The organism is Planococcus faecalis (assembly GCF_002009235.1).
Classification (GTDB): domain Bacteria; phylum Bacillota; class Bacilli; order Bacillales_A; family Planococcaceae; genus Planococcus; species Planococcus kocurii.
This window is the reverse complement of sequence record NZ_CP019401.1, coordinates 537,501-768,186: the sequence shown is the minus strand read 5'-3', so window position 1 is coordinate 768,186 and position 230,686 is coordinate 537,501. Positions and strand designations below refer to the sequence as shown.

Below are 230,686 nucleotides of genomic sequence, written 5' to 3'. Positions count from 1 at the left end.
AGTGAATCTCAGGTGACAACGTTTCGGGTTCTCCATTTGCCCCTGGCATTTTCATAAGAGGCCCCGTTGACTTGTTCTTTAAGTAAACTGTTTTTTGCAATTAGTCCATTTCGATTCACACAATCCGCCATATGAGACATGTTATTCGCTTTCACTAATATCTTTAAGATTTTGCAATGTCTGATTTACTGAATTGGACATCAGCTTTTTTACATAAAACGTATTGGCCACTTTCCCGACGATGTTTCCTGAAAGTTCATAATTCATCTCAAAATGAAGTTCAGTGCCTTCCTCTTTCGGTACGTAACTCCATGTTTGAGTCGCGTCAAAAGAACCCGTGACGAGGCATCGCCAAACATACCCATTACCAACGGGCGCGTTTTCTTCCACAAGTACATGCACCGATCGTTCTCTTCCTAAAAAAAAATACTTTAAATCCATGCTTGTTCCTTTTTTACCTGTTCCTATTTGATTTTCAGCTTCGGATAAATTGGCATACCACTGGTACCAGAATTTCGGATTCGTTGCGAATCGATGGACTTCCTCCACACTGCGGTCGATGAAAATCGTTTTCTCTACATGCCACATTTCAGCATCCCCCTTCTACAATAGAGACAATGCATTCTTTCAAGCAATTGCGAAAAAATAAATTCAGCATCATATTCACTTTGTTACTCCATAATATAACATGTAAACCATTAATGAACTGATTTTTCTGATAAATAAATACATTTATGATAAAGTTTACGGTTTAGTCAATAGGATGACTATTTTGCACCATTTTTTTTATATAAATTGAATGAAAGTAGCCAATTTTTCTACAACGCTTTGGGAATGGCTTCCTCGAGAAGCCAGGTAAAGTTCGCCGGTCTTCTTACTTCGCCAAGCCCATCGACACACCGGTGCTAAGTAACTTGTCGAGCAGGAAGGTAGGATCTATTTTTTCGTTGGTAACAAGAAGAGATGGAGCAAAATAGTGGGGACTTCCGCGGGTAAGTAAAGTGCTGAACTAACTTATGCGTCCAGCCCAATATTGCAGGCGAAGGCGGAGAATGAGCGTATCCAACTAGCTACCGACGCGCTCGATTTTCCTATTGATTTTGAAGCGGGTAACGGACGCATTAAAGCGCGCTGATAATGGCAGCATCAATTTGTGTGGAGTAAGCGTCGAAAGAGTGTTTTGTTGGTTAATCGATCAAGTACATAAAAACCGTAATTTGTATTGAGCTAGAATCATATAAATATGGAAAAAAATTATTTTAACAAAAAAATATTTTTTATGAACTTTTTCGAGGCTGAGATGTCTAATATGTAAGTAGAGAGTGAGGTGTTGGCTATGGATGAAATTAACGTCGCCCGAAAAGCGATACAAGGCGAAGAAGAAGCTTTTATCGATTTAATGCATATGCATAAAGAAGCCTTATTACGGACTGCTTTAGCTTTTCTTAAAAACGAACACGCAGCACTTGAAGCTTTACAAGAAACGACTTACCGAGCATTCAAGAAAATTCACACCTTAAAGGAGCCTGCCTATGCCAAAACCTGGCTAATTCGTATTATGATTAATTATTGCCAGGATCAACTAAAAAGAGGCAAACGGTTCGTCCTGAGCGAGAAAAATCTTGACCTTCCAGTTTTAGATAATTTAGCCCAAATTGAATTACAGGAAGCTTTAAGTACACTTTCTCCCACTGAACAACAATTGATTTACATGAAATATTTTCAGGACGTTAAAATCAAAGACATCGCAGCCATCGAAAAAATCCCTGAAGGTACTGTAAAATCACGCTTGCATAAAACACTACGAACGCTCCGTAGATATCTTGAAGACAAAGGAGAGATCGATCATGTATGAAAAAGAGGAACAGAAATTAAATGATTTCAAAAACCACTTAGCACAGATCCCTCTTCCCATTGATCAAGCAGACGGCGCAATTAGACAAGGTCTTGAACAAGCCAAACGAGAAAAAAAACAACTCCACGCTAAACGGCAGCGAACTTTTTGGAGCCTAGCCGCAGCTGCGCTGGTAATTCTCACAGTCCTCACGACAATCCGGGTATCTCCCACTTTCGCAAATGCGGTGGCATCAATTCCTGGAATGGAAAAATTTGTTGAAATGATACAAGATGACAAAGGACTTACTGCTATATTTGAAAATGACTACTACCAACCGATCGGTGAGTCTCAAACAATTGGACATACGACGATGACAATTGACGGTGTCGTTTTAGACGAATCGGGCATGAATCTCTTTTATACCATTGAATCTCCTGTAGAAATAGAAGATGTCGTCATAGAAACGCCTGTTTTAAAAAATCAGCAACAAGAACTTGGTTCTGCAAGCATTTCCTACAGTTCTCCAGTGTCTGAAGATCTGTCTCCAAAAATCTATACAGATATCCTGAAATATACATTTGAAAACCCGATAAATTTTGAAGACCTATCTTTTACACTTGAACTAGAAACTATTTTGAACGGCAATTCGTTTGATTTTTCCATACCGTTTGTTGTTCCTGAAAATGTAAAACCAAGTATCATTTATGGCATCAATAAAGAAGTGGAAGTAGAAGGACAAAAATTCACAATCGAAGATATCACTGTTCATCCACTTCGCGTAGGTATTAAGATTTCGTTTGATCCAACTAACACTAAAAAAATACTTCAATTTGAAGATATGCGCTTAGAAGATGACACCGGTGAAATTTGGAGTTCAATATCCAATGGAATTTCGACTACTGGTAATATGGAAGATGGCGAAATGCTTTACTATCTTCAAAGCAATTATTTTGAAAAGCCGAAGCAACTGTATTTACGAATCAATACTATGCAAGCGGTCGACCAAGAAGACGCTTATTTGATAGTAGATACGGAGAAGAACGTTTTATTGCACAGTCCAAAAGATGGTAGGTTGACCTTAACTAAATCTAGTCGAACTGAAGTTGAAATGACTTTGAAAGTCGATGCAGATAAAGAACATGCTTACGGAATTGATTATCAAGTAAAGGATGCAAATGATGAACTACTAGACTTGTCATCTTCTAGCATGTCTACTACTTATAAAAACGGACAAAACTTTGCAATTGGCATCGTAGATAACGGGTATGTCAATCCGATAAAAATCGACTTGTTCTCCTATCCAAATTATATTAATGGAGATGTTAAAATCGAGTTACAAAAAAAATAGTTTTATACAAAGAGCGTCGCCCTATAGCCTTTAACATAAAACAGACGAAGAAAAAAGAGTTCTTTTTTCTTCGTCTGTTTTATTGACTCGTACCTATAATCCAGAACTCGGTGTGCACTTTTTCAAGACCCTGGAGGTGAAATTTCAGAACGACTGATTTCTCTTGATAAGACCGAACGCATTTTCCACATTATTTTTGCGTAATCGTTTCATTTCCTTACAGAAATGGATGTTTATTTGTCTCTTTTTTAAGATTCAAAACGGCTGATAGGCATGGACATGGCGAAGAGCAAAGATATGTTCGCTATCCTCATCATAATAAACAGCAACTTGTTCTTTAGCATGCAAAAGGAGCTATCTCGAAAGTCATTGTTCCTAATTTTTTTGAGACATCCCCTCTTTGTTAGGTGATAATTTTTCTATGCACGCTGGCACAAATAACAAGCCAGCTGCAATTGTAAGACATCATCTGCATTTTTTAACGACAAGCCAAGTACCTCTTCTATCTTTTTTAACCGCTGATAAAGCGTATTAATATGGATATGCAAGGTTTCTGCCGCTTCGCCTGCTGATCGATTTTTTTCGAAATAGACAAGAAGTGTCTGTTCCAACATGCCACCTGAACGGTCGATTTCGCGTAATGGTTGAAAGACATCTGATAAAAACTTACTGACTTCTTCGGTATTCCGACTCGTGAATAACCGACTAATCCCGATATCTGTATAACGTACAAGTTTGTGATTCACCTTTCCTGCAAGTGGATTGGTCAGCGCAATTTCGGCTTCACGATACGAGCGCTCAATGTCGCTGTATGAAGAGATCAACGACCCAATTCCCCCATGCAACACGTAATCGTTTCGGCCATCTGCTCGATACACTAACATTTCATCCAATTGCCTTTCGAAAAAACCAAGTTCAACAGTTCCGGTTACGCCAGCCAGCAAAATGACTTTGTTTTGCCAACCAAATACGGTCTGAACAAGTGCACCTGCTGCGGAACGTAACTCCGCTATAAGGCGAAAAATATGCGCTTCTAGTTCCTGCGGATCGGAGCAACCCGTCACTTGCAGCATCGCCACGACAAACCCTTCAGAATTCCGAATTCCGAGAGCCTCTGCTTTTTCATTCAGTAGCTCGGGATCGTTCGTATAGAGAAGTTCATCAAACAATTGTTGCTGATTTTTATAATAAAATGCTAACACATTTTGCTTTTGAACACGTTCTAAGGCAAGTACTGCACTGCCTTGTTCGAGTGCTACTTCACCAAGACGCGTCAAGGTTTGTGGTGACTTTGCAATCAAACAACCCAGCACGACAGATCCTGAACGAATTGGGTATACGACATCGCCTTCTTTTGTATTAAGTTCGATACTTTTTGCTTGAGACTCTTTTTGAATAATCTGCAGTAAATGACTGAATGATAATCCAGTGGGAAGTATGGCCATAGCTGGAATCATTTCATTCATCAACAAATCAATAAACACTAGCGACTGTCCCGCCATCTGACTTAGTTCCTCAACCATCTTCTCTGTCCCCATATTTCGAACGGATAAATCCGTCAACCTTGCATGAATAACATCTCGCTGCACCAAAGCATCATTCAATTCCCTGATATTCGCAAACTGCTTGGCGTTGCGAATTGCGATACCCACTTGAGTCGTAAAAATTTGCAGCAGCCATAAATCTCGATCGGTTAAGACATGTTCTGAATGCATCTGTCCCAGGTACATGACGCATTCAATACGGTCTTCTACGACGATGGGATAGGCAATCACAGATCGAATATTCGTGATATCTTCAACTCGCCTTCCCCAACGCTGTTTGTTTTCTTTCGAAATATGTTTTACTTCACCAAATTTCAGATCGCTAGGGTTTGTTATTAACACGGGCGTCCCAACTTCAAAGGCATGACCAACAGGACCTTCTCCTAGTTCGAACTCCATGTGACGGATTTCTTCGTACCGATATCCTTGTGATGCTTTGCAAACAATTTTCTTTTTCGTTTCATCATACAACCAAAGTGTTCCATAATCTGCATTTGTAATAACTTCAAGCGTATGCGTCAAAATATTGCAAAAAACGTCTTCTAAATTGAGTGATGCGGTTGTATAACGAATACTATCAACAATCTTTGCTAATTTGACACGTCCCGTAACATCGATAAACTGTGCATAGCCTTTATAGAAAAAGTCAAAAAGCACAGCCAACTCGTCTTCACCAACTACACGATTTTCTGTAAAAACGAGAAAGACATGGTAATCATCTGCATATGTAAATTGGACTTTTTGTTCATCGTTCTCTTGAAAGGTGTGAATAGGCGTTCCTCGCATATTTTCCATAGCAGGAGGTTTCATTTCTGATTTATTAACGATTGCCTCCAACGTGCTAGACTCTCCGGTTTTCTTCCATACGGAATAAGGCAATTTGAACCCCATTCGGTTATAGAGTGTTGCAATCGAATTATTCACAGCCTCACGCTCCTTCAGTAGAGAAAAATCTACTTTATATACTATAAATATAGAGATTCATACATTGTTCTGTCAATAAAATTCATTTAATATTCATTTTAGATAGAATATTCAAACAAAAAATTCGGAGGTGCCTCATGAATTTAAATAAAAGCATGATAGGGATTGCGAGTAACCCCTATAGTGTCGTCATCGAACGAGAACATGTTACGCGATTTGCACAAGCAATCGGCGACAACAACTTGTTGTATGAAAATGAAGCTTATGCAAAAACAACCGCTTACGAAGGAATGACTGTCCCACCTACTTTTTTAGTGGCGCTGGGTAGCAACGCTGAGTTCCCACTTAAACTCGATTTCAAACGCATGTTGCACGGGGAGCAAGAGTTTATCTACCATCAACCTGTACGAATTGGCGATAAATTAGACTGCATAATGACCGTCACGGATGTCTACGACCGGGTTGGGAAAAGTGGAACGATGCAATTTCTTGTTCTCGACACGAATATGACAACTGAAGATGACACACTCGTAGCAGTTTCTCGCAACACAATTATTTATCGACCTGTTCCGAAGGAGGCGAAATAAATGAAAGCGATTACAACTATTTCTTTTTCGGAACTTCAGTCCAATACCTCTCTTCCTTCTTTTACAAAACCTGCTGTCAGTAAAGAGCAACTCGTTCAGTATGCACAAGCTTCTGGCGACTTGAATCCGCTTCACACAGATGATAACTTTGCAAAAAGCATTGGACTAGATGGCGTTATTGCCCACGGCATGCTCATTATGGGCTTTCTTGGTCAATACGTTCAAGAAATTGCTGGAACCGAATCGGTTGTTCACCAATTCAATATGCGATTCGGTGCCATGACAAAACCTGGTGACGTGATCACATGTGGTGGTTTTGTAAAGCAATTGATGGAAATCGATGGACAACCGGCAGTGGTACTTGAGTTATTTGCAGAAAAAGCACCGGGTGAGCGAGTCGGGACCGGTTCTGCTGTTCTAGTATGTTCGAACCCACTTAACTAAAGAAGGAGGCTCTACACATGGCAACTTATTCAAATCAATGCGCAATCGTCGGAGTCGGCGAAAATAAGCGCTCACGTAAATCAGGAACCACTCCACTTCATATGGCACTCACTGCAGCACGTAATGCATTAGCAGATGCCGGACTTGAAGCAAACGACCTTGATGGCATCATGAACTACTCTACCGGCGCTGACTCATGTCCTTCGCATGAACTCGCAACGTTTCTTGGATGTCACCCTAAATACGTTAAAGACGTAAGTGGTGGTGGCAGTAGCACAGAATTGCTTATCGCTGACGCCGTTGCGCTAATCGAAGCGGGCATGCTGAATACGGTGCTAATCTATCGTTCAATGAATGGCAGTTCAGGCCATCAAGTCGGACGTGGCTATGACCCAAACATGCTACAAGAAATGCTGTCAGGTGGCAGCTTCTTGATGCCTTATGGAACTGCCAGTCCTACACAGTGGTTTGGCATGTTCGCAACGCGACATATGCAGCAAACTGGAATCACGAAAGAACATTTAGGTCATGTATGTATTAGTTTTTATGAACATGCACAGCGAAACCCCGATGCATTTTTACATGGCAAGCCACTTGATATGGAAACGTATTTAGCGACACCTGACATCAGTTCACCATTTAATATTCATGACTGCTGCGTAGAACTAGATGAAGCAAATGCGATTATTGTAACGTCTGCAGCAAATGCGAAAAATCGCAAATCGAAACCTGTATTTATTGCGGGAATGGCTCCTCGTACGACTCATTCCAACACTCACTATTGGACTCAGGTGGATGAAGTTGCGGCCGACTATGCGGCGACAGAATTGTATCGTTCTGCTGGTGTAAAAGCTGAAGACATTCAAGTCGCAGCGATTTACGACTGCTTTAGCTGGGTCGTTCTTCGCCAACTAGAATCCTATGGATTCGCCAAACGCGGCGAAGTTGGCGATTTCGTGGCTGACGGCAATTTGAAAATGGGCGGCTTACTTCCTTCTAACACTGCAGGTGGCATGTTGTCCGAAGGCTATACCCATGGCATGAATAATGTACTCGAACTCGTTCGCCAATTGCGACATGACTACAAAGGAACCGATCGACAAGTAAAAAATTGTGAGCTCGGGATTGCAACTGGCTGGGCGGGTCCTGATATGGCCGGTGCTATGATTCTACGAAACTAAGGAGGCGTTTTTATGACGATAAAAACTGATTACGAAAAACCGATTCCATTAAAAAACCAAGACAATCACCCGTATTGGGATGCTGCAGATCAACATGAGTTGAAGTTGCAAAAATGTACAGCTTGTCGTTCATTTATTCATCCACCAGGTCCAGCGTGTCCTAGTTGTGGCAGTCCAGAAACTGAATGGGAATTGCTTGGGTCAAATATTTCAGCAACCGTGTATTCATACGTTGTGTCGTACCGTCCATTCCTCCCCGGTTTCCAGCATGACTTACCGACGATTATTACTGTAGCGTCACTTGATGCCGCTCCTGAAGTAAAACTGATGGCGAACATTATTAATTGTGACGCAGAAGATGTAGAAATCGGCATGCCACTCCAAATGACGTGGGTAGATATCACGGAAGACCGAGCATTACCTCAATGGATACCTGCTGAAAAGTAACAACAGCTAGAGTCCCGCTCTTTTCAATAGTGCAGTTCAACTTTGCAACTAACGACGAAATAGAACGAAAGGATGTGTCTTGATGAACTTTACATTTACGAAAAAAGAAGAAAAGTTTCGCGATGAACTACGCGCTTGGCTAGAAACGAGTCTCCCGACAGGTTGGTTAGAAGGGGATCGTCAACTTCCTAAAGACCCACAACACTACTCTCAATTTTTACGCGACTGGCAACGCGCACTCTATGAGGGTGGTTGGGCTGCCATCGCTTGGCCAAAGCAATACGGCGGACGCGACGCAACGTTAATGGAAGAAATTATTTATCATCAGGAGATGGTTCGTGTCCAATCCCCTCCCCTTATTAACTACATCGGAATTCATATGGTTGCTCCAACCTTGATGCAAATGGGAACCGACAGTCAAAAAGATGAATTTATCGAGAAAATTTTAACTGGCGAGCAAGTATGGAGCCAAGGCTATTCAGAACCGAGTGCAGGCTCTGACCTTTCTGCAATCCAAACGACGGCTGTGAAGAAAGACGGCAAGTGGGTCATCAATGGGCAAAAAGTATGGACCAGTTTTGCTCACCTTGCAGATCGCTGTTTCTTGTTAACAAAAACAGAAAAAAGCGAAGGCAAACATGACGGAATTACCGTATTTCTGCTTGATATGCACCAACCGGGTGTTGAAACAGTGCCGATTGTCCAAATGGACGGTCACCAAGAATTCAATGAAGTCTATTTAACAGATGCCCTTGCAACGGACGCAGATGTCGTTGGCGAAGTCGGTAAAGGATGGAAAGTGCTGATTGCACTTATGTTGCATGAACGATCTGGTATTGCAGCTCAAGTGTTTACACTCGAACAGCAATTTGATCGCGTCGTTGATATGGCAAAATCCGTGCAAATATGCGGTGTCTCGCTAATGGAAGATCCGTTCGTTGAAGACGGACTTGCTGATTTATATACACGCATCAATGGAGCCAAACTAAACTACTATCGCAACATCACACATACGTTAAAAAACGGGAAACCGGGACCAGAAAGTTCGCTTGATAAATTACTGGTCAGTGAATTGACGAAAGAACTTTTCGACTTTGCGATGACGATTCAAGGTCATGCAGGCATACTTATGGCAGAAGATGCCTTGTTCGATGCGGATATGCAAGGGCAATACCTCGCTTCATTCGGTGCAACGATTGGTGGCGGCACAAGCGAAGTACAACGTAACACGATTGGCGAACGAATTCTCGGACTTCCAAAAGACTTAGGACGATAACTGTTAGGAGAGGTGAAGAACATGGATTTCGCATTAAGTGAAGAACAAGAGTTGTTTCGTACAGCCATTCGTAAATACATGACTGATTTAGGCAAAACCAGTATTGCACGCTCCATAATTGATGGCAAACTAGAATCGATTACACGTGTAACTTCCGGTCTTGCTGAAATGGGTATCTCTGCGATTCCAATTCCAGAAGAGCAAGATGGACTTGGACTTGGTGCACTTGATCTCGTTCCAGTTTTTGAAGAAACTGGACGCGTGCTATTACCGGGCATCCAACTTGAAACACTCGCCTTAGCCGTACCGTTACTTAACGCTTACGGAACACAAGTCCAAAAATCCAATTGGTTAACAAAAGTCGCCACAGGCGAAAGCACAATCTCTGTTGCGTGGTATGAACAAAACAGAGGACTGACACCAAAATCATTTAGCGCCATTGCAGCAAAAACAACTAGCGGATACGCCGTAACAGGTACGAAAACGCTTGTTTCCGTATTAGGAAATCCAGACATCTTTGTCACAGCTGCACAAACAGCAGAAGGAAAATCTTTATTTCTTATTAAAGCAAGTGATGTTGCGTCACAAAAAATTCTTCCAGGCATTGACGAGACGCAGCAAATTGCACAATTGACCTTTGATCAAGCACCTGCTGAATTGCTCGGTGAACCCGGCGAGGCGGCACAAATGTTGGACAATGCACTGCTCCATTTCAATGCGGCGCTCTGCTCTAGCATGGTCGGTGGCATGGATGAACTGGTTCATACAACGACCGAATACGCAAAAATCCGTGTTCAGTTTAATCAACCCATTGGTCGATTTCAAGCAGTCAAACACGGCATTGTGAACATGAAACTCGATTTAGAAACAGCACGTTCTTTGTCTTATTACGCAGCTTGGGCTGTAGAAAATAATACAGAAGATAAAGAAACAGCTGTTCATAGCGCTCGTTCTTTCGTTTCGAAAGCCTATATAAAAGCAGCTGCCGACTCGATTCAACTTCATGGCGGAATTGGATTCACAGAAGAACTGGATGTTCAACTTTATTTGAAACGTGCACGCTATTACGAGAACTATTTCGGTTCGGTTCGCGACTCTCGTAAAAAAGCAGCGCGCGCACTCGGCTGGCATACAAAATCCACTAAACAACATCCCGTACCTGTTTCGTAAGTAACGAACTACAGATTAGTTAAGAAGGAGAATGGCAAATGACCGTATCAACGGATTTGAAAGTCTATCAGAATTTAATTAATGGTGAATTACGCGGGGCAATAGGTGACGAAAAAATTGGCAGCATCGATCCTTCAACTGGTCGAGTATGGGCATACATTCCTCAAAGCACTGAAGAAGACGCGGTGTTGGCAGTTAACGCTGCGAAGAGTGCATTCCCAGCTTGGAAAAAAGCGAAAGCTGAAGATCGAGCAGCCGCTTTACGAAAAGTGGCTGAACTCATCGGTGAACACGGAGACGCGCTTGCAGCTCTTGAAACGCAAGACACGGGTTGGGTTATTCGCGAAACGACATATGGCTTAATCCCCGTATTGCAACAAATTTGGTTTAACGCTGCCGCTGGAGCATTGGGTGCGAACCGCGGTCAAACCGTTCCCGTGACAGCGACAAGTCTCGGTTACACACTTCGTGAGCCTTATGGCGTTGTTGTCGGAATCACACCGTGGAATGCTCCATTATTTACACTTTCCATCAAAGCAGCAAATGCCATGGCAGCAGGAAATACGGTCATTATCAAGCCTTCTGAGCATGCATCCTCAGCTTCTCTGTATTTCGCTGAGTTGGTAAAAGACATCTTTCCGCCAGGAGTTTTCAACGTAATTTCTGGATACGGCGCAGATATTGGAGACGCCTTAACGAGTCATCCCGACGTCAACAAAATTAGTTTGACTGGATCTAGTCGTACAGCTGCTACTATTGCACGAGCGACAGCTGATAAACCAAAGCCACTCATTCTAGAACTTGGCGGAAAATCTGCCAATATAATCTTTCAAGATGCGGACATCGATGTCGTAGCAGATGCGATTAGTACATACAGCATCTTCTCTGGAAACTCAGGACAAATTTGTGTCGGAAGTTCACGCTTACTTGTCCATCGATCAATCTTTGACAAAGTGGCTGAAGCCGTCGTGTTACGCCTAAAAAATCCTGCCTATAAAACATACGGGCCGACACTGGATCCTACAACTACAACTGGCCCCATCGCAAACAAATCACAATACGATATCGTTCGTAATTATATCCAAGTCGGATTAGACGAAGGCGCGGAACTGCTCTTTGGCGGTCGTTCTGGAGGAGCAGAAGTTGCACCCGGTCACAGTGATTTAGCAGAGGGCTATTGGATTGAGCCCACCTTATTAAAAGCTGAGTCCAATACTTTGCGTATTTGCCAGGAAGAAATTTTTGGACCTGTTGCAGTTATGATTCCATTTGACACGGAAGAACAAGCTCTATCACTCGCAAATGGCACGGAATTCGGTCTGGCTGCAGGTGTCTGGACAAAAGACTTGAGCCTTGCGCATCGCATGGTTTCTGCAATCGAGGCTGGAAACGTATGGGTTAATACGTATGCGCGCGTCGGACCTGAAATGCCCTTTAGTGGTGTAAAAAGCAGTGGCTTTGGCACAGATTCGATTGAAGATTACTGTCGCGAAAAATCTTGTGTTATTGAATTATAAATAGATTGCATTCAAACTCTTAAATAGGCGGTGATCAGATGAATGTCCAACTCCCAAAAAAAGATAACTATGACCTGGATTTCCCTGAAATTCTCGACATTCCCAACGTATCGGCGGGTGCGATTTTAAAAGGTAGCGTTAAACAATACGGTGAAAAAAATGCCTACATTTACCGAGATACTCCGATTTCATATAACGCGATTTATCAAGAGGCAAAGCGTTTTGCAAATGCACTGCGAACACTCGGTATTGGTCGTGGCATGGTCGTATCAACTCATTTGCCAACCTGCCCGCAATACGTCGCAGCGTATTACGGAATCATTTTATCAGGTGCAGCCTATTCCCCACTCAATCCGTATTTACCTGCAGGAGATTTAACGCACCAATTGAATGATTCCGAAACTCAAGTTGTCGTGACACATGAATCGGTTGCACATTCCATTCGAGAAGTGCTTACCAATACGCAAGTCAAACATGTGATTCTCACTGGAGAGTCCGAAATCTATTCCAATGAAACGCCTGTACCGATGGATGACTGCGATGGCTGGTATAGTTTTGCAGCATTAAAAGCAGCGGCATCAGAAGACGACTTCGATGCGGGTATTGTTCCGGAAAATGATCTTGCTCATATCGCCTATACAGGAGGCACAACAGGCAGTCCGAAAGGCGTGATGATTACTCATGCGAATTTAGTCAGTAACATCACACAAATTGCCGCATGGACGGCTGGGGCGTTCCCTATTTTAGATAGTGACGGTGCACTGCGTTTCGTAGCGGTCGAACAAGACCGTGAAATCTACAAGAAAAAATACTTAATTCCTCTCGGTGAAGAAGTGCGGTTAAGTCCTTCTCCGCTATTTCATATTACGGGTGGTATTGGAATGATTGTCTCTCCGATGGCACAAGGAGTCACGACTTTGTTACCGGACCGGTTCGTTCCTACACAATTTCTAGATTTAATCGAAAAATACAGTGTGTCTTCTATTAACGGAGCACCTGCAATGTGGAATATCTTATTAAACTTGCCTGGAGTCGACTCATACGATTTCTCGACAATCCGTAACATCAGTTCTGGTGCAGCTCCTCTGTCACAAAAAGAGTTAGGACTGCTAAAAGAAATGTTCCCGAATGCACGTGTTGGCGAAGGCTATGGACTGACGGAAGCGACGGCATCTGTAGCCGGCAGTGTCATGGTCACAGGCGGCGTTCATAAAGTCGGAACAGTTGGTTTGCCAACCTACAACACAAAAATCAAAGTCGTATCGCTCGACGGCATGAGCGAAGACCCTCTTCCGACTGGACAGGCTGGAGAAATTTGTATTTACGGTCCACAAGTCATGAAAGGCTATTTCAATAAGCCGGAAGAAACGGCTGCGACACTTCGAAGCGGCTGGCTGCATACTGGAGATATCGGCATCATTGATGAAGACGGCTATCTCGCGATTGTCGATCGAAAAAAAGAGATGCTCATCTACAACGGCTACAACGTCTATCCGAGTCGGATTGAAGAAGTTCTCGTCTCTCATCCCGACGTCCAAAACGCGATTGTCATCGGAAAACCTGTAGAAGGCATCGGTGAAATTCCAAAGGCATTCGTCATCCTCAAACCTGGCAGTGGCTTGTCTGAGAAAGAACTCATGACCTATACAAATGAGCGCGTCGTCCACTATTCAAAAGTACGAGAACTCGAATTCCTTGAGCAGTTCCCGATGACAGCAGCAGGAAAGATTTCAAAAATCCATTTGAAGAAACAAGAACTGGAAAAGCACTAATATCACATAAAAAAAACACCTGGGGTAACAATAAAAACTCGCCATTTCTTCTTAAATGGCGAGTTTTTCTATTTTCTATAATAATTTGACCGGCTGTTTTTAACGTACATTAGTTTGTTCATTAATGTCATTGGCGTTTTGGAATCATAAACTATTTCGTGGTGGCTTTGCCAGTAGTGGAGATTGGAAAATCAAGAAAAACCACGATTTGGATGTATCCAAATCGTGGTTTTTGCTTACAAATTTTATATTTTTGGTGCAAATCGATCCATGAAGAATTCCAATTCTTCGACTGGTAAAGGTTTACTATAATAATACCCTTGGATATTAAGGCAATCTCTAGCGATTAAAAAGTCTAACTGCTCTTTTGTTTCTACACCTTCAGCAATAACATTTAAGTTAAGATTTTGAGCCAAGGTAATGATCGTACTCGTAATCGCCGCATTGTCTTTATCCGTTAAGATATCAAGCATAAACGATCTGTCTATTTTTAACGTATCGATCGGAAAATCTTTCAAATAGCCTAATGACGAATAGCCCGTTCCAAAGTCATCTAGCGCTATTTTTATGCCCAATGATCTGATTTCTCCCATTTTTTCCAATGTCACATAGGTGTTTTTGAAAATCTGATTTTCAGTTAATTCGATATGCAAAAATTCTGGTGTTATCTTTGTATCTACTAAGATGCTTTCAATCATAGGGATCAAATCGTCTTCTTCAAATTGTCTACCTGATAAATTTACGGAAACCGATAATTGTGAATGCCCTTGACTGTGCCATATTTCCAATTGCTTACAAGCGTTCAATAGCACCCACTTGCCTATTGGGACGATCAATCCGGTTTCTTCTGCAACCGGAATAAATTCATTTGGAGAAATCATGCCTCGAGTTGGATGATTCCACCTTAGCAACGCTTCTACTCCGACGATGCGATTGGTTTTGCAATTTACTTGTGGTTGATAATGGAGACTGAGTTCATCATTTTTTAATGCTTTATACAGTGCATTTTCTAAGTAAATGCTCTCCATGCTCCAGTCACTCATTTCACTCTTAAAGAAATGATGATAGGTACCGGATTTTTCTTTCGATTTATACATAGCAGCATCAGCATTTTTGATCAAAATTTCGGCTGTATCGCCGTGTTCAGGGAATAAGCTAATGCCAATACTCGCTTTAATGTATACTTCATTTCCTTTTAACGAAAACGGATCTTCAAAGGATTCTACTAACTTATCCACAACTTTTAATACATCTTGATTTTTGTTGTAGTTCGGTAAGACGATCGTAAATTCATCGCCTCCTTGACGCGATACGAACGCGCCTTCCGGTACACACCGTCTCAAACGATTGGCAACATTCTTAAGTAACATATCTCCATAACTATGTCCGAAACTATCGTTTATCATTTTAAAGCGATCCAAATCCAAGAACAACACTGCGACTTTCTGTCCTGAAAGTCCGGCTTTTCCTGTTTCTTTTTCCAAATAATTTTCAAGCAAAATTCGATTCGGCAAATCGGTCAAATGATCGTAATAAGCCAAGTGACTAATTTCCTTTTCCAACTGCTTTCTCTTGGTAATGTCTCTGAACGTAACAACTTCACCAATTACCTGGTTGTTTTCTTTTATAGCAGAAACGACGTACTCAACAGAAAAACCATAACCATCTTTTTTGAGAAACTTCAAATCTTCTTCTAAAGACACGGAGGTGATCCTCAGGTTTTGATTGTCGTGTAATAAGATTTTATAGGACTGTCCGATCAGTTCACCCGTGTTATAACCTAATATAGACTCAGCTGCTCGGTTGCAGAACGTGATCTTGTTTTCTAAATCAAAACCGAAAATACCTTCATCTACCGAATTTAAAATCAGCTCTTTTTCACGACTCAAGTTTTCTAATTCTGTAACCACTGTTTTAAGTTCATTATTTTTCAAAACAACCTCTGAAGTTCTTTTTTCAATTAGCATTTCTTGTTTTTCCATATAGAGCAAATTTGATAGTGTGGAGGCAGTAGCTTCTGCAATCGATTGAGCTAGTTCGATATCGGATTCACTGAAGACTTGCTCCGTTTTATTAAAACTGACGAGGACAAGCGCTCCTAAAACTTCCCCCATCGATACAAAAGGAAGCATCAACATCGCTTCAAACCCAAATGTTTTAGAAACCTCTTGGTTAACTCGCTCGTCTTTTGTCACGTCTCGAATATACAGCGGCTTTTTAGAAACGACTACGGCATCGAACACACGATCATTTGACGGATCAAACTGCAACTCCTCGTGCTTGTCCAGCCAGTCTTCTTCAGCCCATTCACTTTTCGTACTTAAATTAGTCGGTTTCATCTTCGCACCTACTATTGGATCTAATAAATGAACACCTATATTATCATTTTTCAAAACCTTACCGACATAATGAAAACATTTTTCCATTACATCTGTCATTGAGGAAGTCATAGATAAGTCACGCGTCAAATCTAGCAGCAATTGCTTTTCAGCAAGGATACTTTCCTTACGTTGTAAATTGTTGACGTTGCGAATTGCTACACCTGCCATATTGACATAGGCTTCTACCGTTTGTATTTCATCTGCGGTCAAATTCATCGGGATGCCGTAGTCAAACAGAAAAACCAGTCCGAACAATTCACCTTCATATGAAATAGGAAGTGCTAATAGTGATTTGATGCCAAATCCTGCAACTGCTCTTGGATCTGGACGGTTGTCTTTAGACGTATCTGCGATATAAATGGTTTGTTGCGTTTCAATTACTTCTTTTGCTAATAAATCATATTCTGTATCTACTACATGCATATCGAGTGTCATACCATTAATAACTTCCGGTTTCCCCACGTATCCACGGAAACTCCCATCTTCTTGCGGCAAGTAAATTCCAACCGAGTCACATTGCACAACTTCTTCGGATATAGCCGTAATCACATGTTCAAGAAGTGGACGGAGTTCAAAATTCGTGTTGATTAGTTTCGTAATATCGGCCAACCGGGAATAACGAGTTTGTTCAATTTTCATTAGCACAACCTCCATTCACTGACTTCGTTATCTATGTTATAAAAGGTGACAAACTGCCATCGAAACATCTAAAATAAAAATTACCTTTTTTTAACACTTAGAACTTCTTTTTTACCTATTCTATTTAGACAATAGGTTATTCATGTATTTTTTGTACAATCATTCTATCATTAATATCGACAAAGACTCGTTAAAAGTTAATAATAATTTAATTGATATTCAGATAATTTATCTGTTAGCGATAAATTTTAAAAAATCTACTCTCAGCATCCTATTGGCGACTTCTTTCTGTACAGTGAAAGCAAAGAACTTACTCAGTCGATTCAATTTTACTCACTCCTTCTAAACTTCTACTTATTTTTACGTTTTACTACTAACGTTTTATTTTTAAGTCAAATCAAAAACCGCAAGAGAAAATGGTGAACTTTTCTCTTGCGGTCTATATAGTTAGTAATGCTATTCAAACTGCTATTGATTACTTTTGATATTGTGTCACGACTGTTTTAGCTAGAAGACCGATTACTTGGCCTTTAAATTGATCTGGAACAGAATGACCGGCCGGATCTTTATAATACAGAAGGTTTGTTTTTTCCACATAAGTAAAACCCATTGCTAGAAATTGGCTCTTTAAAGACGGTGGCAGTTGGTCGCTGCCTGTCACTTTTTTAAAGTACGGAGTTGTCGAAATCGACACATCCACATCGTCTAAACTAGATGTTAGCATGAATAAATCCTGATCGCTTTTTATAATCCACTGTCCTTTAGAGTAGATGGCTATTTGTAAGTATTCCAATCCAGAAATCCCCTCTAAGTTAACGCCATAAATCTCGTTAATTAGCGTTCGATTCGTTGCTCCTGTAAGCGCATAGTCATGTTCTTTTATATAGCGGTCCATCACTTCATTTTTCTTCATCTTCATAATCTTCGCGTCTTTAGCTGTAGATTCTGCTCCTTCTTTCAGAGATACTCGCAAACTTTTCATAATTCCATCTGAATAAATGCTCAGCTTACTGCCATAATCTTTTTTGGAAACTAGATTTAAATCAACTGAAAAAACTTCGTCTACTGCACGACGAACTTCATTGCCTTTCAGCTTTTTACCAAAGGAAGCTAAGTAATAATCCATAACTTTCACTTTCGGCATTTTGTTGATGACACTATCCAGCTGTGTAGATTTAGCATCTTCTCCTAAACCAACACGTACGGCTTCCATAACTTTTTTGGAATACTTGGTATCTTCTTTATGGTGCTGGCTTTGTTGAACAGTGGTCGACGTTTCCTGTGCAAAAACGTTGCCAACTCCTCCTGTAAACAACATGCTGATTAATAAAACAGAGACCATCAGTTTCTTAAATTGGATTTTCAATTGGTTTCCTCTTTCTGTTTAGTAAACTTTTATCGTTGTTATTCCTCTGATTTCTTACTGGATCTGACAAAACTGTTTTACCACTTTCACGATTTATCCATATTGTTCGCTTCTTCTGTATCGCGGACGTTCTTTTGTACCGTCACTACTGCAAACAAACTCAAGATAAACGAAATGCCGTAGAATCCTTTTTCGCTCAAGATGATACTGCCTGCATTAAACAAGCCAATCGCCATAAGTGCGATTGCTGAAATGAGCGCAAACCAGCTGATGCCATAATACAGATTTGTAACACGTATTCCTTCATCGCGGTCTCGAACTGCTTTTTGAAGTGACACAGCGGAATATAGGCCAAGGATCATGACTGCGATGTAATACCCTTTCTCGTTTAACTCCATCGTTGCATTGTATAATCCAATCAAATAAGTTGATACCCCTATGAGCAATGCTCCCCATGCTGCACCTTTAAACGCGCCAGTCGGTTCTCCAAGCCTACGTTTCTCCACTGTTTTTTTCGTGAACACGTCTTCGTCTTTATCCTCTAACATACATACATCCCCCTCTCTTTTACTAGTGTGAATCTTATTTACCTCCGACAAGATGACTTAATTTTACAAATTTTAACTAAGACTATTTTACCATATATAACAGAAAAAAATACGACTGATTTAAACAAACTAGTTAAAAATTTGAAAAAAATAAAGGACAGAAGATTTACCAGCTAAAAGATAATTCACATTGAAAAAGCAGAAGGACAAACCCATTGGTTCAGCCTCCTGCTTTTTACGTGATTGCCTCACTTCAACGCTCTTCTGTACCATCCGGATAAACAACCTCTACGCCATCTTCTTTTTTCACTTTAGCTGGAGCTCCCCACATGGCGATTTCGTGTTTGACTAGCTCTACCGTTTCGTCTTTCCCATCAATAATGTGAAAAACCTGATGGCCATTCGCAACAAGCCAATTACTGATCAGAAAACGATGGCAGCGAGAAGGGTGCCGCTCCGAGCAACAGTAAGCTACACGCTTTTCGCTTGCGATTGTCACTAACGCATCTATGCCTTCTTTAAACTCATCAGTCAATGTGTAATCGGCGTAATTGTGAAACGACTGATTGTTCCATCCTGCGTTTACATCTCCATCAATTTCTTTCGATTTGCGGCGCCGACCGCCGAGCTTTGGAAAATGCTGATAGTGGATATTGTCCGCTTCCAGCCATTCTGGAAAAATGTCTTTCGAAAACTGTGGCCATTTGCGACTGCCAGGAAACGCTCGCACATCTGCCAGTACCTCAATCGAATTGTCTTTCAGCATCTTTCTAAAAAATTCCTTTGAGTGACTCGAGTGACCAATTGTGTAAATATCCATCTGACTCTCCATCCTTGTCAAGCGATTTACTTTTACTATTCCTGTCAGTTAGTAAGGTTAAACACCTTTTTAAAACTAGCCAGTAGAACCAAACGTCGCTTTCTACCACCTTGACACTCGATATATTCTCCCTTATACTATGAGTGACGATATATCGAGTGACGATATATAAAAAGAGGTGATTTAATGCAATCTCTATCCGAGTCCACATATTTAGTGTTATTAGCCTTAACGAAAAAACCTTTGCATGGTTATGGAATTATAAAAAAAATCGAACAATACAGCGATGGCGCTATTGTTATAGCACCTGGCACCTTGTATGGCGTGTTGACCAACTTGCAAAAACAACAACTTATTGAACTTGTCACTGCTGAAAAAGAAAGTAGACAAAAGAAAACGTATCAACTGACAGATGAAGGTCATGTAGTTTTCAAATTAGAATATCAACGCTTTAAAAAGATGCTGACGATTAGTGATGACATTTTAAAAGGAGCGGAAACTGATGACAACAATGAAGAAGTTTAAACTGTCGCTCGCGAATGATATCGAAAAAGAAGCCAACTGGCTAACGGAAATGTCAGCCAAAGGATGGCATTTCGTTAAATACAAATGGGGATTTTATTATTTCGAAGAAAATCTTGAAATTTCGTATATTTACCAAGTCGATTTCCAAGAGGCGACCGATGAGTATTTTGACTTGTATAAACAAGTCGGCTGGGAACATATGCATACAGAAGTGATGCAATTTCATTATTTCCGTGCCGACACTACCATCATTGGCAACAAACGGATTTATTCAGATCCCGCTTCTATTAAAGGCATGTATAAAAGAATGTTTTCCTTCTATCTTGTCATCTTTGCTTGTATGCTCGTTACTCAAATCGGTTTATTGCTGACGTGGGATGGCAACCTGTTCTCAAAATTCGTTTTAGCGCTGGTTACTGCCGTACTCTTACTTTATGTTTACTTGTTCATCAAACTTACGCAGCAAATGAAGAAAAACGAAAAACTGATTTGACAGCGAAAACCCTCGAATCTTTGACCAAAGATTCGAGGGTTTTCGCTGTGTTCCCACGTGTAGTCAGATATCGTCTAGTGTAGGTAACGCTTTCTAAAAACAGTGGACTTTTAGATTCGTCCTTTGACCTTGGCTAACAAAAACTGTCGCACTTCCGAAACATCAGCTAACTTGCCTTTTGGCACAATAAAAGCAGACAATCCGCTATTGTATAAGTACAAATTGGATGCATCTTCGCCGATATGTTCAATACCGGCCCATGATACGAGTTTTTCACCTGTCGCACTGACTTCCCGAAGACCCGCTTCTGTGAATATCATCGTATGTGTTCCAAGTACGCCTTCGTTTTTTCCTTCTCGAAGCAGTTTTTTGGATGATTTCTGGATATGATGATAAAAATATTTCGGATAAAAAATAGTCCATAAAATTCCGATGATGAGAAATGGAATTACCATAAACAAGATGGGGATATCTAATACAAACGAAAGAACGACGGCCATCACCAAATAAATAATAGGCACCCACACGCGCTGCATAGTCATTGTTTTTCTTACGGTTTTAGAATTTTTTGCGTGGTATAAATTAAAATCAATATACGCCTCTTCGGTTACATCGTAGGTAATCTCCATTGCTTAGTTAGCTCCTATTCTTATCCGTCTTTATAGCATTTCAACACTTTGATAAGCTTCTATCATATCATGTGAAAGGAATTTTTTGGATAGCGTCATTTCATAAAATTATCTTCCTGCACCACACGCGCAGACTGCGATCATGTAAATCAGTCTTCCCTCTACTGAAGAAGATTTCTCTTCATCACAAGAGTAATTGATTGTATATACTACTTTAGAAATTTACTCGATTCCATTGAACTTGATCCTACTAAACGAGGAGTAAAAGCATTATAGTTAATAGTTGAGGATAAAAAACATCATGAAACGACAGAAAAGAGGAATCGCATGATTGCAACAAATAAAAAACGAAAATTCCATAAAGCGAAGTTAATTTTACGAGCACTGCCCATTATCATCGGCGCTTTTATCACTGCCTATGGTCTTGAAACCGTGCTGATTCCAAACAATGTATCGGACGGCGGAGTCACTGGCATCAGCATCGTCGGCTCCCAATTGACCGGAATGCCTTTAGGTTTGCTGATTGCTGTCTTGAATATTCCATTTGTCTATTTAGGCTATAAACAAATCGGGAAAAGCTTTGCCATCTATTCCACCATCGGCATCGCTTCCCTTGCCTATGCAACGACCCTCATGCACCATCTCCCGCCCATCATCGTAGGAGATACCTTACTGATTACAGTCATTGGCGGAATCATCATTGGTTTTGGAATGGGGGTTGCTTTGCGAAACGGGGGTGCGCTTGATGGAATCGATATGCTGGCGGTACTCTTGTCGCGCAAATTGCCATTTGGGACGAGTGACCTGATCTTATTTCTCAACATGTTCGTCTTTATCATCGTCTCATTCGTCTTTGGTCTGCAAGGCGCTTTTCTGTCGGGAATCGCTTATTACATTGCAGCCAAAGTAATCCACTTGGTCGAAGAAGGATTTAGTGGTTCTAAAACGTATAAAATTATTTCGCGTGACCCCGAACTGCTCGTCCAAACCATCTACGACCGTCTCGGACGTAATGCTACCTACAATATTGTCAAAGGGGCTTACACAAATGAGGACTACAAAGAAATCACGTGTATCATCAACCGACTCGAAGACAGTAAAATGAAAGAAATCATTTTTGAAATTGATAACAACGCCTTTGTTGCGGTTTACGACGTCGCCGAAGTTCGAGGCGGTAATTTCAAAAAACGTGACATTCACTGAGTTTGTTGCCGTATACTAAAATGTGCCGATTACTCTTTACTAACAATCGTTTGATGGTAGTCCTAAAATTTTTAATATTTTTTTATTTATTCCCAAAACACAAAGCCGCTGATGGAATAACTTCCATTAGCGGCTTTGTGTTTATAAGCTTTTACTTGCTTTTCCCCATTTTTTATTGGAATTCAGTTTTCCAAGGCAATTTTGATATGCGCCAAATGATGTTCTTCGTGCCAAGACAGTTTTGCTAGTTTTGTTGCGACGCTGATTTCGCCATTTGTTTCGTGTGTAAAGATACGCGCCCGTTGTTCATCCGACAAATGCTTGCCAAGTGCTACAATTCGTTCGTTCAGTCCTACTAGTAGGTGAATCGAACTTTCTACCGGCAACTCGTTGTCAGGAAGCGCGATCCATTTCTCTTGATCAAAAGCAGGAACCGTCGGATTGTCATCCGTCAAAGCCAATTTCAAGCGCTGATACATAATCAATTGCGAATCTGCAATATGATGCACCAGTTCGCGGACTGTCCAGCTGCCTTCTCTGTATTGCTTACCTAATTGCTCGTTATCTAATAAATCAACAATTTTTCTCAGTCGTGTGGTGAACGTCTCGATTTTTCCAAGCCATTCTTCGACATGTTTAGCTGTTACGTAATCAGGAACTTGTAATTCTCCAATTGGATATTTTACGTCCATTTTCTCAACCTCTTTTCCTCGTGTGATTTGTAGACAATGGGATTACTGCAAAATGTACCAATAGGATTGGATTTTGTAAATCAGTACGCTGTGAAATACATGGATGGATGCCTTCCACTATCTCACAATACTAAGTATTCACCTGTATACATTATCGCAAAGCAACGTTGATTCAGAACTCATCTATGACAGTGCTTTTCCATCAAGGTTGCAGAAGAAAATTGAGCATCTTGCTGTATGCTTCGTCCCGAGACGGTGCATGATGTTTTGACGAATAAGGATCACTAAAACCATGTTCTGCGCTAAATTGATGTAGTTCAACATTTTTCTTATTGAATAGTGATTCAGCCACACCGGAAGATTGTTCTTGTTCTGAAAGAAACAAGAGAGTTGAACATCGCGGATTCGTTTCCAAATAGTCTCTAATTCGCGATCCGTAGTAGCCAACCACACCTTTAATACAGTCTGTCTCACTGCATAGCCAAGCAATCGTCGCGCCTATGCTAAACCCAACAAGATAAATTTCTTTATATTTGTCCTGGGCATCCATCACGATTTTCTGTACTTTAGTCGCAGCATCTGCAAAGCCTATGTTCTCCATAAAATTGCGGTAAGCTGCTGCTTCTTGTGTATACTCAAATGATGTTTGCTGTTGCAGTAGATTAGGACAACTAACATCAAAACCTTCTTTTGATAACGACCTGCATACCTCTTTCACATGCACATTGACTCCATAAATTTCATGGAGTACAATGACCAGTTTTTCTGATCCTGTGTGTATCTTTATCAATTTACCTCTCCTCACAAGTCTTTCTCTTCTTCTAATGAAACCACTAAACGCTAAGCTTTCCGGTACTTATCCTCAATGATCCGGTAATTGTCATGGTGGATTTTATCCCATTCCGTCTTTTTGTACATCCGGCTTTTCAATCGCTGATTAATCCATTCAGGATCATACTCTCTAAAAGACTGGCTATCTGCCCAGTCTTTCATCTCTTTATGCTCCGTATGCTTTTGATCTCGGTAAATTTGTAAGAAGTCATAAAATCCTGGAATGCCTCCTACATCTTCCGGTGGTGCTGTCTCTGCCCCGTCTAGTAGCGTTGGGAAACCGAAATAATAATCGTCGACGATAGTTTCAAGCTTGATACGGAACTGCCAGCCATCACCAAAATCATAGCTGTATACTAACTCTTTGTGCTTCTCCAAAAATTCATCAATTTTAATGCCCGAAGGTTTCCGAACAACTGCCGATAACCGCTTTTGATAAGCCTCTTCAAACTTTCTATACTGCGGTTCCACATTCTTTAATCGCTCTGCAAACATCTTTTTGTTCTTTTTAAACCCTTGGTGTTCTTCGTAAGCTTCTTCGTCATTTGTCACTCGAATGCCGTCTTCCGCTAACTCAAATTCGAATAGATGATAGCCTTCCGACGGATAGCCACTCTGAAAATTGCTAGTCTGTTGCACAATATCGTGCAGCATATTAAATGTGGCACCTGCTGGCATGATTACTTTGCGCCAAATAAGTGGATTTGAGTGTTCCAATTCAATTCGGATACTATACGATTTCATCTTTGACCACCTGGCTTTCTTTCGAGATTATTTTATATTCTTGTCCACAGCAAAACGAGCAGCCCATTAGGAATTAACAGGAATATCAACGATTCATTTAACCCTATCACACTTTACGACGTTCTCCATCCTGCCAACAGACAATTCAGCACAAAAAAAAGTAGAGCTTTGCAGTGAATCACCGCAAAGTTCTACTTTTAAAATTTCCACTAAATCAAAGAGCTTTCAACGTAAAGACTTCTCGCTTCTCAACCAAGTCCGCCGTATGCGTCCGGTATTCTTGATAATGACGAGTAGCGACATGATTCTCGAGCGTGTTTTTGTCTTGCCAGGTCTCGTGAAGAACAAACGTGTCGTCTTCAATCGATTGATGGAGAACATAACTTACGCACCCCGCTTCTGCGCGTGACGCAATTAGAACTGTGTTCAGTTCCGTCAATAATTGATCTGCCATGTTTTCTTTTGGCTTTAGAATCGCGGTAATGACGATAGGTTCCATCATTTAGTTTCCTTTGTTGTTTCGTTTTTCCAAAGCCTTCACCAATTCCTCTGCCAATTCTTCAGCAGAAAATGGATCGCGGCCAGTTACCAATTGGTCATTGCCCCATACCACTTTGTTGTCAGCACTATAATTAGCAACTTCGCTCATTTTTGCTTCCAAGCTAAATGGCAGAATTTCTGGAAGGCCTTCAGGTTCAACCGCTTCTGGGTAGCCGGTTACGTCTAACCCATCGATGATGCTTTTGCCATTTGGACGCATTGTCCAAACTAATGGAGCCGGTCCGTGGCAGACAGCCGAAACGATGTTGCCATTGTCGTACACGGTATTGATGATGTTACGAAGCTCTTCACTTTCAGTCAAGTCATACATCGCTCCGTGACCACCCACGATAAATACGACATCGTAGTCTTTAGCATTGACGTCTGAAAGAGCAGCAGTATTGTCCGCGATTCCCGATTCATACATTTTCTTGTATTTGCCTTCAGGATCATAATCTTCACTAATGCTGACCATGTCTAATGTCGGTTTGCCACCGAGTGGTGAAGCCAAGTCTACTTGGTGTCCTGCTTTTTCTAAGATTTCTTTCGGTGCGAATAATTCTTCTGCCCACCAGCCAGTTTCGTAATTATTTTCTGTATCCTTATGTCCACTTGATAAGACTGCTAATACTTTTGCCATGTTAAATTTCCTCCTCTAGGTTATAAAAAATCCTAATACTAGTATATCCCCGAATTTTTCACGTCTAAACAAGCAAACAAAACAGACAATTTCTAGCACCTAGTTAATCTACTTACATTTTAGTACAAGGTATGAAAAAAGGGGGCATGTCAAAAAAGAGGATGCATGTTACGCGCATCCTCTTGTGCTTTCTCGGTTCAATTGAATTGCAGATATTCTATATTTACCTATCTTCTAGTCCATCAAACTTTTTCGTTATGCTCTGCCACATCCGTTTCGCCGCTCTCCACTAGAACATTCACCATCGTCTTTTTCAACTGTTGAAGTGGTAAGTGTCTATGTGTGAACGGTACCCGGTCACTTTTGTGGCTTAGCGGAACTTTCTCGAATGACTAATTTGGTATCGATAATTATTTTCTTACTGACTTCCCGTTTAGTCGTCAATCTATCAATTAACAAATCAACCGCCGTTTCTCCCATTACTTCTGTATAGAGCTTAACAGTAGTTAAAGGAGGCATCATATATTTAGCTGTAGCTACATCGTTGAATCCCACAATACTTAAGTCCTCAGGTATCTTTACTCCCAGTTCAAAAGCAGCTTTGTAGCATCCAACAGCAATCGTATCATTAGCAACAAATACAGCCGTTGGTTTAACCTTGCCTGCCAGCATTTCTCTTAAGTTTGTGTACCCATCCTTTGGATCGTAGCCACCAATTTTCACTAGCTCTTCATTGAAAATATTTTTTTCTTTTAAGTATTTTTCAAATACATCTTGTCTCAAATCTTTAAATCGGTTGCCGTACATGTCGGTTTCTACCCCGCCAATAAATCCAATAAATTCATGACCCAATTCAATCAAGTGATCAAGCGCTTTTCTCGTCGCCGAATTAAAATCAATAATGACTGAATCATAATACTGAGGATCCGGATTTGAATCCACGAAAATACACGGCTTTCCAAAATCGAGAATTTTTTCAATGTCTTTTTTCTTGAAAGTACCCAATGCTAATATGCCATCGAGATTTTTTGGCTTATTGCCATTTTGTTCTTCGTCGATCCGGTAGAATTCAATCTGTTTGTCGATCAGCTTTTTTTCAAGAGCTACGCGAATCGATAGGTAATAGGTGTCGACCAGTTCTTCTTCCATTGAGAAAGAGTCATAGATGCCGACTCGCCATTTACTTTTTTTCTTTTTTTTCGGCGCCACTACATAGGACAAATCCTCCGCTGACTCAAATACTCTTCTTCTAGTTTCTGGCGAGACGTTGAGTGTCTCATCGTAATTCAGAACTCTCGACACGGTTGTAATTGAAACATTAGCCAGATTGGCTATATCTTTGATTGTGGCCATCATTAATCTCCTACTAACTTTTCTCTTTCTTCCATTATATACATGTTCAGCTGATTCTTTCTAATTTATTCTTTTTGAGAAACGAAAATTTCGTTTCTGAAACGACAATGGCACATAAAATCAATGCAGCACCCACGATCATTTTGAACGTCATCACTTCTGCGAGAAGCGCTACGGAAAAGACCATCCCCCAAAAAGATTCAGTTGAAAGAATAATCGCCGCGGTCGTTTCAGATAACCACTTCTGAGCGACCGTCTGAAGAAGATAGGCAATCGTAGTTGAAAAAACACCTAAGTAGACGAGAGATAGAATCCCTTCTTTTTCAGCTACAACAAGCGGATCTCCCTTGAAAACGACAACCAGTACACCAATCACTGCAGCCACAGTAATCTGTACAAGCGTCAGGAGTATCGGATCTGAGTCTTTTACGTACTTGGCCGTATAAAAAATTTGAAGTGCAAAAAACACGGCACAACCAAGGGTCAACAAATCCCCGATATTGATAGACGAATTTATTTTCAACGAAAGTACGCCGACGCCGAGCATCGCCAAAAAGGCACCGCCTAATTCGAAAAAGTCTATTCTTCTTCTATAGATAACGAGCGCTAAAAAAGGAACAATCACCACATTAACAGCCGTCAAAAATGCATTTTTTGATGGTGTTGTATATTGTAGTCCTACTGTCTGGAGCGCAAAAGCTGCATAAAGGAAGATTCCCAATATGACGCCTTGGATAATTATTTTTTTGTTGAGATTGCGAATACTGCGATAAAAAATAGCGATTAGCATAACTGCCCCGATCAGAAATCTACCCGCCAAAATTTGGTAAGGTGTCCAATGATCCAACGCAATGGCATTTGCTACAAAACCGCTACCCCATATAATCGCTGTAATGATAAGAAGCGTTTCTCCCAGGTACTTGCGCATTTAATCATCCCCATAGTGTTCATGTAAAAGTTGTAAAAACACACTTGATGTCCAAGTGAACGATGTATCGACCAACCCTTCCCCAGTAAATGGGTCAAAGTTTTCCGCCATGCCGCCTTCCAAAGTCAGGTCAAGGAACTTTTTCCGCAACCTGTCTGCTGCTTCCGTGTAGCCATTCGCCTTCAATGCGTGAATGAACAAATAAGTGACTGGTGCCCAAATTGGACCAAGCCAGTAGCCATTTTCTTTGTAATAAGGACTTGAAGGATTTTCGGTTGCAAGTCCAAAGCGAGTTTCAAAGTTTTGCTCAAGGTCGTTAACAAGTTCTTCTGCAATGGTTTTATCCAACCGGTAGGCAATCAGCAACGGCAGCCTAAGAATCAAGCTGGAACGATTCGTTATGATTTTGCCGTCCTTTCCGACTCTACCATAAAAACCATCTGCGTCATACAGCCGCTCCATCAATAACTTAAACATGGAATCGGCTCTTTCTTTAAAGGATACGGCTTCTTCTTTTTCACCCAGAATTTCCGCAAAAGAAGCTAAAATATCGTATGAACGGATGAGAAAACTGGCAAGGTCCGGCGCTTCTACTGGCATGCCTTCATGAAATAGTGAAGCATTATCCCAACCTGAATCATTGCCATGTTTATAATGCGGAAGACGCTCTTTGAATGTCCGGTAGTTGTCGTAATAAGACATTACTTTTTTAGTAGATTCAAAGACTTCCCTTATTCGCGATGTTTCTTTAAAATAGTCATTTTTTTGCATCAGCTGATCATACACTAACGCAAATATTGGCGGCTTCGTGCAGTTATAAGAAATAAATTTATCGTTCACAAAATCTGGATAAGCTCCTGATTCGTCCTGTGTATCCATAAAGATTTTCAATTGCTTATAAGCCAGTTCCGGGTGTTCTTTTCCTAAATTTAAAGCATTAAAACAATTATCCCATGACCAAATATTGTACATCCATAACTTGGACATATACATGGCAGGCTCCCGTAATAGTCCGTGGGGGTGAACGACGCTCGACCAGGTGATGTAAGCCGCTCTTTCAATAGAAGAAAGATACTGATCGTCTACCTGAAGAGGTTTCATCGATTGAAACCATGCCTTGTATTGTCTAGTGACTTGGTCCTTGCCTTCGTGAAACGACGAGTATTTCTTCTCCTTGTAAACGGTTTGGTAACTTTCAAAGACAAAATGTCCTTTACTCAAACAAATATCGATATAATCATTTCCAATAATGTTCCAAGGCGCTTGAACGTTTAGAGTCCCGCTAAGGTTAAGGAGCATCAGTTTTAATTCTTTAGGATAAATATGATATTCAAACATGCCTCTCGCTAATTCCATAATGGAATCATACTTACCTTTATCTGCAGTCAGCTTAAGTTCAATATTTTTCACTTCTATATGAAGTTCATTTTCTTTTGGAATTATCATTTCTACAGCGGCTTCGGAACGTCCTTTAATGTGGAATTGAACAGAAACTTCCGAAGCATGGACTTCAAAATCCTGCTCAATTCCATTCTCTACCAAAGCAATTTTGAACAACCGAGAAGGGGCATCATCCCCTCCGTGAATATCTCTTATATAAACATCATTCGAATCCTTCTCTTCCGAAATGCAAAAATACGAGCCATATCTGGAAAACGGGATTTCTTTAATATCTAGTTTCATCCGATCTCTCCTAGCCCTTTTTTATCTTGCCACAAAAAATCGACTTTCTTCAATAAGGTTGGACTTAGGAATCGCTCTGATTTCAAGCGTCATTTCAAAGTCTTCTACCCCTACTCTATAGGGTGGTAACTGTTCTTCACCACAGCTATTGCTGCCCAGGCCGCTTTGTCTGTAGTCGACAGTCAACACATTATAGGGGGATTTCTCAATTTCCCCACGATGCTGTGCCGCTTCAAGCGCTGCTACTTCGTAATCATGGATGGTGAAGTCGCGAATCTCCTTGAAGTTAATTAGGATTGACTGCTGTCCTTTTGACAATGCCAGGAAGGAGACATCACATCTCGATCCATTTTCTTGAGGATAGACATAGTCCGTGTGCAACTCTTCAACCGATTTCGTGTAAAGACCAATTGGCTGACTGCGCTTGGAGTCCTGATAATTTTCAGAGTCGCCACGACCGTACCACGTCACTTCGTTATAAGCCTGGTTAAGCTTCATATTGATGCCAATTCTCGGAAGCATGTCCGGTATTTCGTTTCCTCTACTTACTTTTTCACCAACCAATTGAAGATTTAATACGCCGTGTGATGTAATTCGATAATGATAGCGAACGTTAAAACCCCATGCTTGGTTGAGGCTAGACATATACTTTTGAATTTCTACATCGACAAATCCATCGCCAACATGATATTCCAGTGATACCATTTGTTCCTTGGCATTTTTTATGAAGTATTTGTTGAGCCAAGCATCCCGTTTGTACATATCATTGTCGATTGATGCTCGCCATAAAGTTAGTTCCGGACCATCCTCAACAATTTTTTCTCCGTCGAGAGCAAAAGAAATTAAGGTCCCTTCCACTTTTGAAAATTCCGCTTGAAAATGTGGACTAGTCAGATGTAACCTTACAGGCGTCTCCTCGACTGAAATGTTTTTTTTTGAAGTGAGAGCCAAATCTTTAACGGTCTTATTTCGCTTTGTCACCTCAACCAAGAAACTCTCACGCGTGATTGAGTGTCCTTTTTCTGCGTAATTTGTAGCTTCTGGTTCACTGTAGATGAACCGCAGCCAAACCTCTTCATGTGCCAATGCTTTCGCTTGATCGATTGGCAACGTATATTCGAGTTCTTCACCTGCTGAAAGATTGGGCAGTTCGACTTCCACTTCTTCGATTAATTCTGAAAATGATTCCACTCGAATGCGAAGATGGATGCCTTTCAAATTTCGGAAGTCGTAGCGGTTTTTTAGTTTCACACGAAACGGATTGCCCGCTGTTGCTTCTGTCACAATGGGTTCAATTACTTTTTTGTATTCAATTAATGCAGGAGAGGGTGTGCGGTCCGGAAAGACCAGTCCATCGATACAGAAGTTTCCGTTAGTAGGGAAGTCTCCGTAATCCCCACCATAAAGAAAATAAGTGTTTCCCTCGTCATCAGTCTTCCGGATGCCATGATCGTACCATTCCCAAATAAATCCACCTTGTAGTCTCGGGTATTTTCTCATGACTTCTTGGTATTCCGTTAAGCCGCCAGGTCCATTTCCCATAGCGTGACCATATTCGCAAAGCAAATGTGGTTTTTTGCCTTCCGCATCTTGTCCGATTTCTTCGAGTGCATTTAACCGAGTATACATCGTTGTGTACATGTCACTGTAAGCCGCCACTCGGTCTCCTTCGTAGTGAACAAGCCTAGTCGCATCCGTTTTCTTGATGGCATCGTACATCGCTGTAAAGTTTCGGCCCACACCCGATTCATTTCCTAAAGACCAAATGATGACACTCGGATGGTTCCGGTCTCTCTTTACCATCCGAATCGCACGATCGACGTATTGCTTTTCCCACTGTTCGTTGTCGCTGATCCAGTTGTAATTTCCGGTGTTTTCAAATCCATGACATTCCAGGTCTGTCTCATCTATCACATAAAGTCCGTATTCGTCGCATAGGTCATAAAAAACGTCCTGATTCGGGTAGTGAGCTGTTCGGACTGCGTTGATGTTGTGTTGCTTCATCAATAAAACGTCTTGCAACATATCTTCATAAGTAACCGTTCTTCCCTGATCTGGATTGAAATCGTGACGATTTACTCCGTTAAAGAAAATGCGTTTGCCGTTCACTCTCATTTCATTGTCTTTGATTTCAATAGACCGGAACCCAAATCGAACCGGTACAGACTCAGAGATTCCTGACGGCAAGTCATATTGCAAGACGGCTGTATAGAGATGAGGAGTTTCAGCACTCCATAGTAAAGGCTTACTGATTTCTTTGGTCGCTTGGAAACTGCCGCCCTCAACACCGACTGCTAAGGAATTCTGCTCTTTGCCATTCAAGTAAATCTGTATGTCTACTTTTTTAATGCTGTCCGTCCAAAAAGAACCGTTGATACGGAACATAAACGATTCATAAGATTCATCAGGAATCGTCTCAATCCATACATCCTGCAGCGTATCTTTGTGGTGTCTAAAAAGTTCAACACTTCTGTAAATTCCCGAAAACCACCACATGTCTTGGTCTTCCAAGTAAGTTCCATCAGAAAATTGGTACACTCTGACCGTCAATCGATTGGTTCCTTCGTGAATAAGATCCGTAATGTCGAATTCAGACGGCAGTCTTGAGACTTTGCTGTAGCCCGCATGTTGTCCATTGACGAATAAGTCAAAAGCAGAATCAACGCCATTGAATTTTAAGACAATGTTTTCGTCTTGGGCGATGTTTTCGACTACTAAATCTTTGAAATAAATGCCGGTTGGATTTTCATGCGGCACATATGGAGGGTTAAGCGGAATGAGGTATAAAACATCCGTATAGTGCATATTTCCATATCCTTGTAACTGCCAGCAAGAGGGCACTGCAATCGTGTCTAAGCTCGCAATGTCGAATTCAGCTTGCTCAAAATGCTGAGGTGAATATTCCGGAGCCTGAAGGTAAAGAAATTTCCAATCTCCATCAAGGCTTTGGTATCCATCACTTTTTTCTTTCGTTACTTCTAAAGCTTCTTTGATTTGTTTGTATCTATAAAAGTCTGAATGGGCAGGCAACCTGTTCATAGCGAGCAGGCTGACGTCCTCCCATCGTTTCATTTTTCGTTGCATGTATTTCCCTCCGTATTAGCGTTACTTTATTGAACCGCTGATTCCTTCAACGATGTATTTCTGGGCAAATATAAAGACCAGTACTGGCGGAATAACCATGACCAGTGTAATAGCCATAATCGGAATAATTTGCAGTTCATGGACTCCTTGAAACGATGCCAGTCCAAGGGTCATCGTGTATTTTGCTTTGTCTTGCAAATAAATTAAAGGACCAAGGTAGTCGTTCCACACCAAAATAACATTCAAAACAGCTACCAGTACGAGAGGCGCCTTCATAATAGGCAAGAAAATCTTATAAAATATTTGGAACTCGTTCGCTCCGTCAATACGGGCAGCGTTCTCCAAATCTTTCGGTATATTCATCAAGAACTGGCGAAGTAAAAAGATATAATACGCAGAACCAAAGAACGCCGGAACGATTAAAGGTTTTAACGTATTGATCCAACCAAGCATATTGAATTGCATATAAAGTGGAATCATTGTGACGTCCCACGGAATCATCATTGTGGACAACAAAAGAACAAACAGAAAGTTTTTGTATTTAAAATCGTATCTCGCAAATCCATAAGCTACGAGAGAACAGGAAATTAGCTGGCCAATTGTTGTTAGGACGGTCACAATCACCGAGTTTTTAAAATAAACCCCGAAATTTTGGCTGTTCCAGGCATCCACAAAGTTGCCGAACAATAGTTCTTCCGGTATAAATTTTGGCGGGTACGAAAATACTTCAGGTTCTGTTTTAATCGCAGTAATCAATGCCCATAGAAAAGGAAAGACAAAGTAAAGGGAAAAAATAACAAGGACAGAGTAAACAATAATTTTATGCCTTTTGGAAATCTTCATTATTTTTCACCTCACTTTTTTTCTTTTTTTCCCTTTTTTCTTTTTTCTCCTTTTTTACTTCGGCTTCATAAAAGACCCAAGCTGAGGAAGATTTAAAGATCATTAATGTAAATAGCATGATGATGATAAACATGAACCACGCATTGGCACTGGCATAGCCCAGTTCGTGATGCTTGAATGCATTGTTGTAGACAAACAATCCGTAAAAGTACGTTGATTTTAACGGACCGCCACCCGTCAAGAGTAGCACCAGCGTTAATTGCTGCAATGCGGCAATGACAGAAGTAATCACGTTAAAGAGAATGGTCGGTGTAATAGACGGAATCGTGATACTAATAAATTGGCGAATCACACCGGCGCCGTCAATTGCAGCCGCTTCGTACATATCGTGCGGAATGCTTTTAATATCCGTGTAAAAAATCAGCATCATGGTGCCGACGCCCCATGCGCTGGCAATGACGATGGCTACAATCGCCCATTTCGGATCGATAAGCCAGCTGGGTTCTTCAAGTCCAAGAAAAGACAGTAAGTAATTGAAAACCCCATATTCTGTGTTAAACATCCATCCCCAAATAATGGATACCGCTACACCCGATACGACAGCTGGCAGATAAAAGATGGTCCTGAAAAATTTCATCCCTTTTATTGGCTGCGTAATAAGAAGTGCGAGAATCAATGCCACTCCCAAGTTGAGCGGAACAAAAATAAGGGCAAACTTGAACGTAATAAAAAGCGAATTATAGAACTGAGGATCAGCTGTGAACATTTTAGTAAAATTGGCTATACCGATAAATTTCGCTTCACCGGCAATCGGCCAATCAAATAAACTCATGACTAGCGAAAAAGCGAGTGGTCCCAGCGTGAATGCAAGGTAACCAATAATCCATGGCAAGATGAATAGATAAGGAACACGTTTACGGATTAATGTGAACTTTTTTTCTTTTTTCTTTTTAATGGGCATGTTTTTCCCTCTTATTGGTTTGACCTAAAAACAATAAATCACTTTATAAAGAAAAATGAGAATAAACTTGAATGCGTTCTCATTTTTCTTCATATTTCTAACTGTCCATAATTATTCCACTACAGTCTTAATGGCTTTTTTCGGTTCGACTCGTGTACTCGGGTTGAACATTTGTTCGAAAGTAAGTTCTAAATTTTCCGATAACTGACTCCAATCCTCTGTTATAAAGGAGGTTGGTGTATATTCTTCACTTTGTTCTAACATACTATAAAATACTTTTTTAGCTGGATCTTCTTGTAATTTTTCTGATTCTACGACGCTTTTAAGAACTGGCAATTCAAACGAAAGTCTTTCTTTGTTTGCTTGCTCCCCAGTCCAGAATTCCATGAATCGAAATGCTTCTTCTTTGTGCTCCGAGTCTTTAGACATCGCAACTCCAGAAGAACTTACAATACTTGCACTTGGCTTGTCTCCAAACGATGGAATTTCAACAACGCCGAAGTTTATGCCAGCTTCTTCAAACGCAGACAGGTACCAAGCGCCATTGATGATCATACCGACTTTGCCTGATTTCATTTCTGTATCGCCCCAGCTCTCAGAAGTGATAGCCACTTTTTCTTCAAGCATGTTATAAAACAGATCAAACGTCTCGATTGACTCAGGTGAATTCAAGCTGCCATCTAGGTTTCCTTTGTCGTCGACGTAAGACGCACCGTTACCCCATAAATACATTTCAAAATCATATGGATCTGGTTTTCCTGGAAAAGCGAAACCTGTTGTCTTGTCCCCTTTATTTGTTAACTTCTTAGAAGCTTCCTGGAACTCGTCCCATGTCCATCCAGCTTTCGGATACGCTAGGCCTGCTTTGTCAAACAAGTCTTTGTTGTAGTAAACAACATGAGTTGTGTATCCTACTGGAAGTCCATAGACATCCTCGTTGATTGAGTTGTAGTTCCATAATGCCTCATAGAAATTTTCTTTATACTCTTTGTCGCGTCCTTCAATATAAGGATCTAATGGCTCGAGCGCATCTTTGTATTGCGGGTAATTCCACATATACATGACGTCAGGCGCATCTTTAGCCCCGATGCCTGCGGTGATTTTGGTATCATAATCCCCACCATAGGCCTCCAAAACCACATTAATATCTGTGTTTTCTGCGTTAAATTGATCGATTAGTTTCTCTTGAAGTTCAACATCTTCCCCTACATCCCATGTCGCAAAACGAAGTGTGACTTTGCCATCCTCGTTTTTTCCATCGCTTGATTCTGACGAACTGCATGCCGATAACAACATGACAAGCACTAAAGTAAAGACGAGAAATACATACCCCTTTGAAAATTTCATCCTATCCCTCCTAGCTATTTATAAATGTATTATAATCAATAGTTTTACTAAAAGTAAACCCTTTTATCGTTTATTTTACTAAAATATAATTATTAATCTGAAAAATCCGATTTTTATTAAAAGATTTTGTATAGTAAAGTTCAAAAGAGACCATGAAAAAAGAGAATGCCTGTGACGCGCATCCTCTTAAGCTTTTGGTTCCATTGAATTGTAGCTATTTTATTCCGCTATAAATAGCGTTCCTTTACGCACGGTCGAATCTATAGAAATGGTCTCTCCGCTCTCCAGTAAAACATTCACAGTCTTCTCTTTGTAACGTTCATCAATGTAGATGAGTGACGGACTATCCATTGTCTTCGTACGCATTATACTTTTTCTATAGACTGATGGTGACTTTTTATATACTCAATCAACTCTTTTTTAGATAGAACCGCATGAGGAATATTCAGTAAAGCAGCCATTTGAGCAACTGCCGGAGGCTTCAGCTTACTTTCTTTTAAAATTTCTTCTTGATAAAAAATGGCGATTGCTTGATCATCTGCTACAATTCGACGATTCGCCATCACGATGATTCGCTTGAAATGATCGGTTACAAATTCCATATCATGGGTGATGGTTATTACAGTCTTCCCCATGGACTCTAGTGTTTTCAACAGATTCCCCAGTATTTCCAAACCAATTTTATCTTGTCCCGCTGTTGGTTCATCCAGAATAATCACGTCAGAATCCATTGCGATAACAGATGCTATCGTCACAAATTTTCTCATGGAATACGGCAAATTGTACGGATTTTCTTCTGCATACTGTGAAATGCCACAAAGCTCTAATGCCCATTGAGTCATCTCTTCAATACGCTCCAGATCAAATCCCATATTTTTCGGTCCAAATCGCACTTCTTTTATCACTTCGTTATGAAAGATTTGATCGTCTGGATTTTGAAAAACGTAACCTACTTTTCGCGACAGTTGTGCGGTGGTCTTGGAAGTTGTATTCCACTCTCCTACAACAACTTCGCCGGTGGTTGGTTTTAATAAGCCGTTCATCAGTTTTACTGCCGTTGTTTTTCCTGCACCATTTTGTCCCACTATTGCCACTCTCTGCCCTTGCGGAATTTCCAGTGATAAATTTTCCAATGCCAGTGTTCCATCAGGGTATTTGAAACTAATATTGTTCAAAACGAGATTAGTCATCAGTTAATCCCCCTACGCTAGTTTTAAAACAAGTCATTATTTCAGCATATTTTATAGGTAAAAATTCTAGCGGAACTCCGGCTTTTTGAAGTTCAAGAGCCACTTCGGTTACATGAGGATACTGGACATTTGCGCTTGCATAAAGAGGATCGCTCAATACTTTCCTCGTCTCACCTTGCACTAAAATAACGCCTTCGTCTAAAAGAATTAATGTATCCGAATGCTCAGCTACCAAATCCATTTTATGTTCTACAAGGATAATTGTTTTTCCTTTTTCCTTCATTAATCGAATGATGTCAAATACTTGATCCGTCCCGATAGGATCTAACTGGGAAGAAGGCTCATCTATTACTAAAATTTCTGGATCCATTACAATAATAGAAGCTAGTGCTACACGCTGTCGCTGGCCTCCTGAAAGTTCAAATGGATTTTTTTCACGTAAGTCCTGAATATTAACGAGTGTTAAAACTTCTTCTACTCTCGGATAGATTTCTTCTACAGGAACTCCTAAGTTTTCTAGACCATATGCCACTTCTTCAAAAACCGTCTCTTTTACACCCGATATTTGCGTAAATGGATTTTGAAAAACATACCCAATTTTTTCACTTAGTTGGCCAAGTTCATAGTCATTCATATCTTTGCCATCCAGTATAACGGTACCGTCCAATTCTCCTTTATGAAAATGTGGAATAAAGCCTCTGATGATGTTGCAAAGTGTCGTTTTACCTGATCCATTATTTCCGACTATGGATACAAAGCTTCCTTTTTCTATATCTACTGTTATATGTTTCAGTACCCATTCATCACCAACGGGATACCTGTAAGAAACGTCTTTCAGTTGGATGATTGATGTCATCAGAAAACCCTCCAAATAATAAGTCCTATCACAATGATGATATAAATCCACGGCAGGACACGATCGATTGGCCGTTTAGTCAACTTGTGAAGACTGGTCTTTTTCCCAGGTGCAGAAAAAGCCCGTGCCTCTAAAGTTATGGCTCTCTCTTCTGTACTTGCTATCGAAGAAAGAATGAGCGGTGTTAATGTCGGAAAGAAAGCTTTTGCTCTAGTTATAATCGAACCTTCTGTTTCGACTCCTCGTGTTTTTTGAGCCTCCATTATGGTGTTTGACTGACGTCGCATCTCTGGAATGATTTGTAATGTTGACAACACAACATACGCTCCTGCAGATGGCATGCCGGCATCTTCCAGTGATTTCACAAAATCTTTTACTTCCACAATGCGGAAAAACAAAATAAAAGCAGAACCAATTGCTAAAATTCGTGATGTTAACGTCAATCCATAATTCAAACCTTCTCTGGAAACCTCAAAAATCCACCAGGACGCAAGAACTTCTTCTCCGGGATAAAAGAATAACTGCATCAAAAATACAATGACTAACAAGATAACTAACGTTTTTGAGATAAAAGATAAAAATGACTTGGCTACACCAGCAGCAACTGCAATCAGTACCAACACCGGAAACCAGGCAAAGGCAAACACATAATTAGGAACAATGATGACAGTAGCAGCAATAAATAAAGCAAAATAAAATTTGGTTAACGGATACAAATTCACTAGTGAGTTTTTCATCCTATATTATCTCCCTTAACGTACTTTTTGCTTAGTCAAAAGCAGCGAAATACTTATTTATTGCGATTGCTCTTTTTCATATACAAATGGCCGTACTTCATTTTGGATAAATAGCGATCCGAAATACTTTTCACGATAAAGTAAACAAATAAGACCGAGATTACTTTGTCCGCAATTTCCGTAATAATAGTTGAAGTGAAAACTGCACTCCAAATATTCTGACCCATCGCTAAAAATGTCGCCGTAATGGCAGACGACGTATTGCCTGTCGCTCCTCCAAAAAACAAAACCGTAATAGGTGCAGAAGCTATTACCGCGATTGCTGTAATTATAAGACCTGAAATTATGGCTTTATAAATCGTGCGGAACATGCCGTATTTTGAAAGCAAACCTGCACCTAAACCGATTGCCATGGACGTAATAACATACGGGAAGTAGATTGGATTAAAAATCGCAGTAATTGAGTTTGTTATAAAAGCTGCTACAATCGCAACTAACGGACCTGCAATCACACCGACTAAGATCGTGCCGATTGTGTCCAAAAAAATGGGTAACCTTAAAACTTGGGCTACTTGAAACCCAACAAAGTTAATGGCTACCCCGATTGGAATAAGTAAAAGTGCTAGTAAAGTAAAATCTTTTTTATAGTTTCTCTTCATTTTCATTTCCTCCTTTTGTAAGGTGCGTCGCTTTTTGTCTCGCTTTGATGATTATTTACTTTCATTTTCTCGGCATTCCTTCTTTTTTTATTATTTAGTACAGGGCAACTAGTAGTAGTTGAACAACAGTCTCAAACACAAGATCTCATAAGGCGAATACAACCAACTTTCTTACTATTTTCTTTTAAGAAAACGTTTTTATTTCCTTTTCTTTAGGCTAATGTAAACGTTGTCAATAGTCAATATGCTTTAAATATTGCGTGATTTCCGGAATAGATACGAAATCTCCCCAAGGACATGTTGCTAATTGAGTTAGAGTCTCTATAGACATGAATGATATACTGGACTACAGGAAAAAATACTACACAAAAGGAAGGGGGGTCAAACGATGATGCGATCCTTTCATTTCAGTGGCGGGCGAATTGTGAAAACCGGCATTGCGATCTTTTTGACCGCAACGATTTGTTTATGGTTTGGCTGGCCGCCTGTCTTCGCCGTCATCACGGCCATTGTGACCATCGAGCCAACCGTTAGCGATTCGATTAAAAAAGGACTGGTCCGGTTTCCGGCTTCTGCCATTGGTTCGGCCTTCGCTGTCCTCTTTATCTCACTCTTCGGGAATTCACCGATTACGTATACACTCGCTGCAGTTGCCACGATTTTAGTTTGTTACCGGCTCAATCTGCACGCTGGATTACTCGTTGCCACATTGACCTCTGTTGCGATGGTTGAAGTGATCCATGACGATGTCTTAGTGTCGTTCTTCATTCGACTAGGAACAACAACGATTGGATTGCTAGTGTCTACGGCTGTCAACATGCTGGTGTTCCCACCCAACTACCGAAAAGACATTCTAAAAAGCATTCAATCGATCAGTGAACGTGCAGGCAGTGTGTTGGAACAGACATTTCAAACCATCCTTTTTGACAGCGATGCAAATCGCCAAGAAGAAAAATTGATTGTAAAAAAACTAGTTACAGAAGTTCGAAAAACCGAGAAGCTCATCCATTTCCAGCGCGACGAATCCAGTTTGTACCCGTGGGTGCGCGAGCGAGAAGCCGAACTTCAAATGGCAGAAAAGCAATTGCTCTTCTTACATAACTTAGAATTCCATTTAGATGCCCTACTTTATATCCCGCTACATAAGTTGACGTGGACAACCGATGAGCGAGAGATTATTATGAACGCCGTCACAGAACTCGCAAACGACTTGAAACACTCGGTTGACTACGATCACGAAAAGCACCAATGCCAATTAAAAAACATGACCGATTTGTTTTGGGACAATAGTAAAAACATCACCGCAAGCGACGCCCTGCGCCCAACGGAATTCCCACCCGAATTCACCATTCTTTACGAGCTCATCACGATTTACGATTTAGTGGATAAGTTTTTTGATCCAGAGAGTGTGAAAATAGAGAAGAATGTGGAGAAATAAAAAATAAAAACGGCCGTGCTGGAAACTGAGTGGTTTCTGGCACGTCCGTTTTTTAGCATGTAGATTAGCACCTTCTCTTAAAATTCTTCATGCGTAGCCGGGTCCATATCAAACAATCTGCCGTCTGGGTGGGACAGTTCTGAGATTGACGTCATTTCGGCTTCGCTTAACTCAAAATCGAAAATAGCCAAGTTTTCACGCTGCCGCTCGGGCGAAGTAGAACGCGGAATTGAGACAGAGCCGATTTGGTATTGCCAGCGCAATACAATTTGAGCAATGGTCTTGTTGTGGGCTTCCGCAATTTTTCCGATGGCGTCATTCGTCAAAATATCTTTCGCTTTAGCAATTGGACTCCACGACTGTGTTTGGATTCCATGATCCGCGTGCACGTTTCGCTGATGTGCTTGGTTAAAGAACGGATGCAATTCCACTTGGTTCAAGCTCGGCGTCACTCCCGTTTCTTGAATAATGCGCTCTAAATGATCTGGCAAGAAATTACTGACACCAATCGACCGGACGAGTCCCCATTTTTGCGCATCAATCAATGCCTGCCACGCTTCTACGTAAGTATCTTGATTGGGCATTGGCCAGTGGATCAAATACAGATCGAAATAATCTAGCTGTAAACGATACAACGATTCTTGAATGGCTACTAAAGCTTTTTCATATGTGTGATAACGTCCCGGCAATTTGGACGTTACCCATAGCTCTTCACGCGCAATGCCGCTGCGTCGTATGCCTTCGCCGACCGCTCCTTCGTTTTCGTAATTATACGCCGTATCGATCAACCGGTAACCGGCATTGATCCCACTGCTGACTGCGTTCGCTCCGGCGTTGCCCCACAGCCCGTATGTACCGAGTCCCATAACAGGTAAAGTTGTTCCGTCGTTTAATGTCACTTCTGGAATTGATTTTTCCATCTACTCCCACTCCTCTCAATTCTATTTTCAGATTACTCTTACTTCTCTCTAAACTCAAACACTTTGGTTTCGGATTTGTTGTTTACACCAAGCAGCACATTATACTTTATGTAAAATTAAGAATTAATGTACAATTAACAACAGCACATCATTTTAGCGAGGAGCCTACTTATGAAAACAAATACATTCCAGTTAAACGAAACGACAATCCAAGACATTCAACAAGCTTTCCGTGACAATAAACTCACCTCCGTGGAATTGGTCCAAGCTTATCTTGACCAGATCAAAGCTTTCGACCAGAATGGCCCAAAAATCAATTCCGTCTTGACGATCAATCCAGACGCACTGAAAATCGCAGCACAACTAGATGAGAATCGCGGACAAGATAACCAAGGTCCCCTTTACGGTATCCCTGTGTTAGTAAAAGACAATATCGAAACAAAAGATCCAATGCCGACAACAGCCGGCGCGATTGCACTCGAACACAATTTTGCGAAAGACGATGCTTTTGTTGCTAAGCAATTGCGAAACGCAGGCGCGATTATTCTTGGCAAAGTAAACTTGAGCGAATGGGCGTATTTTATGTCGCAAGAAGGGCCGAGTGGCTATAGTTCACTTGGCGGACAAGTGCTAAACCCATATGGCGTCGGTGTTTTTAAAGCAGAAGACGTTGGCGGTTCGAGTTCAGGAACAGGTGCCGCTATCGCATCGAATTTCGCTGTTGTCGGAGTTGGTACAGAAACGTCCGGCTCAATTTTGAGTCCAGCAAGTGCCAATTCGATTGTTGGCATTAAGCCAACCCTAGGCCTCATTAGTCGCTCGCGCATCATTCCAATCGCTGAAAGTCAGGATACAGCTGGACCAATGGCGCGTACTGTGACAGATGCTGCGATTTTGCTTGGCGCGATGACTGGCGTCGACGAACAAGATGCGGCAACACTAAAAAGCGCGGAACATGTACTCACTGATTACACGCCGCACTTGAAAAAAGACGGTTTGAACGGTGCCCGTATTGGCGTCGACCTGAGCTTTTTGAACGACAAAGCACCAGAAGAACGTGCCATTATGGATGAGGCCATCGAGCAATTCAAAACACTCGGCGCCACGGTAGTCGAAGTGACAATTCCAAAGTCAACATTTGAGTCAGACGTCTTGTGGTATGAATTCAAGCGTAACGTTAACGATTACTTGCGCACCACACCTACTGAAGTGCCAGTCAAATCACTTGCGGACGTGATCGAATTCAACAAACAAGAACCCGAACATCGCATGAAATTCGGCCAAGCCGAACTCGAAAAATCACAGGCTTTGAGCGATGATCCAAACAACCCGACATACCTGGAACACCGCAAAACTGATTTACGAACTTCTACTTCAGAAGGATTGGATCTCGTCATGCAAGAACACCAACTTGACGCGTTATTATTCCAAAATAACCGCGGTGCCGATATGCCCGCAAAAGCAGGCTACCCGTCTATCACCGTTCCGTCCGGCTATACAAGCAGTGGACATCCCGTTGGTGTTACGTTCAGCGCACAAGCGTTTAGCGAAGCGCGGTTGATTGAACTTGCTTATTCTTATGAACAGGCAAGCTTGAAACGACAAGCACCGGATTTGGAATCTTACAGAGTTTAATTGAGACATTTAAAACACCCTTTATTGGATCGTCGGCATCGAGATGCCCGTCGCTCAGTAAGGGTGTTTTTCATTACAGTTTCTAATAATTTTGCGGGATTGGTGGCTAGACCTCCTTTTTCTATAAGTAGATTTTAGTTCTATTCATATTTCCATAATAATAGTTTTTAAAAACCACAAAAGAGATTGAGTTTTTTTGTTTACCTTATAGACATTTCCTTACAATTAAGTGTAATTAGAATAATACCAAATTCTAGAAATGAGGAGATTATATGTCTATCCGTTCAAGATCAAGCGAAGTAAATAAATCTGTTTTGAAACAAAATTTAGGATTGATGCAATTATCAAATACGACAGTCTTTACGAAAAGTCAGGTTTTTGTCTTATCGCCTTCAATGCAGAACGCTCACAACTGGTTTGACTTGAGAAAAATTAACATTGATCGTTTCAATGAAAGATCTACAAAGGGATTTTTGCTTATTCGCTTTTTCGATAAGTTCTTGTTAACAGACCTGGCTCAATTTAAGAAGCAAATGATGCCTGAAGAACGATTCGTATTTACGAAGACCATGGGCAACCATTGGAAGTTCAATATCATTGAACAAGGAAACACTTACTCCATTGTTAACCAGCAAAATAAAACAATAAAATATAAGATAGAAGAATTCTCAGCTAATAGGTTGCAGCAACTAATATAAAGGTAGTCTCAAATGACTAAATAAAAAATGCTACACCTGCTCTGTTGATTGGCAGGTGTAGCGATGTATAAAGTATAAACGGTAACATGCAATTAGAATTACTGCTTGTTAGAGAAGTAATTTCTAACATCATAGTCTATTCATGAGCATCCGTAATCTCTCGCATTAACTCCACCCAATCTTCCCGTTTAAAATTATAATAAGCTAACTCAATTTTTCTGAGAACGAGGTGAAGACTATCAAATTGTTCATCAGATCGGAACCGCCACCAGCTTTTTATAGTAGGCGCCTTTGTACCCGGTGGATAATACATTAACGTTCCTTCTGGGTTAATAATGGCTTCCAACTTATCCACATCCAAATACCCGTGCGGAAAATCAATATAAAGACCAAGGGAAGCTTTATGCGGTTTAATCGTTCCCATTTTATGCGTAGATTCCGCATTTTGGTTTTCAAGAGAGTCACTCCAAGAGACCGGTTTGTCACCTGTGATTACAAGCTGCTCATCTACGCTCGTTTCAACTTTACAATGAGGAAGTTCCTCAAACACTTCGCGTATTTCTTTCAATTTTTGTTTTACTATTCCGTCCATTTTGTCACTCCTTTGAATTACTTGCTGATTCTAACAAAATTTTTCTGTCAATTTGATTATTAGAATTTTGTAGAATTATTTATCTGACACCCTACTATACTAACATTTCAAATTTACTTTTGATTTCTAGCTCCTGGTTTTAAATTACCTCGACACCATTTAACAAAATTTCCCGAGTGAAGAAGATACGTTTTCTAAGTATTTTTAGCTAATAACCCAGACTTTGATTTTCCTTGAACCTCTTGCTCATAAGCCTGATATAAATCCTCCAATTGTTGAATAAATTCCTGCGATGCTTTCACGATTATCGTCTCCTCGTTTCATTGGATAAATTAGATTTTGACGTGATGTCTTTTTCATCAAAGAATCATACTTGTTTAACTACCCTAACATTCTGTTAGACAATTTAGTTATTGCCAATCAATGCAGCAGCCCGTACTTTGATCTCTTTAGTAATTGAAGGATGCTTTGACCCAATGACTTCTCTTAAAGCTTCTACTTCCCAGCCCTTTTTAAAAATGTTAATTGCAGATGAAATTCTGATTAGTTGGCCGGACAATTTTGATGCATTCGGATTATTTTCAAGAAGCTTTTTTGCCAAAGGCATTTTATCTTTACCACTTACCTTATCTTTACTGAATGCCAATTCTTTGTAGTCCTCGAAATACTCTACAAAGTTAGCTTTCCCTATAGACCTTAACGCCCTATCAACCGTACTCACACCAATCGCCTCATCTCTTTATATAATATTTTCAGCATAGCACATTAAATTGCAGTATAATTTAGCAATTAATTTGTTGTTAATCGTCAATAATCATCGTCGAACAAATCGGATTGAAACTCAAAAAAATCCTGCCAATTCTACGATTTAAAACGCTTTTATGTACCATTAAATATCATCAAATCTCAATAAGACTTCCCGCACGACTTAAGAGTTACTAAAAACAATCTTCAACTGACCATCAATCGACTCTAATAAAAAGTGAGTATCCTGATTTTTAATATTAATTTTTACAGGTGCCGTAATTTTGTATGCCATTTTCATAATACCTCTTTGTTCTACCACCATGATAAAGTTTTCAATACTTTTCAATTTTCCAACTTTAACTGAAAGATAATTTTCAAAAGTTGACTCCAGTGTAATTTTCGAAGATTTTGAGAGGTAAGAAACTCTTGTAACAACATGAGTATTGCAATATCTTACAAACATTCGATGTAGCATCATTTCGTTTGTAAGCATTATATTTCCTCTTCCTTAAAATAGTATCCATACATTCTCAATTTCTTTAACGCAAATTCCTTTTCATAGAATCCTTCAATATAAATTGCATAAGGATTTTCTTCCTGTGCAAGAGTATAAGAAACCTGATTATTTTCAAGCATCACATTGATAAAATATCGCGGCTCAGCCGGACCTACAGCACACCAATTATCCTGATTGTCCAGATTTCCGACGTTCCAGTACTCAGTGCCATTGATAATTCTTGTGTCACCAATAGTTGTGGATGATGGTTTCACCGCTTTTTTCATCCACGTATTTAAAGAGTATAGAAGAGCATTAATTAGCATCATACTACCCCTTTCTTCTACTCTAGTTACGTTTGATCTCAATATGTAACAACACAAGTGTATTCGCGACGTTTCATAATAATTTACAGTAATGGTATCAAATTTTCTAACCATTCAATCTGATTAGATATTAAAGCAGGCTTTGGATGGCGCGGATATTGTTTCTCTATATGATTAAGGCTAATCGCATGCTGATATGGAGCTAACTGGCGACCTTTATCGTATAATCCGTATTCCTTCGCCATCCTTTTAGCATTATTGGAACCACCCCAAGCAAAGATTAAATAGTCAGCATTAGCTAATAGTTCATCTCTTTCAACTGAGTTATCGTTTTGAAAGATTGAATGTGGAATTCCTGCAGATTTAAATTTTTGCTCAATCTCTTTAAATTTCTTTAAATTGCCTTCACAAATATCGGACAAATTGACGATTATCAGTTCATTCCAATCCATACGTTCCATTAATCTCATCAATTGATGCTGAGTTGGATCAGATTTTGCTGGCAGCATTTCTATTTTTTCAAGCTGTGTATGTCCCATTTCTGTTTCTGGTTGGCAACTCCCTGGATTAACCATCACAACAACCGCATCAACTTTGCTTTGAATGCTGCCTTTTCTTGAAATTCTCGCTTCACGGCGCATTAAAAATCTCTCGTTATTTACCTCAGCATGATAAAACATTGCGCTAACTTTAAAACTTTCATTTAAATCTTTAACAGGAATATAAACCACATGAACCACTCCTTCTCTACTAATTACTTTAATCATATCAGGCTTTAAAAGACCTCGTTTCCCTCTGAGAGGAAACGAGGTCTTTTTATGTATACAATCCCGAATACCGAGTTATTTCTTTCTTCATTCGCTCTACTAAATCCGCGGGACCCACCGCTTTTGCATCTGCACCCCATGTGAGCAACCATCTAACAAGCCCATCACTTACAATGCCTTCTGTTTGCAACAAAAAGCGGTTATCACTAATCGGGTCAATCTTAGCGTTAATCCCAAAACGATCGATGATGACATTGATCAAGTGATTGTCAAACTCAATTGCAATATTTCTTCTTTCGCCTGAATACATATTGAATAATTGAGAAACGTATCTTTCTAAATCGAAACCTGGATCCGGTGCCCAAATGCCCTCAGTATTTATAACAGAGCTCATTCGATCTATTCGATATTGAATGATTTTCTCCTTGCCCCATTCCTTGGCTACTAAGTAATAATATTCCTGATACCAAACTACTCCTAAAGGAATAACTTCGTAAAAACTACCTTCTCTACTTAAAATAAATTCTTTCTTCACGTTATACCTGCCGTATTGAAACTTTATACATTTATTAGCTTTGATAGCCTCATGAAGTGATTGAACGTTATCAGCAAAATGCTTTATAACGATTTTCCCTTCACTATGTATCAATTCATTTGCTAGACGTTTAGATGTGATTTCATCAGTCAATCCCCGAAGTTTATAGATTAATTGTTTGGTTTCCAGCTGCGAGATAAAACGAGCAGATGAGACAGCATCCATTAAGTAACGCAATTCATGAATTTGAAAACTCGTGTTCTCCAGAAAATAAGCTTTCTCCCTATAGTTAGCTGCACTATTTCTTGATTCGACTTTATAGGTGGAAGTAGTACTCTGAAGAAATTCTAATTCATTCCGTATCATCTTATCCGTCAAATCTAAGTCGTATTCTTGCGATATTAGTGTCTTAATTTCTTGCAATGTTAATGGAAGTTCTTTACTGGAGTATGTAGATAGACAATCAATAATAGTTAGTAGACGAATTCTGATCATTAGGCACCTTCTTTTTGTCAGTCGTAGTTGAAGCGATACTTTAGAATTGTTCCTTTCTCTAAAATAATATTTATAGCACTCTCTTTTGAATACTACGTTTTATTTTTTCACTCTTCTTACGACACACGTGAAATTTCATCTGCAGTTTATTATTCAAAATTTTATATATTCGAATACATTCATTCTAGTACTATTGGGTGATTCCCTCCTAAATATAAAGATATATTTATTAAAATACCATAAATACCATTCCATAATAATCCAATTAATGATATTGTTTTATAATAACTATAGTATAAAAGAAGGATGGAGAGTAAAAATGAAAAAAAGAAAATTAGTAGTGTTGATGTTTATAGGTTTGATCACAGGTATGTTAGTAGGATGTGGATCAGAAAACCCTAGCGCTACTGCAGAGGACTTTTTAACTGCTGTCCAAAAGAATGATTTTGAAAAAGCAGGTTCCTATGTTCAGGGAGGTATTGATAGCCTCACCACTGAACAAGAGGCGACCGATGAAGTAGATGAAGAATTAGCGAAGACATTATTTGAAAACATTTCTAAAAACTATGGCTTTAAAAAGGTCGAAGAAGTATCAGCTGATGGCGATAAAGCAGTAATAAAAACTGAAATTACTTCTCTCGATATGGGGAGCGTTATGACCAGTACAATGGCTGAAATTATGCCCTTAGCTTTTGCTAGTGCCTTTGATGAAGAAACTCCAGAATCAGAAAAAGCATTTGAAGAAATGACTGAAAAGACCATGATTAAATATATGACTGCAGAGGATGCTCCTCTTGTTACTCGTTCGGTGGAATTAAACCTAGAAAAAGATAGTGAAGGAAACTTCAAAATTGTTGATGATGAAAATTTAGAAGAAGCTATATTCGCTAATATCTCTCAGCTAGAGGATATGTTCGGCGAAGAAGACAGTGAGTCTTGGACAGAATCGGAAGAAACAGAAGAGGAAGAACAACCTGAGCAAACTTCTGAAGTACTGTCTGTTGTAGCCGATAATAAATCGTATGATGCAAAACCTATAAACATTACATTGGAAGAAGTATCATTTAAAAAAGCGAGCAATGTCTCAGAAGATCAGCAGTTTGATATAAATAATCACGCGTGTTGATTAACCAATAAATGACAGACTGCTCCTGCTGAGCGTAAAGTACTCGTAGAGAAACGTCGTCAGTGCATCCAGCCAAATCAGCGGTAAGGTGCCGGTCAATAGCGTTCGCTGAAAGGCCAGAAGCGATAAGGCGGGGGTCCGGATGCCCGATTTTGTTTTTTGATACAGCCACTGGATGAGGACATATGCGATTAAAGCCGCAAATAATTGGTTATAGACGGCATTGGGCGTCTGGCCGAATACCTTCGGCACATTCAGGTTTTGTTTGATCCAGCGGAAAAAGGATTCGATGCCCCATCGTGCTTTGTACATGCCGGCGATAGCCTCGGCTGATACATGGAGCAGGCTGGTGACGACACGGATCTCATGCCCTTCATGATCAGTGAAAAAGACCACGCGGTGCCGTTTCTTCGAACGTGATTGAGGCGTTCCCAGCCAGCAGGTGAAGTCGCGCGTGACATTGGAACCTTCTTCCGGCAGGCGCTGAAGCGACCGGATCGTCGATAGTTCCACATTTTCTTTCATTCGAATGACGAAGTCCTGTTTATCTGAAACAAACTGATCGATGCGTTTGATGTTGAAATACGCCCGGTCCTGCACCAGGATAAACCGCCGGTCGCTCAACCCTTCGTCGACCGGTCCATCGTGCACCAGACCGGTAGTTTCTATCACGTCAAGTGGCATACTGGTTTCCGGTGTGTAGCTGACATGAAGCTTAATGCCCGAACGCTCGCCGTGGTAAAGCGCCCAAGGGAGACGATTCCTCCCGACGGTAATGGTGGTGGAATCAACCAGCAGCAGCCGGTTGGGAATCTTGAGGGCACGCCGGGTGACACGGTTGCATTTACGGACGATTAAAGCGAACGCTTCCTTCATCAGGTGGTAGTCCAGTTCCTTCATCTTTTTGGAAAGTGTCGAGTGGTCGACATCCACCAACCCCGCGGAAGTTCCAACATCTCCGCAATGGCGATAGCCCTTCCATTCGGACGCCGCTGCGGTGACGAGGTATTCGATCAGCTTGCCGACGGTGAGCTTGCGGGCAGTATCTTCATAGCCGATCAGTTTCGTGAGTAAGGCCACATCTTTATCCGTAATAAACTTTTGAATCAAATTCGGGAACATGGTATTCTGTTTCATAAGGGACACCTCTTCCTGTAGTTGTTGGTTCGCACTTACAGTCTACAAGAAAGGTGTCTCTTTTTGTATTCATTTGGATGATTCTGGCTAATCAACACGCGTGATAAATAATATGTATACGGATGAACCAATAGGAGCAGAGTTTAATTATTTTTACATTAAATATACTGCAGAAAACACTTCTGATCAGGATGTTACATTTAGCGGAATCAATGAAATTGTATTGTTTTCAGAAGGTAAACAAGAAAAAATTGAAGTTGCATATGACTGGAAAGACTTTATTGACTATGACGAAGCGCAGGACTCAGATTACTATGGTGCTGTAAGTAAAGCTGGCGAGGTTGGAGTCGTAATTAAAACTGATCCAACAAAGGTAGAGAAAGTTAGAGTTGTAGTCAGCGAATCAATGTCAACTGAGACTTACGAAATACTTTCAGATGCGCAGAATATTGAATTTGAAATAGCAAACTAAGTTATCTTTAACTTATAAAGACTATTGACCAAAGAAATCGTGAATTGTAATGTTCTGATTGAAAAATCGCCTAACAATATTTAAAAAATCCAAAGTACAAATAAAAAAGCCGAGTTTTTAATTCCGGCTTTTTTATTTGAAATTTTGGTTTCTCTATTGCCGTAAACTCCAATTCAAGATTTTCTGCTCATTAGCGTTGAATACTTACTTCCCCTCAACCTTCCCCAACTCATCCAAAAACGCTTTTCGTTTCGGATACATAAACTTCAGCTCTTCGATCAACCTCTTCGCTGCATCAGCACCCAACGCTTGTTGGAAACCGTTGATTTTTTGACACGCACTCCAGTATGCCTTGCGATTAGAAGCAGGTTCAACTAAGCGGTAGATGTAGCTTGTATAGATTTCGTTCACTTCATATGGGTAATCAGCTACTAAATGCGGATGCAAGTGTTCGATCGCAGCGACATCTTTCTCGCAATAGTCCAGCAGTTCAGCGAATCTTTTTTCATCAATCAAAATACCAAGATAAAGCGGACGGCACCGCGGACGCATTTTCATCTCCGCAAGCATCGCTTCCATCTTTTTCGGCCAGTCTTCCACAGCTACTAAACTTCTCAACTTGTCATAATATTCTTGCTCTCCATCCAATGCGAATTGGTAGCTGAGGTCTATCATCCCCGCTTTGTTACCCATGCCTTCATAAGCTCGAAAGCGCAATTTTTTCCAGTCCTGTATCAACCCTGCAGACTTCACATCCAATTGTTCCGACTCGGCACACAACCGGATGACTTTTTCGAATTCACCCGCATCCAGCGCCTGTAGAATCTGTGCTTTACGAATTCCCGAATAGCGATGATGCTTCATACAGAAAGATTCGATCGCTTGCTGATCGCCAGCCTGCTGCAGAATCACGAGCTGGCACATGCGAAACTGCTCTTCAGTATACGAATACGACTGATTTTGCATTTCCCTACTGCCAATCACTTTTTCAATAAAATTATAGAACTTGTCCGCGAAATCGCCCTTTTCATTCCATAGCAGGACTGATTGTAGTAAATCACCCGCAACGTCTATAATGTCTTGTTTCAAATGGAATAAGATGTGTGGATATAGTAGTTCGAGCATGTGATCAACAGTCGACTCATCCAGTTGTTCTGGCCACTCTGCCAGTGTCTTATCAATTTTAGCTAGACTCTCATTAATTGTCGAACTGATATCTGCTCCTGAATCATCCGCCATTTGCATCATTTCACTGCATTCCTCGATGACGATCAAACTGAGGCAGATCATTTTCTCAGCATCTTGCTCTATCTGCAAGCTATCTACATATTCTTGAACTTCTTCTGCCCCTTCAATTGCCTGATTTGCCCGGTCCCATTCGATAAATCCTCTACGACTCGCGCGGTTAGCTGAATTCTGGATAATACGACGTGCCGTTTGTTCGTCCAACCCGCTCGCATTCGAAAATTTCTCTGTTAAGTAAAGATCTACTGCTGGCTGCTTTTTTAACAACTCTTCAAAAATTTCAAGTAGCTCTGCTTTTTTCAACGCCTTTAGTTGCGCCCGCACATCCACGCTTGCCGAACTCTTTTCTTTTTTAGCTTCACAGATTGCGAGACACACGGCCACTTCATGCTTGCAAAGCGAATCCGATTCAAACGGACAGTTACAAGAAGTCGACACGATCGTTTCCTCTCCCGTCAACTTGACGGTTATATCATAATCCCAAGTGCCCTCCACAACCGCATGCCAACGATTCGGCGCGTTTTCCATCAGTTCTTCAACAAAATCTCGCTCAAAATAATCCAAGCCGCGCTTGTAAATCACTGCCGGCACATAGGTCTTCAAATTACGTAAGTTCATGAGAATCCCCCCTGAGTTGATTATAACCTTTGTGGAACTAAGGTTGCAGGTAGTTCTTTTATAAAGAGCGGGATAGTTGACGTTGTGTAACCAGGCGTATTAGAGATGAGTAAAATAAAAAAGCCATACCCGCAATGCAGGTATAGCGGGTGTGGCAATGTAAGGATATAAATTGTCGTGTACTGTTGGAGTCGTTTAGAAATTTTATGTGATTTTATTCAACTTTTAATATAATCGGTGCTTGTATGGCCCACTCACCAACAGATGGCACGCAGAAGTTAAAAAAAGCTCATGGAAGTACTTCCCACAAGCCATTTTTAGATGATTCCTTTTAAAATTTTTTATTCAGAAATTTGTGCATATGGTACACTATCCCTATAATACATACTAAGGCGAAAGGATGATAAGTATGAGTTTAGTGGATATGGTTGAATCTCAAATGATCGCATCTGTAACAAACGAAATGGATTTAGATCATGCACTGAACAGCAAGGCAAATATTGTCTTCTTATTAACTGGAAATTTAATGACGATTTCAAGTTACGTTGATCAACTGCGCGATGCTGGTAAACACGTATTTATTCATTTGGACTTTATCGACGGCCTCTCTAATTCTCGTAATGCCATTGAATACGTTTCTAGTCAATGGAAACCCACAGGAATTATTACGACTAAAAGTCATATGGTTAAAATGGCTAATGAACTTGGTTTAAAAACCATTCAACGAATTTTTCTTTTAGATCATACTGCAATTGCAAAAGGGATTGAAATGGTCAAATCCTGTAAACCCGACGCTGTTGAAATTATGCCTGGCATTATGCCAAAAATCATTGATCAATTATCACATGAGATTGACTTCCCTATCATAGCTGGTGGCCTAATCGATAACATCTCTGAAGTTCACGAAGCTTTAAAAGCTGGTGCACTTGCTGTTTCTTCTGGAAATTCTGAGATGTGGAATTTTGATTTATAAGGTGCAAATGTCTTTCACACTTTCTAATACATAATCAGGTTTAAAAGTCGCTTGTTTCAACATCTCTGGTTTCGTAATTCCCGTCAGGACAAGAACAGATTGGATACCCGCTTCATTTGCCATTCGAATATCTGTTTCTAGACGATCCCCCACCATAAAACAATCTGAAGCTTTCATTTTCAATACACGGTTTAAAATATAGTCGGCCATTAATGAAGATGGTTTCCCTGTTATCAAAGTGACAGGTTCTCCTGTTGCACCTTCCATTGCCCCAATCATTGCACCACAATCTGGAACTTCTCCTTCAATCATAGGACAAGTTCTATCTGGATTTGTTGCAATGATCACTGCTCCATTACGCCATGCCTGAAATGCATCATTTAATTTATTGTAAGTAAACTGACGATCCCAACCTAAAACGACATAAGAAGCGCTGGCAGGAATATCTGCCAGCTTTATTTGTTCCTCTTCCAGTTCCAAAAACAATGGTTTCTCTCCAATTACATAGGCGGTATCGTCTTCCTTCATCTGTGATTTTAGATAATGAGCAGTAATGTAATTTGAATTTATGACTTCATCTAATTTCACTTGAATACCCAGACTGTTTAGTTTAGTGACGTAATCTTCTCTTTTAGCTATCGATTTGTTAGTCAAAAACACAACTTTATCTCCGCGCGCTTTTAAGCTTTTTATCGCTTCAACAACACCTTTGATGACGATATCTTCAACGTAAATTGTTCCATCCAAATCAAATATGAAACCCCTCATGCTATCCACCTCGGCTACTTTATAATTGCTCTTTACGCGTTAACAGACTTGCTACATACTGTAAAATCAACACAATCACAATCATCACAATCGACATTGCCGCAGCCGTATAGAATTCACCGCGCAAAATATTTTGGAAAATCGCTAAACTCATTGGCGCCCATTCAGGTGGAGCTAGCAGGATAGACACACTCGCTTCTTTAATAACCGTGATAAATACAAGAACCGATCCAGCTGCAATACCGGGCAGTAACAGTGGCCCAATAATCGTAATGGCCGCAGTTAATGGAGTAGCTCCCAGGTTTACTGCAGCTTCCTCAATATCTTGCTTGATCGCTCTCATTGATCCCATCGTTGAACGAACCATATACGGCAGCCTTCTAATTGTATAGGCCACGATTAACAAGAAAGCGGTTCCCGTCAGTTGTAATGGAGCGGTATTAAAGGTCTGAATCAAAGCGATACCAAATGCAATACCTGGTACTACTAATGGAATAGATGCCATGAAATCTAGTTTCGAAGAATTTTGACGGACTACAAAGTAGGAAACAAATGTAGCAATAATTACGCTTAAAATTAGCGCTCCTGTTGCCAAGACAATACTATTTGTAATATTGCCCATTGATCCACTAAAAATGGTTCGGTAATGATCCAATGTATATCCATTTGGTAACATTCCTCTTCCCCACGTTGTTGCGATTGATTGCAATGCAACGGACAATATCGCAAAAAGTGGAATTAATACGATTAAAAATGAGTATATAGCAAGCACTCGGCTCAATCCTTTATGCTCTACTAATTTTTGTTGCTTCGGTTTACCTGAAACAGAACCATAATTTTTGCCTTTTGTGAATAAATACTGAAGCCAGAAGAAAAATCCAGCTACAATTACCATCACAACAGTTAAGATGGCAGCACCACCCCAGTTAAAGAAACCAGCAATTTCACGGTATGCTTCAACGACCAATAAGTTTAAATTAGCAGGTGCGAGAATAATAGGCGTTCCAAAATCCGAGAAACTGACTGTAAAAATCAATAATGCACTTGAAATTACTCCTGGAATTGCTAGTGGGAATGTGACAAAAACAAATGTAAACCAACTTTTCGCCCCCAAATTTTGGGAAGCTTCTTCTAAACTAACATCACTAATTTTAAATGCTGCTACTAGTGGCCAAAGTGCGTATGGAAAGAAAAAGAACACCTGCACCATTGCGATTCCAGTCATGGAATACGGATCAATTAACATGCCTTCTCCACCTAATTTATTGTAAATCTCGGTGACCCATCCAGCTCTACCAAACATGATGATAAATGCGTAAGCAGAAATGAATGTCGGTACGATTAGCGGCACAGTACATAGCGCAGAAATCGTCTTTTTAAAAGGCATTTTAGTACGGGCAATTCCGTATGCTAGAGGAATACAAAGAATAATAACAATAATCGTTACGCCAAAAGCCAAAAACAAACTGTTTTTCAATGCATCTGCATATCCTGAATTACTAAAAATTTGTTTGTAATTATCAAGTGAGCTGTTTCCAAGTTTTTCAATTGTGGAACTCATAATAGCTGGATCCGTTATCGAACCTAAAATATTAATGGGCTCTCCTGTAAAACTGACTACGAATACAGAGATTAACGGCAAAATCATAAAAAGACCGAAGAATAGATAGATCAACCACTTAATAACTGTTAATCCACTAAAAGTATTTTTTATCTTTTTCATATTAACAGCACCCTTTCGTGAGCAACTGTCAGTTTTACTTCTTTGCCTTTTTCGTAAATACTCCCACCCGTAGAATAGGTAGTATCGATGACTAATTGGTACGAGCCCACTTGAACGTCATAGCGAACAATCGACCCTAAATATGTAGACATTAGTACAATTCCTTGAATAACATTTGTTTCTGATAACTCGATAATACTTTCTGCTGCTTCTACTTTGATGTGTTCGGGACGAATAATAACATCTACTTCTGGTTTATTCGGTTTTTTAGTCGATTGTAAATCGAAGCCTTCTCCTTGGACTCTGTACAAGCCATTTTCTTCTCCAATTACCGTTCCTTTAAGGATGTTTGAAGTTCCAACAAAATTAGCAATAAAAGGAGTTGCAGGATTACTATAAAGATCTGTAGGAGTTCCAATTTGAATAATATTTCCTGCATCCATTACAGCTACTCTGTCAGCCATACTCATTGCTTCTTCTTGATCATGTGTAACGAATATTGTCGTAATCCCCAATTCTTGTTGGATTCGACGAATCGTATTGCGCATCGAATGACGAAGTTTTTGATCTAAATTCGATAAAGGTTCATCCATCAATAAAACAGCCGGTTCCATTACTAAAGCTCTTGCCAGTGCGACACGTTGTTGTTGTCCACCAGATAACTCACTTGTTAAACGGTGCGCATGTTGATCTAATTCTACATACTTTAGTATCTCCATTACTTTCGCTTCAATATGTTTAGGTGTTTTACCTAGTTTTTTATTCAATAAACGCGCATAAATCCCAACTTGTTTGAAGATATTGCTGCTATTTAGTTGCTTAATATTCAAGCTGTATGCCACATTCTCAAACACATTCATATGTGGAAAAAGTGCATAACTTTGAAAGACCATACCGCAATTTCGTTTGTTTGCAGGAATTTTTTCTACTTCTCGGTCGCCAATACGAATTGTGCCCGAAGTTGGTTGTTCAAATCCCGCAATACAGCGCATCATCGTCGTTTTTCCACACCCCGAAGGGCCAAGAAGGGCGAAAAACTCCCCCTCCTTGATATCCAAATCAATATTTTGTAAAGCTGTAAAACTTCCAAAACTTTTTATCAAGTTATTTACTTTGACAGAACCCATATCCATTCACCCTCTTTTTAATTATTGAAATCTATCTTTCCATTCGTTTCTTACACGGTCGTAGTTTTCGTTGACCCAATCAATATCAAGGTCCACCGCATTCTTTTTAACTTCTTCTAGCGTTAAATCTGTCTTAGATTCTACTTCTGAATTGATCGGAATATGATAAGCATCCGCCATGATTTGTTGAGCTTCTTCACTTAGTAAGTAGTCGATAAATGCTTTTCCGCCTTCTGGATTTGGTCCGCCTTCGATTAACGAAGCTGGGTTAACGAGGACTGGCGTTTTATCTGGAAGAATAAAATCAACGCTTTCGCCTGCATTCTTTTGCTCATATGCCATAAAGTCAAAACCAATTCCAATATGAGCTTCACCCATAGCAACGCCTTTTGTTGGAGCAGAACCTGAGTCAGGCATAGAGTTTGCTTGTTCAGCTAGTTTCTCGAAATATGCCCATCCTTCTTCTTCACCACGTTGCATTAACTGATCCATTACCATTAAAGTAGCTGTCCCTGAAGCTGCTGGGTTTGGAAATTGAATTTTGCCTTTCCATTTTGGATCAAGTAACTCATCCCACGTTTTTGGTGCTTCTTCTTCTGTTACAAGTTCTGTATTATAAGAGAATCCTAATACGAAAACTTCAACGCCAACGTATTTCCCATCACCGTGCTTCATCTTAATACCATCTTCTACTTCGCTCCAGTCAGCCGCAACATCTGGAATATAAGAAGCCAAAATCCCACGATCTACAGCCGCTTCAAAAGGAAGAATTCCTCCACCGCCGTACCAAACATCAGCTTTTGGATTATCTTTTTCTGCTAGCATTTGGTTGACAAGTACGTTTGTTCCAGCGTATTGTACATCAACTGGACTGCCGTTAAGCTCTTCGTATTTAGTAGCCAATTCTTTTGTAAACTCTGGTGTTTCAGGTGAATACAAGGTAATTCGTTCTCCCCCGCCTTCTCCACTATCGCCGCCTCCACCAGCACATCCTGCTAACACACTTGCTGATAACATTAATCCGACCATTAATCCTGAAACCTTCTTCATCCCAATTCCCCCTTATGGTTTAGTTGTTTTGCAGAAAAAAAGATGAACGCTGAACCAAGCCCCTATACTTAGGAACTTGCATTCAGGCGTTCATCTCATCGTCTCTGCCTCGTTATGCAACTAGCTAAAGTATACATTATATTCAGAATATTGCAAGCGCTTACTTGTTTTATTATTACAGATTGTTGATACTTATTCATCTTTTCCACATGTAGCCATTTGGTTGCAACTGCGTTTTATTTTTTCCCTTTCAATACTTCGTTTAAAAGATCAGGATAATTCGTAAACATTCCGGTTACTCCCCAGTCTAATAGTCGTTCCATGTCCTCCTTTGTATTCACTGTATACGGATGAATCAACAAATCATTTTCGCGAACTTTTTCTACATACGCTCTATCGATGCGCTTGAAACTTGGACCAACACCAATGGCATATTCTTTAATCTCAGCAATTTGTTCGTCTGTAATGGTTGCAGGACCCGAGTATGAAAGTAATTGAACCAATGGAACTTTCGGGTTTAATGCATGCATTTTCAATAAGCTTTCTTGGCTAAACGATTGAACCAAAAATTTACTAGATGGCGCATTCTGTCCAATCATTTTATATTTAGTAAGAACGCGCAGCAATTCTTCTTCCATACCTGGGTAAACTTCTGGCGCTTTTGTTTCGATATAATATCTTGCACCGCGACCGAATTCTTGAAAGACTTCTTCAAGAGTTGGCACTTTTAGACCAACATATTCTGCTTTTGCTTGCTCAGGATAAGCTTCGTTAAACCAAGAGCCAGCATCTAATTGCTTAATCTCTGCAAGTGTCATATCTTTTACGTAGCCTGTTCCGTTCGTCGTCCGATCTACTTTTTCATCATGCATAGCAATCAATACACCATCTTTTGTCATTTGTAAATCGATTTCAATATAATCGCCGTGCAGATCTTCTCCCAATTCATAAGAGACCAGTGTATGCTCAGGTGCATATCCGGAAGCTCCTCGATGAGCCACATTTAAAATCTTATTCGGATTCAACAAAGGCGCTTGTAATTTTGCAAAACTTGGCGTTGAACTAAACGTAAACACGGTACTGAGCAATAATAAAATCAATAAGCTATACGAAACCTTTTTCAAAGACTTCATCTCCCTATCTTTTTTTTGACCAATTGCACATTAGATCGACTATCACTAAACATTTTGTTCTCCGTGGCAAGAATAGCAATTTACATACTAAATTTTATGCTAATAAAATTCCTCCTTAAATTCCCAGATTAAAGAAACCATAATGAAAATACTCAAAATTGTCAAACTAATTTTAAATTATTCGACTTCTCAACTGCAAAATATGCTCTACATCCAGTCGACAAATTAGGAGGAATAAATTTTCTAAACAATTTATACAGCTGAATAACATCATTTTTCTTCCCAGGGAACGACACAGTTCTTGATAACTCAACTTCTGAAACATATCCATCAATTCGAGAGTATGACGTATCACTCTATGAAGAAAAACCTTTTACTACGGATTCTGATAGAGATAACTCGGAGAAATAATTTTAATGCGAACTGCCCACCTTTCCTCTTATAGAAAGGTGGGCAGTTTTATTTCATGGATACTGTGCTTTTTGTCATTTTTTCTTGTTACTCGTATGCAAAAGACTGATTTTTGCTACAATGGAGAAAAACCTCAAAGGAGACTTCACATGCTGCAAATCAACAATACCCCACATTACGCTGGCGTTACCGTTGCTGGCGACTACCAGGATCTTGACGAATTATACGAAGCGCTGCACCTAATCGTTGGTGAAGAAGGTGAACTGCCTGCATACGACTCTGTCCGGATTCGGGTGCTTGGTGTCTGTTACGATATCCGTCACGCGATGATGGGCGGCCGCGGTGCAACTGCTGTGCCCAATGGCTTCGATAAAGAACGGGCTCGCTACATGCCAATTATCGGCCCTGACACCAATATCTACCTAACCTTTGAAGTCATGTGGCCGGAATTACTGTTCGTTTCCTTTTCACTCAATGATTTTATTGAACTCTATGAAAAGCGTAGCAACACTCACCCCTGGGACCCGACCATCATTGCCGTCCGTAAATTTCAAGGGGCCGTTGCGCGTTGCTTGCAAGAAACCTTATCCGAATCAAAATATGGCCACCTCAAAAAGTATATCCGCCCTTATATGAACTATACGTACGGCCTTTACCACAACTACGCGACTCAATACGTCGATCACTTGAATATCAAGTTTTTGAAAATGAAGCCAGAAAGACGCCTGGCCAACATCAGCATTATGGCAAAGCGTCTCGGTGAACTGGACCATCTCTATATAAATGCAAGAGTAGGGATTATGGATGCCGCCCGCGACTTGAATGTGCCTGAATCGGAAATCCGATTTAACGAAGAGTATCCGGAAGACTTTGAGTGGTGAGGCGGCTGTCGCTTTATATGACGAAATCTTTTCGAAGATATGCAGTATTGTTTGTGCTGTTCCCAGCAGTCTCCACACATTCCATGTGTCCCGTACAATTCATTGTAGTGTAGGAACCGTTTAGAATGGTTTCTCTCTTTAGGACAGGACATTAACTGACCAGATAGCCAAACAAAAAGAACCTTGAGGTTGTCAAGGTTCTTTTTGCAATTATATATATTAAGCATTTAATTTATATTGCTCTGTCATACATGCTGTTCTCAGTTGTTAGTTCATTCAATTCGGCAATAACAACCTTAGGGGTGGAAGGGTCAAATACTGTAGAAATATAGCTAACTGTAAAAGTATAGGTAGCTTTTATACGGAAGTTTTGATATTCAGGTGAATTTTCTGTGGTCATCCAATAAAGGACATTGCCATCTGTATCCACCAAAGCGACTACGCGGTGTTCGTCATTTTTAAAGCACGACAAAAGCTTAAGATCCCTCGTATATTTCTTCCCTTTTTCAAATCCGTTCACTTCTTTGATCGCAAGCACCATCGAAATACACCTCATTCTATAGTGGTATGCATTTAATACAACAGAACTTATGTTCGGTTACCAGTCAGAAGGTGAAAAAAGTGTGAATATTTCGTATTTTAAAGATCAAAGAGTTAATTTAAACTAACTCCCATACTTTTTCGCATGCTTAATAGTCGACAAAATGAGTAGGCGTGTAAATAAAAAACTGTTTCTGTCACCAGTTCCCTCATCTCCATTCAAGAATCAGTTCCATTACTTCGACCCGGCACTCCAGTTCATCCCCCACTTAAACGCTCTATCCATTTCTTTATGGCCATTAAAGTATTCGACTACTTTTTTTACGCTCATCGTTTCATTGTTCACATTTTCGAGAAGCGCGATCGCACACATTCTCTTGCCTTTTCGGTGTTCATCGAGACGAACCTCAATGTCCGGTCCGCTTTGCTGTTTCATCGTCACAACGCCATCCACTTCTGACCAATTCGCTGCGCCTTCGTAGATGAACGCATAGACAAGAAGTCTTTTGAATTTAGTGATTTTATTGCCATTGATTCGTAGATTTTCGCCGCCTTTTATGGCCCCTGTCCGATCATCCTGGTCCAGTGCAATATATGGTTCGCTACTTAAGTTCCCAAAACCATTTCCGAGAGCCTGAACAGTTCCTTTATAGCCATCTTCCAGTTCAAAGAGGCAGCCTAGATCCAAATCGACAGAAGAGCCTGCGCCTAGGACTGAAGACAAAAATCCTTTGGCTGTTTTCTGATTCCAATTTAAATTGACAAGGATTTCTCCAAGTGGGGCATTCGTTTTGTTTAAATTGATTTTATCTCCGGTCTTTTTCAGCTCTACTTTCGTAAGATTAATCGAAGCGGTTGCTGGCTGTTTTACCGGCTCTGCTTGCGTTGGTGCTTTTTGAAAGAAATCGAGACCCGCCTGAAAGTGATAGCTTTTGCATAGCTCAGCTAGTCCGTCACTAGAACTTTGTCCAATAGCAGCAAACTTCCATTCCCCGTTATGCACATAGATTTCACCCGCAATGACGCCCGTTCCTGTTAAAGAATCTTTTCCTAATTCGTACCTATGTAATTGTTGTCCATTTTCCGCATTATCGATTTGAACGTAAGCGTTTGCCACTTGGCCGAAGTCCTGTTTTTTGGATTCTCCATCATACAAATGGATGGCTAAGACAACTTTTTTAATACCAGAAGAAATCTTCTTTAAATCAATAATGATCTCCTCGTCATCCCCGGCACCTTCACCTGTACGATTATCCTTAGTTAATTGAACTGCACCATCCACACTTTTCAAGTTGTTGTAAAAAACAAGGCCTTCTTTCCCTGCAAGCTCCCCTGCTTCATTGACCAACAATGCAGAAACATCTAAATCAAAGTGGCGACCATGGCTACCAGTATCCCAGCCGAGTCCCACCTTGATTTTTGTCAGTGCAGGATTCGCTTTTGTTAAATCCACCTTTTGTCCTTTTACTAAAACTACCATTAAGATTCCTCCTTTTAGTTACTTAAATCTATTCCCTAATTTTACTATAATACATGTTGAATTTTGTTTACAGAATTTTAAAAAGCAGTTTCTCAGAAACACCACCATCAACAAAATATATACAGCTATTTCCTTATTTAAATTATCCAGTATCATGCATTGTTAAAGTTGTTTTTCCACAGAGGCAAACTTCAATAATGTTATTACCTGCATAGGCAACAAAAAAGAAGCAGGCAATCATGAATTTCCACGATTGCCTGCTTCTTTAATATTTTCAAGCGTCTTAAGATCTTGATATAAGCTTAAGTGCTTTTAGAGAATCATAACTTATTCTCCTGCTGCAGACATTTTATAAACCTTACCACCATCCGTGATGGCAATAAGCGCGCCATCTTCCGTTACAAGAATATCACGGAAACGTTCGCCTTCATCAGTTAATAGACGTTCTTCTCCCACGATGGTGTCTCCTTCAATAACGACACGTGCAATATAGCTCGACACCAACCCACCGATAAACAAGTTGTTCTCCCATTCAGGAATTGCGTCGTTATCATAGAATGAACTACCACTTGGCGCACTTGTTGGATCCCAATAATAGCGTGGTTCCACAAAGCCTTGCGCCTCGTGTTCTGAAACACCCCCATTGATCAATTCACCCGTGTACTCGATACCATAAGAAACAATTGGCCATCCGTAGTTATTCCCCGGTTCAACAATATTCAGTTCATCCCCAGCTTGTGGACCGAATTCAACAATCCATAAGTCTCCTGTTTCAGGGTGGAAGTCTATCCCTTGAATATTACGGTGACCGTAGCTGTAAATACCATCCAATGCGTCTTCATCTTCGATAAATGGATTCGACTCTACGGGTTCTCCGTCTTGTGTAAGGTGAATGACTTTACCTAGATAAGCATCTAAGTCTTGTGCACGTTCGCGAATTGGATCATCTGAACGCTCACCCGTTGTTAAGAATAGGTTGCCATCCTCGTCAAAGATAATACGTCCGCCATAGTGTAAGGTACCTTCATATGCTGGTGTCGCTTGGAAGATCACTTCAAAATCTTCTAGTGAAGCTTCATCTTCTGATAATACACCTTTACCGACAGCAGTTACCGTACCCCCTTCAACATCTTGAGCAAACGTCATAAAGACTAACCTTGTTTCGTCAAAATCAGGTGCAACCGCTACATCAAGTAAACCACCTTGATCTTCGTTATTTACTTCGGGTGTCCCTTCGATTGGATCTGAAACAGTGCCATCTTCAAGGTTTACAATCAAAAGTTCTGCTGCATCTCGTTGCGTCACAAGTAAGCGATTGGGTTCAAACTCTACCATCCCCCAAGATACGCCAAGCCCCTCAACAACCACTTCTGTCTCAATTTCTGTTTCAGTCTTTACTGCAGGTGCTCGTGTTTGTTCTGGAAATGCCGGTTCAAACTCCGTAACTTTTGGTTGAGATTCCGCACTTTCATTAGCACTTTCTTCAGTGCCCTCGTCAACACCTTCTTCTGTTGGAGCATCCGAATCATCAGGGGATTCTTCGTTTGAAGTATCATCATTTCCGCATGCTGCCAAAGTCAATACGAACATCAGCATCGTAAAGAACATTAATTTCGAACATGAAATTTTCGCCATCGTTTTTCCTCCCTTTTTTATATTTTTAAACTGAATCACTATTAAATTCAGTTCATAAAAACCAATTACCAGAAATTGATTAAGAGCTGCATATTATGGTTAAAAACTCCCTTATATATCAACTTTCCCTTAAAACCACTCCAACAAACAGATTTATTTAGCACAAATGAAGTATTTGCATTATCTGGTTGTCGTAACGCAATACTTTTCACTTATATTGATTTCACCTCGCTAAGAATACTGATTTTTTTAGCACGCCATTTCTAGTGAGTGTTCGCTGGATTCGGTACAGTTCTCATAAATTTATAAAAGCTAAAAGGATCAAAAAAACACACCCGTAGTGTTGATGCAGTGGGTGTGAGAATGTATAGGATATAAATTGTCGTGTATTGTAAAAATCGTTTAGAATTCTTTCCCATGGGCGCGATTTAAATTTTTAATAAAACTCAACAATAACCTCATTCACTTCATCACCGCTTAAGAACGACTTCAGAACTTCCTCTGTTCTTTTGTCTGCTTCCGTTAAAAAACCCTGACTGATTTTCATGCTAACTGAACTCCAAAGTTGGTGCACAATTGCTGAATATCAGACTGATAACCGTTTCCGACTGCCGTGAACTTCCAATCTTCGTTGTAACGATAGATTTCCCCAACTATCAGACAAGTCTCCGGACCACCACCATTGGCCAAATCAAACTGGAACATTTCCTCCCCGGTTTCTGCATTCGTCATCCGGATAAAGACATTGTTCACCATGCTGAAATTCTGCTCTCGAGTTAAAGCATCGTAGATCGTTACAATAAACACAATTTTTTCTACTTCGCTTGATACTTTATCCAGTTCCACGAAGACCGTTTCAGTATTGTTTCCTGCAGTACGACTATCCTTCAATAAATTCGTGCTGCCATCTGGCGATTGAGGGTTGTTGTAGAATATAAAAAATTCTTCCTTCGGCACTTTTTGATTTTCATTCAAAAGGAATACATGAACGTCAAGATCGAACTCTGTTCCTTGCTGGCCGCTGACATCCCAGCCCAGTCCGACTTTGAGCTTCGTTAGCGGAGGGTCATCCATAGTTAAGGAGACACGCTCACCTTTTCGTAATGATGGCCTCTTAGTCGGAGGAGGTGTCGTTTCAATTTCCACCAATTTGGTCCCTGGTTCTGCTGATTGAGGGGCTGACACTTCCGGTTCTTTCTCAGTAGGCTTATCTTCTTTCACTTTCGAATCGGCTGGTGTTTCCGGTGCTACTTCTCCAGCCGGCACAGTAGTTGGGCTATCCAATTGTTCTACTCGCTCATTAGACATAATGATGGACTCGTCGATAATGCTCAAATCCAATCTGTTCGCTCCTACCTGCTTGGCAATTGCCGTCGCTTTTTCAATCACTTTCTTTGTAACAGCATGTGGGTAAAAGTCTTTGACAACCAATTTGATGAATTCAGGCGGAAGTTCTTCAAGTGTCTTCTTAAATGAGGTGAGCAGTTTATCCCGGAAGATAATTTCCTCAGTGGCTTCTCGAATGCTGTTTGCTGATATCTTCGTGTAACTGAGTAAATTCAAGAAGTAAAAATCATAATCCGTGAGATTTAAAACATCTAAGGAGTAAAAGGGTTCGATATCCATTAGATTTTCATAGTAGAAGTCCGTAAAAAAGTGATAATTTCGTCCGTCTGTAATGATTCCCAGTTGTACTTCCGGTGTGGAATTATAGTATTTCTGCAGTTGATGGTAATGCCTTTTAATATTAGTATTTAAAGGCTTGGCCTCAATGATGATTTTGAAGTCACCCAAATCCAATGCATAATCCACTTTGTCGTTGTTCCCCCGTAGATTAGCCGGCTTGAACTCATGCTTCAAGACATTCGGATCTGTTATGTCGTATCCGAGTGAAGTGAGGAAGGGAAGAATAAGAAAGTGCTTCGTTGTCTGTTCATTAAAGGTCATGTCTTCATTGGTGAGAATCTTCTTTAAATTATCAATTGATTTTTGTGCAGAAGTATCGAGCATATGCCTCTCTCCTTTAGTTTTACTTGTTCCCGCTTACCATCTTAACTCATTGTAACATTTCTCCGACAGAGGTAATTAATGTAAAGCTGTTTTATATAAACAATCTTAAAGAAAAAAGAGAGGGATTACCAAATAGTCCCTATGTTACAAACAATTCAAACACAATTTATACGAATGAATAGAATCGAAAAACCACATCTGAAATGTTAGTGCATCGAGTGTGGCAATGTATGGATTATAAATTGTTGTATATCGTCAGAATCTTTTAGAATACTTTTTAACACAGGGTCGTGATTTTTAATTACCAGAATTTGATTAAGAGCTGCATATTATGGCTAAAAACTCCCTTATATACCAACTTTCCCTTAAAACCACTCCAACAAACCGATTTATTTAGCATAAATGAAGCATTTGCATTATCTGATTGTCGGATCGCACCGTACAATTCCTACACAACTTATAGAGAGGAATAAAATCAAAAAAACCACACTCGCAATGTTGAAGCAGCGGGTGTGGCATTTTATAGAGTATAAATTGTTGTGTATTGTCGGAATATTTTAGAGTTTTTTCTTTCCCAGGGACGCGTTTTTGCCATGAAATTTAGTTCCTCATATAGGCTTAAACAGTATTATGATCATTCTTCTGCCGTTTTCGCTTAGGGTAATAAATGAAAATCAGCAGTGGAATCAGCACAACAAAAACAATGGCCAGCACCGGAATCAGGAAAATGGCAATCGGTACTGTCGTTGCAGTTACATCTTCCGCAACGGCGACAGCAGGACTGAGCAGCGCGGTTTCGCTTACCCCTTTAACAGCAGTCACCACAGTATGTGATGCCGTGGCAACTCCCCCGCCGCCAATAATGGCGATGCTCCATTCAAGCAGCGGATTCATATCTCCGATGAATGACGCTGTCAGCAGGATACCTGCAAGTGCCGCGATCGGTGTGGCAATAAGTTTCATCATCGACCCGACAGCCGGAATATAATTGACCGCTATTTCAAATACGATTGCCGCTCCGAAAGCAATCAATGCAGGGGTGCTGCCGAGCCAGCTAAATCCTTCTGACACGGTAATCCAGTCTGCCCGTTCAAAAACACCGGTTATAAATAAAGGCGTAAAAATCCGGAATCCAACTGTTGCGCTTAAAGCAAGCCCGATGCATATTGCAAGAATCATCTCCATAAGAAGGTCCACTCCTATCCAAAGACTTTTCACCATTATATAGGAGAAGTTTATTAAGCGCTCGTTAAAATTTCATCTCAGGGAGCGGAACAATTTGCAAACAATTTATACAGATGAATTGTCCCCGGACCTTCCCTGTGTACCGCACAATTTCTACACAATTCATAGAGATGAATAAAATCAAAAAACCACACCTGCAATGTTTAAGCAGCAGGTGTGGAAATGTATAGCATATAAATTGTCGTGTATTGTCAGAATCTTTTAGATTTTTTTACACAGGGGCACATTTTTATTTATTTAATCTCTATACTTAATCTGCATCAATTTTTGTCAATGTTATCTCCACAATAAAAATCCCATTATCATCAACATCTGCTACTTCATCATTGTTAATATAATTGTTTTTTTCAATATAATCCCATCATTAATAAAAGTGTATAGATTATTTCTATCTATTCTTTTTTTAGAAGGATAAGTTAAAGATTTCCCCATTAATTTTTGTCTACTATTATCCAATATATCATGGATGATCATTGACCAAGAGCAATTATAGACGTGTCCTTTCTTTAAATAAGGAGTTCTATTTTGAGCTGTAAATCCGTAAAGCGGAAGTCCTCTTTTTTGCAAAAGCATTTGAACTAATTCTCCACTAAGTCGATCTGTGCACTGTATCACATCTACATTTTTTGCGCCAGATTGCTTTCTAATTGCTACAGCATCTCCTAGCAGCAGGTCTGTTTTTAACGGTTTTGACGTTCTTTTCGCTTCTTTGATCAATAAATACTTTGCTCCTTGATGATGTCCTCTTGCAGGAACGCCAGTATCTATGAAGCTTAGTTTTCTTTCTACGTCTTTTAAATGACCTCCAGTATATTTGTAATGCTCCCAATCATTGTACAACCTGTATTGAGAATCACTTTTTTGAATAATAATATCACTACTAGAATTTGATTGTTTTTTTGCTTGCAGCAAGAGGGCTTGCTGAAATATTTCTCCCTTAAGCTTAGAAGAGTCTTTTTCTTGAACTACAAATAGCAGATCCCCAATTTCACTTCCTTTCTTTACTTTTGGTAGATTTTGAATTCTTAAATAAGGTGTCTGATGACAGAATGAGGTTTGCACACTAACTTTATAACCCTTATTGATTAAAAACGCTCCCCAGAGTTTCATAATTTTATATGCTCCAAATGTTGCAATACTAGCAGTAACACTCACCTCATTGCGTTTTCCCAATCTATGAACTTTTTTACACGCATATGTTAATGCAGTATCGGCATACTTTTCAAGAGTATTCTGTTCATTTTTTGTAAGTTTCATATTTCCTCCTAGAAACGTTTAAGATTTATCATAAAATAAGACTTTGATTCACCAGAAATGACACAATTCATGATACTTCTATTTCCTGCGTAAAACTCCAGGCTCCTGTACCGCAAAACTCTTAATATTTCGTCCCAGGGAGCGGAACAATTTGCAAACAATTTATACAGATGAATAATATGAAAAAGCTGCACCTTCAACATAGAAACAACGGGTGCAGCAATGCATAGATTATAAGTTGCAGTGTATTGTCAAAATCGTTTAGAATCGTTTCTTTCCCAGGGACGCGTTTTTTTACACAAGGGCACGGTTTTTCATTATAGAGACGTGGTTTTCATTGACCTTCTTTTCACTATTCCACGTCGATATTTATTAATCATTTTACTTCTATAAGATTTATACGATCTTTTATGCAAATTATTCCTTTGTTGTTCAATAACTTTATAATGAATATCAAAGTTTCTCTCAAAAGTTGAAGGTGAGACGGCTAAATCATGAATTACCTGAGCTAAGCTCTTAAATAATTTTACTTTCAATTGTAATGTAACTATATTCTCTTTTCTAATCATTCCTGTAGATTTCTTGGAAAATGATTTTAAATCGCTAGTAAAAGCATATGTCCATTGTCCATGAGCAATTTTATTGCGAATTTCTATCGAATTTAATAAATCATCTTCTATCAGATTAATCAGTTCTAAATACCTTATTTTTGGGGTAAAAGAAAGCTTTTTTTGAATTTCTAACTTATTATTTGTTAAATTGATATTATTTGCTTTGCAAACAGAATAATTTAACGCTGTTATCCATTTATCTTTTAGGGTAGAAGCAGATAAAACATCCTCAATTTCTTCTGTAGAAAATACACTCGGCTCATGAGCTAGCTTCGATATTCTCACCTCTGTCCAGCAAGTCGTTAAATAAGAAAATAGCCTAGTATATATTTCTTCATTTTTTTTATTCTCTGTAGAAATATATCTTCTGAGATCGACTTGAATAATCTTAATTCCTTCTTCAATTTGTTTCAAATTCTCACAATGCATTTTATACAATCAAATCACCTCTTATAATTCCCAGTCGTCAAAAGATATAAGGTACATACTATGACTATATCCTTTGACCACTGGGAATCGAACCCAGCTAGACTCCCTTACGGGCGTGTTTCCATTACACCATGATCCTATTCACTATTATATAGGAACTCTTTCATAAACACACTAATTTAATTAATTATTCTAAATTTTATTTATAAACTGAAATTTTACTGAAAGGAATAAACTCAACTACATATCAACACTTCCCTATTTTCAATATATTTCATAAATAATTTACACAGATAAATACTATGAAAAACCCTATACGTATGTTGATGTGACAGGGTGAGTATTGCGGATTAAAAAAGCCACTTGTGCGGAGTATCAGACCAGTGAATGCATAGAAGAGAGCCACCGGAAAAAATTAGAGTGACCCAGTAAAATGAGACAAGGAAAAAGCACCCCCAACGTCGTATGTAGTATAAACGACAAACTGGAGGTGTTTTTCTGTATGGGTTCAAAAAAGCGATTCTATCCGGAGGAAATAAAACTAGAGGTCATTCAGATGAAATTGAGCGGGGACTATACCAATGCCGAAATCATGGAGGTCCACCAAATTAAAAGTGTGACGCAGATTAAGAGGTGGATGCAGTGGTACCGAGAAGGCGAAGTACATCGGCTCGCTCAGTCTATCGGAAAACAATACAGCTTCAATGCGGAGTTGAGTGAAATCGATGAATTGCGGAAAAAAGTACTGTATTACGAAATGAAAGAGGAACTGATGGGAAAGTATCGCGAACTGGAAAGGAGGTGGAACCGGCCCTCTTCCTAGAGTTGGTGGACTTGTTTAAAGCGAAATATTCCATCACGATGATCTGTGAATGCATGGGCGTCCCTCGCTCTACTTATTATCGTTGGTGCCATAAAGAGATTGGGATGACCGAGTTAGAAAAAGAAATTCTCGCCATCTGTGAACAACTGAAATTCCGTATCGGTCACCGAACGGTGAGAGGCCTGTTGAAAAATAACGGCACCAAGTTGAATCGGAAGACGGTGCAGCGGATTATGCAGAAATATAATCTCCAGTGCCGAGTCAAACCAAAGAGAGCGAAGAAAATGGCGGGAGAAAGCAACCTGATCGTCCCTAATTTATTGGAACAGAATTTCAAATCAGACGCCCCCAATCAAAAATGGGTGACGGATATTACGTATCTCCCTTTCGGGGAGAGCATGCTTTACTTATCGACGATTCTAGATTTGTATAATAACGAGATAATTGCCTACAAAGTCAGTGATACACAAAATGCCCAGCTTGTGCTGGATACGCTGGAAATGGCTTGCCAGAAACGGCATACGGCCGGAACCATCCTGCACAGTGATCAAGGCGCCCAGTACACATCGCGCGCATTTCAACTGACGACAAAAGAAAACGGCATTATCACCAGCATGTCCCGCAAAGGAAACTGCTTTGATAACGCCGTCATTGAATCCTTCCACTCCTCGCTAAAGTCGGAAGAATTCTATACCCTGGAAAGGGTACGCCTAACCAATGCCATTGTACAACAAAAAACAGAAGATTACATGTATTATTACAACTACATCCGACCGTTCCAAAAACTAAACTGCCATTCCCCGATTGAGTATCGGACAATGGCAGCCTAGGTGCTTTTTCTAGTGTCTCAAATCACTGGGTCAGTTCAATGCGCAAACGGTGGCTCTTTCTTCCGCAATGGGTGGATTGATTTTACGCATAGCTGGCTCATTCACAGTACAATATTCAATAGGGCATGTCCACGTATAGATTATAGATTTTAATGCATTGTCAAAAATCGTTTAGAATCGTTTCTTTCCCAGGGACGCGATTTAGTTAGATTTTTTACGTTAGTACTTAGTTTCCAATTCGCTTAAGTAATTCTTGGATTTCTTGTCCCTTATTAGATTTAAAAATTAAAGAGTCAAATTCCTTTCTATCTACTCTGTTCTTTATGAATAAGTAATTCAATATACTTTTCATATTTGTACTAGAAGCATTATATTCAGCATCACCTAAAGGACTTAAATTGAGAAATTCTTTTACTTCGATAATAAAGTTTGAATGCTCCACATTAACTTCGTAAAAGTACTTGATTAAGGATAGAACAATTGAGACACCTACATGGAATTTAACCATTCTTTTGTCCGAATCTTTAAAAACACTAGTGGAAAATGGGTACTCAATTTCATTAGCTAATTTTAAAATCATTTGATTGAAACTATTGAGGTTTTCCTTAGTTTCAATCAAATTTTCATCTTGATTCACTTTAAAAAGCTGGGATTTTTCTCTTAAGAAATTTGTAGAGATTTTAACTCCATCTTTTGCAGTCAAATCTGGTCCATATTCTAGAATACTTAATATTATACAAATTTCTTGATGGTTTTTTTGCTTTTCTTTTCTATGTTTTGTTATATTGTAAACATTTGATAATTCATAGTAACACTTACTTTTCTCTTTATTAGCTGAAATAACATTTATATAATTACTAATAAATTGACTAGTATTAGAAAAATAAGTAGCCATAGCTATTTCTTGTGCTTCTAAAGGCTTAGTATTGCGATTATATCTTTTAAAAAGTTCAATTTCTATTTCATCATCCTCAAAAGGATCAAATTCTAATATTGATAAATGACTTCCTAATATCTTTATCTTATCCTTTTTGTCTAGTTCCGAAAACTTTCTATTTACATATCTTTCATCAAAGTTTAAAAGTGTTAAGCCTTTTAATGCAAACTCATCTTTGACGTATCTATAGATTGCGGTTAGTCGATGTTGTCCATCCATAACGTGTCTTACTTGAACTCCCTCTTTACTTGCTCTTACTAGAAATATCTCTGGAATTGGTATTTCTAATAATAATGATTCAATAATTGAACTTTCCTCTTGAGGGGTTGATCTATATTGTCTCTGATAATCTGGACTTAGCACTATACCTTGAAGTACATCTAGTAAATCATCATCGGTAATATTTCCTGGACCAATTTTAATATACTTTTCACCTTTTTCAATAAAACTAATCACATCCTGCACCGAAATTAAAGGACGCTGGGATTTTATTTTGATAGATTGATTCATTTTAGTAGACCTCCATTCACTTTTCTTCATGTGAAAACTTTATAGTCTTTACTAAGTTATCAATATCAGGATAAATGTTTTCAAAAGTAATTCCTAAATTGAATAGCTCAGTTAAAATTAATTTTTTTGCATCTTTTTTTATAATTGCTATTCTAGAATGATTTGTAAGCATGTTTTGTAAGTCATTATTTGGCTCCACTTTCAAAAAGCATCCTTTTTGAAAGTGGATTCTATCATGTGAATTTCCAACTTTCACAAAATACGATTGATCGGCATAGGAAGCTTCTTTTGTATGCTTAAAGTTAGAGTCAGAAAAATCAACTAATTTAATTTCCTCTTTTATCACATTCTGATGATAAGAAACTGCGTCAACAAAATAAACAATTGAATGATTTTTTTCGTATGAATATTCTTCTACTGCAAATAATAAAGAGGTTAAATGTGCTTCTGTAAAATCTAAGTAATTCGTTGGCAACCCATAATGCTGTCCATAAGCCCTTATTTCTTCTGGAACTTTATCTTTAATTGTAGAATCATAGAAAGCTACTTTTTGCTTGAACTGAGATTCATATGAATGTGAATGTACTTTAAATGTGGAACTATGTATTCGATGCAAAGAAGGCTTCAACTCGAAGGAACAATCTTTTTGGCCTCTCGATACGTAATTAGTTGAGTTATCAAAAGCAGAAACATAATCAATATAGTCACTTACATTTCCAATTAATTTAACGTTCTCGATAGGTACACCGAATTTTGTAGCCCATGTATCTTCTACGTTAACATCATCCCATGCTGTTGCTTCTTCGACCAACTTGGTTATTTCACTATCCGCTCCTACTTTAAACTCTAAGGACATTTTTTCATCACTTAAATCAATTGAAAATTCTTCTGGAAGTCCAAGTTGTACCAAAAAGGTCTTATACTTGTTTAACTCATCTCCAACTAATTTCGATGTATTTTCTTCGTCTCTTTTTTCTACAGATAGAATGTTTTTAACTTCAGTTAAAATTTTAAAAAACCTTTCAAATCTCTCTTCTTCTAAATTTAGTTTCAATACCTCATTCTTAATTTCCTGATCAGTAATCGAAATAATATCATGTATATTTTCTATATTTGAAATCAGTTCTTTTATCGATTCTTCTTGACCTTCTATAAATTCCCTTTCATGCTTAGACACATAATCAATAGCTTTATTAATTAATTCTATGCGCACACTAAATTCACCCTTTCAAGAAATAAAGATAACAAAATTTTCAAATGAACATCCCCTGCATAAACCCTTTTTTCTGTTCTTCCAAAGCCAACAACTTCTCTTTTTCCTTTTTAATCTTTTTCTCCATACTCAAAAGATAGTCTGCTATTTTTTCTTGTTCTTTTACTGAAGGAACAGGCACATCTATTATTCTTAGATTAGTTTTTGAGATTCCGAGCACTGATACTCCTGTGCCATATTTTCTAATGAAGGTTGTGTAGCTTTCTGTTTTTGTGAAATACATTAAGAATACTGAATTTATAAGGGCGGACGGTTTAAACCTATGGGTATGTAACCCGGCTACTATCTTTCTATTTTGATTGTCTGTAATAACTATAGATTTCCCTAAATCTTTGTAATCCTCAGAAGCGTCAGCAAATAAAACATCTCCGGTTTCTATTTCTTCTAAAACTCCTTTAACACTAATATTTGGTAGTTCAGTTTTCTGATCTACTATTGAATTAAGTTTAGTATGAATATCCCCGTAATGGATGTGACAGTATTCTCCTTCTCCTTCATTATTTCTAGAAAAAGAGTAACTTCTTTTAAATTCACCAAGTTCCCCTAAAGTTTTAATATACCACTCCCCAAACTTCCCGCCACCTTCATCCCTAAACCGCAACTCCTGAGAAAAAATCTTCTGCATCATGCCTTTTTTAAACTGCTCCAGCTTCTCAATTTTTTCTTGTTGCTTATTTATTTTTCTATCTAACAATGTTAGAAATGAAGCTACTTTCTGTAATTCCTTTTCTGAAGGAAGGTATATTTTTAAGTCTCTAATAAGCCCTAGTCCAATGAACTTTTGAGTTCCTCCAGCTTGATTTAAATGAAATTGTTTTTCTATAGATTTAGAACCTAAGTAATGTAAGATATATTCATTAGATACTTTACTTTCTTTGATTAAAGCAACATTTTTTATAGCAAAATCAGAACTTTGTACTCTAACAGGATTACCTAAGGTTCCTATCATTCCAAATAGAATATCACCAACATCTACTTTAGATCTTTTATTGATTTCCATAAAATCTTTTTCACTAATAAGTGAAACGTTTTCTAAATCTAAATCTCCATTTTTCATAAGATTTTTCGAAGTCACCAAAGGGTATCCAGTAGAATAGTATTTAGGTGAATCATGAGTTCCATCCTTAACTATCGCAATATCTTCTAATATGAATTTGTTCCACTCCCCATCAAACCCACTAAATCTCAACTGAGGTACGTTCACCTAAACCAACCCCCAATTCCTTAAAATACTCTTCAAGTTCCCGGTCAATCTCTTCGATTTCTTTATCGATTTCTTTCAACCTTACTTGTACCACTTCTAGATCCACCGGTTCTTCCTCGACAAACGTATCCACGTAGCGTGGGATATTTAAGTTGTAGTCGTTTTCTTTAATTTCTTCTAAGTTCGCAGCGTATGAGTAACGCTCAATCGTTTCACGGGATTTAAACGTATCGACAATCTTGTCGACGTTTTCGTCTGTTAAATTGTTTTGGTTTTTGCCTTTTTCAAATTCATTAGAAGCATCGATAAAAATAACATCGGCTTCTTCTTTGCGCGTCTTTTTGAAAACTAAGACACATGTTGGAATAGAGGTGCCGAAAAACACGTTAGCTGGCAAGCCAATCACTGCATCTAAATAGTTCTTTTCTTCAATCAGAAATTGACGAATGACACCTTCTGCTCCACTACGGAATAACACACCGTGTGGTAACACAACAGCCATCGTTCCGTTATCGTCCAATTGATGAATCATATGCTGAACAAATGCGAAATCTGCTTTTGATTTTGGCGCCAGACGGCCGTAATCACTAAAACGTTCATCGTCTAAATATTTCGCGTCTGCACTCCAATTGGCCGAGTATGGCGGGTTTGCCACAACGGCTTCAAAACGCATATCGACATGTTTCGGGTTTTCTAAGGTGTCTTCATTTTGAATATCAAAATCGGTATACCGCAAATCATGCAGCAACATGTTCATGCGCGCCAAGTTAAACGTTGTCGTCGTTAATTCTTGACCGTAAAACAAGCGAACATTCGATTCTTTAGCTACACGCAGCATTAATGAACCAGATCCACACGTCGGATCGTAAACGTTCTTTAAGTCTGGCTTTTCATGTGTTACGATTTTTGCTAGTATTTTTGACACTTGTTGCGGCGTATAAAACTCACCCGCTTTTTTTCCAGCGTTTGCCGCAAATTGTGAAATCAAATACTCATAAGCATCGCCCAATACATCAATGTCTACATCGTCGTGTAAGAATGGAATATCGTTAATGCTTAAGATGATTTTCGCGATTAGTTTTGAACGAGATTTTACGTCACGCCCTAATTTTGTCGACGTTAAATCCATGTCATCAAAAAGATGTTCAAAGTCTTGTTGGCTATCCGTTCCTAAAGTCGACTCTTCAATGGCCTTAATCGCTTTATGCAACAGTTCTACATCAAACTTGCCTTGATCGCCTTTTGGAATTTCCGTTACCATCGATGAAAACAAGAATTCTGGTTCGATGACAAAGCCAATTTCCTCGAGCAAAGTTTCGATCAACCCTTCGCGATACTCTTCGTCTTTCCAAGCAACTTCATACGAAATATTGTCTTCTTCTAATAACTTCGCAATCCGCGCCTCTGTCTTTTCTGACAAATACCGATAAAAAATAAGACCAAGTATATAGTTTTTAAAATCATACGCTTCCATTTGGCCGCGCAGGTCATTGGCCATTGTCCATAGTTTCTTATGCAATTCAGCTTGCTGCTGACGTTGTTTTTCTGAAGTTGTCATTGTGATTCTCCTTTGGTGTGGTCTATACGTTCTAACCTTTTACAATTGTGCCCCCGCGACAGACACAATTTGAGGAACAATTGTGTCTGTCACCGTGGCGCGAGGTTTGTTGTGCCCGCTCTTTGCAGGTCTTCTACTATTATATTCTCTCATCAGTTGCTTTGTTAGATTTTACGCACTAAGCACCGGCGCGTCCACGGAGTGGCCAGAGCAATAAGACTGGCGGTTTTTTTCGCCTGGCTTATTGTGGGAGGCATCCCCAAAGCGTCCGAAGCGTTTTATCATCTTCTACTATTATACTCGAGCCTATTTACGATTTGCGCTAACTCGAGCGAATCACACTTAGAAGAAAGAGCGAAAGGCGGCGACTCCAGGGGGGACAGCACGCGCTGAAGACCCTGGACTGAGCAGAGCGAGGGAAGCGGCTGAAGCCGTGCCCCCGGAAAGCGTCCGCCTGCAGCGATTTCTTCCAAGCTACGAATACTTCCTCACATTATCATAGATAAAATCCTTTAACGCCTGAACACGTTTCCGCTTTTCTTTAAATGGCGCTTTGATCGCGTCATTGATTTCTTGGTCAGGGGATACGCCCGTATACTCATACTCTTTCATAAAATACTCGAGCCGGTCTTCTGCCACTTGCACCTTCTCAGACATCGCTTGGATTTCACGTTTGCGACGCTCGTTTTCAAAGTCGTGGTATTTCTGATCAATCGAGTCTTTATTCGTAAGCGTTGGCGCGACGCCTTGCAGAAATTCCAACAATAGATCTCGTTTCAAGCGCATTTCATCGCTTGAAGCTTCGTTCACTTCTTTAATCGCACGACGCACCGCTGCGTCACGCTCGTTTTTATTTTCAAAATTCGTATTACGAAGTAGCTCAAGAATGTAATCGACATTGATTTTATCCGTCTGCATCAATTCGATTTCAAAATCGATGTCGTTGATGACGGACACTTTATCTTTGGCGTTTTTATCGTTTTCATAAAGAAGTAAGTATTTGCTTCTAAAGTCTTTATAGGTTTGTTCACTAATGCCCATGTCCGGTTGGTTAAAGTCATATTCCACAAATGTTTTTAACTTTGTGAGGATGCGCGTTAAGTCACGAAATGAGATAACAAACTCTTTTTGCTTAGTTTCGCCTTCTAAGTCGTCGACCGCTTCTGGTGAAACCGCAATGTCGAGAAGTACATCCAATTGGTCTTTAAAGTCTGCCAAGTATTGATCGTAAGGCTTCATGAGAACCGTTTCTGTATCTCCGGTTTGAGAAAACAATCGAACAGCCGTATCTGTTTCTTCTTTTAAATTGCGGTAGCACACAATATTGCCGTATTGTTTTTTCGGTCCTTCGACACGATTCGTCCGTGAATACGCTTGGATTAAGCCGTGGTGCTTTAACGGCCGGTCCACGTATAAGGTACTCAAGGTTTTGGCGTCAAAGCCTGTTAAAAACATATCAACGACAATCAGCAAATCGATTTGTGCAGATTTCACTTTTTTCGAAACATCCGCAAAATAAGAAGAGAAGTTTTCCGTCGTGTGATTGCTGCCAAATTCTTGATTGAAATCTTCCATAATGCGTTCGAGCGAATGACGCGAATGTTCTTCGCCTTCCACACTTTCTTCGTTTGTCCCGAAACTAAAAATCGACGTAATTTTCATGCTGGAATCGATTTTCTTAAACGCATCGTAATACTTGATCGCAGCTGGAATGCTTTCAGCTGTCAGTAAGCCGGTGTATTTCTTATTATGTGTTTTATTGGAATGAATGCTTGTAATGTGACGCGTGATCATGTCAATGCGTGTATCTGCTAGCCACAATTCTTGTTGGTCAATGCCGGGCACTTTGGTGACGTCATCGATGCCGTCTTTGCCTTTCATAGTGCTAATGTATTCGACTGAAAAGCCGAGCACGTTGCCATCATGAATGGCATCTTTAATCAAGTACGTATGCAAACAGTCTTGAAATAAATCCGACGTGGTGCGGCCGTCTTGTGATTTGTTGTCGACAAAACGTGGGGTGCCGGTAAACCCGATGTATTGTGCACGTTTGAAATGGCGTTTGATCAGTAAGTTCATCTCACCGAATTGCGAACGATGGCATTCATCAATAACAAAAACGACTTTTTCATTTTCGTATAGTTTCATGACTTCGCGGTACCGTTCCGTTTTAACGGCGTGTGCCATTTTTTGAATCGTTGTGATGATTCGTTTCCGGTTCGGATCTTTTAACTGCTTGACCAACACTCCGGTTTTGGTTGTTCGGTCGACAGAGTCTTTTTCGAATTTATTAAACTCTTCCATCGTTTGTGAATCCAAGTCTTTTCGGTCAACGAGAAAAATGACTTTCTTGATGTCTTCTTGCTGCGCTAAAAGCTCACTAGCTTTAAAGGAAGTTAAAGTTTTCCCGCTGCCGGTCGTGTGCCACACATAACCGTTTTCTTCTTTTTCGATGGTTTGATGCAGAATGCGTTCAACCGCATAAATTTGATACGGGCGCATGACCATCAAGTGTTTGTCGGTTTCGTTAATGATCATGTATTTGGACAAAACATTTTGCAACATAACGGGGTTTAAGAAAGAAGCAGTAAATGCATCTAGTTTTGTGATGCGTTTATTGGCATCGTCCGACCAGAAAAACATCAAACTCTTCATCGGCTCCCGGTCTGAGTTGGCAAAATACTTCGTGTCGACGCCGTTTGACACCACAAAAACTTGCAGAAAGTTAAACAAACCACCGTAAGAATCTTTACGGTAGCGCATAATTTGGTTAAAGCCTTCAGCAAAATGAAGACCTCTCCGTTTTAATTCAATTTGAACAAGTGGCAAGCCGTTGATCAGTAAGGTCACATCATAGCGATTGGTGTAACGTCCCACCACAGTGGTTTGATGCGTCACTTGGAGAAAGTTGTTTTGATAGTTTTGCGTATCGAATAATTTCAAGTAAAGGATGCTGTCGTCATCGCGCGAAATGATTTCCTTATCGCGCAAAATTTTAGCCGACTCAAACACGCTCTTGCCTTCAATTTTCAACAGCAATCGCTCAAACTCTTTATCAGACAAAACTTGTCCATCTAGGTTTTCTTCATTCAGCTTATTGATTTGTGTGCGGAAGTTGTCTTGCAATGCTTGGACAGAAGGAATGGAAACTCGTTCAAATCCTTGTCTCACGAGTTGCTCGATCATCTCGTTTTCCAGCTGCGCTTCCGACTGTGTTCTTGCTTGATGTACCATATGATATCCCCCTCTTATGGTAGTCATTCTATTTAGATAATTTTACCACAAATGTGAGCGAATTAAGCTAGTAGATGTTACGTTATTGTTTTTTTGTATCGCCGATTGTAAAATTAAGCTAGACAACTAAAAAAGTCATTCATGGTACACTCTACATGTATTTTCCGACCAAAGAAAAACAGAGGAGTGACCACGAATGACCTACACCCATCTTACCACGGATGAACTGGTGATGATAGAATCCTATCACCGCCAAAACATACCCGTGGCGATTATCGCAAATCAAATGAAACGTTCCAGGCAGCCAATTTACAAGGTCATCAATTTCCTGAAATTGGGACATACAGCCCTCGACTTTTACACACAATACAAGAAAAACAAGAAACGCTGCGGACGCCAAAAAATCGTTTTGCCGAAGAAACAAATGACCTATATTCAAGACAAGGTGGCGCAGGGCTGGACGCCTGATGTCATTGTGGGACGCGCCGAGACAGCGATCGACTGTTCCGTGCGCACCATCTACCGCATGTTCAAAAATCGGGTCTTTGATGTTGCCACACTGCCGATGAAAGGCAAACGGAAACCCAATGGTCACGAGGAACGCCGCGGAAAACAGGCGTTCAAACGGCATATTTCCGACCGGGAAAACGATTATCCTTCGTTCAAAGAAGAGTTCGGGCACATCGAGGGCGACACCATTGTGGGCGTCCGCCACAAAAGTGCAGTGATCACACTGGTAGAACGGCTGACGAAAGTCATCATCGCCATCAAGCCTGCAGGACGCAAGGCGTGCGATATCGAAACCGCTTTGAACCAGTGGTTTCAAGGAATCCCAAAAAATCTGTTCAAATCCATCACGTTTGATTGTGGGAAGGAATTCTCCAATTGGAAATCGCTGTGCAACCAGCACGACGTCTCGATTTACTTTGCGGATCCCGGCACGCCATCCCAGCGCGCCTTGAATGAAAACTCCAACGGCCTCTTGCGAAAAGACGGCCTGCCAAAGGAAATGGACTTCAACCAGGTAGACCAAACGTTCATTTCCTCAGTGGCTGACAAACGGAATAACATCCCACGGAAGTCGCTGGATTATCGCACACCCTTGGAGGCATTTTTGAGTCACCTGAATGGAATGGGTCTGTCTAGCTTAAATTGACAAACGGAATATAAAAAAAGGCGGACCCTGGTGGATTCGCCTTTTCTGTCAATGCTTTTAAAGATTTTGCTGTTTCATATGATTACAACTGGACCTGCTACTAAAATCATATTTCTAATTAGGTTTAGGATATTAAAGTGTAGAGCTTGTTGGTCGCTAAGCATTTAAAATAGATACTGATTGGACATCCACAGGACTTCATATTTTTAAGCAGAATCAGTCAATATCTACTACGAAACCATCATTTTCATTATATGGATAGGCATCTTTAAACCAAGCTTTCAATTGTTGATGCGCTTTCACTTTACTTTCTTCGCTCACGGAATTTATGACTTTTCCTACCGCAGCTATGATAATAGCAATATCATCTACAAAGCCGACTACCGGTATAAAATCAGGTATTAAGTCAACCGGTAAGATCAGATATCCTAATGCGCCCAAAATAATCATTCGGTCTTTGTTAGGGAGAGTTGGATCTTTCAATGTATAGAACAATACGACAGCAGCGTGAAGTGCTTTAAAGCCAATACTAGTACCGAATTTCTTTGCTTTCTCTAAAAATTTCCTGTCCGAATAATACTTACTTTTTCCTTTAATTGCTTCTTGAAATTCATCGTTGGTAAATTCTTCGTTTTTCACTACGCTTCCCCCTTATTAATCAATAATTATAATAGAAATCATTCGTTTTTTCTGAGAGACGCGATTTATCGCATCGTTCCCTCGTTATTCTCAAGCTGTATAATCGCTTTGTTAAGTCTATCCCTATTCTCTTTAGTAGACATCAAATGAGCTATTTCACAATAGGAATTCAATTCACCTTCAGAGATTAATACAGCATTTTTACCTGACTTTAGCGTAATGATAACTTCTGTGTTAGCTTCTGTAACATCTTCTAAAACACTAAAAAGATTTTTTCTAAGATTAGTTGGAGTTATTGCAGTAATTGGTGACATGTTTATCATCTCCTTAATATACATCATAGCGCACGTGGAAAATTAAGTAAAATTGTGTAACTCTTATTTAGAGGAGTTCACTCATCAAAGTGCAGAAAACCAAGGTTGATGTTGAAACACATAGATATGCATTTTGCGTATAGATTTAATATACTGCTTGGAAGTTTTTTGTTAAAAATGGATAAATTTTAATTCACTCTTCTTTTATTACCTCATTCCATTTACACTTTAAGTAAAGGAGTGAATGGAATGGCTATTAGATTTAGAAAGAGTTTTAAAGTGGCACCTGGAATGCGTGTTAATGTATCCAGCAGGGGAGTTGGTGCAAGTGTAGGTGGTAAAGGACTTCGCTATTCTGTAAATTCGCGCGGGCAACGCAGAACTACTATGAGCATTCCCGGTACAGGACTTTCTTCGACTAGCTACAACTCAAGTAGATCTTACAAAAGTGCTGCTCAACAAAATAAACAGGCTCTTGCAAGACAACAAAAAGAAATTGCTAAGCAAGAAGAATTGGAGAGAGCTCGATACGAAGTACAAGTTTTTGAAAATAAGATTGATTTAATTCATTCGATTCATAAAGAATGCGATGATCATTTCGATTGGTTTGAGATCAGTCGTTCAAAGCATCCGCACCATACGAAAGAAATTGGGTTGCACGAGATGGAAGCACAAGAAAAGTTAAATTCATTCAAACCTACTTTGATGCAAAAAATGCTAAAAACTGTTGAGAAGGAAGAATTAAAGCTACGTAATGAAGTTGTTTTAGCAAGAGAACAAGATAGTGAAGAATTTAAAGAGCTTATTCGTACTACTCGTTTAGCAAATAGAATTTTACAACAAGATACAGATGCTTACTTGCAAGTTATTGAAGAGCTTTCACCTTTAGATGATTTATTGGAATTTGGCAGCGGTTTTGAATTTATTATTGAAGACCCTAAAACACTTGAAGTTGAATTTAATGTACATTCCAAAGATATTGTTCCTAGTGAACAAAAATCTCTAACGAAAACTGGCAAGCTATCGGTAAAAGAAATGCCTAAGTCTCGCTATTACGATATTACTCAAGACTACGTTTGCAGTTGTTCAATTCGTATTGCTCGCGATATGTTCGCAATTTTACCCTTTGATACTGTTATTATTCATGCGATGGATGATATTCTAGACACTTCAACCGGTAGGAACGAAACTCTCCCTATTCTCTCGGTTCGCTTTGATAAAGCTACATTGAATAATCTTAATTTCGAAGCCATTGATTGCTCAGATTCTATGGTTAACTTTCAGCACAACATGAAGTTTAAGAAGACACAAGGTTTTTCACCTATCGAGAAAGTTCAAGTGTCCCATTAATCTTAGAAATTTTTAGTATTTCACAAAAACCAAGAGACGGTTTACCTACTCGGTGAACTACCTCTTGGTTTTGTTCTTTACAACATCCTCTGAATTGTTCTCTCAGATAGTGGAACAATCAAATTTCTATGTAACCTTACTTCTCCTGTGTCCGTCTACCTAACGAGAGGTGAATACGATGAAAACAAGTAGTCTCAGCATCTTACTGACATGTCTTTTACTATTTAGTGGGTGTTCTCCTACCAATCCTACTATTACAGAAAATGAAGCTGCAGCACTTGTCGAGCAACTCCACACAAATTCAATTGGCACAGTGGATATTCTTTCAGTCGGCTATGAAAGCAGACAAACTAAGCATCATCAAGAATCCGTAAGAGATTTTAGATGATGCTTAGTTAATTTATATTCAATACCCATGGGCTAGACGGATATATATAATAGGACTCTACTTACACCGCTTTTCTCGCTCACTCCCCCAGACCCTCCACACGCTCAAAAAACTCCTGAATCAACTCCATTGACCGCATCACGAGCGGCGGCAAATACCGACTTGTGTCAAAAGCCAAGTAAACGGTGCGTGGTGCGATGGGGTCTTTTAACGGCTTGATCGCATAGCGGGAAGTGGCAGAAACTTTTAAATAATTTTCCGGAACGAACGTAACGCCTAGCCCTTCTTCGACAAAACTGCAGGCGGTTTCAAAGCGCTCGACTTCGAATTGGATGTTGGGTTTTGTACCCGCTTGCCGGAACGCATTCAGAATATCCACGCGTGTTTGGAAGCCTTCTTTGAAGATGATAAAGGCTTCGCCGTTTAAATCGGTGATGCTAATCTGTGGCTGTGCTTCTAGCGGATGTCCCGATGGCAACAGCACGACAAATTTCTCCCGGTAGATCGGCAAGGTTTTTACTTCCCTTTTTGAAATCAGCTGATTGGTGATGGCAAAATGGATATCGAATTTGTTTAATGCGCGGTTGATGTCTTCTAGCCCTAGTACTTCAATAATTTCGATGTGAACTTCTGGAAACTCTTGTTTGATGCTTTTTAATACTTTCGGAATCCAGAACTTGGCGGACTCGATCATGCCGATTGACAGCTCCATCGGTCCTTGTGCTTTTAGCCGCTTCAACTCTTTTTCGACGTATTCAAAATGCGTCACCAGTTTTTTAGCTTCTTCGTATAAAATTTGCCCTTCTTTCGTCAAGGCAATTTCCCGCATGCTGCGGTCTAGTAAGATCAGCCCCATGTCCGTTTCCAATTTTTTAATGGCAATACTGAGTGATGGCTGTGCGATGTGTAGATTTGCTGCAGCTTTCGTAAATGTTGAGCTTTCTGCAATGGCGATAAAATACCGAAGCAAGCGTATGTCCATTGTGCCTCCCCCTTTCTATAGTTAAAAACTATGAAAATATAGATTATTGATATTAGTAATTATAGAGTAATGTCCTTACAATATGAATACCGTTATTTCTGAAATAATAATCTTTTTCATAAAGGAGTGCCCATATGTATAAATTACCTACTAGCGAACACTGGCAAGGACGGATTGATAGCAACACGGACCCAGACAGCTTTCGTTTTCACCAAGCTGTTCAAACACAAGCATTAACTAGCTTGTCGGCTGAACCAGAGGCTTTTGCGATTGTTGGTTTTGAATGCGAAGAAGGGGTTCGACGCAATAAAGGACGTCTCGGCGCTGCCGCAGCACCCGATCAAATTCGCAGCAAGCTTGCGAGTCTTCCGTATAATTTTGATAGTTGCCAAAAAACCTTTGACGTCGGCAATGTTGTTTGTGAAGGCCAAGCGTTAGAACACGCCCAACAAGAATTAGGAACTGCCATTTGTAAGCTTCTCGAACAAGCAGCTACGCCAATTATTCTCGGTGGTGGACACGAAACCTTGTATGGCCATTATTTAGGAGTTCGAGAATTTGCGGGAAAAGATGCTAAAATTGGATTGATTAATATTGATGCGCATTTTGATCTTCGCCAAGCGGAACACCCCTCGTCTGGCACGATGTTTCGGCAAATTCTTGAAAGCGATACCAATGCCGGTTACTTATGTCTCGGCGTGCAAACTTTTGGCAATACCCCTGCTTTGTTTAAAACGGCTGAGCTACTAGGTTGCAAATACATGATGGCGGACGAACTGACCTTGTCTGATATGCCGAATGCGGCTAAGGCAATTGATGAATTTTGTGCGCAATACGATGTCGTGCTGGCAACGCTTTGTACAGACTCGATCAATGCAGCTGCTGCACCTGGTGTCAGTGCTCCTTCCCCACTCGGTTTAGATCCGTTAATGGTTTGCAAACTGCTTCGGTACATCATGTCGAAGAAAAACGTGAAAAGCTTTGATATTTCGGAAGTTAATCCGTCATTAGATGAACAACAACGAACGGTGAAACTTGCCGCTTACTTAGTAGCTGAAGTGATGGACGGCTTTACGATGAAGCATAGAGAAGAGGAGTGAGACGATGACTTTAGAACTCAACCAAGTAACGACAATTTTTCTAGCAATCGCGGTATTTGTAATCGGCTCTTATTTGAATTCAAAAATTAAAATTTTGGATAAATACTGCATTCCTGCGCCAGTCGTCGGTGGATTGTTGCTGGCGTTTATCTTAACCACTTTGAGAGGCTTTGACGTTGTCAATGTCACACTCGACACCTCTCTTCAAAGTTTGTTCATGTTGGTGTTCTTCACAACAGTGGGACTCGGCGCGAGCTTTGGTCTTATCAAAATTGGTGGCCGGTTGCTCGTAATTTATTGGCTAGCTTGTGGATTTCTTGCACTTGTTCAAAGTGCGATCGGTATTTCGCTCGCTTCTTTGTTAAACTTGGATCCATTAATCGGTGTCATGATGGGTGCTGTGTCCATGGAAGGTGGCCACGGAGCCGCTACGGCATTCGGAACCACGATTGAAGCAATGGGTGTTGAAGGTGCCTTATCTATCGGTTTAGCTGCAGCAACTGCAGGACTCGTCGCGGGTGGGTTGATTGGTGGGCCGATCGTTAAATACTTGATCAATAAAAACAACCTCAAATCCGATGAAGAGCTGGAGTTGGCAGATTCCAAATCGACAAGTTCTTTCTCACACGTTGCCGCACCGATTACGTCTCGCGTCTTTATGATGCAATTGTTCGTCCTTGGTTTCTGTATGGCAGTCGGCTCGTACCTCGGTGAATGGTTTACCGGTGTGACAGACTTTGCTTTACCGAACTACGTCAGCGCGATGTTTGTTGCTGTGATCGTCCGAAACGTCTTAGACAAATTCAACGACTCAATCATTGAAATGAAAACCATCGGCATTATCGGGGACATTACGTTGAGTATTTTCTTGTCGATGGCGTTGATGAGCATCAAGCTATGGGAAATCGCTGATCTTGCGCTTCCGTTGTTCTTGATCATCTTCGTTCAAGTCGCATTTATCGCTTTGTTTGGTACGTTTGTCTTGTTCCGTCTACTCGGCAAAAACTACGACGCTGCCGTGATGGTCGGTGGTTTCACGGGTCACGGTCTCGGTGCTACACCAAACGCCATGGCCAATATGGACGCCATCACTTCAAGATACGGACATTCACAAAAAGCGTACTTGGTTGTTCCGATTGTCGGTGCGTTCTTGATTGACGTGTTTGCGATGCCGATTATTTTGACGACGATTAATATGTTTAGTTAGGTTGATACAAATACCCTGTACGATTGCTTGTGTAAAAACCCCACGAGTCTGTTGCGTAATCCGCTTCAGATTCATGGGGTTTTTTACTTACCGTTTTATTTGAGAAAATGTATACGTTGTTTCAGATTTGAACTCCTCGTCTGCGCGTAATATGGAAGAAGGAAAATGCGCGTGACGCGCCGAATCTGGTGGACCTTGTGTTTCAAAGCACATACCGAGCTGGTTTTGTGCTGCTGTCCCCCTGATTGTGTAAGGGCCTCCGATATGATTGCCGGTATAAAACACCACTGCCGGTTCAGTTGTTTCGATCATTAATGTACGACCACTTTCTGGATCTGTTAGTTGGACGGCGGGTTGTTTTGCGCGATTCAATAAAAACGGATGATCGTATCCGTTTCCTGCTAGTTTGGTTTGTGGGTGTTCAGCGGTTGTCGCTTGTCTGATGGTTTTGCCGTGACGAAAATCGAATAACGGATCTTCTGTTACCGAAACCAAATTGCCAGTCGGTAGTAATTCTTCGTCAACGTCTAAATAATAGTCACTGGCCATTGTCAGTTCATGGTCCAACACGGTCTTTTTGAGATTGCCGCTCAGATTAAAATACGAATGATTGGTCACGTTCAACAATGTCGTTTTATCGGAAGTTGCTCGGTAGGAAATAACCAACTGGTTACGGTCATTATTGATGCAATAGCGAACCGTCATGGACACGTTTCCTGGAAAACCTTCTTCACCGTCTGGGCTGACATAGGTAAATTCAACAATAGCTTCTTGGTCAGTTGTGATGACACTAGACTCCCACAGTACTGCATGTAAGCCTTCCGAACCTCCGTGCAAATGATGACCATTGGCATTTTGGGCGACTTGGTAAGACGTTCCATCCAGTGTAAACTCGCCGTCTTTTATCCGACCAGCAAAGCGACCCACCAATGCACCGAAAAAATGAGGATTGCTGTCATACTCTTCAAACGTATCAAAGCCTAGTACGACATTTTCAAATTTGCCGTTGCGGTCTGGTGTGATGATTTCCGTAATGACACAACCATAATCGATACAAGACACTTGAAAACCTCTATCGTTTTTTAAGGTATACAACGTGACCGGTTGATTGTTTTTATGACCAAACAGCTTTTGATTAATCTCCACGTTCTGTTCATCCTCTCTTTTATGTTAGTTCAAAAACGTCCACTAACAGTAAAGTGACGGCGCCGATTACTGTCGCATCGTCTCCTAGTTTGGAGATTTCTACTAGCGTCGCACTCGCTGCAGGCGTCAAGGCTGATGCTTGGATGGTTTGACGAACTTCCGGCAAGATAAATTGCTGTGCTTTGGACACGCCGCCACCTAAGACAATTTTCTCCGGATTGACGATATGGATGAGGTTTGTTAATCCCACGCCGAGCGCTTTTCCTGCTGCCTTGAAGTTGGCAATAGACGACTCGTCGCCCGCGACAGCTTGTTCAAATACTTGTTCAGCTGTAAGATTCTGTCCTGTTGCTTTTCTAGCAATCGCTGGTCCGCTGACAAATGTTTGCAAGCAGCCTTGGTTGCCGCATTCACAAATCTCGCCGTGTAAATCAATGGTCATGTGGCCAACTTCTCCGGCAATGTCGGTGGCTCCGTGGTACAGTTTGCCGTCAATAATGACCCCGGCACCAACACCACTTCCGATGTTCACCGCTAGCATGCTCGCTAGTTCGCCGTGATTGCCAAACCAATATTCACCCAATGCCATCGCTCGCGCATCGTTTTCCACTTTGACTTCTAAGCCGAATTCTTTTTCCAGCTGTTCTTTAATCGGGATATTAGCTAACCCTAAGTTGGGTGCATACAAAGACGTTCCCGTCGCTCTGTCCACCACGCCGTGCATAGCTACGCCAATGCCAATCACTTGATCTGTGGAATCCAGACAGCTTGCAATACAGCTTTTCAAGGCCGCGATAAATTGGTCGTTGTCCATCGGCAGCTGCAATTTCGTTTTAGATCTTTTCAATACTTTACCGGCAAGATTTGCTCTGATGCATTCAATGCTTTCCGGTCCGGCATCCACACCAATAATGGTAAATGCCTCGTTATTGATCACCAACATCGTTGGTTTTCGTCCACCGAGTGACTCGCCCAACTCCTGTTCTTCAACGATACTTTGTTCGAGCAATTCTTTTACATTGCTGCTAACTGTCGGCGGCGTTAAATTGGTGTCGCGTGCAATTTGTGCTCTCGATATCGGTCCATCTTTTCTGATTTTGTTGAGGATGATCGATTTGTTCATTGATTTCATCCATTTAAAGGTGCCTTGACGCATCTGTTTCTCCTCCGTTTTTTCGTATTGTTAACCACTTTTTTTATGTGCAGTTTCGTTATTGTATAGTTTACCAAAATCCTCTATACTTATGTTAATTAAATTAATTTACAAAGTATTGGAGGAATTAGATGAACCGCAGAGAGTTGTCCCAAACATTCAATGAAATTTTTAAAACCGAAGAACTTCCCCGTTTCTTTTTTGCGCCTGGGCGCATCAATTTGATTGGTGAACATACGGATTACAACGGTGGTCATGTGTTTCCGGCCGCTATTTCCTTTGGCACTTACGCCGTTGCTCGGCCGCGTACCGATCAACAACTGCGGTTTTATTCGATCAATTTTCCAGAGCAAGGAATTATTGAATGTGACCTTGCCGACTTGTCTTATCACGCAAATCATGACTGGGCGAACTTTCCAAAAGGCATGATCGAGTTTTTTATTCGCAGCGGTTTTTCGATTCCTACAGGCATGGACATTCTTTTTTACGGCGATATTCCAAATGGCGCAGGCTTGTCTTCTTCGGCTTCTATTGAGATGGCGACAGGGGTTGTGCTGGAAGGGTTATTCGATTTGGACATCGATCGATTGCTGATGATTCAACTTGGTCAAAAAGTTGAAAACCAGTATATTGGCGTCAATAGTGGCATTATGGATCAGTTTGCGATTGGCAAAGGAAAAAAGAATTTTGCCCTGTTACTGGATTGCCAAACTTTGCAGTTTACTTACGCACCGGTCGATTTGGAAGATCACGACATTGTCATTATCAACTCCAACAAACAACGGACGTTGGCTGGTTCTAAATACAATGAGCGCCGGGCGCAATGTGAAAAGGCATTAGCTGATTTGCGCACCAAACTGGATATCGATAGCTTAGGCGAACTTTCTTCCGAGACCTTTGAACAACACAAACAGTTGATCAAAGACGACATTAACCGCAAACGAGCCAAGCATGCTGTTTATGAAAACGAACGAACTTTGCTGGCACTTGAGGAACTTAAACGGGGGAATATTCGGGCTTTTGGTCAATTGATGAACGCCTCTCACAGTTCACTTCGCGATGATTATGAAGTGACGGGTGCTGAGTTGGATCACATTGCTGAAACAGCTTGGAGTTTACCCGGTGTCATTGGGGCACGAATGACGGGAGCTGGATTTGGCGGCTGTGCCATTGCCCTTGTTGAGCGTGCACAAATCGAGCCGTTTAAAAATCGACTGACAGAGAGTTATACCGCAAAATTCGGGTTCTCCCCTTCTTTTTACGAAGCAAAGATCTCGGATGGTGCTAAAGAATTAACAGAAGATTTTTGACCAGTGACCCCTTGGAAACACTAGAAACTACCACGCATCTAAAAAAGGAAGTGTATTTATGGTCTATCAACAACTCGCAGGGCTTATTCAACAAGCGCTTCAAGTAAAGCTAATCGAACAAGAAGATATCGACTATTCACGCAACCAAGCAATGGACTTACTCGGACTCAAGTCTTTTCCAGAAAGCATTGAAAACCCTTTTGAAGATACCATTCCAAACTTATTGGAGCAGCTTGTTTCGTACGCTGTCGAACAAGGCGTGATTGCAGATGTTTTTGACGATAAGGAAATGCTGTCGGCTAACATGATGAATTGCTTTGTCGCACGACCTTCTGCTATTAATGCTTTGTTTAACGAAAAATACGCGGAATCCCCCATTGTTGCAACCGACTACTTTTACGAGTTAAGTAAAAACAGCAACTACATCCAAATGAACCGGATCCGCAAAAACATTTCCTATCAAACAGACACGCCATACGGAAAAATGGATATTACCATTAACTTATCAAAACCTGAAAAAGATCCTGAGCAAATTAGAAGAGAGCGCGAAAACAAACAAACGCTCCGTTACCCGAAATGTTTGTTGTGCAAAGAAAACGAAGGCTACGCAGGGCGCACTGGCTACCCAGCGCGGGCCAATCACCGTGTCGTTAACGTACCGCTCACAGGAGAAAACTGGTATTTGCAGTATTCTCCGTATGTTTACTACGACGAGCACAGCATTTTACTTTCTGAAGAACATCGCGATATGAAAATTGATCGAAGCAGTTTTGAACGCCTACTTACATTTACCGAACGCTTTCCGCATTACTTTATCGGTTCCAACGCCGACTTGCCGATTGTCGGCGGTTCTATTTTAAGCCACGACCATTACCAAGCCGGACGCTATGAGTTTGCTATGACGCGAGCAGAAGATGCTTTGGGATTTGCTTTAACTGCCTACCCTGAAATCACGGCTTCTGTCATTCATTGGCCGATGTCGGTCATTCGGTTAAAAGGCACCGCAATCAGTAGCTTGGTAACTGCAGCGGACGACATTTTGCAGACGTGGAGAACTTACGCTGACAAGTCAGTAAATGTTGTCGCTTTTACTGGTGACACACCGCATAACACCCTTACGCCAATTGCCCGAAAGCGCGACGACTTGTTTGAAATCGATCTGGTGTTACGCAACAACCGCACAACAGAAGAGTTTCCTTCAGGTATTTTCCACCCGCACGAAGATGTCCACCATATTAAAAAAGAAAACATCGGCTTGATCGAAGTGATGGGCCTTGCTGTTTTACCACCGCGTCTAAAAGAAGAACTCGCTGAAATCGAGGCATTTTTACTCGGCAACCCACACCAAGTGGCACCTTCCCATCTTGAATGGGCTAAGCAGCTAAAAGCGCAATACGGCATTTTCGCTACACCGGAAGAGGCCGAAAACGTATTGCAAGAAGAACTCGGAAAAAAATTCGTACGCGTGTTAGAAGACGCCGGCGTGTTAAAAGACCGTGCAGCATTTGAGCGATTTATCGATGCTTTGAATAACCAATAGAGCTATATTGAGAAAGCAGCTGACAAGGACCAATTGCTGTTATTCATACGAAGTCATCTACGTATTTGGGGAAGCGTTCGACAAAAGAGACATGGGAACAAGTTCGTTCCCCATGTCTCTTTTGTCTTTTTCCTTGCGAAAAGTAATCTTGATATCCTTTACTCTACACATTTAACAAGGACACTAGCGGTGACGCGCCTTCGGGGTAGACGAAGCAAGAAGACAGGTGGTTTTCCTTGCTTCTTGCGGGAGTCATCCCCAAAGCGACCAGCGCGTTTTTATGGTTGCATAGGGATTATAAGCACGAAACGAGCCCAGTTCTCAACAGAACATGGGCTCGTTTCGTCTATTCTATTTTCATCAATTTATAGCTTCGCTAAGATCAGCACGCCTTTTTCTTTCAAGACGATCGTGCCACTAATTTGTGCGTCAGTAAGCACTTCTTGGTACTGAATGTCTTGTAACTCGATCGTTACTTCTTCATCGTTATGATTCAACACGAACAAGTACGTTTGTCCTTCTTTTACGCGCTCTGTTGTTTCCACACCTTGTGGAACAGCAAGCAACGGTTCAACGCCTGCTTCTTCGCAAACGGTTTTCATAAAGTCGACGAGGAACGCTTCATCAGGACTCGAAGCTACGTACCACGCTTTTCCTTTTCCGAACTGGTTAACTGTCAACACGGGCATGCCTTTATAAAAATCAGAACCGTATTCTGCGACAGCTTGTGCTCCTTCTGTGTGGATCAAGTCAAACAGCAAATTACATGAATAACTGCCGCTCATACTGCCACGAGAATCTTTCATGACGATTTGGTTGGTTTCGTCTGGATGAAGCGCATCGATTTCTTCAGCCCAAATGCCAAGAACATTGCGTATTTCACCTGGGTAGCCACCGAGTGTCACAATATCGGTTTCGTTGACGATGCCGCTAAAGAACGTCGTCAAGAATGTTCCGCCGTCTTGAACAAATTGCTCTACTTTCGCGGCGTAGCCTTCTTTCACCATATACAGAACTGGCGCAATGACCACATCGTATTGGCTCAAGTCTTCTTCGACACCGATCATGTCCACTTGAATATTCAGCTTGTACAACGCGTCGTAATACTTATGCACTTCGTTGACATAGTCGAGCGACACAGAAGGTCCGCTTGATAATTCTGTCGCCCAGCGATTTTCCCAGTCAAAGACGATCGCTACTTTCGCGTTTACGCGCGCATCCAGTAAAGTATCCGATAAGTGGTTCAGTTCTTTTCCTAACTGCGCCACTTCATTAAATACCCGCGTATTTTCGTGTCCTACATGTTCAATGACTGCTCCGTGGTATTTCTCACAAGCGCCAACTGAACGTCTCAGCTGGAAGTACAAAATGGTATCCGCACCTCGGCCAATTGCCTGATAGCTCCATAACCGCATCACGCCTGGACGTTTCAATGAATTATACGGCTGCCAGTTTTGCTGACTCGGCGTTTGTTCCATTAGCATAAATGGTTGACCGTTTTTCAATCCACGCATCAAGTCATGCGTCATGGCCGTATAGCTAAACGGCGTATCGATTGCTGGGTAGTTGTCCCACGACACCACGTCCAGTTCTTTTGCCCATTTGAAATAATCCAACATTGGATATGTCCCCATTAAATTTGTAGTAACCGGTAGATGAGGTGTGTGCTTCTTAATTGCTTGATACTCTAGCTTGTAGCAGTCCAGTAAACTATCGGATTGGAAACGGCGATAATCGAGTGAAATGCCTTGGAAATCCGAGACATTGTCTTCACGTTCTTCACTCAGCATATTCGGTGCAACGATTTCGTCCCACTCGTAAAACGTATGGCCCCAAAATCCGGTGTTCCATGCTTTGTTCAACTTTTCTATCGTTCCGTATTTATCGCTCAACCAATTGCGGAAAGCATCTTGGCAATTGTCGCAATAGCAGTAGCCGCCGTATTCATTGGCCACATGCCAAATCAAAACAGCTGGATGATCTTTGTATCGCTCGGCTAGTGTTTCAGCAATTTTCTCTGAGTATTTGCGGTAAGTTGGACTATTTGGACATGAATTGTGACGGCTACCGAACTTACGTTTTCTGCCGTAAAAGTCGACGCGTAACACATCCGGATACTTTTTCGCCATCCATGCTGGGTGCGCTGCTGTGCTTGTCGCCAGGCATGTATAAATACCATTTTCGTAAAGACGGTTAATTTTGTCGTCCAACCAATCAAAGTTATATGTGTCTTCGTCCGGTTGATTTAAAGCCCAAGAAAAGACGTTTAATGTAGCCACGTCGATTCCTGCAAGTTTGAACATGCGAACGTCTTCATCCCAAATTTCGTTTGACTCCCATTGTTCTGGGTTATAGTCCCCTCCGTGCCAAATCTTCGGTAATTTATCGTTAATCATTTTATTCCATCCCTTCAATTTCAACTTTGGTCAACCATTCACTTACACACGCGTTACTTTATAAACAGCAGAAGAAAAGTCCGCTGGGTGCTCATTGATACGGTAACGGTTGACTTGCAGTCCAGCACTCATCAACTCATCACCGTAAAACGTCTCATCGATTCCATCAATTGCATATTCGAATTCGGGATTAAGTCCTTTAAAGAATATACGCATAAGTCCTGGATTTGGTTGCGACAACACTTGATAATAACCGATTATCGCTTCTGCCTGGTCGTCTGATACAACCATCCAACTGGTGATATTGCCATCTTCTGCAAACGGGCTGGTGATTCGGTAAAACTGCCCTTGCTGAATCAACGACCGGTTTTCTTTATAAAAAGCAATTTGCGTTTTCACTTCTTCTTTTTCTGCATCTGTCATCATCGTGACATCTAGCTCATAACCAAATGCTCCAAAATAAGCGACGTTTGCCCGTGTTTCTAAACTTGTTTTCCGGCCTACTTGATGATTGGGCACAGCCGATACGTGAGCACCCATTGAGCTAAGTGGATAAACTAGTGAAGTGCCGTATTGAATCTTCAAGCGCTCTACAGCATCCGTATCGTCACTGGTCCAACCTTGTGGCGCATAGTGCAACAAACCGGGATCAAATCGACTGCCGCCGCCTGCACAAGACTCAAACAATACATGTGGAAATTTAGTCGTCAATCGTTCATACAAAGAATAGACACCCAAAATATAGCGGTGCGCCACTTCACGTTGCCGGTTAGCCGGTAACTCTAAAGATCCCACTTCCGTCATATACCGATTCATGTCCCATTTCACATAAGAAATCGGTGCATCCCGCAAAACCTCCGCCATTAAGTTATAAATGTAATCCACTACGTCTTGTCTCGAAAAATCAAGTACCAATTGGTTTCTACCATGTGACATTTGACGATTGGAAACATGAATTACCCAATCGGGATGCGTTTTATACAACTCACTCACTTTCGAGACCATTTCCGGTTCAAACCATAACCCAAATTCCATCCCTAAGTCTGTAATATCTTTGGCCAGTTGCGTAATGCCACTTGGCAATTTACGCTTATCCTCGAACCAATCACCTAAGGAAGTTGTGTCATCATCACGTTTGCCGAACCAGCCATCGTCCAACACAAACAATTCAACACCCAATGCCTTAGACGACTGGGCAAGTTCAAAAATTTTCTGTTCATCAAAATCGAAATAGGTCGCTTCCCAATTATTGATCAACACCGGACGTTCTCGGTCGCGCCAGTGTCCGCGTGCCAATCGCGTGCGGTACAGTCTGTGAAAGGTTTGGCTCATATCATTCAAGCCTTCAGCCGAATACACCATCACCACTTCTGGTGTCTGGAAACTGTCTCCATTTTCCAATAGCCAATTAAAATCAAACGGATTGATGCCAGTCATCAAGCGCGTCACATTGTAATGATCCACTTCAACCTGCGCTAAGAAATTGCCGCTATAAACCAAACTCACACCATACACTTCACCTTGGTGCTCAGTTGTTGATGGACGTTTCAGCGCAAGAAATGGATTTTGTTGAGCGCTACTGGTCCCTCTTGTACTGGCGATGCTTTGAATCCCTGGTACCAATTTACGCGATTTAATATGCCGCTCTCTTGCCCACGAACCTGACAATTGCACCATTTCAAAATCAGCATCCGGCAAATCGATACTGGCACTCAACGCCATCGTCAAATTGACTGCTGCTTGTCCTTGATTAATAAACTGAGCAGACCGCGTAATGGCGTTTAGCTTTTCAAATACGGTATAAGAAAGTCGAATTTCAACATCAATCACCTCATCGTAAAGCGAAACTTCCAATGTCGTGGCTTCGTCTTCAGACTCAGCATAAGTTGCCGGCAATCCCATTAATTTCTTTTTGCCTGAAAAAATTTGATGGTCTTGATACACAAAATTAGTAATCCGGCTCCCATCTTCTTGCAGCAACTGATAAGCAGGTGATCGGAAATCTGTTGTGCCATATGCGGGATATTCTTGTTTAACCAAATCCAGTGAAAAAACAAGATCGCCTTCGTTGACACAAGCTGTGTTTGGTGTCGCTTCTACATGAAACAAGCGTTGAAAAGACTCCCGATGTCGCAGTTTTTTACCATAATACAGCTGCCCCAGCTGATTGTTTTCTAAAATTTTTATTATGTAACTGGTCTTTTCTGTTTGCAGGTGAAACTCCCGTGTAGAGTCGTTATATAAAATCGGCACAATTTACCTCCTATCTTAAAATACAGAAGTTGTGTTGCTTGTATCGATATTCCGTAAAACAGCTACGCTTTCCTGCGGGCTTGCGCCGAACTAACTCGGACTTTTTGCCCGAGTGGATTTCGGCACTTCGCTATCCCGCGGGAATCTCCGCTTTTTTACTTCATATCTAGCATTTGTCTCTAAAACTATTTACCAATTCATTTAGCTTAGGCGCGTCCAGGGGCTAGGCGAAGCAAGAAGACAGACGATTTTTCTGGCTTCTTGCGGGAGCCATGCCCGGAGCGGCCGAAGCGGTATTAGAACACATCACAGTTTCCCATAATAATATTCATATAAATCCAAACAAATCTTATCCTTTAACCGATCCCATCATGCCAGCAACAAAGTGTTTTTGCATCAGAAAGAAGACAAGTGCTGTTGGCAATGTGGCAATGACGATAGCCGACATGATGACGCCATAGTCTGGTGAATAACTTGATCCTAAATTGGAAATCAACAAAGGAATCGTTCTTTTTTCAGGTGATTGCAAAATGACCAATGGCCACAAATAGTTATTCCAGCTATTCATAAACGAAATAATCGCAGCTGCAGCATATGTGGTTTTCATTGTTGGCATATAAATACGGAAAAATACGCCAAGTTCACTCAAGCCGTCAATTCTTCCTGCTTCCACCAAATCTCTTGGGAACATCTTCGTATTTTGTCGGAAGAAAAAGATGAAGAACGCAGTCGTCGCTGTCGGCAAAATGACAGCGCCTAGCGAATCAATACCAATTAACGGTGCCGTTTCGCTGATACTGCCGAACATGCGGTACAAGGGAATCATAATCGCTGCAAATGGTATCATCATCGACAGCAGTAAGATGTTAAAGACAATGTCTTTTCCTTTGCTACGATGGATTTCAAAGCCGTAACCGGCGAGTGATGCTAATAGCAGTGTCAAAACGGTTGTGATAACGGCAATAATAGTCGAGTTGATTAGAGCTGGGACGATGTCTATCGTGGTAAACAAGGTTTTCATGTTTTCAATCAAGTGAGTTCCTGGCAGCAAGCGCCCTTGCGTAACATCCACCGATTTGTTGGTGATGCTGACAAGCATCCATAAGAAAGGAAAAATGGAAACGATGGCAGCGAGACTTAGAAATGTATAAATGAAGATTTTTTTTACGTTTTTCATTTTTTCTCACCTGCCACTCTGAATTGAATAATTGAAAGAACGACTACTAAAATTACGATGACGTAAGACACGGTTGATGCGTAACCAAAGTCAGGCGTGTATTCAAAGGAAAGATTATAAATATATTGTGAAATTGAGATTGTTGCGTTTCCCGGTCCTCCATTAGTAATGTTAACGATTTCATCAAAGATTTGTAATGTACCGATCGTTGACGTAATGGATGTGAACAAAATAATGGGCTTGAGCATGGGCACGGTAATTTGGAAAAACTGCTGGATCGAGTTCGCTCCATCAATTCGTGCTGCTTCGTAAATCGACTTGTCGACATTTTGCAAAGCTGCTAGATAGAAAATCATATTGTAGCCAGTCCATCTCCAAGTAATTGCAAGAATGATGACCACTTTCGCCCATACGGGATCTGCTAAAAAATTGATGGTTTCAGAAATAAAACCAAAGTTAAGCAAAAACTGGTTGATGATGCCATCAATTCCAAATAAGTATTTAAAAATGACCGAGTAAGCAACTAATGACGTTACACACGGTAAGAAAATTGCGATTCTAAAAAAACTTCTAAATTTCAAGTTAGGGTCATTTAACAAGACGGAAAAGAATAATGCCAATATGATCATTAATGGTACTTGAATCAGTAAGTAAATCGATGTATTGGTTAGTGCTGCGATAAATGTCGGATCACCGAACAAACGCTGCCAATTGGATAAGCCTGTAAACTCCAAATTCCCGCCCATTCCAGATTGGAACGACAACAGAAAAGCTTGGATCATTGGATAAAAGTTAAAGATGGTAATTGCGATGACTGAGATAATGATAAACAGCCAACCAACTTTTTTCTTAAAGTACACACCGGTTTTGTCACGTTTGGTTTCTTTATAGCCCAAGCGCACGGGAAGATCTATTTCGCCTTTTTTTGTTGATTGCTGCCCCATATTTCTCATTCCTCCTATAAAAAAAACTTGAGCTGTGTCCAAATGGTAAGTGATAAAGCACTTCTACCAGTTATCGGACGGCAACTCAAGGCTTCATTTATTTACAATCTATTATTTGAGTTGTGCTTCAGCTTGTCCTTGAACATTTTCAAGTACGGTCGTGAGCTCTGCTCCACCCAAATAGTCTTGCATCCCTGTTACTAAAATATCTTCAATTGCATACGTGTGTAAGCCATAGTTGATGGCTGGAATTTCATCAGTCCATGTAGAAAGGTCTGTCAGAAGTTGCTGTCCACCGAAGAATTCATCTTCAACTGCATACGCATCTCCTTCAGCTGCTGGTGAGTACGTTCCAAGAGCACCAATCTCTTCTACAAGTGTTTGGTACAAATCAGCGTTTGAACCAAATGTGTTCAACATGAATTCCGCTGCTTGTTCTTTGCCATCTACGTTTAAGACGTACCATGAACTGCCGCCCAAGTTAGAAGCGTTTACTGCGCCTTCCATATCCAAACGCGGCATTGGCACGACTGCCCAATTACCTGATTGATCTGCGGCTTGCTTAACGCTTGGTGTAATCCAGTTTCCTGTTGGAACACTGGCAACGTCGCCGCTGTTGAAGGCACCAACAAACTGACTCCAGTCAGAAACGATTTTTGCGATGTCCGCATCCATCATTTCTTTATATGTTTCAAAAGCTTTTTCAAGTGTTTCGTTCCCCGCAAGATTTGGTGTTGAACCATCTTCATCCACATACCATGAACCGTTTGTCTGAATCATCATACGAACCTGAGCCAAATCGTTCGGATCCAAGGTCAACATGTTTTTGCCAGTTGCTTTTTTCACATCTTTCCCAATTTCAATGTATTCATCCCATGTAATATTTGTTACATCTTCTACTGTGTATCCTGCTTCTTCAAGATAATCTGTGCGTACGTACAATGCCGCTACGCCAGAATCGAATGGCAATCCGTATTGCTCATCTTCAAAACTTGTTGTCGCAATTTTATATTCTGCAAAATCGTCTGAATTGATAACGTCCGTTAATGGATGGAATGCATCCGGATAAGCTTGCAGGAAGCTTTGCGCACGGTAATCTTCAATCAAAACAATGTTTGGCATTCCGTTCGTTGTACCCGAGCTGAGTCCGGTGTTTAATTTTTGAATAATATCGTCTTGTGCATTTTCAATGATGTCTACTTCAAAGTCGCCATCACCGTCGTAAGCTTCTTTGGCATTTTCAAGAGCTGCAATGTTGAATGCCGGATCCCAAGCCCAAGCCGTAATCGTATCTACGTCTGATGATCCTTTTGAATCACTTCCCCCGTTTGCTTCTTCATCCCCTGAAGAACAAGCTGCCAATACTACCATGCCGACTACCAGCAATAACATAAGATAAAATTTCTTCATCAAAAATCCCCCTTTTTGTAAGCGCTTAACCTTTCGCCTTACATACAGTATAACGACACAAAAAAAAAGATTGTTAGGACAATCTTTAGGTGTTAGTTTGAAAATTTTTAGATGTTCTAATTTTCTGTCAAATAAATTTGTATTATTAGTAGAAACTTGTAATTTCATTTGGTTTTAGATCTTTTTTGTTTTTTTGAAGCGGCAGTTCCACTTTCACTTTTGTGCCCAGCGTTTTTTCACTTGTAATTTCGACACCATATTCTTCTCCGTAGAGTAACTGAATACGTTCATGAACATTCCGAATACCAATGCCACTAAACAAATGACGCTTTTCTTTAAAATCTTCTTTCGTGTAATCGCCTTTTATTTCCATGCCATCTCCATTATCAACAATCTCACATAAGAGGTTTGATCCTTTTTGAGATACTAAAATTTGAACAAATCCTTCTTTTTTTTCATTAAATGCATGAAAAAAAGCATTTTCGATAAATGGCTGAAGAATCAACTTGGGCAACTGGCAATCCAAACAATCTGGAGAGATGAAAAAGTTCACTTTAATCCCGTCTCCATAACGCGCTTGATTGATTAAAACATAATTTTTCAAATCTATTACTTCCTGCTCAACGGTAATGGTCTGGTCGACGTTGCTCAATGCATTTTGCAGTAATGAAATTAACGCATGTATCATGTCGGTTGCTTTTTCTTTGTTGCCTTGTTGGATCATGAACTTCACTGAGGCGAGCGTATTGTAAAGAAAATGTGGATTGATTTGATGCTGCAATGCTGACAATTCTGCTCCCCGTTGCTTTTGTTGAGCTTGTACGACAAGTTCCACATATTCTTGCAATTCATTGAGCATAAAATTAAAAGCATGGGCAATTTTCTTTGTCTCGTAGCCACCCGTTTCAGGAACTGGCTTTGTGAACTCATGTTTGGCCATTGTTGAAATTTCTTTCACCAGCTTACTAATTGAATTGGTCATTCGACGGGAAATGATAAATACCACAATTACAGCAAGTAAGACGATGCCCAAACTGATCAAAAGGATTTCTTTTGTGTTGACCAAGTTATTGAGAACTGCATTTTTGTCTACTAGATTCACTAAATACATATTGTAAGTTGGCAAGTATTGCGACATGAACATATAGTCCTTATCAAAGACATGAACATTTTTGAATTCGATTTCTTCTGACTCTACTTCTTTAGCCAATGTTAGGACGTCAATTGACTCATCACCAATCAGTTCTTCATTGTTACTAGAAACCACTTTTCCTTTATCATTGATCAGTAAAACTTGGTTTTCCGTGCTTGTATATCCTTCATAAAAATCTTTCAATTGAGATTCTCGAATTGGAAAATACAAAACGCCGTAAATTTCACCAGTCGATCTCTCAACGAGTGCTTTTGTGGCTACGATCATCGGTTCATCAGTAAAAAGAGTGGAAGGGATAAATTGATAAAGCAAAGTACTTGGTCGATTAAATGAGTTTTGCGTAATTTGATGATTGCGCAGTCCTTGCCATGAAACTGGCCAATTTGAATAATTCATATTGTATAGCCGCTCGTTATTTCCAAGAACAATCATATTGGCTTCATACGATTCTATAGTTGGATAAATGCGTTCCATTTGCTTACCAATATCAAAATAGGATTTTGACGTTTCAATCGTATTCTGATTTTTTTGTGTCAGTACTTTTTTGATCGTTCCATTATTTTGCACATCATTCATCGCGCTGACGACAGCGAAACTATACGCTTCGAATTGTTTTTCAATTTGTTCTAATGATTTTGTATTTGAAATACTAAAGGTTTCCATGAATAAATTAGAAGACATTCGAATTGAACTAACTGTAATGAGTAAAGAAACCGCTACGATACTAATGACCATAATCAAAAACATTTTTACAAACAGGCTGTTATTTCTTAAGATTCGAAAGGCCCTTTTTTTCATTGTCATGATTAGCATGAAACTCCTTTCGGTATTTTCCTGGAGACATACCCGTTATCCGCTTGAAGACTTTGCAAAAATAGCTATGCTCAGAGTAGCCAACCATCCCACTAATGTTCGAAATGGAGACTTGGCTGTTTTCCAATAGTTCCATCGATTTTTTAATGCGCACCCGATTTAAATATTCACTAAAGCCCTCCTTGTGGTGTGTACTGAAATAAGAAGACAAATAAGAAGCATTAAAGTGAAAGTGAGCAGCTATTTCAGACAAGCGAAGTGGTTCGGTATAATGCTGCTCAATATAAGATAAGATTTTATTGAGGTTTCTGGATTGATCATTGGCTTTGTCATCTAAAAGAATAATGCCACGTACTTCATCTAAAAATTCATTGAATTTGTCTAATGCCTCATGAACATGATCGGCTTCGTTAATAACCGAAAAGTAAGTGTACTTTTTTTGTTCAATAGCTTGGACGTCGTATTTCATCGTTTCTAGTAGCACAATTATATTGAAAACGATATTCCCTAAAAAGGTTTTGAACTCAAAGCTGTCGTTGTGGTATCGCCCTTTCAAATAATCAACGTGATTTTCTAGATAGGTAAATGCTACGTTAAACAAACGATCTTTAAACATTTCAATAAAATGATTCAAGTCAAAATGTGCCTGTTTTTCGTTCTCTTTTGGCAATTCATCGTAACTAAACACATGTATGTCCGGCAAGTAAAACAAGTACTTTTTCATCTGCGAATAGCCTTCATCGTGCACTCTTTTAATATCTTCAATCGCATCGAATGGTTCGTAAATTACCCACGTTTCATCCGATACTTCGTTTTTTTCTTGGTATATCGCCTCTTTAATGTACCGTAATTGGTGAGAATTAAAATTGAATAAAAGAGTCGCTTCTGTTTTGCTGGCGTTTAATAGAAATACGGGCAACTCTTTGAGAACAGCTTGCTTAACTATTGTTGCTGCCGCTACTGCATTAAGATTTTCCCCATGAATTCCAATCAACCCAAACTTATTATTGATGAAGACAGATGACGCATCCACAAAATTTGTAGAAATATCATATCCAAGAATCATACTTTCAAGTATTTCTTCGGGAGTGCGAACTGGCTTTATCGGAGAAGAAGCATTTTGTATATGCGGAATACGATCCGCAATCCGGTTTAAAACGTTTAATAATTCTTCTCCATTTAACTTGGGCTTTAAAATATAATCAGCCACACCATTTTGAAAGGTTGATCGCACGTAATCAAAGTTTTCAAAGCTGCTTAAAATAATAATTTCAATGTTTGGAAATGCTTTTTTGGCTTCTCTTACCAAATCGATTCCATCCATAATGGGCATGACAATATCGGTAATAACGATATCTGGAGAAAATACGTTAATCATCTCCATCGCTTCTTTTCCATTTGAAGCTTCTCCCACAATTTCAAATCCCGCCTGTTTCCAGTCAATGTAATTCAGAATTCCTTGTCGGATTAACATCTCGTCATCTACTATAAGAACTTTGCATCTCTCTCTCACAATATCTCCCCTTTGCTACTTGCTTCATACAAAACTTCCGATGCTGTTGCTTTCTATTAGGTAAAATCATACGTTAAATTCATGGAGCTTGGCAATTTCTCACTCTCTGCTGTTCTAAACACATCCTACCACCTCTTACTAATTCATGATTATTTATCAAATAACTTAACATATGAAATGAATATTTTTCATTAGAATAAAAATACTGCTCATAAAAAAACAGAATGTTCTCAGACATTATAAAAACCCAAGAACCGTTTGCCTCTTTGGCAAAAGTTCTTGAGTTTATTCTTTACATGATTCTCTTACAATTCTTCATCGATTTTATTTGTATCTTCAATTTCTTCTTTTTGCATAACCGGCATCGTCGCAACCGGTGCTTGTGCTGCCGGTTGGTTATTGCGGTTGACGTAAGACTTCAACAACTCTCCGATATCGATGCCTGTCATTTCTTTCAGTGGCTCTTGCATGTCGACCATGGTTTTCGTCACGCTTCTGCCGAAAGACGGGATGCCTTGGCCGTTGCCGGAATCAATGATTTTCACCGATTCGATATTGCTCAGTGGCAAGGCCACTTTCTCTGCAAATACGGGCAGCATGTCGATCAGTTTTTCGGTGATGATTACGTCGCCGTGTTCTTCCATGGCTTCAGCGAGTAGTTTACGAGACTCGGCTTCTGCTTTACCGCGCTCGCGAATAACTTCTGCTTCTGCAGCACCTTCATCACGTTTGATCTTGGCTTTTGCTTCCCCATCAATTACCGCACGGCGCGCATCGGCCTCTGCAGAACGTGTTGTTTCGTAATACGTCGCATCGGCTTTTGTTTTACGCACTTTGCTTTCTTCTTCTTCGAGCTTAACTGCGCGTTCACGTGCTGCGAATTGCATATTGAGTTCTTCGTCCTGGATTTCCATCGCAAGCTTCGCTTTTTCCAGCTCATAAGACTGCTCGGATTTGGCACGCGCACGTTCAGTTTCTTCTTTGAATGCTGCGTCTTTTATGTCTTTTTCTTTTTTCGATTCGGCGGTAGAAATTTGGCGTTTGTATTCTTCTTCTTTTGCTTCTTGGTCGGTTTGCGCGCGGTGAATGCGTGTTTCGCGCTCGGTATTGGCTTCTGCAATTTCAGCAAGCTTGCGCACTTCTGCGATACGCGGTCGACCCAAGTTTTCCAAATAGCCATTATTCTCATCAGCATCACGCAAATCGGTCAAGCCGAGTGATGTGATTTTAAAGCCCATCAAGTCTAGCTGTTTTTGAGCGACATCTTGAACATCCGTATTGAATTTCTCGCGGTCGCTATTGATGTCTTCTACTGTCATTTTTGAAAGAATCGCACGCAAATTACTACCAAGCACTTCGATAATTTCCGTCTCAATTTCTTCTTGTTTTTTGCCAAGAAACTGCTCGGCGTAATTAGCAATGCCATTCAACGTGTCGGCGACTTTGACCATGGCCACAGCGTCGGCAACAATCGGCACCCCAGCGTTTGTATAAACACGCGGTGTGGCAAGTTTCAGTTGAAATGACGTCAAGCTAACCGGCGTTGACGTTTGGAAACGTCTTAACAGATAGCCGCCGTCCCGAATGATTTTCATCGAGCGACCTTCGTCATCTGTAAAAATATTCGTATCTTTTGCTGGATCTCCAATTTTGGGTCCCGTAATAATTAGCGCCTCATTGGATTTCGCGGTGCGGTAACGGACCTTCATCCAGAAGAAATACCCGATGCCGGCAATTGCCGCGATGATGACTAACGCAATAATAACTGTAATAATTCCTAATGATTGCATGTTTTCTCCACTCCCTTTTGCTGATTGGCGCATCCTATTGAATGAACGATGGAATAGCGCCTATAATAGTATTACGAATAAATTAACTAAATGTTTCAAAAAAAGTAAATGTTTTTTCAAGGAAGATAACCATACTCAAAATTAAAAACGAAATTCAAGAAAAGTAGGAGCATAATAGCTAGCACCAAACTAATAGCGATGAAAATTTTAGCCGACAACAATGTAGCGCGTTGAAACAGCCGAAAGAAAAGATACAACAGCATGATGCCAAACGGCCAAAAAATCAGATTCGATATGGTCCACACCCATTGCGAATTTTCTTCCCAGTATGGAGCAGGGACCGGTGTGATGCCTTTGTATGTTCTATTGATAGAAGTGTGCTTGTAGATAAACACAAAAGACAAGCTGCCGTAATAAATGACAATGATGCTTTTCATCCACCACTTAAAGTAAGGGGCAATCATCGCAACCAAGACAATCAATCCGACCACGAAAAATAACAAAGTGTAGCTTTGCATGGCAATGCTCCTCTCTTCGTTCCAAGTGTTTCTTAAGTATACGCTCTTTTGGAAATTAGGTTCCATTTTTTCTAGAATGAAACATTTCGACTGGTTATGCGTATAATACATGGAAGGTGTTGCGATATGAGACTGATTCGGTGGATGTTTTTTAAGAAGAAGCATTTGGCTTACACTGCTTTTGGTGATGCTATGTATTATCAAGCGGTGGATAAACTTCGCGTACAAGGTATCGACTATGACACTGTGTTACGAGTAAATGCCAATGTTCACGGCACTGAAGGTCATTTGGGTTCTTCGCATATGCGCGACGCCATGACGAATACTGCACAATATGATTTATATGTAGAAATCAAAGACAAACACTTTGCAGAACAAATTTTGAACGGATAAAAGGAGTGATAATTTTGGAAATAGGTTTCAACTTAATGATTGCGATTGTTTTTGTCGGATTGATCCTTCTCGCTGCTTTCGATATTTACCGAAAATCCGCGATCAAGCTAGCGGACATTCAATTACAGCGAGACAAAGTTTCTTTAGAGCATACACAACGAGAAAAGCTGACGACTGATTAAATCGAAAAATGCGGACCAAGCGAGTAGCGCTTGATCCGCATTTTTCTTGTTTTGAGTAATTTGGGCTTGGGGGTGGTTTTGGGCGATCTGCAAACAAACTTGTCGATCACGCAAACAACAGGTGGTGTCCTGCAAACAAAGCGGCGGATCCCGCAAATAAACTACGCGTTTCTGCAAACAACAAGCTTTAACTAGTGAATTCACACCCGTGCTAGCAAATTAGCTTCGTCTTAATAAGAGAAATTAAGCTTTTGCGAACAAACTTGTCGATCACACAACCAACTTTCCAAATACCTAGCCTTCTCCTCTTTTCATCGAAATCCCCGCTCAAAGCGTACGCGCTTTGAGCGGGGATTTCTGGTTTTGGGTAAATCGGTCTTGGTTTTGGCCAATCTGCAAACAAACTTGTCGATAACGCAAACAACGGGTGGTGTCCCGCAAACAAACTACGCGTTTCTGCAAACAACGCCTTCATCGCTACCGTTTCTTTGCTTTAATCAAAGAAGTCACACCTGAAATCACCAAAACAAAGCCCATAATGAAGAAAAGCCGCGAAAAAAGTTCGAGTCCTCGTGTTGGCGATGACATGAGTAGCGTACTCATGACGAAAAGTCCGGCGGCACACGCTATGTGAAACAGACTCAACGCAATTTTACTCCTCTTAAAAATCCACGCAGCCAGTTGCAACAACAAAACGAAAGCAGCAACAAACATGATGATTGGAAACAACGGCGCGAATTTTGCGGCATAAACTAAGTAGTCGATTGTCAAAATATCAGTTGCTGTTTCAGCACCGCCGCTTAGCCAATTAGTAAAGATAGCAGAGTATGGCCATTCCCAAGGGATGTTGTCTAACCGACTGCCTTCGTACAAACTAAAAAATGTCGCGACGACGAAAAAGATGAGTGCACCAAAAAACAAAATGAATTCTTTCGTATTTTTTACTAGGCTCTCTTGCATAAACCTCTCTCCTCCTTGTAACTGTTTTTTCACCTTACCAATAATTTACCAAAAAAAGAAGAGAAACCTGGAGGCTTCTCTTCTTTCATGCACATTAAATGGGTTGTGTTTCGAACGAATCGTCGCTAATTTCACCGACGATTTCTTCTAAAATGTCTTCCATTGTTACGAGTCCGGACATGTCACCAGCTGCTGTGGTGATGATGGCCATATGCGTGCGATTTTGTTGCATTTTAGTCAACACTTTTTGAATTGGTGTCGTTTCTGGAAAACGCGACATCTCGTGGATAAACGACTCCGGATGTTGCTTTCTTCCTGCTGCCATACTGGTCAACAGCTCTTTCGTGTTGATAAACCCAATCAACTTGCCATCTTTGCTGTGATCGGCAACTGGGTAACGCGTGTATTGGTGGTTATCCAACACGGCAAAAAGTTCTGCCTGTGTAAAACGGCTATCGACTGACACGATTTCTGCTTTTGGAATCATAATGTTCCGAACAATGCGGTCATCAAACGCGAAAATATTCTTTAAGTACGTTAACTCGGTTTGGTTGATTTCGCCGCTTTGGAAACTTTCCGCCATGATCAGCTTTAACTCTTCTTCCGAGTGAGCTTCTTCGTGACCGGCTGGTTTTACGTTGAATAAACGCAGGAGCAAACGCGCCGACCCATTCATCATCCAGATGAATGGGTTCATCACTTTACCAAACCAGTATAGCGGGGGCGCTAGTAACAAAGTTACTTTTTCAGCGTATTGAATGGCTAAGGTTTTTGGCGCTAGTTCGCCGATAACTACGTGTAAAAATGTCACGATGCTAAGAGCAATAGCGTAGGACAACACGGTCGATAACGCGGATGGCACATCAAACGCAACGAATAGCGGATGAAGCATCCGTTCGACGGTAGGCTCTCCAAGTGCACCAAGGGCTAAAGCGGTAACGGTAATTCCTAGCTGACAGGCTGATAAATAATAATCCAAGTTATTGGCTACTTTTTTTGCCAGTACGGCTTTTTTATTGCCTTCAGCGATTAATTGGTCGATTCTCGACATTCGCACTTTTAAAATAGCGAATTCGGCACCGACGAAAAATGCAGTTGCGATAATTAGCAACGCGATGAGTAGTAAGCTAATGCCTATTTGTCCGTCCAATTGGTATCCCTCAAATGAGGGATTCACCTCCATTAATTGTTAAGTGGAACTTACGTATTCAACTTTTTCGAATGACTGTGGAACATCACTTGCTTGATTTGCTGGTGATCCATTTCTACGATGGTCCACGAATTTGTTGACTCTGTAAAAGTAGCACCGGTTTTGACTTCTCCCGGGCTCTTGAAATGAATCCAGCCACCAATCGTATCGATGTCGTCGCTTTCATCAAAGGTTATGCCAAAACGCTCTTCCAGGTCTTTCAATAACACGCGACCATTGATCACGTATTGATTGTCACTGACTTTGTTAATATCGGCCACTTCGTCCGCATCAAATTCATCTCGAATTTCACCGACGATTTCTTCTAAAATATCTTCCATAGTAATCATACCGGCCGTACCTCCGTATTCGTCCGCAACGAGGGCAATATGAACGCGCGCATTTTGCATAATCAATAACGCGTTTTGCAAGCCTGTCGCTTCAAACACAGTCGGCAGTTCCAAGACAAAATCCTCGAGCTGCCATTCACGTCCTGCGACAATATGCGGCAGCATTTTCTTGGCACTAACAAATCCAAGAATTTTGTCTTTGTCGCCATCTTCGGTTACAGGGTAACGTGTGTAATTGTTTTCATCTAAAATCTCGATAATTTCAGCGAGCGGCATGTCTTTATCTAGCGTGACGAGTTCGGTACGCGGCACCATAATGTCTTTAGCCACACGTTCATCAAACGAAAACACATTTTCCATATACGAAAGTTCGGTTTCATTGATCGCTCCGCCTTCAAAGCTCTGAACCATAACAATTTTCAACTCTTCTTCTGAATACGCTTGATCGTGACCTGCGGGTTTAACGCCGAAGATTCTCAGCAACACGCGAGCCGCCCCGTTCAATGCCCAGATAAAAGGTTTCATAACCTTTCCGAACCAATAAAGCGGGGGTGCCAATAATAACGACATCTTTTCCGCAAATTGAATAGCCAAAGTTTTTGGCGCCATTTCACCGACAACGACGTGCAAATAAGTCACGAGTAAAAACGCGATGGCGTAGGAAGCCGTTGAGGCCACTGCGTCTGACACAGCAAAAAATTCAAAGATTGGGTACATTAATCGTTCAATGGTCGGTTTCCCGAGCGCTCCCAGTCCAAGTGCTGTGACGGTAATTCCGAGCTGACAGGCAGATAAATAATAATCCAAGTCGCTCGCTACTTTTTTCGCAGTTACCGCTTTTTTATTGCCTTCTGCAATCAGTTGATCGAGCCGCGACATGCGAATTTTGACAATCGCAAATTCCGAGCCAACGAAAAATGCCGTCAAGGCAATTAATAGTACTAATAAAACTAAATTCAATAAGGTTACTATGTCCACGTGTCTTCCCTGTAAAAGGGATTCACCTCCAAGTAAATTACAGCAACGCGATCAAAGCAGTTATAGCTGCTAACTGGTGCTCAAGCGCTTTGCTGATGTGTAGCTTCACGGGGCTTGGGGCATCTTTTAATTGCTCCTCCAAGCGCGTAATTTTTCGTTGCAGGCATTCGAATTCTTCATATACTTCATCGACAAGAAGTGTTGTTTCTGAAGTCTCTTGTGTAGCAAGCACGTCTTTAATTTCCGAAATCGACAGGCGCTGTTTTTTCAAAACTTGTATACGTTTGAGCGTCTGCAGGCTAGACGCTGGATAAAGCCGGTAATTGGTTTTAGTTCGCTGACTTTGTAGCAATCCCGATACCGTATAATAATCGATGGTTCTCGTTGATACCCCGCTCAATTTTGCAATCTCTCCGATTTTCATTAAGTCCTTCCCAATGCAGACACCCCCTTATTTGACTCACATTAACCTAACGTGGTTAACTTCCGGTCTGATCCATTGCACGAAAGCAATTTCTCTTAGTAATAAAAAATAATAGCACATTTCGATAAAAAGCATACAGTCTAACGTTCTGGTTTCGGACAGAAATAGACATGTTTTTGAGTAAGCGACATGATATCGACATGATTTGGAACAGTGGCTATGACTAGTGACTGACTGGCTATCGCTTTGTGTGACGGGCTGCATACGTTTGTTCCATTTGATTCACTTGATTCACTTGGAACAGTCTCGTTTTTTGGGCGATTTGCAAACAAATCAGGCTATCCCGCAAACAACACAATAAATAGCGCAAACAACACGCTCGCTCCTGCAAACAACATAGCGAGTTGCGCAAACAAACTACTCATTCCTGCAAACAAATTCACTCTGCCGCTATTTCACACTCGTTCACTAGTGCAAAACGCTAAAATTTCATAAAAAAAGAGCCAAGCGCAATCCGCTTGACTCCACCAACACTTATTTTTTCGTCTTTTCTTTGATTTTGTTCGCCACGTCGTCTTTCATGACCATTGCTTTGTCTTTATAGGTAGCAGCTTTTTCTTTGTAATCGTCTTTGTTTTCTTCCCAATGGGTTTTGCCTTTTTCAATCGACTTGTCTTTGAATTGGTTGAGTTTGTCTAGAAATGCCATTTGAATCATCCTCCCGTTTGTCCTGCCGCCAAGACGGTCAAGTAAACTAATGTAAGCATAACGTGTTTCCATCTCACTGTCGAAAAATAACCGTTACTGAAACTTCCTGCGCCCGCACGCGTGTAAGCTATACCGGTTGAACTAGTGATTTTTACTTGTATCGTAGAATCACAAAAGGTCCACTGCACAACGCTTGTGCGGTAGACCTTTTGTGTTTCACACAGCCACTTTCGCGGTAAATTGGCTGCGGTATAGTTCGGCATAAAAGCCGTCTCTATCGAGCAATTGCTGATGTGTGCCTTGTTCGATAACTTTTCCTTGGTCCATAACTAAGATCAAGCTAGCGTCTTTAATCGTAGATAACCGGTGCGCTATCACAAAACTTGTACGTCCGGCCATCAATTGACTCATCGCTTTTTGGATAAAAATTTCCGTCCGTGTATCAACGCTCGACGTCGCTTCGTCTAAGATCATCATTGGCGGATCGGCAAGAATGGCACGTGCAATGGTCAATAATTGCTTTTGTCCTTGTGAAATATTTGATACTTCTTGGTTCAAAATGGTGTCATAACCGTCCGGCAGCGTGCGGATAAAGTGGTCGGCGTGTGCCGCTTCTGCAGCCGCACGAATTTCTTCTTCCGTAGCTCCGGTTTTGCCATAGCCAATATTGTCACGAATGGTGCCGTTAAAGAGCCAGGTATCTTGCAACACCATTCCAAAGTTCTGACGCAATTCGTGTCTTGACATCTCTCGTGAATCCAGGCCATCAATGGTAATCCGGCCGCCATCCAGTTCGTAAAAACGCATCAATAAATTGATCAAAGTCGTTTTACCAGCACCCGTTGGTCCGACAATCGCGACCGTTTGACCTGGTAAAACATCAATGTTCATCTTGTCGATTAATCGTTTTTCACCGTAACCAAAATCGACGTCTTCAAAAGCAACTGCGCCTTTTGCACGTTCAAGAACAGCAGTCGTTACTTCTTTCACTTCTTCTTCTTCATCCAGCAATTCGAAAACTCGTTCAGCCGCAGCAATTGTCGACTGAACAATGTTGGCGATGTTCGCCGTCTGCGTAATTGGTTGCGTAAACTGTTTGGAATACGTAATAAACGCTTGAATGTCCCCAATCGAAATTGCACGCTGCGTGACCAAAATACCCCCAACAACACTAATCAACACATAACTCAAGTTGCCGATCAAAGTCATCATCGGCATGATAATCCCGGAAATAAACTGCGCTTTGCGTCCTGCATCATATAGCTCTTCATTGACGGCATCGAATTGTTCATTGGATTTCGCTTCGTGCCCAAACGCTTTGACGACTTGATGGCCGGTGTACATTTCTTCTACGTGACCATTCAAACGCCCCAGATTTTTTTGCTGGCTCTTAAAATACTTCTGCGATTTTTTCAAAATGGGTCCGATAACGAACAACGATAGCGGCAAAGAAACAACCGCGATTAGCGTCAGCAACGGACTGATGGTCAGCATCATAATCATAATCCCGACGAGCGTAACAATTGACGTAATAAACTGCGTCAAGCTTTGCTGTAAGGTGCTGCCGATCGTGTCGATGTCATTGGTCATACGGCTTAAGGTTTCGCCATTTGCCCGTCCATCAAAATATTTGAGCGGCAATTTTTCTAGTTTTTTATTGACGTCTTGGCGCAAATCATAAACCGTGTCTTGTGCCACGGTTGACATCATGTATTGCTGGATGTAACTAAACGCACTACTAAACAAATACAAGCCGGCAAGAATAGCGAGAATCTGACCAATAACGCCAAAGTCAATCCCCCCACCTGGCGCACCTTTTAACTGACCATACGCGCCTTCGAACAATTCCGTGATCGCCATCCCCATGATTTTTGGTCCGACGATGGAAAACACCGTACTGAGAATCGCGACGAAAAAGACCGCCGCTAGTTTTTTTCGGCGTGGTTTTAAATACGCCACTAGACGTCTAAATGTGCCTTTGAAATCTTTGGCTTTTTCTGGCGGCATATTCCCACCGCCACGAGGAGGTCCCATCTGGCTCATGCAATTTCCTCCTCTGACAACTGGGATAAGGCAATTTCATGGTAAACTTCGTTGGTTTCTAACAGTTCTTTATGTGTTCCCATGCCCACTATTTTGCCTTTTTCTAGAACGATGATGCGGTCAGCGTCAACAACTGTACTCACGCGTTGTGCAACTAGCAGCACCGTAGCATGTTTCGTTTCATCTTTTAGTGCTTTGCGCAACTTTGCATCGGTTTTAAAATCCAGTGCTGAGAAGCTATCATCAAAGATATACAAATCCGGCTTACGAATCAAAGCACGTGCAATGGACAAGCGCTGTTTTTGACCGCCTGATAAATTAGAGCCGCCTTGCTCAATTTCAGCCGCAAAGCCACCTTCGATTTGATCGATAAACTCTGTTGCTTGTGCCGTACTCGCCGCTTGTTTCATTTCTTGATAACTCGCATCTTGTTTACCAAAGCGAATATTGTCCGCAATGGTACCGGTGAACAGCATCGTTTTTTGTGGCACAAACCCAATTTTTGAACGAACTTCTTGTTGAGAGGCCTCACGAATATCGACGCCGTTAACACGAATCGTCCCACTTGTCACATCGTAAAAACGTGGTATTAAGTTAACCAGCGTCGACTTACCAGAACCCGTCCCGCCGATCAATGCTGTGATTTCACCGGACTTTGCGCTAAAGCTAATGTTCGACAACGCCGGTTCTTCCGCTCCTGGATAGTAGAAAGAAACATTTTCAAACGCTAGCGTTCCGCGTACGCGGTCAGCTTTAGCAGTACCGTCGTCTGCGAAGGCCCGTTTCATTTCCAATACTTCGTTGATTCGTTTAGCAGATACTGCAGCACGCGGAATCATGACGAACATAAAAGATGCCATAACCAGTGCAAACATGATCATCATGACGTATTGAATAAATGCCATCAAGTCACCGATTTGCATAGCGCCGTTACTAATGCGAATGCCACCAAACCAAATAACAGCCACGACAGTCAGGTTCATCACGAGCATCATCACTGGCATTAAGAAAGCCATGACTTTGTTGACTTGAATCGACACGTCGGTCAAGTCACGATTGGCTTTTTGAAGACGTGCTTTTTCTTCTGTTTCTCTATTAAAAGCACGGATCACGCGGATGCCCGTCAGGTTTTCGCGCACGACCAAATTCAGGTTATCTATCCGCTTTTGAACTTGTTGGAAAAGAGGCATACCGTATTTCAATATTAGTAAGATTGCAACGACCAGTACAGGCATCGCGCCAATAATAACGAGCGACAATTTTGCATCTTTTGACACCGCCAAAATAATCCCACCAACTAGCATAATCGGTGCACTAATTACCATGCGCAGCATCATAATGACGACTTGTTGCACTTGTGTAATGTCGTTTGTCGTACGCGTAATTAACGATGCGGTGCCAACTTCATCAAATTCTTGAAGCGAAAATTGGCCGACATGCTTGAATACTTTTTGCCGCAAGTCGCGCCCCATTCCCATCGCTGCTTTAGAAGAGTAAAAGCTGGCAAAAACAGCGGCCACTGCCCCGACTGCGGATACGAGTAACATCCAGCCACCGATTTGCCAGATGTATGGAATATTCCCTTTGACAACACCATTATCGATGATGTCAGCCATTAATGTCGGCAAAAACAGCTCTGCCATCGATTGACCAAAAACTAAAGCGACTACGCCTAGCACAATCCATTTGTAAGGACTGAGATTTTTTAAAATCTTAATCATTTTGTCGTCACCTCTCGTTTAGTTTCGGTTAAATACGTTGAAATTTTTTGATGTGAGTCGATCAATTCTTCTATTTGTTGCTCCGTAAGTTGTTCACTAGCCGCCTTGAACACTTGATGCAATCCATCTTCTTGGAAATAGAGACGGTTCACTAATGCTTGCCCTTTTTCACTGAGCGACAGCAAGATTTCACGCCGGTTGCATTCTACTTGTCGACGATCGAGATACCCTTCTTTAACTAACCCATCTACTGCCTGACTCAACGTACTTTTGGGTAAAAAGGTTTTCTCACCGATATTCTTCTGCGTCATCTCATGGCAACAAATAATGGTCATCAAAATGGAATACTGTGGCACTGATAAGCCGTTTTCCATTGCTGACTTTTGAATAAAGCACGCCATGTTTTTTTGCACATCCGCAAATGACAGCAGCAATTGCCTATACGTGTCTATTTCTATTTTATTGTTCATTTCCACACCATCCTTCCTTTATGAACCGTTCCAAACGGAACTATTGAATCTATGGCTCTCAAGCTACTCCGATTATGACTATTCGTCAACTTTCAAAGATTGGATTTTTGGCGGCATTAAAAAACGACTTCTGTCGGTGTTCTGACGGAAGTCGTTTATGATTTAGTTTTTTGGGTCATTGTAACGCTGTAAGCTCGACAGCAGTCTATTAACAACATAAGCAATTTCCGGTTTTTCGTAAAATCTTGTGGCTTGGTCCAGACAGTGCGGAATACATGGGTAACAAATTGCTCACAAACAGATTGATCAGGATTGGCCTGCTGGGCAATATTCCATATGATTCGGTGATAACGGTCGTACAAATCAACTAATGCCTGTTCTTCCCGATTGCGGATACCAATCATCAATTTTTCGTCTATGGTCAATTTGTCACCCCCTCTCTTTAGGCATTTCCTTTATGTGATTATCTCAAACCAAAATATCTCGAAATAAAGACAATTAATTCAAAAAATAAAAAAACATCAGAAAAAACTTCCTTTTGAAGAGTTTTCTGATGCTATAGAACTATTACAATGTCTTATGAAGGATATTTTTCAATGCTTTATCCAGTGTTGGATAAGTAAAGTGAAATCCTTCCTGTTGCAAACGCTCAGGTAAAATCCAGCGACTTTTTAAAATTAGTTCAGGTTCTGTTCCAATCGCAACTGCTCCGATATTCAACATCCACTTGGTAGCCGGCAGACCCAGCCTTTTGTCCATTGCTATGCGCAACTGCTTCATCAGTTCACGATTTGTTACAGGTTCTGCGGATGTGGTGTTGATAACGCCGCTTAGGTGATCGTGGTCACGCACGAAAAGAATAATGCGGTAAACGTCTTCTATATGAATCCAGCTAAACATTTGTTTGCCATTGCCTTGTTTGCCGCCAAGTCCAAAGCGAACCATGTTTTCATAAGGAATCATGACACCGCCATCTTTGCCAAGGACAATGGATAGGCGCAGCGCCACTTGTCGCGTATTCGGTAAGTTAAAGCTAAATAGTGCTTGTTCCCACGCCTTGCCCACTTCCACTGAAAAGCCTTTGCCGAATTCTCCGTTCGCTTCTGTCATGGGTCGATCTTCCGCATGGCGGTAAATCGTCGACGTGCTGGAATTGACCCATAGCGGTGGTGGGTTATCACAGCTTAAAATGGCTGTGCCTAGCGCTTCTGTCGTTTCCATCCGCGAATCAAAAATTTCTCGTTTATTGGCTTCGGTATACCGGCAATTCACCGATTTCCCAGCCAAGTTGACGACCATCTCCGCGCCTTCTAGTGCGCTAACGATCCCTGTATGATTGGTCCAATTCAAATGACTGGGTTGCCGTGAAATAATGATGACTTGGTAACCTTGCTCTGTAAACTTCTTTTCTAAATACTGCCCAACAAATCCAGTACCTCCAGCCAATACAATCTTTTTCATTTCGCCACCTATTTTCTGTATATTCTTATCCTACTTGACGTCCTAAGCGCGTAAAAGATACGGATTAACCGAATTCTTTTTGGTGCTTTTTTTTGCGTTTCAAGTAATCTTCGTCTTCTCTAATTTCGTCCCAGCGCTTTTTGAAAATGGCCGCCGACTCGGCTTTTACCGGATCAATGTCACGTTCTTTGATGCTGCCGTCTTCATTGTATTTGCGGCCGCCTTTGTAATTGGTATAACGGCGTGCGCGCGTATAGCCCATTTGAATAAATTTACGTGCCATGTCCATCCCGACAAAATCATCTTGTTTGCGATACTCCTCGAACATCTCCGAAATTTTATCGCACGACTCTTGTGCAATGTCTGGCGTCTTAAATCGCCAATGTGGCAAAATCTCTCCTTTATACGGCTCCACCATCAATACGCCCTGCTCACCTCTGCCAACACGGTATAGCTCGGGATGTTTGCGTAAATCCAAATTTTCATAATCCAACTCATAATCAAACGCCATCGTTATCCGCTCCTTTGCGCATCTACTTTGTTAAGAATATACCCCAGATTAGGCTGTATAATCTTTTTGAGAGCAAAATTAGAGGGGGTGGATATACACTGCGAACACCCGGGTTAAGAAAAAAACCCATTTCGCACAGTATAAGAAAAAGCTGATTCCGTGGAATCAGCTCAGCTTGTTTACTGCCGTAAAATTTTGTCCATAGACTTGCCCTTGGCTAGCTCGTCGATCAACTTGTCCAAATAGCGAATTTCTCGCATTGTAGGTTCTTCCACGTTTTCAACGCGGACGCCACAAACCACCCCTTTAATTAACTCGCGCGAAGGGTTTAACATCGGTGCTTCTAGCAGGAAAGGAGCAAATGCGGTTTGTTGTGCGAGTTGGGCTTCTAGTTGTTCTTGGCTGTATCCGGTAAACCACCGAATGATTTCGTCAACTTCTGCTTTAGTTCGATTTTTTCGCTCAGCTTTGGCGACGTAGCAATCGTAAATTTTGGCGGCGGTCATTTTGTAGATTTTATGCTCTGTCATTAGGGCTCACTCCTTGCACTACTTGCTGTCCTCATTATACACGAAACAGAACGTTTGTACCCCTAAAAACCCCCAGAGAAAGCACATGCTTTCTCCGGGGTTTTCGATATCGGTCGCTTATTCAAAATTTGCGTCTTTTGGAACTTTGTACACACGTGCTTCATATGGAAGCAATTGTGCTGAATCGTTGTTGCTGTAATTTCCCAACAACAGCGTTGAATTTTCAGGATTGACGCCACACATACATGCGTGCTGCGCAAGGTTTGTGACGATAAATACTTTGTCATCGCCGTATTCTCGCGTGTACGCGAATACGGCTTCGTGACCCATTTCGATTAACTTATACTCTCCGTATACAAATACGTCCATATTCTTCCGGAGCCAGATCATCTGTTTGTAAAAGGCTAGTACCGAATGCGGATCGTTTTCTTGCGCTTTGACGTTCAGCCACTGGTAATTGGGGTTAATGCCCATCCACGGGGATGCATCTGAAAATCCAGCATGTAACGTATTGTCCCATTGCATCGGCGTTCGTGAATGATCACGACTCGTCGCCCGCAGCAAAGTCATAATGGCCTCGTGTTGCATGCCGGTTTCTTTTTTATGAAAATATAAGTTATGCGTATGGACATCATCGAAATGATCCAACTCTTCAAACGGCGCATTGGTCATACCGATTTCTTGGCCTTGGTAAATGAACGGTGTTCCTTGCATAAAGAAATACATGCACGCTAATGCCGTTGCGCTTTCACGCCAGTACTGTTGATCATTTCCCCAAGTGGAAACGACGCGTGGTCTGTCGTGATTTTCAATAAATAGCGCATTCCAGCCGACACCGTTTACTTTGTTTTGCCATTTGCTAAGTACGTGTTTTAGTTCTGGTACGTTTACGCCATTGCGCACTTCAATATTCCACAAATCGATGTCTTCGAATTGGAAAATCATATTGAATTTCCCGGTCTTTTCACTTACCCATTCGTCAATTTCATCTGCGGAAACGCCGTTCGCTTCACCAACAGTCATAATGTCGTGTTTGCCAAACGTCTCATCGTATAATTCTTGCAACATCGGCTGAATACCATCGACGTTCATTATTTTTTCCCACGAAGGGACGAATACATGCCCTTCCGCATCGGCCGTGTTCGTGTAATCTTTTTTAATGTGGCTGATGGCATCGACGCGAAACCCATCGATTCCTCTCGCAATCCACCAATTGATCATTTTATAAAGTTCTTTACGGACTTCGGGATTTTCCCAATTTAGATCGGGCTGCTTTTTTGAAAAGATATGTAAAAAATATTGCTTGGTCTTTTCATCGTATTCCCAGGCTGGTCCTCCAAATATACTTTCCCAATTTAGCGGTTCGTCGCGCCAGACATACCAATCTCGTTTCGGATGATCGCGTGATGAGCTGGATTCCAAAAACCAAGGATGCTCGTCGCTCGTATGGTTAATGACTAAATCAATGATCAACTTCATGTCGCGCGCATGGACTTGTTCCATTAGCAAATCGAAATCTTCCATCGTGCCGAAATCCTCTAAAATTTCCTGGTAATCGCTAATATCGTAGCCGTTATCATCATTGGGTGACTTGTACATCGGACATACCCAGATTACGTCAATGCCGAGGCCTTTTAAATAATCCAATTTGCTCGTAATGCCATTAATATCACCAAGACCATTTCCGTCAGAATCCATGAAACTGCGCGGATAAACTTGGTAGACGACTGCTTCTTTCCACCATTTTCTATTCATATCCGATCCCTCTCAAAGACGTCGGCAAGAACCTCTTTCTATTAGTCGAGAAGGCACTACGACTTGTTTGGGAGGCACTGACGCGTCCGTTATTTTCTCTACTACCAACTCTGCTGCATGCAAACCAAGGTCATAAATTGAAATGTCGACTGTGCTGAGTGGCGGTTTTAAATGTTTCGAAATCATATGATTGTTAAAACCGATAATGGAAACGTCTTCTGGTACTTGGATTTTTAAGTCTTCCAGGTAGCCGATGACTTCGTAAGCGACCATGTCATCATGCGTAACAATGGCCGTTGGCGGTAATTCGAGTGCCATTAATCGGCGAATTGCCTCACTTTTATCGCCTTGCATAAACTCTTGATTGACTGTATAAGCCACATCAAACAGAATGCCATGTTTATTCAACGCTTGCTTATATCCTTCTAACCGGTCGAGCGATACGACAAAATCTGTCGCACCCCCGACAAATGCAATCTGCCTGTGACCCAGTCCAATCAAGTATTCAACCGTTTCCTTGGCGGTATTGATATTGTCGTTATCGACATAGGTTACCGAACACGGATTTTTGTACGGCCGGCCGACTACAGCAAACGGCAAACCGCTTTGGCACAAGTATTCCATAACAGGATCTCCAATTTTTGAGTAAAGAAGAACAATCCCATCAACTCGTCGACCTTGCACCATTTCAATAACTTCTTCGTAAATTTCTTCTTGCGTGGCACCGGTCGACAAATACAGTCCGTATTGGCTTTCATGTGCCCTAGTTGAAATGCCACGTAGCACTTCAGGGAAAAAGGGATTTTGAAAGGCCAATGCGGCTGAATTTTCCATGATGACACCGAGTGTCCGACTGTTTTTCGCTACTAAATTACGTGCTTGAAAATTTGGGTAGTACCCCAGTTCTTTCATGACTTCCCGCACTTTCACTTTTGTCTTGACGCTGATTCGTGGATTGTCGGCGATCACTCGTGATACAGTGGCCGGCGACACATTTGCCTGTTTCGCAACGTCTTTGATTGTGACTGCCATTTTACCGTCCTCCTATTTTACTGCCCCATCCGATACCCCTTTAATAATTTCGCGTTGTGCGAAGAAATAAAAGATGATGACTGGAACGATCGCGAGTGTTAACCCCGCAAGTGCCAAATGCCACTGCTTCGTGTATTCACCAAAGAAGAAGAACATCTTCAACGGAATCGTTTCACTTCCTGGTGTATTGATCACCAGGGATGGCAATAAATAATCGTTCCAAATCCAAATGATGTTTAAAATGGCTACCGTTACTGTAATTGGTTTTAAGATTGGGAAAATAATATGCCAAAACACTTGCCAGCGGTTGGCTCCATCAATTGTCGCCGCTTCATCCAGTGAACGTGGGATATTGTTTAGCGCACCGTGATACAAGAAAATAGAAAGACTCGCACCAAAGCCAATATACATAAAAATTAAGCCACCCCGGTTTAACAGTTCAAACTTACCGAATACCGTAACGAGCGGAATCATCACCGACTGAAACGGGATGAGCATGGCTGCAACGAAAGTGAAAAACAATACCGTGCTGAGCTTACTTTTCGCGCGCGATAAGGCATATGCCGCCATCGCGGAGAAAACAATGATCAACACAACGCTGACAACTGTAATTAATAGCGAATTAAATAATGTCTGCAAAAAATCCAGTTCTTCAAAAGCCGTAATGTAATTATCAAAGCTCCAATTTTCGGGAGGACTGATAGTGTCCATGAAAATTTCTTTTTTTGATTTGAACGAGTTGACGAACATTAAGTAAAACGGAGCCAACCACAAAAGTGCTAACACCAAGCCAAGAATTTCTAATTTCAAATTCCATTTTTTCTTCATTACATTTCAACCTCCTTGCGTTTGTTCAAATACACTTGGACAAGGGCAATGATTGCGACGATAACGAAGAAAATAACAGCTTTTGCCTGCGCATACGCAAAAGCATTTTGCGTAAACGCTGTTTTGAAAATTTCCATTGCGACCATTTCAGTAGAGTTATAAGGCCCACCAGCGGTTAGTGACAAGTTTTGGTCATACAGCTTGAACGTATTTGAAAGTGTCAGGAACATACTAACAGTAAACGCCGGTGCCACAAGTGGAAAAACCACATAACGGAAACGTTGAAACGAAGAAGCTCCGTCAATTTCAGAGGCTTCTAGCAGCTCTTTTGGCATGCCTTCTAAATAAGCGATATAGATAACCATAATGTATCCAGCCATCTGCCAGCTCATCAAAATAACCAAGCCCCAGAATCCCGTATCCGTTGTAGACAACCAGCCTTGTAAGCTTTCCATCCCAATAATCTCACCAACACTTGCAAACACTTTGATGAAAATAAACTGCCAGATAAATCCTAAGATCAATCCACCTATTAAATTTGGCATGAAGAACGTCGTACGCAGTAATTTGCTTGAGCGAACACGTCCCGTAACGAGCAGTGCTAGTGATAAGCCAATGACGTTAATTAAGATAACCGAAACAATTGAGAATTTTGTTGTAAACCATAACGAATCAAGGAAACGCTGGTCTTTGAACAAATCGATGTAGTTTTGGAATCCGACGAATTCTCCTGTGTCGATGCCGTTCCAGGTGGTGAAGGAGTAATAGACGCCGAGTAGCATTGGAACAATGACAACTAGCGTAAGTGCCAATAAGACAGGGGCTAGAAACAACCAATAAGATAAATCTTTTGTACGCATACAGGCATCATTCCTTTCTTGATTTGGTCGGTTAAGTTTAGATTGGGTTAGCGATAGTCCGCAAAACAGCTACGCTTGCCGCGGGCGTCTCCGCTATTTTGCTGCCTATCTTTTATTTTTCGACTAGCAATACCAACAACTCTCACTTTGTATCTAGCAAATCTCTTAGCACCAGCGCGTCCACGGGCTAGGCGGAGCAATAAGACGAATGCTCTTCTCGGCTTATTGTGTGAGCCATGCCCAAAGCGAACGGTGCGGCTTACACGAGTGAAGCCTTGTCATTTACCTCAGCAACAAAACAGCTGCTCTCACGTTGTAGCTAGCAAGTCTCTTAGTGCCGGCGCGTCCACGGGCTAGGCGGAGCAATAAGACGAGTGTTCTTCTCGGCTTATTGTGTGAGCCATGCCCAAAGCGACCGGTGCGGCTTACACGAGTGAAGCCCTTGTCATTTACCCCAGCAACAAAACAGCTGCTCTCACGTTGTAGCTAGCAAGTCTCTTAGTGCCGGCGCGTCCACGGGCTAGGCGGAGCAATAAGACGAGTGTTCTTCTCGGCTTATTGTGTGAGCCATGCCCAAAGCGACCGGTGCGGCTTACAAGAGTGAAGCCTTGTCATTTACCCCAGCAACAAAACAGCTGCTCTCACGTTGTAGCTAGCAAGTCTCTTAGTGCCGGCGCGTCCACGGGCTAGGCGGAGCAATAAGACGAGTGTTCTTCTCGGCTTATTGTGTGAGCCATGCCCAAAGCGACCGGTGCGGTTTACACGAGTGAAGCCTTGTCATTTACTCCAGCAACAAAACAAAGTAGCACAGAGGCTACTTTGTTTAACACGCTCATCGTGAAAATTTACTTGAAATTGTATTACTTAGCTCTATCTGCTTCCCAAGCTTCTTTTGCTGAATCGATCACTTCGTCCCAGCTTGCTTCATCGCTTAGGTATTTCTGGATGTTCGAACCAAGTACATCTTCACCCCATCCAGTTGGATAGCCCATGAAAACCCAGCCGATTGTATTGCCTGACTCAGATGCATCGTAAATGGCTTTCGACATGGGATCAGAGATTTTCGATGTGTCGTAACCTTCGTAAGCCGGGATGAATTTGAAGTCTTCTACCACAGCTGTTTTACCTACATCAGATGTGTACAACCAATCCAAAAATTCTTTTGATTCTTTAACAACTGCTTCGTCCGCTTTTTTGTTTACGCCCCAATACATCGGTACGCCCACGGGTAAGCCTGTGTTTTCTACGCCTTCAACAGGAATTGGCATAAGACCGATGCCGTTGTCTGCAAGTTCTGGATCGATACCCGCGATTGAACCGTACGCCCAGTTTCCTTGTTGAATAATTGCTACACGTTCAAGTGAAAATAATTCTTCGACTTGCTGAGAGTAATCAAGACTAACAGTTGGTTGTTTCGAGTATTCATTTTGCAAATCAACGATTTTCTTAAAACCGTCAGCGTATTTAAAATCGACTGTTTTCGCATCAAATGCTGTTAATACGTTGTTGTCGAACTCTGGAGCAAGAAAGGTGTTTGACAAGTGAAGTCCTGTTACCCACGTTTCTTTTCCTGGGAAAGCGAAGACTGATTCAAGACCAAGCTCGTCTTTTTTCGAATCCAATGTTTTCACAGCTTCTTCGAGTGATGCAAAATCCGTGATGGATGCCGGATCGATTCCTGCTTCTTCAAATAGACGCGTATTGTAGATAAAGCCGTAACCTTCTTGGTTATAAGGAAGTCCAAGCACTTCAGATTCTACGGTTACACCGTCAAGCGTGCCGTCAAGTGCCGCTCCTGCAGCTGCTGTGTCCGTTAAGTCTGATAGATTGTCTTTCCAGTCCGCTACATCTTGAGGTCCACCGATGTTAAAGATTGCCGGTTCGTTACCAGATGCAAAGCGTGAACGAAGTGCTGCGCCGTAATCTTCTCCGCCACCAACCGTTGTAATTTCAATATTCACGTTCGGGTTTTCTTTTTCGTAAAGTGCCACTACGTCTTCAAACTGGTCTTTGAATTCCACTTTGAATTGGAAAATGTCTACCGTTACTTCTTCACCTTCTGCGCTCGATCCGTCCTTTTCCCCGTCGCTACTACATCCTGCCAACACTGCAGCTGACAACATCAATGATGCTACAAGTCCTTTGCTAAACCTTACTTCCTTCATCAGTAAATCCCCCTTTGAGTTGTTGTGAAATCGTTTGCACAAACGAGCAAATAAAAAGCGGAAACGGACTGGAGAGTGTTCCCGAAAATTAATTATCTGTATCATAACACCATGAAAACGTTTGCACAAGATGGAATTTTTAAAAAATTCTTTTTTTAACTAATGGTAACTCGAACGAATGATTCTATTTGTTGATCTTCGGCAAAACAGCTGTGCTTTCGGGTCCACAGGGTGTGGTCATGCAACTGACGCGTAAGAAATTCTCAGCGCCAGTTGCCAAGGGCTTGCGCAGAATGAACTTGAGATAGACGCACAAGTTCGTTCTGCACTTCCCCCTCGGAGTCTCCTTTTCCCCATATTTTCTAGGTAATAACAGCAAACTAGACACTCTCTTCTTACGCAACCAGCTATTTAGCGCCGGCACGTCCACGGTCTGGGCAACTAAAGTGGTTTAAAAAAGTCGGTTTCTTCATTCCACTTATATAGTTTCAAATTGGGAGTAAATAAAAAAATAAGAGCAGCTCGCTTAGCCACTCCTATTCAAACTCATTTATTCAGTTTCCAATACCAATAATGCAGCTCCTAAAATACCCGCGTCGTTTTCGAAACGTGCTACTTCAATGTCCAGCGGATTTAGTAGCATCGGTTGGAGTTGCTGTTGCAGCGACTCCATCCAAAGATCTGCTGCTTCTGAAACACCCCCGCCAATAATGACCATTTCCATATCGAACGCTGCCTGCAAACTGCTAATAACAAGTGCTAAATCGCCGGTGAATTCTTCCACGACTTTCTTAGCTTTTGGATCGCTCTGTGCATGTTCAAAAAGCTCAGGGGGCGTGAATGTGAGGCCTGCCGTTTCGATTCGATTGCGCAGCGCTGTTCCGGACACGTACATTTCGCTACAGCCTAACCGACCGCAAGCACATTTTATGCCATTTGGATAAAGAATCATATGACCAAATTCTGCCGCACCGCCATAAGGACCACCGCTCAACAACTTGCCGTCCCATAAAACACCGCCACCAAGACCGGTACCAAGTGTTAAAACGACCACACGACTAAGTCCTTGCGCCGCACCAAACTTTGCTTCCGCAAGTGCGACCACATTGGCATCATTTTCTACTTCAACACGTTTGCCCGTCGCTTTTTCCAGCCATTCTTTAACGGGCGTGTTCGACCAGCCTGGCAAAGTTTCTGCAGAATAGATGACTTTTCCTTGCTTCGGATCGACAAAACCGTGCGTGCCGACTCCAATTGCGCTGACATCAGGTTGATCAGCTAAAATACGCAAAATATTCTCCTCAAGATATGGATAAAGTGGAATCTGTGTCGGAATTTTCTCTTCGTATAAAATCTGACCGCTAGCATTAATGATACCTAGGTGGATTTTTGTGCCGCCAATGTCGACTCCTAATACGTTTTCCATAGTGCCTCCTCGTAGTGTTCGTTTTATTGTTTATAATAAACGATTGCTTCGTAAGGTTGAAGCAATCCTTTACTGTTATTCGGTGCGTAATTGCCAATCAGTATTTTTCCTTCTGGCAGTGTCACAGATTTCGGTTGGCTGGAAAAATTGCAGTACACCGTTAGTTTTTCATCGTTCCATGTGCGTGTATAGGCGAATACATCTGGATCCTCCCGGTGGAGTAATTCAAAATCGCCATGCGTAATGATGTCCATGTTCTTACGCAAACCAATTAGTTTTTTATAGTATTGGTAAATCGAATCTGAATCTTTATGCTGCAAGGCATTGATGTCCTTGTAGTTCGGATTGACTTTTAACCACGGCGTGCCCGTTGTAAAGCCACCGTTCGGTTCGGCGGACCATTGCATCGGCGTACGCGCGTTGTCACGACCTTTCGCATAAATTTTCGTCATGATGTCGTCGTGCGAAACGCCCGCTTCTCGTTTTTCTTGATACATGTTCACCGTCTCAATGTCTTGATAATCCTCAATCAAATCAAAACGTACATTGGTCATGCCGAGTTCCTCGCCTTGGTAAATATAAGGCGTGCCTTGCATAAAATGCAGACACGTAGCGAGCATTTTCGCGGACTCGACGCGCCAATCCTGATCATCTCCAAACCGCGATACAATACGTGGCTGATCGTGGTTGTTCCAGTATAGGCTATTCCAACCTTCGTTGTGTAAACCGTGTTGCCATTTTTCCAGATTCTCTTTTAAATCGATCAAATCGAGCGGCTTTAAATCCCATTTCTCCCCCGATGCTTGGTCGAGGTCCATATGCTCGAATGTGAAAATCATATTGAGTTCTTGATTTTGTGCGGCGGTATAGTCACGCGCCTCTTTTGGCGTTGTGCCTGGCGATTCTCCGACTGTAACAATATTGTATTGAGACAGCACGTGCTTGTTCATTTCTTTTAGGTAAGTATGGACGTTTGGTCCGTTCATAAATTGACTACTGCCATCGCCATTTGGTGCGTCTTTCATATCCGGATTTTTTGAAATCATGTTAATAACGTCCATTCGGAAACCATCTACACCTTTATCTAACCACCAACGCATCATTTCGTAAACAGCGTTTCGCAGTTCTGGATTTTCCCAGTTCAGGTCTGGCTGCTTTTTGGAAAACAAGTGCAAGTAGTACTGATTGCGTTCTTTTTGATACTGCCACGTCGATCCACCAAAAAACGAGCGCCAATTGGTTGGCTGATCGCGCCATATGTAAAAATTGGGATGGTCTTTAAACCACGCATGCTCATCAGACGTATGATTGACAACGAGATCCATAACCAATTTCATGTCACGTGCGTGTACTTTTTCAAGTAGCTCATCAAAATCTGCCATCGTGCCGAACTCGTTCATGATTTTATAATAATCACGAATGTCATAGCCGTTATCGTCGTTCGGTGAATCATACACAGGCGATAGCCAAAGAATATCTACACCGAGTTCATGCAAGTAATCGAGTTTTTGGATAATGCCCCGAATATCCCCGATGCCATCGCCGTTTGAATCCATAAAACTTCGCGGATAAATTTGATACACAGTCGATTTTTTCCACCAGTCGGCCATAAAATCCCCTCTTTCTTGATAAAGTGAATACTATTCAACCATCATACATGAATCCGCTGTTTTGCCAACTACTTAATTTAACCTATGATTTTATTGTATAATGAATAAGTTATCTAACTCTTCAAAATGTTAAAATTGCGAAAAGAGGTATTCAATGATCAATCAATTAAAAAAACTCTACCCTTCGCTTCAACTACTCGACCAAAACACGCTCGCTTCAGATTCAGCCTATACATGGTTTTCATGTCCTGATGGCGTGACTATCGGCATTCACGAAAGGGAACTTGCTCCAAGAGATTTGTCTTTACTCGCGACATTTTTGACGCCTTATAATCCAAAATTTCCGATGCTGACCGACGAAGAAAAAAAGTGGGCGGCTGTGGTTGATCCTGCGCTTTCCGATGACAGTAAGATGTTTCCATTAAATTCTTCCTATCGCTTTGTTCATTTTTCTATTCAAGAAAAACAAATTAGTCCTGCAGCGTTTAAACAAGCGGTTCAAGATTTTTATGCGCAGCACGTGCCGATTTTGTGGCAAAACGACCATCAAGGTGTTTTAGTCGAATACGTAACAAAAGAAGACGGACCGATTTCTTACGATGAAATTATCGATGTGTTGATGAGTGATTTGTATATCAACATCCATTTTTTTGTTGGGCCACTTCGTGCAAGTTTGCACGGAGCTGTCACTCATTACCGCGCAATGGTGGATGGTGCTAAAATCGTTAGCCTGTATTCGAAAAAAACCGTTATCAGTTATACCGATGCGATTCCGTATTTATTGCTCGATCAAACACCAGAACCACTCCGAAATGAAATAAAACAATCCGTTTTGCAAGTTTATCAAGGTGATGAAGAAACGATGAAAATGATTGAAGTATTTGTGCGAAATAACTTAAATATTTCAGAAACGGCTAAAGCCTTACATATGCATCGCAACAGTTTGCAATATCGTTTCGATCGTTTTTATGAAAATACCGGCATTGACGTGCGAAAATTCCGTGAGGCCATGGCAGTATATCTAGCGATTTTGATCCAAAAGTAAATGTGCACAAAAAATGATTTGATTTTTTAGGCAATTTTGATATTTATTCAAAATCGTCTTTCGGTTAAGCTGTTACCAATGACAAAGAGATTATTGGGGGAAACCAAATGACGGGCTTAACATTAGTTAATATCAAAAAAGAATACGAAAAAGGTGTAGTTTCGGTACAAGACTTTAACTTAGAAATTCGCGATAAAGAGTTTTTAGTACTAGTTGGACCTTCCGGTTGCGGGAAATCCACAACACTTCGTATGATCGCAGGGCTTGAGGATATTACAGATGGCGATTTGTTTATCGGTGACAAACGCGTAAACGACGTGTCACCAAAAGATCGTGACATCGCGATGGTTTTCCAAAACTACGCATTGTACCCGCATATGACCGTCTATGAAAACATGGCGTTTAGTTTGAAACTGCGCAAAATGAAAAAAGACGAAATCAAAGCACGCGTTGCCAATGCTTCCAAAATCTTGGGGCTGGATGATTACTTAAACCGTAAACCAAAAGCGCTATCGGGTGGACAACGTCAGCGTGTCGCTCTAGGACGTGCCATCGTTCGTGACGCGAAAGTTTTCTTGATGGATGAGCCTTTATCAAATTTGGATGCGAAATTACGTGTGCAAATGCGCGCAGAAATCCAAAAATTGCACCGTCGCTTGCAGACGACGACTGTTTATGTAACGCACGACCAAACAGAAGCGATGACGATGGCGACACGTTTAGTCGTTATGAAAGACGGCTTTATTCAGCAAGTGGGTACGCCAAAAGAAGTTTATGATTTGCCGGACAATATGTTCGTCGGTGGATTTATCGGCTCGCCGTCTATGAACTTCTTGCGCGGCAAATTAGTGGGCAGCCATTTCGTCATGGGAGACATTCACATTCTCATCCCTGACGGCAAACTGGCTGCCTTGAAAGACGGTGGCTATGACAACAAAGACCTCGTTCTTGGCATACGTCCTGAAGATATTCACGACGAGCCGCTCTTTTTAGAGCACTCCCCTCATACCAAACTGACAGCGTACATTGACGTTGCAGAATTGATGGGCGCAGAAATTATCCTTTACTCGAAAGTCGATAACCAAGATTTTGTTGCACGTGTCGATTCACGTTTTAATGTTGAAGCAGAATCGACGATCGACATGGCCTTCGATATGAATAAAGCGCACTTTTTCGATAGCGAATCAGAATTACGTATACGTTAATAAAAGCTGCTGAGAAATCCTCAGCAGCTTTTTCTTTTTACTGAATAAGTGATAAAGAGCACGCTGCACCCCTACCAAAACCCCATCAAAAAAAGCTGCCTACATAAACGGCAGCTCTACATTAAAAGTTTTTGATTCCAGCGATGATTTGTTTTAAGGCATCAATGGATTTAAGTGGGTCGGTTTCACAATCCAACCGGTGATTGATGTCTGGTAAGAGCGTCGACTCTAAATTCGCGTTTGCTTTTAGCAACTCAAATGCACCCGGTGAGTAATAACGGTCTTTGTCGCCGATATAGCATAGCGCAGCATTTTTGCTGTTGACCATCGTGTTCAAAACTTGTTCTTGGTTTAGTAACGGCGTAACCCATACAGCTTTGGCTTCACTGAATTCAGGACGCAGCATTTCAGTTGCCATCGCAATCGTACCAAGTGATTTTCCGACCAAGTAAAAGTCCTGATAGTTTCTGCCTTTGAGCACTTGACTAATCACTAAACGAACGTCATGAACGATCGCTTCGCTCAATTCTTTCATCGTGAATTCATCGTATGCTTTGTCTGTGTATTGATAATTGATACGCAGCACATCATAGTTTTCATTCAAGAAAATTTCTTCTGCGAAATGGAAAAGCGGACTTTTTGTCGTATATCCCGCACCTGGTAAAAAAATAGCTAATTTTTTTGTGTAATCCTCCGTTAGCATGACCGTGTAAGGAACCTCGATTCCTTTGTAGCCTATGACTTTGTTGTTGATTGCTTTCATAAATTCCACTCCTGTCTCTCTCTATTATAAAGAATATTCTATAAGTTTACTAAATATTTTCCAAATTAGCTATGATACAATCGATTTACCAAGATTCTTTAGAGGAGGTTAACAAATGAAGAGCGAAAAAGACAAAATGTTAGCTGGCGAAATGTACGATCCGCAAGATGCTGAACTGCGCCAGAACCGCATGAATGCTCGTAGACTTAGTCGATTGTTTAACGAAACGACAGAAATGGACGGTCAAGACCGGACCGCCTTATTGAAAAAGCTATTTGGTTCAACGGGTGACAACATCCATATTGAACCGAACATTCGCTGTGATTATGGATTCAATATGCACGTTGGTACTAATTTCTATGCTAATTTCGACTGTGTGTTTCTGGATGTTTGCGAAATTCGGATTGGCAATAACTGTATGATTGCACCGGGTGTTCATATTTACACAGCGACTCACCCACTTGAAGCAGCTTCTCGAACTTCTGGTGAAGAATTCGGCAAACCGGTTACCATTGGCCATAATGTCTGGATCGGTGGTCGCGCCATCATCAATCCGGGCATCACAATCGGCGACAATGCCATCATCGCGTCCGGCGCCGTCGTCACTCATGATGTGCCTGCCAATTCAGTCGTTGGTGGTAACCCTGCTAGAGTCATCAAGCAGATTGAGGAATAAAGAGCAATGCGCTTCAGCGTGTTGCTTTTTCACTTTCGATCACTAGACAATTAACATTAAGAAGAGAGAATTCTTTTCTAGGATTTTCTCAAGACGCTGGGAGTTCATGTGAAGCTGGCTATCTTGAATCTCCCGATATAGACTCTACTAGTCCTTGTATAAACCTCGATAGTCTCTGACAAAACTCCAAAACTTTAGGTAACGCGACACATTGCTTCACACCCAATAAAAAACCCCACAAGCGACAACTTGCCACTTGTGGGACTCTTTTTATTTACAATTCGACTTCCATACCTGTTCCGTTTTCTTTGATTTTGCTGTAAACACCTTTGGCAACAGCTAGATCAAAATACGCGGCACCGACACACTTGAAGAACGTGATTTCTGATTCTGCTTCCCGTCCTGCCGCTTCTCCGACAACCACTTGCCCTAGTTCCGCATGAAGTTGGTCGAATGACCACGCGCCTGTTTCAACGGTGTGAATTAGTTCGCCAGCTTCGTCTTTAACGCCTGGCAAGTCGTCAGCGACAATTTTATCAGCGCGCAAAATCGTCGTTTCATCGACTTCGCGCATGCTTGGCAAATACGAACCGACGCCGTTAATGTGCGTACCTGGTTTTAAATCAGCGCCGTCAAACACCGGATCGGTTGAACGCGTTGCGCAGCAAATGATATCAGCTTGCTGAACTGCTGATGACACATTCGTTTCGACCGTATACGGAATATCAATACCGAATGCCGCAAGCCGTTCACCAAAACGCTGTGCTTTTTCTGGTGTGCGGTTTACTAAAATAATTTTTTCAATGGGTCTCACTGCTACTACGCCAAGTACTTGCTCGAACGCCATGCCGCCTGTACCGATTACGGTCAGTACGTGGCTTTCTTGTCGCGCCAGCAGATCCGTCGCAATGCCACTGAGTGCACCTGTGCGCAACCGCGTTAAATACGAAGCCGTCATCATCGCCACATGCTCGCCATTATCGCCGTCTGACAACAAAATAACACCTTGTGTCGTCGGCTTTCCTTGCGCTGGGTTTTCCGGGAATATCGTCACCACTTTCACACTTGAAACTTTATTGACCATGTCCGCACTTGGCATATACAACGCGGACGCTTGTCGTTCTGGAAATCCAAGAACGGTGCGATGTGGGTTATTGATCTGGCCTCGTTCTTTTGCTTGAAGCATGGCCGTTACGTCACGGATCGCCTCACACATTCCGTATTGTTGCTGAATCTGCTGTTCGTTGATGATAAGCATGAAGTCCCTCCTAAAAATATGCGCCTAAGCGCGACTTTCCTTTGCTACTAACGCTGCTGCTTTTGCTTGATTTTGTGTACCGCTTAAATCTTTTACTGCCCAAATGGACAACAATGAAATGACTGCTGTTAACATGATGTAAAGTGCAACCGGTACGTATGAGTTATCAAATGTTGCGAGCAAGAAAGTTGCGACTAAAGGCGCTGTTCCTCCTGCTAATGCTGCACCAATTTGGTAACCTAATGTAACGCCTGTATAACGTACTTTCGCATCGAAAATCTCAGAGAACATAGTGCCAAGAACCGCTGTGATTGGCGCCCAAATAACACCGAGCCCGATGATTGTTGCGATAATCAATAAAATAACAGAGCCTTGCTGCAACATCCAGAAGTAGGGAAAAGCGAACAAGCCCATCGCTACTGCCCCCGTCACATACATTTTCTTACGTCCAACACGGTCAGATAACGCTCCCATAATCGGGATTAAAATCGTTGTGATAACCGTTGCAATCATAACTGCTGCGAGTGTAGCAGTTCTTGAAAACTCAAGATTTGTGGTTGCGTAAGATACGACGAACGTTCCGAAAATGTAAAAGGGTGCTGTTTCCACAACTTTTGCTCCAATGGCGATCAATACTTCGCGCCAGTGGTATTTCAACGTCTCAACAATCGGCAATTTCGGAATTTCTCCCGATGCTTGAACTGCTTTAAATTCTGGCGTTTCGTCGATTCCTTTACGAATCCACAAGCCAAACACTACAAGAAATGCACTTAAAATGAACGGTACGCGCCAGCCCCAACTCATAAACGCCGCTTCTGGCAATAACGTCATAATATACAAAGCCAACGTTCCCATCATCATTCCGATGGTTACGCCCATTTGCGGGATACTGCCAAAAAATCCGCGCTTTTCAGGTGGTGCATATTCGGTTGCCAGTAATAATGCTCCGCCCCATTCGCCGCCGATGCCAAGTCCTTGAATCAATCGTAATGTGATTAACAAAATCGGTGCTGCCACGCCAATTGCTTGATAGGTTGGCAATAAGCCCATGGCGAATGTCGCAAAGCCCATCATACTTAATGTGATGACCAATGTTTTTTTGCGGCCAATGCGGTCACCAATATGACTAAAGATGATGCCGCCAAATGGACGAATAAAAAATGATAATGCGAACGATGCATATGCGAGCATAAGTCCAACAGTTGGGTCTTCATTGACGAAAAAGATTTGATTGAAAACCAATGCTGCCATCGTGCCGTATAAAAAATAATCAAACCATTCAATCGAACTGCCGACAAGACTTGCGGTTAATACTTTGCGTGTTTGCTTTTTATCCATCTTATTTCCCCCTCGAAATAAATTGAAGTGACACTTTAACTACCCTTTCCAACAGTTTAGTCAGTTAGCAATATTCTGTCAATGCCCTATATAAATTTTATTTTCATTCGATGTACGTTATGATGAGAACAGAACATTTAGTAAAGTGAGGTTTCTACATGTCACATGGAACAATTGGGGTTACCTTAAAAAATCTTCGCAAAGAGCGAAACATGACGTTGAAAGAGCTAGCGGAGCAAACCGATGTCTCCATTAGTTTCTTGTCGCAAGTCGAGCGTGGAAAATCGAGTGTGACACTGGAATCTTTGCGGAAAATAGCAGACGCTTTAAATGTCGATCCCAGTCTTTTTTTCGCAAATGAAACCGAAAAAACTGGTTGGGCGACGCGTCTTGAAGGATTTCATTACCAAGATTTGTCACACGGTGTTCAAGCAACGAATTTAGTACCGATGCTCGTGACGATGAAGCCAGCTGAATCAGAAGGCAATCCATTTGCCCATAGCGGCTATGAGTTTTTGTTTGTCGTGGAAGGCGTGCTGACCGTCGAAGTGGACGACGCACGCACCGAGTTAACTGAGCATCAATCGATCTTGTTTGATGCGCGTAAAAAGCATTACTGGTTCAACTTAACAGATCGAGATGTGCGATTTTTACTAGTATCATCCAAAACGAATTAAGGAGAATCCGTCTATGCATCCAATCAAAGATCCGCAAGTAGATGAATTTATCGACAGACTGGAAAATCCAGAACAAAAAATCGTCTCAGAGCTTCGCACATTGGTGTTCGAAGCCTACCCAGAAATGGACGAAGGCTTTAAATGGTCTAATCCCAGTTACGCGAAAGAAGGCCTCGTCTGCTATATGCAAACTGCCAAAGGCCATGTTAATTTCGGATTTTACCGCGGTGCCGAGCTTCGTGACGAATCCAATTTATTGCAAGGTGACGGCAATAAAATGCGCCATGTACGACTAAACCGAACCGATGACATTCGAGCTGATGAGTTGAAGCTGCTGATTTGGGATGCAGTAGAGTTAAATAGGAGATGACAAAAGCGCAAAAATCATTGGGCTTATCCATTAAAAAACCGAGACAGAACTTCTGCCTCGGTTTTCTTATTTCGTCGCTTCAAAAGTGATGATAGCGTCTGCATTTTTTGGGTAGTTGCCAAACTGATAGTCTGTTGTAATTGTAACGTCAGTAAAACCAATCGCTTCGAGAATCGCTGTGAATTCTTCAACCCCGTACCAACGCATAGGATAGCGTTCGAGCTCCGTTTCAACCAACCGTCCCTCATGCCAGCGTTCATAGCGTCCTTGCGAGACGAAATGTTGTTGAATCCAGTCTACTTCGACCTTCTTACTTTCTACTGTCAACGTGTCGCCATTAGTAGCTTGCCACTTACGTGTGGAAGTTTTCTCGAGTTCAATGCCCGATGGCACATGTAGATCGACAATCAACCTGCCCCCTGTTTCTAAATGGCTGTAAAAATTCTGCAAAGCTTGCAGCGATTTTTCACGTTCATAGAGCAATAAGAACGTCCCTGTCGGTATAACAATTGCCGCATATTTTGCATCAATTGAAAACGACTCCATTTTTGCATTGAACAACTCCGGCGATAATCCACGTTCTTTGCAATTGGCACGACACACTTGCAGCATTTCTTCAGACACGTCAAAACCATCAACCTGAAATCCATTTTCCAATAACGGCACAAGCATGCGGCCTGTACCAACTGCCGGTTCTAGTATGCGGCCTTTACATGAAGCGAGCCGCTCTAAGTAATACTCAATGTCTCCAAACGAACTGCCGATTGGCTTATCGAGATCGTAAACTTCCGCTGACAAACTGCTGTAATACCCTAACACCGCTTCACCCCATCTGCATTATGAAATCATGATTAAGTTCACGATAACTGCAACCATATTCGGCACAGCAATCATAACTGCATTTTTCATTTTCGTTACGCGCTGTTGTTTTTCTCGACGTTTTTCAGAACTTGTTGTTCTTGTTGATTTATTTTTGCCAGCTCCTAGCGCCAAGACGCCCCAAATCAACGCAATGCCGGCAGCGATGCCGCTAATAATCGAAACTAGTGACCAATCCATCGTTGCATAAGCAACCAGCACGCCAACCAAGGCAATGACTGTTCCAATTAAAAAGTATTTCATTATGTTCTCTCCTTCAGATGCTGTGTTTGACTTACACTCACCTACACATTGATTTTATCAAATGTCACACGATAGAGGTAGTCGGAGCGCGGAAAATTTGTTTTCAGTCTGTGAGTTTGCTGGCGCATGAGTTGCGACATGCGCGTTCTGATTCTTTACACGTACTTTTGAACCTGCTAGACGTATTTTTCTACTTTCTACACGCATCACGATTTCTACATGAACTTTTGTGCTTGTTACATGAGCCAGCTGTTTCTACACAAAAGTTCTGTCCACGAAAACAGACAGCTCTTGTTGATTTTATAATTTTCGGTAACGCTTTAAAGCAAAAATGTTCAGGAAGATGAAAACTACCGCAAAGACAGCGAGCGCTAGCAGGGTACTAGACACATCAGCCAATCCTTCACCTCTGTACATAATGGCTTTTAACGCATCAGCCGCGTAATACAAAGGCATGATGTGACTGAGATTTTGCAGCCAATCAGCCATTCCTTCCAGTGGAATAATACCCGCAAAGAAGATTTGTGGAATGACGACAATCGGAATAAACTGAACCATTTGAAATTCCGACGACGCGAAAGTCGACAGCAAAATGCCGAGCGTCAGTGCCACTAAAGCGAGTAGCAAGTTAACAACAATCACGTGCCACACCTGACCGACCATGACCATATCCAATACTTGTATAGAGTAAAACACCACAATGATCGTCTGGATTACAGCAAAAACACCAAAGCCTGTTAAGTACGCCAGAACAATTTCCCAGCGGCGAATCGGTGTCGCCAGTAACCGTTCCAAAGTTCCCGATACTCGTTCTTTCAACAAACCGATCCCAGAAATCAAAAAGACGAAAAAGAAAACGAAAAAGCCAACAAGTATTGGACCCAGTACATCAAAAAACGCCGTTTCCGCGTTTCCATAAATATATTCTGTGGCAATACGAGTAGGAGCACTGTTTCCAGCTTGCATCGATGCCACTTGCGTAATCCGCATTAGCAGTGTCCGAGACGTAGTTGGATCATTATTTTCTAGAACTACCTGAAAATGGCCTTCTGTTATTTTTAGCAGTCCAGCTAATTCATCGGTAATAATGGTTTGATTGTCAGCAGTGTCGTAAGAAATCGCCTCAATCGACACCTCTTCCATTGCTGCAATCAAAGATTCATTTCCTCCGACAACAGCAAGTTTCGGATTTTGAGAGTCTCCGTTAAAGAAAAAATACATCAAGGTCAGAACAAGTAGAGGCGCAAAAAATAACAACGCCATTGTTCTTTTATCACGTAGCAGCTGCAACATAATCCGTTTGATCAATGCCAAAGTTCTCATCGTGCAGCCCTCCCTGCTCGCAAAAAGACCTCTTCTAAATTTGCCGCACCATAAGCCTCTTTCAATTCGCCCGGTGTTCCACTGACCAGAATTCCGCCTTCACGAACCATCGCAATACGGTCGCATTTTTCTGCTTCGTCCATGACATGCGTCGTCACGATGATGGTCTTGCCTTGCTCGCTTTTCAATAACATCAATTCGCGCCAAATCGATAAGCGAAGTTCCGGATCGATGCCGACGGTTGGCTCATCTAAAATCAAAATTTGCGGATCGTGAACCAAGGCAATTGCCAAAGACAATCGCCGCTTCATGCCACCTGAATAAGCCGACACCTTCTTACTCAATTCGTCAGTCAGTTGAACTAAATCTGCTGCATAAGCAATTCGTTCTTTCAATACTGCTTTTTTCATGGCGTACATCGAAGCGAAAAAAACCAAATTTTCTTTGCCTGTCAACTCTGGATATAAGGCATCCGATTGTGCCATATATCCAATGTTCTCGAGCAAGGTCAAATTGGGTATCTGTTTTCCGAGTACTTCTACTGTTCCACTGCTAGCCGATTCGATCCCAACAATCAGCTTGACCAAAGTCGTTTTACCTGACCCGGATGGTCCAATCAAACCAAAAATTTCACCACGTGCAACTGTTAAATCTACGTTTTTTAATACCGTCGTCTTTTTGTACATTTTGCTGAGCTTGCTGATGGAGATACTCGTGTCCATGGACATTTCCTCCAATCGATTAAAAGCTTCATGTTACTTTGTATTGTACGCTCATTTCATAAAAAACAAAGTAGCATTTCTGCTACTTTGTTCAGGCTGTCGAGAAACCCTCTCGACAGTCTTTTTTTGTTTATTTCGATACTTTTTTGATGTAAACTGAAAGAAAAAAGAAGGAGCGAAGTCCCATGATTGGTCCCGTCAAAAATCACCGTCATGAACAGGTCACCGTCTCAATTGATGAACTCGTGCCACACGACCATTTTCTTCGTACCGTTGATGCCCTCATTGATTTTTCTTTTATTGAACGGATTGCTTCCCCTTATTATTGTCCGGATAACGGCCGTCCCGCCATTCCGCCCATTACCTTATTCAAAATGATTTTCATCGGCTATTTTTATGGCGTTCGTTCAGAACGCCAACTGGAAAAAGAGATTCGGGATAACATTGCTTACCGATGGTTTTTGGGCTATTCTCTCGTCGACCGGATTCCAGATCACTCCACCATCAGTTTCAATCGGAAGGGCCGATTTGAAGACACCTCGGTCTTTGAAGAAATCTTCGACGAAACGGTTCGTCAGGCAAAAGCCCACGGCATGGTGAGTGGCCGCGTGCTTCTGTCCGATTCCACGCATATCAAAGCCAATGCCAATAAGAACAAGTTTATCCGAAAAGCAAAGGCCGAAAAAGTGGTGAGCTACCTGGGGGAATTGGAAGAAGCGGTCGTAGCTGACCGGGAGGCCCATGGAAAAAAGCGCTGAAGCCGAAGGTGATTCGGCCCGTTGCCAAAACCAAACCGGCGATGACCCGCGAAAGCGTGACCGATCCAGATAGTGGGTTCCTCATGCGAAACCAGAAACCTCAAGGTTTTTTCTATCTCGACCACCGAACGGTGGATGCCAAATACAATTTCATCACGGATACCTATATCACGGCCGGCAATATGCACGACGCCGTTCCTTATTTGGACCGGCTCGCTGTACAAAAGAAGAAGTTTGCTTTTCCGGTGGAAGCCGTCGCCTTGGATGCCGGCTATTTTACCGGCCACATCTGTAAAACGTTAAACGAAGCCGGAACGTTTGTGGTCATGGGCTACCGCCGTTTCAAAGGCGGTAACCCGAAAGTGCCGAAACGGTTATTTACGTATGTCCCTTCACTGGATGCGTATGCTTGCCCCATGGGCTGTAAGTTGTCCTACGCCACCACAGATCGAGAGGGATATCGGCAGTACAAAAGCCGGCCGGAGGATTGTGAACATTGTCCACTGCGCTCGGATTGTTTTTCCGCGAAAAGCAAGCAGCGCTCGATTTTCCGGCACATCTGGGAAGACGAAAAAGAAAAGGTGCGCGCCAACAAGCGCACCCCCAGCGGAAAAAAGCTATACAAGTTACGAAGCCAGACCATCGAACGGAGTTTCGCCGATGCGAAAGAACTCCATAGTTTCCGTTACGCAAGGCGACGAGGGCGCAAGTCTGTCCAAGAACAGGCTTATCTGACAGCCGCAGTGCAAAACATCAAAAAAATGACCCTTCTGCTAAGCAGAAGGGTCTAAAAACTTCACGTTCTTTTGTTTCTTGACCAATCCACTGAGAAGATAATCGATAAAACCTTAGTTTCTCAACAATCTGAACAAAGTAGCATTTCTGCTACTTTGTTGAAGTTCCGTTATGCGCGTCTGAAAGCATGCCATATACGACGTGGTCGACATAATGATCGTATAACCATTCGGCTTGGCGAATGGTACCTTCTTGTGTATAACCCAGTCGTTCCGGAATGCTGCGGCTCTTATGGTTTTCAGCAGCTACGCGAATTTCGACTTTGTTGAGCTTGAGTTCGGTCAGTGCATAGTCAGTTAATGCTTTAGCGACACGCGTCATGATGCCGTTGCCTTGATATTCTTGTCCGAGCCAGTAGCCAATATAAGCGGTTTTATTGACATGATTGATGTTGTTGAAGCCGCCAATGCCGACGATTTCCCCTTTGTAAATAATGACGGCCCCCAGACTTTTTCCTTCAACAAAATTACGGCTGCCGGATTTAATGAAGTCTTTCGTGTCTTGCAACTCGGTTGTAAAATCGAGCCAAGGTAGCCATTCTCTTAAATAATCTCTTGATGCATCAGTCAATGCAAAAATCCGTTCTGCATCCCGTAGTTCTTGAAGCTTCAGTGATAGTTCTTCATCGATTTTGTGGACAAACATGGACATCCCTCCTTTTTCTCTATCGTCATATCGTAACATAATTATCAGAATTTTCCATCCAAAATATTTTACTTTAATGATTTTTCAAATGCGCTAATACTTGTTGGCCGAAACGTGTAAAATGAACATTATACTAAATGCGTAGATTGATTTCGAGGAGGAGCGTGAAAAGCATGGAAGCTGATGTGAATTCCGTAAATCTCGTAATTCCGCTATACCTGTGGATGCTGCTATTCTTAGTGTTTTTGGTGATGGCGTTTATTGGGCTAATTGTTTACACGAGCCGTAAAATTCTGCCTCTGCACAGTAAACAAGTAAAACTTTTGGAACAACAGTATGAAAATGGAGACATGAATGAAGAAGAATTTCAGCACCGCATCAAGCAGTTGAAAAACCGCTCGACTGGACGCTAGAAAGTTCACTATGGAAGGGATGTTGAAGACAATGGGAGAATTTTTTACAGCTGGTAATCCAGTACTTGGTATTAGCATTGCTGTTGGATTTGTGGTTTTGTTAACTGCAATTGGAACAGCGCTTTGGTTTGCGCTAATCAAAGCACGCACAAAAGCAGCTAGTACCGAACCAAATGAAACAACTAAAGCAACTGACTTGTTGCGACAGAGCTATGTTAACGGTGACATAACGAAAGAGCAATACGATGAGCAATTGCGGAACTTGCAAAATCCAACCAAGAACTGAATGTGCAGTTTTTGTGGAGTTTCTCTCTTTCTGTTTAATTGACAATTAAAAGGGAAAGTGAGTAAGAGAAACAACAAACTGAAACTGGAGGTTTTATTGATGGCACATGAACAACATGCAGAACTGATCCAGACCTTGCACGATTGCGCAGCGGCGTGCAACCATTGTTTTGATGCGTGCTTACAAGAAGATGACGTGAAAATGATGGCGGGATGTATTCGTCTAGACCGAGAATGTGCGGATATGTGTGCATATCTAGAGCATGCGATTACCCGCAATTCGCCATTTGTGGCAGAACTTGCACAAGCATGCGCAGTAATTTGTGAAGCATGCGCAGCAGAATGTTCAAAACACGAACATGATCACTGCCAGAAATGTGCAGAAGTCTGTGCAAAATGCGCAGAAGCCTGTAAAAATGTAGCCTAATTTCTTCATTTAAAGCCCGGTGGCTAGTATGATTTCTAGCCACCGGGCTTTTGTGTTGGCAGGAATGATTATCTTTCGCCATAATGAAGAAAAAGGAGTGGATCTGAATGGCACGAACGGTATTAGTAGTAGGAGCTGGTATTGGCGGATTAACGGCTGGTTCGTTACTCGCAAAAGCAGGTTGGCCGGTAACGCTGTTGGAAGCTTCTTCTGAACTTGGCGGCTGCGCTAGCAAATTCAAACGCAATCACTATTTATTCCCTGTCGGTGCAACGCTCGGCATGGGGCTTGAATCCGGTGGTATCCACGACCGTGTTTTTCGCTACCTCGGCAAACCGCTGACGATTGAGCCGCTGGAACGCGTGATGGAAATGGTCCATCCCGAAGCGACTTTTGTTTTTCATAAAGATCGCGTGCGCCACGTCGATGAAGTCACAGCACACTTTCCTCAACATAACGACCAAATCCACGCATTCTACAAAGAAATTTTTCATACTGCGACCATCGTTCGTACCTTGATGGACCCGCTCCCAGTATTGCCTCCCACAACAGTTAAAGAATGGGCGTTTTTGACAACATCTATGCGTCCAAAACACCTGAAGCTATTGCCTTTTTTCAATCAAACCTTGGATCAGCGGCTAAAAAAACATGGACTTGCTGACTTAAAAGAATTTCGCCAAATGCTTGATGGGTTGTTGATTGATAGCATGCAAACCGGTAGTGAAAATGTGGCGTATTTATTGGCTGCGGTGGCACTCGATATTTATCACGAAGGTGCATACTACGTTCCTGGTGGCTTGTATCGTTTTGCTGAAATAATGGGCGACAGCCTGAAAGACAACGGCGGTGTACTCAAAAAACGCCGTACCCTTGAAAAGTTGGAACAACAAGGCGAACAATGGATTGCGACTGATCATCGTGGCAATGTCTACGAAGCAACCGACGTTATCCTCAATGTGCCGATTCAGCAATTGCCCCAAATTTTGGCACCCGAGTTGGTAGCCAAATTGAAATTTCCGCTACGCGATGGCATTGCGGGTGAAACGTGGACGACGATGACGCTGTATTTAGCAATCGATTCGACAAAACTTCAAGAGGCCTTACCACCGTTCCGTCAAATTTCTACGGGGGATGGGCTTGACGCAGGTGGTCATTTTTTCATGTCTTCTTCTGTTCCCGGTGACGAATTACGTGCGCCCGAAGGCTTTCAGACCGTGACGATTTCTACACATTCGCGCATTGAGGACTGGAACACACAAGAAAAATACGAGTCGAGTCGAACGGTTTTGACAGAGCGTATGCTCCAAGCCATTGAGAAGCTTATTCCAGAATTTCGTGCTTCTATTGTTCATATGGAAAGTGGCGCACCAAAAGCCTGGGAACGGTTTGCAGGTCGGACCAATGGGTTAGTCGGGGGATTTCCTCAAACTTTGGATGCAGCTTTGTTTCATTCGATTTCGCATCGTTCTGGATTGCCGAACCTGTATGTCTGCGGCGATCACATTTTTCCAGGTGGCGGAACAATCGGCGCAGCAGCTAGCGGCATTCACGCTGCACGCTCGGTTTCTGGCAAACGCTTGCTATAAAAAAAATGCCTGCAGAAAACTCTGCAGGCATTTTCTAATTGATCCATTTATAACCGATTCCCCACACCGTCTGGAAGTGTTCGTCCACAGGAAAGCCAGCTTGGCGCACTTTTTCACGGACATTGCGAACATGTGAATCGACCGTCCGTCCTTCTGTTTCTGAGTCGAAGCCCCAAACCAATTCCAAAAGACGGTCACGTTCGAATACTTTGTTTGGATTTTTCATTAACAGTCCCAGCATTGAAAACTCTTTCGGCGTCAGACGGATCAGTTGGTGATTATAGCTCAACTCGAAACGATCTTCTTCCCATACCAATCCTTTTAACTCGATTCGTTTTGCAGGAATCGTTCGGCGTAGTAAAGCTTCCATACGTGCTAGCAATTCTTCTTCACCGAAAGGTTTGGTCATGTAATCGTCCGCACCAAGGCGCAGTCCTTTCACAATATCTTCTTGTTGTTCGCGCGCTGTCAGCATAATGATTGGTACATTAGAAAATTCACGAATATTTCGACAGACTTCAAAGCCATCCATATCAGGCATCATGATGTCTAACAGTACCAAATCGAACACCTCGCTTTCCAGTAAATCCAGCGCCTGCTTGCCGCTATCCGCTTTTGAGCAAATATAATCATGTGGCTTCAAGTAAAGCGCCACTAAATCAAGCATCCGTTTTTCATCGTCTATTAACAATACTTTATGAATGGTCCACACCCCTTTTCAATTGGACAGTGACAGCTGTACCTTCTCCAAATTGACTGTCCATCCAAATTTGTCCACCGTGCGATTCCACAATTTCTTTGGCAATTGCTAGTCCAAGTCCCGATCCGCCACGTTCACGCGATCTCGATTTTTCCACACGGTATAACCGATCAAAAACAAACGGTAATTCTTCTTCAGGTATTCCCTGACCTTCATCGGTAATGCAAATGGTGATATCCCCTGCTTCTTGCCTGCATTCTATTGTTACGCGTCCTCCGGCGAAAGAATGTTTGCGAGCATTGTCTAAAATGTTCAACAGTACTTGTTGAATGCGTTCCGGGTCAATTGATGCCGGAACATCTTCCTCGCAGTTGACTGACAGTTCGATTTCTTGGTCATCAAATGCAGGCTTGACCAACACTGCGATCGAGGTCAATAATTCCACAATGGAAACGTCTTGTTTTTGAATCGTGAATTGATTGCGGTCGAGCTTCGCCAGTTCAAACAAATTTCCGACCAACACGGTCAAATGAGCCGCTTCTTCACGGATGATGCCCATGTATTCCTCACGTTCACGTTCTGTCGTGTCTGACCGGTCCAGAATATCAGCATACCCTTTAATATAAGTCAGTGGCGTTCGCAGTTCATGTGAAATACTCGATAGGAATTCATTGCGGGCATTTTTCAATCGATCAAGATCGGTCGATAATTTGGTGATGGCATTTGCTAATTCGCCAAGCTCATCGTTTCGATCACTCGTCAAATCCACTTGATTGTCTCCTTGACTCAATTGCTCAGTCGCTTCTTTCATGCGGATTAGCGGCAGTGTAATGATCCGCGACAACAGCAAAATTGTAACGATCGTTAAGAAAACTGTAATAATCCCGACTAATAAAAATTGGTTTTTCAAATGATCGACAATGCGCTTGATATCTTTAGTAGGTGCGAACATAAAGACATGGCCCACATGCTCGTCGTGAATCGTAATTGGACTGTCTGTTGCGATATAGCGCTTTTTTTGCCAATTTTTTTCAACTATTTTACCGTAAATTGGCATTTCCGCAAAATCAGTATGTTTTAATACTGTCAACATCTCTGGTTCTAAGGCATCCGAATTGATTAAAATCTCGCCCTCTCCGTCGGTAATGACCGCAATAAAGTCAGTTGCTGCTTCCATCATGCCTACGTGTTCTAGCGTCATTTCTTCAAAACTGTCTTCTAATACTTCACTATGTGTGTCACCACGCGCTAATAGATTTTCCATCACTTCTTCAACGCGTTCATCAACTAACGTAAAATACAGCGTTGAAAACAAAAATGCTTCAATAATTAAAATAAAAACAAAAAACAATAACCCAATTTTCAACGATAATTTATTGAACATAGCAACCTCCATCGTTATGAAGCATCTCTCTTCATTACTCCACTTGTCCAGCTTTCAGAATTTGCTGCCACTTATCATTTTCAAAAACAAAGGCGTGGCCAGCTGCTGTATAAATGACCCGTTCTGTTGCGTCAGACGGATTTTGCGCGATGTACAAAACTCCGTCTTCTGGCAGGTCAGGCAACTCGAGCATCTGCTGCTCACCATTTCCCCAAGTATACTGGATGAGCTCTGCTTGTGTACTGAAAGTTGCAAAATACAAAGTGTCTTCACTGAAAAACACAGCAGTTCCGGTGAGGCCCTCTTCTGTCAACAATGTGAAGGTGTCCCCGCCATCTTCCGATAAGAAAATTCCTGCCGTCGTCGCTGCAGCAATCAATTGAGAATCGCTTGGGTGCATGGCAAAAGAAGAAATGTCCCCTTGTAACCCAGATCCATCGACTTGGCTCCAATCTTTCCCTTTATCTTCGCTGCGGAAATACCCAGGTCCCATCATTGAATTTTGCTGTGGATTCATCACAAACATGTGATGACTTTGGTAACCAACTGCCATGCCATGAAAATCGGTTTCACCTTCAAAACCCATATGATTTAACGAGCGACCGCCGTCATCGCTGCGCTGGATGCCCATCGGATTTTGCATCATTGAACCGGATCCTGGGTGTCCTGATGTATAAAAGCCATCATCCACCGCATTAAATCCCATGTAATCATGCGTATTATCACTCGTCTCAAACCACTCCCCATCACGGTAAATTTTCAAGCCTTCGTGTGATGCAAAATACAAGCCGTCTTCATTTTCAATATAATTCATCCCATGAACATGATCCATCTGGCCGTTGAATGCTACTTCAAATTCCTCTGTATTTTTGTCGACTTTGGCAGTAGACGTCTCCGTTTCTCCACAACCCGCAAGCAACAAACTTGTCAGTAAAAAAAGCCATACCCCATTCTTATTCATTACACTCAACCTTTCATCGCTTGATTTTTTTTATTATAGAGGAAAAGTTTTGAGTTTCGGTGCAGATTCTGCACAGTATTTGCATAATTTCTGGGTAAAGTAAAATAATTCATATAATGAAAGAGGGATTTAGATGATGAAAAACAAGTTTTTGTTAGTAACCATGTCAACTTTAACGGCCATTACGTTAGCAGCTTGTGGTGATACAGAAGAAACTGAAATGAATCCAGCCGACCCTGATAATCAAAACGAGATGAATGAAGAAATGGATAAAGATACAGAAGAAGATATGGGTCATGGAGACATGAGTCATTCGAGTTCTGGCGAAGTGCCCGAAGGACTGATGGAATCTGCCAATCCCACATTCGAAGTTGGCAGCCAAGCTAGCATAAGTGCTGACCACATGGCGGGCATGGATGGTGCTGAGGCGACCATCGTCGGCGCTTACGACACGACGGTTTATGCGTTGAGTTTTACACCTACTACTGGTGGTGAGCCTATTGAAAATCACAAATGGGTCATTCACGAAGAGTTAAAAGATGTGGGCGACACGCCACTAGCAGCGGGTGACAAAGCTGTTATTGCCGCGGATCACATGGCAGGCATGGATGGTGCCGAAGCGACAATCGACTCTGCCGAAGAAACCACCGTTTACATGGTCGACTTTACGACTACCGACAGTGGCGAGAAAGTGACCAATCATAAATGGGTAACCCAAAGCGAATTATCCGCTAAATAAATCAAAAATCCCCTGCTTTTTGCATAGGGGATTTTTTAATGTGCTTGGTTGTGCGCTGACGTTTGGTTACGCTCGCTCAACGCAAAATATGCACGGTTCCACACCGCTTATGCACGCTCAACGCGAAATATGTACGTTCCACACCGTTTACGCTCGCTCAGTGCGAAATATGCACGTTCCACATAACTTACGCTCGCTCAGCGCGAAATATGCACGGTTCCACAACACTTACGCTCGCTCAACGCGAAATATGCACGGTTCCACACCGCTTACGCACGCTCAACGCGAAATATGCACGGTTCCACACCGCTTACGCACGCTTAGCGCGAAATATGCACGTTCCACAACACTTATGCACGCTCAGTGCGAAATATGCACGTTCCACAACACTTATGCTCGCTCAGCGCGAAATATGCACGTTCCACAATACTTACGCTCGCTCAGCGCGAAATATGCACGTTCCACAATACTTACGCTCGTTCAAAAAAAGCACCATTACACAAAAAAGCACGGCAGGAAAATCCTGCCGTGCGCTCAGACCGTCAGGACAGCAGCGAAATACGCTCACTATACGTCTCGATCAATTTGCTATTATGCTCGTCTGCTCCGTCGATATTGCCACTTAAGAAGATTGGTGGGGCAAAGCCTGCGTCCGCCATTTCTTTAATAGCTTCGGCGAAAATGGCATTCAGGATAGTTGCTCCGACGACAGTGGACGTAGGGCCAAATGGAATTTCAACGCCTTCGTACGCTAAGACCGCATCACCCAAAACCGAATGATTATCAATCACCAGATCCACCGTATTAAACAGGTGTTTGCCTGTTTCGTGCCGTGAAGACTGGCTTCTGGAATATTCGAGTGAAGTGAGGCCGACAACAAACGCGCCTTTTTCTCGAGCAGCTAATGCTACGTCTATTGGCACAGGGTTACGCCCTGAAGTCGAAATAACAAAGACGATGTCACCTGGACGAAAGTCCTGATCTTGCAAGAAGCTTGCTGCGTAATCATGTTGACGTTCCAGTAGGGAAGATTGAACCGCCCCTTCGTGAAGCATGAGCGGCTCGATGAAAATCGGTTTGATTGGCACGAGTCCTCCTGCACGATAGAACACTTCTTCCGTTAAAACATGCGAATGACCGCAACCGAACAAATGAATGATGCCCCCAGCTTGAATCGCGGTCGCTACTTTTTTGGCAGCCGCTAGCATTGTTGGTTTTTCATTTTTTTCCACAGTCTCGAGACGTTCTTGTACTTGCTTGAAATAACGAGTCAACATAGTAATTTACCTCCAGCACACTTACTTATGCTTCTCCTAGTCCTTCAGCCACAATCAATTCGTCAACTTTAGCCATTAGTGATTCTTCATCGCTGCCGTCAGCTGTAATTTTGACCGTGTTGCCTTTTGAAACACCTAGTGACATCACACCCATAATTGATTTCAAATTGACTTCTCTTTCTTTATAAAGCATTTTTACGTCTGCAGAAAATGGCGATACTGCGCCGACTAATTTGGATGCTGGACGAGCGTGAAGTCCCTCGTCGCTAGTAATGGTGTACGTTTTTTCAATCATGTTCATTTCTCCTTTTGATTATCTTTGAATGTCTGTTGTAAATTTATAACGATCTGCACGATATGTACTACGAACCACTTCAAATGGAACATCACCAGCTAAATAACTGATGCGTTCAATCATTAAAATAGCTGCAGGTGATTTGATTTGCAACAGCTCAGCATCTTCTTTTTTCACCAGTCCCGCTTCCATTCGTTGGGTAGCATGACTAATTTTCAGGTGCTGGTTATTTTCAATCATCGCATACAGTGACCCTTGCAGCAAATCTGGCTGCAGTCCAGGAAATCGGTCGACTGGCAAATACGTTCGTTCGATTGCCATCGTTTTGTCATCGGCAAAGCGAATACGTTCAATAAAATATACTTGATCGGCAGCAGCCAATCGCAAGTCAGCCGCTATATCAATATCCGGGACCAATATTTCAAACCTAATTATTTTATTGCTCGGTACCATGCCACGCGCCTTCATATCTTCCGTAAAGCTCGTCAAACCATTTAATGGCTGCTCCACTTTCGGAGAAGCCACAAATGTGCCACGTCCTTTTTCTCGGTACAACAAACCGTCATTGACTAAATTTGTGATAGATTGACGTACCGTCATCCGGCTGACGCCGAAACGCTCGGTCAGTTCTCGTTCAGAGGGAATTGCTGTGCCGATAGGAAAGTCGCCTTGCTGAATTTGTTGCTTCAACTGTTCTTCTATCTGACTGTAAATCGGAATCGGCGATTGTTTGTCCAGCACAGCGATCACTCCTCTTTTGCCGTCACTAAGCTATAAGCATCTTTGTCTACAATCAGTGTGACGTGATTGTGTTCCCATAAAAATGAAGCCGGAAAATCGGTGCTAATGCGGCCTTCTAAAAATCGTTTTACTGCCTGTGCTTTGTTTTTGCCAGAAGCCAGAACGACAATTTGTTCACTTTTTAAAATAGATTGGATGCCCATCGTAATGGCATGAGTTGGTACTTCGTCACGATCACTGAAAAATCGTGCATTGCTATTGCGTGTTGATGCCTCAAGTTGAACACAATGAGTCACACTCGTTTCAGGTGTACCGGGTTCGTTAAAGCCGATATGACCATTCATTCCCATGCCGAGAATTTGTAAATCGGGTGGTCCGATTTTGTCGATTAACTCCTCATAACGTTGGCATTCCGCTTCTACTGGAACCGCTTTGCCATTTGGAACATAGGTATTTTCAAACATAATATCGATATGTTGAAATAATTTTTCATTCATAAAATAGCGGTAACTATTCGGGTGATCTCCTGACAATCCACGGTACTCGTCCAAATTGACGGTCCGGATATGCTTGTAAGAAATGTTCCGTTCGTTGACCCCTTGAATCAATTTTTCATAAAGACCAAGTGGAGTCGAGCCTGTTGCAAGCCCCAGCACCGAATGGTCATTTCTTTGGATTTGTTGTTCGACTAATTGTGCCGCCTTGCTGCTCATCTCTTCGTAGTTTTCGACGCAGATCAGTTTCATTTTTGACACTCCTTCTGGTAAGCGATAGTTCCTTTGCAAATGGTCATTTGGACTGTGAAGCTGTTGTCTAGTATCGCTATATCGGCGTCCAGATCAACTTGTATTTTGCCTTTATTCGAAAGCTTGAGATCTTTTGCTGCGTTGGCTGAAGTCATTGCCACCAGCTCGTTTAAGCTACAGCCTGTGAGTGACTGGACATTTTGAACAGCTTTTTCCATCGTCAGAATGCTGCCGGCCAACGTCCCATCGGCAAGCCGTGCATCTTTGTTAGTAACTTGTACATCTTGTCCACCCAAGTCATAAACACCCGGTGGTAGACCTTTGGCGCGCATGGCATCGGTGATAAGGATCAGTCGTTCTGCTCCTTTTTGGCGGAAAGCTAGTTCAACAGAAGAGGCATGACTGTGAATGAAATCAGCAATTACTTCTACGGTTAAGCTTTCTTCTACTAACGCCGCACCGACTACCCCTGGATTGCGGTGATGAAATGGACTCATTTGGTTGTACAGATGCGTCACGTGACTGGCACCTGAACGAACCGCTGCTTGCACTTCCTCAAATGTAGCATCTGAATGGCCAATCGATGCAATGATGCCCTCATCCGTCAAACTTTTAATCACCGCCAATCCATTTGTTGTTTCTGGAGCAATTGTCAGCAAACGAATTTGGTTGCCGCTAAGTTTTTGCCAGTTTTGGAATTGTGTTAAAGACGGCTCGATAATATGTTCAATTGGCTGTGCTCCGGCTCGTTTATCGGAAATGAACGGTCCTTCTAAATGGACACCCAGCATTTCGGCTTGTCCATCCTGTGCTTGAAACTTCTCGATGTTTTGCAAAGCCGCTGAAATTGCGCTGTCTGTTTGAGTCATCGTCGTTGCCAGAAAACTCGTTGTGCCTTCTTTTGGCAATGCCCCGGCTAGTCCTGCTAACGCTTCCGGTGTCGCATCCATCGTATCGTGCCCTGCAGCTCCGTGAATATGAATGTCAATAAATCCAGGAAACGCTGTCCAATTTTTGCCGATTGCGTCTACATAGCTATCTGCTTGAGCATCGATTTTTTCAGCAACTCGACTTATTTTTCCGTCTTCAATGAGGATATCCCCAACGAAGCTTTGGTTAATAGCATCTGCAATGGTAATGCCTGAAATTAATATACGGTTCTTCATGTAGACCACTCCTTGCGAAAAACCAGGAAAATCGCGGTGGATGTCCCTGGTTTTCCGGCTCGTATTATTCGACTTTCAAAATCGAAGCTGTTCCTTGTTCTTGGAAACCATTTTTTAACATCGTTACTTTTTGTTCTGTTAAGTTTGTGAAAATCACAGGCGTCGCAACAGATGGCGCATTGGCTTTTAAGAATGTTAAATCTAGTTTCAGCAAGGCATCTCCGCGTTGAACAAGTTGACCTTGTTCTACCAAAGTCTCAAAACCTTCACCTTTAAGTTTTACAGTATCCAAACCAACATGAATCAATAATTCAATTCCGGTATCTGTTTCGATACCAATGGCATGTTTTGTTGGGAATACGCTAACAATACGACCATCAACTGGCGAATGGAGAACGTTGCCTGTTGGCATAATCGCAAAGCCTTGCCCCATCATGCCTTGTGCAAATACATCATCTGGCACTTCTGATAGTGGAATAATTTCTCCTTGAATCGGCATTTCAAAATCTTTAGCAATAATTTGTTTCATTGCAGGTTCTTCTGTTGTTTCGTTTTTCGTACCAGCAGCTTCAGAACTAGCAGCTGGAGCTGGATTGCCATTTGCTAAGCGCGGCTTCATGGCATCTCCTAGAAATTCAACAGCTGTGCCGATTACGACTTGTACGTTTGTTTTATTGATTTTCATAACGCCCATAGCACCATGACGTTTCAATTCTTTTTCATTGACCAAATCAGAATCTTTAACAGTCATGCGTAGGCGTGTCGTACAATAACCGACTGCAGTAATATTATCGACACCGCCAAGTCCTTCAATTGTGTGGTAGGCTCTTACATCAACTGCTGTATTGCTTGAGCTTGCATTTTCTGCACCCTCTTCGTCCTCATCTTCACGACCAGGCGTTTTCAAATCCAATTTAAGAATCAAGAAGTAGAAGATAAAGAAGTAAATAACGCCGACCACTAACCCCATGACCAGTAGCAGCAATGGATTTTTGGCTAAGCCATAGTTCAAGACAAAGTCAATCGCTCCGGCAGAGAAACCGAAACCGTGATGGATATCCAATGCATAAGCAACCATCATCGAACCACCGGTTAACAATGCATGGACAACATATAAAATTGGAGATAAGAACATGAACGAGAACTCAATTGGTTCTGTAATTCCTGTTAAAAACGATGTAAAAGCGATACTGAACAACATACCCCCAACGATCGCTTTGCGTTCTTTTTTAGCAGTTGCATACATAGCGAGACACGCTGCAGGTAGACCAAACATCATAATCGGGAAGAAACCAGATAGGAATGGACCCGCTGTTGGGTCACCTTTTAGGAAACGGTTAATTTCTCCGCGCACAACTTCTCCAGAAGCATCGGTAAATGTTCCGAAATCAAACCAGACAACCGTGTTGATGACGTGATGCAAACCAGTCGGTAGCAATAAACGGTTCAAGAAACCATAAGCACCTACACCGAACATGCCTGCATTTAAAATCCACTCCCCTGCACTGTCGATTCCTTCTTGAATCGGAGGCCAAGCGTAACCCAGTAACCCAGCTAAAATGGTCATGGTCGCAGCGGTGATTATTGGCACAAATCGCCGTCCCCCAAAAAACGCAAGCCATTGCGGGAATTTCACATTGTAGAATTTGTTGTATAAAAGACCTCCGACGATACCGGATAAAATACCAGCAAAAACACCCATGTTGATTGTTTCGTTAATCGTTACGATCGACGAAGTCAGTACAAGATAAGCAACCGCACCGGCTAAAGCCGCTCCGCCGTTACCATCATGAGCAAGGCCCATAGCGATACCAATCGCAAAAATGATGGCCAAGTTATCGATAATACCAGCACCGGCAGCCGACATAAACGGAATACCAAGCAAATCATCTTGTCCGAAGCGCAACAGTAATGCAGCTGCAGGCAATGTAGCAATCGGGAACATCAACGATTTCCCTATTTTCTGTAGAAAGCTGAACATAAATTTCCACCCCTTTAATGTATTCTTAATTTTCACTATAGCCACAATCGGTATAGTTGTCTATACCAATTTGAGAATTAATGAAAATAAAGTAAGCGTTTTCTTATGAATGCAGAAAAACTTTGGCGTTTTTTATATAGCGGAACTTGGATGGCACGGGTAGCGAGGAAATTAGGGCGTCTTGAGATTGGCTCTTAGCGCACGGCATGTTTTTCTGCCGTGCTTTTTTGTGTAATTGGGGGATTACGGGGAACGTGCATATCCCTCTTCCGAGCGTGCGTATTTTTCCAGGAGCGTGCATATCCCTCTTCCGAACGTGCGTATTTTTCCAGGAGCGTGCATATCCCTCTTCCGAGCGTGCGTATTTTTCCAGGAGCGTGCATATCCCTCTTCCGAACGTGCGTATTTTTCCAGGAGCGTGCATATCCCTCTTCCGAACGTGCGTATTTTTCCAGGAGCGTGCATATCCCTCTTCCGAACGTGCGTATTTTTCCAGGAGCGTGCATATCCCTCTTCCGAACGTGCGTATTTTTCCAGGAGCGTGCATATCCCTCTTCCGAACGTGCGTATTTTTCCAGGAGCGTGCATATCCCTCTTCCGAACGTGCGTATTTTTCCAGGAGCGTGCATATCCCTCTCCCACTCAACACCGAACGAGATTTTCTCCGCAAAAAACTGCAGCTAACTCGAACTAATCGAGTTAGCTGCAGTTTGAAAAGCTAATTTCTCTTCAAATCCACTTTATTTGAAATTTAACTCCGCCTTTTATGAATGCTAGTAAAGCAAGATCTTCTTCTATCACTTTGCCAATCACATTCACTTTATCATCAGCTGGCAAATCCCTTTTTGTAATTTGCAGCTCACCTCTATAGCGTCCGTACTGTTCATTATCCACGGTGATGCTTCCTTTACTTCGAAAAATAGTGTTTTCGGGCTTTAGTAAATGAGTGCCGACCAAGCCATATTGACGAGATTCCATTGACCGAATGCAATCACGAGCAGCATCCCACCGATTGGTTTGAGCCGGCATCTCATCTAGTTGCACAAAATTCTTTGCTCTTAGAAAAATTACACCTTGCCCAAACACCTCAAATTGCTGCAAGCTTTTCTCGCTGAGCGTGATATCACCAATCAGTACTTTATCCACTGCCCCATTTTCTTTTAAATGTAGATACGCTTCAAAAGGAGCCATTCCCCGATGTTCTTCTAAAGTTGGTAACCCTTTGTACAAAGGGCCTCGAAGAGTTTCGTCTCCCGGGATAAACGCCATTACCGTCAAGCCTTCGCTTTTTAACCATAGATTTGTTTTCACAAACTCCATAGCATCTAACCCAGTTTCTGGTCGCGGATAAAAATTATGCCACATTTCTACAGTTTCTTTCTGCATCCCTGATTCCACTAGTGCAGCAAGTCCCTCTTTAGTCAATGTGCTGGCGTTTAATGCAATTTTCATCTTGTGCGACAAAGCAGCAATTATTTGGTCATCGACTCCATAATCAATTCGTAAACCAGTGACGCCCCAGTCCAACAAACCTTCTGCATTGTCCCAATCAAAGCCAAGGTATATCAAAGATTGTGGTGCAATGTCTGCTACTAACTCCATATCAAATTGCTGCGCCCAGTTTCCTAGTTGCTGCAATCGTTCTTTGTAGAGGCGCGGATTGTCCTCTGGTATATGGAGTGAAGTAAAAATAGCGGTAAATCCGTTTTTGCTCAACCGTTCAATATAAGGTTTTAAGTGTGTGAAAGACTTATCCCCCAAATACACCGAAATACCAAGCATTTTGTCAGCTCCTCTGAATAGAAAAAAGAGAGATTTCTCTCCCTTTTTTAAATACCTTCTGCCATCTCTTCTTTGAATCCAAACAGATATGTAAAGATGAATCCAAAAACATACGAAACAACCAATCCAACAAAGTACCAAACATATTTATTTTCAGCAATTAAAGGAATCAATGAAATACCAGATACTCCGATTCCAAGAGCGGCGGTCTGCATAACTGCTTGGAACGCGCCTCCAAATGCAGCTCCCATACAAGCTGTAATAAACGGTCGACCCAGTGGTAATGTCACCCCGTAAAGCAGCGGTTCGCCGATACCGAGAAAACCTACAGGCAATGCGCCTTTAATAATATTCTTTAAACGTTGATTTTTTGTTTTCACAAATACCGCAATCGTTGCACCAACTTGACCTGCTCCAGCCATTGCTAAGATCGGCAGTAACGCTGTCGCACCTACAGTGTTCATCAACTCTAAGTGAATCGGTGTCAGTCCATGGTGCAAACCAAGCATAACTAGCGGCAAGAAGAATCCTGCCAGAACCGCACCCGCTAGAGCGCCACCAACATCAAGTACAGAAGTTAATACGGTCATGATGCCATCTGATAAAACACCTGCAACTGGTACAATCGCATAAAGAGCGAAGAATCCGACGATTAATAGCGTAAAGAGTGGTGTAAATAAAATATCGACCGAACTGTGCATCACTTTACGAACATTCTTCTCAACAAACGTCATCAACCAAGCAGCAAAGATGACACCAAACAATCCGCCTCTGCCCACAATTAATGGTTCTCCGTAAATCACAATATCCGCAAGCATTGGATTAAACAAAATTCCGCCGGCAATCGCGCCTAGTACCGGTGTTCCTCCAAATTCTTTTGCTGTGTTCCACCCAACTAAAATCGCTAAGTAGGCAAATACCGTGCTGCCGAGCAATAATAAAATCTGCATCCATGTTTCCGTTCGATCAGCACCACCATTTATTGCAAAGTTAGCTGCTCCGTTAATCAGTCCCGAAGCGACTAATCCAGGAATCAATGGAATAAAGATATTTCCTACACTACGCAAAAACAATTTGAAAGGTGTTTTGTTTTTTTCTTTTAATTTCGCTTTTTTCATCACGGCTTTTTCTTCGAAACTCATGTTATCTTCATTAGCATCGGCCATTTCCCCAATGGCCAGTCCCGTTTCGTTGCTCATTTCAGCCGCTACTTTATTAACCGTACCCGGGCCTATAACAATTTGAAGCGTATCGTCTTCGACAACACCCATTACCCCGTCTACACGCTTGAGTTCATTAAGATTTACTTTGCTGTCATCTTTAAGTGATAATCTCAATCGTGTCATACAATGCGCGACTTGCTGAACATTCTCTTTCCCACCAATTTTCTCGAGAATATCCTTCGCCATTTGTTGTTCTTTTTTCATACAACCCCTCCGCTCCCCTAACTGTTATAAAGCTTTGCGAACAAATCCACCTGCTATTTCCAGTTTTTCAATTGCTTGTTCTTTTGTACAATCTAGTAAACTCATCACAATTGCTGTCTTCACGTGACCATCCGCTTTTTCATAAAAATGCTCTGCAGCATCGTAATCGACTTGCGTTGCATCCATAATAATCCGTTTGGACCGCTCAATCAGTTTTGCGTTCGTCGCTTGGACATCAACCATCAAATTCCCATAAACTTTCCCTACGCCAATCATCGCAGCTGTTGAAATCATATTGAGTACGAGCTTTTGAGCAGTTCCGGCTTTTAGACGTGTAGAACCCGTTAATACTTCTGCACCTGTTTCGATCTCGATTGCGGTATCGGCAAATTCACTGATTTCCGATTGTGTATTGCAGGAAACGGCGACTGTCCCCGCACCCATTTGTTTAGCATATTGAAGTGCGCCAATAACATAGGGTGTACGACCACTTGCTGCAATACCGACAACTGTATCATTTTTCGTTAAAGAAACCGCTTTCAAATCATCCATTCCGAATTGACGACTATCTTCCACACCTTCAATCGCTGTCTTTATCGCTTCTGCACCACCTGCAATAATTCCAACGACTTGATTTGGTGAGACACCAAAAGTCGGCACACATTCAACTGCATCCAAAATTCCTAAACGCCCACTCGTTCCAGCGCCAATATAGATCAATCTGCCCTTCGCCTTAAAGGAATGGATTACTTTTTCAACCGCTTCTTCAATGCTCGCCAATTCTTTTTCAATGATTCCTGGAACACTTTTGTCTTCCTGGTTCATCGTTTTCAATATTTCTAGCACTGACATTTCATCCATTTTCATGGTGTTGTTGTTACGCTTTTCTGTGGACAAGTTTTCCAGCATCAGCTCACCCCTTCTTTGCATTTATTTGTTGTCTTCATTCTATCCTCAAGAAATTTAATGTCAATATATTTTAAATAAATAATGAATTTTAATTTCATAAAACTCTATAAAAAAAGAGCCGAATCATCGACTCTTATCTTCTCAAGCGTTCCATTTCACCGCGTGCATCATAATATTGCTGCAATACTTTTTCTCCAACATGATGGAAAATACTCAAATACAAGGTATCGATCACAGTCAATTGCGTCATACGAGAAGCAAGACTGCCAATGCGAAAATCTTGTTCGACGTTTGGTGTACATAAGTGAACATCCGCTTCTTTGTATAAAGGAGATTTGCTAAGTGTGGTGATAGCAATAACAGTCGCGCCTTTTCTTTGAGCGAATCGAGTAAGCTCTAGCACATCTTTTGTTTTACCGGATGTACTAATCGCAACAAAAACATCCTTTTCAGTCAAATGCGGAATCACAGAAAGCATATGATGGAAATCCAATGAAGTAATCGAGTGATACCCAAGTTTCGTGAATTTATATTGCGCATCGACTGCAGCTGTTGAAGAACCGCCAACGCCAAAAAATACGATTTTTCGTGCATCGCGAATTGCATCTACCGCTTTGGTTAACTCTTTGCGATCGAGTGAATCGGCACAAGATTCAATTGCTGACTTGTTGACATGAATTACTTTATGAAAAAGATCATAGGGCGAGTCTTTTTTATTTAATACTGAAAAATCCGTTAAACTTGTATCTGTTAAAGTTAAGTCTTTCATCAAAGCAAGCTTAAAAGATTTATAACTTCCAATACCGATAGACTTACAAAAACGAATAATGGTCGCTTCACTCACAGCTGCTTTTTTTGAAAGTTCTTTTGTCGTCATATGAGGAACCGCTTCAGAATTCCCAAGAACATACTCTCCAATGCGACGCTCTGCTTCCGATAATTCCAAAAGCGCTTGTTCGATTTTCTGTCTTAAAGAAGTCATTTTGAACCTCCTGTAATTCTGTTTGTATATGCTGAATCTACTATCTTAAACTCTTTTGCTCATCTTATATAGCATACACGATTTTTTTAGTAGTCAGCTATTTTTTTGTTGACAGTTTCTTGAAACAAGCATAGAGTAGGCTCATATTTTATTTCTATAGGATGAGGAAGTGTCTGGTATGCAGTCCTGGAAAAAAAAGCGGATGTCGATTTCTCCTCCTTTAGTCATTTCCGGAAGTTTTCTGTTTTTGATTATGACAGGCACATTGTTGCTGAAACTCCCTTTCGCAACAACACAGCCAATTTCTTGGACTGATGCCTTATTTACCGCTACATCCGCTACGACCGTGACAGGTCTTAGCGTTTTTGACCCCGCCACGGTTCTTACCGGATTTGGCGAATTGGTTCTATTGGTATTGATTCAATGCGGCGGCATCGGCTTGATGACTTTCGCGGTTGCGATTCTCATCTTGTTCCGTAAAAAGGTTGGCCTTCAAAACCGAATTTACCTGCAGGAATCGTTAACTCAAAGTTCAATCGGCGGCGTTGTTAAGCTCGTCAAATCGATTTTGACATTTGCTTTAACCGTGGAAGCTGTCGCGACTGTCTTACTGACTATTTACTGGACCCCTGAATTCGGCTTTAAAGATGCACTCAACTACAGTGTCTTTCACGTCATTTCCGCTTTCAACAACGCAGGATTTTCATTGTTTCCTGATAATATGATCAGCTTTGCTGGAGATCCACTAGTCACTATCTTACTATCCTCATTGTTTATTATCGGGGGCATTGGATTTACAGTCGTTATGGATATCGCACAAAAAAAATCATTTCATCGTTGGTCTTTGCACACGAAACTGATGATTGGGGGCACTCTGATTTTGAATGCTGTCGCGACAATTGTCATTTTCATTTTGGAGTATAATAATCCTGGGACACTTGGTAACATGTCCTTATACGAAAAATTATCGACTTCTTATTTTAGTGCGGTAACCCCGCGAACTGCCGGATTTAATATGTTGAACTACGGCGAACTTGAAGACCCGACTTTATTGTTCACGATGTTGTTAATGTTTATTGGTGGTGGTAGCGCTTCGACAGCTTCGGGCATTAAACTCACTACGTTTATTGTCGTCATTTTAGCGACTGTTTCATTCTTGAAGTCACGCCGCGAACCTGAGCTTTTCGGTCGCTCAATTCGACTTGAAACGGTCATTCGTTCACTTGCCATTACTACCATCAGCGTCTTGCTCGTCGTTCTCTTCCTATTTTTGTTGACTGTGTCAGAAAAAATTCCGTTCTTGCCGCTCGCCTTTGAAGTGGTATCCGCCTTTGGTACGGTCGGCTTATCTATGGGCATCACAGGAGACTTGAGTAGTATCGGCGAAGTGCTTTTGAGCCTCGTGATGTTTACGGGTCGCATTGGACCATTGACGCTTTTCTTTATTTTAATGAAACCTCGCAAAGAAAATTATCGGTATCCATACGATCCTGTATTTACTGGATGATATAAAAACGCAGCTCCCTGTATTTCTGGAGCTGCGTTTTTGTATTTACTCTATTTCCTGCTAACTAACGAGCAATGTTCAATTACAGTTGAGCGCTTAAACCTTGTCAGATCAATTATCTGCGACTTTAATCATTCCGTAGGAAGTAATCAAGTTCCACATATTTTGCGGAATATCCAATTTACCGACCATTTGTTGGGTAATCGCCGGATGGATTTCTTGTTCTTTTCCTTGTCTTACTTTATCCGTCCACTCAGGATCAATTAGCGCTTGACGTCCGAAGACGACAATATCTGCGCCTTCTGCCAAAGCCGTTAACGCATCTTCTGGTGTTTTAATGCTGCCGACTGCTACAAAAGCGGCACGGCCATTGATTTGATCCGCTAAGATGCGAACGATGCTATCGCCTTGTTCAGCGCCTTTTGGTGTTTTCTTGAATTCGAACAGCGATACATGAATATAATGGATACCACGTTGAACCAATTCTTCGACGAGTATCTTCGTTTCTTCTATTGTATAGCCCGTCGATTTTTCATTGTTTTCTTCTGGTGATAGACGGTAGCCGACAATAAATTGCTCATCCGCATATTTTGCGACCGTGTCTTGAACTTTCTTCATGACAGCAAGTGGGAATCTCATGCGATTTACTAGACTGCCGCCCCATTGATCTTCACGCTGATTGGTAACCTTCGATACAAATTGCTGGAGCAAGTACGTATTGGCGCCGTGAATTTCCACACCATCAAAGCCCGCTTCGATTGCTCTTTTAGTCGTTGCCCCAAAATCTTCGATAATTGCGTAGATTTCTTCTTCCGTCAATTCGCGCGGTGTTGGCTTGCCCGCTTCTCCTACAGCACTTGGCGCTACGGTTTCATTGGCTTTTATCAATTCAGGCTGTCCTTGACGTCCGCCATGCTGCATTTGCAAAATCGCTTTGCTGCCTTTTGATTTCATTTCTTTTGCCAATTGTTTTAGGCGTGGAAGTGCGCTGTCGTCAAACCCGATAAATTGGTTTGGAAACGCAATGCCATTTTCTGAAACGGCGATGCACGCTGTAATGTATAAACTACCTAAACCTGCACGACGATTGTAATACGTTAATTCTTCGTCTGAAACAGTCCCGTCTCTATTTCCCGAATAAGTTGTCATCGGGGCTACACCCAAACGATCGTTTAATACTACGCCGTTTGGCAAAGTAATTTCATGGAATAACTCTTTATATAATGGTTTCATGGAAGTTCCTCTTTTCTTCGTGCTCATCTTCTCCGAAAGCTATCGGTATTTCAAAATAGCATATGAATTTTAAGGAATCAAGAATACGCGCTCGCTTCTTTTTTCGGTACATTATTTTTGACCACCTCTACTCCCAGTGGTACGCTTTTCATCGAATCTACATACATAAGGAGGAATTTTCCATGACCGTTCAAAAATATAAAGAAATTCATTTAGTGAATCGTCCTGAGGGCATGCCGACAAACGACGATTTCAAATTTGTTGAGAAAGAAATTCCGACACCAGGCGAAAACGAAGTCCTATTGAAGACTCTTTACCTATCAGTTGATCCGTATATGCGCGGTCGAATGAGAGACATAAAATCATACATTCCACCATTCCAGCTAAACGAAGCTTTAGTCGGTGGCGTGTTAGCTGAAGTTGTTGAATCACATTCGGATTTATTTGAAAAAGGGGACATTGTCAGCAACAACCTTAGCTGGTCGGAGTACAACGTGGCGAATGCCGCCAAACTTCAAAAAGTTGATCCAACTGCAGCATCTATCACAGCACATTTGAGTGTTCTTGGATTGACTGGACTGACTGCTTATTTCGGATTGCTCGACATTGCTAAACCTCAAGCTGGTGAAACGGTTGTTGTTTCTGGCGCAGCAGGTGCAGTCGGTTCTATCGTTGGCCAATTGGCGAAAATCAAAGGTGCACGTGCTATCGGCATCGCAGGCTCTGATGACAAAATTGATTACTTGATCAACGAACTCGGTTTTGACGCAGCTGTTAATTACAAAAAAGACAGCTTTAAAGAAGACTTGATAGCCGCTCTTCCAGATGGTGTTGATGTTTACTTTGATAATGTCGGTGGTGACATTTCCGATGCAGTCATGAATGAGTTAAACAAGCATGCGCGTGTTACCGTGTGCGGCGCAATTTCTTCTTACAATTCTGTAGATGGGGATGTTGGCCCCCGCATTCAAGGTCAATTCATCAAAACAAGCGCAATGATGAAAGGCTTCACACTCGGCGATTACGCCAAAGATTTACCAACAGGCGTTGTGGCACTGACGCAATGGCTACAAGAAGGTAAATTGAAATACGATGAAACGATTGTCGAAGGCTTTGAAAATACACCGGATGCGTTTCTCGGCCTATTTAAAGGCACCAATCTCGGCAAACAATTGGTCAAAGTCGCTGATCCTGAGTTTGCTAAGCTATAAAACGATGAAAAAGCCGCCTAGTTTAGGCGGCTTTTTCCATTTATTGGCGATACTGTCGAGAATGCGTGGAATACTGTCCGATTTGTCTTGAATACTGTCCGTTTTGAGCCACATACTGTCCAATTTCAAGAAATACTGTCCGAATCGTCAAATCCCCTCTTATCGGTACACTTCCAAAACGATTCGCAAAACTAAACGCGGGATATAAAATAAAATCTCCAGACCTTCAAGAATCACATCAAAAATCCACCAGCGATTCTTCTTTTCTTTCTCCTTCGTTTTGATTTCCATCTACCACGCCGCCCTTTCTACTTTTTTACTTTATACGTAGCAAGCAAGGATTGGTTTCATTTTTCAGATAAATCGAATGCCGATGCCAATAAACGCAATACGTTCATGCGATTCGTTATACCTGAAATGTTTGGAATGATGGTGATTTCATCTGGCTCAAAGCGTTCAGCAATCTCTTCAATTTGCTCTTTCACCTGTTCAGCGGTACCAATCAACATGCGCTTACGATTGCGTTCGATTTTTTCTTGCTCACTTGCGCTAAAGCCACGTTTTCGAGCCGTTTCAATCGATGGATAATAGGGCGGTGGTGAATCCGACTCAATAAACAATAACCACAAATCAAACGCGGTCGCCAACGCCTCCGCTTGTTCCATCGTTTCGGCAACTACTGCAAAAACAGCAATGATGACTTGCGGTTGCTGTAAAAATACCGAAGGCTGAAAGTTTGAACGATAAGTTTTTATGACATCCACTGCTTGTTCAGACGGTTTTGCGAAATGCGCATAGGCATAACTCATCCCTTTTTCAGCAGCAAGCCGGGCACTTCCAAATCCTGTACCAAGAAGCCACAATTCAGGTGCTGTTTCAATCGTCGGCATTACTTGTAAGGCTTGAAAACGATGTTCGCTCGTTATATCATCTGAAAAATACTTTTGAAGGTCCGTCAACTGTTGTTCATAGGGCAACCGTTTTGTTTTGCTTTCATTCAATGCTTCGTTGACGATTCGGTAGCTGCGCGAACGCCCGATGCCGAGATCGATGCGCTCCGGGTGCAAGGCTTCAAGTAGACGAAAGTTTTCTGCAACTTTATAAGCACTATAATGAGGTAGCATGACACCACCTGAACCGATGCGAATGGTTTTTGTAGAAGTCGCCAAATGCATCATCAACAGTTCGGGCGAGCTGCCAGCAACTGAGTCGACTTTATGGTGCTCAGCTACCCAAAAACGCTTGAATCCAAGCTTTTCTGCTAGCTGTGCAAGTTGAGTCGTTTGTTTGAGCGCAACTGACGCTGTCTGTCCTTCATCAATAGGTGAATAATCCAAGACGTTCAGTAGAACCATTTGCCTGCACTCCTTTTCATTATACTTAAAGCCTAGCATGCAAATCGATGTCCTTTCTACTTTGCTGTCCCGCAAATCTTACAGATACACTTCTAACTTAATATATCTATTCTGTGACAGCTGCCGCAATTTAACAGTTATTTCCGAATCGCTTCAGTTCCCCTTTTTCTGACATTCTATTACACTAAAGATAATAAAAATGGAAAAGCGCTTACACGTCCCTCCACCAAGAAAGGCAGGAGCTTCACTATGAAAAAACTCTCATTTGCAGGTTTTATTGTTTTAGTATTATTGGTACTTTCAGGCTGTTCTACTTCGAATGCTTCCGAGTCTAGCAGTTCAGCTTCTGGGCAAGCAACCAATACAAGCACTTCTAAATTTCCGGATAATCCGAATGTGGACCTCGAGTTCGATACCGATAAATTGCAGGATATCTATTTGGCCGGCGGCTGCTTCTGGGGAGTCGAAGCTTATATGGCACGCGTTTACGGCGTTTATGATGTAACGTCAGGTTATGCCAATGGCAATACCGAAAATCCGACTTACGAAGAAGTTATCCGTGAAAACACTGGACATGCTGAAACCGTTCATGTTCGTTACGACCCAGAGCGTGTCGATTTGGAGAAGCTACTCGGCCATTACTTCATGATTATCGATCCAACACTCTTGAATCAGCAAGGCAATGATCGCGGCGAACAATACCGCACAGGAATTTATTATGAAAATGAAGATGATCGAGCTGTTATCGATAAGGTTTTCGCAGCCCAAAAAGAGCGCTACGATGAGCCGATTGTTACAGAAGTTGAACTGCTGGATAATTATTATTTAGCTGAAGAATACCATCAAGATTACCTTGAAAAAAATCCAGATGGCTACTGTCATGTTGAGTTTGATACGTTAGAAGGTCAAGAGGTAGAAGGCGACGCACAGTCGGTAATCGACCCGGCACTTTACCCGAAACCGAGTGACGAAGAACTAAAAGCAACATTGACTGATATTCAATACGATGTAACACAAAAAGACGATACGGAGCGCGCTTTTTCTAGCGAATACGACGGCTTTTATGAGCCCGGTATTTATGTAGATATCACCACTGGAGAACCGCTTTTCTCTTCTGCAGATAAATACGATTCCACAACAGGATGGCCGAGTTTCACGAAGCCAATCGATCCGGCAGTTGTCACCGAGCATGATGACGGTTTTCTCTTCCTGCAACAAACCGAAATCAGAAGCCGCACTGGCGATAATCATTTAGGCCACGTTTTTACTGACGGTCCGGAAGACAAAGGTGGCTTACGCTATTGCATGAACGGTGCAGCGCTATTGTTTGTACCTGAAGCAGATATGGAAGCAGAAGGCTACGGCTTTTTGTTAGATAAAGTAAATTGATTTACAATGCCAAAAGGGCAGTTAGCATTTAGCTGACTGCCCTCAGGTCGTAGACAAAAGAATATTTACGTTAGTTAAAGAATAAATAGTCATTGCATCTTGTATATACTGGATTCTGTGCTCCATGCGGACGCTTTCCGCGGACGAAGAGCGCTGAGCCTTCTCGTCGCAAGCTTCTGCGGGGTCTCATCACTTCGTTCTTCCGCAGGAGTCGCCGCATTGAGCTCCGAATCCTTGAGAGAGTGCTTATGAAAAGTAGATTCGTTAGTTACTCTCGCTGATTTGAGACCGCGGAAAGCAAAGTGACCGGACCTGTTGGATTATACACGACTATTCATTTTTTATAGACTTTGTCTACAGTCTAAGGGCAGTCAGCATTTAGCTGACTGCCCTTTTTCTATTTATAGCTGGTGAATTATGAGTCTCAGAAATACTCACTTTAGATAGAATCGCCAGTGGCTACACGGCTGCTTCCGCTTTTCTTTGTCCAGGCTCCAGCGCCCAGCTCTTTGGGTCATAAGCCAACCCAGCTCTGTGGCAAAGTGCGCCACTTCGCTGGTCTGTCTTATGCCCGGCAGAGCTACACGGGCGCTTGCGCTTTTCTTCTTTGTCTAGACTCCAGCAGCCAGATTCTAGGGTCATAAGCCACTCTGGCTGTGCGGCAAAGTACGCCACTTCGCCAGCGCGTCTTATGCCCGTCGAATCTACACGGCTGCTTCCGCTTTTCTTTGTCCAGACTCCAGCGCCCAGCTCTTTGGGTCATAAGCCAACCCAGCTCTGTGGCAAAGTGCGCTACTTCGCTGGTCTGTCTTATGCCCGGCAGAGCTACACGGGCGCTTCCGCTTTTCTTTGTCCAGACTCCAGCGCCCAGCTCTTTGGGTCATAAGCCAACCCAGCTATGTGGCAAAGTGCGCCACTTCGCTGGTCTGTCTTATGCCCGGCAGAGCTACACGGGCGCTTCCGCTTTTCTATCCTCAATCCACAATAAAATACCTGGCATCTGGATGCGCAAATACGATTGCGGACACGGATGCTTCGGGGTCCATCATATATTCTTCGGTTAAATGCACGCCGATGTCTTCGGGTTTGATCAAGTTAAATAATTTGGCTTGGTCTTCTAAGTTCGGGCACGCGGGGTAACCGAATGAGAAGCGCTGGCCTTGGTATTTGGCGGCAAAACGGTCGCGCATGGAGAAATCGGTTGTATCTGGGAAGCCCCATTGATCGCGTATTTCTTGGTGGATGCGTTCAGCAAAACCTTCTGCGAGTTCAAGTGCTGTTGCTTGCAGTGCATGGCTTTCTAAAAATTTGCCTTGTTCTTTCAGGCGTGTTGCTTGTTCGCGTACGCCAAAGCCTGCAGTTACTTGCATAAAGGCCACGTAATCCATTTCGCCACTGTCGACTGATTTTAAGTAATCGGACAAGCATAAGAATGGTAACGCAGATTGGCGTGGAAATGTAAATCGTTCGATTTCTGTTTTGCCATCAGCAGGGTCATAAACGATGACATCGTCTCCGTCACTTTGAGCTGGGAAAAATTGATACAGCCCTGATGGTTTTAACAGTCCTGACCCTAAAAACTCGGTCGTCAGTTCATGAAGCTGAACAGCACGCGGATCGCCTTTAGCTAACGAATTATCGTTATAGCCTTTTAATCCGAGGTGATGACCAATCAATGTGCGCATGTTGACGTATGGATACAAATGAGCCACAGAATACTCTTTCAATACGTGACGACGCAAATCGTTCGGCACGTGAACCGTGACGTCTTCGCGTACCGTTTTTACTGGTTTTTCAGCAACGGCTACAGCGGGCTTTGCTGCTCGCACGGCTTCAGAGGCTTGGCGTTTTTCTTGTTGTGCATCCAACTCTAGCAGCAACTCTGCTTTTCCGGCACCGCTTTGCAGCCGATTCGCTAGATCTAATCCTTGCATCGCATCTTTCGCGTAAATGACCGGCCCGTCGTATTCCGCTGAAATTTTGGTTTCGGTAAAGCGTCTCGACAATGCCGCCCCGCCCACTAAAATGGGTACATCAATGCCCGCTTCTTTAAAGTCTTGCGCGGTGATGACCATTTGCTTCGCCGACTTAACGAGTAACCCCGACAAGCCAATCATGTCTGGTTTTTCTTTTCGAATCACTTCGATCAAGGTAGCCGGTGTCACCTTAATTCCAACATCAATCACTTTAAAGCCGTTATTGCTTAAGATAATCTCCACTAAGTTTTTGCCGATGTCATGAACATCGCCTTTAACAGTCGCCAAAACGATTTTCCCTTTTCCAGAATCGTCTTCTTTTTTCTCCATAAACTGCTCAAGAAATGATACGGCTGCTTTCATGACGCCTGCACTTTGCAACACTTCCGCAACAATTAATTGGTTGTCATTAAACAAACGGCCTACTTCGGCCATCCCTTTCATCAACGGTCCATTAATGACATCAAGCGGTTCATCATACATCTCTAGCGCTTTTTCCAAATCAGGTATCAAGCCTTCTTTTGTTCCTTCTATAATATAGTAAGCGAGTCGATCTGGTACTGTTTTCGGAATATCATCTTCTGTTTTTTCTTTTTTCTTATCGCGGTAAAAAGCCGTAAAGTCAGCTAAAGTTTCATCTGTTGTCGTAAACAGTAATTCATTAGCCATATCGATTTCCTGTTTTGGAATGGATGCATAACGCTCTAATTTTTCCGTATTGACGATGGCATAGTCCAAACCTGCCTGCGTGCAATGATATAAATACACGGCATTTAACACTTCACGACCAACCGGTGGTAAGCCGAATGAAACGTTACTAACACCTAAAATCGTCAATGCGCGTGGCAGTTTTTCTTTAATTAACCGAATGCCTTCAATCGTTTCTACTGCAGAACCAATGTATTGCTGATCGCCCGTACCGACTGGGAATACCAGTGGATCAAAAATGATGTCTTCCGGTGCAAGCCCCCATTTATGGACCAGCAAGTCATATGACCGTTCGGCTATTTCCAACTTACGCTCACGCGTGACCGCCATCCCAACTTCGTCGATTGTACCCACAACGACTGCCGCACCGTACTTTTTCACGAGCGGCATTACCGCATCAAAACGTTCTTCTCCGTCTTCTAGATTAATCGAGTTGATAATCGCTTTTCCTTGTGAAAATTTCAATGCAACTTCAATCACTTCTTCGTCTGTAGAATCGATAACGAGTGGTACTTTTACTTTTTTGACGACTTCTTTCATGAATTTCGTCATGTCTTCAACTTCGTCACGATCCGGATTTGCTAAACAAATATCAATAACGTGCGCTCCGTTTTTCACCTGTGCGCGAGCAATTTCAGATGCTTCTTCAAATTGGCCATCGACTATTAATCGTTTAAATTTACGAGAACCAATAACATTCGTCCGCTCTCCAATAAACAAAGGACGCATCGTTTCGTCGTATTGCAAAGGCTCAATTCCAGACACGACATGACCGCGCTCAACAGGGTCTGGTTTTCTCGGCGGCAATCCGTCCATAGCCAAACGCACTGCTTTAATATGTTCCGGTGTGGTTCCGCAACAACCACCGACGACGTTCAGCCACCCTTTATCTGCAAAACCTTTTAATTTTTTCGCAAGTGATTCGGGTGTTTCGTGATAATGACCGTCTTCATCTGGCAAGCCTGCATTTGGGTAACAACTAACATAGCCGTCCGACAGCTCTGACAGCGAACGAATATGGTCTGTCATAAATTCTGGACCTGTTGCACAGTTTAACCCGACGGATAGCGGCTTGACATGTTCAATGGAAATGTAAAACGCTTCAATGCTTTGACCGGCAAGTGTCGTCCCCATCGGTTCAATCGTTCCGGACACCATAATCGGCAATTCGATTCCCGTTTCTTCAAAAGCTTGTTTAATGCCAATTGTCGCCGCTTTCACATTCAACATGTCTTGACTGGTCTCGAGCAAGATGAGATCTGCTCCGCCTTCAACAAGTGCCTTGGCTTGCACGTGAAAATTTTCCAGCATGACATCAAATGTGACGCCACCCGTTACAGACAAAGTTTTCGTTGTCGGTCCAATCGCACCTGCCACAAAACGAGGCCATTCCGGGGTGGAAAATTCAGCAGCCGCTCGTTTCGCAATTTCGACTGCGCGTCTATTAATATCCGCCGCTTGGTCACCGATTCCGTATTCGTCCAAAACAATCGGTGTACCTCCAAATGTATTGGTGCAAAGAATATCGGCTCCAGCTTCAAGATAAGCCGTATGGATATTTTGAATAACATCCGGTCGGACAATGTTCAAGTATTCATTGCAGCCGTCAAATTCTTCTCCGCCAAATTCTTCAGGTGACAGATCGGCATTTTGAATCATCGTCCCCATCGCTCCGTCGATAATTAAGATTCTTTTTTTAAGCTGTTGTTCAATAAGATGTTTGGACATGGCTGCGATCGCTCTCTTTCTGTTGATCTAGTTGTCGAATATACCGAATCAATTCCACGGTCATGTCGTAACGGACAAACGGTGTGATCAAGTAAATACCGTTGAATAGCTCTGCTGCTGTGTCAATCAATTCTTTAGCGATTTGAATGCCTTCCGCTGTGGCTCGGTCCTTGTCATCTCCACATGCACGCATGCGTTCAAGTGCGTCTTCTGATAACTTGATACCCGGCACTTCATGATGCAAAAATTCGGCACTGCGAATACTGGTCAACGGCATTACCCCAATAAAAATGGGCGTATTTAAATGCTTTGTCGCTTCGTACATTTCAACGATTTTTTCTTTTGTGTATACGGGCTGCGAAATAAAATAATCCGCTCCGCTTTCAATTTTCTTCTCAAGTCTTGCTACGGCTCGGTCAAGCACACGAACATTCGGATTGAACGCCGCAGCGACAGAAAAATTAGCTTTTTTCCGTAGCGGTTTACCAGAAAACGAAATGCCTTCATTTAGTTTTTTGATCAATTGAATCAATTCCATACTGGACACGTCATAAACGCTTGTCGCTCCTGGGAAATCTCCAACTTTGGTCGGATCGCCTGTGACAGCGAGAATGTCGTGCATACCGAGTGCATCGAGTCCCATCAAATGTGACTGCAAACCAATTAAGTTGCGGTCGCGACACGTAATATGAGCGAGCGGCCGAATTTTTTCTGTGTGCTTGAGAATCGAGCCCATCGCCATATTACTAATACGCGGTGACGCTAATGAATTATCGGCCATGGTGACAGCATCCACACCTTCTTCATGCAAAGCGACAGAGCCTTCAAGAAATTTTGTGACGTCCAAATGACGTGGCGTATCGAGTTCCACAATAATCGTTCGTTGTGTTTTCGCTTTTTCGTGAAGCGGCTTTACTTCTAGCGCTTCGGCCTCTCGGATGACAATCGGCTTTCTTTTGGTTACTTCTTTATAAAAAATCGGCGGTAACTTACCGAGGTGTTTTTTCACCGCTTCAATATGCTTTGGTGTTGTACCACAGCAACCGCCAATCAAGCGAACGCCTTCTTGTCTTAACAATAAAGCAGCACGTCCGAAATAATCTGCTTCTGATTCGTAAACAATCCGCCCATCTTCTACGTCAAGTAGGCTAGCATTTGGGTATGCAGAAAGAAAAGCTTTTTCGGGTAAGGTTACTTCTTCAAAAGCTTGAATTGTATGATGCGGTCCTAGACGACAATTGACACCAACAATGTCTGCTCCAAGTGATTCTAATTGGTGCAAAGCGTCATTCAATGACATGCCGTTTTGCAAAATACCCGGATCATGCATCGATACTTGTGCAATCAATGGGGTATCTGTGATGCCTTTCAAATGTTTAACAGTTGCTACTAATTCTTCAAAATCGTAATAAGTTTCAAGTAGTAGGCCATCGGGGTCGCCCGCAAGCAACTGACTCGCTTGCTGGTCGACCATCGCAATGATTTCCTGCAAGGTGGCGTCACTTTTACGAATTCCACGAATGCCGCCAATCGTTCCAAAGACAAATTGCCCCCCCGGTGCTGCTGCACGTTTCGCAATTTCAATAGCAGCTTTGTTGATGTCTGCAACTTGTTCTTCTAATCCGTAACGAGCAAGTTTGAGTGCATTAGCCCCGTACGTATTGGTTTGAATGATATCTGCTCCAGCTTTGATATAGTCTTGATGAATCTTTTCGATTACTTCTGGCCGCTGTAAATTCAATTCCTCGTTGCAATACTCAATGCCATACGAATACAGCAAGGTTCCCATGCCACCGTCCGCCGTCAAAATTTTCGTCTTCAGTTCGTCTAATAAACCCATCCACTCAACCCCCCATATATACAAAAAAAGCCTCCATGAAAAAGAAGGCTTTACGATATCAAACTCGTTCCTTTTCATCTGTCAGGCAATCGCTTGCCTGCTGGATTTAGCACCTGACCTTTCGGCTGGTTGCTGAAGCGTCACAGGGCCAGTCCCTCAACTTCTCTCGATAAAGATTCACTATTCAGTTTTAGTATTCTTAGTATAGTACAGGTATCTATTGGTCAGGTCAATATGTTTTGTTAGAAAAAAATGAACTTTCTGTGAGTTTCTTTAAAAATAGAATCCTTTTATTCTTTAGAAGCTGTTAACGTTTTTTCGCCGCCCTCCCTATTCTTTCTCCTCTCTACATCTGTTTATTTATTGTACACACCATTTCAGGAAATACTGGACCAATAATCAAATCAAAAGAAGAGTTACATGTTTATTCATAAGGACAGTAACATACAGTCACTTGGAAAATGTTCGATCAAAAACAATAGCACCTTTATGTATATTATGAAAATGTTCTAGGCTTCCCTGGCCGATCAGAATCCAGTTATGTATGCACTTGGTTTCGCCAAGACACTTAGGCAAAAGCCTAACACCGCTGCCACTTCATCAGCTCGCTTGCGACTCAAAAAACCTATCTGGATTAAAAACTTCCGATAGGTTTTTCTATAAGTATACTGTCTTCTTCTGCTTTAAAAAAGACTTTGCAAATCCTTTACCGGCCGAGCGTCTGCTTGTCCTTCGTAACTAATAAATTCAATTTCCCCAATGCGCATGCCTGCATTGTATTCCCCGATAACTGTATCCAATAGAATAAAAGAAGCCGAGATAAATTCATCTTCATTTTCTTCAGTAAAGCCTTTGATGTAAAGAATTAAATTCACTTCGTCGTTGGCGTTATCTTTTTCAAAAGTACAAAAGATGTCTTTCCATGCTAATTTAATATCGCCATACTCGATCGATACTTCTTCTTCTTGTCGCTGGCGAAAGGCGATAATCGTAAACGATTCAAGTTCTGGAGCCTGACCAACTAGATCAATGACGTCATCAAATGCCTCAACCATGCCGTCCGCACTGATGATGAATTGTCGTTTGTCGTTAATTAAAAGTTCACTAAGTTCAAACGCCAAATGTTTGTTAACCTTGTGCAATTTCTTTTCCAATTGATTTAATAGTTTGCTTCTACTCGACTCATCCAAGCGACTATAGGCCTCTTTATTGTCTGCAAACCATTCCCAAAAAGCCGCCACTTTATTTTTTCTCTTCGGCAACCAATTCATCCTGCTATCCCCTTTGCACCCATCTGTGATTTCTTCTTTCTATCATATCATTTTTACACGAAAGGGATAGTTCTTTTTATCCATGAAGAAAGTCTACTTCTGAGCTATCCAGTCTAAGACAATAAAAAAAACCTATCCACAAATCAGTAACGCTGACTCGTAGACACGCTTTTTTTATTTTCTGAATCTGATTGCTAATCCTTTTAAGAAGTTGCGTGCATAGCGATCGCCGCATTCTTTGTAATTTTTATGGCCAACCTTTCGGAGTAACGCTCCAAGTTCACCTTTTGTTACCGTAACTCCAGCTAAATCCCAAATCTCCAACATGTCTTCACTCGTTAGCTGTAAAGCAATTTTCACTTTTTTCAGCAGTAAGTTGTTAGAACGTTCATTGGTCACTGCAGAAACTTCAGTTTGCCCGGGTTTGGGCTCTTGACGTCCTCTTTTGAAAACGATAAATCCATTTAAAAAAGATTCAAATAGAGCGTCTTCTGCTTTAATATAGTCTTCTTCTTCCCGGTCAATCCAAATACGATCTTCCTCTTCCTCTTCGCTATCTGGGGTTTTTGTCAGCACTTTTAATACTTCATCTTTGCTAAGTTCTATACCACCCAATTTGAAAATTTCGACCATATCCCTATTTTTTATATCTAGTGCATAACGCAGTCTGATCAATAAATCGTTATTATCCATCTTTTCTTCCTCCTGTAGCTTGCTCATTATCGTCGTGATCCGAAGTCGATTCAATTCTAATGATAGCACATAATCTCCGGGTCATCGCGCTTACGCGAAGACAGCAAAAAAGACAGGATTAGAACACTGTCTCGCGGTTTTCTTTATTTTTTACTTCTTTTAATTGTTCGACTTTCTCTTTCATATCTTGAATAATGTCCAAAGATTCTTTATCGTTCGTCGACTCTTCATAGAAAAACTGCAAATCTCGCTCCATATCTGCCAGACGTTCATTATAGTGTTTCAGTTTTTCGGCGACAATTAAACGCTTTGCTTCTTCTATACTCTTCATCTCTTGTTACCTCCACTTCGACAATCTACGAACAGGCTTTCCCCTTTATTCCCTACTTCTTCATGCTTTAATCCTTTTTTTGTGACAGTATTATGTCTGCACGAGCTTCAATAAAGAAGGAAAAGTAACGAATCCATCTCTTGTACCCCAGCCCCCTTTCTTGAATTGTCAACTAAGTTTACAATTTAGAGCATGTGTGCTATACTAGAATTAGTTGAGATACATTTTAGGAGGAAAAAAATGTTTACCATTGGAGATCACATCATTTATTCCACACATGGCCTATGTAGAATTAACGATATCCGTGATGAAACAGTTTCAGGTGTCACAAAGAAATATTATAAATTGCATCCTTTAGCGAATACGTTAGTGACCATCACTACGCCTGTCGATAACGATAAAGTCGTGATGTTGAAGCTTCTCCAAAAAGAACAAGCACTCGAAATCATTGAAATTTTTAAAAAGCCTGGAGTAGAGCCCGATCAGTCAACTGCTAAAGCGTTACAGCCTAAGCTCATTAATACAGGAGACCGTATGCAAATTGCGGAAATTGTTAATACGCTAATGCGCAAGAAGTTTGATACGCAGCTTCAGAAAGAAACTTTCTACGCGCATGACTATAAACTGATTAACAACACACAGATCATGCTCTTTAAAGAACTTGCTCATGCAATGGACACGAGCTTTGAAGAAATCAATCAAATGATTAACGACCTGATCACAGAAGATCAACCGTCGTCGACTGTTAACTAGACTAAAAAAAGATCTTGTTTCATCAATAAATTGATGAAACAAGATCTTTTTTAACATCCAAACTATATTCCCCAATCGGTCTTTAAAAGATCTTTGAGCATTTTCATTTGATCAGCACCAATTTTTTCTGCAATTTTATGTTCCAACTGAATTTTCAATGCTTCGTTTTTTTCGTAGTATTCTTTCCCTAACGTCGTGAGTCGAATGCATTTTTCTTTTTTATTGTTCTCAACATTTTGTACTTCTACCAATTCTTTAGTCACCAAGTTTTTAATAAATTTATGGATGGCCTGGCGAGAGATGTCTACATTTTTGGTAACATACGAAATAGTGGGCTGCTTTTTATAAATGCGTGCCATAATCTGCCATTCAGAGTTTGAAATGTGGATGTCACTCGTGTCGTTCCATGCACGCTCTGAAATTCTCTGTGTTGAAATATGGCGTTCGCTCAATAAATCAATCAACTCTAAATTCTGCAATTCCACGTACGGGGTCAAACGGTTCACTCCAATCATTTGCTTCGCCATTTAATATACCGATTCTATCAGATGAAGTCAATTTGTGAAAATACTAACGATTCCATAACTTTCTCTTCGTCATATCGTCCTAAAAAACCGCCTAGACATTCCACTTTTTTGGAATACTCAGGCGGTTTCTTATGATGAAGATACCATTATTTCATTTCAAAAACACTTGCACAAAAGAACTCTATTGCGTTCTATTAGACAGATGTCAGCTCTTGCTCCTGCTGCTCAAAGTCGTTCAGCAATGCACGTACTTCATCTGTCGTTTCAGTATACATCAACTGATTTCTCAATTCACCAACGCCCCGTACTCCACGAACATAAATTTTAAAGAAGCGGCGCAACGGTTTGAATGCGATGGGCTGACTTTCTGTTGAGTAGTGGTCGTGAAGGTCTAGGTGTAGCCTCAGCAAGTCAAACAATTCTTTCGGGCTATGTTCTGTCGGTTCTTGTTCAAAAGCAAAGGGATTGTGAAAAACACCTCGCCCGATCATAACGCCGTCAACCCCATATTTATCGGCAAGTTCCTGACCCGTTTGACGATCCGGAATATCTCCGTTGATCGTCAAAAGAGTATCTGGCGCGATTTCATCACGAAGTTTCTTGATTTCTGGAATCAATTCCCAATGTGCAGGCACTGCACTCATTTCTTTTTTGGTCCGCAAATGAATCGATAAATTGGCAATATCCTGCTCAAATAGATGAGTCAGCCAGCCTTTCCACTCGTCCACGTCCGTATACCCAATTCTTGTTTTGACGCTGACAGGCAAGCCGCCTGCTTTTGCTGCCTGGATAATATCAGCTGCGTTGTCCGGATAACGGATCAAACCACTGCCTTTTCCTTTGGCCGCAACATTTGGCACAGGGCAACCCATGTTGATGTCGACTCCTTTAAAGCCTTGTTTCGCCATTCCGATGCTCATCTCTCGGAAGTGCTCAGGCTTATTGCCCCATATATGAGCCACCATTGGTTGTTCGTCTTCAGTAAAGGTCAAACGCCCTCGCACACTAAAGATTCCTTCGGGGTGACAGTAACTTTCCGTATTTGTAAACTCAGTAAAAAACACATCCGGTTTTGCCGCTTTTGCTATTACATGGCGAAACACTACATTCGTAACATCTTCCATCGGCGCCAATACAAAAAAAGGTCGTGGTAAATCACGCCAAAAATTCTCTTTCATATTCAAGTTCCAATCCTTTCATTAAAGGATGCAAGATCGATTCTTCATCCAAACATTATTATTCGATTTATACTAGCAATCCTTATTGTATCGTCATCTCATTTTTTCTTAACCTTATACAGTTTACACGAATCGTCCGTTTGTGGAAAGTGGCGGGGGTTGTATTGACAATGCTACGTTGTTTAATCGCTTGCTGACTTTAGATTGGCTAGTCATCGTACTACTTTTCATCATAAAAGCGTCAACTCGATTATAGAGTTGACGCTTTTAGCTTGGAAATCAACGATCACACGATCTTTTCTGTTTCAAAAAACTGATACGCGTTTTTCCCTGATTTCTTCGCTTGAAATAAAGCGAAATCCGCATTTTTAAGGAGTGTTTTCAAGTCAATTTCGCTGTTAATTGAGTACGTAGCAATTCCAAGACTTGCAGAAAGTTGAAAATCATCATCCCAAGTCATCAAACTATCCAGTAAACGTGTCGCCATTTCACTCAGTCGTTCTGCGCTAGTTGGTTGAGAGAAATGGATAACGAATTCATCTCCTCCTAATCTAACAGCAAAAACATCCTCATACCCATCGATAAATTTCAGAAGTCTGGATGCAACTTCTTCTAACACCATGTCTCCGGCGTCATGACCGTACAAATCGTTGACTCCTTTAAAGCCATCCAAATCTAGAAAGAACACTGTTCCTCCAGAATCGTGATGGTCTTCGAAAAATTTAGCAAGATAACGTCTATTGTATAGGTTGGTTAACGCATCTCTATAAGCAAAACGCTCTAAATCCAAGTAATAAGAAAACATCCGAACAATTCGTTGAAGCAAGTGAATACTTTTCTCATCAAAACGGCTTACTTGATCATTCACTGCACACAATGTTCCGAATTTCTCTCCATTAACAAAAGAAATAGGGATCCCCAAATAAGATTTAATATTGGCTTTTTCTAGTATATTCTTAAAATCACCTAAACTACTTTCTTTACTGACGTCTTCATAAATCAACGGTTGTTTTGTTCCAAAATCAATGTGCTGACAAAGGGTATCATTAAGATTTACAATCGTACCTTCAGTGACATCAATGCTTGTATTATCATTTGAAAACTTGAGAATCACTTGCTGCGTGTCATTAATAGAACTTAAAAAAATAAATTGCTCCGGCAAGATTTCTTTGGCGAGATCGAGTAAGTCAGTAGCTAGTTCATCAAAATTCTTGTACATTTCTAATTCTTGAAATATCGTCATCGTTAGGCACCTCGATTGTCGTCATGTCCGTATTTTTAAGTTAACCAACTATCCATTTAATCGTATAAGTCTCACTAAAGTTTAACATAGACAGCGAATGGTTGTTAAACAACTTGCCCGCCTCTTGAATGCCCCACTAAGTGATTATTGAAGACATCTAAGAGCTTTGTTTCTTGTCAGACGCCTAGTGAAATAAATAGCAATACCCAAAAAAAGCTCATTTATCGTTCAATTGACGGAGAATCTGTGCTTGCTTTTTATTGATAAAAGATAAATTTTGCCTAAAGACTCAATAAAAAAAGCTTTACAATCGAGAATTTCTCTTATATAGTAACTGAATAGTTATAATATTATAATCACCAGATAGAGGGTGGGATGCATGAAAATTGATAAAGCAGCAACAACTCCTCTTTATTCGCAAGTAGAGGTTATTTTAGAGGATAAGATTCTGACAGGAGTTTGGGACGAAGGTTTTCAGATTCCAACAGAAAATGAATTGGCAGAAACGCATGATGTTAGCAACATTACCATCAAACGAGCCATTATGAATTTAGTGGACAAAGGAATGCTCATGCGACAACGCGGACGCGGAACTTTTGTAACCAAACTGCCAACAGAGAAAAATATCCACAAATCAGAGTTTATCAAGATGAATGAAGAGATTAGCAGTTCTCATAATTTACTTGCAAGTGGTTTTCATCAAGCCTATCCTGGGGTAGCTAAGCAGTTAGGTTTGCCTGCAGACACTGAATTCGTCTATTTAGAGCGACTTGGCTATGAAGAAGGAGAACTGGTTTCATTAGAGTACACTTATATTCCTCAGAATATCTGGCCCGCTATCGAACAGCCACCCGACAAGGATACATTTGTTTATGACGTTCTGAAAAAAACATGTGGAATTTCTCTAGCACGTTCGAAAAATTACTTTTCTGCAGCAGTCGCCAATGAAAAAGAAATGAAGTTGCTTGGAGTTCGTTCGAACACGCCGCTCTTTGTTTGGGAGCGCATTACGTACTCCACGTCCGGAGAGCCTGTTGAGTATTCTAAATTCGTTATGAAACAAGACAAAGACAAGTACTATGTAGAGTTAGAACTGACTTGATCGATAGAAAAAGTGATCTCTAATGTTGCCTACATCGTTTTATATAGAAACTAGTATCATTTTAGTTTCTATTATTATATAAAGTTATAATATTATACTTAATTAAGTTAATATGATTTTAAAGCCGCGTTACCTGTTTTTTATACATTTAGAAGGATGGTGGGTTACATGGAAAAGCACAGCAAGGGGAAAAAAGAAAAACGAAAGTTGAAATTGAAAGCGCCTACAACAACTGCATTACTGATGTTCATCATCGTTCTTGTCGCATTATTAACTTATATCGTACCTGCAGGTCAGTACGAGCGAGCAATGGATGATGAAACCGGTAGAGAATTAATCGTTGCGGATAGCTTCTCTTATACAGAATCTTCACCTGTTGGGCCTGGTGGCGTATTGTCATCCGTGTTTAACGGCATCGTTGGCGCTGCTGAGATTATCGCATTTGTCTTGATCGTCGGTGGCGTCTTTGGGGTCATCGTTAAAAGTGGCGCCATTAATGCGGCGTTAGCTCGATTGATCCATCGCCTGAAAGGAAGAGAATCTCTTTTTATCGTCATTGCCATGACTGCATTTGCGATTGGCGGTGCGACGTTCGGAATGGCCGAAGAGACTTTGCCCTTTGTTGCGATTGTACTCGCTGCAACAATTGCGATGGGCTATGACCGAATTGTCGCAGTATCGATTGTGGTCGTCGGCGTGTATGCAGGATATTCTGCTGGTCCTCTCAATCCTTTTAACGTTGGAATTGCACAAGCTATCGCTGGATTGCCTCTTTTTTCAGGTATCGGCTTGCGTACTATCCTAATGATTGGCGGATTGATCATCGCCATTCATCACACATTGAGATATGCCAAGAAAGTAAAACTGAATCCCAAAACAAGTCTCTTATCAGGAGAAACAGTCGAAGTCGAAACTAACGTTACATTGCTGGATAATCTCACCATGACCAAGCAACACAAAGCCATTATGATTATTTTGGGCTTGTCACTTGTTTCACTCGTGTTCGGTGTATTGAAATACGGCTGGTATCTCGGAGAAATTTCTGCATTGATGTTACTGATGGGCATTATCGTTGGTCTTATTGCATTCAATGGTAGCTTTAATCAATTTACCGATGAATTTATGAAAGGTGCTGCTGAATTAACAGCTGCCGCTCTTATCATCGGCCTCTCTCGTGCGATTCTTGTCGTCATGGAAGAAGGACAGATTATTGATACTTTCGTTTATGCTGTGTCTACGCCGCTAGCAGGCTTACATAGTGTCTTTGCCGCTTGGGGCATGTACTTTTCACAAGGACTTATTAACTTTGTTATTCCGTCATCTACAGGACAAGCTGCTGTTGTGATGCCGATTATGTCTTCTATTAGTGATGTGATTGGCATTAACCGTCAAATTGCCGTTCAGGCATTTCAATCTGGAGATGGCTATTGGAATATGATTACTCCAACACATCCAGTTCTGATGGCGGCACTTGGCATTGCAGCTGTTCCATTTGGTAAATGGATTCGTTTTGCAGGACCACTCGTATTAAAATGGACGATTTGGACAATGATTATTTTAGCAATTGGTGTATGGATCGACTGGGGTCCATTTTGATTCCAACTAGTAAAAGAAAAATCGCGAACTGGGAGTAGATAAAGATGAAAAAAAGCACAAAATGGACGATCTTAGGTGGCGGCAACGGCGGGCAAACAACAGCTGGGCATTTAGGAATAATGGGATTCGACGTGACACTGTATGATATTTTTGAAGATACGATTCAAGCAATTAAAAAACAAGGTGGCGTCTTTCTTGAAGATGCATTAACTGGATTCGGCAAAGTTAACTGTGCCACAACGAATATCGAAGAAGCATTGCAAGATGCTGATATCGTACTGATCACAGTACCTGCTACTGCACATACTTTAATTGCCAAGGCATGTGCAAAGCATTTGAAAGATGGGCAAATTATTGTCTTAAATCCAGCAGCCACATTCGGATCATTAGCATTTGAAAAAACTCTCCATGACGAAGGCTGTACAGCAAATGTAACACTGGCAGAAACAAACACGTTATTGTATGGTTGCCGCATTATCGAAGCCGGTAGAACTCAAGTGTTTGGACTGAAAAACCGCATTTTGATTGCGGCACTTCCCGCTACTGAAACGCCAAGAGTTGTGGCAGCTCTGCAAACGGCATTTCCGCAGTTTGAAGCCGCCGATAGCATTTTGGTAACAAGCTTTGATAACACCAATCCGATTTTGCACCCAGCGACAACATTGCTGAATGCGGGCACAATCGAATCTGATCGCGAATGGCATTTTTATATTGATGGCTTTACTCCATCCATTGGACGATTTGTTGAAAGCATGGATGAGGAACGGCTTGCAATCGGACGTGCTTTAGGTCTTGAGTTATTATCGTGTCGTCAGCAGCTTGAAGTTGAGTATGATGTTTATGAAAATAGTCTCGCAGAATCGGTACGGAATAATAGCGTATATCAGGATATTAAAGGACAAAAAACGCTTGATACGCGTTACTTATCAGAAGATATTCCTATGGGACTTGTGCCTTTCGTCGCTCTTGGCAAGTTGCTTCAATTACCGACAGCACGAATGGAAGTAATTATCGAGATGGCACAACTTGTCCTTGACCGTGATTTAATGACTCATGCAAGAACGCTTGAAAATCTTGGTATTGACGACATGACCGCCGAAGAATTTTTGCAATATGTCCAAACGGGTCAGCGATCTTAAAAACTGGATTTATATCTTGCAGTCGCATCCGAGTGGTTGAGTCTCAAAACAGACTGACCATTTCGAATTTCCCATTCCCTTACATCCGCTCAAGCATATTTTTTTCGTCTGCACAGGTACTCCTGTACAATGAAGATAATAGAGAGAGGAGATTGATTTGGTAATGACAACTTACGAAGAAAACATAGCAGGTTTTGAAAAAATTGATTCCGCGAAAGCACAAGAATTGGTAAAAGGGGAAACCGAAGCCGTCATCTACATTGGCAAGGCCGTATGTCCTTTCTGCCAAACTTTCGTTAAAAAACTAAAAGATGTTTCGGAGCAAACGAATACGCATATCTACTACGTGAACAGCGTAGAAGCAGCTGATATGGATGGCATTTCAGCATTCCGTAGCCAATACAACATTCCAACAGTTCCTGGTTTCATCTATACAAAAGGTGACACGACAAACGTTAAATGTGATTCATCTATGGACGAAGCAGAAATCAAAGCTCATATGAATAAATAAGCTACTTTCAACAAAATAGAAAAGACCGTTGCTCCTAGTAGGAATCAGCGGTCTTTTTGTCTTTTAAACTTAACAAGTAACCCAACTCAACCCGGTCGTCCCTTCGCCCGCATGAACACCTACACAAACACTGAGTGCCATCACGTGTACGTTCAGATCAGGAAACTCTTGCACGAGCTCGTCTTTCCAGGTTGTTGCGTCTTCCTCGTTATTACAGTGAATCACAGCAATTTCTGGCACCGTGGCTATGGCCATATCTGCACGCAATAAAGACAGGACATGATCTTTCGCCCGCTTATTTGACCGCACTTTTTCGGTCATAACGGGTTTGCCATCTATAAAACTGATAACAACTTTAATGTTCAGCAAATTACTAATAAAGGTTTGTGTTCCAGAAACTCGCCCACTTTTATGTAATTGGTTTAAGCTCGAAGGAATAAAAGACAGCTTCGATTTATCTGTCATTCTCGTAATAGTTGCCACTACTTCTTCTACGTCTTTGCCTTCTGCGAACAGTTTACTACCCATTTCAATCATTTTAATCATTGGAAAAGAACCGATTTTCGAGTCAATCGGATATACTTTAAAGTCGGTCATTTTTGAAGCGGCCTGTGCGCAGTCAAATGTCCCCGAAAGTCCACTTGATAGATGTACAGCAACTGCAAAATCATAGCCTTCTAATTCTAGTTTTTCGTACAAAGCAAGCATTTCTCCAATTGCTGGTTGTGAAGTTTTAGGTGAAAATTTTGATAAGCGTAATCTATCGTAAAACTCCTCTTGTGTGAGATCGATGGATTCTCTAAATGACCCATCAGAAAAAACAACACTTAAAGGCAGTACGTATACATCATGTTTTTGGATAAAAGCGTCGTCTAATTGTGCAGCTGTATCCGTAATCCAAGCTATTTTTTTCATTAAAAACTTCCCCTCTACATACAAGTTTCATATTGGAACTAGCTACCTACTAACGATAACTTACCTGACTGACAACGAGCGCACTAGTGACAGTTGTCATATATAGGAGAAGTTTTAAAAGCGCTGTCATATTTTGAACATATCTATCTTTTTGCTTTTTCTTGACAAAAAAACAGCCAGCAACGGATGATCCGTTGCTGGCTGTTTGAGTAGTTATTTCTAGTGTGTTTTTCAACATATATCCGTTAACAAGATGAGCATGAACTTATTCTTTTAGTGAATTATCTTTTGTTTTCTTACTGACTACGGCTCTATTTTTCAATTTAGCAGTTCTGCCAAATTGATCTTCATACATAACTTTTGCTGCTTTTGGAGCGGACCAAAAAGTTGTCACTAAAAGCAGGGAAACTGGAATCGCCGTAACGACAATAAACGATTGAATCGCTTCAATTCCCCCTTCACTAATCATTAACAGCACAATTGCTACTGCCCCCATAATAACAGCCCAGAAAATACGCATCGATTTTGGCGGATGACCGTCTCCTGTTATCGCAACTGAAATGGTATAAGCCATCGAGTCCGCAGTCGTGACAACGAACAAAATGGTAACCAACAAGAACAACGGTGCAATGAATAAATCGAGTGGCAATTGTTGTGTAATGGCCATCATCGCAGCTGGCATACCCGAAGTGTTCAAAGCATCCGAAATAATGCCTGGTTCGGCTAGCTCATAAAACATCCCCGTACCTCCAACAACCGTAAACCAAAATGCCGTGACGATTGGTGCTGTGATAGACACTGCTAAAATTAATTCACGAATCGTACGTCCGCGCGTAATCGTTGAAATAAAGATCGCCATCATGGGACCATAACCAAGGAACCAGCCCCAGAAAAAAATGGTCCAAGATCCTAACCACACTGAGTCTCCACGGAACGTACTCATGGCAAGAAATTCTTGAAGATGAACGCCCGTCGCCGCCAGGAATGTATTGAGGATAAAACCACCTGGTCCTAGTATCAAAATCGCAGCCATTAAGATCAGTGTAATAATAATATTTAAATTACTAAGAAATTGGATCCCTTTACGTAAACCTGAAATAGCCGAAATTGTAGCGATTATCACTACACCAATAATAATAATTACCTGCGTTAACAAGTTATTCGGAATTCCAAACAATACTTCCATTCCGTAAGCCGCTTGCAAGCCGAGAAACCCAATCGGTCCAATCGTTCCTGCTGCTACAGCAATGACTGCAGACGCATCAATAATCGTCCCAAGTGCACTATTTTTCATGATTTTTTCACCGAGTAAAGGATACAACAAAGTACGCGGCTTTAACGGCATGCCTTTTTGGTAATGTGCATACATCAACACAATCGTTCCAAGCGTTCCGAGAATCGACCATGCCAGAAAACCCCAGTGCAAGTAAGATTGTGCAAATGCAGGAATAACAGCACTCTCTGTAGCAGCTACTACACTTGCCCCAGCAAAATTAGGGGAAGGATCAAGAAAGTGATACATCGGTTCAGCAGCGGCCCAAAACACCCCACCACCTGCTAGTAACGTCGTCATAATCATGGCAATCCATTTAAAATAAGCAACTTCCGGCTTTTCAAGACCCCCTAAACGAATGTTGCCGTATTTTGAGAACCCAAGGAAAAGTGCAATAAAAAACGTTCCTAAAAACAGCACTTGCCAAAATCCTCCGAAATATTTAACAGCAAATGCAAAAGATTGATTGACCATATTTGATACAAAATCTACATTGATAAATGACGCAAGTACAAAAGCAACGAGTAATCCCCCACTAATTAGCAGTACAGGCCAGTCTGTTCTCGATCTATATTTATTCAAAATAAAACCTCCTTTATCCGCATAAAATCTACATACATATTTCTAGCTGTTGTTTGGTTATGATATCCATTTTAATAGTTGCCGCAAGCGACAGCATCCGCTATCCACAATTGTCTAAGCAACCATCCATTTTTGTTTCCATCTACTTTTGTCGATCCTGTGTACTAGACAATTGACCTGGCAAATATGATAAGCTGTACCTCCATAAACAGTAATCGTTTCAATTGTTTTCACTCTTACTTTGCATAGAAAGAAAGAACTTTTCACTTGAAAGGTTTTTTGCAATAAGTATACAATTGTATATGATATACACACAATTTACCAACTCTTTCATCACTTACAATATGAATTGAAGAGATAGATTCAGTTAACATCCTTTTTACGGAAGTTCTATCATACAAACGCCCAAAACCAAGTAGTTATCTCTGAACATTAGCTTGTTTCTCTTTTGTTTATCCTTTAAATTCTACTTAAAACCATTTCCGCTCCTTTTATTAGTAAATACATTCAAAAAGTCTTTAACACGCTTTTATGCTAGGGATTTTTATCCTCATAAATAAAGTGCCATGGACAAGTTATCGTAATAACGTTCGCCGTCATAGACGTCTCGATAAAAAGTACCTTCTTGCTCAAACCCTACTTTCTTATAAAGTGCGATGGCACGCTCATTATCTGCACGCGTGACGAGTGAAATTTTTTCGGTTTGTCCATTTGTCTTAGCCCAATCGATTAAAGTATTCATCAATACGCGGCCTAGTCCATTTCCTGTATGTGACTGACTAATCACAATGCCCAGTGTTCCCACATGGCGATACCTAGGCTTAGAACTAGAATCAATTGTGCCGATTCCCAAAATCTCTTCTCCTTCTATTACAAGAAACATACAAGTACCTTTGAATTTTTTCATTTGTACAATGACTTGTGTCAGGCTCTCCGCAGACAGGGAATATTCATCATGACCAAATGACAAATAGTCTGTCTCTCCACCAACTCTATTATAAAACTCAATAATTTTCGTACCGTCTTCTGGCTGTGCACTCCGTATGGCATAGGTCACTATAACTTCCTTCTTTCTATTCGTTAACTGCTCTATCAAAGATGGTGATTGCAAAGGTTGGCAAACGTTTCACCAACCTTCCAAAAAAGATTCTCGTGTTACACTCGCTTTTAAATCAACACTCTTACTATACCTCAATAACGAGTAGCCGAACTTCAACATAAGCAGTAGTGAATACAACATTCAAAAGGCCGTCAATCCATTACTGGATTAGCGGCCTTTTGATGCAATGCATATTGCTAACTAACATATGCGAATCCATTGAAATTTCTAGCTTTCTTAGTCTTCTAATGAACTTGCAGTCAGTTCATCAGCTATTGTCACTGGTTTCTTCTCTTTAACTTCTTTTCCAAACTGATCTTCATACATGATTTTCGCTGCTTTTGGAGCAGCCCAAAAAGTCGGTAGTAACAACAAGGAAACCGGAATTGCTGTAACAACAATAAACGATTGAATCGCTTCAATTCCCCCTTCACTAATCATTAACAGCACAACCGCTACTGCCCCCATAATAATTGCCCAGAACACACGCATCGATTTTGGCGGATGACCGTCTCCTGTTATCGCAACTGAAATGGTATAAGCCATCGAGTCCGCAGTCGTGACAACGAACAAAATGGTAACTAGCAGGAATAGCGGTGCTATGAATGAACTCAGTGGCAATTGTTGCGTAATCGCTACCATGGCAGCTGGTGTACCTGATGCATTCAATGCCTCCGAAATAACGCCTGGCTGAGCTAGTTCATAAAACATCCCCGTACCTCCGACAACCGTAAACCAAAATGCCGTAACGACTGGTGCGATAATGGACACCGCCAAAATCAATTCACGAATCGTACGTCCGCGCGTAATCGTTGAAATAAAGATCGCCATCATGGGACCATAGCCAAGGAACCAGCCCCAGAAAAAAATGGTCCAAGATCCTAACCACACCGAATCTCCGCGGAACGTACTCATGGCAAGGAATTCTTGCAAGTGAACGCCTGATGCCGCGAGAAATGTATCGAAAATAAATCCACCTGGACCCAGTAGTAAAATCGCAACCATTAGGATTAGCGTAATGATGACATTTAAATTACTAAGAAATTGGATTCCTTTACGCAAACCTGTAACAGCTGATATCGTAGCGATGACAACTACAGCGATGATAATGATTACTTGTGTCAACAAAGTGTTAGGTACCCCGAACAACGCTTCCATTCCGTAAGCCGCTTGCAAGCCGAGAAACCCAATCGGTCCAATCGTTCCTGCTGCTACAGCAATGACTGCAGACGCATCAATAATCGTCCCAAGTGCATTGTTTTTCATGATTTTTTTACCAAGCAAAGGGTACAGCAAAGTACGCGGCTTTAACGGCATGCCTTTTTGGTAATGTGCATACATCAACACAATCGTTCCAAGTGTTCCGAGAATCGACCATGCCAGAAAGCCCCAGTGCAAGTAAGATTGTGCAAATGCAGGAATAACAGCACTCTCTGTACCGCCCACTACACTTGCCCCAGCAAAATTAGGGGAAGGATCAAGAAAGTGATACATCGGTTCAGCAGCAGCCCAAAATACCCCACCACCTGCTAGTAACGTCGTCATGATCATGGCAATCCATTTAAAATAAGCAACTTCCGGCTTTTCAAGACCCCCTAAACGAATGTTGCCGTACTTTGAGAACCCGAGAAAAAGTGCAATAAAAAACGTGCCTAACAGCAATATTTGCCAAAATGATCCGAAGTATTTAACAGCAAATGCAAAAGATTGATTGACCATATTTGATACAAAATCTACGTTGATAAATGCCGCAAGTACAAAAGCAACGAGTAATCCCCCACTAATCAGCAGTACAGGCCAGTCTGTTCTCGATCTGTATTTGTTCAAAATAAAACCCCCTCAATCCGCACAGTCTGTAACCGCTTACTTTCTAAAAGTGGAGAGATTTTACTCCACTTCAACGATAATATCAATTTCAACAGCTGCTCCGCGCGGCAACATCATGCCAACTGCAGTTCGCGCATGCGTGCCAACTTCTTCACCAAACACTTCAACCAATAAGTCTGATGCGCCGTTCATAACTTTTGCCTGACCCGTAAAATCAAAAGCCGTGTTGATCATGCCGAGTAATTTGACGAATTTCTTTACTTTTGATAATTCTCCAACTTCTTCTTTAATCGTCGTTAACGCAAATAAAATCGCTTGTCTTGAAGCTTCATAGCCTTCTTCAATCGTTAAGGTGTCGCCTACTTTTCCAATTACATCATAAGAAAGTGAACCGGATAAAAACAGTAAATTTCCTGTTCGAACACAAGAAATGTAATTTCCCCCTTTTGCACGTTTTTCAGGTAACGCTAATCCTAGTTCTTTTAATTTATCTTCTGGTTTCATCTGGATCACCTTGTCCTTTTTAGAGTGAGTATGCAATTTCTTTTGTTGCAGCCAATAAATTCGAGATATGCGGCTCCATCGTTTTACGGTTCCATCTAAAAAGTGGGCCGGATATGGAGATTGCACCAATAACGCGGTGCTGCGGATCAAATACCGGTGCCGATATCGCTGCTACATTGGTCGTAATTTCTTCTTCATTTGTTGCATATCCTTGATTTCTTGTTTCTTCTAGCAATTGCTCGATTCGACTTCTTTCTTCTAGTGGGCGTGTTGACAGCACACGCTCTTGTAATTCAGTTGACTGAAATGCAAGAATCGCTCGTCCGCTTGCACCGACATGAATCGGTAACCGTTTGCCCATTCCAACTGAACGTCTGATTTCTTGCTGACTTTCATACTCTAATACACATATGCGCATTTGGCCTGTTGGCATATAAAATCCAACTGTTTCTTCTGTTTCGTTGCGTAGCGACAACAGCCACGGTTCAACCACAGGGGCAATAGGCACTTCCGTTAAGATTTTATTGGCATAATCTAAAAATACAGTTCCTAAAGAATATAATTTAGAGCGAGGATCTTGAAAAACCATGCCCTCAATTTTTAATGTTGTTAACAAGCGATGAACAATTGTCGTTGATAGCCCTAAGTCTTTACTAATTTCCCCGACACCTTTTGAACCTGATCCTTCATTCAAATAATTAATAATTGATATGGCACGTACTACTGTTGCTGATACTTCCGGTGTTTTTTTCACATTCATATACTCCTTTGCACTCTATTATGACTCATTATGTTACATGCAAATTAGTAAAATAGAAAGGGAAGGCTGCGTCCTTCCCTGCTGCTACTCTTTACTTAGTTACTGTTAATGTAACGTGTTTTGTTTTGGCAATAAAACTCAACGGCTTCGCTGCCTAGCTCTTTATATGTGCCTGTGCTTGACTGCTTGTAGCCGCCAAAAGGTGCTTGGAAGAATGTGCCTGTTGTCGTCATATTCACTTTGACAATTCCAGCTTGAATTTCGCTAAGTGCGCGGTTCATGTATGTTAAGTTTTTCGTGCAAATAGCAGCTGACAAACCAAATGCCACATCATTTGCTACTTCAATTGCTTCATCAATTGAGTCAATTTCTATAATGCTAATAACAGGACCAAATACTTCTTCTTGTGCAATGGTCATCGCTGATTTTACGCTACCGATAACAGTTGGTTCAACAAAAAATCCTTTGTCTGATCCTGCAAATTCTGGAATTCCGCCACCCGTTAATACTTCGCCGCCTTCATCGATTGCTTTCTGTATGAGATCTAACGTAGATTGACGCTCTCCTTCACTTACTTGAGGACCCATTGTAACGCCTTCATCCATGCCATTACCTATTTTGATTTCTTTTGACTTCGCCACTAATTTATCCGTAAACTCTTGACGAATGTCTTTGTGAATAACTACACGACTCGTTGCTGTACAGGCTTGCCCCGTTTGACCGTATCCACCAGCTACGGCAAGTGCGACTGCTGCATCCACGTCGGCATCTTCCATCACGATCAATGGATTTTTGCCACCCATTTCAAGCAAGACACGTTTCATTTCTTTTGCGGCTTCTGCGTAAATTAAGTTTCCTACACGATTTGATCCTGTAAATGTAATGGCTTTAACTGCAGGATGATTGATCATCTCCGTTACAAGGCGACCCGGTCCAACTAATTGGTTTACGACACCTGAAGGTACACCCGCTCTTTCAACAATTTCCATAAATTTCTGTGCCGTCAATGGCGTTTCAGAAGAAGCTTTTAACACAACCGTATTGCCGCTCAAAATAGCAGGCGCAATTTTCCAAGCTGGAATCGACAATGGGAAGTTCCATGGTGTTACGACCAATACAACACCTAGTGCTTCTTTGTGTAATTCAATTTGAACGCCCGCCATATCCGATTCAATGATACGCCCTGTCATGCGGCGTCCTTCACCTGCATAAAACTTCACGATGCCTGCTGCGTAATTCACTTCTTTAAATGCATCTGCGTATGTTTTACCTTCTTCTTGAACAATGATGCGAGCAATTTCTTCTGCTTCTGCTTCCATGATCGCTGCAATTTTGAATAAGTATTCGCCTCTTGCAGGAGAGGGTGTTTTACTCCATGCTGGAAATGCTGCTGCTGCCGCTTCAATAGCTGCTTGCGCATCTTTTTCGTTAGACTGACGAACGTTTACCACAACTTCATCTTTGTTTGCAGGATTTCTAATTTCAAGCATATCTGTTCCTGATGTTTCTACCCATTCACCATTGATAAAGTTCTTTAACACGCGTACTTCATTTTTTACTGTCATCATTTACAATCTCCTCCAACTGTTATATGGTTTAGCCCGCTCCATGCGATCGGGATTGGTCTGTTGATTCGACTAACATTCGCTTGCCCGTTTCGTTTAAATCCATCCATAATTCTTTGTTGATTTCTGCGCCGTTTTCCCATGAAGAAATCCATTTTTGTTCAAAATCCTCAGTTGTTGTGATAATGCAAGATGGGTCGATTGTTTGTTCGAATTGCTCAATCAATTGATCTATGGCTTCTATAGACTTTGTTCCGAACATGAAAAAGTCTGTAAAAGTTTCCGGCAATACGAGCGCTTTGTCTCCAGTAAGCCTCAATTGTTTATTGATTATTTCCACTATGTCCGCATTGTTTCGCTTATGAATCATCACCGGAAACTCCATACTTGGTGACGCGATAATGAGCGACGAGTGACCTCTTAACTTATACAAAATGATGCTTCCCAGTCCTTTTTTTGACATATACATAGCTTGCTGTGCCAGTACGCGTGACGGAGTCGTTTGTTTAATGCACACAGCGGTTGATTGTTGATTTTGCAAACGTGCAATTACGTAATCCGCGCACGCTTTTCCGAGTAACATTCCACTTTGTTTGCCCCCATTTATCACTGTCAGTTGCGCTGTTTCACTTACTATTTTCAATTCTTCTAGTTGGCTTTGTAAGTTTGGCAACTCATCTGATAATTGCTGCAATCCATATAACCCAAGAAACTCGGCATTTGCAACGGTTTCTGCCCCTTCTTCTGCGTATCCGTAAGGAACTCCACACGCTTGAAAGATTTTTTTGCAATGCGTATATAATTCTATGTGAGAGACACGCATGTCACCAACTCCTTCTGCGCCTTAAACCCTTCGTCGAAGAAACGGTACCAATTACCACCCATAATTTTAGAAATTTCATCAAACGTCATGCCACGAGCAGATAACCCTTGAACAATATTCGGGAAATCAAGTGGCGTTTGGAACCATTCTGGCCAATCCGGCCAACCTGGATTTTCTTTTGAACCCGCACCATACTCGATTTCATGCGTCCACCTTCCCATTCTCATCCATGCCAGAAAATCAACAGACATGTTATGCGTCAAATCGGTGCCAATTCCGATGTGATCAATCCCCATGAAATCTGCAGTGCGTGCAATCATATCGCAAAACTCTTCTAAAGTTGTACCTGCTCCGTTGATCAAGTGAGGATAAGCACACACACCAAGCACACCTTTGTTGTCACGTAATGCCGTTAAAATTTCTTCTGACTTGTTACGCTTTGTTGGGTAAATCCAATCTGGATTAGCATGGGTAATCGCAACTGGACGACTTGATAGTGCCAGTGTGTCTAATGATGTTTTGTTGCCCACGTGGGACAAATCAATGACCATTCCAACGCGGTTCATCTCGGCAATGACGTTCTTGCCGTATCTTGAAAGACCAGGATCTGTTTCTTCATAACAGCTGCTACCGACAAGATTTTGATTATTGTATGTTAATTGCATAATTTTCACACCAAGTTGATTGAATACCGATACTAATCCCAGTTCATCTTCTAAAGCAGATGTATTTTGTGCACCAAGAATGATGCCCAGTTTTCCGATACGCTTCGCTGTAGCAATATCTTCTCCTGTTTTTACAGCCATTACTAGGTCGTTGTGATCCGCAAAGAATCGATGCCATTCCGCCACTTTGGTCAAAGTTTCACGAGCATTCTCCCACAATCCAACACAAGCATGCACACACGTAACGCCACCCTTTTGCAGCATCACTACAAAATCTCGGTCCCATTTACTTAGTTCTAGTGCGTCTATAACCATCATGTCTTTTATATCAATCGTCATTTGATCTCCTCCGAATTTGGTAATAATGGATAGAACCAATCATCATTAAATGCAGAGGTTCCGATTTCTTCAACTAATGGAGCACCTTGGAATAATGTAATGCGAACCCACCGATTCGACTTCGGATCAAATCGTTCTGCTCCAAAAATCGCTAGCTTACATCGCAACAAGTACACTGGCAGTAAATCAGCCCCTGTTAAATTCGCTTGTACTTCACCATATGGTAATCCTTCAAGGGATTGAATTCTTCTAACAATTCCTCTTAATTCTGGCTTTTCAAATAAGAATAACGCAACTGACTGCTCATCTTCACATGTTGCTAGTTCTGCTGTGAGTTGTTGAACTTGCTCGGCGATATTCATTGGCATTGCGAGTTCAGCGCCGGGATCGACTCCGTGTTCACCTAGACGAGGTTCTTCTTTTTCGACTGATCGATACCAGAAATAATGTTTTTGCTCAGGTTGACTGAAATCATATTGGAATACCCACTCGTACTGCTTTTTGATAATTGAACGCAGAGCTCCAATCGTCATTTCAGGTACTAGGAGAATGCGATCATCTGCATTTGTTTGTTGCTCCAAGTCTACAATAATTTCTGGATATAATTCGATTAGTTGAGAATTAATAAGTTCTTGTGCTTCGACAGTAAATTGCTCTTTTACTCGGTCCGTCAGTTGCACCCAAGTCTGTTCAGTATTGCCTCCTGAACGAATTGCTGTTTCACTACTATCTTTTACTAACGTTAAAATGGCTTCGACTTCATTAGCTAAGTGTCTCGGGTTTTCAAAAAACAATGTGTGCGGAATAGGTGCACTTTCAAAGAAGTGATGAACCCGATCTAAGTTGCGAATGAAACGCTTATAATCTTCAGGTGAAGGGTTTTTTTGTTTTGCACACGCCAATGCCGTTTCTCGAATCATCATCCACTGGTTAAGAAGTTTTGGATGCGAAATCACATAAGGAACCATTCCAAGGCCCGTTGCATTCCCTGTGCCTACTAATCTTTTTGCCTCTACTCCCAGTTGAGCCGCTTGTGGATTCTGTTTGCGCGCGATGTGTTCAACCATTTCAAAGCTGAAATGACGCAACATATACACCGCGAACATTTGCGCTTGAAATGCACCGCTGAATGTATGATGTTCTTTCACTTTTTCATAAGGCGCAATGCCAAACTTGCCGTTACCATAAACCGCTGTCGTTCTGAACAAATAGCCAATTTCGTATAGGATATTTAAGTCTGGCTGTTCTCCTTTTGATAGCGCTTCCACAACGTGCTTGAAAACACGCTGACTTTTATTAGCTCTTGACCAAACGAGATCCGTTACATCGCCTCTGCCCATTTCTTGTTTTGGAAGTTCTTGCTTCATTTTTTTTAATTTCTTTTCGGAAACTTCGCCTTCACACAATGCGAACGTGATATCCCATCGTTCTGAAATGACACGATCACTTCGAACTTCATCACTAATTTCTCGTGACAAGGCAACAAACGTATAATGTCCTTGCGGAGTTGTAATTTTATATAAAGCTTCCCCGTAGCCATCGTTATCTAAATCGAATAATGTTTGTTTAATATCCCAAGCTTCGCGCATCATTTTGCGGAACATAATTCGTAAAAAACTGAGACTGGTTGAGCGCATAACTCCTAGTCTTTGGATTTGCATTACTTCAGATGCAGGTCTAAGTGCATCACAATTTTCAATCGCTCGGTTGACCATAATAACCATCCTCCATCTTTCTACTCCTACAGCACTTTTATATAATTCCGAATAACGGGATGAATTTCCGAATCACTCCATTTATCATAATTCCGTTTGAATACTCTGTCAATCATTTCGTATAAAATGATACGAAATGTTCAATTTTTTTTATATTCTACACTCCTATTTGAGTGATACCAAGCTTCCGCTCCTTCATTTGAGAAACTAGTAATTCAGTTCTATTTTATCTGATTTCTGCACTTCCTATTTTCACGATGCAAAAAAAGAGAGAACCCAAATACGCTAAGGTTTCTCTCTTTTAATATATTTTAGCTAACTGTAAAGTCGAACACGATCTGAATATCATCAAAATCAACTCTTAGCTATGCCATTTTCTATGGTAGAAGTAAATTGTCACAAGAACGATAAATTCGGACGTTGGAATCGCGAGCCAGACACCCGTCATTCCAAATAGTCGAGGCATAATCATCAGTAAGATTAGCAAAACAATCATTTCGCGTGCTGCAGTAATCCAGGTCGCCATTCGAATATGTCCAATAGATTGATAATAAGTCATCATGACAAAGTTTGTTCCCATAAAGAGATAGGCGATAAAAAATAGTTTAATGCCCGATACCGCTAACGCCAGCACTTCTTCTGGGAAGTCACCAAACAAGCTGACAATCTGAGTTGCTGCAAATTGACCAATGAGCATAAAGAAGATACCCGCTGCTAGAGATGTAGCTATTGCCAGACGTATCGTTTGCTTTATCTTTTTTTCATCCTTGGCTCCGCTGTAATAACTGATCAACGGTTGGATAGCAGCACCCATTCCGAGAAATAATAACAACATCACACTGTGAACATAGTTCAAAATGGTAAAAGCTGATACACCCACAGTTCCAGCAAGATATTTAAAGGTAAGATTATGAGAAATCGTAAAAACTGAAATTCCGACTTCTGCAAGAAAACTTGGAAACCCAACCGCTAATATAAGAAGAGTAAGCTTCTTATCAAACTTGAAACGTACCAAACGTAAGTTGCTTTTTTTTCTAAAAAAATGCGTACTGAGAATCACTAAACCAACAAGTCCACCAAGTATCGTTGCAAAAGCTGCACCTTTTACGCCAAAATCTAGTATAAATAAAAACACATAGTTCAATATGATATTGACCACTGACGTAGAAATCAGCGCAATCATTGCTGTATTAGGACCTCCATCATTTCGCACTAAAATACTAAAAGTGTTTTCTACGGTAAAGACGAATCCAAACAGCAACATAACGTTCAAGTAATCGGATGTATATTCAAACGTATCCACATTCGCACCTAGTAAATAAGCAAGTTCTGTTCTGAAGATAAAGGCAGTCAGTCCAATGATGATCGTTAAGACAAAGATAGAGGTGATCGCATGTGAAAAAATGATCCGTGCTTGATCTGGACGTTTTGCACCCATCATTGCCGAATATCGAGTCGCAGCACCAATACCAATCCATAAGGACATCGCTACAAAAATAGTGAATACGGGTCCCGCAATTCCGACACCAGCCAAAGCGATAGGTCCTAACTTGTTACCGACCATAATCCCGTCAGCAACAATATTAACAGCCATCAGCAACATTCCAACAATCGACGGAATTAAGTACCTCAAGAAAGATTTTCCTACTGATTCCATGTCCAATCTATTTGTTATTTGTTTCTCTTCCATAACCAATTCAAATCCTCATCTAAGAATTACGTTACCAACATAAAAGGGGTTGGTATATCACGAATTAGGACATTCATCCTTTTTTCCAGTTAAAATTCCGGTCAATAATACGTCCACAATTGTTTCAACTGATTCTGTTACCGTAATGCTATGTACTAAAAAGAAATGTTTATCCAGTGTAATGTTGGAAGCCTCTATAATCACTCTGATCAACAAGTCGATGTTTATATCCTTAACAATCCCTGTTCGAATACCTTCTTCAAGAAGCCCCTTAATATCATCCCACTGGTTGAACTCCCGATTTACGCGCTCCCACTGTTCAGGATAGGTGCGTTTTAATTGCTCCAGAATGCGCAAATCGTAAAATTCATTGTATTTCGGTAAAACAGCAATGGTTTTTTTAATCTTTTCAGCAAGCGTCCAATCTGTGTTATCGATTATTTGCCGAGTCTGATAGTCAAATTCATTAAGTGTACTGTCAATAATGGCATCAAGAATATCCACTTTCGATGGAAAATTTTCGTATAATGTGCGCTTACTTATGCCCAGGCGCTTTGCCAGCTCATCCATCGTGAATTTGATCCCGTTGTAACGTGTTTCCTCAATAAATGCTTGTATGATTCGTGCTTTCAATATATTCTCCTCCTCAAAAAACTTTAAAAACTTTTTTAGTTTTCCTGGTTTAACAATAGTATAATCTGTAACTTGTGTCTATAAAAAAGCCTCCAAGCCATTTCCTCGTATTCGAGGGATTCAAAAAACCTAATCCATAGGAGGATTAGGTTTTGTACTGAGATTAGTTGCACTAGCCGAGCTGCGTTAGTTGGTTATTTCGCAGTTTGACCACCGTCTACTGCTAAATTTACACCCGTGATGTATGAAGATCGATCTGAACAAAGCCATAACGCCGCTTGTGCTTGTTCATCCGGGAGGGCCATGCGACCAAGCGGAATATCATTTTCTACGTATTTTGCTTGGTCAGGTACTTCTTTTGCCCACGCCTCTACAGCAGGAGTTAGCGTCATCCCTGGACAAATTGAATTGACGCGAATTCCTTTTTTTGCATATTCTAGCGCGACTGATTTCGTCAGTCCATTGACCGCCCACTTTGCAGCACTATAAGTTGCTAAGTTTTCTGATCCAATCAGACCTGATGTAGAAGCGGTATTCACAATATTTCCTCCACCAGAATCGAGCATTGCTGGAATTTGGTGTTTTAATGAAAAGTACAAACTAGTTTGCGTAATTTGTATACAACGGTCCCAGTCGGCTGTTTTCGTTTCTGCAATCGGCAAAGATGGCGCACCAATTCCAGCGTTATTATGTGCCCAATCCAAGCGGCCATAATGTTCGACCGTTTGCTTCACAAGATCGATTACTTCTTGCTCATCTGCAACGTTGCATCGTAAGAAAATTGCATCGCCACCTGCCTCTACGACTTGTCGCACTGTTTCTTTACCGCCTTCTTCATTAATATCAGAGACGACCACTTTTGCACCTTCTGCGGCAAACGCAAGCGCACTCGCTCTTCCAAGTCCACTCCCCGCTGCTGTAATAATTCCTACCTTATCCATCATTAGAGTACCCAAACCAATTCCTCCTTTTTTATCCATACATTCTAATAATTCTGTATACTTTATTTTTATCCTTCTTTTGCTTTAAAATCTTCCGATTCAATAGGCAACTAATACGAAGTAATAGGTATGAAGTTAGGTTCATTGTTCTGAAATTCTACAATCAAGTTGAATGAATAATTATTCGTTTTCCTTCTATTTTCTTCTATATAACTGTGGGTAAAGCGGTAGTAGAAAACATCCACACCTCGTGGCATCAAACGAGAAAATTAGGGTATAGATAACTGTTCTTCGTTTTTAAAAGCAAGTCGACTTTAGATTCCAACAGCCTTATACAAAGGTTCACAACCCAACTAGAGAGGTGTTCATAAAATAATGGTTCATTCACAAACTGTCGATACGTCTCAATCATTCGATTTAAAAAAATACATTCCGCTGTTAGCTGTGTTGCTATCAGGTGCTTTTATCACCATTCTAAACCAAACACTTCTTGCTACGGCATTACCACCGATTATGAAAGATCTTCAGATTAGTGAAAGTACGGTTCAATGGTTGCAGTCTATTTTCATGCTGGTCAACGGCATTATGATTCCCATCACCGCGTTCTTAATCGGTAAGTTTACGACGCGCAGTTTGTTTTTGACCGCGATGGGCATATTTGCGACAGGTACGCTCGTCGCAGCCGTTTCTCCTGACTTCACGTTTTTGTTAATAGGGCGTATGTTGCAAGGTGCGGGTGCCGGAATTATGATGCCACTCTTGCAAACCATTTTGTTTTTAATCTTCCCTGTTTCGCAACGCGGCAAAGCGATGGGTATGTTTGGTTTAATCATTGCCTTTGCACCTGCGATCGGACCGAGTTTATCGGGTTACCTAGTTGACCATTATCCGTGGCGCAGTGTATTTTATGTCGTGTTACCGATTGCGATTGTTATTATTGTCGCAGCTTACTTTTTACTAAAAAACGTAACCGAACAAACCAATCCGAAAATGGATTATTTATCGATTGTCCTTTCGACATTTGGATTCGGTGGTCTTCTTTACGGCTTTAGTGTGGCAGGGAACGTCGGTTGGCTTAGCCCGAATGTACTCATTTCGCTCTTAGTCGGTGCGGTTACGCTGTACTTGTTTATCACGAGGCAGTTAAAACTGGAAGAACCTATCCTTGAATTTCGTGTATTTAAGTACAGCATCTTCTCACTGGCTACAGCGCTTGGTATGATCGTATTTGCTTCAATGATTGCAACAACCGTTATTTTGCCACTTTTCATGCAAAATCTCCTTGGTTTTAACGCCTTGCATTCTGGGCTGATGTTGTTGCCAGGGGCAATTGTTATGGGCGTCATGAACCCTGTAACCGGTGCGTTGTTTGATAAGTACGGAGCAAAATGGTTATTGCGTATTGGTTTTGCCATTTTGACAGTTACAACGTTTTTCTTTGCCAATCTTTCACAAGAAACAACCTTTGCGTATTTAGCAACGTTAAACGCCATTCGGATGCTTGGTATCGCAATGGTGATGATGCCATCTACAACACTTGGCTTGAACCAATTGCCCCTTCACCTAATTTCTCATGGTACAGCAATGAATAACACCTTCCGCCAAATTTCAGGAGCGATTGGAACAGCTGTACTCGTGACCATTACCGTTACTGCGGCAAGCGGTAGCTCTGTAGCTGATGCGATTCACGGTGTGAACGTTGCTTTCATCGTAGCAGGGAGTGTCGCTGCATTCGGTTTACTATTGTCTTTTGCTATTCGCGACAAGAAATCAAGCGAATAATCGATGAATCAATTACTCCACTTAAAAATTCTCCGACACACATATGTGTCGGAGAATTTTTATATTTTATCGGAATGGGCTATCAGTCTTCCATTGAGTTTATTTGGTCTAGTACCTATTTTTATGGCGCTCACGCCAACTTACCCACGAAACACCTTCACTTCCAAAACCGCAAATTCGATAGCTGAACAGCTTATTAATTGCGGCAAAATCTTGCGTTGTAATTCTGTTTTCACCTGCGTGCCGTGTTGGTAATCAACGAGATAGCGTAATACTAATACAATTCCTGCATCATTCGTATCTACTGAGAACACCGGACGCAAGGCTGCTTGTTGTTCTGACAAATGAAGAATATCTTTTTTCAATTGATGCTGTACTTGTTCTTCGAAATACGTTTCGCCTGCTTCGGTTATCATCTTCTCAGCGGCTTGCCAATCGCTATCAAAAGAAAGAACGTAGCTGATTTCTTGCCATACGAAGGAATTTTTGCCTCCAACGATTTCAAGAGATTCGTTGAAAATAATGCTGTTTGGCAACTTGATCACTCTTCCTGTGTTGGCATCAGCTGATAGTCCGCCACGTACTTCTAGCAACTTAAGGTTTATCGGGGTGATATCAATGACATCTCCAATGATGCCATTGATTTCTATTCGGTTAGAAATCTCGAAATACTTCCAATACTTAATGACAAAATACGCCGTAATATTTGTCGTAAGTCCTCTCACCATAAAGGCCAAAAAAACACCAATCAGCAGCGCAATTAAGATCAGTGCATTGATTGCCTGAATCCAAATAAATAAGATAGAAAGAATGGTGAGTACCATCACGCCGCTTTTTAAGACTTTCTGAGACTTGAGTCGTTTTTTAAAATCCGTTTCATTGCGTGTCAGCAGTTTCTTTACCAAAAAATAAAAAAGTGCAGCCAGCACAACCACAATAACCGTCAATGCAATTTTATTGAAATAAGCATCTGGTGTATTCAATGTTGAGAATAAGCCTTCCGATAGATCAGTAAAATAATCTTTTAGAAAATCCGGCATCGTTTCACGCTCCTCGGTCAATTCGTACTAGTAGTATACCTCAACTAGGAGCGTGGGTTCTAAGAAGATAAAACAAGAAATCCTATTGACGAGATTTGTGTAAGTTGAGTTCATAAATTAATAAGATAATTGCTGCAACAATGCTGATACCCGTTATAGTTAAGACAATTGCATTAAATGTACCAATAAATACGTAAAGTCCTACTGCTTCTGCAACGGCAACAAGTAATCCATAAATAAAACTTGAAAAATGATTTCTGCGTATCGCTAAAAATAGGTGAATGACAATAATATTGCCTAAAATTAGCACAAGTCCAGCAATTAAGTAATCCATCGAAAAAATACGGGTTCCTTCTGCTGTTCCAAAAAGCGAAAATGAAGCGAATAAGATTGTTGGTATATTAATCGCAACTAAGACAATTGCCCAAATAACCCATTGTATTGTTTTGTTCATTGTTTTCTTCTCCTTTTAATTGAATTGATCGATGACTGCGCCGATGCTCGATGCTCGAACACGCGGTTCGTTTTGAAATTGCTGAAGCTCTTCTTTTTTTCCGACGACTACTGCACCAACAATTTTGATTGTTGTTTCCTCTACCTCATCTTTTTGTTTAAGTTGTTCGTAGATTTCTTCCATCCCTTGTTTATAGGGTCCTCTATGGTTTTTCCCATACACAACAGATTCCATAAATTTTTCAACCGGACTTTCCAATACGGTTCCTGCTTCGTCCACCATTGAAAACCCGATTACTTCATTTTCTGTAAACACTCTCGCTGGTTCGTTTCCTTTGACCTCTTCATCTGTATAAACATCAACCCATGCCCATTGAAGTACACTATCTTCAGGCAACATCGCTTCGACTTCACTTAATGAATAGGGCTGATCAAATGAAATTCCCATTTCGATTTTTTGTTGGTCATTAAACATATCCAACTTCATAACATCCATCGGCACGTGCGTAATGGACGTTGCTGGGTGGATAAAATTCATGACCTTCTCACCCGAGTAATTATAGGTTTCATAGTCGTTCGGTGACAGGTACACTTCTCTATTCCTTGAAGAATTGGAGATTTCACCTAGGTATACAGGCCGCCCGTCTACCAATTTATATTGCGGTGCTGTCGCCTCGCTGTCTAGAAGTCGAATCGACTCTTCCCACGGTCCAATAAATAGATTCGCACCGTATACGTCAAAATAAACTTCTTGTGCGGCCAATTCTCTATCTAGTAACCAAGGCGTCACTTGTAATTTGATCAATACAATCAGGATCAGGACGAAGAGCGAGACGAGTCCGCTAATGAATGTCATACGAACAGTACTTTTTCTTTTCGCCTCTGCAACAAGGTCTTGCTTATTGTTTTCAAAAGCAAATAACTCGTCCAATTCATCCTTTTTTTTCAATATACTCACTCCATTTCTGTTTAAAATTTTTACGTGAGCGATAAAGCGTCGTTCGAATCGTATCGACTTTAACATCTAAAAGATCACTTATTTCCTCATATGATAAAGTAAGCTCGTATTTCAAAAGAAGTAAATTGGATTGTGCAGAAGGCAATTGTTCCAATACAGCTTCAATCTCCCGTTTGTTTTCATGTCTTATTAGGCGTTGTTCACCGGCTTCCTCGGTACTGTGCATATTTTCAAAGAAGGTTTCGTCGATTTGCACATTCGGATACCGCTTCTTTTTCCGGCATAGATCATAATAATCGTTTATAGAAACCTTAAACAACCATGCTGAAGGATTAGCCATCTCCATATGAATCATATGCTCTACTGCTTTTGAAAAAGAATTTTGCACAATATCTTCTGCATCTTGTTTCGAGCACCCAATTTTGAGTAGGTACCGAAATATAAGACGCGATTTTTCCCGGTACAAATCCTCAATTGTTTGCGTTTGCAAGTGGCCACCTACTTTTTCTAGTTAACTACCCATAAGACGCAGCGTTTCATTAAAAGTATACACATCTTTTCCACTCTTTTTAAAAAAGCCTCGACTAGTTCCGCCTAAAGAAAAAATTCAAGATACTAAGCAACTTTACACGACACCTGTCTTGACACAAACCGCGACACATACGATAATCAAAGACAATGAATGGTTATAGTGAGTAATATGACCGCTGAGGGGATAATCCATATGAGAAAGCAGTTAAAAATAGGAACGATGATTCACGGTGTCGGCGAGAAGATTTCCGATTGGCGTCATCCGAGTATGCCGTCAGATGCCAGTATCAGTTTTGCCTTTTATAAACAGCAAGCTCAAACTTCAGAACGTGGAAAGTTTGATTTTGTTTTTATTGCAGATGCTTTGTACATTAACGAAAAGTCAAATCCTCATTACTTGAATCGCTTTGAACCACTGACGATTCTTTCTGCACTTGCTGCGGTCACGTCGAACATCGGACTCGTTAGTACATTGTCGACTACGTATAGTGAACCTTTTTCAGCAGCACGACAATTTGCTTCACTTGATCTGTTAAGCGGAGGACGAGCCGGGTGGAATGCAGTAACGTCTGGACTGGAAAAGACCGCGCTAAATTTCAGCAAACAAGTAAGCGATCATCCAAGTCACGCTGAGCGTTACCGGATGGCTGCTGAATTTATGACAGTCATGAAAGGCTTATGGAATTCGTGGGACGATGATGCGTTTATTCGCAATAAAGCGTCGGGTCAATTTTTTGACCCGACCAAATTGCATGCCTTGAATCATCAAGGCGAGTTCTTTTCTGTACAAGGCCCGTTGAATATTGGCCGTTCGCCACAAGGTCAGCCCGTCATTTTCCAAGCCGGTTCCTCTAAAGATGGCATTGCCTTTTCTGCACAACAAGCAGACGCGGTGTTTGCGATTATGCCTAGAGTCGAACAAGCCAAGCAGTATTATCAAGACGTCAAAGAACAAACCCGCTTGAATGGTCGTCATCCCGATGACGTGCTGGTCTTACAAGGCATCAGTCCAATTATTGGCGACACAAACGAAGCAGCCGAACGAAAATACCAAGAACTGGCTAACTTAGTAACAATTGAACAAGCACTCGCCTTTTTAGGACGGCTGTTTGAACACCATGACTTTTCTCACTACCCTCTAGACGAACCGTTTCCGGAACTCGGCGCTATCGGCAAAAACAGCTTCCAAAGCGATACCGATCGCATTAAAGCTGAAGCACGCGAGGAAAACTTAAGCTTGCGTCAAGTAGCGTTAAAAGAAGCTACACCGCGCACTCCTTTTATGGGAACACCCGAACACATCGCTGATTTAATCGAATCGTGGTACGACCAACACGCAGCAGACGGCTTTATGATCATTGCCAATTTGCCAAGCGAACTCGAAGCGTTTGTCGATCACGTGGTGCCGATTCTACAAGAGCGTGGGATTTTCCGAACGGAATACGAAGGGACAACACTTCGGGATCATTTGGAGTTGCCTTATACGGAGAATATTCTTGCTGCAAAATCCAAAGACGACCGCATGCGCGTAAACGTATAAAAAGAAGCCTCTCAAAAATTCAATGAATTTTTAAGAGGCTTCTTTTATTCTAGCTCTGCGTCTTTTTCTATTGAATCCTCTGGAATGACTAAGTTTAACAAAATCGCAACAAAACAAGCGATTGTTATTCCGGATTGTCCAAATAATAGTTGAATAATGTCTGGAAATGCATTCATGGCATCGGGTACTTGACTTAATCCGAGTCCAAATACTAAAGATAATCCAATGATAATCTTTGCTCTCTCGTTTAAAGGCTCTGACGTCAAAATGTCTATACCGGTTAATGTAATTTGAGAAAAAATAATGACCGTGGCACCGCCAATAACGGCTGGTGGCATGGTAGAGATAAGCGCTCCAATCTTAGGAATAAGACCAGCCAATATTAAAAACACAGCGCCAACGGCTACGACGTATTTACTCATTATTTTTGTAAATGCGATCATTCCAACATTTTGACTGAAAGACGTGTTTGGCAACGAGTTAAAAACTGCTGCTAGAGAAGAGGTAAGTCCATTCGCTATTACTGAACCCGAAAGTTCATCAGACGTGGGTTCTCTGTCTGCTCCTCCATTCGTAATGGCTGTCACATCGCCAACTGTCTCAACAGATGTAACGATAAACATAATTAACATAGGAAGAATCGCTCCCCAGTAAAATTCCATTGGAAAATAAAAGGGTGTAGGGATTGAAAACCATGAGGCTTCTCTTATAGCTGAAAACTCAACCATACCTAGTGGCAAAGCCACGATATACCCAACAACGATGCCGATTAAAATGGAAGAGGTTTTAGCCATCCCTTTTGCATATCTATTTAGGAAGATCACAATGACCAAAACCAGTAAAGCCACCAGCCAGTTTTTAGCTGACCCAAAATTCTCAGATCCACTTCCTCCAGCCATAGATGTAATACCTGTAGGTAAAAGCGACAAACCGATCGTAAGAACGACTGTACCTGTTACAATTTTTGGGAAAAAGCGTTTTAATTTCTTGATAAAAAACCCTAAAGTTCCGCCGAATAACCCGCCAATCAGACTGGCACCTAATAATCCGGATATGCCATATGAGCTCGCTATTGCTATATTTGTAGGGAGAAACCCAAAACTCGTCCCCATCACGACCGGGAGTCCTGCACCAACCTTCCAGATGGGGTAACACTGGATAATCGTCGCCACTCCTGCCATGATCATGGCACTTTGAACCAATATTGTTAAATCAGCTCCTGTAATACCCACCACACCTGCGATGATGATAGGAACAGCAATGTTCCCTAGAAACATCGCAAAAATATGCTGTAGCCCTAATGGTATTGCTTCTTTTAATGGCGGCCTGCCGTCTACATCGTATTTGTTTGTGTTCGTCACTTTATGGCCAACTGTTGTTTTCATAAAACACCTCTTTTCAATTCCATTTGTATTCTAGTCTACCTTCATTATTTGTTTTGCTGCATAGTCCGCGCCTCTTTTTCTTGATATGCTTTTCCAATACTGCAAACTCTCTGTAGAAATTTCTTCTCTATCATTAAACGCATTCGCTAATTCTTCTTTGCTAAAGTTGTTTGGATCCAAGACGCTTCCTAATTTGTTCTTTTCAACATCATAGGCTATGTTAAACTGATCACTAGAAAATGGCAATATCACCATTTCTTTTCCATAGTACATAGCTTCTGTTAAGGTGTTGCACCCCCCGTGGAAGACAACTGTGTCGACATAAGGCATAAGGGCAATTTGAGGGATAAAACTTTCTATGATTGTATTGTGTGAGTGATATTTTTTTAACTCTTCTGCATGACTCCCTGCAGAAACAATCAATAAAACATTCGGATGAATTTCTCTGACTCCCAGGATTAGTTTTTCCAGTACATCTTTTCTATTCGATAAAAAAGTTCCTAAAGTTATCATGATGATTTTTTCTTTTGTATCTATTTTTTCTAGCCATTCTCCATTTAACGTAGCTGCTTTGAATGAATTTCCTATAAATAGTTTCTTTGGGTGTTCTTCCTGTTTGTCACTGTTGTTAAAATCAAAATAGTTGTAGATAACAGCGATATCAGAGACCAAACTAAAAGCATTACTAATTTTTTTAACAGACTTATTTTCAGTGATAAGATTATTAAAAACTTCAGTAAACTCTTTTTGAGTTTGTGTCGAAACCTGTTCGAGTCCCCTCAACTCTTTTTCCTCGATCGCTATAGCTGTAGGCCAGCTTTTCGGCACATTAAAATAATCTCCTTCTTTTGGAATCGTGTTCGGATGGGGAGGACAAAATGTGATAAAAGGCAGACCTAAAGAATACAAGCTAAGCGTAACCGAATAAGATAAGATGTCGACCACATAAAGGTCCGCAGCTAGTGAATCATCTATTGCCTTTATCTTATCGACCAGCTCTTGTGGGTTATAAAGCATGTCAGCCCTTCTATGACGAGACTGCGTGATGAGTGTTTCGATTGCACCTTTTTTTGTCGACTCAAAAAACTCTTCTAATCTTATTCTCTCCGTATCTGGTTGTATGATGTGTTCACCTTCGCCTATGTTTTTATTTGAACTTATATCGATTTCATAAAAATTCAAATGCTCTTCCAAGATTTTTTCCTTGAACTCTATACTGCAACCAACTGTCACTTCTGCACCATGCTCTTGAAAACTTTTTGCTAGCACTAACAAGGGGTTAAAATGTGAATAGAAAGGTGGACTTATAAAACAGATTTTTTTATACTTCATTGTTTTCTTCTCCTTTTACAGCTAAATAAAACGACACAAACTCAGTTGAAATTTTGTTGATGGAAAAGTTTTCACTTACAGTTTTTTGACCTGCAGCTTGAATCCGTTTAAACTCTTCTTTATTCATTTTGGAATCGTAAAGGTGATTTTCTGTTTCTTTGGCAATGGTTTCCCAATTACTCGTATCGATTAAAAACCCATTTTTCCCATTGCTCATATAACTTTTAACTCCCCCTTTTATAGGACCTAGCGTTAGAAACTCCATGGACATAGCCTCTAAAATAGCGATACCAAATTCTTCTTTTACACTTGAGCACAGATAAATATGAGGATAGTCAAAATCTCTTTTCATGATATTCTCCTCAAGCAGCCGGATATCCAAATTCGACATGGCACCTTTGTGTATGAACCTGTCTTTGAATTGAGGATGCTTTTTTACGTAGTCTTTAAAAAAATCAATCACCCTTTTTTCTTCTTTGTTTGGTCTCTCTAGATCCCCTCCTATTAGTAAGAGGTTGTGAGTTTCCGAAAGTTTAGACTTTGACCACGCTTTTAAAAGTTCGATTTGTCCTTTTAAAACAGATAGTCTTCCTACATTTAAGATCACGGGTCTTTCAAAAAATTCTTTATGTGCTTTATTGAACTCCGCAAAGCGAGCTGAATAGCTCTCCACGCCCTCTATATCACTTGATTGATCTAATTGTATTCCTTCACCTATCATTTTCATTCTTCTATTTATCTTTCCATCTGTCAGTTGAGGGAAATACATCTCAAGTTCTTTTTTGACAGCTGCATTTCCTATCCCAACTATTCCGTCGCTTGTATCTATTAACTCATCACCTATTTTTATCTTGTTTAACTTTTCAATAAGCTCATTAAAACCCAGTTCTTTTAATTGGCCAGATCCATCAAACATGTTTCGGTGTGGGTCTGGCGTTAGTGTGAATACGAGTTTTTTAGTTAATTCTTTAGCCAGGTGAGCAACAGCTCTAGAAGCATTATCTAGAAATCGGATATGAAAAACATCCGGCTTTATTTTTGCTTGCTTTAAAAAATTGCCTATAAACCGTTTAATAAACAACTCTCTTTTAATAAACGGATCTGATACAGATGGGTCTAAATAAATTGGCAACCGAATAAATACATGGTCGTCTCCATACGAGCTGATAAAGGGCTTCGTTAATTCTTGAGTGATGGTAATCGTAAATACATGAGACACACTACTGTCTTTTGATATCTCTTCACCCAAGCTTTTTAATAATACTGCTAATCCTCCGTTGTTTCCTTTTCCACTATCTTCAAAATCTCCATAAAACATGGACTGCATAATCGAAATACCTTGCTTTTCAAACTCACTACCTGAAGCAAGTGCGCGAATGTAACTATCGTAAAAAACTTTATTTTTCTCATTTATTACATTTTCCCTGACGAAAGATTGATCCACAGTTTCCATTGAATCTAAATTCCCTAATAGATTGATCATTTGAATCTTTAAATTATCTGGATAATCCACGGTCACTAATTCGTATATAGTGTCTTTAAATCCCTGTCTTTTAAAACTATCCATATAGTCCAGTAAGTTGGAGATTAGTTCTACATCCCATTTGTACTTCTGCAGCATAAATACGATGTCCTCATCACTTAATAGATCGACATCGCATTCCATGCAAACATCCAAAACATGATAGAGCTGTTGGCTGCTATATTGTCGCTGTGATAGGAAGTCTGTTGTTATTTTCTCTATGATTGGCTTGAGCTCATCAGTGAATAGCTTTAAAACCGTATCTACGACAAATCGATCTGTATAGGAATGTACTCCCAAAAACGAGAACAATTCACCTAGTTCTTTTTCATCCAGCTTGTTTTTTCGCCCTAATTGCTTGATCTTTTGAATTTGATTTACCACTAGTCGTTCTTCGAAATCTATTTTCTTGCTCTTAGTTATATAATCATCTAAAAACCGGTGAGGATACATATAATTACTCTCATTCGCATAAACATGATTTCTCAATTCAATAAACTCATTCATTTTTCACCCTCCAATACCGTTAGTAGGTCAGTATTCCAATACCCTATACCCATAACTACTAATCTATCTATAAAGTTTGGTCATTATAGAGTGGTTTTAGGAAACAAAAAAAGGCCTTTCAGTAAGTTTACTAACTTAGTGAAAGGCCTTTGAGGTAATCTTCTTTAATGAAATATGAACGTTTAAAAAAATAGTTTTGGTGTTGCTAAATTACATCATGCCGCCCATTGACTTGCCCTTATTTTGGTGTTTTTCCTTCTATTAAATACACTCAATTTCCGCATAGAATCGATGTTCCTTTTCATAGCCTATTCTACTGAATCATTTTATTTGTGCCCGATTGTTGCCCAATCTTTGTTTAATTGAAATTTCTAAAATCTGCATTCGTAATTCTATATTAAACACCCTAAATATTGTATAATTTAATTAAGTCTTAAATTTCTAAAATCGACTAACTAATATATTGGAGGCATAAAATGACTCAGCAAGCAAAAAAGAGGCAACATTATGTACCACAGTTTTATTTGAATAGTTTTGCTTCTAAAAGAAAAAAGAACTTTAAAATAACTTTTTATGATAAAGTCTCGAAGAGTGATGTTCCTGTTAATGTAAGAGATGTAGCACAGGAAAACAAGTTCTATAATGTAACAGCTCAAAATTTTAAAGAAACATTCGGTTTCGAACCTCCAAGTGATTATAATGAACAAGAGTTGGAGGATACCTTTTCAGTTTATGAAGGGCAATGGGCTACTGTATTTAGAGAAATATCGGAAAGATATGAAAAAGAAAAAATATCAAATAAATTCCAATTCCCTTTTATTTCTTCCTCAGAAAAAAAATCTTTAAGCAGTTTTATAGCTCTTCAAGCAATTCGAACTCCTGCTTTTCGAGATCGGGCAAACTTATTATCAGGATTTTTAGAGAAAAATTTAGATAATGAACTTGCTGCACTTTTTAAAGATAGACAGTACGACGATGCTCATTTCTACATTCACATTCTTTCAGGTGTTTTGGATAGATTGTCTGAAAATTTCTTAGATAATTTCAATTGGGTTTGTGCCTTCTCTGAAAAGCCTCTTATAACTTCAGATAACCCTTTAGCTCAAATTTTTCATTTAAAAAATCGATCTCAGTATAATGGAAAAGACTGGCCTGAACCTCCTTACTTCGAAGAATATTCGATAGCACTTACACCAAATATTTTATTAATTTTGTCACATAAGAATGACGAGGGTTTTGAATCATTAATACCGAAGTCCGATTTCCTTTTAACTGATCACTTACACATTCGCTATACTAGATATCATATAATTAACTCATCAAGAAAAATATTTTTTTTCGATAAGACTGAACTTAAATATATAAAGAAAAGAATATCATACATGATTCAAAACAAAGAAAACTATTTAGATAATACAAAATTTATTGTAAGTGCACCTTGATTCCACTTCCATTAAATAAAATGGCAATAAGAAAAGGCGACCCAGTTACAAGTCGCCTCCAATCAATTATTCAGTTTTTTGTTCTTTATTGTAAAATACTGATTTCATCATTCAATATGTCATCAATTATACAAACATCACTATCTCCGATTCTCCCAGCTTCAACTGCTTCTTCATATTCTTCGGAACTATCAAAGAAATACACTTTACTATTCAGGGCTAAACCTCTCACGCGCTCCTGTATGGCTTTTATCTGTCTGAATGTAGTCATTCAACCAACTCCCCATAATCATACATAATAATAAAATCGTTCGGCTGCTGTTTATATTCAATTGCGCTCTGCTCGTCATAAAGAATAATGATGTTTTCGTCTTTTGGTGTTTCATGTATGGTTCTTTCAATTCTGCGAATACGTGCGCTATAGTCCATTGGATCGCCCCTTTCTACTTAATGTCTAATTGTTTCATAATCTGTTCAATCTTCTCGGACATTTCCCCGTCTTTGTATGCGCTTAATGCTGTATTGGACAGATAAGCAATCGTTCTCGCTTTTGCCATTGGTTCTAAATCTTGATTCAAACGCAAGATGTTTATTTGTTCCTGCATGATCGCTTTAACATGGCTGGGGTGATTAATTCGCCTTTCTTTTATCATCTATGCCCCTCCCTTCTTAAATCGCTTACGCCCCTAAGGGTTGCAGGATAATAGCTATACAAAAAGTATGCTGAAACCCTGCTTTTTATTGCTAAAATTGGTTTAAATCTACGTCACGAATAACTTTGTCATTTACAACTTGATTAGCTGTTTTGCTTAACTCGCGTCCAATGTTATCCAGTGGTACAGGCGCATCATTTAAAATAATGTTTCTTGTCCCTAGTGTAGAAAATACGCCTAATTGATATTGAAGTTCTTCTTGTTCTTGTTGTTGTTGTTCGGTCATTCCGTCCAATTTATTCAAAATAGCATAACGCTTAACTCGTTCGCTTTGTTGTTCCAAGTTGCGGTTTTTTAGTTCCATTCGTAGCAATGTTATTTCAAGTAGATCAGTCGTATCTAAGTCCTGTACCATGTTTTGTAACTCATAATCATTTGCTAGTTTAAAGCGCATTTCAAACTCTTTTGCATCTCCTGGGCGTTCTGCATATCTTGTTTTTTGAGTCACTTTTTGTAACTCGTCCATGCGCTTTTCTATCGTTTCAATTCGTGTTTGATGATGTGTTTTAACATTAGTTTCTAAGTCCTTATGAAGCTTGTTAGCAACTTCTTTTAGGTGTTCTTTGTTGTACAGTCCTTGTTGTGCCATTTCTTCAAAACGCGCCTTTTTGCGTAAATACTCATTAGTGAAACTCTGATACTCTGCATCTTCTTTAAAAATAGTTGTGTATGTCATTTTCCATTCCTCCATGTTTTTAGTAGTTTGATACTTTCCAAGACAAAGCATATTCCCAGTTTTTTACGTTCCTGTCTTTTGGTTCAAAGTCTGCTGCATCCAGTGCGCCTTTCATTTGACCATTGGTTAGATAAAAACCATTCTTGCTATCTTCAAAGATGTGTTTAATCGTGTAGGATGTTACACCTCTAAAGGTTTTGATTTTATGCGGTGTAACTTCTCGAATAATCCAGTCTTGAATAACTGCTTTTTGTTTAGGTGAAAGCTTTTCATATTCTGTAGACTGATCAATGGTTATTGGTCTAACTGCTGTAGTTATCATTTACTTTTCTCCTCTCTTTTCGTTTACATAGTCGATATATTTTTTGTACTGGCTAAATACATATTCAAACGTGTTTCCTTCACTTATAACTTTGAAGCTGTTGGCGGTGCTCTTGTTTGGTATATAACTTTCACGGTAAGCAGTCCATACACCCCCTACCTTTTCCATATAAGCGGTGCTGGAATAGCTGACAGACCATAAGTAGAGAGTTCCAGGTATACCAATTAATAACCCCGCTGCCCTTGCTTGTTCATCATGTTCCAATGCGTTTAGGGTCTCTTCTTTTTGTTCAATCAATGTAGCTTTTACATCACCAGGAAGGTGAGCAGCGTTTTCTATATGGATATTGCTGCCCACTCTTGATAATGTGTTTCCCATGCTCTCGCATTTAGATATAAGGTCAATCATAGTAGCCCTGACCCATCATCTTGAATTGTAATTTCATTTACTGCGTTTTGGGGACTCACTTCCCTCACTTTACCCTCACCCTTACTCTCCGTAGTGTTTGTGGTGTGTCCTTTTGAAAACACACTAGGACTCACTTCCTTCACTAGGGACTCACTTGTTTTAACTGCGTCCCCATTGAGTCCACTGTGTCCGGTTGTGTTTTTGGGGGTACTCTCTTTAACGCCTTGTCCCATTTGAGTTTGTGGGCTATTGAGTCCCTTGAGTCCCTTATTTGCTGTATCTGTAAAAAGAGGGTTCAAATAGATAACTCTCTTTCTACCTTCAAAGCCAATTGCTATATAATTCATGTTTTCCAATTGAGTGAGTACCATGTCCATATTCTCAACTTTCTTGAATCGCTTTCGTACTAATTGAAATAAATCACGATGCCCTACACTTGGTTCACCTTCAAATTTTTCATTGATACGCTTTAAAATATATTTAGCGTCCTTTTCATCGTCTGTAGAATCCATCACCCCATAAGCTTCCTTAGCATGGGCTATAAAATAACTTCTAAGCGACTTAGCAGTTTCAAAGGTTGAGCGGCTTATATCGGTTGGTATATTTGGGAATTGATCCATATTATCAGCAAAGTGGAGCAACCCGGTTATGCGTACAATTTGCCCGGCTAGCTTTGACCCCCACTCTCTGATACCCCCTAGCTCTCCATCATCCTGAAGCATGATTTCAATTTCTTCACGGTTCTGTATTTCAGATATTGCTGCTTCATTTGAGAAAGTTAGCATAATTGGTTTTTCCGGGTCATGTTCCATTAGTTGCTTCATATTGTTTAAATAAGCGGCTCTCACTGCTTCATTAATTGGTGAAGGGGTTGAGTTACGGAAACCTACCATTGATTCAGGAAAAGCATACAGGAAACGTTGCATAAGCCCACGTTCATTAAAGGATGGCGGCAAGTTCCGTACCGTTTCCGGCTGGATAAATAGGCCAATGGTTAATGATGGTTCATCTAAATGAATGGACTCTCGCCCCATGCGGTCAATGGTTACTGTATCGCCTGGGTGGGCTTCTAAGTAAAGATTCATACTTGCATCCACTGACCCTTTATCGTAGCGTCCAGCCATGCTATTTAAAGCCCCTGCGCCCTCTGCTGATAGGACAGACATCTTTTCATTATGTTCAGCCATTAGCAGCCCTAACTTTTCTACTGTTACATCATTTGTAATAAATCGAGGAATAACAATAAGTTCCTCTGACTCAATTTCGTGTGATAGTAATTGAATATCTTTCAATATGCTTTCGTCACCTTTTTTAGCATACTGGTTATTCAATCCGTCTAATCTTGATCGCTTTGCCTTCATGGTTGCCTGTTGTTTCTTAACCATTGGCATGAGTCTTTCTCGCTCGTCTTTTTCGTGTAATGTTATTGGACTTGCTAATAATTTAAATACGCCTGACTTTCTGTTTCCGGGCGGTAAAGCCATAATAGAATAGGTGTTTAATGGCTCTTTCCACTCGGATGAAACTTTGACATAAGCCTTTTTTGATAGTATTGTAGAAAGTACAGATATGGTTGCAATTGCTGAAGCGTCCACTGGTGTTTGTGTCGTATTCGCTACTGCTTCTATATATTTTCTTAACCATGTAGCAAACACATTTGTATTAAACGTTGGTAGCGTTTTACTATCAAATTTGATTGGCTGTTCCCATTGTGGAGCAGCTTCTTTTTTTTGTTCTAATTCTCTAAGTGCGTTGATATTGTCCATGTTGTGCCCCTTTCCTGCGTTCTATTTCTTTTCCAGCGATTGAGTTAATAATTGTGCTTAATTCGTCCGGGTCAAGTGGTGGATCATTTCTTTCATTGACCATGTTTAATACCGCTATTACTATATCCGGGTCAACATATCTTCTAAGTAAATGCCCAGCTAATGAAGCGGCTGCTGGATTACGCCCTTCACCTTCGGATAACCCGTTCATAACCCTCTCCCAATGGCTTGCTGACTGTTTAACTGGCGTTGCTTGTCTTTGCTTAGGTGTTCCTTTTAACAGCTTTATAAGCCATTCAGGGAGCGGGGCAAGCTTTGTAATAACTGGCTTACTTGATTCCTCCCATTCGTAACTGTTACCACTTGGGTGAACGCTTGGCGGTGCTACCACGTACTTTCCATTTCCTTGAAAGTCTAGCCCTGGATAATCAACTAAACTGCTTTTTGTGACTCGCCCATCATATTTAAAATAGAAATGATCGCCACCCCCACCCGTTAAACAATGGACAGTATCGGGTAACTCTCCATATTCTGCGGTTAAGCGTTCTAGTGAAACGTCCCCGCCATTTCTCGGGTCTACGTCTATTACAATGATTCCGCTAACTTCACCTGTAGGTATACCAATTCCAGCAGCAGAATTTGAAGCCCACCATCTTGATATTTGAGCAGCGTCTTTTGAAGCATCTTTAAACCCATTCTTAGTTAATGGGGCTTTACTGGCCGGAACAATTGGAAATACTGCAAAACTCAACATACTGGCATAAGCTGAAGCTATTTGTAGATTCTTATTGGCCATTGGTTCACTTCCTCTTATATTTGATGATGTCCCCGCCACTGTCCCGGACTTCTTGGTAGTATTTCTTCATATACTGTTCAACTTCATAGCGAGGGAATAAATGCTTATGTCCTAATCTGATCGCTGGAAATGTTGGATCACTCATTAAGTGAGTTGTAATTGAGTTCCAGGACATACCAATAAACTTTTGTAATTGTTTACTGTTAAGAAAGAAGGTTTCCGCTTCTAATTCGGTTAAACGTTCTTCAACCATCTTTATATAAATTTCCTTCAACTCTTCTTCGTTGATATTGACTTGTATCACAACCTCGCCCCCTTCAGAATTTCAACGCTTCTCGGATGATTCTATTTAGATTCAAATATTTAAAGTAATTGCGGTAAGCTGCTTCTATTAACTTAGCGTCATTAACTGGTTGGCCTGTTTCAAAGCGTTTAACCCTTGCCGGACTAATACCGATATGATTGGCCATATCTTTTATAGTGATTCCGTAACTCTCGCGCATTTCTTTTATGAGTGCGCCTTTTTCTTGCCATGTTCTTTCATTAACTAAAATGTGAAGTTCTCTTCTTGTTACTTTTTGTATTTTTGATTCCATGAAAAACCTTCTCACCATTTCTATTCCTCCTTTATTCTCGCAGGGTTATCTTTTGCAACATTGGTTACAAAAAAAATCCCATCAAAATTTACTCCTAATCCAACCGCTATTTTGTTAGCGACTTTAGGAGAAGGCTGTCTTTTCTCACTTAAAATTTGTGACATATAAGAGTGAGAAATTCCGATCTCTTTAGCAAATTCTCTTACATTTTTTCCTCTTTCAGCAATTGCTATTTTGACATCGAGAGGGTTTTTTAGCTCAATTTTAATCATTTTTTCCACCTCTTTCCTTCAACTTGTTTTCAGTATATAACAAAGGGTTATCTTTTGCAACAAATAATGTTGCATTTGCAAACTTTTTTATATATACTTAAGAAAATGATTTGAAAGCGAGTGGGTATCATGACAAATTTCAGTGAATATATTAGGGAAACTAGAACACGAAAAGACCTTTCTTTAAAGGAGGTAGCTGAAAAAGGCGGTTTTTCTCATTCCTACCTATCACAGATTGAAACAGGTAAAAGAGGTGCGCCAAAATCTACTATGATTAAAAAACTAGCTGAAGGTTTAGGCGTTCCTTATCTTCTTTTACTAGAAAAAGCCGGACATTTAGAAGAGGGAACTTTTCAAAAGCGATTAGATTTAATGAAAGAAGCAAACAAGTCGCTTAATACCTCTGAACATATTGAAGCAAGAGAAAACTTAGAAGTTGAGTGGAAGAAAAATAATAACTACATCGAATTAACTGAAGTTTTTAGTGATAAAACTATGCTAGCTATAGATGGCAACTTACTTATATCGAATGGCAAACCTATTACCGCAAAAGAAAAAGAAAAAATACTTGAAATGATTAAAACATATTTAAGTTAATAGGCCATCCTATTATAGAAGGAGCGGATAACCAATGGCACACTTTCGAGAAAAGAGCGGATCATGGGAATATGTAATTAGTGCGGGCAAAGACCCCGTAACTGGCAAGTATACTAAGATTAGAAAGTCCGGCTTTCGCACAAAAACAGCAGCAAAGAATGAAGCTAGACGGATAGAAGAAGAATTGAAACAAGGTACTTATTTAAAAGAGTCTAAAATGACTTTTGGTGATTTCTTCAATCAATGGTTGGCACATTATGAAAAGCGGGCTAAGGTTTCCAGTGTGCGGGCACGTTCCATAGCTGGCAAGCGTTTACTTGATGTATGGCAAGATTATCCGATTAGCAGCATTACAATGGCCATGTATCAAGAACACTTGGACAACTTAAGTTCAACCATAAGCGCAAACTATCTTGATAGCATACACACTACAGGCCGGATGGTTTTCACCCATGCGCTTAAGTTGAAGTTAATAAGATTTAATCCTACTGAACACTTTGAAAAGCCACGCATGAAAAAAGATGTTGTAGAAGAAGAAACTGAAGTAATGGAAAACTTTCTTGATCGTGAAGAATTGACCAAGTTCTTATTATTAGCTAAAAATGAGGGATTAAAAGATGATTTAGTGGTATTCGCTACACTGGCATATTCGGGGCTTCGTATTGGAGAGTTGATTTCATTAAAAGAATCAGACATAAACTTCTCTACTAATGAAATAAGTGTCACTAAAACTTACTACAATCCATCCAATAGCATCAAAGAATTTACATTACTAACGCCAAAAACAAAAGGTTCTATCCGCAAATTTGAAATAGACAATTTTGTTGTCCAATTAATCAAGAATCATTTGAAGCAACAAAAAGAAATTAAGATGAAAAATAGAAGAGTGTACCATGATCAAGGGTTTATTTTTGCGGATGGTCAAGGCTACCCGCCTACTGTAAAGAAAGTTGCTATCCGTTTGCAACGTCTTATGAAAAAGATGGACATAGACAAGCACATCACGCCCCATAGCTTCAGACATACCAATATTTCATTATTGATAGAAGCTAATGTACCAATTGGAGAAATTCAAAGAAGAGCAGGCCATACAGATATTAATACCACGATGAACATTTATACTCATATGACTAAAAACACCAAAGAACAAGCTTCTCAATTGTTCAGCAGCCACCTTTCAGAATTGACTGCAAAACTGCAATAAAACACTAAAAATAATTTCATTGTTGCCTAATTGTTGCCTAAAAATAAAAAAAGACCCCGTAAACCTTATTAAATCAAGGTTACGGGGTTTTTATTACATCATGCCGCCCATGCCACCCATATCAGGCATGCCGCCGCCTTGTCCTGCTGGTTCTGGCAAGTCTGCAACAACTGCCTCAGTCGTCAAGAACATTGCCGCAACAGATGCTGCGTTTTGAAGTGCTGAACGCGTCACTTTTGTTGGATCGACGATACCTGCGTCTACCATGTTCACCCATTCGCCGTTTGCTGCGTTAAAGCCGATGCCGACTTCTTCTGTTTTTAGACGGTGAACGATGATTGAGCCTTCAAGTCCTGCGTTTGTTGCGATTTGACGAACCGGCTCTTCTAGCGCACGAAGTACGATGTTGATCCCAGTTGCTACGTCGCCTTCTTGTGATTCAAGAAGTTCAGCTACTTTGTTGTAGACGTTGACTAATGCTGTACCACCGCCGGCAACAATTCCTTCTTCTACAGCTGCACGAGTTGAGTTCAAGGCATCTTCAATGCGAAGTTTACGCTCTTTCAATTCGGTTTCTGTAGCCGCTCCGACTTTGATGACTGCCACGCCGCCAGCTAATTTCGCTAGGCGTTCTTGTAGTTTCTCTTTGTCGAATTCAGAAGTTGACTCTTCTAATTGGCTGCGGATTTGACTAACACGCGCAACGATGTTTTCTTGGTTGCCCGCGCCTTCTACGATCGTTGTGTTTTCTTTTGTCACAACCACTTTTGATGCACGCCCAAGCTGTGCGATATTCGCTGTTTTCAATTCCAGCCCTAGATCCTCTGTAATCACTTCTGCGCCCGTTAATGCGGCAATGTCTTCTAGCATTGCTTTACGGCGGTCACCGAAGCCTGGAGCCTTAACAGCTACTGCGTTAAACGTGCCGCGTAATTTGTTAACAACTAATGTTGCTAGTGCTTCGCCTTCAACATCTTCAGCAACGATCAGTAACGGTTTGCTTTGCTGAACGACTTGCTCAAGGATTGGCAAGATTTCTTGGATGTTGCCAATTTTCTTGTCGGTTACTAAAATAAATGGATTGTCTAATACCGCTTCCATTTTATCTGAATCGGTTACCATGTATGGCGACTGGTAGCCACGGTCAAATTGCATACCTTCAACCACATCAAGTTCCGTTGTAAAGCCGCGTGACTCTTCTAGCGTAATAACGCCGTCGTTACCTACGCGTTCCATTGCTTCAGCAATCAGTTTCCCAACTTCTTCGTCACCAGACGAAATCGCTGCCACTTGTGCGATCGATTCTTTGCCTTCGATTGGTTTTGAAATCACTTTCAATTCGCCAATTGCACTTTCAACAGCGAGCTCGATTCCGCGACGAATGCCGACTGGGTTCGCACCAGCTGTTACGTTCTTCAAGCCTTCACGAATCATCGCTTGTGCAAGAACCGTTGCTGTTGTTGTTCCGTCACCCGCGATGTCGTTTGTTTTAGAAGCCACTTCCGCAACAAGTTTCGCGCCCATGTTTTCAAAAGCATTTTCAAGTTCGATTTCTTTTGCGATTGTCACACCGTCATTGGTGATTAACGGCGAACCGAATTTTTTCTCAAGAACGACGTTACGTCCTTTTGGTCCAAGCGTTACTTTTACTGTATCTGCTAATTTGTCTACGCCTCTCAGCATTAAACTGCGTGCGTCTTCGCTGAACTTAATCTCTTTTGCCATGTTTAGCTTCCTCCTGTGTCGTTGGGTTATTTTAGCCTAAAACTGCTAATATATCGTTTTCACGTAAAATCAAATATTCTTTGCCTTCATATTTCAATTCAGAGCCTGCGTATTTCGAGAAGATGACGCGGTCGCCAGCTTGCACGTCTAGTTCTGTGCGCTGTCCGTTTTCACGGATAAGTCCATTTCCTACAGCGATCACATGGCCCTCCTGCGGTTTTTCTTGTGCCGATCCTGGTAAAACAATACCGCTTGACGTTTTTTCTTCCGCTTCGATGAGCTCAATAATTACTCGATCTCCTAGTGGTCTTAACAAATGAAACACCCTCCTCAAATTATCTAAATGTTCTCGATTAGCACTCTCAACCTTTGAGTGCTAACCCATAACCAAGTTTAATAAAATCTTCAGTCTTTTGCAAGTAAGAACTACTATGATTTTGATTTCTTTGCGGTTGTCTGCTGAAAGCTCTACAATAGAAGGAGTTTAAAAGTGAAAGGAATTATATTATGCCCACTAAACGCAAGAAATTTATAGACACGTTTTTTGAAAAAGATGCTACCACTAAACCCAGAATTCAAAAAAGCAGCAATAAGCGACCTACGTACAAAGGCAAAAAAACACCTCTTTACGTATTGCTAATTTTCATCGCGGCTCAGCTGTCACCAATCTTGTTTATCGCGCCAACCTTTAATTATTTTGAAGGCCAAGGCTTAGACCGTGAAGCTGCCAGTGCTGCAACGTCGGGCTGGCTCATCTTCCTGACGATGGGTATCGGGTTTATCCTCACACTTATCTTTGTTTTCCGAGACAAACGCTTTTTTGATATATGGAAAGGCAAAAAGTCTTCTGTCTTACTGTCCATTGTCTGGGGCTTTCTTGGCTTCTTGTTGTTACTAATCGGTCAATCCGTTGCTGCTTTGATTGAAATGGAGCTTCTCGGCATTGATCCCGGTTCTGAAAATACGGCGTCCTTAGTGAACATTGCCGATGCCGTACCGCTCGCCATCGTCTCTATTGTGCTTTTCGGCCCGGTTCTGGAAGAACTGGTTTTCCGCCGCGTGTTATTTGGTTCTCTCAATCAGACTACCAATTTCTTTTTCGCAACGGCTGTCAGTGCACTAGTATTTGCGTTGATCCATTTTGACTTTACGCACCTGTTGCTGTATTTCACGACCGGCTTGATTTTGGCATTTCTATACCAAAAAACGAAAAGCATCATCACACCGATCATTGCTCACATTTGTCTAAACGGCTATGTAATGCTTATTCAGCTCAATATGGATAAAATTTTAGAATTCCAAAAACAAATGGAAAATCTGCAGTAAAAAAAGCCTTCCCCGATTTACTTCGGTGGAAGGCTTTCTTGTTGTTCTTTAATCGCTTGCTGCTGCTCAGCTTTTAAGAATTTACGATAACCCACTTTGGCAATGAGCACACTAAATTCATACAGTATGATTAGCGGCAATGTCACAATCATATGCGAGACGATGTCTGGTGGCGTAATAAACGCGGCAATAATGACTAACCCAAGATAAGAATACTTTCGGTATTTTGTCATGAGCATCGGCGTAATAATCCCGAGCCTTGTTAAAAACAACATCACTACCGGCAACTGGAATATTAAGCCAAACGGCAACGTAATTTGAAACAAGAATTGAAAATATTCATTGATACCGATCGTTTCTTGAATATCCATGTTATCAGAAATACTCAGCATAAATCCAATGACATAAGGGAATAGGATGAGATACGCAAAAGCGATTCCCCCTAGAAACAGCAGCACGGAAAATGGAATATAACTTAACGTCGCTCTCCGCTCTTTATCGAGAAGTCCAGGACTGATAAACGCCCAAAACTGGTACATAATCAGTGGCGAAGTGATAATCAAGGCTAAGATCATCGTCACTTGCATAAAAATCTTCAATGGATCTGTAATTTTGAAAGCATTCAAGGTAAGATTTTTAGCTTCCTCTGTATACTGCAAATACTGGATTAGCGGCTGGGCAAGAAAAAAACTGATAATAAGCGCTAATACAAAGAAAACGACTAGAATGGTCAGTCGTTTTCTGAGTTCTCCTATATGTTCAATTAACGTCATGTCTTTTTCAATCATCGGACAAACATCCTATCGTATTTCCTTTTGCTCGTCTTTCTTCTTCAACTCTACTTTATCGTCGTCATCGTCTACAAGTCCTTTTGTAGCATTTTTAAACTCACGCAAAGACGAACCAAACGCTTTTCCAAGTTCCGGTAACTTTTTCGGACCGAAAACAAGTAAAGCAACAACACCGATAATGATGATACTCATTGGACCTGGCATACGTTGCACCTCCTGTATTATGGCTCTATTTTACATCATTCGAACCGGTTTGGCTATTTCGAAAGAGCCTAGAAATGTGAAGTTTTTAAGTCATTGTTGCTTGATTTGGTAAATCAATGTCTGCAATTCCACTGACAAATCGATGGTTTGGACACGGATATGATCAGGCACTGAAATTCGTACCGGTGTAAAGTTCAAAATCCCTTTAATATCAGTCTTTGCCAAGCGATCTGTTACTTCTTGTGCCGACCTTGACGGTACCGTCAAGATGACTAGCTCCACGCCGTACTCTTTGATTTTCTCTTCAATCTTGTCCGGGTGATACGTATCAATATCGTTAATTTTTTCGCCTTCTAACGGGCTGTTCGAATCGAACGCCACAATGATTTTCGTATTGTGGTTGCGATGGAAATTATATTTTAGAAATGCACCGCCTAGTCCTCCAACACCGATTAAGGCTACATTAGTAGCTTCGTCTTGATCTAGTGTCTTACGGAAAAACAGCAACAGCTCTTGAACGTCATAGCCATAGCCTTTTTTGCCAAGCGCACCCAAATGGGAAAAATCGCGTCGAATGGTAGCAGAATCGATTTTCATCGCTTCGCTTAATTCTTGCGAGGAAATCCGTTTTTGACCGGCATTCGCAAAATTTTGAAGGAAACGGTAATACAGCGGCAGCCTTTTGGTTGTGGCTTGCGGAATTTTAGATGTCTCGTGTAACATACCTTTCGCATCCTCCTGAGGTGTTGTCAAATCGTTTTCATCTTACAGTAGGAGCCTTGATATGTAAAGGCTTGTGCAATTGCGAACAACTGCCCTATCAGCTACACTTAAAGAGAATAGAGGTGACCTACATGATTGTTTTACAAGTAAACCAAGTCCATAAATCATTTGGCGCAGAAGAGATTCTCTCAGGCGTTAAATTAGAAGTACAACACCGTGACCGCGTGGCATTAGTAGGCCGCAACGGTGCAGGAAAATCGACTTTATTGAAAATAATAGCGGGTGAAATATCGTACGATAGTGGCGACATTAGCATGCCGAAGGATTTAACGATTGGCTATTTAGAGCAACAGACCAATTTAGAATCCGACGCCACTGTTTGGGATGAAATGATGACGATTTTTCATCATTTCCGTGAACAAGAAGCCACACTTCGCCGTCTTGAAGGACAAATGGCCAATCCTGATGTCTACAACAACGCAACAGAAAACGATAAAGTCATGAAAGAATACGACCTGTTGCAACATGACTTCAAGGATGCGGGTGGCTATCAATACGAGTCCGATACACGAGCGATTCTCCACGGCATGAAATTTTATCAAGATGACTTTGACAAGAAAATAACCTCTTTATCCGGTGGCCAAAAAACCCGATTGATGTTAGCCAAGCATTTACTCAGTAAGCCACAACTGCTCATTCTCGATGAGCCGACCAACCACTTGGATATCGAAACCTTGAGCTGGTTGGAAAATTACTTGAAAAACTATCCGGGTGCGTTATTAATTGTTTCTCATGATCGTTATTTCCTTGACCAAGTCGTGACGCTCGTTTACGAAGTTTCCCGCCACCGTGTTAAAAAGTATACCGGCAACTACAGCCGTTACTTAGACGAAAAAGCAAAGCAATACGAACTGGACCAAAAGCAATTTGAAAAACAACAAGGCGAAAAAGCTAAGCTAGAAGATTACGTCCAGCGCAATTTGGCACGCGCTTCTACAACCAAAATGGCGCAAAGCCGTAGAAAAACTTTGCAAAAAACCGACTGGATGGAAGCTCCTAACGGCAATGAAAAATCAGCTAGTTTCGGCTTTACCATTAGTAAACAAAGCGGCAACGACGTTTTAAACGTTCAATCGCTAGAAATTGGCTATGGCGACAAACCCGTTTCTCGTGATATTTCATTAAAGTTATACCGACAAGAAAGTCTAGCTCTCGTTGGGCCAAACGGTGTTGGCAAATCGACTTTGTTGAAAACCATTATGAAAGAACTAAACCAACTCGATGGTAATATCCATTATGGCGCCGGCATTCAGTTTGGTTATTACGACCAAGAGCAAGCCAATTTAAAAGGCAACAAGCTCGTACTAAACGAATTATGGGATGATTATCCGCTTATTAACGAAAAGGACATACGCGGCATCCTTGGACGTTTCCTGTTTACCGGTGACGATGTGCTAAAGCCCGTTTCAACATTGTCGGGTGGCGAAAAAGCCCGCGTTGCACTCGCCAAGTTGATGATGCAAAAAGCCAACGTGTTACTTCTCGATGAACCAACTAACCACTTGGACCTGGACAGTAAAGAAGTGCTGGAGAATGCTTTATTGGATTATCCGGGCACCTTGCTTTTTGTATCGCATGACCGCTATTTCATGAATCGCATCGCGTCGAAAGTGATTGAACTTACGCAAGATGGCACGTCTGAATACTTGGGCGACTATGATTATTACGTAGAGAAAAAATTAGAAATTGCTGAACTAAAAGCACTCGATGAAGCCGGTTCAGTTACCGAAGCAAAAACGATCACTACAGCCTCTACTTCGCAAATCGATAAAGAAGCTAAAAAACTGGAACGTCAGCTTGTTCGGCAATCCGATGAAGTTGAAAAATCGATGGAACAACTAGATTTGCAAATCACTGAAATTGAAGAGCAACTTTGCCAGCCTGAAATTTTCCAAGATCACGAGCGAGTATTGCCGCTTCAAAATCAATTAGAAGAACTAAAAGCAAACCATGAAGAAACGATGACCCAATGGCTCGAACTTCAGGAAAAAATTGAAAATATTTGATTTTGACCGGCTATCTATTAGCCGGTTTTTATATTACTAGATATAGGTCAATAGGGTTTCATCAAATATTTGTTTCCACAGATTTTTCCACATTCTCCAGCTTGTCTTACCAACTGTCAACAGACTTATGCACATTATCCACAGGTAAAATAAATATTGTACACATAGTTTTCCACTTCAAACCACACAATATATAGAATAACCTCCTTTTATCCTCTAGTTATAAACAGTTTATTCACAAATTGTGCATAAGTACAAATGTTCTCTATTGACAGAACAATAGAGGCCTTTTGTATGATCGTCAGAATTTTCGTAAAAAAAAGCAAGTAATTTCACATATTTCAGTGTACCTGAAATGATGAAATTACTTGCTTTTATTAAATCCATGAGGTTAAAGACATACCCGGTCGACCGTTCATGGCCATTGTGCCAAACAATCCTTTTTCGTACATAATAGTTCCTGCTGCTGCAATCATCGCTGCATTATCGGTACATAAAGGCAATGAAGGAATATAGAACGGAATACCTTTTTCCTTAAATGTTGTTTCCAACGAATGCCGCAATCCTTTATTCGCAGCAACTCCACCTGCAGCAATTACTTGGCGAACTTTGTACTCTTTAGCTGCACGGACTGTTTTCCCGGTCACCACTTCCACTACACTGTTTTGGAAACCAGCGGCTACATGCTCAGGAGCTACTTTTTCTCCACGCTGCGCGGCATTGTGCATATAGTTTAGCACCGACGATTTCAATCCACTAAAGCTAAAATCATAAGAGCCTTCTTCTAGCCAAATTCGAGGAAACGTAATAGCTTCGTCACTAGCATGCGCCAATCGGTCAATATGTGGACCTCCTGGATAAGGTAGATCCAATGTCCGCGCTACTTTATCATAAGCTTCTCCTGCTGCATCATCGCGCGTTTCTCCAATAACCGTGAAGTCTCCGTGCTCCTTCATGTAGATCAGTTCTGTGTGTCCCCCTGAAATAACGAGTGCTAAAAGAGGAAACTCCATTTCTTGCTCCAAACGATTCGCATAAATGTGACCCGCAATATGATGAACTCCGATTAAAGGCAGTTGATGCGCAAAGGCAAAAGCTTTTGCTGCATTCACACCAATTAATAAGGCACCGACGAGTCCAGGTCCTTCTGTTACAGCTACTGCATCCAACTCATTCGGCTCCATGCCTGCTAGTTGCAACGCCTCTTCAATCACCAAGGTGATTTGTTCCACATGATGCCTTGAAGCGATTTCCGGCACCACCCCGCCAAAACGTTTATGGCTCTCGATTTGTGAAGCCACCACATTGGAGATGATTTCAGTGCCATTTTTGACAATGGACGCTGCGGTTTCATCACAACTTGTTTCAATTCCCAATATATAAATATCTTTATTCATTAAAGTTCACCCACATGACTATAGCATCTTCGTAATTGTCCGTATAATAGCGTTTACGAATGCCACCATTTTTAAACCCTAGTTTTCGGTAAAGATTTTGAGCAACCGTATTGCTGACACGAGCTTCAAGTGTCATAAGAACAGCCCCCTGCTCTTTTGCTGTATCAATGGCAGCTTGCATCAATCCCCCACCCAATTTTTTACCGCGCTGATCGGGATGAATCGCAATGTTTGTGACGTGTGCCTCATCCATCACTAACCACATTCCACAATATCCAACGATGCCTACTTGTGTTTCAGCAATCACGTAATAGGCATGTTCATTCGTCACCATTTCATGATAAAAAGCATCTTTCGTCCAAGGCAATGTAAAAGATAAAACTTCTATCTCATAAACCGCATCAAGATCTTCAAGTGTCATTTTTCGAAAACTGACTGTTTCGTTCATAACACTTTACCTTCTTGCGCTTTATTGTAAGTTGCTTCGGCTTCCGTAATTCGGCGGTATTCAGGAACAGCATGATGAACATCACTTTGCGTTGATTTCCGGGCCAGCATAATCAGATTCGTTGCACGCGGCAACCTATTCTGAATTCTGCTAAAGTGTGCCCCCTCGCCAAATATCTCCATGATTAGCGCTTCGTGCAACGCTGCATCAATTCCAGTAAACAGTACCGGACGATTGAGTTCCTTTGTTTTCAGTAGAAACTCTTTCACATCATTATGTTGATCAGCAAGCACTGACTCTAAACCACTACCTTCATACAAACCAATAAAAGCTGTGCCACGGCGGGCATCCATAATCGGACAAACAAGTCCGTCAAACCCTTGTTCATTCGCCGCAAGCACTTGTAAGCTAGAAACTAGATGGAGCGGAATTTTCAGTGACCATGCCAAGGTTTTCGCAATGGTCAGACCGATGCGCACGCCTGTATAAGACCCAGGACCTTCTGCTACAGCAATATGCGTCAGGTCAGTAGGCAATACTTTTGCTTTTTTCATCATTTCTTCTATCGCCGGCATAGCCGTCAACGAGTGATTGATTTTTAAGTTTGCTGTTTCTTCTATTAAGACTGTGTTATCTTCAATTAGCGCAATGGCTAATGGAGAGTTCGAAGTATCAATTCCAAGATAGATCATAGGTTTAGCTCCTTGCACAGATTTTCATAGCGCTTCCCAATCGGCTTGAGGATTATCTCGCGTCCTTGTTCAGACTGCCGATTAATCGTAATTTCCAGACGTTCTTTTGGCAAGTAGTCTTCTATAAAGATTGCCCATTCTATTACAGATACTGCTTCGCTACTAAAAAATTCATCGAATCCAATGTCTTCCTCGCTATTCTCAAGACGATAGACATCGAAATGATTCAAATCCAGTCGACCTGAGTACTGTTTCAAAATCGTAAAGGTCGGACTGTTTACCATCCGTTGAATACCAAGTCCTTTGGCTAAGCCTTTGGTGAAAGTTGTTTTACCTGCCCCTAAGCCCCCCGCTAATGTTAGAAGGTCTCCAGGTTCCAATTTGCTTGCTAGAGTGGCCGCAAAAACCTCAGTTTCCTCGGGCGAATTCAGCATTATTGTATTAGTCATTATCATGTCACCTCTATTGAGTCTTTACATAGTTTAGCGAAATAATCGTTGTAAATCAAAATATATTGTTTTTCTTTTCCGTTTGTCAATTTAAGCTAGACAGATCGACTCTATTCAGGTGACTCAAAAATGCCTCCAGAGGTGTACGGTAATCCAGCGACTTCCGTCGGATGTTATTCCGCTTGTCAACGACTGTGGAAATGAACGAATCGACCTCGTTGAAGTTCATTTCTTTTGCCAAACGGTCTTTTCGAAGAAGGCAGTTGGAGTGTTCATTCAAGGTGCTAGGATCCACAAAGTAAATTGAGACGTCGGACCAGCAGCGTTTTCCAGTTGGAGAATTCTTTCCTACAGTTAAACGTGATGAATTTGAACAGGTTTTTGGGAACCCCTTGAAACCACTGGTTTAACGCGGTTCCACTATCGCATGCCTTGCGTCCTATAGACTTCAAGGCGATGATACCTTTCGACCCGCGTGATTACTGCACTTTTGTGGCGGGCGCCCACAATGGTGTCGCCCTCGATGTGCCCGAACTCTTTTGGGAATGCAGGATAATCAGTTTCCCGTTCGGAAATAAGCCGTTTGAACGCCTGCTTCCCGCGTTGTTCCTGGTGACCACTAGGTTTCCCTTTCATCGGCAATGTGGCAACATCAAAGACTCGATTTTTGAACATGCAATAGAGCATCCGCACAGAACAATCGATTGCCGTTTCTACGTGACCCTTAATGACGACGGGAGTCCATCATTGCACCATCTTGTCTTGAATATAGATAACTTGTTTCTCCGGTAAGACCCGTTTTCGTCGGCCGCAATGTTTCTTGCTTTTCATGTATTGTGTGTAAAAATCGAGGGCTGTATGCCCCAATTTCAGAAAGCTGATGACATTGTAGGTTGGCTGCCTGGAACGGTTCAGGCATTCTGCAATGATCGTCATAGGTATATGTTGACGATGGTAGGATTCTATCATCACCCATTCATCGGTGATCACTCTGCTGTTTTCTTTGGTCGGAAAATACATGTAGCGTGTACCACGAATGGCTTTTTCAATTGTCTAGCTTAATTTTACAATCGGCGTTTCAAAAAAAAAAGATGAACACAGCGGGATCGCTGCGTTCATCTTTTAAATTACGGTCCCGACCGGGATCGAACCGGCGATCTCCTGCGTGACAGGCAGGCATGTTAACCGCTACACCACGGGACCAAAAAAAATAGACCAGCGACGTCTTACTCTCACAGGGGGAAACCCCCAACTACCATCAGCGCAAAAGAGCTTAACTGCCGTGTTCGGGATGGGAACGGGTGTGGCCTCTTTGCCATCATCACTGGACTATTTGGTTGAGTGTTTGTTCACTCAAAACTGGATAAACGACAGGTGAAACAAGCAAGTTTTTCGCATACAGTGTGTTGGTTAAGTCCTCGATCGATTAGTATTCGTCAGCTGCACGTATCGCTACGCTTCCACCTCGAACCTATCTACCTCATCGTCTTTGAGGGATCTTACTTGCTTGCGCAATGGGAAATCTCATCTTGAGGGGGGCTTCGTGCTTAGATGCTTTCAGCACTTATCCCGGCCACACATAGCTACCCAGCGATGCCCTTGGCAGAACAACTGGTACACCAGCGGTGTGTCCATCCCGGTCCTCTCGTACTAAGGACAGCTCCTCTCAAATTTCCTGCGCCCGCGACGGATAGGGACCGAACTGTCTCACGACGTTCTGAACCCAGCTCGCGTACCGCTTTAATGGGCGAACAGCCCAACCCTTGGGACCGACTACAGCCCCAGGATGCGATGAGCCGACATCGAGGTGCCAAACCTCCCCGTCGATGTGGACTCTTGGGGGAGATAAGCCTGTTATCCCCGGGGTAGCTTTTATCCGTTGAGCGATGGCCCTTCCATGCGGAACCACCGGATCACTAAGCCCGTCTTTCGACCCTGCTCGACCTGTACGTCTCGCAGTCAAGCTCCCTTCTGCCTTTACACTCTACGAATGATTTCCAACCATTCTGAGGGAACCTTTGGGCGCCTCCGTTACTCTTTAGGAGGCGACCGCCCCAGTCAAACTGCCCGCCTGACACTGTCTCCCAAGCCGATCAGGCTTGTGGGTTAGAATTTCAATACAACCAGGGTAGTATCCCACTGACGCCTCCTCCGAAGCTAGCGCTCCGGAATCTCAGGCTCCTACCTATCCTGTACAAGTTGCACCAAAATTCAATATCAGGCTACAGTAAAGCTCCACGGGGTCTTTCCGTCCTGTCGCGGGTAACCTGCATCTTCACAGGTACTATAATTTCACCGAGTCTCTCGTTGAGACAGTGCCCAGATCGTTACGCCTTTCGTGCGGGTCGGAACTTACCCGACAAGGAATTTCGCTACCTTAGGACCGTTATAGTTACGGCCGCCGTTTACTGGGGCTTCAATTCGCACCTTCGCTTGCGCTAAGCACTCCTCTTAACCTTCCAGCACCGGGCAGGCGTCAGCCCCTATACGTCACCTTACGGTTTTGCAGAGACCTGTGTTTTTGCTAAACAGTCGCCTGGGCCTATTCACTGCGGCTCTCTCGGGCTATTCACCCTACCAGAGCACCCCTTCTCCCGAAGTTACGGGGTCATTTTGCCGAGTTCCTTAACGAGAGTTCACTCGCTCACCTTAGAATTCTCTTCTCGCCTACCTGTGTCGGTTTGCGGTACGGGCACCTCCCGCCTCGCTAGAGGCTTTTCTTGGCAGTGTGAAATCAGGGACTCAAGGGTAAACCCTCTTGCCGTCACAGCTCAACGTATCAGAAATGGGATTTGCCTCATTTCACGCCTCACTGCTTGGACGTGCACAACCAACGGCACGCTCTCCTTATCCTTCTGCGTCCCCCCATTGCTCAAACGGCGGGGAGGTGGTACAGGAATATCAACCTGTTGTCCATCGTCTACGCCTATCGGCCTCGACTTAGGTCCCGACTAACCCTGAGCGGACGAGCCTTCCTCAGGAAACCTTAGGCATTCGGTGGACGGGATTCTCACCCGTCTTTCGTTACTCATACCGGCATTCTCACTTCTAAGCGCTCCACCAGTCCTTCCGGTCTGACTTCAACGCCCTTAGAACGCTCTCCTACCACGGATCTCTAACGAGATCCATCCACAGCTTCGGTAATCCGTTTAGCCCCGGTACATTTTCGGCGCAGTGTCACTCGACCAGTGAGCTATTACGCACTCTTTAAATGATGGCTGCTTCTAAGCCAACATCCTGGTTGTCTAAGCAACGCCACATCCTTTTCCACTTAACGGATATTTGGGGACCTTAGCTGGTGGTCTGGGCTGTTTCCCTCTTGACTACGGATCTTATCACTCGCAGTCTGACTCCCAAGCATAAATCACTGGCATTCGGAGTTTGTCTGAATTCGGTAACCCGGGATGGGCCCCTAGTCCAAACAGTG

General features: G+C 41.4%; 209 protein-coding genes, 1 tRNA gene, 2 rRNA genes, 3 pseudogenes and 1 riboswitch (1 of these 216 running past the window's edge). Of the genes and pseudogenes, 56 read left to right on the top strand and 159 right to left on the bottom strand.

Annotated features, from left to right (window positions below; translation table 11 throughout):
• Positions 1 to 141: 141 nt before the first annotated feature.
• Positions 142 to 588 carry an SRPBCC family protein gene (locus AJGP001_RS03845; protein ID WP_058386198.1) on the bottom strand — a complete coding sequence of 149 codons (447 nt, stop codon included), beginning with the start codon at positions 586 to 588 and terminating at the stop codon, positions 142 to 144.
• 748 nt (positions 589 to 1,336) lie between these two features.
• Between AJGP001_RS03845 and AJGP001_RS03840 the strand changes: the two genes are divergently transcribed.
• A complete protein-coding gene (locus tag AJGP001_RS03840; RefSeq protein ID WP_071154554.1) occupies positions 1,337 to 1,855 on the top strand; it encodes a sigma-70 family RNA polymerase sigma factor in 519 nt (172 codons plus the stop codon).
• A complete protein-coding gene (locus AJGP001_RS03835; RefSeq protein WP_071154555.1) occupies positions 1,848 to 3,185 on the top strand; it encodes a DUF4179 domain-containing protein in 1,338 nt (445 codons plus the stop codon). The genes AJGP001_RS03840 and AJGP001_RS03835 overlap by 8 nt, the downstream gene beginning before the upstream one ends.
• A gap of 419 nt (positions 3,186 to 3,604) precedes the next feature.
• Here AJGP001_RS03835 and AJGP001_RS03830 read toward each other — a convergent pair whose 3' ends face one another.
• Positions 3,605 to 5,653: a helix-turn-helix domain-containing protein gene (locus tag AJGP001_RS03830; protein WP_071154556.1), complete on the bottom strand. Its 2,049-nt coding sequence runs from the start codon at positions 5,651 to 5,653 to the stop codon at positions 3,605 to 3,607.
• Between the two features lie 137 nt (positions 5,654 to 5,790).
• On the opposite strand from AJGP001_RS03830, the gene AJGP001_RS03825 reads away from it, so the two are divergent.
• The 8 genes from AJGP001_RS03825 to AJGP001_RS03790 all read left to right on the top strand — a co-directional run bounded on the left by AJGP001_RS03825 (position 5,791) and on the right by AJGP001_RS03790 (position 14,047).
• A complete protein-coding gene (locus AJGP001_RS03825; protein ID WP_078080172.1) occupies positions 5,791 to 6,240 on the top strand; it encodes a MaoC family dehydratase N-terminal domain-containing protein in 450 nt (149 codons plus the stop codon).
• Positions 6,241 to 6,684 (top strand): MaoC/PaaZ C-terminal domain-containing protein, encoded by a 444-nt coding sequence (locus AJGP001_RS03820; RefSeq protein WP_078080171.1) that lies wholly within the window; start codon positions 6,241 to 6,243, stop codon positions 6,682 to 6,684.
• Positions 6,685 to 6,701: 17 nt separating this feature from the next.
• The gene (locus AJGP001_RS03815) at positions 6,702 to 7,865 is read left to right on the top strand and encodes a thiolase C-terminal domain-containing protein (protein ID WP_078080170.1); all 1,164 of its coding nucleotides are present in this window, start codon (positions 6,702 to 6,704) and stop codon (positions 7,863 to 7,865) included.
• Positions 7,866 to 7,877: 12 nt separating this feature from the next.
• Positions 7,878 to 8,312 (top strand): Zn-ribbon domain-containing OB-fold protein, encoded by a 435-nt coding sequence (locus tag AJGP001_RS03810; protein WP_078080169.1) that lies wholly within the window; start codon positions 7,878 to 7,880, stop codon positions 8,310 to 8,312.
• 82 nt (positions 8,313 to 8,394) lie between these two features.
• On the top strand, positions 8,395 to 9,588 hold the full coding sequence (locus AJGP001_RS03805) for an acyl-CoA dehydrogenase family protein (RefSeq protein ID WP_078080168.1): 1,194 nt from the start codon (positions 8,395 to 8,397) through the stop codon (positions 9,586 to 9,588).
• 21 nt (positions 9,589 to 9,609) lie between these two features.
• On the top strand, positions 9,610 to 10,758 hold the full coding sequence (locus AJGP001_RS03800) for an acyl-CoA dehydrogenase family protein (RefSeq protein WP_071153893.1): 1,149 nt from the start codon (positions 9,610 to 9,612) through the stop codon (positions 10,756 to 10,758).
• Between the two features lie 38 nt (positions 10,759 to 10,796).
• Positions 10,797 to 12,275: an aldehyde dehydrogenase family protein gene (locus AJGP001_RS03795; protein WP_071153894.1), complete on the top strand. Its 1,479-nt coding sequence runs from the start codon at positions 10,797 to 10,799 to the stop codon at positions 12,273 to 12,275.
• A 38-nt stretch (positions 12,276 to 12,313) separates the two neighbouring features.
• On the top strand, positions 12,314 to 14,047 hold the full coding sequence (locus tag AJGP001_RS03790) for an AMP-binding protein (RefSeq protein WP_071153895.1): 1,734 nt from the start codon (positions 12,314 to 12,316) through the stop codon (positions 14,045 to 14,047).
• Between the two features lie 245 nt (positions 14,048 to 14,292).
• Here AJGP001_RS03790 and AJGP001_RS03785 read toward each other — a convergent pair whose 3' ends face one another.
• The 4 genes from AJGP001_RS03785 to AJGP001_RS03770 form a co-directional block, all read right to left on the bottom strand.
• Positions 14,293 to 17,067, bottom strand: a complete 2,775-nt coding sequence (locus AJGP001_RS03785; protein WP_071153896.1) for a bifunctional diguanylate cyclase/phosphodiesterase — start codon at positions 17,065 to 17,067, stop codon at positions 14,293 to 14,295.
• Positions 17,068 to 17,542: 475 nt separating this feature from the next.
• Positions 17,543 to 18,433, bottom strand: a complete 891-nt coding sequence (locus tag AJGP001_RS03780) for a hypothetical protein (RefSeq protein ID WP_245830231.1) — start codon at positions 18,431 to 18,433, stop codon at positions 17,543 to 17,545.
• Positions 18,434 to 18,519: 86 nt separating this feature from the next.
• Entirely contained in the window at positions 18,520 to 18,981 is a 462-nt protein-coding gene (gene yiaA / locus AJGP001_RS03775) for an inner membrane protein YiaA (protein ID WP_071153897.1), read from the bottom strand.
• Between the two features lie 253 nt (positions 18,982 to 19,234).
• Positions 19,235 to 19,801 carry a DUF488 domain-containing protein gene (locus AJGP001_RS03770; RefSeq protein ID WP_071153898.1) on the bottom strand — a complete coding sequence of 189 codons (567 nt, stop codon included), beginning with the start codon at positions 19,799 to 19,801 and terminating at the stop codon, positions 19,235 to 19,237.
• Positions 19,802 to 19,987: 186 nt separating this feature from the next.
• Here AJGP001_RS03770 and AJGP001_RS03765 point away from each other — a divergent pair, with 186 nt between their 5' ends.
• Both AJGP001_RS03765 and AJGP001_RS03760 read left to right on the top strand, forming a co-directional pair.
• Complete coding sequence (locus AJGP001_RS03765; protein ID WP_078080167.1) at positions 19,988 to 20,326, top strand: PadR family transcriptional regulator; 339 nt, start codon at positions 19,988 to 19,990, stop codon at positions 20,324 to 20,326.
• Positions 20,304 to 20,819: a DUF2812 domain-containing protein gene (locus AJGP001_RS03760; RefSeq protein ID WP_071153899.1), complete on the top strand. Its 516-nt coding sequence runs from the start codon at positions 20,304 to 20,306 to the stop codon at positions 20,817 to 20,819. The genes AJGP001_RS03765 and AJGP001_RS03760 overlap by 23 nt, the downstream gene beginning before the upstream one ends.
• Before the next feature lie 110 nt (positions 20,820 to 20,929).
• Here the strand turns inward: AJGP001_RS03760 and AJGP001_RS03755 are convergent, their stop codons facing one another.
• Complete coding sequence (locus tag AJGP001_RS03755; protein WP_071153900.1) at positions 20,930 to 21,448, bottom strand: YcxB family protein; 519 nt, start codon at positions 21,446 to 21,448, stop codon at positions 20,930 to 20,932.
• A gap of 327 nt (positions 21,449 to 21,775) precedes the next feature.
• On the opposite strand from AJGP001_RS03755, the gene AJGP001_RS03750 reads away from it, so the two are divergent.
• On the top strand, positions 21,776 to 22,651 hold the full coding sequence (locus AJGP001_RS03750; RefSeq protein WP_071153901.1) for a YitT family protein: 876 nt from the start codon (positions 21,776 to 21,778) through the stop codon (positions 22,649 to 22,651).
• A 182-nt stretch (positions 22,652 to 22,833) separates the two neighbouring features.
• On the opposite strand, the gene AJGP001_RS03745 is transcribed toward AJGP001_RS03750, so the two are convergent.
• The 16 genes from AJGP001_RS03745 to AJGP001_RS03670 form a co-directional block, all read right to left on the bottom strand.
• Positions 22,834 to 23,343: a YfiT family bacillithiol transferase gene (locus AJGP001_RS03745; RefSeq protein ID WP_071153902.1), complete on the bottom strand. Its 510-nt coding sequence runs from the start codon at positions 23,341 to 23,343 to the stop codon at positions 22,834 to 22,836.
• A 202-nt stretch (positions 23,344 to 23,545) separates the two neighbouring features.
• A complete protein-coding gene (locus tag AJGP001_RS03740) occupies positions 23,546 to 24,133 on the bottom strand; it encodes a dienelactone hydrolase family protein (RefSeq protein ID WP_071153903.1) in 588 nt (195 codons plus the stop codon).
• Between the two features lie 50 nt (positions 24,134 to 24,183).
• Positions 24,184 to 24,918, bottom strand: coding sequence for a plasmid pRiA4b ORF-3 family protein (locus AJGP001_RS03735; protein WP_071153904.1), 735 nt, complete (start codon positions 24,916 to 24,918; stop codon positions 24,184 to 24,186).
• A gap of 214 nt (positions 24,919 to 25,132) precedes the next feature.
• Positions 25,133 to 25,417, bottom strand: a complete 285-nt coding sequence (locus tag AJGP001_RS03730; protein WP_071153905.1) for a putative quinol monooxygenase — start codon at positions 25,415 to 25,417, stop codon at positions 25,133 to 25,135.
• Positions 25,418 to 25,420: 3 nt separating this feature from the next.
• Complete coding sequence (locus AJGP001_RS03725) at positions 25,421 to 26,098, bottom strand: type 1 glutamine amidotransferase domain-containing protein (protein WP_071153906.1); 678 nt, start codon at positions 26,096 to 26,098, stop codon at positions 25,421 to 25,423.
• Between the two features lie 357 nt (positions 26,099 to 26,455).
• Positions 26,456 to 27,451: a LacI family DNA-binding transcriptional regulator gene (locus tag AJGP001_RS03720; protein ID WP_078080166.1), complete on the bottom strand. Its 996-nt coding sequence runs from the start codon at positions 27,449 to 27,451 to the stop codon at positions 26,456 to 26,458.
• A 46-nt stretch (positions 27,452 to 27,497) separates the two neighbouring features.
• Positions 27,498 to 28,379 (bottom strand): DMT family transporter, encoded by an 882-nt coding sequence (locus AJGP001_RS03715; protein ID WP_078080165.1) that lies wholly within the window; start codon positions 28,377 to 28,379, stop codon positions 27,498 to 27,500.
• Positions 28,380 to 30,062: an amylo-alpha-1,6-glucosidase gene (locus AJGP001_RS03710; RefSeq protein ID WP_071153907.1), complete on the bottom strand. Its 1,683-nt coding sequence runs from the start codon at positions 30,060 to 30,062 to the stop codon at positions 28,380 to 28,382.
• Between the two features lie 21 nt (positions 30,063 to 30,083).
• Positions 30,084 to 33,146 (bottom strand): glycoside hydrolase family 2 TIM barrel-domain containing protein, encoded by a 3,063-nt coding sequence (locus tag AJGP001_RS03705; protein WP_071153908.1) that lies wholly within the window; start codon positions 33,144 to 33,146, stop codon positions 30,084 to 30,086.
• Between the two features lie 21 nt (positions 33,147 to 33,167).
• Entirely contained in the window at positions 33,168 to 33,989 is an 822-nt protein-coding gene (locus tag AJGP001_RS03700; RefSeq protein WP_058386222.1) for a carbohydrate ABC transporter permease, read from the bottom strand.
• Positions 33,967 to 34,950: a carbohydrate ABC transporter permease gene (locus AJGP001_RS03695; RefSeq protein ID WP_071153909.1), complete on the bottom strand. Its 984-nt coding sequence runs from the start codon at positions 34,948 to 34,950 to the stop codon at positions 33,967 to 33,969. The genes AJGP001_RS03700 and AJGP001_RS03695 overlap by 23 nt, the downstream gene beginning before the upstream one ends.
• A 111-nt stretch (positions 34,951 to 35,061) precedes the next feature.
• Complete coding sequence (locus AJGP001_RS03690; protein WP_071153910.1) at positions 35,062 to 36,297, bottom strand: ABC transporter substrate-binding protein; 1,236 nt, start codon at positions 36,295 to 36,297, stop codon at positions 35,062 to 35,064.
• A 365-nt stretch (positions 36,298 to 36,662) separates the two neighbouring features.
• Positions 36,663 to 37,487: an energy-coupling factor ABC transporter ATP-binding protein gene (locus AJGP001_RS03685; RefSeq protein ID WP_071153911.1), complete on the bottom strand. Its 825-nt coding sequence runs from the start codon at positions 37,485 to 37,487 to the stop codon at positions 36,663 to 36,665.
• Positions 37,480 to 38,343, bottom strand: coding sequence for an energy-coupling factor ABC transporter ATP-binding protein (locus tag AJGP001_RS03680; RefSeq protein WP_071153912.1), 864 nt, complete (start codon positions 38,341 to 38,343; stop codon positions 37,480 to 37,482). The genes AJGP001_RS03685 and AJGP001_RS03680 overlap by 8 nt, the downstream gene beginning before the upstream one ends.
• The gene (locus AJGP001_RS03675; RefSeq protein ID WP_071153913.1) at positions 38,343 to 39,080 is read right to left on the bottom strand and encodes an energy-coupling factor transporter transmembrane component T; all 738 of its coding nucleotides are present in this window, start codon (positions 39,078 to 39,080) and stop codon (positions 38,343 to 38,345) included. Before AJGP001_RS03675 ends, AJGP001_RS03680 begins: the two co-directional genes overlap by 1 nt.
• Before the next feature lie 53 nt (positions 39,081 to 39,133).
• Positions 39,134 to 39,739, bottom strand: a complete 606-nt coding sequence (locus AJGP001_RS03670; protein ID WP_245830230.1) for an ECF transporter S component — start codon at positions 39,737 to 39,739, stop codon at positions 39,134 to 39,136.
• Between the two features lie 391 nt (positions 39,740 to 40,130).
• On the opposite strand from AJGP001_RS03670, the gene AJGP001_RS03665 reads away from it, so the two are divergent.
• On the top strand, positions 40,131 to 41,177 hold the full coding sequence (locus AJGP001_RS03665) for an FUSC family protein (protein WP_071154000.1): 1,047 nt from the start codon (positions 40,131 to 40,133) through the stop codon (positions 41,175 to 41,177).
• A gap of 77 nt (positions 41,178 to 41,254) precedes the next feature.
• Here AJGP001_RS03665 and AJGP001_RS03660 read toward each other — a convergent pair whose 3' ends face one another.
• Positions 41,255 to 42,097, bottom strand: a complete 843-nt coding sequence (locus AJGP001_RS03660) for an aldo/keto reductase (protein WP_071153915.1) — start codon at positions 42,095 to 42,097, stop codon at positions 41,255 to 41,257.
• 171 nt (positions 42,098 to 42,268) lie between these two features.
• Here AJGP001_RS03660 and AJGP001_RS03655 point away from each other — a divergent pair, with 171 nt between their 5' ends.
• Both AJGP001_RS03655 and AJGP001_RS03650 read left to right on the top strand, forming a co-directional pair.
• Positions 42,269 to 43,732: an amidase family protein gene (locus AJGP001_RS03655; protein ID WP_078080164.1), complete on the top strand. Its 1,464-nt coding sequence runs from the start codon at positions 42,269 to 42,271 to the stop codon at positions 43,730 to 43,732.
• Positions 43,733 to 44,004: 272 nt separating this feature from the next.
• Positions 44,005 to 44,430 (top strand): hypothetical protein, encoded by a 426-nt coding sequence (locus AJGP001_RS03650; protein ID WP_078080163.1) that lies wholly within the window; start codon positions 44,005 to 44,007, stop codon positions 44,428 to 44,430.
• Between the two features lie 136 nt (positions 44,431 to 44,566).
• Here AJGP001_RS03650 and AJGP001_RS03645 read toward each other — a convergent pair whose 3' ends face one another.
• From AJGP001_RS03645 to AJGP001_RS03615, 6 genes are all read right to left on the bottom strand, one after another.
• On the bottom strand, positions 44,567 to 45,022 hold the full coding sequence (locus tag AJGP001_RS03645) for a hypothetical protein (RefSeq protein ID WP_071153916.1): 456 nt from the start codon (positions 45,020 to 45,022) through the stop codon (positions 44,567 to 44,569).
• A 406-nt stretch (positions 45,023 to 45,428) separates the two neighbouring features.
• Positions 45,429 to 45,743 carry a hypothetical protein gene (locus AJGP001_RS03635; protein WP_071153917.1) on the bottom strand — a complete coding sequence of 105 codons (315 nt, stop codon included), beginning with the start codon at positions 45,741 to 45,743 and terminating at the stop codon, positions 45,429 to 45,431.
• Positions 45,744 to 45,950: 207 nt separating this feature from the next.
• Entirely contained in the window at positions 45,951 to 46,262 is a 312-nt protein-coding gene (locus tag AJGP001_RS03630) for a hypothetical protein (RefSeq protein ID WP_071153918.1), read from the bottom strand.
• Positions 46,262 to 46,591: a hypothetical protein gene (locus tag AJGP001_RS03625; RefSeq protein ID WP_071153919.1), complete on the bottom strand. Its 330-nt coding sequence runs from the start codon at positions 46,589 to 46,591 to the stop codon at positions 46,262 to 46,264. Before AJGP001_RS03625 ends, AJGP001_RS03630 begins: the two co-directional genes overlap by 1 nt.
• Before the next feature lie 83 nt (positions 46,592 to 46,674).
• The gene (locus AJGP001_RS03620; protein WP_071153920.1) at positions 46,675 to 47,322 is read right to left on the bottom strand and encodes a DUF1643 domain-containing protein; all 648 of its coding nucleotides are present in this window, start codon (positions 47,320 to 47,322) and stop codon (positions 46,675 to 46,677) included.
• Between the two features lie 85 nt (positions 47,323 to 47,407).
• Positions 47,408 to 48,388 carry a helix-turn-helix transcriptional regulator gene (locus AJGP001_RS03615; RefSeq protein ID WP_071153921.1) on the bottom strand — a complete coding sequence of 327 codons (981 nt, stop codon included), beginning with the start codon at positions 48,386 to 48,388 and terminating at the stop codon, positions 47,408 to 47,410.
• 319 nt (positions 48,389 to 48,707) lie between these two features.
• On the opposite strand from AJGP001_RS03615, the gene AJGP001_RS03610 reads away from it, so the two are divergent.
• Positions 48,708 to 49,514 (top strand): nuclear transport factor 2 family protein, encoded by an 807-nt coding sequence (locus AJGP001_RS03610; protein ID WP_071153922.1) that lies wholly within the window; start codon positions 48,708 to 48,710, stop codon positions 49,512 to 49,514.
• Here the strand turns inward: AJGP001_RS03610 and AJGP001_RS03605 are convergent, their stop codons facing one another.
• Complete coding sequence (locus AJGP001_RS03605) at positions 49,515 to 50,651, bottom strand: IS4 family transposase (protein ID WP_071153923.1); 1,137 nt, start codon at positions 50,649 to 50,651, stop codon at positions 49,515 to 49,517.
• Positions 50,652 to 50,763: 112 nt separating this feature from the next.
• Here AJGP001_RS03605 and AJGP001_RS03600 point away from each other — a divergent pair, with 112 nt between their 5' ends.
• The gene (locus AJGP001_RS03600; RefSeq protein WP_071153924.1) at positions 50,764 to 51,123 is read left to right on the top strand and encodes a hypothetical protein; all 360 of its coding nucleotides are present in this window, start codon (positions 50,764 to 50,766) and stop codon (positions 51,121 to 51,123) included.
• 204 nt (positions 51,124 to 51,327) lie between these two features.
• On the opposite strand, the gene AJGP001_RS03595 is transcribed toward AJGP001_RS03600, so the two are convergent.
• Positions 51,328 to 52,986 (bottom strand): SWIM zinc finger family protein, encoded by a 1,659-nt coding sequence (locus AJGP001_RS03595; RefSeq protein WP_071153925.1) that lies wholly within the window; start codon positions 52,984 to 52,986, stop codon positions 51,328 to 51,330.
• 409 nt (positions 52,987 to 53,395) lie between these two features.
• On the opposite strand from AJGP001_RS03595, the gene AJGP001_RS03590 reads away from it, so the two are divergent.
• On the top strand, positions 53,396 to 53,959 hold the full coding sequence (locus AJGP001_RS03590) for a glycerol-3-phosphate responsive antiterminator (RefSeq protein ID WP_071153926.1): 564 nt from the start codon (positions 53,396 to 53,398) through the stop codon (positions 53,957 to 53,959).
• Here the strand turns inward: AJGP001_RS03590 and AJGP001_RS03585 are convergent.
• From AJGP001_RS03585 to AJGP001_RS03565, 5 genes are all read right to left on the bottom strand, one after another.
• Positions 53,954 to 54,727, bottom strand: a complete 774-nt coding sequence (locus AJGP001_RS03585) for an HAD-IIA family hydrolase (protein ID WP_177167587.1) — start codon at positions 54,725 to 54,727, stop codon at positions 53,954 to 53,956. The two genes, AJGP001_RS03590 and AJGP001_RS03585, sit on opposite strands and share 6 nt — an antisense overlap.
• Positions 54,728 to 54,746: 19 nt before the next feature.
• The gene (locus AJGP001_RS03580) at positions 54,747 to 56,450 is read right to left on the bottom strand and encodes an ABC transporter permease (RefSeq protein WP_071153928.1); all 1,704 of its coding nucleotides are present in this window, start codon (positions 56,448 to 56,450) and stop codon (positions 54,747 to 54,749) included.
• Positions 56,447 to 57,577, bottom strand: a complete 1,131-nt coding sequence (locus tag AJGP001_RS03575; RefSeq protein WP_078080161.1) for an ABC transporter ATP-binding protein — start codon at positions 57,575 to 57,577, stop codon at positions 56,447 to 56,449. The genes AJGP001_RS03580 and AJGP001_RS03575 overlap by 4 nt, the downstream gene beginning before the upstream one ends.
• A 21-nt stretch (positions 57,578 to 57,598) precedes the next feature.
• The gene (locus AJGP001_RS03570; protein ID WP_071153929.1) at positions 57,599 to 58,627 is read right to left on the bottom strand and encodes an ABC transporter substrate-binding protein; all 1,029 of its coding nucleotides are present in this window, start codon (positions 58,625 to 58,627) and stop codon (positions 57,599 to 57,601) included.
• A 236-nt stretch (positions 58,628 to 58,863) separates the two neighbouring features.
• Complete coding sequence (locus tag AJGP001_RS03565; protein WP_071153930.1) at positions 58,864 to 59,760, bottom strand: glycerophosphodiester phosphodiesterase; 897 nt, start codon at positions 59,758 to 59,760, stop codon at positions 58,864 to 58,866.
• Between the two features lie 560 nt (positions 59,761 to 60,320).
• Between AJGP001_RS03565 and AJGP001_RS03560 the strand changes: the two genes are divergently transcribed.
• On the top strand, positions 60,321 to 61,052 hold the full coding sequence (locus tag AJGP001_RS03560) for a DUF6904 family protein (RefSeq protein WP_071153931.1): 732 nt from the start codon (positions 60,321 to 60,323) through the stop codon (positions 61,050 to 61,052).
• A gap of 232 nt (positions 61,053 to 61,284) precedes the next feature.
• Here AJGP001_RS03560 and AJGP001_RS03555 read toward each other — a convergent pair whose 3' ends face one another.
• The 7 genes from AJGP001_RS03555 to AJGP001_RS03525 form a co-directional block, all read right to left on the bottom strand.
• Positions 61,285 to 61,593: a hypothetical protein gene (locus AJGP001_RS03555; RefSeq protein WP_071153932.1), complete on the bottom strand. Its 309-nt coding sequence runs from the start codon at positions 61,591 to 61,593 to the stop codon at positions 61,285 to 61,287.
• A 234-nt stretch (positions 61,594 to 61,827) separates the two neighbouring features.
• Positions 61,828 to 63,072 carry a TerD family protein gene (locus AJGP001_RS03550; protein ID WP_071153933.1) on the bottom strand — a complete coding sequence of 415 codons (1,245 nt, stop codon included), beginning with the start codon at positions 63,070 to 63,072 and terminating at the stop codon, positions 61,828 to 61,830.
• Between the two features lie 327 nt (positions 63,073 to 63,399).
• Positions 63,400 to 64,707 (bottom strand): PQQ-dependent sugar dehydrogenase, encoded by a 1,308-nt coding sequence (locus AJGP001_RS03545; protein ID WP_071153934.1) that lies wholly within the window; start codon positions 64,705 to 64,707, stop codon positions 63,400 to 63,402.
• A gap of 543 nt (positions 64,708 to 65,250) precedes the next feature.
• The gene (locus tag AJGP001_RS03540) at positions 65,251 to 66,717 is read right to left on the bottom strand and encodes a TerD family protein (RefSeq protein WP_078080160.1); all 1,467 of its coding nucleotides are present in this window, start codon (positions 66,715 to 66,717) and stop codon (positions 65,251 to 65,253) included.
• A 618-nt stretch (positions 66,718 to 67,335) separates the two neighbouring features.
• Entirely contained in the window at positions 67,336 to 67,902 is a 567-nt protein-coding gene (locus AJGP001_RS03535; RefSeq protein WP_078080159.1) for a DUF4126 domain-containing protein, read from the bottom strand.
• Between the two features lie 375 nt (positions 67,903 to 68,277).
• Complete coding sequence (locus tag AJGP001_RS03530) at positions 68,278 to 69,219, bottom strand: hypothetical protein (protein ID WP_078080158.1); 942 nt, start codon at positions 69,217 to 69,219, stop codon at positions 68,278 to 68,280.
• A 317-nt stretch (positions 69,220 to 69,536) separates the two neighbouring features.
• Positions 69,537 to 70,268, bottom strand: coding sequence for a hypothetical protein (locus tag AJGP001_RS03525; RefSeq protein ID WP_071153936.1), 732 nt, complete (start codon positions 70,266 to 70,268; stop codon positions 69,537 to 69,539).
• 493 nt (positions 70,269 to 70,761) lie between these two features.
• On the opposite strand from AJGP001_RS03525, the gene AJGP001_RS03520 reads away from it, so the two are divergent.
• Positions 70,762 to 71,912, top strand: a protein-coding gene (locus AJGP001_RS03520; RefSeq protein ID WP_143039535.1) for an IS3 family transposase whose coding sequence is annotated in 2 segments (ribosomal slippage) — positions 70,762 to 71,035 and positions 71,035 to 71,912 — 1,152 coding nt in all. Because the reading frame shifts where the segments join, the coding sequence is not laid out codon by codon here.
• Between the two features lie 226 nt (positions 71,913 to 72,138).
• On the opposite strand, the gene AJGP001_RS03515 is transcribed toward AJGP001_RS03520, so the two are convergent.
• The 5 genes from AJGP001_RS03515 to AJGP001_RS03495 form a co-directional block, all read right to left on the bottom strand.
• The gene (locus tag AJGP001_RS03515) at positions 72,139 to 73,359 is read right to left on the bottom strand and encodes a DUF262 domain-containing protein (protein WP_071153939.1); all 1,221 of its coding nucleotides are present in this window, start codon (positions 73,357 to 73,359) and stop codon (positions 72,139 to 72,141) included.
• Between the two features lie 16 nt (positions 73,360 to 73,375).
• On the bottom strand, positions 73,376 to 74,572 hold the full coding sequence (locus AJGP001_RS03510; protein WP_078080157.1) for an FRG domain-containing protein: 1,197 nt from the start codon (positions 74,570 to 74,572) through the stop codon (positions 73,376 to 73,378).
• Between the two features lie 40 nt (positions 74,573 to 74,612).
• On the bottom strand, positions 74,613 to 75,836 hold the full coding sequence (locus AJGP001_RS03505) for a restriction endonuclease subunit S (RefSeq protein WP_071153940.1): 1,224 nt from the start codon (positions 75,834 to 75,836) through the stop codon (positions 74,613 to 74,615).
• Positions 75,811 to 77,394 (bottom strand): type I restriction-modification system subunit M, encoded by a 1,584-nt coding sequence (locus tag AJGP001_RS03500; RefSeq protein ID WP_071153941.1) that lies wholly within the window; start codon positions 77,392 to 77,394, stop codon positions 75,811 to 75,813. The genes AJGP001_RS03505 and AJGP001_RS03500 overlap by 26 nt, the downstream gene beginning before the upstream one ends.
• A 474-nt stretch (positions 77,395 to 77,868) precedes the next feature.
• Positions 77,869 to 80,628: a type I restriction endonuclease subunit R gene (locus AJGP001_RS03495; RefSeq protein WP_078080156.1), complete on the bottom strand. Its 2,760-nt coding sequence runs from the start codon at positions 80,626 to 80,628 to the stop codon at positions 77,869 to 77,871.
• A 196-nt stretch (positions 80,629 to 80,824) separates the two neighbouring features.
• On the opposite strand from AJGP001_RS03495, the gene AJGP001_RS03490 reads away from it, so the two are divergent.
• Positions 80,825 to 81,784, top strand: coding sequence for an IS30 family transposase (locus AJGP001_RS03490; RefSeq protein WP_071152936.1), 960 nt, complete (start codon positions 80,825 to 80,827; stop codon positions 81,782 to 81,784).
• A 216-nt stretch (positions 81,785 to 82,000) separates the two neighbouring features.
• Here the strand turns inward: AJGP001_RS03490 and AJGP001_RS03485 are convergent, their stop codons facing one another.
• Together AJGP001_RS03485 and AJGP001_RS03480 are read right to left on the bottom strand one after the other, a co-directional pair.
• A complete protein-coding gene (locus AJGP001_RS03485; RefSeq protein WP_078080155.1) occupies positions 82,001 to 82,423 on the bottom strand; it encodes a YkvA family protein in 423 nt (140 codons plus the stop codon).
• 65 nt (positions 82,424 to 82,488) lie between these two features.
• On the bottom strand, positions 82,489 to 82,737 hold the full coding sequence (locus AJGP001_RS03480; RefSeq protein ID WP_169835258.1) for a type II toxin-antitoxin system Phd/YefM family antitoxin: 249 nt from the start codon (positions 82,735 to 82,737) through the stop codon (positions 82,489 to 82,491).
• A 249-nt stretch (positions 82,738 to 82,986) separates the two neighbouring features.
• On the opposite strand from AJGP001_RS03480, the gene AJGP001_RS03475 reads away from it, so the two are divergent.
• Together AJGP001_RS03475 and AJGP001_RS17325 are read left to right on the top strand one after the other, a co-directional pair.
• Positions 82,987 to 84,087: a DUF4236 domain-containing protein gene (locus AJGP001_RS03475; protein ID WP_071153942.1), complete on the top strand. Its 1,101-nt coding sequence runs from the start codon at positions 82,987 to 82,989 to the stop codon at positions 84,085 to 84,087.
• 178 nt (positions 84,088 to 84,265) lie between these two features.
• Positions 84,266 to 84,475 carry a hypothetical protein gene (locus tag AJGP001_RS17325; protein WP_143039536.1) on the top strand — a complete coding sequence of 70 codons (210 nt, stop codon included), beginning with the start codon at positions 84,266 to 84,268 and terminating at the stop codon, positions 84,473 to 84,475.
• 79 nt (positions 84,476 to 84,554) lie between these two features.
• Here AJGP001_RS17325 and AJGP001_RS03470 read toward each other — a convergent pair whose 3' ends face one another.
• Positions 84,555 to 85,457: a LysR family transcriptional regulator gene (locus AJGP001_RS03470; RefSeq protein ID WP_071153943.1), complete on the bottom strand. Its 903-nt coding sequence runs from the start codon at positions 85,455 to 85,457 to the stop codon at positions 84,555 to 84,557.
• 134 nt (positions 85,458 to 85,591) lie between these two features.
• Between AJGP001_RS03470 and hutG the strand changes: the two genes are divergently transcribed.
• The gene (gene hutG, locus AJGP001_RS03465) at positions 85,592 to 86,557 is read left to right on the top strand and encodes a formimidoylglutamase (RefSeq protein WP_071153944.1); all 966 of its coding nucleotides are present in this window, start codon (positions 85,592 to 85,594) and stop codon (positions 86,555 to 86,557) included.
• A 4-nt stretch (positions 86,558 to 86,561) separates the two neighbouring features.
• Positions 86,562 to 87,764 (top strand): sodium/glutamate symporter, encoded by a 1,203-nt coding sequence (gene gltS, locus AJGP001_RS03460; RefSeq protein WP_078080153.1) that lies wholly within the window; start codon positions 86,562 to 86,564, stop codon positions 87,762 to 87,764.
• A gap of 87 nt (positions 87,765 to 87,851) precedes the next feature.
• Here gltS and AJGP001_RS03455 read toward each other — a convergent pair whose 3' ends face one another.
• Positions 87,852 to 88,910: an aldose epimerase family protein gene (locus tag AJGP001_RS03455; protein ID WP_071153945.1), complete on the bottom strand. Its 1,059-nt coding sequence runs from the start codon at positions 88,908 to 88,910 to the stop codon at positions 87,852 to 87,854.
• A 19-nt stretch (positions 88,911 to 88,929) separates the two neighbouring features.
• A complete protein-coding gene (locus tag AJGP001_RS03450; RefSeq protein WP_071153946.1) occupies positions 88,930 to 90,066 on the bottom strand; it encodes an ROK family transcriptional regulator in 1,137 nt (378 codons plus the stop codon).
• A 128-nt stretch (positions 90,067 to 90,194) separates the two neighbouring features.
• On the opposite strand from AJGP001_RS03450, the gene AJGP001_RS03445 reads away from it, so the two are divergent.
• Entirely contained in the window at positions 90,195 to 91,373 is a 1,179-nt protein-coding gene (locus tag AJGP001_RS03445; RefSeq protein ID WP_071153947.1) for a galactokinase, read from the top strand.
• Between the two features lie 58 nt (positions 91,374 to 91,431).
• Positions 91,432 to 92,913, top strand: a complete 1,482-nt coding sequence (gene galT, locus AJGP001_RS03440) for a UDP-glucose--hexose-1-phosphate uridylyltransferase (RefSeq protein ID WP_078080152.1) — start codon at positions 91,432 to 91,434, stop codon at positions 92,911 to 92,913.
• Between the two features lie 365 nt (positions 92,914 to 93,278).
• Here the strand turns inward: galT and AJGP001_RS03435 are convergent, their stop codons facing one another.
• From AJGP001_RS03435 to AJGP001_RS03395, 9 genes are all read right to left on the bottom strand, one after another.
• Entirely contained in the window at positions 93,279 to 95,309 is a 2,031-nt protein-coding gene (locus AJGP001_RS03435; RefSeq protein ID WP_078080151.1) for a beta-galactosidase, read from the bottom strand.
• 42 nt (positions 95,310 to 95,351) lie between these two features.
• On the bottom strand, positions 95,352 to 97,562 hold the full coding sequence (locus AJGP001_RS03430; RefSeq protein WP_078080150.1) for an alpha-galactosidase: 2,211 nt from the start codon (positions 97,560 to 97,562) through the stop codon (positions 95,352 to 95,354).
• Between the two features lie 349 nt (positions 97,563 to 97,911).
• A complete protein-coding gene (locus AJGP001_RS03425; protein WP_071153948.1) occupies positions 97,912 to 98,739 on the bottom strand; it encodes a carbohydrate ABC transporter permease in 828 nt (275 codons plus the stop codon).
• Positions 98,736 to 99,683: a carbohydrate ABC transporter permease gene (locus AJGP001_RS03420; protein ID WP_143039537.1), complete on the bottom strand. Its 948-nt coding sequence runs from the start codon at positions 99,681 to 99,683 to the stop codon at positions 98,736 to 98,738. Before AJGP001_RS03420 ends, AJGP001_RS03425 begins: the two co-directional genes overlap by 4 nt.
• 111 nt (positions 99,684 to 99,794) lie before the next feature.
• On the bottom strand, positions 99,795 to 101,093 hold the full coding sequence (locus tag AJGP001_RS03415; RefSeq protein ID WP_071153949.1) for an ABC transporter substrate-binding protein: 1,299 nt from the start codon (positions 101,091 to 101,093) through the stop codon (positions 99,795 to 99,797).
• Positions 101,094 to 101,238: 145 nt separating this feature from the next.
• Positions 101,239 to 103,050, bottom strand: a complete 1,812-nt coding sequence (locus tag AJGP001_RS03410; protein ID WP_071153950.1) for a sensor histidine kinase — start codon at positions 103,048 to 103,050, stop codon at positions 101,239 to 101,241.
• On the bottom strand, positions 103,010 to 104,572 hold the full coding sequence (locus AJGP001_RS03405) for a response regulator transcription factor (protein WP_071153951.1): 1,563 nt from the start codon (positions 104,570 to 104,572) through the stop codon (positions 103,010 to 103,012). Before AJGP001_RS03405 ends, AJGP001_RS03410 begins: the two co-directional genes overlap by 41 nt.
• A gap of 305 nt (positions 104,573 to 104,877) precedes the next feature.
• A complete protein-coding gene (locus AJGP001_RS03400) occupies positions 104,878 to 106,362 on the bottom strand; it encodes a flotillin family protein (protein WP_071153952.1) in 1,485 nt (494 codons plus the stop codon).
• A 116-nt stretch (positions 106,363 to 106,478) separates the two neighbouring features.
• The gene (locus tag AJGP001_RS03395) at positions 106,479 to 106,880 is read right to left on the bottom strand and encodes a hypothetical protein (protein WP_078080149.1); all 402 of its coding nucleotides are present in this window, start codon (positions 106,878 to 106,880) and stop codon (positions 106,479 to 106,481) included.
• Positions 106,881 to 107,006: 126 nt separating this feature from the next.
• Here AJGP001_RS03395 and AJGP001_RS03390 point away from each other — a divergent pair, with 126 nt between their 5' ends.
• Together AJGP001_RS03390 and AJGP001_RS17460 are read left to right on the top strand one after the other, a co-directional pair.
• Positions 107,007 to 107,273 (top strand): hypothetical protein, encoded by a 267-nt coding sequence (locus AJGP001_RS03390; RefSeq protein ID WP_071153954.1) that lies wholly within the window; start codon positions 107,007 to 107,009, stop codon positions 107,271 to 107,273.
• A gap of 14 nt (positions 107,274 to 107,287) precedes the next feature.
• The gene (locus AJGP001_RS17460; protein ID WP_169835257.1) at positions 107,288 to 107,455 is read left to right on the top strand and encodes a hypothetical protein; all 168 of its coding nucleotides are present in this window, start codon (positions 107,288 to 107,290) and stop codon (positions 107,453 to 107,455) included.
• Between the two features lie 211 nt (positions 107,456 to 107,666).
• Here AJGP001_RS17460 and AJGP001_RS03385 read toward each other — a convergent pair whose 3' ends face one another.
• From AJGP001_RS03385 to AJGP001_RS03295, 20 genes are all read right to left on the bottom strand, one after another.
• A complete protein-coding gene (locus tag AJGP001_RS03385) occupies positions 107,667 to 107,930 on the bottom strand; it encodes a hypothetical protein (RefSeq protein ID WP_071153955.1) in 264 nt (87 codons plus the stop codon).
• A 2-nt stretch (positions 107,931 to 107,932) separates the two neighbouring features.
• Entirely contained in the window at positions 107,933 to 108,415 is a 483-nt protein-coding gene (locus AJGP001_RS03380) for a DUF4306 domain-containing protein (protein WP_071153956.1), read from the bottom strand.
• A 94-nt stretch (positions 108,416 to 108,509) separates the two neighbouring features.
• Positions 108,510 to 109,565: a hemolysin family protein gene (locus AJGP001_RS03375; RefSeq protein WP_071153957.1), complete on the bottom strand. Its 1,056-nt coding sequence runs from the start codon at positions 109,563 to 109,565 to the stop codon at positions 108,510 to 108,512.
• Between the two features lie 50 nt (positions 109,566 to 109,615).
• Positions 109,616 to 110,932 carry a hemolysin family protein gene (locus AJGP001_RS03370; RefSeq protein ID WP_071153958.1) on the bottom strand — a complete coding sequence of 439 codons (1,317 nt, stop codon included), beginning with the start codon at positions 110,930 to 110,932 and terminating at the stop codon, positions 109,616 to 109,618.
• Positions 110,933 to 110,969: 37 nt separating this feature from the next.
• Positions 110,970 to 111,356 (bottom strand): MerR family transcriptional regulator, encoded by a 387-nt coding sequence (locus tag AJGP001_RS03365; RefSeq protein WP_058386280.1) that lies wholly within the window; start codon positions 111,354 to 111,356, stop codon positions 110,970 to 110,972.
• Positions 111,357 to 111,890: 534 nt separating this feature from the next.
• Complete coding sequence (locus tag AJGP001_RS17455; RefSeq protein WP_169793163.1) at positions 111,891 to 112,064, bottom strand: hypothetical protein; 174 nt, start codon at positions 112,062 to 112,064, stop codon at positions 111,891 to 111,893.
• A gap of 216 nt (positions 112,065 to 112,280) precedes the next feature.
• Positions 112,281 to 114,107, bottom strand: coding sequence for an ABC transporter ATP-binding protein (locus AJGP001_RS03360; RefSeq protein ID WP_078080148.1), 1,827 nt, complete (start codon positions 114,105 to 114,107; stop codon positions 112,281 to 112,283).
• Positions 114,104 to 115,828, bottom strand: a complete 1,725-nt coding sequence (locus AJGP001_RS03355; RefSeq protein WP_071153960.1) for an ABC transporter ATP-binding protein — start codon at positions 115,826 to 115,828, stop codon at positions 114,104 to 114,106. The genes AJGP001_RS03360 and AJGP001_RS03355 overlap by 4 nt, the downstream gene beginning before the upstream one ends.
• The gene (locus tag AJGP001_RS03350; RefSeq protein ID WP_071154005.1) at positions 115,825 to 116,298 is read right to left on the bottom strand and encodes a MarR family winged helix-turn-helix transcriptional regulator; all 474 of its coding nucleotides are present in this window, start codon (positions 116,296 to 116,298) and stop codon (positions 115,825 to 115,827) included. The genes AJGP001_RS03355 and AJGP001_RS03350 overlap by 4 nt, the downstream gene beginning before the upstream one ends.
• A gap of 155 nt (positions 116,299 to 116,453) precedes the next feature.
• Positions 116,454 to 116,723 (bottom strand): hypothetical protein, encoded by a 270-nt coding sequence (locus AJGP001_RS03345; RefSeq protein ID WP_071153961.1) that lies wholly within the window; start codon positions 116,721 to 116,723, stop codon positions 116,454 to 116,456.
• Between the two features lie 142 nt (positions 116,724 to 116,865).
• Positions 116,866 to 117,759 (bottom strand): TIGR01777 family oxidoreductase, encoded by an 894-nt coding sequence (locus tag AJGP001_RS03340; RefSeq protein WP_071153962.1) that lies wholly within the window; start codon positions 117,757 to 117,759, stop codon positions 116,866 to 116,868.
• A 64-nt stretch (positions 117,760 to 117,823) separates the two neighbouring features.
• Positions 117,824 to 118,270 (bottom strand): DUF4385 domain-containing protein, encoded by a 447-nt coding sequence (locus AJGP001_RS03335; protein WP_071153963.1) that lies wholly within the window; start codon positions 118,268 to 118,270, stop codon positions 117,824 to 117,826.
• A 179-nt stretch (positions 118,271 to 118,449) separates the two neighbouring features.
• A complete protein-coding gene (locus tag AJGP001_RS03330; RefSeq protein WP_071153964.1) occupies positions 118,450 to 118,800 on the bottom strand; it encodes a DUF2200 domain-containing protein in 351 nt (116 codons plus the stop codon).
• 117 nt (positions 118,801 to 118,917) lie between these two features.
• Positions 118,918 to 120,555, bottom strand: coding sequence for a glycoside hydrolase family 13 protein (locus AJGP001_RS03325; RefSeq protein WP_071153965.1), 1,638 nt, complete (start codon positions 120,553 to 120,555; stop codon positions 118,918 to 118,920).
• A 12-nt stretch (positions 120,556 to 120,567) separates the two neighbouring features.
• Positions 120,568 to 121,587 (bottom strand): LacI family DNA-binding transcriptional regulator, encoded by a 1,020-nt coding sequence (locus AJGP001_RS03320; RefSeq protein ID WP_071153966.1) that lies wholly within the window; start codon positions 121,585 to 121,587, stop codon positions 120,568 to 120,570.
• Between the two features lie 12 nt (positions 121,588 to 121,599).
• Positions 121,600 to 122,415, bottom strand: a complete 816-nt coding sequence (locus AJGP001_RS03315) for a carbohydrate ABC transporter permease (protein WP_071153967.1) — start codon at positions 122,413 to 122,415, stop codon at positions 121,600 to 121,602.
• Positions 122,415 to 123,275 (bottom strand): carbohydrate ABC transporter permease, encoded by an 861-nt coding sequence (locus tag AJGP001_RS03310; RefSeq protein WP_071153968.1) that lies wholly within the window; start codon positions 123,273 to 123,275, stop codon positions 122,415 to 122,417. The genes AJGP001_RS03315 and AJGP001_RS03310 overlap by 1 nt, the downstream gene beginning before the upstream one ends.
• A gap of 860 nt (positions 123,276 to 124,135) precedes the next feature.
• Entirely contained in the window at positions 124,136 to 125,440 is a 1,305-nt protein-coding gene (locus AJGP001_RS03305; RefSeq protein WP_071153969.1) for an ABC transporter substrate-binding protein, read from the bottom strand.
• Positions 125,441 to 125,990: 550 nt separating this feature from the next.
• Entirely contained in the window at positions 125,991 to 126,866 is an 876-nt protein-coding gene (locus tag AJGP001_RS03300; RefSeq protein ID WP_071153970.1) for an ROK family protein, read from the bottom strand.
• Positions 126,867 to 126,889: 23 nt separating this feature from the next.
• Positions 126,890 to 128,476: a glycoside hydrolase family 13 protein gene (locus tag AJGP001_RS03295; protein WP_078080147.1), complete on the bottom strand. Its 1,587-nt coding sequence runs from the start codon at positions 128,474 to 128,476 to the stop codon at positions 126,890 to 126,892.
• 154 nt (positions 128,477 to 128,630) lie between these two features.
• Here AJGP001_RS03295 and AJGP001_RS03290 point away from each other — a divergent pair, with 154 nt between their 5' ends.
• Both AJGP001_RS03290 and AJGP001_RS03285 read left to right on the top strand, forming a co-directional pair.
• Entirely contained in the window at positions 128,631 to 129,521 is an 891-nt protein-coding gene (locus tag AJGP001_RS03290) for a PucR family transcriptional regulator (RefSeq protein WP_071153971.1), read from the top strand.
• A gap of 107 nt (positions 129,522 to 129,628) precedes the next feature.
• Positions 129,629 to 130,726 (top strand): ABC transporter ATP-binding protein, encoded by a 1,098-nt coding sequence (locus AJGP001_RS03285; protein ID WP_071153972.1) that lies wholly within the window; start codon positions 129,629 to 129,631, stop codon positions 130,724 to 130,726.
• Between the two features lie 121 nt (positions 130,727 to 130,847).
• Here the strand turns inward: AJGP001_RS03285 and AJGP001_RS03280 are convergent, their stop codons facing one another.
• Positions 130,848 to 131,489, bottom strand: coding sequence for an alpha/beta family hydrolase (locus AJGP001_RS03280; RefSeq protein ID WP_071153973.1), 642 nt, complete (start codon positions 131,487 to 131,489; stop codon positions 130,848 to 130,850).
• A 115-nt stretch (positions 131,490 to 131,604) separates the two neighbouring features.
• Between AJGP001_RS03280 and AJGP001_RS03275 the strand changes: the two genes are divergently transcribed.
• The gene (locus AJGP001_RS03275; protein ID WP_071153974.1) at positions 131,605 to 132,165 is read left to right on the top strand and encodes a sugar O-acetyltransferase; all 561 of its coding nucleotides are present in this window, start codon (positions 131,605 to 131,607) and stop codon (positions 132,163 to 132,165) included.
• 274 nt (positions 132,166 to 132,439) lie between these two features.
• Here the strand turns inward: AJGP001_RS03275 and AJGP001_RS03270 are convergent, their stop codons facing one another.
• Together AJGP001_RS03270 and AJGP001_RS03265 are read right to left on the bottom strand one after the other, a co-directional pair.
• Complete coding sequence (locus AJGP001_RS03270; RefSeq protein WP_071153975.1) at positions 132,440 to 133,423, bottom strand: ornithine cyclodeaminase family protein; 984 nt, start codon at positions 133,421 to 133,423, stop codon at positions 132,440 to 132,442.
• Between the two features lie 24 nt (positions 133,424 to 133,447).
• On the bottom strand, positions 133,448 to 134,761 hold the full coding sequence (locus AJGP001_RS03265) for an MFS transporter (protein WP_071153976.1): 1,314 nt from the start codon (positions 134,759 to 134,761) through the stop codon (positions 133,448 to 133,450).
• 158 nt (positions 134,762 to 134,919) lie between these two features.
• Here AJGP001_RS03265 and AJGP001_RS03260 point away from each other — a divergent pair, with 158 nt between their 5' ends.
• Together AJGP001_RS03260 and AJGP001_RS03255 are read left to right on the top strand one after the other, a co-directional pair.
• A complete protein-coding gene (locus tag AJGP001_RS03260; protein WP_071153977.1) occupies positions 134,920 to 135,438 on the top strand; it encodes a helix-turn-helix domain-containing protein in 519 nt (172 codons plus the stop codon).
• A 13-nt stretch (positions 135,439 to 135,451) separates the two neighbouring features.
• Positions 135,452 to 135,808: a DUF1801 domain-containing protein gene (locus AJGP001_RS03255; protein WP_071153978.1), complete on the top strand. Its 357-nt coding sequence runs from the start codon at positions 135,452 to 135,454 to the stop codon at positions 135,806 to 135,808.
• Between the two features lie 66 nt (positions 135,809 to 135,874).
• Here the strand turns inward: AJGP001_RS03255 and AJGP001_RS03250 are convergent, their stop codons facing one another.
• The 4 genes from AJGP001_RS03250 to AJGP001_RS03235 all read right to left on the bottom strand — a co-directional run bounded on the left by AJGP001_RS03250 (position 135,875) and on the right by AJGP001_RS03235 (position 138,975).
• Positions 135,875 to 136,627: a class I SAM-dependent methyltransferase gene (locus tag AJGP001_RS03250; protein WP_058386304.1), complete on the bottom strand. Its 753-nt coding sequence runs from the start codon at positions 136,625 to 136,627 to the stop codon at positions 135,875 to 135,877.
• A gap of 18 nt (positions 136,628 to 136,645) precedes the next feature.
• On the bottom strand, positions 136,646 to 136,930 hold the full coding sequence (locus AJGP001_RS03245; protein ID WP_058386305.1) for a DUF5316 domain-containing protein: 285 nt from the start codon (positions 136,928 to 136,930) through the stop codon (positions 136,646 to 136,648).
• A gap of 300 nt (positions 136,931 to 137,230) precedes the next feature.
• The gene (locus AJGP001_RS03240; protein WP_071153979.1) at positions 137,231 to 138,253 is read right to left on the bottom strand and encodes an ABC transporter permease; all 1,023 of its coding nucleotides are present in this window, start codon (positions 138,251 to 138,253) and stop codon (positions 137,231 to 137,233) included.
• Positions 138,250 to 138,975 (bottom strand): ABC transporter ATP-binding protein, encoded by a 726-nt coding sequence (locus AJGP001_RS03235; RefSeq protein ID WP_078080146.1) that lies wholly within the window; start codon positions 138,973 to 138,975, stop codon positions 138,250 to 138,252. Before AJGP001_RS03235 ends, AJGP001_RS03240 begins: the two co-directional genes overlap by 4 nt.
• 185 nt (positions 138,976 to 139,160) lie before the next feature.
• Between AJGP001_RS03235 and AJGP001_RS03230 the strand changes: the two genes are divergently transcribed.
• A protein-coding gene (locus AJGP001_RS03230; RefSeq protein WP_425439663.1) for an IS1182 family transposase occupies positions 139,161 to 140,524 on the top strand; the annotation gives its coding sequence in 2 pieces (ribosomal slippage) (positions 139,161 to 139,730 and positions 139,733 to 140,524; 1,362 coding nt in all).
• 94 nt (positions 140,525 to 140,618) lie between these two features.
• Here the strand turns inward: AJGP001_RS03230 and AJGP001_RS03225 are convergent.
• Positions 140,619 to 141,173 (bottom strand): GNAT family N-acetyltransferase, encoded by a 555-nt coding sequence (locus AJGP001_RS03225; RefSeq protein ID WP_071153980.1) that lies wholly within the window; start codon positions 141,171 to 141,173, stop codon positions 140,619 to 140,621.
• Between the two features lie 173 nt (positions 141,174 to 141,346).
• Here AJGP001_RS03225 and AJGP001_RS03220 point away from each other — a divergent pair, with 173 nt between their 5' ends.
• The 4 genes from AJGP001_RS03220 (at position 141,347) to AJGP001_RS03205 (ending at position 143,884) form a co-directional block, all read left to right on the top strand.
• Positions 141,347 to 141,586, top strand: coding sequence for a hypothetical protein (locus AJGP001_RS03220; protein ID WP_071153981.1), 240 nt, complete (start codon positions 141,347 to 141,349; stop codon positions 141,584 to 141,586).
• A gap of 31 nt (positions 141,587 to 141,617) precedes the next feature.
• Positions 141,618 to 141,872, top strand: a complete 255-nt coding sequence (locus AJGP001_RS03215; protein WP_071154006.1) for an SHOCT domain-containing protein — start codon at positions 141,618 to 141,620, stop codon at positions 141,870 to 141,872.
• Between the two features lie 99 nt (positions 141,873 to 141,971).
• Complete coding sequence (locus AJGP001_RS03210) at positions 141,972 to 142,298, top strand: four-helix bundle copper-binding protein (RefSeq protein ID WP_071153982.1); 327 nt, start codon at positions 141,972 to 141,974, stop codon at positions 142,296 to 142,298.
• Between the two features lie 107 nt (positions 142,299 to 142,405).
• A complete protein-coding gene (locus AJGP001_RS03205) occupies positions 142,406 to 143,884 on the top strand; it encodes a phytoene desaturase family protein (RefSeq protein ID WP_071153983.1) in 1,479 nt (492 codons plus the stop codon).
• 34 nt (positions 143,885 to 143,918) lie between these two features.
• On the opposite strand, the gene AJGP001_RS03200 is transcribed toward AJGP001_RS03205, so the two are convergent.
• From AJGP001_RS03200 to AJGP001_RS03190, 3 genes are read right to left on the bottom strand one after another with little or no spacing between them, the layout of a single operon-like run.
• The gene (locus AJGP001_RS03200) at positions 143,919 to 144,587 is read right to left on the bottom strand and encodes a response regulator transcription factor (protein WP_177167588.1); all 669 of its coding nucleotides are present in this window, start codon (positions 144,585 to 144,587) and stop codon (positions 143,919 to 143,921) included.
• Positions 144,580 to 145,968 (bottom strand): sensor histidine kinase, encoded by a 1,389-nt coding sequence (locus AJGP001_RS03195; RefSeq protein ID WP_071153984.1) that lies wholly within the window; start codon positions 145,966 to 145,968, stop codon positions 144,580 to 144,582. Before AJGP001_RS03195 ends, AJGP001_RS03200 begins: the two co-directional genes overlap by 8 nt.
• A gap of 34 nt (positions 145,969 to 146,002) precedes the next feature.
• Positions 146,003 to 146,929 (bottom strand): F510_1955 family glycosylhydrolase, encoded by a 927-nt coding sequence (locus AJGP001_RS03190; RefSeq protein WP_071153985.1) that lies wholly within the window; start codon positions 146,927 to 146,929, stop codon positions 146,003 to 146,005.
• 133 nt (positions 146,930 to 147,062) lie between these two features.
• Here AJGP001_RS03190 and AJGP001_RS03185 point away from each other — a divergent pair, with 133 nt between their 5' ends.
• Positions 147,063 to 147,668, top strand: a complete 606-nt coding sequence (locus tag AJGP001_RS03185) for a YdhK family protein (RefSeq protein WP_071153986.1) — start codon at positions 147,063 to 147,065, stop codon at positions 147,666 to 147,668.
• A gap of 542 nt (positions 147,669 to 148,210) precedes the next feature.
• Here the strand turns inward: AJGP001_RS03185 and AJGP001_RS03180 are convergent.
• From AJGP001_RS03180 to AJGP001_RS03130, 10 genes are all read right to left on the bottom strand, one after another.
• Positions 148,211 to 148,945: an SIS domain-containing protein gene (locus AJGP001_RS03180; protein ID WP_071153987.1), complete on the bottom strand. Its 735-nt coding sequence runs from the start codon at positions 148,943 to 148,945 to the stop codon at positions 148,211 to 148,213.
• 25 nt (positions 148,946 to 148,970) lie between these two features.
• The gene (locus tag AJGP001_RS03175) at positions 148,971 to 149,240 is read right to left on the bottom strand and encodes a phosphocarrier protein HPr (RefSeq protein ID WP_006828617.1); all 270 of its coding nucleotides are present in this window, start codon (positions 149,238 to 149,240) and stop codon (positions 148,971 to 148,973) included.
• An 18-nt stretch (positions 149,241 to 149,258) separates the two neighbouring features.
• Complete coding sequence (locus tag AJGP001_RS03170) at positions 149,259 to 149,981, bottom strand: GntR family transcriptional regulator (RefSeq protein WP_071153988.1); 723 nt, start codon at positions 149,979 to 149,981, stop codon at positions 149,259 to 149,261.
• A gap of 5 nt (positions 149,982 to 149,986) precedes the next feature.
• Positions 149,987 to 150,727 carry a glucosamine-6-phosphate deaminase gene (gene nagB / locus AJGP001_RS03165; RefSeq protein WP_071153989.1) on the bottom strand — a complete coding sequence of 247 codons (741 nt, stop codon included), beginning with the start codon at positions 150,725 to 150,727 and terminating at the stop codon, positions 149,987 to 149,989.
• Positions 150,724 to 151,893, bottom strand: a complete 1,170-nt coding sequence (nagA, locus tag AJGP001_RS03160) for an N-acetylglucosamine-6-phosphate deacetylase (protein WP_071153990.1) — start codon at positions 151,891 to 151,893, stop codon at positions 150,724 to 150,726. Before nagA ends, nagB begins: the two co-directional genes overlap by 4 nt.
• 64 nt (positions 151,894 to 151,957) lie before the next feature.
• Positions 151,958 to 153,874, bottom strand: a complete 1,917-nt coding sequence (gene nagE, locus AJGP001_RS03155) for an N-acetylglucosamine-specific PTS transporter subunit IIBC (RefSeq protein WP_071153991.1) — start codon at positions 153,872 to 153,874, stop codon at positions 151,958 to 151,960.
• A gap of 729 nt (positions 153,875 to 154,603) precedes the next feature.
• Positions 154,604 to 155,656: a DUF871 domain-containing protein gene (locus tag AJGP001_RS03145; RefSeq protein ID WP_071153993.1), complete on the bottom strand. Its 1,053-nt coding sequence runs from the start codon at positions 155,654 to 155,656 to the stop codon at positions 154,604 to 154,606.
• A gap of 47 nt (positions 155,657 to 155,703) precedes the next feature.
• A complete protein-coding gene (locus AJGP001_RS03140; RefSeq protein ID WP_071153994.1) occupies positions 155,704 to 157,083 on the bottom strand; it encodes a PTS transporter subunit EIIC in 1,380 nt (459 codons plus the stop codon).
• Between the two features lie 24 nt (positions 157,084 to 157,107).
• Positions 157,108 to 157,992 (bottom strand): N-acetylmuramic acid 6-phosphate etherase, encoded by an 885-nt coding sequence (gene murQ, locus AJGP001_RS03135; RefSeq protein WP_071153995.1) that lies wholly within the window; start codon positions 157,990 to 157,992, stop codon positions 157,108 to 157,110.
• Positions 157,993 to 158,125: 133 nt separating this feature from the next.
• Positions 158,126 to 158,974, bottom strand: a complete 849-nt coding sequence (locus AJGP001_RS03130; RefSeq protein ID WP_058386324.1) for a MurR/RpiR family transcriptional regulator — start codon at positions 158,972 to 158,974, stop codon at positions 158,126 to 158,128.
• 178 nt (positions 158,975 to 159,152) lie between these two features.
• Here AJGP001_RS03130 and AJGP001_RS03125 point away from each other — a divergent pair, with 178 nt between their 5' ends.
• On the top strand, positions 159,153 to 160,481 hold the full coding sequence (locus tag AJGP001_RS03125) for a TrkH family potassium uptake protein (protein WP_078080145.1): 1,329 nt from the start codon (positions 159,153 to 159,155) through the stop codon (positions 160,479 to 160,481).
• A 111-nt stretch (positions 160,482 to 160,592) separates the two neighbouring features.
• Here the strand turns inward: AJGP001_RS03125 and AJGP001_RS03120 are convergent, their stop codons facing one another.
• Positions 160,593 to 161,714 carry an NADH-dependent flavin oxidoreductase gene (locus AJGP001_RS03120; protein WP_071153996.1) on the bottom strand — a complete coding sequence of 374 codons (1,122 nt, stop codon included), beginning with the start codon at positions 161,712 to 161,714 and terminating at the stop codon, positions 160,593 to 160,595.
• Between the two features lie 182 nt (positions 161,715 to 161,896).
• Between AJGP001_RS03120 and AJGP001_RS03115 the strand changes: the two genes are divergently transcribed.
• Positions 161,897 to 162,925, top strand: a complete 1,029-nt coding sequence (locus AJGP001_RS03115) for an NADP-dependent oxidoreductase (RefSeq protein ID WP_071153997.1) — start codon at positions 161,897 to 161,899, stop codon at positions 162,923 to 162,925.
• A gap of 159 nt (positions 162,926 to 163,084) precedes the next feature.
• Here AJGP001_RS03115 and AJGP001_RS17685 read toward each other — a convergent pair whose 3' ends face one another.
• Positions 163,085 to 163,216 carry a hypothetical protein gene (locus tag AJGP001_RS17685; protein ID WP_256204315.1) on the bottom strand — a complete coding sequence of 44 codons (132 nt, stop codon included), beginning with the start codon at positions 163,214 to 163,216 and terminating at the stop codon, positions 163,085 to 163,087.
• A gap of 56 nt (positions 163,217 to 163,272) precedes the next feature.
• Positions 163,273 to 164,280 (bottom strand): LLM class flavin-dependent oxidoreductase, encoded by a 1,008-nt coding sequence (locus tag AJGP001_RS03110; RefSeq protein WP_071153998.1) that lies wholly within the window; start codon positions 164,278 to 164,280, stop codon positions 163,273 to 163,275.
• A gap of 249 nt (positions 164,281 to 164,529) precedes the next feature.
• Between AJGP001_RS03110 and msrA the strand changes: the two genes are divergently transcribed.
• Positions 164,530 to 165,669 carry a peptide-methionine (S)-S-oxide reductase MsrA gene (gene msrA / locus AJGP001_RS03105; protein ID WP_078080144.1) on the top strand — a complete coding sequence of 380 codons (1,140 nt, stop codon included), beginning with the start codon at positions 164,530 to 164,532 and terminating at the stop codon, positions 165,667 to 165,669.
• 974 nt (positions 165,670 to 166,643) lie between these two features.
• Here the strand turns inward: msrA and metH are convergent.
• The 5 genes from metH to AJGP001_RS03075 form a co-directional block, all read right to left on the bottom strand.
• Entirely contained in the window at positions 166,644 to 170,081 is a 3,438-nt protein-coding gene (gene metH, locus AJGP001_RS03095; protein ID WP_078080142.1) for a methionine synthase, read from the bottom strand.
• Positions 170,062 to 171,921, bottom strand: coding sequence for a bifunctional homocysteine S-methyltransferase/methylenetetrahydrofolate reductase (locus tag AJGP001_RS03090; protein WP_071153005.1), 1,860 nt, complete (start codon positions 171,919 to 171,921; stop codon positions 170,062 to 170,064). The genes metH and AJGP001_RS03090 overlap by 20 nt, the downstream gene beginning before the upstream one ends.
• A gap of 71 nt (positions 171,922 to 171,992) precedes the next feature.
• Positions 171,993 to 172,097, bottom strand: a riboswitch (SAM riboswitch).
• A gap of 507 nt (positions 172,098 to 172,604) precedes the next feature.
• Complete coding sequence (locus AJGP001_RS03085; RefSeq protein WP_071153004.1) at positions 172,605 to 173,192, bottom strand: hypothetical protein; 588 nt, start codon at positions 173,190 to 173,192, stop codon at positions 172,605 to 172,607.
• A gap of 174 nt (positions 173,193 to 173,366) precedes the next feature.
• Positions 173,367 to 173,885 carry a YehS family protein gene (locus tag AJGP001_RS03080; protein WP_071153003.1) on the bottom strand — a complete coding sequence of 173 codons (519 nt, stop codon included), beginning with the start codon at positions 173,883 to 173,885 and terminating at the stop codon, positions 173,367 to 173,369.
• Between the two features lie 118 nt (positions 173,886 to 174,003).
• On the bottom strand, positions 174,004 to 174,216 hold the full coding sequence (locus tag AJGP001_RS03075) for a hypothetical protein (protein ID WP_071153002.1): 213 nt from the start codon (positions 174,214 to 174,216) through the stop codon (positions 174,004 to 174,006).
• Positions 174,217 to 174,456: 240 nt separating this feature from the next.
• On the opposite strand from AJGP001_RS03075, the gene AJGP001_RS03070 reads away from it, so the two are divergent.
• Positions 174,457 to 174,969 (top strand): CarD family transcriptional regulator, encoded by a 513-nt coding sequence (locus AJGP001_RS03070; protein WP_058386334.1) that lies wholly within the window; start codon positions 174,457 to 174,459, stop codon positions 174,967 to 174,969.
• Between the two features lie 62 nt (positions 174,970 to 175,031).
• On the opposite strand, the gene AJGP001_RS03065 is transcribed toward AJGP001_RS03070, so the two are convergent.
• The 3 genes from AJGP001_RS03065 to AJGP001_RS03055 all read right to left on the bottom strand — a co-directional run bounded on the left by AJGP001_RS03065 (position 175,032) and on the right by AJGP001_RS03055 (position 177,917).
• Complete coding sequence (locus tag AJGP001_RS03065) at positions 175,032 to 175,496, bottom strand: MarR family winged helix-turn-helix transcriptional regulator (protein ID WP_078080141.1); 465 nt, start codon at positions 175,494 to 175,496, stop codon at positions 175,032 to 175,034.
• A gap of 194 nt (positions 175,497 to 175,690) precedes the next feature.
• Positions 175,691 to 176,674: a tRNA dihydrouridine synthase gene (locus tag AJGP001_RS03060; RefSeq protein WP_071153001.1), complete on the bottom strand. Its 984-nt coding sequence runs from the start codon at positions 176,672 to 176,674 to the stop codon at positions 175,691 to 175,693.
• Positions 176,675 to 176,960: 286 nt separating this feature from the next.
• On the bottom strand, positions 176,961 to 177,917 hold the full coding sequence (locus AJGP001_RS03055; RefSeq protein ID WP_071153000.1) for a sensor domain-containing protein: 957 nt from the start codon (positions 177,915 to 177,917) through the stop codon (positions 176,961 to 176,963).
• Between the two features lie 379 nt (positions 177,918 to 178,296).
• Between AJGP001_RS03055 and AJGP001_RS03050 the strand changes: the two genes are divergently transcribed.
• From AJGP001_RS03050 to AJGP001_RS03035, 4 genes are all read left to right on the top strand, one after another.
• Complete coding sequence (locus AJGP001_RS03050) at positions 178,297 to 179,019, top strand: GntR family transcriptional regulator (protein ID WP_078080140.1); 723 nt, start codon at positions 178,297 to 178,299, stop codon at positions 179,017 to 179,019.
• A gap of 168 nt (positions 179,020 to 179,187) precedes the next feature.
• Entirely contained in the window at positions 179,188 to 180,615 is a 1,428-nt protein-coding gene (locus AJGP001_RS03045) for a YfcC family protein (protein ID WP_169835256.1), read from the top strand.
• Between the two features lie 44 nt (positions 180,616 to 180,659).
• Positions 180,660 to 181,754 carry an NAD/NADP-dependent octopine/nopaline dehydrogenase family protein gene (locus AJGP001_RS03040; RefSeq protein WP_078080138.1) on the top strand — a complete coding sequence of 365 codons (1,095 nt, stop codon included), beginning with the start codon at positions 180,660 to 180,662 and terminating at the stop codon, positions 181,752 to 181,754.
• Positions 181,755 to 181,917: 163 nt separating this feature from the next.
• The gene (locus tag AJGP001_RS03035) at positions 181,918 to 182,265 is read left to right on the top strand and encodes a DUF6568 family protein (RefSeq protein WP_078080137.1); all 348 of its coding nucleotides are present in this window, start codon (positions 181,918 to 181,920) and stop codon (positions 182,263 to 182,265) included.
• A gap of 69 nt (positions 182,266 to 182,334) precedes the next feature.
• On the opposite strand, the gene AJGP001_RS03030 is transcribed toward AJGP001_RS03035, so the two are convergent.
• The 13 genes and pseudogenes from AJGP001_RS03030 to AJGP001_RS02970 all read right to left on the bottom strand — a co-directional run bounded on the left by AJGP001_RS03030 (position 182,335) and on the right by AJGP001_RS02970 (position 197,611).
• Entirely contained in the window at positions 182,335 to 183,180 is an 846-nt protein-coding gene (locus tag AJGP001_RS03030; RefSeq protein WP_078080136.1) for a DegV family protein, read from the bottom strand.
• A gap of 361 nt (positions 183,181 to 183,541) precedes the next feature.
• A pseudogene (locus AJGP001_RS03025) lies at positions 183,542 to 185,035 on the bottom strand (BCCT family transporter); the annotation flags it as partial.
• A gap of 550 nt (positions 185,036 to 185,585) precedes the next feature.
• Complete coding sequence (locus AJGP001_RS03020) at positions 185,586 to 186,092, bottom strand: GNAT family N-acetyltransferase (protein WP_169835255.1); 507 nt, start codon at positions 186,090 to 186,092, stop codon at positions 185,586 to 185,588.
• Positions 186,093 to 186,467: 375 nt separating this feature from the next.
• Positions 186,468 to 187,961, bottom strand: a pseudogene (locus AJGP001_RS03015) (BCCT family transporter); the annotation flags it as partial.
• Between the two features lie 60 nt (positions 187,962 to 188,021).
• Positions 188,022 to 188,465 carry a RidA family protein gene (locus AJGP001_RS03010; RefSeq protein WP_071154635.1) on the bottom strand — a complete coding sequence of 148 codons (444 nt, stop codon included), beginning with the start codon at positions 188,463 to 188,465 and terminating at the stop codon, positions 188,022 to 188,024.
• Between the two features lie 19 nt (positions 188,466 to 188,484).
• Positions 188,485 to 189,225 carry an IclR family transcriptional regulator gene (locus AJGP001_RS03005; protein WP_071154636.1) on the bottom strand — a complete coding sequence of 247 codons (741 nt, stop codon included), beginning with the start codon at positions 189,223 to 189,225 and terminating at the stop codon, positions 188,485 to 188,487.
• Positions 189,226 to 189,320: 95 nt separating this feature from the next.
• On the bottom strand, positions 189,321 to 190,793 hold the full coding sequence (locus tag AJGP001_RS03000) for an aldehyde dehydrogenase family protein (RefSeq protein WP_237150185.1): 1,473 nt from the start codon (positions 190,791 to 190,793) through the stop codon (positions 189,321 to 189,323).
• Positions 190,794 to 190,821: 28 nt separating this feature from the next.
• Positions 190,822 to 191,613 carry a DUF3726 domain-containing protein gene (locus AJGP001_RS02995; RefSeq protein WP_058386347.1) on the bottom strand — a complete coding sequence of 264 codons (792 nt, stop codon included), beginning with the start codon at positions 191,611 to 191,613 and terminating at the stop codon, positions 190,822 to 190,824.
• Entirely contained in the window at positions 191,595 to 192,617 is a 1,023-nt protein-coding gene (locus AJGP001_RS02990; protein WP_071154637.1) for a membrane dipeptidase, read from the bottom strand. The genes AJGP001_RS02995 and AJGP001_RS02990 overlap by 19 nt, the downstream gene beginning before the upstream one ends.
• Positions 192,614 to 194,332 (bottom strand): hypothetical protein, encoded by a 1,719-nt coding sequence (locus AJGP001_RS02985; protein ID WP_071154638.1) that lies wholly within the window; start codon positions 194,330 to 194,332, stop codon positions 192,614 to 192,616. The genes AJGP001_RS02990 and AJGP001_RS02985 overlap by 4 nt, the downstream gene beginning before the upstream one ends.
• Before the next feature lie 361 nt (positions 194,333 to 194,693).
• Positions 194,694 to 196,022, bottom strand: coding sequence for an MATE family efflux transporter (locus AJGP001_RS02980; RefSeq protein WP_078080812.1), 1,329 nt, complete (start codon positions 196,020 to 196,022; stop codon positions 194,694 to 194,696).
• A 57-nt stretch (positions 196,023 to 196,079) separates the two neighbouring features.
• Positions 196,080 to 196,655, bottom strand: coding sequence for a TetR/AcrR family transcriptional regulator (locus AJGP001_RS02975; RefSeq protein WP_078080131.1), 576 nt, complete (start codon positions 196,653 to 196,655; stop codon positions 196,080 to 196,082).
• 194 nt (positions 196,656 to 196,849) lie between these two features.
• Positions 196,850 to 197,611, bottom strand: coding sequence for an SDR family NAD(P)-dependent oxidoreductase (locus tag AJGP001_RS02970; RefSeq protein WP_151897506.1), 762 nt, complete (start codon positions 197,609 to 197,611; stop codon positions 196,850 to 196,852).
• A gap of 360 nt (positions 197,612 to 197,971) precedes the next feature.
• Here AJGP001_RS02970 and AJGP001_RS02965 point away from each other — a divergent pair, with 360 nt between their 5' ends.
• Positions 197,972 to 199,378 (top strand): DHA2 family efflux MFS transporter permease subunit, encoded by a 1,407-nt coding sequence (locus tag AJGP001_RS02965; protein WP_071154639.1) that lies wholly within the window; start codon positions 197,972 to 197,974, stop codon positions 199,376 to 199,378.
• A 140-nt stretch (positions 199,379 to 199,518) separates the two neighbouring features.
• Here AJGP001_RS02965 and AJGP001_RS02960 read toward each other — a convergent pair whose 3' ends face one another.
• The 4 genes from AJGP001_RS02960 to AJGP001_RS02945 form a co-directional block, all read right to left on the bottom strand.
• A complete protein-coding gene (locus AJGP001_RS02960; protein ID WP_078080129.1) occupies positions 199,519 to 200,418 on the bottom strand; it encodes a mechanosensitive ion channel family protein in 900 nt (299 codons plus the stop codon).
• Positions 200,419 to 200,500: 82 nt separating this feature from the next.
• Complete coding sequence (locus AJGP001_RS02955) at positions 200,501 to 200,872, bottom strand: hypothetical protein (RefSeq protein ID WP_071154641.1); 372 nt, start codon at positions 200,870 to 200,872, stop codon at positions 200,501 to 200,503.
• A 15-nt stretch (positions 200,873 to 200,887) separates the two neighbouring features.
• Entirely contained in the window at positions 200,888 to 201,820 is a 933-nt protein-coding gene (locus tag AJGP001_RS02950; RefSeq protein ID WP_169835254.1) for an anti sigma factor C-terminal domain-containing protein, read from the bottom strand.
• On the bottom strand, positions 201,804 to 202,319 hold the full coding sequence (locus AJGP001_RS02945; protein ID WP_071154644.1) for an RNA polymerase sigma factor: 516 nt from the start codon (positions 202,317 to 202,319) through the stop codon (positions 201,804 to 201,806). The genes AJGP001_RS02950 and AJGP001_RS02945 overlap by 17 nt, the downstream gene beginning before the upstream one ends.
• Positions 202,320 to 202,553: 234 nt before the next feature.
• Between AJGP001_RS02945 and AJGP001_RS02940 the strand changes: the two genes are divergently transcribed.
• Complete coding sequence (locus tag AJGP001_RS02940; protein ID WP_071154645.1) at positions 202,554 to 203,900, top strand: LLM class flavin-dependent oxidoreductase; 1,347 nt, start codon at positions 202,554 to 202,556, stop codon at positions 203,898 to 203,900.
• Positions 203,901 to 203,944: 44 nt separating this feature from the next.
• Here the strand turns inward: AJGP001_RS02940 and AJGP001_RS02935 are convergent, their stop codons facing one another.
• Genes AJGP001_RS02935 through AJGP001_RS02925 form a run of 3 tightly spaced genes read right to left on the bottom strand, consistent with a single transcriptional unit; the run spans position 203,945 to position 208,646 of the window.
• Positions 203,945 to 205,285, bottom strand: a complete 1,341-nt coding sequence (locus tag AJGP001_RS02935; protein ID WP_071154646.1) for a uracil-xanthine permease family protein — start codon at positions 205,283 to 205,285, stop codon at positions 203,945 to 203,947.
• A 30-nt stretch (positions 205,286 to 205,315) separates the two neighbouring features.
• Positions 205,316 to 206,617, bottom strand: a complete 1,302-nt coding sequence (locus tag AJGP001_RS02930) for a glycosyltransferase (protein ID WP_078080127.1) — start codon at positions 206,615 to 206,617, stop codon at positions 205,316 to 205,318.
• On the bottom strand, positions 206,607 to 208,646 hold the full coding sequence (locus AJGP001_RS02925) for a glycosyltransferase family 4 protein (protein WP_078080126.1): 2,040 nt from the start codon (positions 208,644 to 208,646) through the stop codon (positions 206,607 to 206,609). Before AJGP001_RS02925 ends, AJGP001_RS02930 begins: the two co-directional genes overlap by 11 nt.
• Positions 208,647 to 209,122: 476 nt before the next feature.
• Between AJGP001_RS02925 and AJGP001_RS02920 the strand changes: the two genes are divergently transcribed.
• Positions 209,123 to 210,088 (top strand): DUF4238 domain-containing protein, encoded by a 966-nt coding sequence (locus AJGP001_RS02920; protein WP_071154649.1) that lies wholly within the window; start codon positions 209,123 to 209,125, stop codon positions 210,086 to 210,088.
• A gap of 85 nt (positions 210,089 to 210,173) precedes the next feature.
• On the opposite strand, the gene AJGP001_RS02915 is transcribed toward AJGP001_RS02920, so the two are convergent.
• The 11 genes from AJGP001_RS02915 to AJGP001_RS02870 all read right to left on the bottom strand — a co-directional run bounded on the left by AJGP001_RS02915 (position 210,174) and on the right by AJGP001_RS02870 (position 215,637).
• Entirely contained in the window at positions 210,174 to 210,359 is a 186-nt protein-coding gene (locus AJGP001_RS02915) for a hypothetical protein (protein WP_071154650.1), read from the bottom strand.
• Positions 210,356 to 210,517, bottom strand: coding sequence for a hypothetical protein (locus AJGP001_RS17450; RefSeq protein ID WP_169835253.1), 162 nt, complete (start codon positions 210,515 to 210,517; stop codon positions 210,356 to 210,358). Before AJGP001_RS17450 ends, AJGP001_RS02915 begins: the two co-directional genes overlap by 4 nt.
• A gap of 14 nt (positions 210,518 to 210,531) precedes the next feature.
• Positions 210,532 to 210,741, bottom strand: a complete 210-nt coding sequence (locus AJGP001_RS02910) for a hypothetical protein (RefSeq protein ID WP_071154651.1) — start codon at positions 210,739 to 210,741, stop codon at positions 210,532 to 210,534.
• A gap of 91 nt (positions 210,742 to 210,832) precedes the next feature.
• Positions 210,833 to 211,477: a hypothetical protein gene (locus AJGP001_RS02905; protein ID WP_071154652.1), complete on the bottom strand. Its 645-nt coding sequence runs from the start codon at positions 211,475 to 211,477 to the stop codon at positions 210,833 to 210,835.
• A gap of 19 nt (positions 211,478 to 211,496) precedes the next feature.
• Positions 211,497 to 211,799 (bottom strand): hypothetical protein, encoded by a 303-nt coding sequence (locus AJGP001_RS02900; RefSeq protein WP_071154653.1) that lies wholly within the window; start codon positions 211,797 to 211,799, stop codon positions 211,497 to 211,499.
• On the bottom strand, positions 211,800 to 212,177 hold the full coding sequence (locus tag AJGP001_RS02895; RefSeq protein ID WP_143039565.1) for a hypothetical protein: 378 nt from the start codon (positions 212,175 to 212,177) through the stop codon (positions 211,800 to 211,802).
• Between the two features lie 26 nt (positions 212,178 to 212,203).
• Complete coding sequence (locus AJGP001_RS02890; protein ID WP_071154654.1) at positions 212,204 to 213,973, bottom strand: YfjI family protein; 1,770 nt, start codon at positions 213,971 to 213,973, stop codon at positions 212,204 to 212,206.
• A complete protein-coding gene (locus tag AJGP001_RS02885) occupies positions 213,951 to 214,769 on the bottom strand; it encodes a bifunctional DNA primase/polymerase (protein ID WP_071154655.1) in 819 nt (272 codons plus the stop codon). Before AJGP001_RS02885 ends, AJGP001_RS02890 begins: the two co-directional genes overlap by 23 nt.
• 4 nt (positions 214,770 to 214,773) lie before the next feature.
• Entirely contained in the window at positions 214,774 to 215,073 is a 300-nt protein-coding gene (locus AJGP001_RS02880; protein ID WP_071154656.1) for a hypothetical protein, read from the bottom strand.
• 13 nt (positions 215,074 to 215,086) lie between these two features.
• Positions 215,087 to 215,365: a helix-turn-helix domain-containing protein gene (locus AJGP001_RS02875; RefSeq protein ID WP_169835252.1), complete on the bottom strand. Its 279-nt coding sequence runs from the start codon at positions 215,363 to 215,365 to the stop codon at positions 215,087 to 215,089.
• Between the two features lie 20 nt (positions 215,366 to 215,385).
• Complete coding sequence (locus tag AJGP001_RS02870; protein ID WP_071154658.1) at positions 215,386 to 215,637, bottom strand: helix-turn-helix transcriptional regulator; 252 nt, start codon at positions 215,635 to 215,637, stop codon at positions 215,386 to 215,388.
• 129 nt (positions 215,638 to 215,766) lie between these two features.
• On the opposite strand from AJGP001_RS02870, the gene AJGP001_RS02865 reads away from it, so the two are divergent.
• Both AJGP001_RS02865 and AJGP001_RS02860 read left to right on the top strand, forming a co-directional pair.
• Entirely contained in the window at positions 215,767 to 216,234 is a 468-nt protein-coding gene (locus AJGP001_RS02865; RefSeq protein ID WP_071154659.1) for a helix-turn-helix domain-containing protein, read from the top strand.
• Positions 216,235 to 216,268: 34 nt separating this feature from the next.
• On the top strand, positions 216,269 to 217,438 hold the full coding sequence (locus tag AJGP001_RS02860) for a site-specific integrase (protein ID WP_071154660.1): 1,170 nt from the start codon (positions 216,269 to 216,271) through the stop codon (positions 217,436 to 217,438).
• A gap of 93 nt (positions 217,439 to 217,531) precedes the next feature.
• Here AJGP001_RS02860 and groL read toward each other — a convergent pair whose 3' ends face one another.
• Both groL and groES read right to left on the bottom strand, forming a co-directional pair.
• Complete coding sequence (gene groL / locus AJGP001_RS02855; RefSeq protein ID WP_071154661.1) at positions 217,532 to 219,163, bottom strand: chaperonin GroEL; 1,632 nt, start codon at positions 219,161 to 219,163, stop codon at positions 217,532 to 217,534.
• A gap of 31 nt (positions 219,164 to 219,194) precedes the next feature.
• Positions 219,195 to 219,479, bottom strand: a complete 285-nt coding sequence (gene groES / locus AJGP001_RS02850) for a co-chaperone GroES (RefSeq protein ID WP_006831533.1) — start codon at positions 219,477 to 219,479, stop codon at positions 219,195 to 219,197.
• Positions 219,480 to 219,670: 191 nt separating this feature from the next.
• Here groES and AJGP001_RS02845 point away from each other — a divergent pair, with 191 nt between their 5' ends.
• Positions 219,671 to 220,489 (top strand): CPBP family intramembrane glutamic endopeptidase, encoded by an 819-nt coding sequence (locus tag AJGP001_RS02845; RefSeq protein WP_078080124.1) that lies wholly within the window; start codon positions 219,671 to 219,673, stop codon positions 220,487 to 220,489.
• Between the two features lie 17 nt (positions 220,490 to 220,506).
• Here the strand turns inward: AJGP001_RS02845 and tatC are convergent, their stop codons facing one another.
• The 3 genes from tatC to AJGP001_RS02830 form a co-directional block, all read right to left on the bottom strand.
• A complete protein-coding gene (gene tatC / locus AJGP001_RS02840) occupies positions 220,507 to 221,277 on the bottom strand; it encodes a twin-arginine translocase subunit TatC (RefSeq protein WP_058386359.1) in 771 nt (256 codons plus the stop codon).
• A 12-nt stretch (positions 221,278 to 221,289) separates the two neighbouring features.
• Positions 221,290 to 221,484 (bottom strand): twin-arginine translocase TatA/TatE family subunit, encoded by a 195-nt coding sequence (locus AJGP001_RS02835; protein ID WP_058386360.1) that lies wholly within the window; start codon positions 221,482 to 221,484, stop codon positions 221,290 to 221,292.
• 90 nt (positions 221,485 to 221,574) lie between these two features.
• Complete coding sequence (locus tag AJGP001_RS02830) at positions 221,575 to 222,207, bottom strand: redox-sensing transcriptional repressor Rex (RefSeq protein WP_058386361.1); 633 nt, start codon at positions 222,205 to 222,207, stop codon at positions 221,575 to 221,577.
• Positions 222,208 to 222,338: 131 nt separating this feature from the next.
• Between AJGP001_RS02830 and AJGP001_RS02825 the strand changes: the two genes are divergently transcribed.
• Positions 222,339 to 224,273, top strand: coding sequence for an ABC-F family ATP-binding cassette domain-containing protein (locus AJGP001_RS02825; protein WP_071154662.1), 1,935 nt, complete (start codon positions 222,339 to 222,341; stop codon positions 224,271 to 224,273).
• A 377-nt stretch (positions 224,274 to 224,650) separates the two neighbouring features.
• Here the strand turns inward: AJGP001_RS02825 and tsaD are convergent, their stop codons facing one another.
• From tsaD to AJGP001_RS02785, 8 genes and pseudogenes are all read right to left on the bottom strand, one after another.
• A complete protein-coding gene (gene tsaD, locus AJGP001_RS02820) occupies positions 224,651 to 225,670 on the bottom strand; it encodes a tRNA (adenosine(37)-N6)-threonylcarbamoyltransferase complex transferase subunit TsaD (RefSeq protein WP_058386363.1) in 1,020 nt (339 codons plus the stop codon).
• A complete protein-coding gene (gene rimI / locus AJGP001_RS02815; protein ID WP_071154663.1) occupies positions 225,663 to 226,118 on the bottom strand; it encodes a ribosomal protein S18-alanine N-acetyltransferase in 456 nt (151 codons plus the stop codon). Before rimI ends, tsaD begins: the two co-directional genes overlap by 8 nt.
• On the bottom strand, positions 226,115 to 226,810 hold the full coding sequence (tsaB, locus tag AJGP001_RS02810; protein WP_078080123.1) for a tRNA (adenosine(37)-N6)-threonylcarbamoyltransferase complex dimerization subunit type 1 TsaB: 696 nt from the start codon (positions 226,808 to 226,810) through the stop codon (positions 226,115 to 226,117). Before tsaB ends, rimI begins: the two co-directional genes overlap by 4 nt.
• Positions 226,807 to 227,259, bottom strand: coding sequence for a tRNA (adenosine(37)-N6)-threonylcarbamoyltransferase complex ATPase subunit type 1 TsaE (tsaE, locus tag AJGP001_RS02805; RefSeq protein ID WP_071154664.1), 453 nt, complete (start codon positions 227,257 to 227,259; stop codon positions 226,807 to 226,809). The genes tsaB and tsaE overlap by 4 nt, the downstream gene beginning before the upstream one ends.
• An 85-nt stretch (positions 227,260 to 227,344) precedes the next feature.
• Positions 227,345 to 228,279 (bottom strand): annotated as a pseudogene (locus tag AJGP001_RS02800) (IS30 family transposase).
• A gap of 110 nt (positions 228,280 to 228,389) precedes the next feature.
• Positions 228,390 to 228,462: transfer RNA gene (locus tag AJGP001_RS02795), tRNA-Asp, on the bottom strand.
• 10 nt (positions 228,463 to 228,472) lie between these two features.
• Positions 228,473 to 228,588: ribosomal RNA gene (rrf, locus tag AJGP001_RS02790) — 5S ribosomal RNA — on the bottom strand.
• Between the two features lie 77 nt (positions 228,589 to 228,665).
• Positions 228,666 to 230,686: ribosomal RNA gene (locus tag AJGP001_RS02785) — 23S ribosomal RNA — on the bottom strand (it continues 912 nt past the right edge of the window).

Bases quoted from the DNA above. Each gene is read 5' to 3' on its own strand.
- AJGP001_RS03845 (WP_058386198.1), bottom strand. From the start codon at position 588: ATGTGGCATGTAGAGAAAACGATTTTCATCGACCGCAGTGTGGAGGAA.
- AJGP001_RS03840 (WP_071154554.1), top strand. From the start codon at position 1,337: ATGGATGAAATTAACGTCGCCCGAAAAGCGATACAAGGCGAAGAAGAA.
- AJGP001_RS03835 (WP_071154555.1), top strand. From the start codon at position 1,848: ATGTATGAAAAAGAGGAACAGAAATTAAATGATTTCAAAAACCACTTA.
- AJGP001_RS03825 (WP_078080172.1), top strand. From the start codon at position 5,791: ATGAATTTAAATAAAAGCATGATAGGGATTGCGAGTAACCCCTATAGT.
- AJGP001_RS03820 (WP_078080171.1), top strand. From the start codon at position 6,241: ATGAAAGCGATTACAACTATTTCTTTTTCGGAACTTCAGTCCAATACC.
- AJGP001_RS03815 (WP_078080170.1), top strand. From the start codon at position 6,702: ATGGCAACTTATTCAAATCAATGCGCAATCGTCGGAGTCGGCGAAAAT.
- AJGP001_RS03810 (WP_078080169.1), top strand. From the start codon at position 7,878: ATGACGATAAAAACTGATTACGAAAAACCGATTCCATTAAAAAACCAA.
- AJGP001_RS03805 (WP_078080168.1), top strand. From the start codon at position 8,395: ATGAACTTTACATTTACGAAAAAAGAAGAAAAGTTTCGCGATGAACTA.
- AJGP001_RS03800 (WP_071153893.1), top strand. From the start codon at position 9,610: ATGGATTTCGCATTAAGTGAAGAACAAGAGTTGTTTCGTACAGCCATT.
- AJGP001_RS03795 (WP_071153894.1), top strand. From the start codon at position 10,797: ATGACCGTATCAACGGATTTGAAAGTCTATCAGAATTTAATTAATGGT.
- AJGP001_RS03790 (WP_071153895.1), top strand. From the start codon at position 12,314: ATGAATGTCCAACTCCCAAAAAAAGATAACTATGACCTGGATTTCCCT.
- AJGP001_RS03785 (WP_071153896.1), bottom strand. From the start codon at position 17,067: ATGAAAATTGAACAAACTCGTTATTCCCGGTTGGCCGATATTACGAAA.
- yiaA (WP_071153897.1), bottom strand. From the start codon at position 18,981: ATGTTAGAGGATAAAGACGAAGACGTGTTCACGAAAAAAACAGTGGAG.
- AJGP001_RS03770 (WP_071153898.1), bottom strand. From the start codon at position 19,801: ATGGATATTTACACAATTGGTCACTCGAGTCACTCAAAGGAATTTTTT.
- AJGP001_RS03765 (WP_078080167.1), top strand. From the start codon at position 19,988: ATGCAATCTCTATCCGAGTCCACATATTTAGTGTTATTAGCCTTAACG.
- AJGP001_RS03760 (WP_071153899.1), top strand. From the start codon at position 20,304: ATGACAACAATGAAGAAGTTTAAACTGTCGCTCGCGAATGATATCGAA.
- AJGP001_RS03755 (WP_071153900.1), bottom strand. From the start codon at position 21,448: ATGGAGATTACCTACGATGTAACCGAAGAGGCGTATATTGATTTTAAT.
- AJGP001_RS03750 (WP_071153901.1), top strand. From the start codon at position 21,776: ATGATTGCAACAAATAAAAAACGAAAATTCCATAAAGCGAAGTTAATT.
- AJGP001_RS03745 (WP_071153902.1), bottom strand. From the start codon at position 23,343: ATGGACGTAAAATATCCAATTGGAGAATTACAAGTTCCTGATTACGTA.
- AJGP001_RS03735 (WP_071153904.1), bottom strand. From the start codon at position 24,918: ATGAAATCGTATAGTATCCGAATTGAATTGGAACACTCAAATCCACTT.
- AJGP001_RS03730 (WP_071153905.1), bottom strand. From the start codon at position 25,417: ATGGAACCTATCGTCATTACCGCGATTCTAAAGCCAAAAGAAAACATG.
- AJGP001_RS03725 (WP_071153906.1), bottom strand. From the start codon at position 26,098: ATGGCAAAAGTATTAGCAGTCTTATCAAGTGGACATAAGGATACAGAA.
- AJGP001_RS03720 (WP_078080166.1), bottom strand. From the start codon at position 27,451: ATGGCCACAATCAAAGATATAGCCAATCTGGCTAATGTTTCAATTACA.
- AJGP001_RS03715 (WP_078080165.1), bottom strand. From the start codon at position 28,379: ATGCGCAAGTACCTGGGAGAAACGCTTCTTATCATTACAGCGATTATA.
- AJGP001_RS03710 (WP_071153907.1), bottom strand. From the start codon at position 30,062: ATGAAACTAGATATTAAAGAAATCCCGTTTTCCAGATATGGCTCGTAT.
- AJGP001_RS03705 (WP_071153908.1), bottom strand. From the start codon at position 33,146: ATGCAACGAAAAATGAAACGATGGGAGGACGTCAGCCTGCTCGCTATG.
- AJGP001_RS03700 (WP_058386222.1), bottom strand. From the start codon at position 33,989: ATGAAGATTTCCAAAAGGCATAAAATTATTGTTTACTCTGTCCTTGTT.
- AJGP001_RS03695 (WP_071153909.1), bottom strand. From the start codon at position 34,950: ATGCCCATTAAAAAGAAAAAAGAAAAAAAGTTCACATTAATCCGTAAA.
- AJGP001_RS03690 (WP_071153910.1), bottom strand. From the start codon at position 36,297: ATGAAATTTTCAAAGGGGTATGTATTTCTCGTCTTTACTTTAGTGCTT.
- AJGP001_RS03685 (WP_071153911.1), bottom strand. From the start codon at position 37,487: ATGACTAATCTCGTTTTGAACAATATTAGTTTCAAATACCCTGATGGA.
- AJGP001_RS03680 (WP_071153912.1), bottom strand. From the start codon at position 38,343: ATGACATCAATCATCCAACTGAAAGACGTTTCTTACAGGTATCCCGTT.
- AJGP001_RS03675 (WP_071153913.1), bottom strand. From the start codon at position 39,080: ATGAAAAACTCACTAGTGAATTTGTATCCGTTAACCAAATTTTATTTT.
- AJGP001_RS03670 (WP_245830230.1), bottom strand. From the start codon at position 39,739: ATGAAGAGAAACTATAAAAAAGATTTTACTTTACTAGCACTTTTACTT.
- AJGP001_RS03665 (WP_071154000.1), top strand. From the start codon at position 40,131: ATGCGATCCTTTCATTTCAGTGGCGGGCGAATTGTGAAAACCGGCATT.
- AJGP001_RS03660 (WP_071153915.1), bottom strand. From the start codon at position 42,097: ATGGAAAAATCAATTCCAGAAGTGACATTAAACGACGGAACAACTTTA.
- AJGP001_RS03655 (WP_078080164.1), top strand. From the start codon at position 42,269: ATGAAAACAAATACATTCCAGTTAAACGAAACGACAATCCAAGACATT.
- AJGP001_RS03650 (WP_078080163.1), top strand. From the start codon at position 44,005: ATGTCTATCCGTTCAAGATCAAGCGAAGTAAATAAATCTGTTTTGAAA.
- AJGP001_RS03645 (WP_071153916.1), bottom strand. From the start codon at position 45,022: ATGGACGGAATAGTAAAACAAAAATTGAAAGAAATACGCGAAGTGTTT.
- AJGP001_RS03630 (WP_071153918.1), bottom strand. From the start codon at position 46,262: ATGCTTACAAACGAAATGATGCTACATCGAATGTTTGTAAGATATTGC.
- AJGP001_RS03625 (WP_071153919.1), bottom strand. From the start codon at position 46,591: ATGCTAATTAATGCTCTTCTATACTCTTTAAATACGTGGATGAAAAAA.
- AJGP001_RS03615 (WP_071153921.1), bottom strand. From the start codon at position 48,388: ATGATCAGAATTCGTCTACTAACTATTATTGATTGTCTATCTACATAC.
- AJGP001_RS03610 (WP_071153922.1), top strand. From the start codon at position 48,708: ATGAAAAAAAGAAAATTAGTAGTGTTGATGTTTATAGGTTTGATCACA.
- AJGP001_RS03605 (WP_071153923.1), bottom strand. From the start codon at position 50,651: ATGAAACAGAATACCATGTTCCCGAATTTGATTCAAAAGTTTATTACG.
- AJGP001_RS03600 (WP_071153924.1), top strand. From the start codon at position 50,764: ATGTATACGGATGAACCAATAGGAGCAGAGTTTAATTATTTTTACATT.
- AJGP001_RS03595 (WP_071153925.1), bottom strand. From the start codon at position 52,986: ATGAACTTACGTAATTTGAAGACCTATGTGCCGGCAGTGATTTACAAG.
- AJGP001_RS03590 (WP_071153926.1), top strand. From the start codon at position 53,396: ATGAGTTTAGTGGATATGGTTGAATCTCAAATGATCGCATCTGTAACA.
- AJGP001_RS03585 (WP_177167587.1), bottom strand. From the start codon at position 54,727: ATGAGGGGTTTCATATTTGATTTGGATGGAACAATTTACGTTGAAGAT.
- AJGP001_RS03580 (WP_071153928.1), bottom strand. From the start codon at position 56,450: ATGAAAAAGATAAAAAATACTTTTAGTGGATTAACAGTTATTAAGTGG.
- AJGP001_RS03575 (WP_078080161.1), bottom strand. From the start codon at position 57,577: ATGGGTTCTGTCAAAGTAAATAACTTGATAAAAAGTTTTGGAAGTTTT.
- AJGP001_RS03570 (WP_071153929.1), bottom strand. From the start codon at position 58,627: ATGAAGAAGGTTTCAGGATTAATGGTCGGATTAATGTTATCAGCAAGT.
- AJGP001_RS03565 (WP_071153930.1), bottom strand. From the start codon at position 59,760: ATGAAGTCTTTGAAAAAGGTTTCGTATAGCTTATTGATTTTATTATTG.
- AJGP001_RS03560 (WP_071153931.1), top strand. From the start codon at position 60,321: ATGCTGCAAATCAACAATACCCCACATTACGCTGGCGTTACCGTTGCT.
- AJGP001_RS03555 (WP_071153932.1), bottom strand. From the start codon at position 61,593: ATGGTGCTTGCGATCAAAGAAGTGAACGGATTTGAAAAAGGGAAGAAA.
- AJGP001_RS03550 (WP_071153933.1), bottom strand. From the start codon at position 63,072: ATGGTAGTTTTAGTAAAAGGACAAAAGGTGGATTTAACAAAAGCGAAT.
- AJGP001_RS03545 (WP_071153934.1), bottom strand. From the start codon at position 64,707: ATGGCGAAAATTTCATGTTCGAAATTAATGTTCTTTACGATGCTGATG.
- AJGP001_RS03540 (WP_078080160.1), bottom strand. From the start codon at position 66,717: ATGCTCGATACTTCTGCACAAAAATCAATTGATAATTTAAAGAAGATT.
- AJGP001_RS03535 (WP_078080159.1), bottom strand. From the start codon at position 67,902: ATGGAGATGATTCTTGCAATATGCATCGGGCTTGCTTTAAGCGCAACA.
- AJGP001_RS03530 (WP_078080158.1), bottom strand. From the start codon at position 69,219: ATGAAACTTACAAAAAATGAACAGAATACTCTTGAAAAGTATGCCGAT.
- AJGP001_RS03515 (WP_071153939.1), bottom strand. From the start codon at position 73,359: ATGAATCAATCTATCAAAATAAAATCCCAGCGTCCTTTAATTTCGGTG.
- AJGP001_RS03500 (WP_071153941.1), bottom strand. From the start codon at position 77,394: ATGACAACTTCAGAAAAACAACGTCAGCAGCAAGCTGAATTGCATAAG.
- AJGP001_RS03495 (WP_078080156.1), bottom strand. From the start codon at position 80,628: ATGGTACATCAAGCAAGAACACAGTCGGAAGCGCAGCTGGAAAACGAG.
- AJGP001_RS03490 (WP_071152936.1), top strand. From the start codon at position 80,825: ATGACCTACACCCATCTTACCACGGATGAACTGGTGATGATAGAATCC.
- AJGP001_RS03480 (WP_169835258.1), bottom strand. From the start codon at position 82,737: ATGTCACCAATTACTGCAATAACTCCAACTAATCTTAGAAAAAATCTT.
- AJGP001_RS03475 (WP_071153942.1), top strand. From the start codon at position 82,987: ATGGCTATTAGATTTAGAAAGAGTTTTAAAGTGGCACCTGGAATGCGT.
- AJGP001_RS17325 (WP_143039536.1), top strand. From the start codon at position 84,266: ATGAAAACAAGTAGTCTCAGCATCTTACTGACATGTCTTTTACTATTT.
- AJGP001_RS03470 (WP_071153943.1), bottom strand. From the start codon at position 85,457: ATGGACATACGCTTGCTTCGGTATTTTATCGCCATTGCAGAAAGCTCA.
- hutG (WP_071153944.1), top strand. From the start codon at position 85,592: ATGTATAAATTACCTACTAGCGAACACTGGCAAGGACGGATTGATAGC.
- gltS (WP_078080153.1), top strand. From the start codon at position 86,562: ATGACTTTAGAACTCAACCAAGTAACGACAATTTTTCTAGCAATCGCG.
- AJGP001_RS03450 (WP_071153946.1), bottom strand. From the start codon at position 90,066: ATGCGTCAAGGCACCTTTAAATGGATGAAATCAATGAACAAATCGATC.
- AJGP001_RS03445 (WP_071153947.1), top strand. From the start codon at position 90,195: ATGAACCGCAGAGAGTTGTCCCAAACATTCAATGAAATTTTTAAAACC.
- galT (WP_078080152.1), top strand. From the start codon at position 91,432: ATGGTCTATCAACAACTCGCAGGGCTTATTCAACAAGCGCTTCAAGTA.
- AJGP001_RS03435 (WP_078080151.1), bottom strand. From the start codon at position 95,309: ATGATTAACGATAAATTACCGAAGATTTGGCACGGAGGGGACTATAAC.
- AJGP001_RS03425 (WP_071153948.1), bottom strand. From the start codon at position 98,739: ATGAAAAACGTAAAAAAAATCTTCATTTATACATTTCTAAGTCTCGCT.
- AJGP001_RS03420 (WP_143039537.1), bottom strand. From the start codon at position 99,683: ATGGGGCAGCAATCAACAAAAAAAGGCGAAATAGATCTTCCCGTGCGC.
- AJGP001_RS03415 (WP_071153949.1), bottom strand. From the start codon at position 101,093: ATGAAGAAATTTTATCTTATGTTATTGCTGGTAGTCGGCATGGTAGTA.
- AJGP001_RS03410 (WP_071153950.1), bottom strand. From the start codon at position 103,050: ATGACAATGAAAAAAAGGGCCTTTCGAATCTTAAGAAATAACAGCCTG.
- AJGP001_RS03400 (WP_071153952.1), bottom strand. From the start codon at position 106,362: ATGCAATCATTAGGAATTATTACAGTTATTATTGCGTTAGTCATCATC.
- AJGP001_RS03395 (WP_078080149.1), bottom strand. From the start codon at position 106,880: ATGCAAAGCTACACTTTGTTATTTTTCGTGGTCGGATTGATTGTCTTG.
- AJGP001_RS03390 (WP_071153954.1), top strand. From the start codon at position 107,007: ATGAGACTGATTCGGTGGATGTTTTTTAAGAAGAAGCATTTGGCTTAC.
- AJGP001_RS03385 (WP_071153955.1), bottom strand. From the start codon at position 107,930: ATGAAGGCGTTGTTTGCAGAAACGCGTAGTTTGTTTGCGGGACACCAC.
- AJGP001_RS03380 (WP_071153956.1), bottom strand. From the start codon at position 108,415: ATGCAAGAGAGCCTAGTAAAAAATACGAAAGAATTCATTTTGTTTTTT.
- AJGP001_RS03365 (WP_058386280.1), bottom strand. From the start codon at position 111,356: ATGAAAATCGGAGAGATTGCAAAATTGAGCGGGGTATCAACGAGAACC.
- AJGP001_RS17455 (WP_169793163.1), bottom strand. From the start codon at position 112,064: ATGGCATTTCTAGACAAACTCAACCAATTCAAAGACAAGTCGATTGAA.
- AJGP001_RS03360 (WP_078080148.1), bottom strand. From the start codon at position 114,107: ATGAGCCAGATGGGACCTCCTCGTGGCGGTGGGAATATGCCGCCAGAA.
- AJGP001_RS03355 (WP_071153960.1), bottom strand. From the start codon at position 115,828: ATGATTAAGATTTTAAAAAATCTCAGTCCTTACAAATGGATTGTGCTA.
- AJGP001_RS03350 (WP_071154005.1), bottom strand. From the start codon at position 116,298: ATGAACAATAAAATAGAAATAGACACGTATAGGCAATTGCTGCTGTCA.
- AJGP001_RS03340 (WP_071153962.1), bottom strand. From the start codon at position 117,759: ATGAAAAAGATTGTATTGGCTGGAGGTACTGGATTTGTTGGGCAGTAT.
- AJGP001_RS03335 (WP_071153963.1), bottom strand. From the start codon at position 118,270: ATGGCGTTTGATTATGAGTTGGATTATGAAAATTTGGATTTACGCAAA.
- AJGP001_RS03330 (WP_071153964.1), bottom strand. From the start codon at position 118,800: ATGACAGAGCATAAAATCTACAAAATGACCGCCGCCAAAATTTACGAT.
- AJGP001_RS03325 (WP_071153965.1), bottom strand. From the start codon at position 120,555: ATGAATAGAAAATGGTGGAAAGAAGCAGTCGTCTACCAAGTTTATCCG.
- AJGP001_RS03320 (WP_071153966.1), bottom strand. From the start codon at position 121,587: ATGGCAGTCACAATCAAAGACGTTGCGAAACAGGCAAATGTGTCGCCG.
- AJGP001_RS03315 (WP_071153967.1), bottom strand. From the start codon at position 122,415: ATGAAGAAAAAATGGAATTTGAAATTAGAAATTCTTGGCTTGGTGTTA.
- AJGP001_RS03310 (WP_071153968.1), bottom strand. From the start codon at position 123,275: ATGCGTACAAAAGATTTATCTTATTGGTTGTTTCTAGCCCCTGTCTTA.
- AJGP001_RS03305 (WP_071153969.1), bottom strand. From the start codon at position 125,440: ATGAAGGAAGTAAGGTTTAGCAAAGGACTTGTAGCATCATTGATGTTG.
- AJGP001_RS03300 (WP_071153970.1), bottom strand. From the start codon at position 126,866: ATGGAAAACGTATTAGGAGTCGACATTGGCGGCACAAAAATCCACCTA.
- AJGP001_RS03295 (WP_078080147.1), bottom strand. From the start codon at position 128,476: ATGGCCGACTGGTGGAAAAAATCGACTGTGTATCAAATTTATCCGCGA.
- AJGP001_RS03290 (WP_071153971.1), top strand. From the start codon at position 128,631: ATGATCAATCAATTAAAAAAACTCTACCCTTCGCTTCAACTACTCGAC.
- AJGP001_RS03285 (WP_071153972.1), top strand. From the start codon at position 129,629: ATGACGGGCTTAACATTAGTTAATATCAAAAAAGAATACGAAAAAGGT.
- AJGP001_RS03280 (WP_071153973.1), bottom strand. From the start codon at position 131,489: ATGAAAGCAATCAACAACAAAGTCATAGGCTACAAAGGAATCGAGGTT.
- AJGP001_RS03275 (WP_071153974.1), top strand. From the start codon at position 131,605: ATGAAGAGCGAAAAAGACAAAATGTTAGCTGGCGAAATGTACGATCCG.
- AJGP001_RS03270 (WP_071153975.1), bottom strand. From the start codon at position 133,423: ATGCTTATCATCAACGAACAGCAGATTCAGCAACAATACGGAATGTGT.
- AJGP001_RS03265 (WP_071153976.1), bottom strand. From the start codon at position 134,761: ATGGATAAAAAGCAAACACGCAAAGTATTAACCGCAAGTCTTGTCGGC.
- AJGP001_RS03260 (WP_071153977.1), top strand. From the start codon at position 134,920: ATGTCACATGGAACAATTGGGGTTACCTTAAAAAATCTTCGCAAAGAG.
- AJGP001_RS03255 (WP_071153978.1), top strand. From the start codon at position 135,452: ATGCATCCAATCAAAGATCCGCAAGTAGATGAATTTATCGACAGACTG.
- AJGP001_RS03245 (WP_058386305.1), bottom strand. From the start codon at position 136,930: ATGAAATACTTTTTAATTGGAACAGTCATTGCCTTGGTTGGCGTGCTG.
- AJGP001_RS03240 (WP_071153979.1), bottom strand. From the start codon at position 138,253: ATGAGAACTTTGGCATTGATCAAACGGATTATGTTGCAGCTGCTACGT.
- AJGP001_RS03235 (WP_078080146.1), bottom strand. From the start codon at position 138,975: ATGGACACGAGTATCTCCATCAGCAAGCTCAGCAAAATGTACAAAAAG.
- AJGP001_RS03225 (WP_071153980.1), bottom strand. From the start codon at position 141,173: ATGTTTGTCCACAAAATCGATGAAGAACTATCACTGAAGCTTCAAGAA.
- AJGP001_RS03220 (WP_071153981.1), top strand. From the start codon at position 141,347: ATGGAAGCTGATGTGAATTCCGTAAATCTCGTAATTCCGCTATACCTG.
- AJGP001_RS03215 (WP_071154006.1), top strand. From the start codon at position 141,618: ATGGGAGAATTTTTTACAGCTGGTAATCCAGTACTTGGTATTAGCATT.
- AJGP001_RS03210 (WP_071153982.1), top strand. From the start codon at position 141,972: ATGGCACATGAACAACATGCAGAACTGATCCAGACCTTGCACGATTGC.
- AJGP001_RS03205 (WP_071153983.1), top strand. From the start codon at position 142,406: ATGGCACGAACGGTATTAGTAGTAGGAGCTGGTATTGGCGGATTAACG.
- AJGP001_RS03195 (WP_071153984.1), bottom strand. From the start codon at position 145,968: ATGTTCAATAAATTATCGTTGAAAATTGGGTTATTGTTTTTTGTTTTT.
- AJGP001_RS03190 (WP_071153985.1), bottom strand. From the start codon at position 146,929: ATGAATAAGAATGGGGTATGGCTTTTTTTACTGACAAGTTTGTTGCTT.
- AJGP001_RS03185 (WP_071153986.1), top strand. From the start codon at position 147,063: ATGATGAAAAACAAGTTTTTGTTAGTAACCATGTCAACTTTAACGGCC.
- AJGP001_RS03180 (WP_071153987.1), bottom strand. From the start codon at position 148,945: ATGTTGACTCGTTATTTCAAGCAAGTACAAGAACGTCTCGAGACTGTG.
- AJGP001_RS03175 (WP_006828617.1), bottom strand. From the start codon at position 149,240: ATGATTGAAAAAACGTACACCATTACTAGCGACGAGGGACTTCACGCT.
- nagB (WP_071153989.1), bottom strand. From the start codon at position 150,727: ATGAAACTGATCTGCGTCGAAAACTACGAAGAGATGAGCAGCAAGGCG.
- nagA (WP_071153990.1), bottom strand. From the start codon at position 151,893: ATGAAGAACCGTATATTAATTTCAGGCATTACCATTGCAGATGCTATT.
- nagE (WP_071153991.1), bottom strand. From the start codon at position 153,874: ATGTTCAGCTTTCTACAGAAAATAGGGAAATCGTTGATGTTCCCGATT.
- AJGP001_RS03145 (WP_071153993.1), bottom strand. From the start codon at position 155,656: ATGCTTGGTATTTCGGTGTATTTGGGGGATAAGTCTTTCACACACTTA.
- AJGP001_RS03140 (WP_071153994.1), bottom strand. From the start codon at position 157,083: ATGAAAAAAGAACAACAAATGGCGAAGGATATTCTCGAGAAAATTGGT.
- murQ (WP_071153995.1), bottom strand. From the start codon at position 157,992: ATGCTGGAAAACTTGTCCACAGAAAAGCGTAACAACAACACCATGAAA.
- AJGP001_RS03130 (WP_058386324.1), bottom strand. From the start codon at position 158,974: ATGACTTCTTTAAGACAGAAAATCGAACAAGCGCTTTTGGAATTATCG.
- AJGP001_RS03125 (WP_078080145.1), top strand. From the start codon at position 159,153: ATGCAGTCCTGGAAAAAAAAGCGGATGTCGATTTCTCCTCCTTTAGTC.
- AJGP001_RS03120 (WP_071153996.1), bottom strand. From the start codon at position 161,714: ATGAAACCATTATATAAAGAGTTATTCCATGAAATTACTTTGCCAAAC.
- AJGP001_RS03115 (WP_071153997.1), top strand. From the start codon at position 161,897: ATGACCGTTCAAAAATATAAAGAAATTCATTTAGTGAATCGTCCTGAG.
- AJGP001_RS17685 (WP_256204315.1), bottom strand. From the start codon at position 163,216: ATGGAAATCAAAACGAAGGAGAAAGAAAAGAAGAATCGCTGGTGGATT.
- AJGP001_RS03110 (WP_071153998.1), bottom strand. From the start codon at position 164,280: ATGGTTCTACTGAACGTCTTGGATTATTCACCTATTGATGAAGGACAG.
- msrA (WP_078080144.1), top strand. From the start codon at position 164,530: ATGAAAAAACTCTCATTTGCAGGTTTTATTGTTTTAGTATTATTGGTA.
- metH (WP_078080142.1), bottom strand. From the start codon at position 170,081: ATGTCCAAACATCTTATTGAACAACAGCTTAAAAAAAGAATCTTAATT.
- AJGP001_RS03090 (WP_071153005.1), bottom strand. From the start codon at position 171,921: ATGGGTTTATTAGACGAACTGAAGACGAAAATTTTGACGGCGGACGGT.
- AJGP001_RS03085 (WP_071153004.1), bottom strand. From the start codon at position 173,192: ATGAATTGGTTGCCGAAGAGAAAAAATAAAGTGGCGGCTTTTTGGGAA.
- AJGP001_RS03080 (WP_071153003.1), bottom strand. From the start codon at position 173,885: ATGGATAATAACGATTTATTGATCAGACTGCGTTATGCACTAGATATA.
- AJGP001_RS03075 (WP_071153002.1), bottom strand. From the start codon at position 174,216: ATGAAGAGTATAGAAGAAGCAAAGCGTTTAATTGTCGCCGAAAAACTG.
- AJGP001_RS03070 (WP_058386334.1), top strand. From the start codon at position 174,457: ATGTTTACCATTGGAGATCACATCATTTATTCCACACATGGCCTATGT.
- AJGP001_RS03065 (WP_078080141.1), bottom strand. From the start codon at position 175,496: ATGGCGAAGCAAATGATTGGAGTGAACCGTTTGACCCCGTACGTGGAA.
- AJGP001_RS03060 (WP_071153001.1), bottom strand. From the start codon at position 176,674: ATGAAAGAGAATTTTTGGCGTGATTTACCACGACCTTTTTTTGTATTG.
- AJGP001_RS03055 (WP_071153000.1), bottom strand. From the start codon at position 177,917: ATGACGATATTTCAAGAATTAGAAATGTACAAGAATTTTGATGAACTA.
- AJGP001_RS03050 (WP_078080140.1), top strand. From the start codon at position 178,297: ATGAAAATTGATAAAGCAGCAACAACTCCTCTTTATTCGCAAGTAGAG.
- AJGP001_RS03045 (WP_169835256.1), top strand. From the start codon at position 179,188: ATGGAAAAGCACAGCAAGGGGAAAAAAGAAAAACGAAAGTTGAAATTG.
- AJGP001_RS03040 (WP_078080138.1), top strand. From the start codon at position 180,660: ATGAAAAAAAGCACAAAATGGACGATCTTAGGTGGCGGCAACGGCGGG.
- AJGP001_RS03035 (WP_078080137.1), top strand. From the start codon at position 181,918: ATGACAACTTACGAAGAAAACATAGCAGGTTTTGAAAAAATTGATTCC.
- AJGP001_RS03030 (WP_078080136.1), bottom strand. From the start codon at position 183,180: ATGAAAAAAATAGCTTGGATTACGGATACAGCTGCACAATTAGACGAC.
- AJGP001_RS03010 (WP_071154635.1), bottom strand. From the start codon at position 188,465: ATGAAACCAGAAGATAAATTAAAAGAACTAGGATTAGCGTTACCTGAA.
- AJGP001_RS03005 (WP_071154636.1), bottom strand. From the start codon at position 189,225: ATGAATGTGAAAAAAACACCGGAAGTATCAGCAACAGTAGTACGTGCC.
- AJGP001_RS03000 (WP_237150185.1), bottom strand. From the start codon at position 190,793: ATGATGACAGTAAAAAATGAAGTACGCGTGTTAAAGAACTTTATCAAT.
- AJGP001_RS02995 (WP_058386347.1), bottom strand. From the start codon at position 191,613: ATGCGTGTCTCTCACATAGAATTATATACGCATTGCAAAAAAATCTTT.
- AJGP001_RS02990 (WP_071154637.1), bottom strand. From the start codon at position 192,617: ATGACGATTGATATAAAAGACATGATGGTTATAGACGCACTAGAACTA.
- AJGP001_RS02985 (WP_071154638.1), bottom strand. From the start codon at position 194,332: ATGGTCAACCGAGCGATTGAAAATTGTGATGCACTTAGACCTGCATCT.
- AJGP001_RS02980 (WP_078080812.1), bottom strand. From the start codon at position 196,022: ATGGAAGAGAAACAAATAACAAATAGATTGGACATGGAATCAGTAGGA.
- AJGP001_RS02965 (WP_071154639.1), top strand. From the start codon at position 197,972: ATGGTTCATTCACAAACTGTCGATACGTCTCAATCATTCGATTTAAAA.
- AJGP001_RS02960 (WP_078080129.1), bottom strand. From the start codon at position 200,418: ATGCCGGATTTTCTAAAAGATTATTTTACTGATCTATCGGAAGGCTTA.
- AJGP001_RS02955 (WP_071154641.1), bottom strand. From the start codon at position 200,872: ATGAACAAAACAATACAATGGGTTATTTGGGCAATTGTCTTAGTTGCG.
- AJGP001_RS02940 (WP_071154645.1), top strand. From the start codon at position 202,554: ATGAGAAAGCAGTTAAAAATAGGAACGATGATTCACGGTGTCGGCGAG.
- AJGP001_RS02935 (WP_071154646.1), bottom strand. From the start codon at position 205,285: ATGAAAACAACAGTTGGCCATAAAGTGACGAACACAAACAAATACGAT.
- AJGP001_RS02930 (WP_078080127.1), bottom strand. From the start codon at position 206,617: ATGAAGTATAAAAAAATCTGTTTTATAAGTCCACCTTTCTATTCACAT.
- AJGP001_RS02925 (WP_078080126.1), bottom strand. From the start codon at position 208,646: ATGAATGAGTTTATTGAATTGAGAAATCATGTTTATGCGAATGAGAGT.
- AJGP001_RS02920 (WP_071154649.1), top strand. From the start codon at position 209,123: ATGACTCAGCAAGCAAAAAAGAGGCAACATTATGTACCACAGTTTTAT.
- AJGP001_RS02915 (WP_071154650.1), bottom strand. From the start codon at position 210,359: ATGACTACATTCAGACAGATAAAAGCCATACAGGAGCGCGTGAGAGGT.
- AJGP001_RS17450 (WP_169835253.1), bottom strand. From the start codon at position 210,517: ATGGACTATAGCGCACGTATTCGCAGAATTGAAAGAACCATACATGAA.
- AJGP001_RS02910 (WP_071154651.1), bottom strand. From the start codon at position 210,741: ATGATAAAAGAAAGGCGAATTAATCACCCCAGCCATGTTAAAGCGATC.
- AJGP001_RS02905 (WP_071154652.1), bottom strand. From the start codon at position 211,477: ATGACATACACAACTATTTTTAAAGAAGATGCAGAGTATCAGAGTTTC.
- AJGP001_RS02900 (WP_071154653.1), bottom strand. From the start codon at position 211,799: ATGATAACTACAGCAGTTAGACCAATAACCATTGATCAGTCTACAGAA.
- AJGP001_RS02895 (WP_143039565.1), bottom strand. From the start codon at position 212,177: ATGGGAAACACATTATCAAGAGTGGGCAGCAATATCCATATAGAAAAC.
- AJGP001_RS02890 (WP_071154654.1), bottom strand. From the start codon at position 213,973: ATGGACAATATCAACGCACTTAGAGAATTAGAACAAAAAAAAGAAGCT.
- AJGP001_RS02885 (WP_071154655.1), bottom strand. From the start codon at position 214,769: ATGGCCAATAAGAATCTACAAATAGCTTCAGCTTATGCCAGTATGTTG.
- AJGP001_RS02875 (WP_169835252.1), bottom strand. From the start codon at position 215,365: ATGGAATCAAAAATACAAAAAGTAACAAGAAGAGAACTTCACATTTTA.
- AJGP001_RS02870 (WP_071154658.1), bottom strand. From the start codon at position 215,637: ATGATTAAAATTGAGCTAAAAAACCCTCTCGATGTCAAAATAGCAATT.
- AJGP001_RS02865 (WP_071154659.1), top strand. From the start codon at position 215,767: ATGACAAATTTCAGTGAATATATTAGGGAAACTAGAACACGAAAAGAC.
- AJGP001_RS02860 (WP_071154660.1), top strand. From the start codon at position 216,269: ATGGCACACTTTCGAGAAAAGAGCGGATCATGGGAATATGTAATTAGT.
- groL (WP_071154661.1), bottom strand. From the start codon at position 219,163: ATGGCAAAAGAGATTAAGTTCAGCGAAGACGCACGCAGTTTAATGCTG.
- AJGP001_RS02845 (WP_078080124.1), top strand. From the start codon at position 219,671: ATGCCCACTAAACGCAAGAAATTTATAGACACGTTTTTTGAAAAAGAT.
- tatC (WP_058386359.1), bottom strand. From the start codon at position 221,277: ATGATTGAAAAAGACATGACGTTAATTGAACATATAGGAGAACTCAGA.
- AJGP001_RS02835 (WP_058386360.1), bottom strand. From the start codon at position 221,484: ATGCCAGGTCCAATGAGTATCATCATTATCGGTGTTGTTGCTTTACTT.
- AJGP001_RS02830 (WP_058386361.1), bottom strand. From the start codon at position 222,207: ATGTTACACGAGACATCTAAAATTCCGCAAGCCACAACCAAAAGGCTG.
- AJGP001_RS02825 (WP_071154662.1), top strand. From the start codon at position 222,339: ATGATTGTTTTACAAGTAAACCAAGTCCATAAATCATTTGGCGCAGAA.
- tsaD (WP_058386363.1), bottom strand. From the start codon at position 225,670: ATGAATAAAGATATTTATATATTGGGAATTGAAACAAGTTGTGATGAA.
- rimI (WP_071154663.1), bottom strand. From the start codon at position 226,118: ATGAACGAAACAGTCAGTTTTCGAAAAATGACACTTGAAGATCTTGAT.
- tsaB (WP_078080123.1), bottom strand. From the start codon at position 226,810: ATGATCTATCTTGGAATTGATACTTCGAACTCTCCATTAGCCATTGCG.
- tsaE (WP_071154664.1), bottom strand. From the start codon at position 227,259: ATGACTAATACAATAATGCTGAATTCGCCCGAGGAAACTGAGGTTTTT.